Raw genomic sequence first — 230686 nt, forward strand, 5'->3', positions numbered from 1 at the left:
CCGCACGCAGCACACGCTGTCATCCAGCACCACGATCGCGCCCGATCCCAGACCGGTGCCGAGCGCGCGCAGGGTGTCGTAATCCATCTGCAGGCCAGCGACCTGGTCGGCCTTCAGCACCGGCATCGATACGCCGCCAGGCACCACGCCCTTGAGCTTGCGGCCCGGACGCAGGCCACCGGCCATTTCCAGCAGTTCGTCGAAGGTGGTGCCGAGCGGCACTTCGAAATTGCCGCCCTTCTGCACGCAGCCAGACACCGAGAAGATCTTTGGGCCGCCGTTCTTGGTCTTGCTCAACCCGAGGAACCACTCCGGGCCGTTGCGAATGATCGCCGGCACCGACGCGTAGGTCTCGGTGTTGTTGATGGTGGTGGGCTTGCCGTACAGGCCGAAGTTCGCCGGGAACGGCGGCTTGTAGCGCGGCTGGCCCTTCTTGCCTTCCAGCGATTCCATCAGCGCGGTTTCTTCGCCGCAGATGTACGCGCCAGCGCCCAGCGCACCGTAGATATCGATATCCACGCCGCTGCCGAGAATGTCCTTGCCCAGCCAGCCGTTGGCATAGGCATCGGCCAGTGCCAGCTCGAAATTTTCGAACGGCTCGTGGTGGAACTCACCACGCAGATAGTTGTAGCCCACGGTCGAGCCGGTGGCGTAGCAGGCGATTGCCATGCCCTCCACCACCGAATGCGGGTTGTAACGCAGGATGTCGCGGTCCTTGCAGGTTCCCGGCTCGGATTCGTCCGAGTTGCACAGGATGTACTTCTGCATGGTGCCCTTGGGCATGAAGGACCACTTCAGGCCGGTCGGGAAGCCCGCGCCACCGCGACCGCGGAGGTTGGATGCCTTCACCATTTCGATGACGTCGGCGGGCGGGATCTTCTCTTCGAGGATCTTGCGCAGCGCGGCGTAGCCACCGGTCTTCAGATAGCTTTCGTACGACCACGGGGTGTCGTAGTGCAGGGTCGTGTAGACGACCTGATGCGGCAGCGGCGCCGGACCGACCGGGCCTGAGGGTGCGTGATGATGTGCCATGCCTTACTCCAGCCCGTCCAGCAGCGCGTCGACCTTTTCTTTCGTCAGGTGCTCGTGGTAATGGCCGTTGATGACCATCATCGGCGCTGCAGAGCAGGCCGCCAGGCATTCTTCTTCGCGCTTGAGGTAGACGCGCCCATCGGCGGTCGACTGACCCAACTTGCAGCCCAGCTTCTTTTCCGCATGCGCCAGCAGATCTTCAGCGCCGTTGAGCCAGCAGCTGATATTGGTGCAGAACGCCACGTTATGGCGGCCGACCTTCTCAGTCTCGAACATCGAGTAGAAGCTGGCCACTTCGTAGGCCCACACCGGCGGCAGCTCCAGATACTTGGCCACGCCCACGATTAGCTCGTCGGTCAACCAGCCCTGGTTCTGTTCCTGCGCAGCATGCAGACCCTGCAACACGGCCGAACGCTTGCGATCGGGCGGGAACTTGCTCAGCCAATGATCGATGTGCGCGCGCGTCTTGTCGCTCAGCACTACCTGTGGATCGACGTCGCGCGCCGCTTCGAAATTACCCGTCGCCTTCATCGGTCAACCTCACCGAAAACCAAATCGTAAGTACCGATCATCGCCACGACGTCGGCCAGCAAATATCCGCGCACCACCGCGTCCATCGAGGACAGATGCGCAAAGCCCGGCGCGCGCAGGTGCACGCGGAACGGCTTGTTGGCGCCATCGGACATCAGGTAGCAGCCGAACTCGCCCTTGGGCGCTTCAACGGCGCAATAGGTCTCGCCAGCGGGCACGCAGTAGCCTTCGCTGAACAGCTTGAAGTGATGGATCAGCGCTTCCATGTCGTCCTTCATGCCTTCGCGGCTTGGCGGAGCGACCTTGAAATTGGTGACCATGACCGGGCCTGGATTGGCCTTCAGCCACTTCACGCACTGCTTGATGATGCGGTTGGACTCTCGCATCTCGGCCACGCGCACCAGGTAACGGTCGTAGCAGTCGCCGTTGGTGCCGACCGGCACGTCGAAGTCCACCGCGTCGTACTTGGCGTACGGCTGCTTCTTGCGCAGATCCCATTCGATGCCCGAACCACGCAGCATCGGACCGGTCATGCCCCAGGCGCGCGCCAGATCCGGGCTGATGATGCCAACGTCCACGGTGCGCTGCTTCCAGATGCGATTCTCGGTCAGCAATGTTTCGTATTCGTCCACGCGGGACGGGAACGTGTCGGTGAAGTTCTCAAGGAAGTCCAACATCGAGCCTTCGCGCGCGGCGTTGAGCTTGGTCAGCGCCCCGCCCTTGTGCCAACGCGACTCCTTGTACTTGGGCATGCGATCAGGCAGATCGCGGTAGACGCCGCCCGGACGGTAATAGGCGGCGTGCATGCGCGCGCCACTGACTGCCTCGTAGACGTCCATCAATTCTTCGCGCTCGCGGAAGGCGTACAGCATCACCGCCATCGCGCCGAGGTCGAGCGCATTGGAACCCACCCACATCAGGTGGTTCTTGATGCGGGTGATCTCGTCGAACATCGTGCGGATGTACTGCGCGCGCTCCGGCGCTTCGATCCCCATCAGGGATTCGATCGCGCGCACGTAGGCGTGCTCGTTGCACATCATCGACACGTAATCCAGTCGGTCCATGTACGGAACCGACTGGTTGAACGGCTTGGACTCGGCCAGCTTCTCGGTGCCACGGTGCAGCAGGCCGATATGCGGGTCGGCACGCACCACGGTTTCGCCATCCATTTCCAGGATCAGGCGCAACACGCCGTGCGCCGCAGGATGCTGCGGGCCGAAGTTCATCGTGTAATTGCGGATTTCCTGCTTGCTTTCCACAGGATTGCTCGCGAAGGCATCGGTTGCCTGGCGGTACTCACTCACTTGGCAGTCTCCGACTTGCCCACTTCACCAGCGGCAGTCTCATAACGCGCGTCGTCGCGGATCACACGTGGCACGCCAACGCGCGGCTCCACCGAGGTCACCGGCTCGTACACCACGCGCTTGCGCTCGTCGTCGTAACGCACTTCGACGTTGCCGATCAGCGGGAAGTCCTTGCGGAACGGATGGCCGACAAATCCGTAGTCGGTCAGGATGCGGCGCAGGTCCGGATGGCCATCGAACACGATGCCGAACAGGTCGAACGCCTCGCGCTCGAACCAGTTCACACCCGGCCAGATGTCGGTCAACGACGCCACCACCGGTACCTGCTCGTCGGGTGCATAGCACCGCACGCGCAGACGCTGGTTGTGCTGGTAGGAAATCAGCTGGGCCACCACCGCGAAGCGCTGCGTCGGCAGCTGCTGCGGCTGGGCACCGTTGGAGCTTTCCTGGCTGGGGAATTCACCCCAGGCAAAGCGACCCAGCGCCTTGCCCTCGACACCACGGCTGAAACCCTGGGACGACACGTCGGCGGTGTCCCACTCGTCGCTGCCGTAGCCCAGGTAATCGACGCCGCACAGGTCGCTGAGCTGCTCGAAACCGAGCTCGTCGCGCAAGGCAAGACAGGTGGCGTGCCACTGTGCCGCAGCGACTTCCAGCGTCACTTCGCCGCGCGGCTGGACCACGGAGATCTGCGCACCGGCGAAACGCGCCGCTAGTCGGTCAGTGAAGGAAGATGCTTGCTCTGCCATGGGGGCTTGGCTGCTCTCGGTAGGAGAAGACGGGTGTCAGCGTGCGATGGTCTGGGTGCGCCAGATTTTCTTCTGCAGCTGCAAGATGCCGTAGACCAGCGCCTCGGCGGTCGGCGGGCAGCCCGGGACATAGATGTCCACCGGCACGATGCGATCGCAACCGCGGACCACCGAATACGAATAGTGATAGTAGCCGCCGCCGTTGGCGCAGCTGCCCATCGAGATGACCCACTTCGGGTCGGGCATCTGGTCGTAGACCTTGCGCAATGCCGGCGCCATCTTGTTGACCAGGGTGCCGGCGACGATCATCACGTCGGACTGGCGCGGCGACGGGCGGAACACCACGCCGTAGCGGTCCAGGTCCAGGCGCGCCGCACCGGCGTGCATCATCTCGACTGCACAGCAGGCCAGACCAAAGGTCATCGGCCACATCGAACCGGTACGCGCCCAGTTCAACAGTGCATCGACGCTGGTGGTCACGTAGCCCTTTTCGAGCAACGGGTTTTCGCCTTCCGGGCGCAGGATGTCTTCGACCCGGCCTTCCGGCATCGGGTTGGTCATCAGACGATCCAGGGTCTGAATCACTCCCATTCCAGCGCTCCCTTCTTCCACACGTAGATAAAACCGAGGAACAACATGCCGACGAACAGGCCCATGGTGACCAGCGAGCGTGCGCCGATCTCCATGAACACCTGTGTCCACGGCACGATGAAGATGATTTCCAGATCGAACACGATGAACTGGATCGCGATGAGGTAGTAGCGCACATCGAACTTCATGCGCGCGTCTTCGAATGCCTCGAAGCCACACTCGTATGGCGAAAGCTTGCGCGCGTCCGGGCTGCGCGGAGCGAGGAACCGACCAATCAACATCAGCACGATGCCGATGCCAGTGGCGACAACCAGAAACAGCAGACTCGGCAAATATTCGGCCAGCACAGCGATTCTCTCTTGCCTCTGCCCGCACGCGCCGCGTGCCGGCATGGGGTATAGGCAGACCCCGCGCCGGCATTGCCGCGATGCGCAGGAACTGCAGCCAAACAATGGTGCCCAAGAGGGGACTCGAACCCCTACGACCTAAGTCGCTACCACCTCAAGGTAGTGCGTCTACCAATTCCGCCACCTGGGCATACGTTGCGCCGCTGGGCATCCCAGTGCGCAGCGTATTGTAACCGCCTTCAGTCTTTTTGTGCTGGTTCCGGCGTCTTTTCTTCGCGTGCGGCAGGCGCCAGCTGCGTCGGTGCGGACTGCACAGGTGTTGCGGCAGGTGCAGTGGCTGGCTCGGCCGCAGCAGGCAACGGCTGCGAGGGAGCGGTGGGCACTGCGCCAGCGGCAGGCGCCTGCGGCAACTCACCCGCAGCGGCCGGAGCCGGCGTGGCCGACTGCGACATTACGCCCAGGTTCTGGTCGGTGGGACGGGCGCCATGGGTGGCGTACCAGGCCATGAACAGGCTGATGCTGAAGAACACCACCGCCAGCCACTTGGTCGACTTGGACAGGAAGTTCGACGCACCCTGCGAGCCGAACACCGTGCCCGACGCGCCCGCGCCAAAGCCCGAGCCCGCCGCTGCACCGGCGCCACGCTGCATCAGGATCAGCGCAATCATCGCCAGCGCGACCAGCACGTAGACCACATTGAGGATCAACATCAGCATTTCGAAATCCGTCCCCGGACAAAACTTAATGGGTTAACAAGCGGCCGCCGCACGCGCGATGGCCAGGAAGTCTTCGGCAACCAGTGATGCGCCGCCGACCAGCCCACCGTCGACGTCGGGCTGGGAAAACAGCTCGCTGGCGTTGTCGGGCTTGACACTCCCCCCGTACAGGATGGGCAGTGAATCGGCAATTCTAGCATCCGCCTTCGCGACTTCGCCACGAATGAAGGCGTGCACGGCCTGGGCCTGGTCCGGCGTGGCGGTGCGCCCGGTCCCGATGGCCCAGATCGGCTCGTAGGCCACCACGGCGCGGGCGAATCCGGCACTGCCGACCAGGCTCAGGACCGGCTCCAACTGGGCACGTAGGATTGCCTCAGTCTGACCTGCCTCGCGCTGTTCCAGCGATTCGCCAACGCACAGCACCGGGATCAACCCGGCATGCATGGCGGCGGCAAACTTGCGCGCGACCAGCTCGCTGCTTTCCTGGTGATACTGACGGCGTTCCGAATGCCCGACCAGGCCGTATTCGGCACCGACATCCACCAGCATCGAGGCGGACACTTCACCGGTGTAGGCGCCCTTCTCGTTGCTACTGACGTCCTGTGCACCGAATGCCAGGTGGTGGGCCTCGAAGTCCTCGATCAGATCACCGAGATACGGCAAGGGCGGCAGGATGACGACATCGACACCCGCCAGGGGCATGTGCGCGGCCACCTGCGCCACCAGTTCGGTGGCGAAGGCACGCGTGCCATGCAGCTTCCAATTTCCAGCAACGATCTTTCGACGCATCAGGTGCAGGTTCCTGAGTTGAAGACAGGCGTGAGAATAGCCCATGCCCTGTCGGTACCCGGCAGACTTGTGTCCGATGCGTGTCCCATTTCGCCCCAACCAGGAACCTGCCATGTCCGTTTCGCCTGTCTTCGCCCTGATCACCGGCGCCTCCAGCGGGATCGGTCGCGAGATTGCCCGCGCCTACGCAGCGCGCGGGATGCCACTGATCCTGACGGCGCGGCGAGTGGACCGGCTGGAGGCGCTGGCGGCGGAATTGGGCGCGCAGGTGCGGGTGGAAATCCTGCCGGAGGATCTGGGCGACCCGGCCGCCCCTGCCCGGCTGGTCGCCGAAATCCAGCGCCAGGGCTGGATCGTGGGCACCCTGGTCAACAACGCCGGCTACGGCGTGCCAGGGCGGTATCTGCAGAACGACTGGCAGACGCATGCGCGGTTCCTGCAGGTGATGGTGACGGCGGTGTGCGAACTGACCTGGCGGCTGTTGCCGATGATCCGCGCCAGTGGCCAGGGCCGGATCCTCAATGTGGCCTCGTTCGCCGCACTGACGCCCAGCGCCGATGGCCAGACGCTGTATGCGGCCGCCAAGAGTTTCATGCTGCGCTTCAGCGAGTCGCTGGCGCTGGAGAACGCCGATTGCGCGGTGAAGGTGTGCGCGCTCTGCCCGGGCTTTGCCTGGTCGGAATTCCACGATGTCACCGGCACCCGCGCGGCGATGTCCACCCTGCCCGGCTGGGCGTGGCTGCAGGCTGATGCCGTGGCGGCGTACGGCATCGCCGCGCTGGAACGCGGGCAGGTGCTGGCGATACCGAGGTGGCGCTATCGCCTGGTGAACGTTGCGCTGCACGTGCTGCCGCATGCGCTGCTGCTGCGGCTGATGGCACGTGGCTCGCACCGGGTGCGTCCTTTGGAGTGAGGCGTCCGTGCGCATGGCGCCTGCTGCAAGTGGATGCCGACAGACCTATCACGCCCCTGGTTGAACACATGCTCTGCGCGATGCGATATGCGCAGCGTTCGCCTCAGTGATTGACGATCTCGCCATGCATCGCGGCCAGCCGTGCGAGCAGGCGATTCTGGGTTCGGCGCGGAATGTTGCGCTGATCCATTGCCCAGTTGAGATCTTCGACCAGGGCATTGAAGTCGCCCTCGCGGATAGCCATATGCTGGTGCGCCTGCGCCATGGACTTGGCAGTGTCCGGGCACGGGCCATCGGCGACATGGCAGAACTTCTGCACCAGCCGCTCGTTGAGCATGACGATATTGACGCGTGCAAAGTGCTCGACGATGCGCGGGTCGTCGGCGATGCGCGAAAGCATGGTTTCCACCAGGGCCTCGATGCCGGGCTGACCGCCCAATTCTTCGTACAGCGTCTGCCGCGGTTGCGTGGTGGCACAGCCGCTCAACATCAGCACGCACAGCAGCGAATAGCGCAGCCATCGGGTCATCACAACGCCACCTGCAGGGAAAGATACGGTCCGCGCTGACGCTTCAAGGTGGCAACTTCGCCGAGATCGGCCCAGGCGGCGGTCAGCGACACATGCTTGGTCGGGAACCAGGCGACGAAGCCGTCAGCCCAGGCTTGCTCGCGGGCGAAACCGAGATTGTTCGGCTTGTCGCGATACTCCAGGCCCACCACCCACGACGGGCTCAGCACCACGCCGGCGCTGACTTCACCGACCAGCCGATAACTGTTGCGACGGTCGCCGCCGAAGCCCAGCAACCCGGTTTGATTGGCACGGGTAGCGCGCACGGTGCCGTTGAGCAGCAACTGGTAGCCGCCAGCGCCTTGCAGCAATAGCCGCGTGGCGCTGAGATAGACATCGGTGCCGTGGTCGTCGCGTGCACCGATCGCCAACGGCAAGGTGCCGTCGCGCAGGCGCTTGTACTGCACGCCAAGACTCAGCTGTGGCGCGCGCCCGTAGACCAGGTCACCATGCAGTCGCACTTTCGCGCCGAATACATCCTGGCCAAGCGCATTCCACGGCAACCCCAGCCGGTCCTGCAAGGTGCCCAGGTCCAGACGCTGGCGCGCCACCGAAAGCTCGAGCCGATTGCCAACGGTCAATGCGGCGCCCTGCACATCCAGACGGTAATCGCCGCTATCGACGTGGGTGGCGAACGCCACGGTGCCGAGTTCATCGCGCGTGCCGTACCCCGACAACGTGGCCCAGGGCACGATGCCACCGCCACTGCTGCCTTCGAGCATCGAGACGCCGCCGGTGGCCAGCAACCGGCCCTCGCCCGCCATGCACAGCAGTGGGCTCAGGGCCATTGCGGCGAGTAGCGTTGCAGCGACCACCGTGCGCGGAAAACGCTTCATCGTTGACCTCCCGCCTGCGCCGCGGGCGAGCGACCGAGCTGGCGCATGCACCATGCCAGCAGCGGCTTTTCTTCCAGTGGCGGCGAATACAGATAGCCCTGCACCATGTCGCAGCCGTAGCCGCGCAGCAGCGCCAGCGCAGTGTCGTTTTCCACGCCCTCGGCAATCACGCTCAGGCCGAGGTTGTGCCCCAGATCGATCGTGCTGCGCACGATGAAGGCATCGTCAGTGCCTTCGGCCAGCTGCATGACAAAGCTCTTGTCGATCTTCAATTCGTTCACCGGCATGCGCTTGAGCTGGGCCAGCGAGGAATAGCCAGTGCCGAAGTCGTCGACCGACAGCCGTACGCCCACATTGCGGAGTTGATGCAACATATGCAGCGCAAATTCGACATCGCGCATCAATGCGCTTTCGGTCAGTTCCAGCGTGACCGAGGTGGCCGGCACCGCATGCCGCTGCAGGCAGCCGCGCACGAAGTCCGGCAGGCCGGGGTCGGACAGATCCAGGGCCGACAGGTTGATGGCCATGCCCAGCTCCAACCCTTGCGCTCGCCATTGCGACTGGCAGTGCAAGGCCTCGTCCAGCACGAAGCGGGTGAGCGGATGGATGACGCCGGAATGCTCGGCCAACGGAATGAATTCGTCTGGGCCGATCGGCCCCAGCACCGGGTGATGCCAGCGCACGAGCACCTCGACCTGCTCCACCTGATCGGTACGCAGGCTGATCTTGGGCTGGAAGCGCAAGGTCAGCTCGTTGCCACCGATGGCCTGGCGCAGATCGCCGGTGAGACGCAGCCGGCGCAGATGCTGCTCGTCCTGGCCAAGCCGGTACACGCTGGCGCCACTGGCGGTGTCGCCGACCTGGCCACGCGCGATATCGGCGCGACGCAGCAGCGTGTCCGGGTCGGCGCCATGCTCGGGAATCAACGCAATGCCGATGCTGGCTTCGAGCTGGATGCGTGCCTGCGGCAACGCCAGCGGGCTGCGCAATTGCAGCAGCAGGCGTTGGGCTTCCTCCTGCACGGTGGCCGGGTCAGCATGCGCCACCACCACCATGAATTCGTCGCTGCCAAGGCGCCCGACGATGTTGGGCGCCTGCACCACCTCGGCAAGCCTGCGCCCGGCTTCGACCAACACCTGATCGGCGAAGTCGTGGCCCAGGCTGTCGTTGAGTTCCTTGAAGCGCTCCAGGTCCAGGATCAACACCGCTGCGGTGCCGCCCGAGGCCACGGTCTGATCCACCACCTGCTGCAGCTGCTCCAGCAGCCAGATGCGGTTGGGCAAGCCAGTGAGTGCGTCGTGGCGTGCCTGGTGCAGGATGTGCTGCTCGCGCGTGGCGATCTGCTGCTGCATGCGCCCGAAGCTGTCGGCCAGCTCCGCCAATTCGCGCCCGGGCGGCAATTGCACGGTGGTGTGGTAATCACCGCGCTGGATGCGGCGTGCTGCCTGCACCAGCAGCGCCACCGGCTTACTGACGCTGCGCGCGAGAAAAATCGATACGCCCAGTGCGGCGGCGGTGGCCAGGCCAGCCAGCAGCAAAATCCGTAATTTGAGTGTGCGGTACGGCGCCACCGCGCGGTCCAACGAGGCCTGCAAGGCAACCCGCACGCGGGTATCGCCCTGGATGGACTGCAACTTCACCAGGTAACGCGAGTCCCCCAAGGTCAGCGGGATTGCAGCGCCCTGCGCGTGTTCGGTGGTGCGCAATTGCTGGGCGAATTCCGTGCGTTCGGCTGGTTCCAGCGTGGACGCCAGCACGCGCGGCGGCGCACTGTCGATGAAAAAGGTGGCATCCAGACCCGTGGTGCTGCGGAAATCCTGCGCAAGGCTGTCGCCGGATTCGTTGCCGATCGCAATCCAGCCCACCCGGCTCGGCGCCAGTACCTGCACCACCGCCAGACGCACGATGTGTTGATCCAAGGCCACCACACCGACCGCACGCCCGTCGTGCTGGGCCTGTTGCAGCAAGGCCTGCACGGCACGCAGCTGTTCGGCCTGCGGCAGATCCGCTAGCCCGGTCAGAAAATCGCCTTCAGGCGACAGCAGCACCGCCGTCTGCGCATCCATGCGCGCGGCGTGGTTGCGCAACGCCGACTGCATCGTGGGCACATCGCCGCTGGCAACGGCTGCGCGGAAGCCGAAATCGTCCGCCAGCACCGAGGCCGATTGCAGCAGTTGTTCATCGCGGCGCTGGTTGATGCGTTGCCATACCCGCTCGCCAATCAGCAGCTCTTCACCGAGTTGCGCCTTGACGCTGCGCTCGGTGGCTACCTGCACGGCAATGAAGGTCAACGCCTGGGTGCCGAGCACCACCAGCACCAGCAGCGCGGCGATGCGCGTATGCAGTCGCATCGCTTTCATGGAGACGGCTTTTTCGGGTCGGCGGCGCGACGGAACTTGTCCTGCAGCGCGCGCACGCGATCATCCGGCGGCGGCGCCGCTGGCGCAGTGCCGGTGGTCTGCACGGTGACACGGCGCTGCAGCGCATCGCGGCTCAGCACCAGTGGCTCGGACAGCGCAGCGCCCTTGATGCGTGGATGCCAGACACGCAGGGTGTAGCTGCCCGCGGGCGCATCGATCTGGACACGGCCATCGCTGCCGCTCTTGCCGAAATACGGGGTGTCCAGCACCACGATATACCCCAGCATCCAGTCATGGATGTTGCAGCCCACCGTCACCAGCCCGGCCTGATCGAAGCGTACCGGCGCAGCCGTGGTGCCCTGAAACAGCGGCAACTCGAACTTCTTGGCAGGCGAAAACGAATACACCTGATGCCGGATTTGATCATTGTTCGGGAAGCGCACTAGGCTCCCCGTGCGTACCGCGAGCACCGCGGGAACGAACTGCGAGTTCACCTGATCCATCGACACCGGTTTCGAGGTGCCGATCGCCGGCACCGGACGTGCGGTTTCCAGGCTCACCACTGCATCAACCAGCACGCCAGCGGCGTCCTGGACAGTCACCGTCACCGGTGTTGCCAAGGCCACACCCGCAAGGCACCCGGTCAGCACCAGTGCCGATGTTCCAACAACGTTGATTAGTTTTCGCGTCCACATGCGCCCGCACCTCATCGCAGTCCTGCAGCGGGCGCCAGGCAAATCCGACGTCGCGCTAGCGGCCAGACTGGGATATCGGCAGAGGTGAACGCAAGCTTTAACCGGACGCGAGCGAACGTTCATCAAGCAAACTGTGGCGAGCGTCATCCGCCATGTTGCGAGCGCGGCCATAGGCCGCGCTTGGGTCCGTTCGGCTTACTTGAGCTTGATCTCGCGCAGGCGCTCTTCCAGGAACCCGTGTGCGGTGATCGGTTCGGGATAGCGGCTGGGATTGTCGGCGCTGATGCAGGACGGCAACACGTCGATCAGGAAATCCGGGTTCGGGTGCAGGAAGAACGGCACCGAATAGCGCGGCTTGCGCGCCTCCTCGCCCGGCGGATTGACCACGCGGTGGATGGTGGACGGGTACACATGATTGGTCAGGCGCTGCAGCATGTCGCCGATATTGACCACGATGGTGTCGGCGTCCGCAGTGAACGGCACCCACTCGCCTTCGTTGGAACGCACTTCCAGGCCAGCGGCACTGGCGCCCACCAGCAAGGTGATGAAATTGATGTCGCCGTGCGCGCCGGCACGCACATTCGGGATGTCGTCGCTGGTGATCGGCGGGTAATGGATCGGGCGCAGGATCGAATTGCCGTGGTCGGTCTTGTCGGCGAAGTAGTCCTGCGGCAGGCCGATGTGCAGCGCCAGCGCCGACAACACGCGCGAGCCCAACTGATCCAGCTGCTGATACAGGTGGTAGCCACGTTCGCGGAAGCCCGGCACTTCGGTCGGCCACAGATTGGGCGCCATCACCGCGCGGTACGGCGAATCGTCCGGGATCTCGCGGCCGATGTGCCAGAACTCCTTCAGATCGAAATGCTTGGAGTCCTTGGCGGTTTCCACACCGAACGCCGTATAGCCGCGCGCGCCGCCACTGCCGGGCACATGGTAGCTGCGCTTGACCTCGTCGGGCAGCGCGAAAAATGCCTTGAACACCTCGTAGGCGGCGTCGATGTCGGACTGCGCAATGCCGTGATTGCGGATACCGGCAAAGCCCCATTGCCGATAAGCGGCACCGAGCTCGGCGACAAAGGCCTCGCGGTCGCTGTCGAAACGGGTGATGTCCAGGGTGGGGATGCGCGCGCTCATACGGATGTCTTGCTCAAGGATGAAAGAAGGCCGGCCGCTCAGGACAGCAGGCGATACAGCACATAAAACGTCGCGGCCTTGGCGAAGACCACGCAGATGCCAATGATGAGCGACTCACGCCGCGTCACGCACCGCTCCGGCGAGGCGATCGAGCGTGTCCTGCATCAACCCCGCTTCGTCGGCCTCCACAGTCACGCGTACCACCGGCTCGGTGCCGGACGGGCGCAGGAACGCGCGGCCACGCCCCTGCACCGCCGCCTGCGCTTGCTGCAGCGCCTGCTGCACGCTGGCGGCTTCCACAATGGCCTTGGCTGCACCGCCGCCCAGACGCACGTTGACGGTCTGCTGCGGCACCTTGCTCAGGCTGCTCAGCGCCTCACGCAGGCTGTGCCCGTCGCGCCCCAGCGCTTCGAGCACCTGCAAGGCGCTGACGATGCCATCACCGGTGGTGGCCCGGTCCAGACACAACAGATGGCCGGAGGTCTCGCCGCCCAGCGTGCCACTGCCCTCGACCAGGGCCTGGTGCACGTAGCGGTCGCCGACCTTGGCGCGCTGGAACGGGATCTGCAACGCGGCCAGGGCTTTCTCCAGCCCGTAATTGGTCATCAAGGTGCCGACCACCGTGCCGGTGAGCCGGCCGCTGGCCTGCCACGAGCGCGCGAGCACGTACAGCAGATCGTCGCCATCGACCGGGTTGCCCTGGTCGTCGGCCATCAGCACGCGGTCGCCGTCGCCATCGAAGGCGATGCCCAACTGCGCGCCGGTCTCGCGCACCTTGGCGGCGAGATTGTCGATATGCGTGGAGCCGACGCCGTCGTTGATATTGAGCCCGTCCGGCGCCGCACCGATCACCACCACCTCGGCGCCGAGCTCGCGAAACAGCATCGGCGCGATGTGGTACGTGGCGCCGTGCGCGCAGTCGAGCACCATCTTCAACCCGTGCAGGGTGAAGCCCCGCGGGACGCTGGCCTTGCAGAATTCGATGTAGCGGCCGATCGCATCGCGGGTACGGATCGCCTTGCCCAGACGCTCGGATTCCACGGTGTGGAACGGCGCATCCAGGGCCGCTTCGATGGCCGCTTCGGTGGCGTCATCGAGCTTCTCGCCTTCGGCGGAAAAGAACTTGATGCCGTTGTCGTAATGCGGGTTGTGCGATGCGCTGATCACCACGCCGGCGTTTGCGTGCAAGGTGCTCGTCAAGAAGGCAATCGCTGGCGTCGGCATGGGGCCAATCATCTGCACATCTGCACCGGCGGCAACGAGGCCAGCTTCCAAAGCGGCTTCGAACATGTACCCGGATATGCGAGTGTCCTTGCCTATCAATACCAGTGGACGCTTATCTCGCCCTTCGGAGAGAACACGGCCAAGCGCGTTACCGAGCCGCAGCACAAAGTCAGCGGATATTACGCCTTGGCCAACTCGGCCACGGATGCCGTCAGTGCCAAAATACTTGCGGCTACTCATAAGTTCCAAAGATCCTGCTAAAAGGGAATGTCAGCGCTACGGCCGTCGATCAAGACTGCGCAACGCACGCGCTATACGTCTGCGTCCTGCGGATGCGGCTGACGCATCATCATGGTGGTCAGCTCGGCGATGCGGTCGCGCATGTCGCGGCGGTCGCAGATCTGGTCGATGGCGCCGTGATCGAGCAGAAACTCCGAGCGCTGGAAACCTTCGGGCAGCGTCTCGCGCACGGTCTGCTCGATCACGCGCGGGCCGGCAAAACCGATCAGCGCATGCGGTTCGGCGATGTTGATATCGCCCAACATTGCGAACGAGGCCGACACGCCACCGGTGGTGGGATGGGTCAGCACCGAGATATACGGCAGGCCGGCTTCGCGCAAGCGGCCGAGCGCCGCGGAGGTCTTGGCCATCTGCATCAGCGAGAACAGGCCTTCCTGCATGCGCGCGCCGCCACTTGCAGAGAAACACACAAACGGGCAGCCCACTTCCAGCGCCACTTCGGCCGCACGCGCAAAGCGCTCGCCGACCACCGAGCCCATCGAGCCGCCCATGAAGGCGAAATCGAACGCGGCGGCCACCAGCGGGTTGCCCTTGAGCATGCCGCGCATGGCGATCAGGGCGTCGTATTCGCCACTGCTTTTCTGGCTGGCCTTGATGCGCTCGCCGTACTTCTTCTGATCCTTGAACTTGAGCACGTCCACCGGGCCCAGCTGGGCCGCGATTTCGGTGGTCGGGCTGTCCGCGTCGAACAGTGCGGCCAGACGGGCGCGGGCGCGGATTGCCATGTGGTGGTCACACTTCGGACACACCTCCAGGTTCTCCTCAAGCTCCGGGCCGTACAGCGCGCTGCCGCAGTTGCTGCACTTCTCCCACAGGCCCTCGGGGACGCTGCGCTTCTTGGCGGGGGTGTTCTCGGTGCGGATGCCGGAGGGCATCAATTTGCTGAGCCAACTCATGCGTGTATGACAATCCATGCAAGGCGGCCGTGCGGGCCGCAGAGGGGCGACAGTCTATCCCAGCGCCCCATGGCGGTGCAGTGGGCGGTAGCGCGGGGCGGCGCCGAGAGGCCTGGACCAAGCCGCCAGACGATCATGCGGGAACGTGTTGCTGGCATGATCGCCGCCGTTGGGCACCTGCATGCCACCTGCGAGGCATGCCACCGGCAGGCGCCCGGCAGCGGAGCCTCAGCCGGCGTCCAGCGCCTGCCGCAGCGGCTGCAGGAAGTCTTCGGCCCGCTCACGCGCGCTGCGCACATCCGACGCGTCGGCCAGGGCCGCCACCAGCGCGCTGCCGACGACCACGCCGTCCGCGTCCACCGCCATCGCGGCAGCACTGGCGGCGTCCTTGATGCCGAAGCCGGCCACCACCGGTGCGCCGGCACGGGCACGCAGCTGGCGCAGGCGGTCGCTGGCGGCATGCGTGTCCAGCCGGTCGGCCGCGCCAGTCACACCAGAGAAGCTCACGTAATACAGATAGCCCTGCGCGGTGCTGCACAGCATGTCCAGCCGGGCCTCGCCGGTGGTGGGCGACGCCAAGGCGATCAGCGCCAGGCCGACCTCGGTGAAGATGGCGCGGGTGTCGTCGGCCTCCTCGGGCGGCAGGTCGACCAGCAGCACGCCATCGATGCCGGCGGCCACCGCGGTTTCGGCAAAGCGCCGCGTGCCGTGGATTTCGATCGGGTTGAGGTAGCCCATCAGTACCACGGGGGTGGTGGCGTCCTCGCGCCGGAATTCCTGCACGGCTTCGATCACGTAGGCCAGCCCGGCACCGCGGCCCAGCGCGCGCTCGGAGCTGCGCTGGATGGTGGGGCCGTCGGCCATCGGGTCGGAGAACGGCACGCCGAGCTCGATGATGTTCGCACCGGCGCGCACCAGCGCATGCATCACCGGCACGGTGGCTTCCAGCGACGGGTCGCCGGCGGTGATGAAGGGAATCAGCGCCTTGCGGCCAGAGTGGCGCAGCGCGTCGAAGCACGCAGCGATACGGTCGGGCGCGCGGCTCATGCGCATCCCTCCACCAGTTGCACGGCGTCCCAGCTTCCCCAGTACATCGATGTCACGCTGCCTTCTCCAGTTTCGTAGCGAACGGCGAGCCCACGCGCGGGGTCATGCCATGTCAGATAAAGATCCTTGCCATCGTCACTGCCATAGTGATGCGGCTCGACGCTGTAGCCCGCGGGCAGGCGTGCACGCACACTGGCCTCGCTGTCGCCGATGCGAATGCCGAAGGGGCCTGCGACCCCGGCATCGGTGACGTCGAAGCGGACAACGCGCCCATCCTCGACCATCATTGCCACGCCCGTGGGCAGCAGCCCTGCTTCCACGTAGTCGCACTGCCCGATCGGGCCGGCATTCATCGGCTTCCAGGCGGCGCGCGGCGCCAGCTCGGCGAAGCGCTGGCCAACGCGCACCGCGCCGCTGCGATCCAGCGCGGGCGCCGATGCCGCGGCCGCCGCCAGTGCAGACAGGCACAGCAGTGCCATGCCACTGCCGAGGTTGCGCGCGTGCGCTGCGATCACAGCACCATGCCTTCGCGCGCGGCGATGGTGTGCACGTCCTTGTCGCCACGGCCGGACAGGTTGCACAGCACCAGCGCGTCCTTGGGCATTTCGCGCGCAAGCTTGATCGACTGCGCGACCGCATGACTGGATTCCAGCGCGGCCAGGATGCCTTCGGTATGCGCCAGCAAGTGGAACGCGGCCAGCGCTTCGTCGTCGGTGATGCCCTGGTACACGGCACGGCCGCTGTCGGAGAGGAAGGCATGCTCCGGTCCCACGCCGGGGTAGTCCAGGCCCGCCGAGACCGAATGGGTCTCGATGATCTGGCCATCGTCATCGCAGATCACATACGTGCGATTGCCGTGCAGCACGCCGGGGCGACCGGCGGCGATCGATGCCGCGTGGCGGCCGCTGGCAATGCCATCACCCGCCGCTTCGGCGCCGTAGATCTTGACGCCGGGGTCGTTCAAGAACGCGTGGAACAGGCCGATGGCGTTGCTGCCGCCGCCCACGCAGGCGCTGATCGCATCCGGCAGGCGGCCGTAGTCTTCCAGCATCTGCGCACGCGCTTCGCGGCCGACGATGGCGTTGAAATCGCGCACCATGCGCGGATACGGATCCGGGCCGGCGACGGTGCCAATGATGTAGAAGGTGTCCTGCACGTTGCTGACCCAGTCGCGCATCGCTTCATTCAGCGCGTCCTTGAGCGTGGCCGAGCCCGAGGTGACCGGGATGACCTTCGCACCGAGCAACTGCATGCGGTAGACGTTGATCTTCTGCCGCTCGATATCGGTGGCGCCCATGTAGACCACGCATTCCAGGCCTAGCCGCGCCGCGACGGTGGCACTGGCCACGCCATGCTGGCCGGCGCCGGTCTCGGCGATGATGCGGGTCTTGCCCATGCGGCTGGCCAGCAGCGCCTGGCCGATGGTGTTGTTGATCTTGTGCGCGCCGGTGTGGTTCAGGTCTTCGCGCTTGAGCAGGATCTGCGCCCCGCCCACTTCGCGGCTCAGCCGCTCGGCGTGGTAGATCGGGCTGGGGCGGCCGACGTAATGCTTGAGATCCTTGTCGTACTCGGCAATGAAGGCCGGATCCTGGCGCGCCAGATCGTAGGCGGCAGACAGTTCCTGCAGGGGCGCGATCAAGGTTTCCGCGACGAAACGGCCGCCAAACTTGCCGAAATGGCCGGCGGCATCCGGATACGCATGAAAGTCACTGATGGGCTGGGCCGACATGGGAGCTATTCCTCCGCAACACTGCGGAAATACGGGAAAGGCGCACTCTAACGCAGGCGGCGCGACGGATAAATCGATAAGATCGCCGTAACCTGTGACCTGTACTCACATATGCCTGCTTCCCTGCCCCCGCTTGCCGCCTTGCGTGCCTTTGAGGCCGCGGCGCGCCTGCAAAGTGTCAGCCGCGCTGCCGACGCCCTGCACGTGACCCACGGTGCCATCAGCCGGCATGTGCGTTCTCTGGAACAGCTGTTGGGCACCGCCCTGTTCACCCGACAGGGCCGCGGGCTGGTGCTGACCGCCGCCGGCACGCGCCTGCGCGATGCCACCAGCGAGGGCTTTGCGTTGATCGCCGACACCTGGGCGGACCTGGCCAGCCCGCGCAACGAGGCGCCGTTGGTGCTGGGTTGCTCCGGCAGCCTGCTGGCGCGCTGGGTGATTCCTCGGCTGGGCCGGCTGCAGCGCGATCTGCCCGATCTGCGCGTGCATCTGTCGGCGAACGAGCAACCGCCCGGGCCGGACCTGGACGGCCTGGACGCTGCGCTACTGCTCGACACCCCGCCCTGGCCGGGCGACTGGCAGGTGCACGAGCTGGGCGTGGAGTGGATCGGGCCGGTGCTCAGCCCGCAAAGCCCGCTGGCGACCCAGCTGGCCGGGCAGCCGCCGCACGCACTGCTGGCGCACCCGCTGCTGCATACGCGTTCACGCCCGCAAGCCTGGCCGGACTGGGCGCAGGCGCATGGCATCCCGGCCGACAGCTTGCGCTTCGGCACCGAGTTCGAGCATCTGATGTATCTGCTGGAAGCCGCTGCGGCCGGACTGGGCGTGGCGATCGCGCCGCAATCGCTGGTCGCCGCCGACCTGGCGGCCGGGCGGCTGGTAGCGCCGTGGGGCTTTACCCCGACCCGGGGCCGCTGGGGCCTGTGCGCGGCGCGGCGCAATCCCGATCCGCGGATCGCACAGCTTGCCGGCTGGTTGCGCGGCGAGCTTGCGGCGGATCGGCCCTGATCAGGGGCGAGGCGCTGCATCGAGCAGCGGCGTCTTCGCGCTACCACGCACGAAAAAGGCCCCGGGAACCGGAGCCTTGGAGAGTTCTCAGCTACTCGAAGCGTCTGACGACGCCCTGGGTTTATTGCGCGACGCGCCTGTGCAGGCCACTTAGCCAACGCCTGCATCTGCTGGCGAACGTCGGCATCAGCGCGGCACCACCATCGGGGCTCATACCGCAGCACACTGCAGCGCGCTTAAGACACCACCGTTACGACATCTCGTGACAGTCGGCGCGGCGCACTTCTTCGACGAACTTGCGCATCTTGTGGCCGTCCTTGATGCCCGGCGCAAGCTCCACGCCGCTGGACACGTCCACGCCCCACGGCAGGGTCGCCACGATCGCGTCGAAGACGTTGTCGGCGGTGATGCCGCCAGCCAGCAGGAACGGGCGATGCAGGCCGGTGGGCAGGCGCGACCAGTCGAAGGTCTTGCCGGTCCCACCGCCCTCGCCCGGCGCATGGCTGTCGAACAGGAAGCCGGCCGTATTGGGATAGGCCAACTGCAGCGTCCGCGCGTTGGCGTCTTCGCCATTCACGCCGGAAGCGCCCATCGGCACCGCCTTGAGATACGGCAGATTGAAGCTGCGGCAGAAGGCGTCGTCTTCTTCGCCATGGAACTGCAGCAAGGTGGGGCGCACGGTGCGCACCACTTCGCGGACTTCTTCCTTGGAGTTGTTGCGGAACAACGCCACCACATCGACCATCGGCGCGGTGGCCTGGCGCATGGCGCGCGCTTCGGCCGGGGCCACGCGGCGCGGGCTGCCATGGGCGAAGATGAAACCCACCGCGTCCACACCCAGCTCGCCGGCGAGCCGGATGTCGCCGGCGCGGGTCATGCCACAGAACTTGATGCGGGTGCGGTACAGCGATCGATTCATTGGGTCACCTCGGCGGGCAGATGCCACTCTGCGGGATACAGCGGCCCGATGAACACCAGGCCTTGCGGCGGTGCCGTCGGGCCGGCCACAGTGCGGTCGCGTCCGGCGAGCAATGTCGCGATCCAGTCGATCGGCTGTTCACCGGTCCCGACCAAAATCAGCGAGCCAACAATATTCCGCACCATGTGATGAAGGAATGCATTGGCCTGCACCTGCACCTCCACCACCTCGCCCAGCCGCTGCACGGTGATGGCCTGCAGATTGCGCCGCGCATGCAGGGCCTGGCACTGCACGCTGCGAAATGCGCCGAAGTCGTTCTCGCCCAGCAATGCCTGCGCGGCCGTGTGCATGGCCTGCGCATCCAGCGGCCGGCGCTCCCAGCTCAGGGTCTGCCGGTACAGCGCCGGGCGGATCTGCCGGTTGAGCAGGCGATAGCGATAACGCCGCGCCCGCGCGGAAAACCGCGCATGGAAGTCTTCGGCTGCCGGCACGCACCAGCGCACCGCCACCGAGGGCGGCAGCCGCGCGGTGGTGCCCAGCATCCAGCCGCGCGGTTCGCGGCGGGCATCGCTGTCGAAATGCACCACCTGGCATTCGCCATGCACGCCGGCATCGGTGCGGCCGGCACAGACCACCTGGATCGGCGCATCGGCCACCGACGACAATGCCGCCTGCAGGGTTGCCTGCACACTTGGCCCGCCGTGCTCGCCCAGTTGCTGCCAGCCCTGGAACTCGCTGCCGTCATATTCCACGCCCAGCGCGTAACGCATCAGTGTCTGCCTCTTGGGGTACCGGTCATGCGCAGCCGACTAGACGCTGCGCTCGGACCACACGGCCAGCGTGGTGCCGCCGGGCTCGCGAAAATGAAAGCGGCTGCCACCGGGGAAGCCGAAGACCGGCTTGACGATCTGCCCACCGGCGGCGGCAACCTGCTCCAGCACCGGGGCCAGGTCATCGGCATACAGCACTACCAATGGGCCGGTGTCGGCGGGCGCCGCCGCGGCTGCGCGATAGAAGCCGCCATCCAGCCGACCATCGTTGAAGGCCAGATAGTCCGGGCCATAGGCCTGGAACTGCCAGCCGAACACCTGCGCAAAGAACGCGCGGCTGGCCTCCAGGTCGATGGAGGCGAACTCGATGTAATCGATGCGGCGTTCGCGTGCGCCAAGCGTGTCCATGGCCGGGCTCATGCCAGACGGTCGAGCAGGTCGGCCGCTTCGGCACGGGTGGCCGCATCGCCGGTGGCGGCGACTTCCAGCAACAGCCCGCGTGCGGTGTCCTTGTCGCCCAGGTCCATGTAAGCCACCGCCAGCTCAAGACGATCACGGCCGGCGGAGGCGAATTCGCGCGGCGCAGCAGCACTGAACGTCTCGGCATACGGCGCATCGGCGACCGGCACCGGCGGGGCTGGGTCGAAGTCCAGGCTGTCCTGCTGCGTGGCTGGTGAAGGCGGTGCGTGTGCGGCAGTCATTGGCGCTGGTGCGGGTTCGGGTGCCGGCTCCGCTGCCGGGGCAGGCCTGGCGTCGGCCAGATCATTTGACGGCGCGGCAGGCGTCGCGCGCAAGGCGCGCCAATCGTCACTGGACACCACCGGGGCAGCTGCGTGCGGCACCGGCTCGGCCAGCTGCGGTTCGCGCCGCAGCACCTCCGACAGCGGCGGCTGCGTGCCACCGGCGCGTTCGTCTTCGTGCAGATCAATTTGCTCGAACTCGGTCTCCTGCACCACGTCGCGCTCGCTGGGCACGGTGGCGGCGGCGTCCGCATCCGGCTGGGCGGCAGTAGCTGCAGCGCCAGGCGGAATGAAATCGAAATTGCGGCGCGGCAACGGCGGCAACGGCGATGGCTTGCGGCGGCGTGCGGCCAGCCAGGCCACCACTGCGGCCACGATCAACACCAGCCCGCCGATCAACCACAGCGGGAATCCGCCACCCTGCGCGGGTGCCGCCGGGGTTTCGGCCAGGCGCCGCTGGGCGGCGGCCAAGTCGGTGTCCTTCATGGCGATCAACGCCTGTTGCTGCTGCTTAAGCTTTTCCAGGTCGGCCACGCGGGTGCGCAGCTCCTGCAGCTCGGCATCGCGGGTGGCGATGTCTTCCTTGGCCTGTTGCAACTGTTCGTTGGCCGCCATCTCGCCCTCGCCTTCGCCACTGGTGCCGGACGTGGTGCCGGCTTTGTTGGTATCCGTCGCCACTGCGGGGGCGATCTCTAGCCGCGCGCCACCAGCGGCGCCTGCAGCGGCGGCCGCCGCCGGCGCGGGGCTGGCGGCCGGAGTGGTGCCCGCCTCGGCCGGTTGCGGCATGGGCGCACGCGCCTGCCGCCACTGCGTGGCCTGTTCGCGCACCAGCGCCGCGGCCTCGGCGGCACCCACTTCGGCCAGCGCGTCCTGCTGCGGCGTGCGCAACACCGCGCCCTGCTTGAGCCGGTTGATGTTGCCGTTGATGAAGGCATCGGGATTGGTGCGCAACAACGCCAGCATGGTCTGGTCCAGCGAATGCCCGCTGGAACGCGCCACCCCGGCAGCGATCTCCGACAAGGTCTGGCCCGGGCGCACGGCCGGCAGCTGGTCGCCCGCTGTGCTGGCCGATGGCGCCGGCGCAGCGGCAGCAGGCCGTGTGGCCGGCCTTTCCACTGCATTGTCCTGGCGACTTGGTCGCGCGCCGGAAGCGGCGGCCGGTTCGCGCGCAATGGTGTTGCTGGCACCGGCTTGTGGCGCCTCGATGCCCGGCTCGGCAATCGCCGCTGCGGTATTGGGCGCATCGACCAGCGCCGAATACTCGCGCACCAGGCGGCCCTGGCCCCACTCCACTTCGATCAGGAAGTTGATGGCCGGCTGATCGACCGCCTGCGTGCTGGTCACGCGAATCACCGCGCGGCCGCGGGCGTCCTGCGCAAACTGGAACTGCAGGTTGCTGACCAGGCCTTGCGGCCGCTCCAGGCCGACCCGCGCAAAGATGGTTGGCGATGCCAGCGCCACACGCGCGTTGTCCAGTTCGCCAGGCTCGTTGGAGATGACCGGGATCTCGGCCACCAACGGCTGCCCGGGCTTGGACAGCACCCGGATATCGCCCAACCCCAACGCCATGGCCGCACCACTGCATAACGCCAGCAGCAGCGCGCCCACCCCTTGTATCGGGCGCATCGCGCCCCGGCCCCTATGTTTCATGCGCATCAATATAGCCGCTGAATGAGCGAAAGAGTCGGCTTCATCATGCAGAGTGCGTGCGCTGGCGTAATGCCGCAACGCGCCATGCGTGCAGGCGCGCCTGTGTGGCCATGAACACGCTGGCAGGAGCAGATGCAAATTTGCACGCGGGTGGCAACGGCGGTGCGTTGCAAGCCGCTGCGCTGGCGCGTTGTCCAAGGATCGTTACGACCAAGGCGTTGGTCGACGTAACGCGGCACGAAACAAGCGTAGGAGCGCACTTGTGCGCGATGGGGCATTACCGGGCAAGCCGCATCGCGCGCGAGCGCGCTCCTACGACGCTGAGCACTCAGGCCTTGCTGCGCACGACGCCGGCGTAGGCGTCACGGCGGGCTCGCGTCCGGCATCCACACGAATGAACGTAGGAGCGCACTCGTGCGCGATGGGGCATTACCGGGCAAGCCGCATCGCGCGCGAGCGCGCTCCTACGACGCTGAGCACTCAGGCCTTGCCGCGCACTGCGCCGGCGCAGGCGTCACGGCGAGGCCCGAACCCGGCATCCACACGAATGAACGTAGGAGCGCACTTGTGCGCGATGGGCGTTACCGGGAAAGCCTCATCGCGCGCGAGCGCGCTCCTACCACGCTGAGCGCTCAGGCCTTGCTGCGCACGGCGCCGGCGTAGGCGTCACGGCGAGGCCCGAACCCGGCATCCACACGAATGAACGTAGGAGCGCACTTGTGCGCGATGGGCGTTACCGGGAAAGCCTCATCGCGCGCGAGCGCGCTCCTACGGCGCTGCAGGCTCAGCCTTCCTGTGCGACCAATTCGGCCAGCTGCACGGCATTGAGTGCGGCGCCCTTGCGGATATTGTCGGAGACGATCCACAGATTCAGGCCGCGCGGGTGCGAGAGATCCTCGCGGATGCGGCCAACGAATACCGCGTCCTGGCCGGAGGCATGCGTCACCGGGGTCGGGTAGCCGCCGGCCTTGTGCTCGTCCACCACTTCCACGCCCGGCGAGGCTGCCAGCAATGCGCGGGCTTCGGCCACGGTGATCTTTTCGCGGGTCTCGATGGCCACCGCTTCCGAATGCCCGTAGAACACCGGCACGCGCACCGCGGTGGGATTCACCTGGATGTTTTCGTCACCGAGGATCTTGCGGGTCTCCCAGACCAGCTTCATCTCTTCCTTGGTGTAGCCGTTGTCCTGGAAATCGTCGATGTGCGGAATCAGGTTGAAAGCGATCTGCACCGGGAAGCGCTGCGGGTCGATCTGCTGGAAGCTCAGCAATTCGCTAGTCTGCTTGCCCAGTTCCTCCATCGCCGAACGGCCGCCGCCGGACACCGACTGATAGGTCGCCACGTTGATGCGCTCGATGCCGTACTTGCGGTGGATCGGGCCCAGCGCCACCAGCATCTGCATGGTCGAGCAATTGGGGTTGGCAATGATCCCGCGCGGGCGCTGCTTCAGCGCTTCGGGATTGACCTCGGACACCACCAGCGGCACATCGTCGTCGTAGCGGAACGCCGAGGAATTATCGATCACCACCGCACCGGCCGCAGCGAACTTGGGGCCGTATTCCTTGGAGACACTGCCGCCTGCGGAAAACAGCGCGATGTCCACGCCGGTGGGGTCGAAGTCGGCCAGGTCCAGCACGTCGACCTTGCCGCCGTTGAACTCGACCTGCCCGCCCGCCGAGCGCGCCGACGCCAGTGCGTACAAGGTGGCGACCGGGAACTGACGTTCGGCCAGGATGCTCAACATGGTTTCGCCGACAGCGCCGGTGGCGCCCACGACGGCGACGTTGAAACGACGGGTTTCGTTGCTCATGAGAATGTCTTTATCGAAAGGGGAAAGAAAGGGAGCACTGCGGGCTGGGTTCGGGGAACCTCCAAAGCTGGCCGCGGAGGTTCCCTATCGTTTGGTCGTAGCGGTTTTGGTTGCGCCCACGATCGCGCCACCGCGTTTGGCAGCCGCCACCGCATTGGCGTTGAGTGCGCTCGGCGGATGCCCGGCGTTGGCGCCCACGTCCAGCGCGGCGATCAGGTTGTCCACCGCCAGCTGCACCATCGCGCGGCGCGTAGCCAGGCTTGCACTGCCGATATGCGGGGTGAGCACCACGTTGTGCAGCGCCAGCAGCTCCGGGCGCACCCGCGGCTCGCCCTCGTAGACATCGAGACCGGCACCGGCGAGGCGGCCATTGGCCAACGCATCGGCCAGCGCGATCTCATCGACGATCCCACCGCGCGCGATGTTCACCAGCGTGGCGGTGGGCCGCATCTTCGCCAGCGCGGCGGCATCGATGATGTGGTGCGAGGCCTGGGTGTAGGGCAGCACCAGTACTAGGTGATCGGACTGCGCCAGCAAGGTGTCGAGGTCGACATACTGCGCACCCACCGCCTGTTCGGTCTCGGCCGGCAGCTGGCTGCGGTTGTGGTACAGCACGCGCATGCCGAAGCCATGCGCGCCGCGCCGGGCGATGCCCTGCCCGATCCGGCCCATGCCCAGGATGCCCAGCGTGCTGCCATGGATATCGGCGCCGAGCATGGTCTTGAACGACCACTGCCCCCACTGCCCGTCGCGCAGCCAGCGTTCGGCTTCGGTGACGCGGCGGGCGGTGGCCATCAGCAGGGAAAACCCCAGGTCGGCGGTGGTTTCGCTCAACACATCCGGCGTGTTGCTGGCCAGGATGCCCGCCGCGCTCAGCGCATCGATATCGAGGTTGTTGTAACCCACCCCGACATTGGCGATGGCGCGCAGCTGCGGTGCTGCGGCGATTTCCGCTGCACCGATACGCTCGTTGAGCGTGACCAGCGCGCCATCCAGCGGCGCGAGCCGCGCGGCCAGGTCGGCGGACGAATACGCCGTGACCTGCGTGGTGGTGACCAGTTCGAAATGCGCGCCCAGCTGTTCGACCACATCGTCGAACAACGGCTGGCTGACCCAGACCTTGGGGCGCGCGGTGTCAGACATCGGCCTGACCGGGAATCAGCGGCGCCACCTCGCCCACGTCGCCGCATTGGGCGCGGTGGCGCAAGGCCTGGTCCATCAACACCAGCGCCATCATGGCCTCGGCGATCGGCGTGGCACGGATGCCCACGCACGGGTCGTGGCGCCCGGTGGTGATGACATCCACCACGGCGCCGTCGGCATCCACGGTGGCGCCGGGCAGCCGCAGGCTGGAGGTCGGCTTGAGCACCATCGAGGCGGTGACCGCCTGCCCGGTGGAAATACCGCCGAGAACGCCGCCCGCGTGATTGCTGAGGAAGCCTTCCGGGGTGATCAGATCGCGGTGTTCGGTGCCCTTCTGCGCGGCACTGGCGAAGCCATCGCCAATCTCCACGCCCTTGACCGCATTGATGCTCATCAACGCGGCGGCCAGTTCGGAATCCAGCTTGCCGTAGATCGGCTCGCCCCAGCCCGGCGGCACGCCACCGGCCACCACGTCCACGCGCGCACCGACCGAGTCACCGGACTTGCGCAGCGCATCCATATAGATTTCCAGCTCCGGCACCTGCGCCGCATGCGGCCAGAAGAACGGGTTGTCTTCCACCGCATCCCAATCGAAACCGGTCGGGCGGATCTCGCCCAGCTGCGACAGGAAACCACGCACCAGCACGCCGTAGCGCTGCATGAGCCACTTCTTGGCGATCACGCCGGCGGCCACGCGCATGGTGGTTTCGCGTGCAGACGAGCGCCCGCCACCGCGCGGGTCGCGGATGCCGTACTTCTGCCAATAGGTGTAGTCGGCATGCCCGGGGCGGAACTGCTGGGCGATGTTGGTGTAGTCCTTGCTGCGCTGATCGGTGTTGCGGATCAGCAGCCCGATCGGCGTGCCGGTGGTGCGGCCCTCGTAGACGCCGGACAGGATTTCGATCTCGTCGGCCTCGCGGCGTGCGGAGGTATGCCGGCTCTTGCCGGTGGCACGCCGCTGCAGGTCGTGGGTGAACTCTTCCGGCGCGATCTCCAGGCCGGGAGGGCAACCGTCGATGATGCAGCCGATCGCCGGCCCATGTGATTCGCCGAAAGTGGTGACCGTGAACAAGCGGCCAAAACTGTTACTGCCCATGACGGCATCCTTTCAACATCTCTGCAGGCTGCAGCGCGTGTAGCATGCGCGGCAGGTGACGTGCGGCGACCAGCAGTGGCGCCACTGCCAGCACAACACTTGCCACAAGCAGGAACACGCCAAGCCGGGCATGGCCGCTGAGCAACCAGTTGGCCAGCAAATGCACCGCCACGCCGATTCCGACCAGCAGGCCAAACGCCACGATCCAGCTGCGGCGCCGATGCACACGTAATGTGGCATCCGAGCTGGTGGTCACGACCCAGGCACAGACGAGCCCGAAAAACGCCATGGACCCGAAGGTGATTTCTGCAGCGGCACTGGCCCAGCGCTGAAGTGCCGGGCCGCCGTACATCGGGTCGAACAACCGAAACACCACATCGAGCAATCCGAACGGAATGCACATGCCGAGCACGGACACCGGCACCAGCAACACGATGTCGCTCAGATGTGGCCGGTGCGTGCGTGCCTCAGCGCGCACTGGCCAGCTCGGTGATGCGTGCGCTGTGTGCGATCAACTCGCGGCATTCGACGGCGAAGATGCCCATCTGGCCGACCTTGAACTCGACCCAGGCGAAATCCACTTCCGGCAGCAGCTTGATCAGGTGCTGCTCGGACTCGCCCACTTCACAGATCAGCAGGCCGTCTTCGCTGAGGTGCTGCGGCGCATCGCGCAGGATCTTCAGCACCAGGTCCAGGCCATCGTCGCCCGCACGCAGGCCGAGTTCCGGCTCATAGGAATATTCCTGCGGCAGCGCGTCGGTTTCGTCGTTGGTGACATACGGCGGGTTGGTCACGATCAGGTCGTACTGCCGCCCGGCCAGGCCGGTGAACAGATCGGATTTGAGCAGGCTGACGTTGTCGGCATGCAGGCGCGCCTTGTTCTCGGCGGCCAGCGCCAGCGCGTCATCGCTGATGTCCACGCCGTCCACGTCCCAATGCGGGTTGTAGTGGCCCATCGCGATGGCGATGCAGCCGGAGCCGGTGCACAGGTCCAGCGCGCGGGTCACTTCGCGGCCGCCCAGCCAGGGCTCGAAACCGGCTTCGATCAACTCGGCGATCGGGGAACGCGGCACCAGTGCGCGCGCATCGCTCTTGAAACTCAGCCCGGCAAACCAGGCCTCGCCGGTGAGATATGCCGCCGGCACGCGCTCGTCGACGCGGCGCTGGAACAGTGCCAGCACGCGCTCTTTTTCTGCGCGCAGCAGGCGTGCCTGGCCGTAGGCCGGGCCCAGATCGTGCGGCAGATGCAGGCTGTGCAGGACCAACTGCGTGGCTTCGTCCAGCGCGTTGTCGTAGCTGTGGCCGAAGGTGAGACCGGCCTCGTTGAAACGGCTGGTGCCGTAGCGGATCAGGTCGATGATGGTGTGCAGTTCGTCGGCCGCGGCGGCAGTCATGGCAACAACTAAGAAGTGTTCGGCCCCCGATTATAGAGGTCGGATCGGTATCATGAGCGTCCGTTGCACTGGAAACCGCCATGTTCAATCGCAATACCGGCATCGTGCTGCTGGTGGCGCTGGCCGCCGGGCTAGGCCTGTTGCTGGGCCAGAAGTTCCTTGGCGGCACCCCGCGCTCGCCCTGGCCGCCCACCCAGACCATCACCTTCTACCCACAGCCGCGCCCGCTGCCGCAGTTCAGCCTGCGCCAGTCCGATGGCACCCAGCTGGTGCCCGGCGAATTGAACGGCCATTGGACGCTGGTGTTCCTGGGCTTCACCTTCTGCCCGGATGTCTGCCCCACCACGCTGACCGATCTGGCGGTGGCCCAGCGGCAGTGGGAGAGCGTTCCCGAGAGCCTGCGCCCACGCGTGCTGTTCGTGTCGGTGGACCCGCAGCGCGACCCGCCCGCACGCCTGGGCGAATACGCGCACGCCTTCCACAAGGACACGCTGGCGGCCACGGCCGATGAACCGTCGCTGGAGCGCTTCGCCACCGCGCTGGGGTTCGTGTTCCAGAAAGTGCCGGGCAAGAATTTCGCGCAGAACCCCAACGACTACAGCATGGATCACTCGGCCGGCATCGCCGTGCTCGATCCGCAGGGCCGGCTGGCTGGCCTGATCCGTCCGCCGCTCGACCCGAAGGCGATTGCCGCCGACCTCCAACAGCTGACCAAGGTAACCGCTCCGTGAGTCTTGTCACTTCCCTGACCTACTTGCTGCCGCATCGGCTGCTGTCCTCGCTGGCGCGCGCCCTGGCGTATTCCAAGACGCCGGCGACCAAGCAGTGGCTGATCGACACGGTCACGCGCAAGTTTGGCGTGGATCTGAGCGAAGCCAAGGAGCCGGATCCGCGCGCCTACCCCACCTTCAATGCATTTTTCACCCGCGCGCTGAAGCCCGGCGCGCGCGTGCCCGACGCCGACCCGCAGGCACTGTTGATGCCGGCGGACGGGCGTATCAGCCAGCTCGGGCCGATCGAGAACGGGCGCATCTTTCAGGCCAAGGGCCAGTCGTTCACGGCGGCGGAACTGCTCGGCGATGAGTCCGCCGCAGTGCCCTTCCACAATGGCCTGTTCGCCACGGTGTATCTGTCGCCCAAGGACTATCACCGCGTGCACATGCCGTGGAGCGGCACCTTGCGCGAGACCGTGCATGTGCCTGGCCGGCTCTTCAGTGTTGGCCCCGATGCAGTGCGCAACGTGCCGCGGCTGTTCGCCCGCAACGAACGCCTGGTGTGCCACTTCGATACCGACTTCGGCCCGATGGCCTCGGTGATGGTGGGTGCGCTGCTGGTGTCCGGCGTGGAAACCGTCTGGAGCGGTGTGGAGATCCCGCGCTACGGCGACCGTATCACGCGCAAGGATTACCGCGGCAAGGGGATCACGCTGGAGCGCTTTGCGGAGATGGCGCGCTTCAATTATGGATCGACGGTCATCGTCTTGCTGCCGCCGGGCGTTGCCGCGCTTGAAGGCGGGCTGGCTGCGGAAAGCGCGGTGCGGCTGGGACAGGCGCTGGCACGACGCCAGGTGGACTGACGCGCAGCCGCGCGACAGGCGTTTAAACACTTCACTCGCGCGGCGCGGCGCTATGGTCATCGTACTGCTGTGGTCAGACGTCGCCGCGCTCTGACACGCGCACGTGCCGCAGACTGCTGCGCGGTTGGCCTGAGGCTTGCAGCGCGCCAGGCGTTTCAGCGCTTCGTTTGGCTGCGCTGTTGCTCCAATGCGATGTCTTAGCGCAGCTATCAAAATGACTGCGCAGCTACGCTTTGTTAGCCGCTCTTAGAACCTGGCCAAACGCGCGCACGCCGCTCCACTGACAGACAAGTGCGGCACCGGCTACGCCAACGCAGTACGCTGCCATGGCGCACCGGACACTTCCCACCTAGGACACTGCATGACCACACGGATGTTGCGATGGCCTTTGGCCCTCGCCCTCGCCACGGTGCTGGCCGGTTGTGGCCAGCAGAGTGAGCAACAGCAGCTGGATGCGCTGCGTTCCGGCCTGCAATACCGGGGCTACCGGCAGTTCAGTGAGCATGGGTTGCCGGTCGCCTTTGCCGCCTACCAGCGCGGCGGCAGCCTGCTGGACACGCCGCCGGAACCACTCACTGCCGACGACATCTGCATGCTCCACGCAATGCTGTCCTACACCGCACTGGCCGCCAACAAACTGCTGCCCGCGATCGCCGAAGCCGACCTGCTGGAGCGCGATTGCGGGTCGCAGGGCGCGCTGATCGCCACGGCACTGCGCTCGGTGGCGTTCGAACGCAAGCACTGGCCGCAGCTTGCGCAGCGCTCCAGCGACAGCCTGTGGAAACACGACGCCAATCCCGACGACACCCTCACCACCTTGCTCATGCTGCACGTGGTGATGGCTTACGCGGCCATCCAGGACAAGCGCTGGGATGCCGCGGTGCTGCATGCGGATGCGATCGGCCTGGCGGTGCGTGCACCCTGGCTGGGCGAGCTGGCGCGCGTGGGACAGGACTTTGCCGAGCACCGGTTGCTGGAAGGCCTGCGTCGGCTCAAACGCCTGAGCGAAAACCCGAATGTGCCGCCGGACGTGCGCGCCGAACTGCAGGCGTTGATCACCCGCATCGAAGCGGAGAGTGGCGACCTGGACTCGAGCTGGGTGATCGCCCGCATCCTCACCCGCTTCATGTGGCAGGCGATCGAACAGAACGCAGCGCCGGCCACCAGGGACCTGATGCATTTTGCCGAACAGCAGACCAGCAAGCTGGGGCCCGACGCGCTACGTCAGGGCTGGCGCGCACGCTGGACACGCTGGTGGGCGAAGGCACAGACCTTCTGGCAGGACGCCGCGCCCGCGTCTGACAAGGATGCGGATGCGGCTCCAGCAGCGCCCGCACCCGCCACGCAGTGACTGCGTCCCCGCCGGTATCCGCGGCAGCGCGCGGCCGACCGCGTGCTGGCCGATGCCTACGCCATCAGCCGCGTCAGAGAACCGCGGCTCTCAGCGATCGCAACCAGCCAGCTTGATCGATTGCCCCGGCTTGAGCGCGTACGACGGCGCCTTCAGGCCGTTGGCCTTGGCCAGCTCCTTGATCTCGCACTGGTATTTCTGCGCGACCCGGCCCAGGGTGTCGCCCTTGGCAACGGTGTAGCTGCGCACCTGCTTGGCCTTGGGCTTGGCGACCGCCGGCTGGCCGGTGGCCACCGTGGTCGGCACGCCGGCCATCGGGCTGACATCGCCCACCGCCACGCTGGGCACGTACTCCGGCGCGCTGGTGCGCACGATCGCGCTATTGAGATCGGCGGTGATCAACGCGCGGGCCAGGTCGGCACGCGGGCCGCTCACGCAGTAACGCGTGTACAGGCTGGCGATGCGGTTGGTGGCGTTGATGGTGGTCCCGGCCGGGATCCAGCCATCGGGCTCGTAGCGCGGGTTGAGGTTGCGCAGTGCGCGCATGTAGCCGTCGCGCGTGCCCATGCTGCCCAGGCAGATGGTGAGTTCGTAAATGGTGGTCGACTTGGCCAACTTGATGGTGGCCGACTGTGCGTTGAGCTTGGGAAAGTCCACACCGTACTGGCGCGGGTGCAGGAAGATCCAGGCAGCGGCGATCACCATCGGCACGTAGTCCTTGGTTTCAGCCGGGAACTGGTTGTAGACGTCCTGCTCCCAGAAGCCGCGGCCACCGGACTGGGCAAAGACACGCGCCGCGCGCCCTTCGCCACCGTTGTAGGCCGCAAGCGCCAGTTCGATGCTGCGGTTGAGCCCCACCATGCGCTCGTTGAGATACGCGGCGCTGGCCTCGGCGGCACTGCGCGCATCGAAGCGCGTATCGAAACCGGTACCGTCCGGGCCCAGCCCGAAGCGGCGCCCGGTGGCCGGCATGAACTGCATCAGCCCTGCGGCGCCCGCACGCGAACTGGCGTGCACCTTGCCGTTGGATTCCTTGGCCATAATGCCGAACAGCAGCGCCTCCGGCAGCGCGCGTTTCTGCCATTCCGGCCACATCACCGCACGCAGGTTGGCGTAATTCTCATAGCTGGTCAGCAGCGATGGACGCATGTCGGTCAGCCAGCGGCGGATGCCGGCCTGCACCGCCGGGTTGTACTGCACCATCTTGTCGAAGTCGTGCTGCTGGTCGTTGAGCAGACTGGCCGTGCGGGCCGCAGCGGGGACGTCGGTCGCCAGCGGGCCGATGTGGTCCGGGTCGGCCTGCAGCAGGGTGTCGTCGTCTTCCGGCTCGTCGGACGCCGGCGCTTCCGCATCCGCGCGCGCCTTGAGCAGGCGCTTGTAGGTCGACAGCTGATTGGCCACCAGGCAGCCACGCTGCTTGATGCAGGCGTCGATGACGTCTTCCATGTCCTCCAGTGCGGCGTCGCCTTCGGCGGTGCCCTTGGGGTCGGAGTTGTTCACCAGCACCAGGGCGTCGCGGTAGCGCTTCTCGGCGGCGGCCATGCGTGCATCCAGCGCGGCGACCTTTTCGGTATCGCGCTTGGACAAGGCATGGGCAGTAGGAGCGAGGGACAACAACGCCAGCACGGCCAACACAGGCCATGGGCGCAAACCAAAATGAGCGAGCGGCATCGTCGGCAGTACAGCGGAAAGGCAGGCAGGGTAGCCGCCGGGGTGACACCGGGGCAAGGCGGCCGGCCCGGCAGGGTCAGTGCACCGTTAGGTTGGCTACCGCATCCAGCGCAAAGCGGCAGCCCGGCGCCCGCACCGGGCCTGCCGCTGGCAGATGCCATTGGCGAATGGGCAAATACCCCATGCCGGCCAGGTTTGACGGCTAGAATCCGGCCTTTCCTACCGGATCTGCGCAATGGCCTCGTTCCTGCTCGGCAAAGGCATTACCGACGGTATTCCGGTGGTTCTGGAGGGCCGCTTCGGCAACCGGCACGGCCTGGTGGCCGGGGCTACCGGCACCGGCAAGACCGTCACCCTGATGACCCTGGCAGAAGGCTTCTCGCGCCTGGGCGTGCCGGTGTTCCTGGCCGACGTCAAAGGCGACGTGGGCGGCTTGGCGGTGGCCGGCGATGGCGCGCCCGGCGTGCTGCAGCGCGCAACGGAGATCGGCATCGGCGATTACGCGCCGGCCGCCAACTCGGTGGTGTTCTGGGACCTGTACGGGCAGTTGGGCCACCCGGTGCGCACGACCGTGAGCGAAATGGGCCCCACCTTGCTTGCGCGCATCCTGGAGCTCAATGACACCCAGTCCGGCGTGCTGGACATCGTGTTCAAGCTGGCCGACGACCGCGGCCTGCTGTTGCTGGATCTGGACGACCTGCGCGCCCTGCTGGCGTTGGTGGTGGAAGAACGCAAGGAGCTCTCCACCAGTTATGGCCTGGTGTCGGCGCAGTCGGTGGCGGCGATCCAGCGCGCCTTGCTGCGGCTGTCGCAGGATGGCGGCGAACAGTTCTTCGGCGAGCCGGCGCTGGAATTTGCCGACCTGATGCGGGTGGCACCGGACGGCCGCGGGGTGATCGGCATCCTGGCCGCCAACCAGCTGGTGCTCAAGCCGCGGCTATATTCCACCTTCCTGCTCTGGCTGCTGTCGGAACTGTTCGAGCGCCTGCCGGAAGTGGGCGACCTGGAGCAGCCCAAGCTGGTGTTCGTGTTCGACGAGGCGCACCTGTTGTTCGACGATGCGCCGCCTGCGCTGGTGCAGCGCATCGAACAGGTGGTGCGCCTGATCCGCTCCAAGGGCGTGGGCGTGTATTTCTGCTCGCAGTTCCCCGACGATATCCCAGACAACATCCTCGGCCAGCTAGGCAACCGCGTGCAGCATGCGTTGCGTGCATACACGCCGCGCGACCAGAAGGCGGTCAAGACCGCCGCACAGACGTTTGTCGCCAACCCGAAGCTCGACGTGGCAACCGCCATTTCCAGCCTGGGCACCGGCGAGGCACTGGTGTCTCCACTGCAAGGCAAGGGCGTGCCGGCACCGGTGCAGCAAACCCTGATTGCGCCGCCGCGCTGCCGCATGGGCGCTTTAGCCGACAACGAGCGTGCGCAGGTGCGTGCCGCCAGCCCGGTGGGCACGCGCTACGACACCGCGATCAATCGCGAATCGGCGGCCGAGCTGTTGGCGCGGCGAGTCGAACAGGTGGCCGAGCAGACCAACGCACCGCCGGCGCGCACCCGCGAAGAGGACGACGCGCAGGACAGCGGCTTCGGCCAGGCGATCAAGGACGCGGTGTTCGGCACCAAGCGCCGCCAGGGCATGCTTGAGGCCATGGCCAAGCAGACCTCGCGCACGGTGGGCAACAAGATCGGGCAACAAATCGTGCGCGGTATTTTCGGCAGTATTTTTGGTGGGAAGCGTTGAGTGCAGCGCCGCAAGGGATGCGCCCGGTAGGAGCGCGCTCGCGCGCGATGAGGCCTTAACCGCAGCGCACCGCGCGCAAGCGCACGCGCCACACCGCATTCGCACGACAAGGAGCCACAAGATGCATGGATCTGCAGCGCTTATCACGACGTTTCTCTGGCTTTCCAGCGCGGGCGCGGCGTTCTCTGCGCCACAAACACAGCAAGCAGATCCACACACTGCGTGGCCACCGAGCAGGCAACACCTGCTTGCGGGGCACTATGTTGGCAAGCTGCATCCAGACACTGCGCCGTGCCAGGCCGTTCGCGCGGAACTCTGGCTTGAAGCGGCACAGGGAGACAAGAACAGTCGGCGCTACACGCTCAAGACGACGTGCATCGCCCCCGAAAGCCAACGCAGCAATAGCGTTGTCACCGAACGCGGTCCCTGGTGGCTCGACATCGTCGGCAGCGAGTGCCTGATGCTCTCCCGCGACGATGCGTCCGATCTTTCGCTCAATCCAAATCTGTACGGCTTTCGGATCAACACAGAACCTACCGCGAGCGACCAGAAACCCAGCTACTCCTTGGCCCAGGATGGGCACAACTGCCACAGCGGCGACTGGCCGGAACATCGCGACAAGGTTTTGAAACGCGTCCGCTAACACGGACCCGGCTTTAAAAGCTCAGCACGCGATGCCGGCTTAGATCGGAAAAACGTAGCAAGCAACCGCCCGGTGAGTGCGGGCGGCACGGAGAGCCCTAAGGGCACCGGCGGGCATAAACATTGCGGGAACGGCACTGCCTGGCGGCCACACAGTCGTTTTGCTAGCGGCACTTAATAACGCGCCTGAGGCAGGCCGCACCTTAATCAAGCACACCATGCAACTTGGCGTACTGCAGCAACATGATGGTCTTGGCGTCGGCGATTTCGCCGGTAGCAATCAGCGCCAGCGCAGCGTCGAGCGACAGTTCCAGCACCTCGATCTCTTCGCCGTCTTCTTCGACCCCGCCGCCGGCGCTCACCTTGTCGCCGTCGACATATTCACCGACGAAGAAATACAGACGTTCGGTCACCGACCCCGGGCTCATGAAGGCCTCGAAGAGCTTACGCACGTTCTCGATGCGGTAGCCGGTTTCCTCTTCGGTCTCCTTGCGGATACAGGCCTCGGGATCGTCCTGATCCAGCAGGCCGGCGCAGGCTTCGATCAGCATGCCGTCGGGGTTGCCGTTGAGCAGGGTCGGCAGCCGGAACTGGCGGGTGAGCATCACCGTTTGCCTGGCACGGCTGTACAGCAGAATGGTGGCGCCATTTCCGCGATCGTAGGCCTCGCGCGACAAGGTCTGCCAGCGGCCATCCTTGCGCTGGAAATCGAAGGTGACCTTGCGCAGGACATACCAGTTGTCCGAGAGCACATCGATGGACCGAACACGAACCTGCGGGTTGCCGGTGGCGATTGGAAGCAAGACGACACTCCTTGTGACATGACCGATCAACAGCGCAACACCGTGCCACGCCATACGCCGGGCATTGCGAGGTGGCTGCGCAGTTTACCTGGCGCAAGGCACGGGATGCGCCTTGCTGCATGAGGGCTGCCCTGTTTCGCGACGTGATGCCGATGAGCGTGTTGACGCATGACGTAGATGCGCCTGACGCAGTCGCACGCCAACGACCCGGTACTCACGCTGATCGCCGCGCTGCATCCCGCAACAATCGGTGCACGCCTCCACTGGACGAAACATCGCACTCCCATGGGTCACCGTAATGCGCATTCGACACCCATCGTCATGCTGATATCGCGCGCGCCCAACAGTGACAACAACCCAACACGGAGCGCACGCACGACTAGCCAATCAACATGGGACCGCCCTCCCCGCTCTCTCCCGTCGCCCCCAACTCAGCAACCGAGCTCTTCCACTTCGGTGCAACCACCACATCCAATTGCGCGCCGGCACGCGCCGCCGCACAATCGCGCCACACCACACGCTTGGGGAGCGTCATGGAAGACCGTTTTCGCGCACGCAAGGTGGCGGCGCAGGCTGTGCCCGCACCGTTCTGGACCCGTATTCCGGCCATCGCCACCTATCCGCTGCGTGGCTCTGCGCTATACGCGCTGATCGCGCTGACCTTGTGCAGCGCGTTGCTGGTCTTGCCGGGCATCCTGAAGCTTGTTGTCCTGGGCGTGCTCGGCATGGCCACCTATACTTACGCCTTCGACATCCTGCGGCACAGCGCCAACGGCGAGCACGATGCGCCGCGGCTGGGCTACAACAGCTTCGACAGCGCCGTACTGCGGCTGATCCTGCTGGCCTTCGCACTGGGTATCGTGATCGTCGCCGCTGGCGTGATCGCCGGCAAACCTGGCTTGACCGTTGCGTACCTGGCCGTTCAGCTGTTGCTGCCCGGCATGATGATCGCCCTGGCCATCGACGGCAGCCTGCGCCGCGCACTCAATCCGGCGGTCTCTATCGACATGGCGCTACGCATCGGCTGGCCGTACCTGGCCGCCTATGGCTTGCTCTACGTCATCCAGGGTAGCGGCACGGCGGCGATCTTCGTGGCATTGAAGTACCTGCCGCCGGTGGTGCGCGAGCTGACCATCGTGGTGGCCTCGATCTGGAGCCTGTTCGCCAGCTTCCATCTGATGGGCTATCTGGTCTACCAGTACCACGAGGAACTCGGCTACGAGCCCAGCGGCGGCATTGCCCTGCAGCGCGAAGACCCCGACCAACGCCTGCTCGACGAAGCAGAGCAGTTCGTGCGCGATGGGCATTCGGACGAAGCATTTCAGGCCTTGCGCGGCGCGGTGCGCTCGCGTGCGGTGAGCCTGGCGGTGCATGAGCTGTACCAGCGCCTGCTGCGCCAGCACCACCTTAACGACGAACTACGCGACCACACCCGCCAGTACATCAATCGCCTGCTGCAGGAAAAACAGGAGCGACGCGCACTGGCCCTGCAACGCGAAGCGCTGGACACCGACCCCACCTTTGCACCGCTATTGCCCGAGCAGGCGACGCTGCTGGCCGAGCGCGCGAAGATGGCCGGGCAATACCAATTGGCGACCGATGGCCTGCTGGCCGCCATCGGCGCGTGGCCGCGCGAGCGCATGCTGCCGGCCTGGTCGCTGGACGCCGGCTTGCTGTTGGCCGAGCGCTTCGCGCGCGACGATGACGCGCGCATGGTGCTGCAGAACGCGCTGGACCACTGCGACGATGAAGCCCAGCGCGCCAAGCTGGCAGCGGCACTGAAAGCGGTGGCGATTCAACCCGCGTAAGTGGCGGCTGCGTGGTCTTTTCCGCAGCCGCTCTCACCCATTGTCCAGCAGGAACCGCGCCTTGTTGGCCTGGCCCTGCTCGGGGAATTGCTCCAGTAACTGACGCAGCACGCGCGTGCGCTGCTCGCCCGCCTGCAACTCGCCATGCCGCAACGCCAGCACGAACCACTGCTGGGCAAGCTCCGCGCGCGGCGTGCTCAGCGCACTGTCTTTCAACAGCCGTTCCGCGTCGGCCAGCAGGCCGGTGCGCAGGCAATTGCCGATCAACGCCATCCGTGCCGATGGATCGCAGTCGAGGTGGTCCTTGGCCAATTCGGCCGCCACCGTCAGCTGCAGGCGCGTCTGTTCGGCGCTGTGCGCGTGCAGCCGCAGCAGCGTGTCCGCGTGCTGCTGAAGTTCCTTGAGACGGCCCGCGTTACGGGCCACGCGATAGCGCGCCAGGGCAATCTCCGCGCTGCGTGGCTGCTCGCTTGCCAGCTCTGCCAGCAGGCGCTCGGCCTCGGCATTTTCCATGCGCCCCAGATGCCGCTGTGCACGCTCCCAGCGGTCGTCCGCCTGCGCCACCGCGTCGTCCTCCATGAAAGCCGGGCGGGTCTGCCGCACCAGCACCAGCAGCGCACCGAGCAGCGCGCCACTCACCAGCCCACCGGCATGCGCATCGAATCCAATGCCTTGATTGTCACGCCAGAGCAGGTTGTAGAGCTCCCAGCCCAACCACAGCGGCAGCAACAGAATCGCCGGACCCCGCACATAGTTAAACACCACGAAAAACCAGTAGAAAAAGCGCACCCGCCGGCGGCCCCAGACCACGCAGAACGCGCCCATCAGCGCCGCGATTGCGCCAGAGGCGCCCAGCCCGCCACCGGGTTGGCCCCACCGCCACCACAGGCTCACTGCGCTCGCACCAAACCCGCCGAGCAGGTATAGCAGCAGGAACCAGCCGCTGCCGATCGCCCCTTCCAGCAACGTGCCCAGCGCCAGCAGGAACACCATGTTGCCCAGCAGATGGTCCAGGTCGCCGTGCAGGAAGGTGGCCGACAGCATGCGCTGCGGCGACCATTCCGAACTGCGCTGGATGTGGCGCAAGGTGAACACCTTGGACAGCCGCGCATCGTAGGGCGCACGCAACGCGTACCAGTCGCGTCGTTGCGCATCGTCGTCGAACAGGCGTCCGCTGCGCAGGGCATCGGTAAACGCCACATCGTTCATGGTCAGCTGCGCCAGGTAGGCCACCCGTTGCCGCGCTGGCACCTTGTCCCATTGCGCCTGGCGCGCCGCACGCACCTTCGCATCGCTCTGTGCCAGGTAGCGCGCGTGCGCCTTGCCCTCCAGCGCGCCCAAGCCGGACTCCACGTAATAGCGCACCGCATTGGCGATGAGGCCGTCGTCCTTGCGCTGGTACCCCACATGGATCACGACATTGAGCAGCACCAGCAGCAGCGTGACCCAGGGAATGTTCTGGCGCGACCAGGGTTTATGCAGCGGCATGATCAGCATGGCAGGCGTCCGTGTCCCAAGGCGCAAAGCTTCGCCGGGCGGATGCGGATGCGCAAGCGCGCCATGCGCGCTAGCATCGCGCCCCCATCCTGCCCTGTTGGTCGCCCATGAGCCGCTGGCGCCCCCCTGCCGAGAAAAGCACTGCGTTGATCACGCCGGAAGGCCATGCGCGGCTCAAGGCCGAGCTGGACGAGCTGTGGCGCCTGCGTCGGCCCGAGGTGGTGCGCGCGCTCGCGGCGGCCGCAGCCGAGGGCGACCGCTCGGAAAACGCCGAGTACACCTATCGCAAGAAACAGCTGGGCGAGATCGATCGCCGCGTGCGTTACCTCAGCAAGCGGCTGGAAGCGCTGCGCGTAGTGGATACCGCACCGACGGATCCGCAGGCGGTGTTCTTTGGCGCACAGGTTGAGCTGGAAGATGCCGACAGCGGCGAGCTGCTGCATTACCGCATCGTGGGGCCAGACGAGACCGACGCCGGGCGCGGCTGGATCAGCATCGATTCGCCATTGGCGCGCGCGTTGCTGAAAAAGCGCGTGGACGATGAGTTCGAGGCACAACTCCCGTCGGGCAAGCACACCTTTGTGGTGGTGGCGGTGGAGTACGCGGCAACTTAGTTGGTGTGGGCGTGCGTGAGGCAATCCGGGTGGTTTGGATCCTTGCCTGCTGGTGCCGATGCGCGCGGTTGGAGGCGTGTGGTTGTGGGGTAACGCCTCATCGCGCGCTGGCGCGCTCCTACGCGGCTGGCCGTGTGCGGTGGCAATGCAGCGCACCTTGAACAGTCCAGCTGCGCTGCGGAAGCCTCGTCGCGCGCGAACCCGCTCCTATGAGGCGGGTGCGTCGATTGCGTGCTGGCGTGCTGGCGTGCTGGATATTTCGGCGCACACCAGTTTCATTGCACACCAAACGGCCAGCGACGCTTGCCACTCGCTGGCCCGCCGCTGCGGCTAGACCATCTGCAGGTTCAATGCGCGGGGCGGCTGCACCGCAAGATCAGACGGCAGCGCATCACCGAACAGGTCGTGCTCATCGCTGTCGGTGATTTCCACATCGACCAGGTCGCCCACCTTCAGCTTGAGCTCGCCGCCGTTCTGGATATGCACCAGGCCGTCGATCTCCGGCGCGTCCGCGCGCGAGCGGGCCACGGCGATGTCGTCTTCGATCAGGTCGACCAGGCACTGCTGCACCGTGCCGATTTTCGCTTCCAGCCGCGCCGCGGAGATCTCCGCCTGCTTGGCCATGAAGCGCGCCAGGCGCTCCTGCTTCAGCTCTTCCGGCACCGGGTCCGGCAACGCATTGGCGCTGGCGCCCTCCACCGGCGAATAGGCAAATGCCCCCACGCGGTCCAGCTGGGCCTGGTCCAGGAACTCCAGCAGCGCTTCGAACTCGGCATCGGTCTCGCCGGGGAAGCCGACGATGAAGGTCGAGCGCACCGTGATCTCCGGGCACATCGCCTTCCAGCGCTGCACGCGCTCCAGGGTCTTTTCCACTGCGCCCGGCCGCTTCATCAGCTTGAGGATGCGCGGGCTGGCGTGCTGGAACGGGATGTCCAGGTACGGCAGCAGCTTGCCTTCGGCCATCAGCGGAATCACATCGTCCACGTGCGGGTATGGGTACACGTAATGCAGGCGCGTCCACACACCCAGTTCCGACAGCCCTTCGCACAGCGCCTTCATGCGGGTCTGGTACATGCGATCGCGCCACGGGCGCTCGGCATACTTCAGGTCCACGCCGTAGGCCGAGGTGTCCTGCGAGACCACCAGCAGCTCCTTGACGCCGCCGCGCACCAGCCGCTCGGCCTCACGCAGCACCTCGTCGACCGGGCGCGAGGCCAGGTCGCCGCGCATCGAGGGAATGATGCAGAAGCTGCAGCGGTGATTGCAGCCTTCGGAAATCTTCAGGTACGCGTAGTGGCGCGGCGTCAGCTTGATGCCGTAGTCCGGCACCAGATCCACGAACGGGTCGTGACGCGGCGGCAGCGCGGCGTGCACCGCTTCCATCACGCTCTGGTAGTCCTGCGGGCCGGACACCGCCAGCACCTGCGGGTAGGCCTCGCGGATCTGCTCCGGGCGCTTGCCCAGGCAGCCGGTGACGATCACCTTGCCGTTGGCGTTCATCGCCTCGCCGATCGCATCCAGCGACTCGGTCACCGCCGAATCGATGAAGCCACAGGTATTGACCACCACCACGTCGGCCGCGTCGTAGCTGGGCACGATGTCGTAGCCCTCCACGCGTAGCTGGGTGAGGATGCGTTCGGAATCGACGAGCGCCTTCGGGCAGCCAAGGCTGACGAAGCCGACTTTGGGGTTCAGCTGGGACATGGAAGCAGGAGCCTGGGAAACGGAGCGGCCTGGGGCCTGGGCAAGGCCAATTATAGCGGCGTGCGGGCAGCGCTCTGAACCGCCGTACCTCGCCAGCCCGGCCGGCTTTGCGAAACCCTCACTTTTCACGATGCCGGTCCGGTCGATAATGCGCGCCTCCCTCGCTGCACATCAGGAATTCCCATGGGTCACTGGACCACGCTCGACACCTCCGACGGCCAGGTTGCCGCTTGGCACGCCACCCCCGCCTCCAGCCCGCGCGGCGGCCTGGTGGTGATCCAGGAGATCTTCGGCGTCAACGAACATATCCGCGCGGTGGCCGATGACTACGCCGCACGCGGCTACGAGGTGCTGGCGCCGGCCTTTTTCGACCTGGAAGAAAAGGACGTGCAGTTGCCTTATGACCAGGAAAGCCTGCAGCGCGGCCTGGCCCTGGCCAACGCGGTGGGCCTGGAACGTGCGGTGGAGGTGGTCAAATCTGCCGCCACCCTGCTGACCCGTGCCGGCAAGGTGGGCACGGTGGGCTACTGCTGGGGCGGCTCGGTGGCGCTGCTGTCGGCGATCCGGCTGGGCCTGCCCTCGGTGAGCTACTACGGCGGCCGCAATACGCAGCTGCTGGACGAAACGCCCAAGGCGCCGGTGATGTTCCATTTCGGAGAGCAGGACAGCAGCATTCCGCCCGAAGCGATCCAGGCGCACCGCGAAAAGCTGCCGCAGATGGAGACCTTCGTCTACCCGACCGGGCACGCCTTCAACCGCAGCATCGACCCGACCCACTACGACGCCGACAGCGCCGAGCGGGCGCTGGAGCGCACCCTGGGCTTCTTCGACGCCCACCTGGGATGAGCGGACCCGTCTCGAATGCGCCCGCCACGGGCGCCTTTGAACTGGATGCGCGGCTGGCCGCCGACAGCGTCTTCGTCGCCGACGGCCCGCTGTCGCAGGTGCGGCTGATGGACGACACCCGCTTCCCGTGGCTGGTGCTGGTGCCGCGGGTGGCCGAGGTCAGCGAGTGGATCGACCTGGATGGCGGCCAGCAGCGCCTGTTGCTGGCGGAGATCAACCAGCTCTCGCAGCTGCTGCGGGTCGAGCCGCAGGTGAGCAAGCTCAATATCGGCGCGCTGGGCAACATCGTGCGCCAGCTGCACGTGCACCTGGTCGGCCGCCATCCCGGCGATGCGGCCTGGCCCGGGCCGGTGTGGGGCAGCGGCAGCGCGCACCGGTTTGCGCCCGATGCACTGCAGGAGCGTGTCGCGGCATGGGCGCAACGGCTACGATAGGCGCCCGTTCGCCAACCTGCCCTCTCGCATGAAATCCAATGTCGTCGCCGCACTGATCCTGATCCTTGTGGGCCTGCTGTTTCTGGCCAACAACCTGGGCTGGACCAATCTCAGCCTGGGCAAGCTGATCGCCACCTGGTGGCCGGCTGCGCTGGTCGCTTGCGGCGTGGGGATGTTGTTCGGGCGGGGCAAGTAGGTTGGGCCGGGATTGGGGAGTTGGGATTGGGGATTCGTAACAGCGGTGCCTCCGCGCCGATGACTCGCGTCGCAGTTCAGCCGGGTGGAAACAGCCCCCTCTTCTCGGGAGAAGGGAGCCCGAAGGGGGGCGGATAAGGGGGCCGCGCGCATTCGATGACGCGTTCTGATCCACCACTATGCTTCTGAGGTACGGCGTCTACTACATCGCCGCTGCACTAATCCCGCGCGTTTTGATGATCAGTTGCGATCACTGCGCATTCGGCAGCAGCCCGACATGACGACTGTCACCCGCAACTGTTGACTTCCGGCACCTGATTGGCGGGGCAGTCGCGCGCAGCATGGCCTCACACCTACCGAGGACATCGCCATGCGCTACCTCCTGATTCCTGCACTGTTTCTGATCACGCTGGGCAGCTTATTCCTGCTGGATAACCTCGGGCTGGCCCGTTTCGATCTTGGCAACCTGGTTTCAACCTGGTGGCCAGCGTTGCTGATCGCCGCTGGCGTGCGCCAACTGCTGCGCTACCGGCAGCGCACGGCCGTGACCTGCTGAGGCAGGGTCACGGCCGCACCACTGCATCACGTGCGCGGCAGGGTCACGCCGGTCTGGCCCTGGTACTTGCCGCCACGGTCCTTGTACGAGGTTTCGCACACCTCATCGGACTGGAAAAACAGCATTTGCGCCACGCCTTCGTTGGCGTAGATGCGTGCCGGCAGCGGCGTGGTGTTGCTGAATTCCAACGTGACGTGGCCTTCCCATTCCGGCTCCAGCGGCGTCACGTTGACGATGATGCCGCAGCGCGCATAGGTGCTTTTGCCCAGGCACACCACCAGCGTGTCGCGCGGAATGCGGAAGTATTCGACCGTGCGTGCCAGCGCAAAACTGTTCGGCGGAATGATGCAGACGTCCGACTCGATATCGACGAAGCTGCCCGGGTCGAAATGCTTCGGGTCGACGATCGTCGAGTTGATGTTGGTGAAGATCTTGAACTCGCGCGAGCAGCGCACGTCGTAGCCGTAGCTGGAGGTGCCGAAGCTGACGATGCGCTGGCCGGCGGCGTCGTGCTTGATCTGGCCGGGTTCGAACGGCTCGATCATGGCGTGCTGTTCGGCCATGCGCTTGATCCAGCGGTCGCTCTTGATGCTCATGCGGTGTTCCTTAAGACGGAAGGCGGCGGGCCGAGCGGCCCGCGCGAAGGGCGGCAAAGTCTAGCGTGCGACGTCACCGCCCGCTTGGCGATTACAACAGCGAGGCAGAAATCGGGATGCTGGCGCGCGGGCGCTTGCCCAGCTCTTCCGACAGCCGCGCAGCGGCCGCCAGATAGGCCTGCGCGGCTGCCGATTCCGGCGCGGCGATCACGATCGGCTGGCCCGCATCGCCCTGCTCGCGGATGCCGATATCCAGCGGCAGCGACCCCAGCAGCGGCACGCCGTACTGCGCGGCCATGCGCTCGCCGCCGCCTTCGCCGAACAGATGTTCGCGATGCCCGCAGTTGGAGCAGGTGTGCACCGCCATGTTCTCGACGATGCCCAGCACCGGCACTTCGACCTTTTCGAACATCCTCAAGGCCTTGCGCGCATCCAGCGTGGCGATGTCCTGCGGCGTGGTAACGATCACCGCACCGGCCACCGGGATCTTCTGCGACAAGGTGAGCTGGATGTCGCCGGTGCCTGGCGGTAGATCGATCAGCAGGTAATCCAGGTCGTCCCACAGCGTGTCGTTGAACAGCTGGGTCAACGCCGAGGTGGCCATCGGGCCGCGCCAGATCATCGGTGTGTCCTGATCGACCAGCAGCCCGATCGACATCGCCTCGATGCCGAACGCGCGCAATGGCTCGATCGACTTGTTGTCCGGGCTGTCGGGCTTGCCGCTCAACCCCAGCATCGCCGGCACGCTCGGCCCGTAGATGTCCGCGTCGAGCACACCAACCCGCGCGCCCTGCTGGTGGAGCGCCAGCGCCAGATTGACCGCAGTAGTGGACTTGCCCACCCCGCCCTTACCCGAACCCACCGCAATCACGTTGCGGATGCGCGCGTGCGGCGCGAGGGCGCCCTGCACCGCGTGCGCGGCGATCCTGCGCTCGGTACTCATGCGCGGCGCCTCGGCTGCGCAGTTGGCGCTGCGCGTGTGATTTTTCTGCTCATTGCCTTACCCAACTGAAGTCGACGACGCCCAGCGGCAACAACGGCCGGCGCGATCCGCCATGGACCGCCAAGTGTACGGCGCAGCCGCTGTTGCTTGAGCGATTTGTGGTGCCTTGCCCTGCTGAGCCGGCTGCCTCATCCATGTCAACGCTCGACATATTTCACAAAGGTGGACACACGATTAAGGAATTGTTACGTTCGAAAATCAGTTCAGCCGGCGCTCAGCGAGCGCGGCCGTCGCATCAACCCAGCGAGGATCCGCAAGGCATGTCGAGTCGTTCTCTGCACCGTACCCGTCGTCACCGTTTGAGCGCGGCGCTGCTCGCCGTGCTGGTCGTTCCCGCAGGCCAGGCGCTTGCGCAGTCCGAAAATGGCGTTGCCCCGGACACCACCGATCTGGACAAGGTGACCGTCACCGGCTCGCGCATCGCGCGTACCGGCTTTGTCACCCCCTCGCCGGTCACCGCGATCACCGCCGAAGAAATCCGCGCCACCGGTGCCACCACCATCAGCGACCTGATGGCACGCATGCCGGCGTTGGCGCCGAGCTACACGCTGGGCAACTCCACCCGCTTCATCGGCACCGCGGGCCTGGGCCTGCTCGACCTGCGCGGCATGGGTGTGGATCGCACGCTGGTGCTGGTCAACGGCCGTCGCCATGTGGGTTCCAGCCCGGGCTCCACCGCGGTCGACGTCAACACCATTCCGGTGGAATGGGTCGAGCGCGTGGAAGTCATTACCGGCGGCGCCTCGGCGGTGTACGGCGCTGACGCGGTGGCGGGCGTGGTGAATTTCATCCTCAAGAAATCGTTCACCGGCTTTGAAACCCGCGCGCAAACCGGCCTGGCCGACGAAGGCAACTACAACCGCTCCTTCGCCAGTTTCTCGGCAGGCACCGACTTTGCCGGTGGGCGCGGCAACATCGCCGTTTCCGGCGAATACAGCAAGCAGGACCGCTTTGGCCGCGGCAACCGCGCCATCGGCCGCGAGTACCTGGTGACGGTGCCCAACCCTGCCTACGACCCCACCCGTCCGCCAAGCGAACGCAATCCGCAGAACGTGCTCAGCGGCCCCGGTGGTAACCATTCCACCAGCTATGGCGGCACCTTCAACCTGGGCACCTTCGATTTCCGCAACCCGGCCAGCTACGGCAACCGCTACCTGTTCAATGAAGACGGCACGTTCCGCCGTAATCGTTATGACGGCACCGTGGTGAGCAACACCTCGTGCGTGGATTGCGACTTTGCCGACCTCAACGCCGTGGCCGATTTGCAGCCCGGTTTCGATCGCAAGAGCGTCAACACGATGGTCAACTTCGAGCTCAGCGAGAATCATCGCCTGTTCTTCGAAGGCAAGTACAGCGAGACCGATTCGGAATTCTTCGGCCAGCCCGCCTTCGACAGCTCGCTACGCGTGCGTCGGCAAAACCCGTATGTCAGTCCCGAACTGGGTGCGCTGATGGATTCACGCGGTGCCACGCAGATCCTGATGAATCGCTTCAACGTCGATGCCGGTCGGCGCGGCGAAAACATCGAACGCAAGACCTACCGTGCAGTGCTCGGCGCCGAAGGCAACTTCACCGACAACTGGACCTACGACGTGTCGGCCAACTACGGCAAGACCACGGTTGACCGCCAGAACCTCAACAACCGCATCAACGAGCGCTGGCAGGCCGGTATCGATGCGGCACGTGATGCCAGCGGCAATATCGTGTGCCGTACCACGCTCGATCCCACCGCCATTAACCCCAACACCAATCGCGTGTATTCGGCGCTGGCCCGCGAAGGCTGCGTGCCCTTCAGCGTGTTCGGCAACGGCGCGGTGAGCCCGGAAGCAGCAGCATGGTTCAACACCACCGCCCGCTCGCAAGCCAAGATCCAGCAGACGGTCTTCAGCGCCTCGGTGGCCAACAGCAACCTGCTGTCGCTGCCGGCCGGTGACATCGGCATCGCCGGTGGCGTGGAATACCGCAAGGAACAGAGCGAAGAAATCACCGATCCGCTGGCCGCATCGGGCGTGACCTTCCTCAACGCCATCCCGAACAGCGGCGGCGAGTACACCGTGCGGGAAGTGTTCGTGGAGAGCACCATTCCGCTGCTGGCGGGTTTGCCCGGCGTGGATCGGCTCGCACTGGATCTGGCCGGCCGCTATTCGGACTACAGCAGCATCGGCTCGACCAAGACCTGGAACATCGGCCTGGACTGGACCATCATCCCGTCGCTGCGTCTGCGCGGCACGCTGGCCCAGGCGGTGCGCGCGCCCAGCATCGGTGAGCTGTACGACTCGCAGAGCGAAAACTTCGCCACCATCAACGACCCCTGCAATTACCTCTCCAGCAACAGCAATCGTCCCGGCACCGCCGGCGATGTGGCGCTACGCCAGGCTAATTGCAGCGCCTTGGGCGTTCCGGTGGGCTGGATCGATACCTACACCGCCAACCGCCCCGGCGTGAGCGGCGGCAATCCGGAGTTGAAGCCGGAGCGCGCGCGCAGCCTGTCGTACGGGCTGGTGTGGCAGCCGGAGTTCTTCGAAGGATTCGGCATGTCGGTTGACTACTGGCGCATCGACCTGCAGGACGCGATTGGCTCGGTGACGGCCGAAACCAATGCCACGCGTTGCGTGGACAACCCGGGCGGCATCAACAACAGCTTCTGCGGCTTCGTGCAGCGCGCACCGCTGGGTGGCTTCACCGACCCGCAAGGCCGGATCTATCCCGAACACAGCGTCATCGGGTGGCAGGCGCTCAACGAAAATCTGGCGCGTTCGCGTCGTGTCGGCGTGGATCTGGAAATGGACTACCGCTTCCAGCTGGGCGAAGGCAACACCGTGTTGCGCCTGGTCGGCACGCGCCTGATCCAGTCGCGCGAGTGGGTGTTCCAGGATTTCCCGGAAGAGTACGACGAGTACGTGACCTACGTGACCGACCCGCGCTGGCGCGCGCAGTTCCAGACCAAGTACAACTGGAACGAATGGCGCGCCTCGTGGGACATGAACTACGTGGACGGCAACCTGCGCGTGACCCCGGAGAGCTACAACAGCAACCCGGGCTCGGCCAGCCCGATCCGCAACGGCTCGTACACGTACCACAACTTCCAGTTCGGCTATCAGTTCCCCGGCTCGAAGATCGATGTGTATCTCGGCATCGACAACGCCTTCGACAAGGACCCGCCGCGTAACTACTTCGGTTCGGACTTTACTTCCGCGCTGTACGACAACGTGGGCCGGTTCTTCTACCTGGGGACGACTGTGAAGTTCTAAGTGCTGGCATCAGCCGAAGCACTGGAGGGCCCCGCTTGTCGCGGCCTTTTTAGTTTCTTTCGAAACCTATTGAAGCGCTTATTCGTTTTTATTGAAACCAATAGATGATGGATTTCACATTAATCGGCTGTTATCTGAAGACATTACGAATATGAATTCCCAGACGCCAATCGTCATGCATTGTGCGAACTGGCACCAAATTGTGCTGACTTCCGCACTTTCAATGCGGATATCGGTCATTTCATTAATGAACCGTTGATAGCTATTGCAACGGCGGGCGCAGATTCATTACGTTCGGGTTAAGGCCATCTGACTCTTCGGTGACCGCCACTTCTCCCGATTCCCCAGTTCAAAGGTCAGGAATGAGCAATCAATTTCGTCGCCAGGTCCTCAAGCGCACCGCTCTCGCTGTCGTGCTCGGTGCGTGCCTAGCCAACGGCGCGGTGTATGCGCAGAGCACCACCGGCAGCATCTACGGCAGCGCCCCCAGCGAAGCCGGCAGCACCATCGTTGTGCAAAGCGATACCGGCCTCAGCCGCACCATCACCGTCGATGCGAATGGCCGTTACAACCTCGGCTCGCTGCCTGTCGGTGCCTATACCGTTACCCTGAAGCGCGGCGATCAGGTCGTCGATACCCGCAAGAACGTGCAGTTGCGCGTCGGTTCCGGCACAGAAGTGTCGTTTGCGGATGCCGGCAGCTCAAGTAATGCCGACGCCACGACGCTCGGCGCGATCACGGTGACCGCCGCCAATGCGCCGAAGATCGATGTCAGCTCTACCACATCGCGTTCGGTGATTACTTCCGAACAGCTGGCGACCCTGCCGTTGGGACGGAGTGCGGAAGCGATCGCATTGCTCGCTCCCGGCGCAGTGTCGGGCGCTGGTGCATTCAATAACGGTTCCCGCTCGGTGGTGTCGTTCGGCGGCTCGGGCGTCACCGAAAATGCCTATTACATCAATGGCTTCAATGTCAGCAATCCATTCAGCAATCTCGGCGGCGTTAGCTTGCCATACGGTGCGATCGACCAGCAGGAAACCTACACCGGTGGTTACAGCGCAAAATACGGTCGCTCGACTGGCGGCGTGATCAATCAGCTCGGTAAGCGCGGCACCAACGAGTGGCATTTCGGTGTCCAGTCTGTCTGGGAACCCGACTCGCTGGCGAGTTCGCGGGGCGATGTGTGGTTTCCGAATGCCACGCTGCCTGCTGGATACGACTACGACACACCTGATCAGCCGGGCACGCTGTATCGGGCTGGAAAGGACAACACGCAGACGCGTACCGTCTACAGCGCTTACGCGGGCGGCCCTCTGATCGAAGATCGCCTGTTTATCTTTGTGGCAGGCGAGTCCGAAAAGGTTGACGGCGTCAGCACCAATGCGAGCAGTGACTCCATCCAGGCCCGCAACAACTACGAGTACAGCACGCCGAAGTTCTACGGAAAATTGGACTGGAATATCAACGACAACAACATCGTTGAGTACACCCGAATTCAGAACACTGACCGGCGCAGTGGTGCCTACACCAGCTTCGACTACGACGGCCTAGTCCGTGGTGGCCCGACCGGGACGTTCCCCGACACATTTAAAATCAAAGACACCTACGACATCTTCAAGTACACCGGCTACATTACCGATGACTTGACCTTGAACGCGACCTGGGGCCGCAGCACGCAGCACAATCAGCAGTTCAATCCCTTCGTTTCTGACTTGCCGTTCCTCGGAAGTGTGACGAGCCAGAATCCGGCAATTACCGGTGGCACGCCAATTCGCAACAATCAGGCGACCAATCGGGCGAAGGCTGACGATCCAATCAACAAGACCCGCAGCCTGAGGCTGGAGCTGAACTATCGGCTGGGCGACCACGACCTGACCGCAGGCGTGGATAACATGTACTTCAACGCCTATGACGAAGGCGTCCGCACCACGGGCCCTGGCTACCAGTGGATATACGGACGAGCGGCCGATGAGCAGACCGCCGTGCGGCCCGGTCTCGGGGTCGGTGCCACGGGGCCTGGGTCGGACGGTTACTACGCACAGCAGCGCATTTTCACGACCACAACCAGCATGGCCGTTGAGCAAAAGGCGTATTACCTTGAGGATCGTTGGCAGGTCAACGACAAGTGGCTGTTAACACTCGGTATCCGTAACGACCAGTTCACCAACTACAACAGTGATCATGTCGAATATGTCGACAGTGGCGACCAGTGGGCGCCCCGTTTTGGCGCAAGCTGGGATGTCTTTGGCGATTCCTCTCTGAAGGTGTTTGCCAATCTGGGTCGTTATTATCTTGCCCTTCCCAACAGCGTTGCAGTTCGTGGTGCCTCGGCTTCGACCTATACAGATGAGTACTTCACCTATACGGGCATCGACGCCAATGGCGAACCAACCGGCCTAGCGCCCATCGGTCCCGGCCCGGTCTCCTCCAATGGCGAATACGGGCAGGCACCTGATCCGAATGCCTTCGCGCCCACCGACCTGAAGTCGCAATACCAGGACGAATTCATCCTTGGCTTCGAGAAGACCTTGGGCGAAAGCTGGAACTCGGGCGCCAAGTTCACATATCGCAAGCTGCAGAGCGCGATCGACGACGTCTGCGACACCGCGAGGATTGCCGACAAGCTCGTCGCCACGGGTGGAAATCCAGATGCAGTCGATATTCCTGGCTGCGTCATGTTCAATCCCGGGAAAACCAACACCTATAGCTTGGCTAATGCCGACGGCTCCGGCTACACGCAGGTGCAAATGTCGCAGCAGGACTGGGGTTTCACCGATAAGGCCAAGCGTAGTTATGTCTCGGTCGACCTGTTCCTGGAACACCCGTTCGACGAAAAATGGTATGGCCGCGTCGATTACACCTGGTCGCACAGCTACGGCAACACCGAAGGTCAGGTGAAGTCGGATCTTGGTCAGGCGGACGTGTCCAAGACACAGGACTGGGATGCTGCAGCACTGATGTATTACGCCGGTGGAAGCCTCGCCAATGATCGTCGCCACCAACTCAAGGCCTTTGGTGCTTATCAGATCAGCCCGGAGTGGATGGCATCGGCAACGCTGCGCGTGATGTCCGGTACGCCAAGAACATGCCTTGGGTACTTTGAGAATGGGCAGGATCCGATCAGCTATGGCTCCGCCTATCATTACTGCGGCGGTCAGCCTTCCAATCCTGGCGACGCAGGCCGCACGCCCTGGATCAAGAATGTGGATCTTGGCGTGACCTATCGTCCGTCGTTTGCAGACCACAAGCTGGCCGTTGGTCTACAGATCTTCAATGTGTTGAACGATCGCAGCGCGAACCGTGTTGATGGCGTCTATGAGACCGACCCGGGCCTTGTATCCAATACGTATGGCATCGGTTTGCAGGACTACAGCTACAACACGCCGCGCTACCTGCGTCTCTCCGCGTCTTACGACTTCTGATAGCGCAACAAACCCGGAGCGTCATCGACGCTCCGGGCAGTTGAGACCTCTCCAAGGCTCCGGTTTCCGGAGCCTTCTTTTTTTGGGGTGCTGCAACTCGCAACTATCAATGCCCCAAAATCACCCGCGCCGCATTATGCCCAGGCGCTCCCGTCACCCCACCGCCGGGATGCGTGCCCGATCCACACAGGTAGAGCCCGGGGACGGCGCCGCGGTAGCCGCCCTGCCCCAACATCGGGCGTGCGGAAAACAGCTGATTGAGATTGAGTGCGCCGTGGAAGATATCGCCGCCAACCAGGCCGAAGATGCGTTCCAGGTCGAGCGGAGACAGCACCTGGCGGCCGAGCACCGATGCGGCGAATCCCGGTGCGTACTGCTCCACCGTGGCGATCATCAGATCGGCCACTTCCTCACGGTGGTCATCCCAGTGCCGCCCGTCCGGCAACACCGGGGCCACGTGCTGACAGAACAGGCTGGCCACATGCTGGCCGGCAGGCGCCAGACTGGCATCCAGGGTGCTGGGAATCAGTAATTCCACCACCGGCGCGCGCGACCAGCCGAACGCGCGCGCGTCCTGCCAGGCACGGTCCATGTAGTCCAGGCTGGGCGCGAGAATGATGCCGGCGGTGAGGTGGTCGCCTGCCCCCGGCAATGCGCTGAAATCGGGGAGGCGCGCGAGCGCCACATTCATCCGGAACGTGCCTGATCCGCAGCGGTAATGCGCCATGCGTTCGCGGGTGGGCGTTGGCACATCCTGCGGCTGCATCAGGCGCTCATACAGCAGCTTTGGGTTGACGTTGGCCACCACTACACGCGCGCGCAGTGTTTCGCCGCCGGTGGTGACGACGCCCACCGCACGCCCTTGCTCCACCAGCACCTGGGCGACCGCACAGCCCGTGCGGATCTGTGCACCCGCTGCGCGCGCGCTGGCCGCCATGGCTTGGGTGATCGCGCCCATGCCGCCGATGGCGTGGCCCCAGGCGCCTTTGACGCCGTTGCTCTGCCCGAACACGTGATGCAACAACACGTACGCCGTGCCTGGCGCGTAAGGGCTGGCGTAGTTGCCGACAATGCCATCGAAGCCGAAGAGCGCCTTGATCGGCGCGCTTTCGAACCAGCGATCCAGATAATCGGCTGCGGAAATGGTGAACAGGTCGAGCAGGTCCTGCCGCAACGCGAGCGGTAATTCCTTTAGCTGCAGCCCCACCTTGCCGGCGCGCCACAGCTGCGGCAGCGCGCGCAGCCACCCCCCCTCGGTGACATCGGGCGGTGGCTCTAAAGCCAACGCACGCAAGACATCGGCCAGCTGTTCCAGGCGCGCCTCGTAAGCTGGCAGTGCAGCGGCGTCGCGTGCGGAAAATTTGGCTACTTCCACCGCGGTTCGGCCCGCGCCGGCCAACAGATACTCGCCATTGGGCAGCGGCAGGAAGTTGTTGATACGGCGCGCAACCACCTGCAAACCGTGCTGCTCCAGGGCGAGATCGGCAATGACCTTGGGCTGCAGCAACGAGACCGTGTAGGACGCCACCGAGTTGCGAAATCCGGGATGAAATTCTTCGGTGACGGCTGCCCCGCCAACGACATCGCGCGCCTCCAGTACCAACACGCGTTTGCCCGCCTTGGCCAGGTAGGCGGCGCACACCAGGCCGTTGTGGCCGGCGCCGATGATCAGTGCATCCAGCGGTGCGGAAGCGGTAGGCATGCGCGTGTATATAGCACCGTGCGCGCAGCTGGACCATTCAGGCGCTCATCGCGATCAAGGGTGCCACCAGGTCACCGCACGCGACGGTCAGGCCAATGAGCACCAATACGCGCCCACGCCACAACGCAGAACCAAACCACCGGACGCCGGCCGTGCATCGCCTTGCGCACGAGGGCTGCCCCCGGTCACGAAGGGCCAGCCCCTCTGGCCATGCCCCACCCATGACCTTCGACACCATGCGTGCTGTCATACAGAAAGGTAGAGTGCCGCCACGGCTCCGCTGTGACGGGGCTTCCCAATTGACTGTTGCTCCTGGAGCCTTTGTGATTCGTACCCCTCATCTATTGACGCTGTCCCTGGCCGTCGCCGCCGCGCTGAGCGGCTGCAAGAAGCCCGAAGACGCCGCACCGGCCACCGCGCCTGATGCCGCTGCCAGCGCGGCCGCCGCACCCAAGACGCTGACCCTGGACCAGAGCAAGCTGCCGGCGGTGAATCAGTTCACTGCTGCCGATCTGGACCCCAACGGCAACGCCTGCACCGATCTGAATGCCTACGCCAATGCCAAGTTCCTGGCCGCCAACCCGGTGCCGGGCGACCGCACCAGCTGGGGCGCGTTCGAAATGCTCGACGAGCGCTCCAACGCGATCCAGCAGCAGCTGGCCGAACAGGCCGCTGCAGACACCGGTGCCACCGGCGTCGAAAAGATCGTCGGCGACCTGTGGTCCACCGGTATGGACGAAGCCAAGATCAACGCCCAGGGCATCGAGCCGCTGAAGCCGGACCTGGCCGCCATCGACGCCATCAGCGACCAGGCCAAGCTGGTTGACTATCTGCGCAGCAGCGCGGCCAAGGGCAACAACGAGCTCTTCAGCTTCGGCGCGGAAGCGGACTTCAAGAAGTCCAGCCAGAACATCGCCTATGCGATGCAGGGTGGCCTGGGTCTGCCGGACCCGGAGTACTACACCAGCGCCGGCAACAAGGCCAAGCTGGACGCCTACCAGGCGCACGTCGCCAAGGTGTTGGAACTGTCTGGCGTTGCCGCCGCCGATGCCACCGCGCAGGCCAAGCAGGTCGTCGCGTTCGAAACCCGCCTGGCCAAGGTCTCCAAGACCAGCACGCAGATGTCGCGCGATGCCTCGCTCGCCTATAACCCGATCTCGCCGGCCGATGCCGACAAGCTGACCCCGAACTGGTCGTGGACCGAGTTCTTCAAGTCGCAGGGCGTGGCCACGCCGGAGATGTTCTCGCTGGCAATCCCAGCCTTCCATCAGGAAGTGAGCAAGATGATCGCCGACACCGACCCGGCCATCTGGCGCGCCTACCTGCGCTTCCACACCGTCGACGGTGCCTCGCCGTACCTGAGCCAGCCGTTCGTGGATGAGAGCTTCGCGTTCTACAACAAGACCATGCGCGGCCAGAAGGAAATCAAGCCGCGCTGGAAGCGCGTGCTGGCCACCATCAACAGCCAGGCCGGCGAAACGCTGGGCCAGATGTACGTCAAGGTCGCCTTCCCGGGCGATTCCAAGGCCAAGATGGAAACCCTGGTGACCAACCTGCGTACCGCACTGAAGGCGCGCATCGAAAAGCTCGACTGGATGAGCCCGGAGACCAAGACCAAGGCGATCGCCAAGTGGGAAAGCTTCACGCCCAAGATCGGCTACCCGGAAAAGTGGCGTGAATGGAACGGCCTGAGCACCAGCCGTGACAGCTACCTGGGCAACGTGATGGCGGCATCCGAGTTCAACTACAAGTGGAACCTGTCCAAGATCGGCAAGCCGGTGGACAAGACCGAATGGGGCATGAGCCCGCAGACCGTCAACGCCTACTACAACCCGCTGCAGAACGAGATCGTGTTCCCGGCCGCCATCCTGCAGCCGCCGTTCTTCGACCCGAATGCACCGGAGGAAATGAACTACGGTGGCATCGGTGCGGTGATCGGGCATGAGATGACCCACGGCTACGACGACCAGGGCAGCCGCTTCGGTGCCGATGGCAACTTCATCGCCGATCCGGGTTGGTGGACGCAGAAGGATCTGGACGCGTTCAAGGCACGCACCGGCAAGCTGGTGGCGCAGTTCGACAGCTACCGCACGCCGGCAGGCGACAAGGTCAAGGGCGACCTGACCCTGGGCGAGAACATCGCCGACCTGGGCGGCCTCAACACCGCCTATGACGCGATGAAGACCGCCACTGCCGGCAAGGACGACCCCAAGAGCGACGGCATCACCCGCGACCAGCGCTTCTTCCTCAACTGGGCCACGGTGTGGCGCCGTAACTTCACCCCGGAAGAATTGGTAGTGCGCCTGAAGACCGACCCGCACGCGCCGGCCAACTTCCGCGCCATCGGCGCGCCGTCGAACATGCCGGCATTTGCCGCCGCGTTCTCGTGCAAGGCGGGCGATGCGATGGTGCGTCAGGGCGATCAGCAGGTTGTGATCTGGTAATCGTGCGACAGTGTTAAGAGAAAGCGGCGATCTTCGGGTCGCCGCTTTTTTTGTGCGTGCTGTGGCGCCGTTGGCGGGCGTGCAACCTCGTTATTCCGCGCTGGCAGTGCAAATGCCTCAATTGAAAGTCGGCACGTCACTTCGGCAACCAATCTCGCTGCAACGCTCTCGGGAGTGCTTTACCAGGCACGCTCAAGACAAGCGCTTGTACAGCACTGACATTGATTGCCATTGCAGCATCCAGTCACTGGATGCGCTTCGTGAACCGCTATCGCCCGACCAAGCTCAACAAACCTCAATCCCGGCGCTCGCAAGGCCGAGTCCGCTTATGCTCGGCATCCATCTCCTCGCTGATGTCAGACATGCCCTTGCTCAAGACCTCCACCCTTGCCCTGGCCCTGCTGGTGGCCCTGCCCGGCTGCAAGCGCACCTCCGATGCAGAGACCGCCCCTGCATCAGCAGCAACTGCGGCGCATGCCGCGCCGCCGGCCACGGCAGCGAACACACCCGCATTCGATATCAGCGAGCTGGGCCCTGCAGCCAGCGCGTGCCAAAACCTGGACGAGTTCGTCAATGGCGCCTGGGCCAAGGCCAATCCGATTCCTGACGACCACACCAGTTGGGGCATCGACGAACTCCTGACGGAGAAAAGCCTGCTGATCCAACGCGAGCTGCTTGAAGCCGCGGCGAAACAGGCCGGTACACAGGCCCCATCGCTGGAACAAAAGATCGGCGCGCTGTATGCGTCCGGCATGGACGAGGCCGCAATCGAAGCCGCCGGTGCCAAGCCGATCCAGCCGCAGCTGGACAAGATCGCCGCATTGCACTCCGGCAAGGATGTCGCTGCCTACATCATCAACCGGCATGGCGAAGGCGACGCACAGGTCTTTGCGTTCGGTGCCGGTGCGGATTTCCACAATGCCGACCAGCAGATTGCATTTACACAGGAAGGTGGCCTGGGCCTGCCAACCAAGGACTACTACACCGGTGCGGAGCACGCGCCGATCCGCGCAGCCTACCTTGCCTACATCGCCAAATCGCTCGAACTCACCGGCACCCCTGCCGCGCTGGCCAAGACACAGGCAAACGACGTGCTTGCGCTCGAAACGCGCCTGGCTGCCGCATCGCTGGCCCCCGTGGACGCGCGTGAACCAAAGAACCAATACCGCCTGGTCACCCTCGCCGAGGCCGACAAGCTCACTCCGCACTTTCCGTGGGAGGATTTTTTCGCCAACCAAGGCGTACCGGTCGGCAGCGGCTTCTCGCTCGCGCAGCCACGGTTTTTTGCCGCGTTCGATCAGGCATTGGCCAGCGCGCCCATTGCGCAGTGGCAGGCCTACCTACGCTTCCATGCCATCGATGACGCATCCACGCGCTTGAGCAAGGCATTTGCCGACAATCGCTTTGCGTTCTATGGCAAGACGCTGTCCGGGCAGCCAGAGCAGCTGCCGCGCTGGAAGCGCGTGCTGCGTTCGGTCAACGGCGCGATGGGCGAAGGCGTTGGGCAGCTCTATGTGGCCAAGGTGTTCACGCCAGATGCCAAGCAACGCGCCAGCGAACTGGTCGACAACGTTCGCGCGGCGCTCAAGACACGTATCGAACAGGTCGACTGGATGAGTGCCGAGACCAAGGCCAAAGCCTTGGCCAAGTGGCAGACCTTCCTGCCCAAGATCGGCTATCCGGACACCTGGCGTGACTGGTCGGGGTTGCAGATCACACCCGGCGACTATTACGGCAACCTGCAGGCGGCGGACAAGTTCAATTATCGCTACGACATTGCGCAGATCGGCAAACCCACCGATCGCGGCCGTTGGTCGATGACGCCGCAGACGGTCAATGCGTATTACGACCCCATGACCAATTCGATCAACTTTCCTGCGGCGATCCTGCAGCCCCCGTATTTCGATGCCACTGCCGACGATGCACTGAACTACGGCGGTATCGGCGCGGTGATCGGTCACGAGGCCACCCACGGGTTCGACGATCAGGGCAGCCAGTTCGATGGTGCAGGCAACAACGTCAACTGGTGGACGGCAGACGATCGGCGCAAGTTCGACCAACGCAGCAACCAGTTGGTCAAACAGTTCGATGCGTATGCGCCCCTGCCCAGCCATCCGACCCTGCACGTCAACGGCAAACTCACCCTTGGCGAGAACATCGCCGACCTGGGCGGCACCAACGTTGCCTATGACGCGTTGCAGACCGCCTTGCAGCAGCATCCGGAACGGGCCAAGGCCATCGACGGCTACAGCCCCGACCAGCGCTTTTTCCTTGCCTTCGCCCGCAGCTGGCGTCAACGCGTCCGTGATCAACAACAGATGGTCTATCTGGCGTCGGACCCGCACGCGCCAGCCAAGCTACGCGCCATCGCATCACCGTCGAACATGCCGCAGTTCGCCACCGCATTCGCCTGCAAGCCGGGCGATGCAATGGTGCGTCCGGAGAAAGACCGCGTGGTGATCTGGTAATTCGATGCAGGCACCGTCTGCAATCGCTTCCAGTACCAACGCATCACGCACAGGCCCGCACCCGCGGGCCTGTCGCGTTCATGCCAGCGAGCGCTCGCACGGACGAACGGCCGCTGCCGCCTGCCTGCGCGAGGCGCAGCCTTGCTAAACTCCGCCGACTTCAATCTGGCCACCCTTCGTCTCGATGCCCACCATTCGTCCGCTTGCCCTCGCTCTTGGCTTCAGCCTGATCACGCTGTTGTCCGCCCCCGACGCCGACGCCGCTCGCAAGAAGAAGGCAGCCCCCAAGGCCCCGGCTGTGCCGGCCGCCTGCACCGATTTCTACGATTACGCCAATGCCGGTTGGCTCAAGAGCAACCCGGTGCCGCAGGCTGGCGCGGTCACCGCGCTGGGCCAGCTGTCCGACCGCGCCCTGCAGCAGCAGCGCGAGCTGATGGATGCGGCGATGAACAGCCCGCAGGGCAATGTGCAGAAGCTGCTCGGCGATTTCTGGGCCAGCGGCCTGGATGAGGCCGCCGTGGAAAAGGACGGTTCCAATCCGATCGCCCCGTTGCTGTCGCGCATCGATGCGATCAAAAAAGCCAAGGATGTGCCCGCTTCGATCGCTGCGCTGCACCAGGTCGGTATCCCGGTCGGCTTCAACTTCGGCCCGGACGTGGACCTGAAGGCGCTCGACCGCCACATCGGTTACTTCATGCAGGGCGGCATGGGCATGCCGGATCCGGCGTTCTACACCCGCACCGACGCCGATACCCAGGCGCTGATGGGCCGCTATCGCGCTTACGTCAAGCAGATCCTGGCGCTGACCGGCACCCCGGCCGACAAGCTCGACGCCGATGCGGCCTCTGTGTTGCAGATCGAAACCGCACTGGCGCGCAGCGCGCAGTCCGTGCAGGGCATCAACAACCCGTTCAACAACTACGCCCCGATCGCCACCAAGGAGCTGACCAAGCAGTACAAGAACCTGCGCCTGGGCGACTTCCTCGAGGCCCAGGGCGTCAAGGACGACCTGGTGTCGATGGCCGACCCGGCGATGTTCAAGCAGCTCGACAGCATGATCGTCAGCATCAAGCCCGAGCAGTGGAAGGCCTACCTGCGCTGGCGCGTTGGCGATGCCATGGCGCCGTACCTGTCCAAGAGCTTCCATGACGCCGAATACCAGTTCCGCGGCCGCTTGCTGCGTGGCGACGCCTTGCCGCCGCAGCGCTGGCAGCAGGTGCTCGATGCCATCAACGTGGCCGCCGGCCCGATGCTCGGCCGCGAGTACGTGAGCCGTTACCTCAGCAGCGATACCCGCCGCCAGGCCGAAGCCATCGCCGACCAGATCCGCGATGCGCAGCTGGCCGCGCTGGAGCGCACCGGCTGGGGCAATGGCGAGGTCATCGCCGAAGCCAAGGCCAAGCTGAGCGCCATGAAGATCGAAGTGGGCGCACCGCGCCGCGACCTCGACTACACCGTGCAGCCGATGGGCCGTGGCAGCTTCGGCGGCAACATGCTGATCGCCTCCACGTGGCGCCACCGCGAGGAAATGAAGCGCATCGGCAAGGGCAACGCCGATCGCCGTTGGGACGTTCTGCCGCAGCAGCCGGCCCTGGCCTACGACATCGCACAGAACCGCCTGATCATCACCGCTGCGGTGCTGCAGCCGCCGGTCTTGAGCACCGGCGCCACGCCGGCTGCGCAATACGGTGCCTACGGCGCGCTGGTGGCGCATGAAATGACGCGTGCCATCGATGCCAAGGGTGCACTGGTCGATGCCAAGGGCGAACTGCGCAGCTGGTGGACGCCCGCCGAAAAGAGCAGCTGGACGCTGCTGACCGGCAAGGTGGCCAACCAGTACGGCGCCTACGCCTACCCGGGCGTGCCCAATGCCAAGGTCAATGGCGCACAGACCGCCGAAGAAAACCTGGCCGATCTGGCCGGCGTGGAGCTGGCATGGCAGGCCTTCAGCAAGGCGCAGCCGGCGGCAACGCAGGCCGACAAGCAGGCCTTCTTCACTGCCTGGGCTGGCCTGTGGGCGCAGCAGCTGTCACCGAACGAAGCGGTGCAGCGTGCCAGTGCGGACATCCGTGCACCTGGCCAGTGGCGCACCAACGGCCCGCTGTCCAATCTGCCGGAGTTCGGTGCCACCTTCAGCTGCAAGCCGGGCCAGCCGATGCAGCGTGTGGATGCAGACCAGTTGAAGATCTGGCGCTGAGTTAGCGCCCTGCGTCATCGGCAGTAATAAAAAAGAGCGCGGAATCCGCGCTCTTTTTTTGTCTGGATTTGAACCGTCGCGTTGCTCACCACCGCCAAGCACGCTTTGTAGGAGCGGCCTTGGCCGCGACAGGGCGTTACCGACAAACCCTATCGCGGCCAAGGCCGCTCCTACAGGTTCACAGCGCACCTGCCATAGCGTCGCTTGATTCAGCGCACCACACGCAGCGGCGGCTTGCGTCCCTTGCCGCGCTTGCCACCGAACGGCGGCTGGCCGCGCCAGTGGCGGATCAACAGCCACCCGAACAGCATGCCGCCCAGGTGTGCAAAGTGGGCAACGCCCGGCTGCCAACCGGTGGCACCAAGCAGCAGCTCGATCGCGCCGAACACGATCACGAAGGTCCGTGCCTTCATCGGGATGGGTGGAAACAGCAGCATCACCCGCTGGTTCGGGAACAGCATGCCGTAGGCGAGCAACAAGCCGAACACCCCGCCAGACGCGCCCAGCACCGGGGCCCCGCTCTGGGTGAACCAGGCCATCAGCAGCTGGCACACGCCAGCGCCGGCTACGCACACCAGGTAATACGTCAGGAATCGCTTTTGGCCCCAGGTCTGTTCCAGCGGCGCGCCGAACATGAAGAGCGCCAGCATGTTGAAGAACAGATGGTTGAACCCGCCATGCAGAAACGCATAGGTCAGCAGCTGCCACGGCATGAAGCTGGCGCCCGGCGAGAACGCATCGAAGCCATTGGAGAGCGGCCACAACATCAGCGGCGACAGGGCTGCATCGGACGGCAGCAGCCCGGCACCCAGGTCACCCAGCGCCCATTGCAGGATGAACATGCCGAGATTGGCGATCAGCAGGGCTTTGGTGACGGGCGGCAGTTGGGGCAGCATGGCGGCATCCTTCGGGACTGCCGCTCATCATAACGGCAGGCTTATGAAGGACCCCACACGGCCGCGTCCAGCCGTTGCGCTGCAGTGGCACGCCGTACCCTGCCCCGCTCCACTGGCACGCCTTCGGCACGCAGTCGCTGGCATTGCGCTTGGTATCCGGCAGAGCCCTCCGGCAGCGCAATGCGCCCGTCGCTGCGCAGCACCCGATGCCAGGGCAACGCTGCATCCTGGTTGCTGCTCAACAACTTCGCCACCAAGCGCGCACGCCCTGGCAGGCCCGCACGCATCGCCACTTCTCCGTAGCCTGCAACCTCTCCGGCGGGAATGGCGCGGATCACGTCCAGAATCCGCAGCCGAACCTGCTCGGCAGCGCGCGCGGCGGAGGTGTCACCGGCGTGCGAGCCGGCTACACGAGTGCTGGAAGGGCGACGGGATGGCATGCGCGAATGATGCCATTCGGCTGCAGTACGCGTCAGGCCAGCTGCGCGCTCGTGTGGTCAGGCACCACACACCATCGGACAACAACGCCTTGCTGGCTGCTGAGAGACGTGCAGCTTTGCCCAGAGCAACAACGTGCCGGGCCCGACCTCTGCGCTGATTGCCACACTGCGACCCGCAACTGATGCCGCAACATGCAGCGCTCAATGCATCAACACAATTTCTTCGGATGAGGTGGGATGGATCGCCACGGTCTCGTCGAAGTCGCGCTTGGTGGCGCCCATTTTGACCGCCACCGCAAAGCCCTGCAGCATCTCGTCGGCGCTTTCGCCGAGCAGGTGCACGCCGACCACGCGCTCTTCCTCGCCCACGCACACCAGCTTGAACACGCTGCGCTGCGGCGCATCGGCCAATGCGTGCAACATCGGGCGGAAATTACTGCGGTACACGCGCACCGCACCGTCGTAGCGCTCACGCGCCTGCTCTTCGGTGAGGCCCACCGCACTCAGCGGCGGGTGCGAAAACACCACGCTGGGCACGTTGTCGTAATCCATGCGCGCATCCGGCTGGCCACCGAACAGGCGATCCATCAACTTGCGCCCGGCCGCGATCGCCACCGGCGTCAGCCCGACCTTGCCGCCCACATCGCCAACCGCATGGATGTTGGGCACGTTGGTGGTCTGGCCGTCGTCCACGACGATTTCGCCCTTCTTGCCGAGTTCCACGCCAAGCGCTTCCAGGCCAAGCCCGGCGGTGTTGGCACGGCGGCCAATTGCAAAGAAAACCTGGTCAAAGACATCGTTGCCCAGCTCGCCCGGATGTGCGCTGTGGCCACGCATGCGCAGCTTGCCCGCCTCATCGCGCTGCACACCGGTGGTGCGGAAACCGAAGTGCAGGCGCACGCCGAGATGGCGCAGGTTATCGGCCAGCTGCAACGTGAGTTCGGCGTCGAAGCGTTCCAGCAACCGCTCGCCCTGCACAAACAGATGCACGCGGCTGCCAAGCGCCTGCAACAGCCCCGCAATCTCCACCGCGATATAGCCGCCGCCCACGATGGCCACGTGGTCCGGCGCATGGCAGAGGTTGAAGAAGTCGTCGGACACATGACCATGCTCGGCGCCCTCCACGTGCGGGCGCAATGGATGCGCGCCCGTGGCAATGACGATGTGCTCGGCAGTGACGGGCACGCCGTCGGCGCCCATCAAGGTATGCCGGTCCTGCAGCACGCCACGCTGCGGGATCAGCACCACACCATCATCGTCGAGGCGCCGCCGGTAACTGGCGTGGATGTTGCCGATGTAGCCCTGCCGGTGAGTGACCAGTTCCTGCCAGGTCAAGGTCGGGCGCACCACATCAAACCCGAGTGCACCGGCCAGCTCGATCTTGCTCGCCAGATCGGCCGCCAACCACATCGCCTTCTTCGGCACGCAGCCAAGATTGACGCAGGTTCCGCCGAGCTCGCCCGGCTCCATGATTGCAACGCGCGCGCCATGCTTGGCTGCGCGGAACGCTGCGGCAAGACCACCGGAGCCACCGCCCAGCACCACCACGTCGTAGTCGTAACGTGCGCTCATGCGAAACGCTCTGCGCGATAGGGATGCGGGTCCAGCGCGGGTGCGCGCCCGGTGATCAGGTCGGCCATCAGTTGTCCACTTGCAGTACTCATGCTGATGCCGAGCATGCCATGGCCGGCCGCGAGCCAGACGTGAGGACTGCGCGGCACCGCGCCCAACACCGGCACATCGTCCCAGGTCATCGGGCGCCATCCATACCAACGTTCGATTTCGACAGGGCCTTTCGGCGCGTGCAGGAATTGCGCCGCCGCGCGCTCCAGCGCAGCCAGGCGTGTCGCGTTGAGCTGGCTGTTGTGGCCGGAGAATTCCATGGTGCTGCCGATCCGCAGGCGGTCGCGCCATGGCACCACGAACACCCAACGGTCCTTCAGCACCACCGGGCGTTTTGGCATCTGCGCCGGCGCGCTATAGGTGATCGAATAGCCCTTGCCAGCCTGCACCGGCAGCCGTAGCCCCAGTTGTGCAGCAAGTTGCGGCGACCACGGCCCGGTGGCGATCACCACCTCGCGCGCATGCAGTTGTCCGTGCGCGGTGTGCAGGCACACGCCCTGCGCATCCGGACGCACGGCGTGCACACGGCAGTGTTCCCGGATCACGCCGCCACGCGCACGCAGCACACGCGCCAGCTCGGCGGTGTAGCGTTCGGGGCGCAGATGCGCATCGCCGGGGAAGTGGATCGCGCCGGCAATACCCTGGCGAAAGGCGGGGTCGTCCCGCACATAGTCTTCGCCATCGATGGCCTGTGCCTGGATACCCCACTGCGCCAACGCCGCGCATTCGGCACGGTAATGCGCGAACCTGCGCGCATCGCCGAATACATAGTCCAAGCCATCGCTGCGGAATTCGCAGTCCAGCCCGTCGCGTTCGATCCAGTGTGCAAGCCGCAGGCGTGCATCGTGTAGCAGCGCAGCACGCGCCTGCACGCTGGCTCGCCAATCACGCTGGTTGCAGCGCCGTGCAAAGCGCCATAACCAATGCCACAGCGTGGGATCCAGCCGCGGCGGGATATACAGCGGCGCATCCGGCGTCAACATCCATTTCAGCGCCTGGCCAAGCATGCCCGGCGCTGCCAGTGGCGGCGCATGGCTGGGCGTGATGGTGCCGCAGTTGCCATACGAGGTTGCCCCGCCGATCGCGCCGGCATCAAGCACCTGCACCTGGCGGCCGGCATCGACCAACGCACGCGCGGTGGCCAGCCCGATCGCACCGGCGCCGATGACCACCACATCCACGCATGCGTTGCTCATGCGTCAGCCAGTAGCGCCAGCACGACGCCGCAGTGGCGGCACCTGCAGATAGGTCACGCAGCGCCACAGCCACTCCACCGGCCCGAAGCGGAACCAGCGCAACCACAGGTGGCTCAGTGCCACCTGCACTGCGAAGACCAGCAGCGCAAATGGCGGTTGCCAGGCACGCGGCAACTGTTCGAAATAACCCAGGCCATAGCCGTAGAAGATGCTCGTACACAGCAGCGACTGCAGCAGATAGTTGCTCAAGGCCATGCGCCCGGCCGGTACCAGCCAGCGCAGCTGCGCTGCAAAACGCATCACCCAGGCCGCATAGCCCAGGCACATCATCGCCCCGCCCAGCAGTGCCAGCGCGAACGCCAACGACAGCCGCAGATCCAGCCGGGCCGGATCCATCCACGGCTCCAGCCGGTAGCTCACCAGCATCAACGCCAGACCCAGTGGCAACACGCCGTAACGCAGCCAACCGAACAGACGCACAAAGCGCTCGGGCGCGGCAATCGCCCCGCTGCGCACAAACCAGCCACCCAGCAGGAACATCCCGAGCATGGCCGGGCCGTTGATGGTCAGCGCGCTCAAGGCCTCGCGCAGATCGTGCCAACGCTGCACGGTGGCCTGCACATAGGTGCCGCTGCCCAGCGCACTGCGCTGCGCCTGCACGTTGGCCACCGCCTGCTGCGCCACCTCGCGCATCGCCACGTTCCACTCGGCCGCGGCGGCGGGATCCGCCTGGGCCAGCGCGCCCACCGCGCCATAGAGCTGGATCAATCCCGGCGCACACAGGTACACGAACACCGCAAACCACGGCAGCGTGGTCGTGGGGACGGAGCGGGTGGCCAGCAACAGCAGCGCCAGCAGCGCATAGGTCACCAGCACATCGCCCGACCACAGCAGCACCGCATGGGCAAGACCGATCACCAGCAGGCCGGCACTGCGGCGCAGATACATGCCCAGGAACGGGCGCTGCGCCTGCTGGGCGCGTTGCGCCATCACCGCAAAGCCCATGCCGAACAACAGCGAGAACAAGGTGTAGAACTTGCCCTGCACAAACACATAGGTCAGCGCATCGACCACGCGGTCCAGGCCATGCCAGTGCGGATCGACGCCGGTCACCGCCAGGTCCAGCGGGCCGACGAAGCCTTCGATGTTCATCAGCAAGATGCCCAGCAGCGCGAAACCGCGCAGCACATCCAGCACCGCAATCCGCTCGGTCGCGGCAATTGGCAACAATACAGAACGCTCGGTCATCGAAACCCGGGTAACGGCACGCGACACAGCAGGTCGCACAATGCAAACGGCCCGCCGAAGAGGCGGGCCGTCAGGATGCACAGCGGTGACTCAGTGGTGGTGACCACCGTCGCCGTGCACATGGCCGTGGTCACGCTCTTCCTGGGTAGCTTCGCGCACTTCGATGATTTCCACGTCGAAGTGCAGGTCCTTGCCGGCCATCGGGTGGTTGAGATCCACATCGACCACGCTCATGCCGACCTTCTGCACCGTCACCGCACGCGGGCCGAAGTTGGTCTGCAGCACCACCTGCGTGCCCGGCACCAGCTTGGTGGCGCCGAAGTGCTTCTTGGGCACGCGCTGGCTCAGGCCTTCGCGGTATTCGCCGTAAGCCTCGGTGGCCTTGACGTCGACGCCGAAGCTCTCGCCGGCTTCCTTGTCCATCATGGCCGCTTCCAGGCCCGGGATGATGTTGCCGTGGCCGATCAGGATCGCCAACGGGTCGCGCTCCTTGGAACTTTCGATCGGCTCCTGGCCGAGCTCGGAAACGGTGTAATGGAAGCGGACAACGCTGTCTTTTTCGATCTTCATGCCTAGCTCTGAATGGGGCTGCCCGGTGGCAGACGGTTGAGGACGGCTTGTGGGCCGTCGAGTGCGCCGCCATCATGGCGACCTTCGTAACCGCCCATTATCCCGGCTCGATGCCTATCACGCCAGTTGCTGCCGTTCGTCCCCGCACCGCCGCGGCCTGCCTGATGCTGGGTCTGTCGCTGCTGGCCGCCTGCTCGCAGGCACCGGTGCGCCGCCCGGCGCCAGCACCGGCCACCGCACGCGTCTGGCCCCAGGTACCGCCGGCCAACCCCGCTGCCGCCAACAACATCCTCATGCGCGCCCTGGGCCTGGTCGGCACGCCGTACCGGTATGGCGGCAACACGCCGGAGAGCGGCTTCGACTGCAGCGGGCTTGTCACCTATGTCTACAAGGACGTGCTGGCACTTTCATTGCCCAGGACCTCGCGTGACCTGGCCGCCGTGCAGGGGCCAAAGATTCCAGCGGAAAAACTGTCAACTGGCGATCTGGTCTTTTTTGGCTCCAGCGGAAGCGTGACCCACGTCGGCATTTACGTCGGTGAAGGCCGCTTCGTGCACGCCCCAAGCAGTGGCGGTACCGTCCGCTTGGATTTCCTCGACGGGGCTTACTGGCGTGATCACTATTCAGGTTCAAAGCGGGTTTTACATTGAAATGTGACGTTCGTCACAAGTCACAAAACGGAAAGTTAACGTTTTTTGAACGTAACGAACCCTTCACCAAGGCATCATCCCGCATCGACAGCAGAATTGTGATTCCCGCGTGACGAACGACGAACAGCTCAACCCTGGCGCCGCACCGCATCCGCCCCGGAAACCGCTCCGCCTGTTGTGCGCCACCGCGCTCTGGCTCACAGCACTTCCCGCCCTGGCACAGACCGCCCCCAGCCCCTCTTCCGTTCCGCCGACGACCGCATCTGAAAGCGCCGTCGCCGCTGAGAAAGCCGCCACCCGCAGCCGCGCCGATGCCGCTGCCACTGCAACGCTGGCCGCCCTGCTTCCGCACCTGGCTGCCAACGACGCCATTCCTCTGATGGACCGCTCGGCGATGTTCGCTGGCGACCTCAGCCGCCTGCTCGCCAACTACGACGTCTCGCAGAGCGCTGCCAACGCGGCACAGAACGCCGTGGCCGACAGCAAGGTGCAGGTGATCCTGCAGCGCGCGATGGCCCTGCTGGGCACGCCGTACGTCTGGGGTGGCGAGTCCACCGAAGGCTTCGACTGCAGCGGCCTGGTTGGTTACGTGTTCAAGACTGCGCTGGGCATCGAACTGCCGCGCGTCTCCCGCGATATCGCTCGCGATGAAACCGCCGAGCTGATCAAGGACCCGCACGCGCTCAAGGCCGGCGACCTGGTGTTCTTCGGCCGCCGCGGCCGCATCGATCATGTCGGCCTGGTGGTCGGCGACGGCAAGTTCCTGCACGCGCCGAGCCGCGGCAAGGACGTGCGCGTGGACTCGCTGGCCAGCGGTTACTGGAGCGAAAAGTTCATCCAGGCGCGCCGCGTACTCTGATCGCAACGTTCGTTCTGCACATCAAAGCCGCGGCGGTTGCTGCGGCTTTTTTGTTTTCGGCCGGCCGCGCACGGCCTGAGCCATCGGTGCAACGCGCTGCCCTGACCGCCGATGGCCGGAGCCGCTGCAATCCAGGTGTCAGCGCGAATGGCTGCAAGCCTCTAGACCAGCCCCGTCTCCGACCGCGCCACCGCCACCGCCAAGGCCATTTGCACAGCGATAGGCGGCGGCGCCTGCCATACGGGTTTGATCTGGCCCACTTCGCCAACAATCAACGTTTGCTTGCCAACACAGAGCAACGAGTGCAATACGTGCTTGATGAGCTGTGAGGCTTGCGCGTCGCATTGCTTGTAGAGCGACGCGAGGGCTCAGCTGCTTACGCGGCCGACACCGACCACAAATGCACGGGAAGCACCTGCGGCAACCGCGGTGCAAGCACCGCGAAGCGGCGGCCCGCTCCCACATCATCAAATACCGCTTAGCGGCCAGTATCGGCCTGGTAATGCGCCATCGTGTCTTCGATGCCCTTGCTCAGTTCCATCACCTTGAGCGCGTATTCGGCCAGGCGTTGGTCTTCCGGCGTGGACGGCCGCCATGACGGCACTTCCACCGGGGTGACGCCGTCTGGATCCATCGCCACGAATACGATGATGCAGTGAGTGCACAGCCGCGAGTCGCCACCCATTGGGCTGCGCGCGCGTACGTCGATGGCGAAGTGCATGCTGCTGCGGCCGGTGTAGACCAGCTTGGCCGACACTGCGACCAGATCGCCAATGCGCACCGGCGCCACGAAGCGGATGCCGCCCACCGCCACGGTGACGCAGTAATGCCCGCTCCAGCCACTGGCAGCCGCAAAACCCACCTGGTCGATCCACTTCATGACCACCCCGCCGTGCACCTTGCCGCCAAAGTTGACGTCGCTGGGCTCGGCCAGGAAACGAAATGTCAGATCACGTTGTTGGCCAATCACCGGTGTCTCTCGCCAAAGGATGAGCTTGAAGTGTGCCATGTGCGTGCGCGCAGGCGGGCATCGTGGGGAGTTCAATGCGCCGCGCCCCCCGCCTGGATTCCGGAGTCGTATCGACCGCAAGCTGCTTCTCTACGTACCAGCAGGCCAGCGTACTGCGAAGTAAATCCGTCATGCCTCCAGCAGGCGACTGGACACCGACGCCTCGCGACCACCAACGCGCGCCGCAAATGCCCTTCCCGTTCTCGCCACCACGCAGGATCGATAGGCGCCTGCACATGCACGCACACGCGAAACTCCTTACGCTCGGCATTCCGGCACAGGCGTGCCTGCTGCAGGACGCACCGCGATGCCAGAACGGCACATCCCCGACCTCCTGCAGACACGCCAACGCCTGGAACGCGACGGCTGGCCACGGCTGCAGATGAGCGCCATCGTGATGATCACCGCCAGCGGCGGGCTGCTGAGCTCGCACCTGCTGCGCAATGGCGGCATCGACGCGATGGTGGTGCGCTATCCGCTGGCCACACTCGCCGCCTATGGCCTGTTCTTGCTACTGATGTGGGCCTGGGTGCGTTGGCGCAACGACATGGATGACGCGTACGAGGAGCTGCTGGATCACAGCATCGACCTTGACGGCGGTAGCATGCCAACAACGCCCGACTGGACCAGCGGTGGCGGCTTCAGTGGTGTGGGCCGTTCCGGCACAGGGGGCGCACCGGCCGGCTCCGGGCTTTTGGAGGGCGATGCACTTCCCGACTTCATCGATGGCGATGCCGGATTGCCTGTCCTGGCAATCGTGGCGCTACTGGCTGCGTCCGTAGCCGCCCTGGTGGCTGCTGTCTGGGTGGTGTGGTCGGCACCGGTGCTGATGGCCGAACTCCTGGTGGACGCGGCGCTGGCCGGCGGGCTGTACCGGCGGATGCGCGGCATCCAGGCCCCGGGCTGGTGGTGGCTGTGCGTCCGCCACACGATCTGGCCGCTGCTGGGCGTGCTCGTCTTCTTCATCGTGGTCGGCGCGGTTGCCCAGCACCAGGCGCCGGAGGCCACCACGCTGATGGAGGCCGTGCGAGCCCACTGATCCCGATCGATTGCCGGACCGTCAGTTGTCCTGCTTGCGCAGACACAACCACGGAAAATGCGGCTGCCGCCGTTTGAACAGGCGCCCCAGCCGCGCGCTCGCGCGCCGGGGGTCGAACAACCACTGCACGGTGAAGCGGTCGAAGCTGGCGTAGGTGTGCTGGTGATAGTGCGCGGCCAGCGCCGGGCATCCCAGGTCGGTGAAGTAACGCAAGCTGCGTGCGGCGCTTTCCCGGCCGCGTTGCGGCGTCGCGTAGAGAGGGCTATCGAGGATGTGCAGCTCGCCACCTTCGCGCAGGCAACCGAGCAGGCGGCTGACGAGCGCGGCGGGATCGCTGAAATACTGCACGCAGGCGGGCAACACGATCACATCGAATACATCGCGCGGCAGCACCAGCGTGTGGATGTCGGCAGCGACGAATGTCAGCCGCGCGTCATGGCCGAAGACGCGCGCGGCCTGGGTCAATTCGGTGCGGTTGACGTCGACACCGCAGACCTCGCGCTGCAGGGCCTGCGCAAGCAGATGCGACAACCAGCCATTGCCGCAGCCCAGTTCGAGAATGGCGCCCCCCCCGGCGTGCGCTTGTAGATGCTGCACCAGCAAGCTGCTGGACAGCGCACGCACCTGCCATTCAAGCGTATTGCCGAGCGCGCCACCGGGACGCGGCAGGCTGCGCACCTGCGCGTCGGTGTACAGCCGGCCTTCCTTGCGCCGGATTTGCAGGTACTGCTGCTCGAACGGATCGTCGGGCAGGCCGTCCTGCACCAGCACACCGTCGATGACGTGCAACGGCGCAAGCGCCTGCAATTGCCCGCGCACGGTGGGAAACCCGTCTTCCATCACCGGCTCAGCGCAGCGGCGCGCCGCGATCGGTGGGCGGATCTTCGAGCCCCACGTTGGTGGACGCGGACTCGTAGATCGTCTTGTCCAGCAGACCGGTCTCCTTGGCCACCAACACCGGCACCAGCATCTGACCGGTGACGTTGGTCATGGTGCGCATCATGTCGAGGATGCGGTCGATCGCGTACAGATAGCCGATCACTTCCAGCGGCAGGTTGGCCGCGCTGAGCACCACCGTGGCCATCACCACCGCAGTGCCCGGCACGCCTGCGGTGCCGAAGCTGCCCAGCACCGAGGCGATCAGCACCACGAAATACTGGTTGGCGGTCAACGGCACGCCGGTGTATTGCGCGATGAACACGGCGCACAACGCCGGGAAGATCGCGCCACAGCCGTCCATCTTGATGCTCGCGCCCAGCGGCACGGCGAAGGCGGCGTAGTCCTTGTTCACGCCGAGGTTGTGGGTGATCGAGCGCATCGCCACCGGCATCGCGGCGAAGCTTGACGAGCTCACGAACGCCACCTGCATCCCAGGCGCCGCACCGCGGAAGAACTTCCATGGGTTCAGCCCGTGCAGCAGCAACAGGCTGCTGTAGACCACCACGATGTGAAGCGCGCAGGCCACATACAGCGCCAGCACGAAATTGCCGAAGGGCAGCAGCTTCGCAAAGCCGTAGCTGCCCACCAGGCCGGCAATCAGGCCGAAGGTGCCCAGCGGGGTCATCTCCAGCACGAAGCGGGTGACCTGAATCATGATGTCGCTCATCTGCCCGGTGAGCTTGCGTGCCTCGGCCACTCGGTCACCCAGCTTGACCATCGCAAAGCCCAGCAGCGCGGCAAAGAAGATCACCGGCAGGATCGAGCCACGCCCGGCGGCCAGCACGGTTTCGCCGGCGGCATTTGTCTTGGTGCCGATGCCGGTCAGTGCGTAGAACGGGTTGGAGGGCACCACATCCAGCAGCACCTTGATCGGGCTGGGCACATCGCGCGGCTTCCACGCCGAGTCCACGCTCAGGCTGAAATGGCCGGCGCCGGGCTGCATGATTGTGCCCACCGCCAGGCCCACGCCCACTGCCAGTGCGGCGGTGATGACGAACCACAGGAAGGTGCGCCCGCCCAAGGCCGCAACGGATTTTTGACCGTGCAGCGACGAGATCGCGTTGATCACCGCAAAGAACACCAACGGCACCGCGATCATCTTGATCAGGGTGACATACAGATCGCCCAGCGGCCCAAACCACACCTCGGCGGCCGGGCCCATGGCTGCGCCCGCGATCGCGCCCAGCACGAAGCCGGCCACCACGCGTTGCCAGAACGGAATGCGCAACCAGGCCGAGACCAATGTCATGCGTGAAATCATCCGGGGGGAGTGCATGCACCTTATCGCAGGGCCGCCCTGCCCGCGAGGCCACGACTGGAACAGCGGCGTGTCATCAGTGCGACGGATGCATCCCGGCATAATGGGCGTTGATTCAGTCACGAGTTCGATGCCGATGCGTTACCGCCTGCCTGCCCTCGCCGCCCTGACCACGCTGTGCGTGGCCGCCTGCGCTTCCACTGCCGGATCCACCACCGCGGCGCCCGCCTCGGTCAAGGTGGACGTACCACCGGTGACGCATCCGGCCGGCGAAACTCCGCAATGGTGGTACCGCTCCGGCGCGGCACGTGCGGCCGGCAACGGCGCGATGACCGGCAAGGCACGCAACGTGATCCTGTTCCTGGGCGATGGCATGAGCCTGACCACGGTGGCCGCCGCACGCATCCTGGACGGCCAGCGCAAGGGCGGCCCGGGCGAAGAGAATCTGCTGTCGTGGGAGCAATTCCCCGCCACCGCCTTCAGCAAGACCTACAACACCGATTCGCAGACCCCGGATTCGGCCGGCACCATGACCGCGATCACCACCGGGGTGAAGTCGCACATGGGCGCGATCGGGGTCAGCAGCGGCAACCGCAGCGACTGTGCCGACAGCCTGGGCAAGGGCCTGCTGAGCTGGCTGCAACTGGCCGATAGCGCCGGCATGGCAACTGGCGTCGTTACCACCACCCGTCTGACCCACGCCACGCCGGCGGCGACGTATGCGCATTCGCCGGAGCGCAACTGGGAGAACGATACCGATCTGCCCGAGGCCGCCCGCACCGCCGGCTGCCAGGACATCGCCCAGCAATTGCTCTCCACCGCACGCTTCGGGCGTGGCCCGCAGGTGGTGCTCGGCGGCGGCCGCAGCCAGTTCCAGACCGTGCAGGAGCGCGACCCCGAGTACGACGACAAGGTCGGCCTGCGCCTGGACGGGCGCGACCTGGTCGCCGAGTGGAAGCAGTCCCACCCGCAAGGCGCCTACGTGTGGAACGAGCAGCAATTGCAGGCCGCCGCTGGCGCACCGGCGCTGCTGGGCCTGTTCGAGCCCGATCACATGCAGTTCGACCACGACCGCAACCGCACCCCGCAGGGCGAGCCCAGCCTGACCGAGATGACCCGCACCGCGATCCAGTCGCTGTCGCGCGACCCGAACGGCTTCGTGCTGATGGTCGAAGGCGGCCGTATCGATCACGCCAACCACGCCGGCAATGCCTATCGCGCGCTGGACGAAACAGTCTCGCTATCGGACGCGGTGCGCACCGCGGTGGAAACTGCGCCGCCGGACACGCTGATCATCGTCACCGCCGACCATTCGCACACGCTCAACTTTGTGGGCTACCCGGTGCGTGGCAACCCGATCCTGGGCAAGGTGCGCGGCACCGGCGGCGAAGAAGGCGACCGCACCCAGCTGGCCACCGATCTGGCCGGCCAGCCCTACACCACCCTCAGCTACGCCAATGGCCCCGGCCATACCGGCGCGACCAACGCACAGCCGGCCGGGCCGAAAAAGTATCCGCACGAGCCCAGCAGCAGCGAGCCGGCCCGCGGCCGCCCCGACCTCACCCACGTGGATACCGAGGCGCCCAGCTACATGCAGGAATCGCTGGTACCGACCAAGTCCGAAAGCCACGGCGGCGAAGACGTCGGCATCTGGGCCACCGGCCCGGGCAGCGCGGCGTTCCGCGGCACGCTGGAAGAGAACGTGATCTACCACGTCATCGTCCAGGCCACCCCGCGGCTGCGCGAGCGCCTGTGCATGGCCGGCACCTGCGACAGCGCGGGTGTGCCGGTGAACCTGCCCGCACCCACCACCTTCGAGCGCGCGACCCAGCGCTGATGGCCGAGCCCACCGCGCACAACCGGTGCGGTGCGCGGCCGGCAGCGGTCGGCGTCATGACGGGCGTGGCCTGACGTGGACGTGATGCAGGCAGCCGGGTTGATCCCCGCCACCCCACCGGCACCGGTGCTGGTCGCCTACAGCGGTGGCATGGATTCGGCCGTGTTGCTGCACGCGCTGGCCTCCACCCCTGGTTACTGCGAGGCCGGCCTGCGCGCCGTGCATGTCCACCATGGCCTGCATGCGGATGCAGATGCCTGGGCGCTGCACTGCCAACAGCAGTGCGCGGCCTTGGGGATTGCTCTGCAGATCGTGCGCGTGCAGGTGGCACGCGACAGCGGCAGCGGTCTGGAAGCGGCCGCGCGCGCTGCGCGGCATGCGGCCTTTGCAGCGACCCTAACAGCGGGTGAGTGGCTGGCATTGGCGCATCACCGTGACGACCAGGCCGAAACCTTCCTGCTGCGCGCGCTGCGCGCTTCCGGCCCTGACGGACTGGCGGCGATGCGCCCGCAGCGCCCGTTCGGCCCGGGCACGCTGTGGCGCCCGTTGCTCGGCCACGCACGCGCGGACCTCGCGGCCTACGCGCAGGGGCATGCAGTGCGCTGGATCGACGACCCCAGCAATACCGATCCGCAGCACGACCGCAATTTCCTGCGCACGCAGGTCCTGCCGGCGCTGCAGCAGCGCTGGCCGCTGGCGGCCGATGCACTGGCCCGCAGCGCGCAGCTGTGTGGCGATGCCAGCACCCTGCTGCACGACGACGACGTCAACCTGCTGCCCACCGCCTGCAACAGCGCCGGCGCCCTGGAGCTGCAGCCATTGCGCAGCCATTCCCCCGCGCGCCGCGCACGCCTGTTGCGCGCCTGGGTGGCCGCCGCGCACGCGCCACCGCTGCCGGCGCAGGGCGTGCACGCACTTGAACGCGAGATCGCCACCACGCAGCCGGATCGGCAGACCTGCTTTGCCTGGCAACAGACAGAAATTCGCCGCTGGCGCCAGCAGCTGTACCTGCTCAGTGCGCGCGCGACGTGGCCAGCGCAGTGGCAGGCCGAGTGGAACGGCGACAGCACACTGTTATTGCCCGACGGTGCGCAACTGCAACTGCGCGGCACGCCAGGATTGCGCTTCGAGCAGCCACTGCAGGTGCGCGCGCGCCAGGGCGGCGAGCGCATCGTGCTGCCGGGCCGGACCCATTCGCATCAACTCAAGCATCTGCTGCAGCAATCAGACCTGCCGCCGTGGGAACGCGTGCGCCTGCCCTTGTTGTGGGCCGGTGAGACGTTGCTGGCCGCCGGTGATCAGATCGTGTCTGCCACGCTGGACCAGTGGTTGCGTGCGCACGCCGCGCGCCTGCAGTGGCGCAGCGCTGCAACCGCGAATTGACCCGCCTGCGCGCGCGCCGCACACTTTGTCGATGGCCAAGAAGTCTTTGAACGAATCCTCCCCCGTCGCCCGCTTCGAACAGTCGCTGGAAGAACTCGAGCAACTGGTGCAGAAGATGGAAGTAGGCGAGATGAGCCTGGAGCAGTCGCTCACCGCCTACGAGCGCGGCATCGGGCTGTACCGCGATTGCCAGCAGGCGCTGGAACAAGCGGAATTGCGCGTGCGTCTGGTGACCGACCCCGCACGCCCCGAACAGGCAGAAGCATTCGAGCCGCCGTCGCTGGATGGCGGCTGAGTGAGCGCGGCGTTGTTTGAGCGCTGGCTTGCACGCACCGAACGGCAGCTGGATGCTTGCCTTCCCAGCCCCGCCCTCGCCCCGCAGCGTTTGCACGCGGCCATGCGCCACGCCGTGCTCGGTGGCGGCAAGCGCATGCGTCCGCTGCTGGTCTATGCAAGCGGCGCCTTGTTCGGCGCCGAAGAAGGCAGCCTGGATGCGCCAGCGGTGGCGGTGGAACTGATCCACGCGTATTCGCTGGTGCACGATGACCTGCCGGCCATGGACGATGACGCGCTGCGTCGCGGCCGCCCCACGGTGCACATCGCCTTCGACGAAGCCACCGCGATCCTGGCCGGCGATGCCTTGCAGGCACGCGCATTCGAACTGCTGGCCGAGGCACCGGCAGATGCGGCACTGCGGGTGGGCTGGTTGCAGAGCCTGGCATCTGCGGCTGGTGCGGCTGGCATGTGTGGCGGGCAGGCGCTGGATATCGACGCCACCGGGCAGGTGCAGGCGCTGGACGCACTGCAGCGCATGCATGCGCTCAAGACCGGTGCGCTGATCCGTGCCGCGGTGCGCATGGGCGTGCTGACTGGCGGCGCGGGCGTTGCCGACCAGCAGCGCCTGGATGCGTTTGCCGACGCGCTGGGGCTCGCGTTCCAGGTGCGTGACGACATCCTGGATGTGGAATCAAGCTCCGCCCAGCTCGGCAAGACTGCCGGCAAGGATGCGGCGCAGTCCAAGTCCACCTACCCCGCCTTGCTGGGCATGGACGGCGCCAAGAGCAAGCTGGCGGAACTGGCCAGCCACATGCACGCACTGTTGCTGCCCTACGGCGAACCCGGCGCTACCTTGGCCAGCCTCGGCCGCTTCGCGGTCGACCGCGCCCACTAGGCGCGGCTAACCAGGCCTCACGCGCGGCTGCCGAGCGCGTGTGATTGCGCGTGGATGCCGAGCATCTGCGGACTCCAACGCATCGCTCCGCACCACATCACCGCCCCGCCAGACGCCAACGCAATCACAGCGACTGCCGCATGCATCACCTCCCCGGTGTTCGCGTTACGCGACACGTTTGCGCATTCCGTGCGCCACCGCACGGTCGATCACGCGGGTCCATTCAGGCAACAGGCGCGCCTGGTCACAAAACGGCACATTGGTCGCCACAGTTTGTGTCAGCCGGCGACACACAGGCACCACGATTCCATGATCGCCGGCACGCTTTATTTCTGAATTATCTACACCAGTGATGTATCCGGATGCATAACCCATGCGCTACATCCAGAAATATCGCTAATTGAACGACTTGTCGCGTCCGCTCGCTCTGCCTAGGTTTGGCCTGCCCGCGCTTGCGGGCATCCCCCGACCAAGGAGAGTCACTGGTGAAGAATGTTTTTCTTGCATCGTTTGCAGCAGGCACGCTGGCCGTCGTCGGCGTGCTCGGTTCGGCGCAGGCACATTCCGTGCGCGGACCGGTTCCGTTGACCATCGAACTGGCGCCAGTGGCCGACCAGGCCGGGCGACATCAAGGCAAGATCGCGGTCACCGTCACCAACAACGGCAGCCAGGTCGCCCGCGTTCCGACCTATCAGCTGCCGCTGAAGTCGCTGGACAACGGCATCCTGGAGGTGAGCCGCGACGGCAAGCCGGTGGACTACACCGGGCGCCTGGTCAAGCGCGGCCTGCCCAAGGCAGCCGACTTCACCATCCTGCAGCCGGGCCAGAGCGTCCAGGGCGAGGTGGATCTGGCCGGCGCCTATGACTTGTCCACCAGCGGCAACTACACCATCCAGGTGCGCTCGTCGCTGCAGTACGCCTCGCTGTCCGATGGCAGCCTGATGAAGGCCGCAAACGGCCTGCCGGCAGTGGCCACCAGCACCCCGCTCACCGTCTGGCTGGATGGCGCGCGTCGTGGCGTACAGCGCCAGCTCGCAATCGGCCCGACCGCCGTGGTCAACGGCATCAACTATCTCAACTGCAGCACCACCCGCACCAACCAGGCCGCCAGTGGCGTCGCTGCCGCGCGTAATTACTCGCAGAACGCGCGTACCTACCTCAACGGCGGCAGCACCGGCGCGCGCTATACCACCTGGTTCGGCGCCTACAATGCCGCGCGCTACAGCCGGGTCAGCTCCAACTTCGTCAACATCGACAACGCGCTGGACCAGAACAATGGCCAGCTGAAGATCAACTGCAGCTGCGAAGCGGATCTGGCGGACGCCTTCGCCTACGTCTATCCGAACCAGCCGTACGAGATCCATGTCTGCAACGCGTTCTGGAGCGCGTCGACAACCGGCACCGACTCCAAGGCCGGCACGCTGGTACACGAGACCAGCCACTTCACCGTGGTGGCCGGCACCCAGGACCGCGTGTATGGCCAATCCGGCGCACGCAGCCTGGCGATCAGCAACCCGGCCCAGGCGATCACCAATGCCGACAGCCACGAGTACTTTGCCGAGAACACCCCGGCGCAGAACTGATCGCGTGACTTTCTAAAAACGCCAAAGGCCCGGCATGACTGCCGGGCCTTTGTTTTACGCGCAATACAGAATTACTTGATCAGGCGCAGCGTGAACGGATAGCGGTAGCTCTCGCCGCTGTTGGCCTTGACCGCCGCCAGGATGCAGAGCACCAGGTTGGCGACCCACACCAGCGTCGGCACGAAGAACAAGATGCCGAACGACACGATGGTCAGGATCACCGCAGCCACGTAGGCGATGATCACGGTGATCTGGAAGTTCAGCGCTTCCTTGGCCTGGTCGGTGGCAAACGGCTTGGACGGGCTGGCGTCCTTGCTGATCAGCCAGATCACCAGCGCGCCGATGAAGGACGTCAGGATGCCCAGCAGGTGCGCGGCCAGTGCCAATGTGCGCTCTTCCGAGGGCGTGCCGGTGCTGATCGGCGGCGGTGGTGGCGCGGCGTGTGTGTCGAACTCGCTCATCATGTCTCCCCATGCATGGTTGTGGTGTGCGGCGGACTATAGCAACCAATCCGCGCGCCACCAGTGCGGGAAGCCATGGGTCCGCCAGCGCCGGGACGCTGGCAGGCATAGGCACCGGGCGGGTGACTCAGCTGTCGCCGGCCACGGTCATGCGGTTGATCAGCACCGAGCCGATCTTGACGTGCGAGCGCGGGTCGACATCGCTGCCCACCGCTTCGATCCCGGCAAACATGTCGCGCAGGTTGCCGGCAATGGTCAGCCCGTCGACCGGATAGGCGATCTCGCCGTTCTCGACCCAGAACCCGCCGGCACCGCGCGAATAGTCGCCGGTCACCGCGTTGACGCCGTTGCCCATCAGCTCGGTGACCAGCAGCCCGCGCGACATGCCGGCGACCATCGATGCCAGGTCGCCGGCATTGGAGGTCACCTGCAGGTTGTGCACCCCACCGGCATTGGCGGTGGTCTGCAGGCCAAGCTTGCGCGCCGAATAGCTGCCCAGCACATAGCGCTGCAGCACGCCGCCGTCGACCAGGGCCGAGCGGCGCGTGGCCACGCCTTCCCCGTCGAACGCGGCGGAGCGCAGGCCGCGCCGCAGGTGCGGCAATTCCTCGATACCGAACCAATCGGGAAACAGCTGCGTGCCGACGCTATCAAGCAGGAAGCTGGCGCGGCGGTACAACGCACCGCCGGACACTGCACCGAGCAGATGCCCGACGAGCGAGCGCGCCACTTCAGGCGCGAACAACACTGGCAACTGGCCGGTTGGCAGCGAGCGCGGCTGCAACCGTGCCACGGTGCGCGCGGCGGCATGCCGGCCGATCGCGTCCGGCGCTTCCAGGTCTTCGCGCGCCAGCGCACTGCTATACCAACCATCGCGCTGCATGCCATCGCCCTGCCCGGCAATCAGCGCGCAGCTGATCGAATGGTGGGTGCCACGCTCGCGCCCGATGAATCCGTGCGAGTTGGCATACACCGACAGGCTGAGCCCGGTGCTGGCCGAGGCGCCATCGGAGTTACTGATCCGCGCATCGGCCTGCCGGCCGGCGTTTTCGCAGGCCAGCGCCAGGTCCACGGCGGTGTCGGCATCCAGCGCCCACGGGTGCCAGCTGTCCAGCTCGGGGAAGTCGCGCGCCATCAGCTCCGCATCGGCCAGGCCGGCAGCGGGGTCGTCTTCGGTATAGCGGGCAATGGCGCAGGCCTGCGCAACGGTGGCCTCCAGGCTGGATTTCTGCAGGTCGGCGGTGCTGGCACTGCCCTTGCGCTTGCCGAAGTACACCGTCACCGCAATGCCGCGGTCGCGCGTGGACTCGACCGTTTCCACCTCGCCGAGCCGCACGTTCACGTCCAGACCGCGTTCTTCGCTGCAGCTCACTTCGGCTTGGGTCGCGCCGGCGGCGCGGGCACGCTCGAGCAGCCGCTGGGAGATCTCGGTGAGTGCCTCCAGGCGCTGCAGGCTGTCGTCGGTCACACGGGTTTCGGAGGAGAGTGCGTTCAATGCTTTATCCTTTGGATGCGGATCCGTCCGCGAAAGCCCGGCCATCGTGGCCGGACTGTCTGAATTTGGATGCGGATCCTTCCGCAGAACGCTCGGCCATCCATGGCCGCAGTGTCTGAATTTGGTGCGGAATCTTCCGCCGGAGTCCGGCCGTTCATGGCCGGAAATTTAACTAAACACGTTTTGGGATGTAGTGGCATGCGCGGACGCGATGAAGATACCGGTGAATTTCGTGGCGCCAGCCGCAGCCAGCAACGGCGCGAGGCGTTGGAAATTTTCGACCTGGGCGAAAAGCTGGTGGCGCTCACCCCGGCGCAGCTGGCCAAGTTGCCGGTGCCCGAGTCGTTGATCCCGCATATCGAAGAGAGCAAGCGCATCACCTCGCATATCGCGCACAAGCGCCAGCTGGCGTTTCTGGCCAAGCACATGCGCCGCGAGGACGACGAAACCCTGGATGCGATCCGCGATGCGCTGGATGCCAACAGCGATACCGCGCGCCGCGAAGTCGCGGCGATTCACCGCGTCGAACGCTGGCGCGAGCGCCTGCTCGCCGAAGGCGACGTCGCGCTGGCCGAATTGCTGGAAGCCTACCCGGCCGCCGATCGCCAGCAACTGCGTCAGCTGGTGCGCAACGCCATGCACGAACGGGCCAAGAACAAGCCGCCGCGCGCCTACCGTGAGCTGTTCCAGGTATTGCGTGATCTGTCTCAGAAGCCGGGATTGGAGAGTGGGGATGCGGGATTGGAAGACGAAGAGTCGGCGTCGGAAAACGACGAATAAGGCTCCGCCCGATCCATCCAGCCCCGCAACGGCCATCCCTGCCGTTGCGATTCTCTGCTGCTGACTCTTGATTTCCCTCTGCTGAACCGGCAAACCGCAACCGCCCGACGCACTGCTCCGCGCCCCTGCCGTTGCGATTCCCCACTCCCGACTCTCGATGCCCCTCCGCTGAACCGGCAAACCGCAACCGCCCAACGCACTGCTCTGCGCCCCTGCCGTTGCGATTCCCCATTCCCGATTCCCGATTCCCCTCTGCTGAACCGGCAAACCGCAGCCGCCCGACGCACTGCTCCGCGCCCCTGCCGTTGCGATTCCCCACTCCCGATTCCCGATTCCCGGCATTTCAGGCCTGCGTTCCGCCCACGGTGATGCCGTCGATCAGCAGCGACGGCTGACCCACGCCAACCGGCACGCTCTGCCCGTCCTTGCCGCAGACGCCCACGCCTTCGTCCAGGGCCAGATCGTTGCCGATCATGCGCACCTTCTGCATGGTTTCCGGGCCGTTGCCGATCAGGGTGGCGCCCTTCACCGGCGCGGTGATCTTGCCGTCTTCGATCAGGTACGCCTCGGTTGCGGAGAACACGTACTTGCCGCTGGTGATGTCGACCTGGCCGCCACCGAAGTTGACCGCATAGATGCCCTTCTTGACCGAGCGGATCATCTCTTGCGGGTCATGCTCGCCGGCACGCATGTAGGTATTGGTCATGCGCGGCATGGTCAGGTGCGCGAAGGATTCGCGGCGGCCATTGCCGGTGGGCGCCACGCCCATCAGGCGCGCGTTGTGGGTGTCCTGCATGTAGCCGACCAGCACGCCGTCCTCGATCAGCGTGGTGCACTGGCTGGGCGTGCCTTCGTCATCGATATTGAGCGAGCCGCGGCGTCCATCCAAAGTGCCGTCATCGACGATGGTCACGCCCTTGGAGGCCACACGCTCGCCGATGCGGCCGGCGTAGACGCTGGTGCCCTTGCGATTGAAGTCGCCCTCCAGCCCATGGCCCACCGCTTCGTGCAGCAGCACGCCCGGCCAGCCCGGCCCCAGCACCACCGGCATCACGCCGGCCGGCGCGGGAATCGCATCCAGGTTGACCAGCGCCTGGCGCAATGCTTCGCGCGCAAAACCTTCCGGGCGTCCATCGGCGAACAGCTCGGCGTAGCCGTAACGGCCACCGCCACCGGAATAGCCGGACTCGCGGCGGCCGCCGTGTTCGACGATCACCTGCACGTTCAAGCGCACCAGCGGACGCACGTCGGCGGCCAGCACACCGTCGCTGCGCGCGATCAGTACCGTGTCCACGCCGCCGGACAAACTCACCATCACCTGCTTGACGCGCGAGTCCGCAGCGCGCAGGTACTGGTCGATGCGGCGCAGCAGGTCCACCTTGGTGGCGCTGTCCATGTCGTCGATCGGGTCGGTGGCCGGATACAGCGCACGGCCGTTGCCGCGCACCAGCGTGCGGGTGGATTGCGCGCCGCCGTCGCGCGAGATCGCGCGCGCCGACTGGGCCGCTTCCAGCAAGGCTTCGCGCTGGATGTCGTCGGAATAGGCAAAGCCGGTTTTTTCGCCAGAGATGGCGCGCACGCCCACGCCTTGTTCGATGGAATGCGCACCGTCCTTGACGATGCCGTCTTCCACACTCCAGCTCTCGCGTCGCGAATGCTGGAAGTACAGGTCGCCGAAGTCGATGCCGGGGCCCAGCAGGGCGCCGAAGGTGCGGTCGAGGTGGCCGGTATCCAGGCCGGAGGGAAGCAGCAGCCGGGATTCGGCCAGAGTCAGGGCGGTGTCGGTCATGCGGTCAGGATGGGGGTCGCGCGCCGGCGAGACAAGTCGCGCGGCTGAACGTGGCGCGCGGCTATCATCGCCAGCCCGCCGCCAGCCACCGCGCACGCATGAAGCTCACTGCCCACGTTCTGGACGGACACACGCTGGATATCCGCCCCGCGCCGCACGAGCGCGCCTGGATGGATGCCATCGACCAACGCTACGCCTACCGGTGCCTGCCGCTGGCCATCGCCAATGCGCATGGCTGGGAGCTGCTGTGCCAGGCCGGTTTCGAGGCGGTCTGGGATGGCGGCGATGGGCTGGGCGCGGTGGTGATCACCGCCGATGCCGGCAGCGCCGCGCCGGCGATCAGCCATTTCGGCTACGGCATGCTGACTTTCCACGTGCCCTGCCTGTTTCGTACCGACGCCGGTGTGGACCTGTTCGTCAGCGGGCCGTTGAACTGCCCGAAGGACGGCATCGGTGCGCTGAGCGGCATCGTGGAAACCGACTGGAGCCCGTACACCTTCACCATGAACTGGCGTTTCACCCGGCCGGGGCGCGTGCGCTTCGAGGCGGGTGAGCCGTTTTGCCATCTGTTCCCGCTGCAGCGGCAGTTGATCGAACAGGTGCAGCCGCAGTGGCAGCCGCTGTCCGAAACGCCGGCGCTGGCGCAGCAGCATGCCGACTGGACCGACAGCCGCACCCGTTTCCTGGAAGCCTTGCCGGACGCGCAATCGGCGGCGGCGCGCGAGAAATGGCAGCGCGGCTACTTTCGTGGCGTGACTGCGCCTGCGCAGACGCCGGTGGCCGGGCACCGCACCCGGCTGCGCCTGCCGCTATTCACGCGTGCCGGCGCGCCGCCTGACCCAGCCGGCGAGTGATCGACTGACTGCCTAGCGCGGCGCCTTGTCCGGCGCCGGCTTGGCGGGCGCACGCTCGCGCGCATCGCGGTCCACCACGTCCACCTGCGGCTCTTTCCACGGCCCGGTGACGTGATAGGTCTTGGCGCCAATCGCGCCCAGCGGTTTGCCCAGCACCGCATTGGCGGCCGCGCCGACCGCCGCGCCCACCGGGCCACCGGCCACCGCGCCCACCACCGTGAGTAGATTGCCGGCCTTGGGATTCACGTCCACGGTCTGGTCGAAGGTCTGCGCACGCAGGTCGGTCTGCCCGCGGATGGCGATGTCGGCGGCCGGGCCTTCGATCCGAATCGCATCGGTGCGCGCAAAGCCATCGCCAAAGCGCACTTCGCCAGCGAGCTTGTTGAACGCCAGGCCCTTGGAGAAGAAGTCGCGGAAGTCGAACATCAACCGGCGCGGCAACTGCGCCACGCTGAGCAGGCCAAGCACGCGGCCGGCGCCGGGGTCCACTTCCAGCAACTGGCCGTTGCGGGCGTCCACGGTGAGATTGCCCTCGAGCGAGCCGAGCGCAAACCCGGTCGGCGAGCCCTGCCAGCCGGCGTTGAGTTCCAGCTGGCCTTCGCCGCCGCGCAGCTGCCCGCCCAGGGTGAGGTTCTGCAGCAGATTGCCCAGGTTGCGGCTGTCCACGCGCGCAGACAGCCGCGTGCTGGCGGCCTCGCCCTTGCCGCGCCAGGCGCCGGTCAGGCCGATGTTCTGGTCGTCCGAGCGCAGTTGCAGCTGGTCTACCTGCATGCCGTCGGTCAGCCGGCTGCTGCGCAAGGTGGCCGCGCCCAGGGTCATCTTGCCCACGCGCAGGTCGTCGATATCCAGCGATAGCGGCGGGATCGACACCGGGTCGAACTCGGCCACCGCGCGCCGCGCCGGCTCCGGCAATGCGCCGGCCAGCGGGTCGCCAGGCTCGGGCGCGGCCGGTTCCGGCGCAGCGGCCACCGGCTGCCAGCGCACCGTGCTGAGCTTGCCCTGCACTGCGGCGCCATCGGCATTGGGCACGGTGAGCTGGCCGGCCAGCGACGGCCCATCCAACGTCACCGCCACCGCATCGCGGGTGGGGCGCAGGCGCAGGCGGGTCTGCGGAAAGACGCCGCCAATCATCAACAATTTGTCGGCCTGCACATCCACCTGCAGCAGCGGCAGCTTTTCGCTTGGCTGCGCCGGTTGGCCAGGTAGCGGCGGCATGTCGGGCTCGGCACTGCCGCGCGCCAGGCTGATCCAGTCGATGGCATCCAGCGAGGCGGTGCGGCCATTGACCACCAGGCCATTGGCCGGCGGCCGCTCGGTCACGGTGTCGGTGCCCATCACCACGCGCACGCCGGTCTGGGTGCCCTGGCTGCTGGCCTTGACCGCCACCAGCTGGCCGAACGCCACATCGATATCGCCGTCGCCGACCGGCAACGCCACCTTGACCCGCGTGTCCAGCGGCTGCGTGGCCGGCTTGTCCAGCGGTGCGGGCAGATCCAGCGTGGTGCCGACCAACTGCGAGCGCAGCGTGAGTTGTGCAGGCGCATCGGGCTGCCCCGGACGCGCCAGCGGCACATCCACGCCCACCTGCCATGGCGCGCTGCCGTGTACGTAGGGCCGCAACCATTCCATCTGCGGCGCGCGGTCGAACAACTCCTTCGCATCAAGCGTGGCCCCGAAGCGCGCCTCGAACGCCTGCGCCGGGTCCTGCACGAAGCCGCCGGCACGCAACGCCAGCTCGCCGGTGCGGCCCTGGTGCTGCACGCTCAGATGCCCGGCGCCGAAGCCGCTGTCGCGGTACTCGGCCTGCCCGCTGACCTGATCGAAGGCCAGGTTCCAGCGCGCGTCGGCCAGCTTGGCGCCCTGCAGCGCAACGGTGCCCTGCAGGTGCCCGCCCACGCCCTTGGTGCGTAACGGGCGCAGCAGATCGAAGGTGACCGCGGCCGGGCCGGAGGTGGTGAGGTTGCGCAAGGTGTCGCCATAGCGGCGCTCCAGCGGGCTGCTGCGCAACATGCCCAGCAACTGCGCGGTGTCGGCCTGGGTGGAGGCGCGCACATAGAGCTCGGAGGTGGCGAAATTCGGGATACCGGCCTCGAACTGCGCCACCGGCGTGCCGGCCAGCGCGCCGCTGCCTTGCAGCGAGAAACCATTGCCGATGAAGCGCAGATCGGCCTGCACCTGGGTCATCGCCGGCCAGTCCGGCTGGAAGCGGATCTCGCCATCGCGGATCTGCCCGAAGGCTTCGAAGCGGCCATCGTTGTTGTCGAACGGCCAGTCGTCCAGGTCACCGCTGACCAGGCCGGTGCCGCCGGTGACCACGCCGCCGGCCACCGCCATGTCGAGCCAGTCGATGGCGGCCTTGCTCATCTTCGAACGGATCCAGAACTTGCGCGCCACCGGCAGGGCGGCGTCATCCAGCTGCGCCGCCAGGGAGATGCGTGGCCGGGTGCCATCGTTCTCAAACCACATCCCGCCGCGCAAGTTGGCGCCGTAGTCCTTGGCCTGCACCCGCAGCGCCGGCGTGGCGACCTGCCAGCCCTCGCCGTCGCGCCAGCCGACGATGCTGCCGGCCAGTTGCACCTCGTGCACCACGCCAAAGCCGGTAGGCCAGTCGAAGCGCAGCGTGGCGTCGGGCGCGGTTTGCAGCGCGATCGCCTGCGCATCGCCGTCGAAGTGCCCGCGCAGGCCGCTGATACCCGGCGATTTGCCGACCGGCTGGAATGCCAGTTCCTCCACCTGCCCCTGCGCGCGCACCGCGCCGCCCTGCTCGCCCGCCAGCTGCAGCTTGCTCACGCGCAACTGCGGCCTGGACAACGCCAACCAGCGGCGCAGGCCCGGCGACAGCTGGTCGCTCAGCGCAGCGGCGGCGATCAGCCCGGACACATCCAGCGCGTCGCCCACCACCGCATAACGGCGCCCGGCGGCGATGCTCAGGCCGTCGAGATGCTGCAGCGTGCTCGTGCTGCCCAGCCGCAGCTGTGGCGCATCCAGCCGCCAGCCGCCAGCCACGGTCTGCCAGCGCGCACGCGCCTGCAGGCGTTCCCACTTGAGCGTGCGGCGCGCCGATTCGCCAGCCAACGGCGCTCCCGACAATTGCACCTGGGTGAGATCGGCCACCACGGTGATCGCAGACACGCGGCGGGCACGCAACTGCGCCCAGGCCTGCAGCCGTCCGCTGCCGCCATCCACCCGCACGCCGCCGGCCTGCAGCAACGAAGCCCACGCGGCCAGGTCCGCCGGCGCGGCCTGCGCGTACGCGCTGCCATCGCCACTGTCGCGGTCGAACTCCACTACCGAGGTCAGCGGCGCGCGTGCCGGGTCGATCCAGCTGCGGCTGCCGACGCGCAAGGTCGCGCCCTGCACACGCAGCCGCAGATCGATCCGTGGCAGCGTAGTGTCCAGCCCGATCGACGGCGCATCGATATGCAGCCGCGCCTCCGACACCTGGATTTCGCCCAACCGGCGCAAGGCGTCCAGGGGATCGGCGTGCCGGCCACTGGGCAGCCCCTGCACCGACCACACCCCGTCATCGCCACGCTGCAGGGTCAAAGCGAGCCCGCGCAGGCGCACCTCGGTCAGCGCATGGCCCGGCAACAGGCCGGCGTACATCGCCAGCACCACTTCGGCCTGGCCCACACGCACGTCGCCGTTGGGGCCGATGCGCAGCCCATCCAGACGCAACAACGGGCCGCGGCGGGTCCATTCGGTCTGCAGGCGGTCGAAGCGGATCGGCTGGCCGGCACGCTCGCTCAGCCACGCGGCAATCTGTTGCGGGTGCTGCTCGGCCAACGGCAGCACCTGGCTGGCCGCGCCCACCAGCACGGCGAGCGCCACCAGCGCGAGCGCACCGGCGGTGATCGCATAACGGCGAAACAGGCGGAGACGGCGGCGCAGCGGGGTCGGCATCAGGGGCGGGGATTGGGCATTGGGGATTGGGGATTGGTCAAAGCAAAGCCGCGCACGGTGCCGTCAAGCGCCATTATCGGACCAAGCCACGCTACCAGAGCCTGCGTTGACCAATCCCGAATCCCGACTCCCCAATCCCGGACTCACAGCAGCACCACGTCGAACTGCTCCTGCAGGTATTGGTCGTCGGACTGGAAGCGGATGCTCTTGCCGAGGAATTCCTCCAGCTCGGCCACCGCCGCGGATTCTTCGTCGGTGATGCGCGCCACCACCTTGGACGAGGCGATCACCAGCAGCCGCGCGGCATCGAACTGGCGCACCGCACGGGTGATCTCGCGGAAGATTTCGTAGGTGACCGTTTCGGCGGTCTTGATGGTGCCGCGCCCGCCGCACTGGCCGCAGGTTTCCGACAACTGCCGCTCCAGGCTTTCCACGGTGCGCTTGCGGGTCATCTCCACCAGGCCCAGCGGCGAGAACTCGTACACGGTGGTCTTGGCGTGGTCGCGGGCCAACGCCTTCTCCAGCGTGCGCAACACCTGGCGCCGATGCTCGGGATCATCCATGTCGATGAAATCGATGATGATGATGCCGCCCAGGTTGCGCAGCCGCAGCTGCCGGGCCACCGCCTGCGCCGCCTCCAGATTGGTGCGGAAGACGGTTTCTTCCAGATTGCGCTGGCCGACGAACGAACCGGTGTTGACGTCGATGGTGGTCATCGCTTCAGTCTGGTCGATGACCAGGTAGCCGCCGGACTTGAGCGGCACCTGCTTGTCCAGCGCGCGGCCGATTTCGTCTTCCACGCCATACAGATCGAAGATCGGGCGGTCGCCGGTGTACAGCTCCAGCCGCTCGGCCAGCACCGGCATGTACTTGGCCACGAAGGCCTGCAGCTGCACGAACGTCTCGTTGGAGTCGACCTTGACCTTCTCCACGTCCTTGCGGATCAGGTCGCGTACCGCACGCAGCGGCAGGCTCAGGTCTTCGTAAATGATGCTGCACGCCGACGCCTCGCGGCCGCGCCGCTCGACCACGTTCCACACCCGCGACAGATAGGCGATGTCTTCGGCCAGGGCTTCGGCCGGCTGGCCTTCGGCATTGGTGCGGATGATGTAGCCGAAGCCGCCATGCTGGGCCGAGACTTCGCTGACGATGGTCTTCAGGCGCAGGCGCTCGGCCTCGTCTTCGATCCGCGCCGAGACACCCACCACCTTGGACTGCGGCAGCAGCACCAGATACCGCGAGGGAATGCTGATTTGCGTGGTCAGCCGCGCGCCCTTGGTGCCGATCGGGTCCTTGACCACCTGCACCACGATGTCCTGGCCGTCACGCAACAGCTCCACGATCGGCACCGAGGCGGCCGGCGGTGGCGGGATCGGGGTTTCTTCGGTATCCACCACGCTCGCTGGCGCCGGGGCCGGGCGCACCACGTCGTTGGCATGCAGGAACGCGGCGCGCTCCAGGCCCACTTCCACGAACGCGGCCTGCATGCCGGGCATCACCCGCTGCACCTTGCCCTTGTAGATATTGCCCACCACCCCGCGGCGCCAACCACGTTCGATATGCAGCTCTTGCAACATGCCGTTCTCGATCACGGCCACGCGGGTTTCGCGGGGGGTGACGTTGACCAGGATCTCTTCCGACATCTAATGCGCTCCGAAGGCTGTGAGCAATTGCGAGGTCTGGAACAGCGGCAATCCCATCACGCCGGAATAGCTGCCAGACAAATGGGTAATGAAGCGCTCCGCACGCCCCTGGATCGCGTACGCGCCGGCCTTGCCCATGGGCTCGCCAGACGCCGCATAAGCGGCGATCCGGGTCGCGTCGAGCGCATCGAAGGTGACCTCCGACACCACCAGCGCCTGCAGCGGTGGCCGCTGTGCTCCGACCACCACCACCGCGGTGAGCACCTGGTGGGTGCGCCCCGCCAGCACTGTGAGCATGGCGATCGCATCATCGACATCGACCGGCTTGCCGAACACGCGCTCGCCCAGCACCACTTCAGTATCGGAGCCGAGCACGATGGCCTGTGCATCGTCGGCCTGCACCAGTGCCAGCCCCGCGCGCGCCTTGTCCAAGGCCACGCGGTGCACATAGTGCTCGGGCGATTCACCCGGCGCGCGCACTTCGGGCACGTCCAGTTCCAGGGTCTGGAACGGCACGTCGAGGCGTTGCAGGAGTTCGTGTCGGCGCGGCGATCGGGAGGCAAGATAGAGCATCCACCCAGCATACCTGTTGGCCGTCCCTGCACGCTTGCCTGTCGCGCCATCGCCGCGCACGATCGACTCACAGCATATTCATCGGTCCCACAACACGCTGCGCGCACAGACAAGGAGACTCCATGCGTACCACCCTCAAGCCGTTGTTGCTGGCCCTGTCCATCGCTGCCGGAACCGCCATGACCGCCCACGCCCAGACCGCTCCGAGCTACACCATTCCCAACGATGGCACCTTGCTCAATGTGTCGGCCGAAGCAGAAGCCAAGCGCGTGCCGGACATCGCCACGGTGTCGGCCGGCGTGGTGACCCAGGCGGTGGATGGCAATGCCGCGATGCGCCAGAACGCAGAGCAGATGAGTAAGGTCATGACCGCGGTCAAGTCCGCCGGCATCGCCGACAAGGACGTGCAGACCAGCGGCATCAATCTCAATCCGCAGTACAGCTACAAAGAAAACGAAGCGCCGAAGATCATCGGCTACCAGGCCAGCAACACCGTCAGCCTGAAGGTGCGCGACATCGCCAAGCTGGGCAAGGTGCTCGATGCCCTGGTTGCGCAAGGCGCCAACGACATCAACGGCCCCAGCTTCTCGATCGACCAGCCCGAACCGGTCTACGACGAAGCCCGCGTGGCCGCGCTCAAGAAGGCGCAGGCCCGCGCCGAAACCTACGCCAAGTCGCTGGGGCTCAAGGTGCGCCGCATCGTCAGCATCTCCGAAGGCCGCAGCGGCGGCGGCGTGGTGCGCCCGATGATGATGGCCGCCTCTATGCGCTCGGCCAAGGCCGAGATGGACACCCAGGTGGCTCCCGGCGAAAGCACCCTGTCGATCACCCTGGATGTGACGTTCGAACTGGGGCGCTGATGCGCTAGCGTCGCAATAGCGCACTCGAAAAAACTGCCCGTCATGGGCAGTTTTTTTGCCTGTTGGTCCGCCAGCGTCGTAGCTTGGCGGCGTTCGCCGGTGAACGCATGCCCATCGCGCGGCTGCAACGTGCAGCCGTTTGCAAGATGAATAGGACAATTCTGGCGGTTGTGCTTAAAGACGCATGAAATTCAGAGAAATCTTTCTTTAAGCGAACGCGACCGCTCTCTAGCATCGGATGTCAGCGCACCGTCACATTCGTTGGCGGCGCTCATCTGGAGAGAGAGATGACCCGCCATCCCGCTGTGCACCGTTCGTTGCAGCCCTCGCGCGCAGGTTACCGCCGGATCAGTGTGCTCGCGCTGGCACTCAGCGGTGCCGTAGGCATCCTGGCGAGCGGTACTGCCGCGGCGCAAAGCACCACCGCCGGTATTTACGGCGCGGTGGCAGCCGGCGCCGGCGCCAGTGTGACGGTGCAGAGCAATACCGGCTTCACCCGCACCGCAACGGTGGATGCGAACGGGCGCTACACCATCGGCAACCTGCCAGTCGGCACCTACACCGTCACCTTGCAACGTGACGGAGCGACGGTGGAAACACGCAAGGACATCGCGCTGCGGGTCGGCGCCGGCACCGATGTGTCCTTCGGCGGCAATCCGGCGTCCAGCGATGCCGCCACGCTGGGCACCATCACGGTGACCGGCAAGAACATCTCGCCGGTGGATGTGTCCGCCACCGCGTCGCGGACGGTGATCACCGCCGAGCAACTGCAACGCCTGCCCCTGGCGCGCTCCGGCGAAGCGATCGCACTGCTGTCGCCCGGCGCCGTCCAGGGCAGCGGCTATTTCGGCAACGCAATTTCCTTCGGTGGCGCAGGCGTCACCGAAAATGCCTACTACCTCAACGGGTATCTGACCTCCAATCCGTTGACCAACATCGGCGGCGTCACCCTGCCGTTCGGTGCCATCGATCAACAGGAAACCTATACCGGTGGCTACAGCGCGCGTTACGGGCGTTCGGCCGGCGGCGTGCTCAGCCAGGTCGGCAAGCGCGGCACCAACGAATGGCATTTCGGTGCACAAGTGCTGTGGCGCCCGAAGTCGCTGTCCAGCGACAACAAGAACGTGTTCTATCCCTCGACCACGCCGCCAGACGGGTATGAATACAGCGACCCAACGCTGCCGGGCAGCTTGTACCGCAGCCGCAAGGACGACCAGTTCTGGAACACGGTGTACAGCGTGTATGCCGGCGGCCCGCTGATCGAAGACCGCTTGTTCGTTTTCGTGGCCGCCGAGCAGGAGCGCAGCGAAGGTGTGACGACGGCGCGCCGCGACGACCCGGTGATTGGCCGCAACAACTACCGCATCGATGAGCCGAAGGTCTACGCCAAGGTCGACTGGAACATCAACGACAGCAACATCCTCGAACTCACCGGCATCAAAAACAACTACCGCGAAGGCGGCGCCTACAGCGACTTTCTGGGCTACGAAGGCCTGGGTGGCGATGCCGCCGGCGCCTTCGCCGATACGGTCAAGGTCAACGACCGCTACTACATCGGCAAGTACACCAGCTACATCACCGATGACCTGACCTTGAGCGCGACATACGGCAAGAGCAGGCAGACCGACTTCCGCAACAATCCCAGTACTGCAGCACGTCTTTCCGGGACGAACCTGCAGGATCCGGCGATCACTGGCGGCCAGGAAATCCGCAACAACCAGGCCTCCAGCCAGGCCCGGGATGGCGAAAACACCACGCGTGGCTTGCGGATCGATCTGGAGTATGTGCTGGGTGCCCACACCCTGACCGCCGGTGTGGACAACATGCACTTCGATGCAAGCAACGAAGGCGTGATCACCACCGGCCCGGGCTACACCTGGACCTATGGCCGCTCCTCGCGACCGACCTCGCCGATCAGGGCCGGGCTCGGCGTTGGCCCGGCAGGCGGCAATGGCTATTTCGTCAATCAGACCGTGTTCAATACCGCGACCAGCATGTCGGTGGAACAAAAAGCCTATTTTCTCGAAGACAAATGGCAGGTCACCGATACGCTGCTGCTGACCTTGGGCGTTCGCAACGACAAGTTCACCAACTTCAATGATGCCGGTGTGGCCTACGTGTCCAGTGGCGACCAATGGGCGCCGCGTTTGGGCGTGAGCTGGGACGTGTTCGGCGACTCATCGCTCAAGGTGTATGGCAATGCAGGCCGCTACTACTTGGCACTGCCCAACAGCGTTGCGATCCGTGGCGCCTCGCCGTCCACGTTTACCAACGAGTATTTCACCTACAGCGGCATCGATGCCCAAGGCAATCCCACCGGGCTGACGCCGGTGGCGGTCGACCCGTCCGCAGGATTCACCTGCTCCGGCAATATCGTGTCTGCCGGCCTGGAATGCGGCCAGGCACCAGATGCCGCCGGCATCGCCGCCACCGACCTCAAATCGATGTACCAGGACGAGTTCATGCTCGGCTTCGACAAGACGCTGGGCGAGAACTGGGTCACCGGCGCCAAGGCCACCTACCGCACGCTGGGCGCCACCATCGACGACGTCTGCGATGCCGACCGGATGCGCACCAAGCTCACGGCCTCGGGGATCGATCCGGACAGCGTCAACGTACCCGGCTGCATCATCTTCAACCCCGGCGAAACCAATTCCTTCAGCCTGGCCAACCTGGATGGTTCCGGTCGCACGTCGGTGTCGATGTCGCCATCGGATTGGGGCTTCGACAAGAAGGCCAAGCGCACCTATCTGGCCATGGACCTGTTCCTGCAGCATCCGTTCGACGGCAAATGGGAAGGCCGCATCGACTACACCTGGTCGCGCAATTTCGGCAACACCGAAGGCCAGATCAAATCCGATATCGGCCAGACCGATGTCTCCAAGACGCAGGACTGGGATGCCGCTGCATTGATGTGGTATTCCGGCGGCTATCTGGCCAACGACCGTCGCCATCAGATCAAACTATACGGCTCGTATCAGATCGCACCGGAGTGGTTGATTGCCGGCAACATCCGCATCCTGTCGGGCACGCCGAAGTCATGCCTTGGCTATGTCAGCATCAACGGCATCAGCGAAGATTCCGACGCTGGCGATCCAATCGGTTACGGCTCGGCCCACCACATCTGCAATGGTCAGCCCTCGCGTCCGGGCGATGCCGGCCGCTTGCCGTGGACCAAGATCGTCGACCTGGGCCTGACCTATCGCCCCGCGTTCGCCGACAACAAGCTCGCCATGACGCTGCAGGCCTTCAATATCTTCAACGAGCGCAAGCCGCTGCAAGTCGATTCCACCTGGGAGGACGGCGCCTTCACCCTCTCCAACACCTATGGCATGGGCGCGTTCTTCACCCAGCCCCGCTACGCCATGTTCTCGGTGTCGTACGACTACTGACGTCTCTCCCGTCACTGTCGTTTCCCCAGCCCCGGAAGGGGCTGGGCTTTTCTTGATCGCCACTGTTCGCGTCGGTGTTTGCATGCGGGCAATGGGTCGTTTTCAGCACGCGTCGTTGCAGCCAATCGACGGCGGCGGCACGCTGACTACGCACCGCGGCTACTGATCAATGAGGCCCGTGGCGCAGGCACGCCCACAGCCGCTCGCACCTTCCTGACGCATCGAGCAACACGGCGACACCTCCCACGCTTCACGCAAGCGGGCATGGCGCCGATTGCCCACGCACCATTCCACCCACGATCGACCAAGCTGCTTGCAGTCGCCACCACGCGTCGCTTGTGCAGCCGTGCGCGCTGCGGTAAACCTACGCTACCGGATGGTGTAGTGCGTCCGGGCCGCGCTGGTCCTTTCCGCAGTTCCGTTTTGGAGGTGGATGATGGTTCGCACGCAATCGCAGGTTTCTTCCCGTCCCCTTGGCATCGACACATCGCGCGTCCTGGCGATGAGCACGGCCGTGGCGCTGCATCTGCTGGCCGGTGGCTTGTTGTTGATCCCGTTGTCGCACCACCAGGTCATGCAACCGCCCACGCCGAAGGAGCGCTGGCTGATGCCGATCACCGTGCCAGCGACGCCGCCCCCGCCGCCGCTCGTGTTTCCGGTCGAGGTGACGTTCAAGGCGCCCAGCACGCGCACGCCCGTCATTGCCGATCCGGTGGTGAAGCAGCCATCGGTGACGCAGACAGCGGTGGTCGACACCGCGCACGTGGCGTTGGAGGCAGTGTCGGATACGGCGCCGACTATCAGCGCCCCGGCCGACACCCCTTCAAACGGGCCGGTGGACGCCGGGCAGCTGCACTATCTCAGCGCGCCCGCACCGAGTTACCCGGTGGCCGCGCTGCGCGCCGGGCAACAGGGCACGGTGATGCTGCGCGTGCTGGTGGGTACCGACGGCCGCCCGGCCGAAGTGAGCGTGCAAACCAGCAGCGGTCACCGCGCGCTCGATCTGGCCGCGCTTAGCCAGGTACTGCGCAGCTGGCGCTTCCAGCCGGCAATGCAGAACGGCCAGGCGGTGCAGGCCTACGGGTTGGTTCCGGTGAGCTTTTCGTTGAATTGAAGCGTTGACTGACGCGGCGGCCTGCACCTGCAGCCGCCGCAGTGCTGCCAATCTCCACATACCGCCCCCCTGCCGAGCACGCATGCGCGCTCGGCAGCAAGCGTAACCACCGACGCTGCCGTGTCGGTGGCCTTGTGCGTCATCCAGGGAACGCAGGCGATGACCTGCCACATCAACAGGTTTGAAGCGACCAACACGGGACCGGCTAGTGACCAGGCGTCATCCCCACCGGCATGATCAGCACGGCGACGACGCTTGGTACACGCTGGACGCGACTGCCGAACATCTCCATCTGGACGCTGCACAATCGGCGACCAAGCACTTGATGAAGTTAGCTGCACAGTGCTCGCCATGACGCCATGACGCGCGATGGTGAGGACGCCCTGCTTGAAATAGCGACGACGCGTGTACAAGCAGGCCGCAACTGCCGAGTGCATCAAGCTGGACGCTGCACAATCAGCGCTCAGTTGCGCTGATCAGGCCAGCTGCACAGCACGTGCCATGACGCCACTACGCCCGGTGGTAAGGATGATTGGCCAGCATTGCGGCCGCGCGATAGAGCTGCTCGGCGACGATCAGGCGCACCAGCATGTGCGGCAACGTTAGCGGGCCGATCGACCAGCTCTCGTTGGCGCTCTTCACCACGTCGGCGGCATGGCCCTCGGGCCCGCCGATCAAGAAGGCCAGATCGCGGCCCTGCCCGCGCCAATGTTCCATGCGCTGGGCCAGCTGTTCGGAACTGAGCGGGCGCCCGGGCACATCGAGCGCGACCACATGTGCATTCTTGGGCAGCGCCGCCAGCACGCGACGCCCTTCGTCGTCGATGGCGCGTTGCGCGTCGCGGCCCTTGCCGCGCAGGCCGGGTTCGATCTCGACCAGCTCCAGCGGCATCCAGTGCGAGAGACGTTTCTGATATTCGGCAAAGCCCTGCGCCACCCAGGCCGGTGCGCGCTCGCCGGTGGCGATGAGTCGGCATTTCATCCGTACATGATATCCGCGTCACAGCCTGGGCAGTCCGTGGCGATTTGCCGTTGTGTGTCATGGCGTGGTTACAGGGGGCAATTAGTGTCGCCCGACCACCCAGCCCGCAGGAGTCGTTCGATGCATGTTTTCGATCCCGCCCGTCGCCAGGTCCTGAAAGGCAGCGCCGCCGTGATGGCCGCCGGTGCCCTTGGCAGCCTGAGCGCATTGCAATCGCGCCAGGCCCAGGCCGCCACCACGCCCTCCATGCGCCTGGCGCCGGTGCCCAGCCGTTACGGCCCGCTCGCGCCGGTCGCCGACCAGAGCACCGGCCTGCCCTTGCTGCAGCTGCCGCGCGGCTTCAGCTACCGGTCGTTCGGTTGGAGCGGCGACCGCATGGACGATGGCCAACCCTGCCCCGACCGGCATGACGGCATGGCCGTGGTCAGCCTGCGTCGGCCCGGCTGGCGCCCCGGCACCGATGGCCTGCGCGGCCTGGAATACGTGCTGATCCGCAATCACGAGCGTGGCGCCGCCAGCCAGTTCCGCGCGCCGGCGATGTACGACACCGGCATCGTCAGCGGCACCGCGCAGGCCGGCGGCGGCACCACCACGCTGAGCTATGGGCGACGCGGCTGGGGCAGCCTGGAACCGAGCCTGGGCGGCACCCTGGTCAATTGCGCCGGCGGTCCGACCCCGTGGGGCACCTGGCTGAGCTGCGAAGAGATCAAGACCAATGCGGTCTCCAGCACCGGGCGCAAGCACGGCTACGTGTTCGAAGTGGATCCGGACAGCCACCGCACCACCGGCCGGCCGCTGGTCGGGCTGGGCCGCTTCAGCCATGAGGCGGTGGCGATCGACCCGCGCACCGGCATCGTCTATCTCACCGAAGACGACCGCAACAAGGCCGGGTTGTACCGTTTCATTCCCAACGACCGCCGCGGTCGCAACGGCTCGCTGGAGAACGGCGGCCGGCTGCAGGCCGCGCGCGTGCGTGGCAAGCGCAACGCCGACCTCACCGTGGCCAGCATCGGCCAGCAGTTCCAGCTGGAATGGGTCGACATCGAAGAGCCGGATCTGGACAGCATCGCTGCACCGGCGGGCTTTGCCGACATCGGCGCTAACGACACCCTGAGCGGCCCGTTCGCGCAGGCCTGGGCCGATGGCGCGCTGCGCATGAGCCGCGGCGAAGGCATCTGGTACAGCTACGGCAAGCTGTTCATTGTCGACACCAGCACCGGCGTGGATGCACAGGGCCGGCGCGGCTACGGAAATGGCGCGGTGTGGGTGCTGGACCTGTTTACCCAGCGGCTCAGCGCGCTGTTCGTCAGCGGCAACCAGCTGGCGGCGCATAACCCGGACAACGTCACCGTCAGCGCGCGCGGTGGCGTGGTGCTGTGCGAAGACGGCGGCGAGAGCCCGGACGAATACGGCCCGGGTGCGCGTCTGCTGGGCCTGACCCGCAATGGTGAGTCGTTCTATCTAGCCAAGAACAATGTGCAGCTGACCTCGCAGCAGATCGCCGATGCCGGCAAGACCATTGCCGAGGGCGACTACCGCGACACCGAGTTCTGCGGCGCCTGCTGGGATCCGCTGGCGCAGACGCTGTTCGTCAACATCCAGACCCCGGGGATCACCCTGGCCATCACCGGCCCGTGGGAGCGCGGGCCGCTATAAGCCGCCCGACCACGCGCAAACACGAACGGCGCCCGAGGGCGCCGTTCGTTGCTGTGACGCAGCTGCGCAGACTTAAGCCTGGTCGTCGTCCGCCTCTTCCAGATCGGACGGACGCTGGTCGCCAACAGTCCACAAGCGCTCCAGCGCATAGAACTCGCGCACGCGCGGCAGCATCACATGCACCACCACATCGCCCAGGTCCACCAACACCCACTCGGCCTCGCGCTCGCCTTCCACGCCCAGCGGCATCACGTCCAGACGCTTGGCGAACTTCACCACTTCTTCGGCGATCGATTTCACGTGGCGGGTCGAGGTGCCCGATGCCACCACCATGTAATCGCAGACGCTGGACTTGCCGCGCACGTCGATCTCGACCACGTCCTTGGCTTTCAGCTCCTCGACGGCCTCACGCACGGTGGCCAACAGGGCCGGCACGGACGGCGGCGGGTTCGGAATGGAGGTCTTGATGACTTGGGCTTGGCTGGTCAAAGCAGGCAACTCGATAGATTTGGGTGAATTATAGGCAAGTCCGGCCGCTCGCGTGTTCAGCTAGCCGGCCGAACGCAGCCATACAGGCCTTCTTCGGCGATCAATGCGGCAACCGCCGGCGGCACCAGCTCCTGCCATTGGCCACCGGCGGCGATGCGGCTGCGCACCGCGCTGGCCGATTCGCCGCGCAACGGATGCGGCAGCCGCCATAGCCGACCGGCCGGTGCGGTGAGCAGGTCGCGCGCGTCCGTGGCCCATCGGCCCTGCACCGCCTGTGCCAGCACCGGCGCATCGGCCAGGTCCAACGCCGTGCCGGGGCGCGCAGCGATCACCAGATGCGCCAGCCCGAAGAGTTCGGTCCACTCATGCCAGCCGGGCAGGCCAACGAAGGCATCGGCACCCAGCAGCCAGGCGACGGGCGTGCCGGGCCCAAACTGGGCGCGCACCTCGTGCAGGGTGTCCACCGTGTAGGACGGCGCCCCGCCCTGCGCGGCGCGGCGCACCTCGCGGGTATCCAGCAGCAACCCGGGGAGATCGGCCAGGGCCAGTTCTAGCATGCGGGTGCGCTGCGCGGCGGTGGCACCGGGCGCGGGGCGATGTGGCGGGTCTGCGGCCGGCACCAGATGCACCTGCGCGCCGAGCGCATCGCGTGCGGCGCAGGCAATGGCCAGGTGGCCGAGATGGATCGGGTCGAAGGTGCCGCCGTAGTAGAGGTGGAGCTTGGGGCGGGAATCGGGAATCGGCAATCGGGAATCGGTGTTGGACCGGGATTCGGGATCGGGGATTTGGGATTCGGGAAGAAGCGCCTCTGACGCGGCGGCCTGCGCGTTGGTGGCTGGTGACGTTGGAGCGACGCCGGTGGGAGGTACCGGCCGTGCGCCTTGCGCTGCGGTTGGAGGCTCTCGCTCTGCGGCGCCGGCGCCCCGCTCAGCAGTTCCGGCCTGCCCCGCTGTCACGCCAGCAATCTCACCGCGCGAGCTTCGGCCACCGCGACCAGCAGGCGTTCCAGCGCCACCCAGGGGTCACCCTCGGCGCGGCCTTTGGCCATGCGGTCGACCAGCCCGGCCTCGGCGACGAAGCGCTCCCACCGGCGCGGCTCAGGATGCCGTTGCAGGGCGCGCTTGAACGGTGCCTGGCGGGATTCCCAAATGCCCTGGGCCTTCATTTCGGCGCCCAGGTTGCCGCCGCCCGCCTGCACCTTGGCGAGGGAAGCGGTGCGCAGCAATTCCTTGATCAGGATGGGCATCAGCGCCGCGACTGCCTCGCCTTCGGCGCGCAGGCCGGCGAGCATGCGCACCACCGCGGCCGGCTGCCCGGAGAAAGTGGTTTCGGCCAGGCGGAAGACGTCGTAACGGGCGGCATCGGCCACCAGCGATTCCATCGCCTCCAGATCCAGCACCTTGCCATCGGCCAGCAACGCGAGCTTGTCGATCTCCTGCGCGGCGGCCAGCAGGTTGCCTTCCACCCGCTCGCTCAGCCGCTGCACTGCGGCCGCATCGGCACGCAGGCCCTGGCTGCGCAGGCGGCGCTCGATCCAGTCCGACAATTCATGCGGCTTGATCGCCCAGGCCACGGCGATGGTGCCGATCCGCCCGACCGCATCGGCCCATTTGCCCTGGTGCGACTTGCTCCAGTCGTTAGCGGTGATCAGCAACACCACGTCCGGCGGCGGGTTGGCGCAGAACCGGGTGATGACCTCGGCGCCGTCCTTGCCCGGCTTGCCGCTGGGCATGCGTACTTCGACCAGGCGGCGCGGGCTGAACAGGCTGGGCGCATTGAAGCTGGCGTCCAGCTGGTTCCAGTCGAACTCACGCCCGTCGGCGTCGAACACTTCCCGCTCGCTGATGCCTTCGGCGCGCGCGCGGGCGCGCACCGCGTCGGCGGCCTCCAGCACGCGCAAGGTTTCCGGGCCGGCAATCAGATAGACCGGCTGCAACGGCTGGCTGGACTGGCCGGCCATCTGCTCTGGGCGTAGTTCCATGGACGAAAAGCGCGCGAGCGCTTAGTTGTTGTTCGACGGCTGCGGTGCGGGCGGCAGCGTGGCCGGCACGCTCGACTCCGGCGTGCCGGACGGCTGCACCGGCGGCGTGGTGCTGGGCTGCAGCGGCGCGGTGGGCGTGCTTTCCAGCGATTCGCCGCGCTCCACGCGGGCGCGCACCACGCTGTCGATGCGGCGCAGGATCGAGGCGGACATGTCCTTGCGCAGCTCGTCGGCCAGGATCTCGCGCTCGGTCGCTGTACCGGTGGCATCCACCGGCGGCGACACGTAATCACGCGACAGCTCGATCACCTGCTGCGGTACCAGGACTGCGCCATTGGCGGTAGTCACAGTGAAGATCGCCGCGTAGCGCAGGCTGTATTCCTGCGCACGGCCCTGGCTGTCGATGGCGATCGGCAGATCACCCCAGCGCTCGGACAACACCTGCAGCTGCGCAAAGCCGCTCTTGGCGTCGTCGTCGGCCAGGGTGGCGCCGGCGGCCTTCAGGCCACGGCGCAGCAGTTTGGCCAGTTCGCTGTACTGCACCGCCGACTGCACCTTGACCGCGGGGGTATCCGGCGGCAGCGCCAACGAATTGCGCAGGTGGAAGCCGCAGGCGGTGAGGCTCGAGACAAGCACGAGGGAGGCGGCGAAGGCAGTAGGAAATCGGATCATGGGCACAGTCTGGAGGAGCGCCCCGGCGGCGGCAACAGGCGGCTAGCCTGCCCGAGACGGCGTGAACGGGGCTTGAGAGGGCGCCGCACTACATTGCGGCGCCCGGAAATGAAAAACGCGTCGCCACGCGCCAATGAACTGAATCACCGGGAACACGGCAACAGATCTGACAAACGTCGCCACGCGCGATTGCGATGATTGCCGTGAACCGCCCGAGCAATCCCCCCGCGCGCGTCACCACGCACCAGTGGAGTTCCTCACGCGAAACGCGGCACCACCCGCAACGGCGCATTGCGACTTACCAATTACCAATGCAATGCATCGCCAGCAACACAGGTAAAACCTAAGCTACCGTCGCCAGGCGCCGATCCGGCAAATCGCCCGGACCGGGCCTGGCAACCCGGCACTGCGCAGCACTCAGCCCGCCACGATATTCACGATCTTGCCGGGCACGATGATGATCTTGCGCACGCTCAGGCCTTCCAGGAACTTGGCCGCGTTCGGCTCGGCCAGCGCCAGTGCTTCGATCTGCTCGCGCGCTGCGTCGGCGGCCACCTCGATGGCGCCCCGCAACTTGCCGTTGACCTGGATCGCCAGCGTCAGCGCGTCACGCACCAGCGCCGCCGCGTCGACCTGCGGGAACGGCACGTTTTCCAACAGCGTTTCGCCACGGCCCAGCACCTGCCACAGCGCATGACTGGCATGCGGGGTGATCGGGTTGAGCAGCAGCACCATCGCTTCCAGCGCTTCCTGGCGCACCGCGCGCCCCTGCGCACTGGCGTCGTCGAACTTGGCCAGCGCGTTGGACAACTCCATCACTGCGGCGATGGCGGTGTTGAAGCTGTGGCGGCGGCCGTAGTCGTCGTCCACCTTGCCGATGGTTTCGTGAGTCTTGCGGCGGATCGCCTTCTGCTCGGCACTCAGGCTGGCGACATCCACTGCAGCGGCAGCGCCCTCGCCCACATGCTTGTGCACCTGCACCCACAGCCGGCGCATGAAGCGCGCCATGCCGTCGACACCGGCCTCGTTCCATTCCAGCGACTGCTCCGGCGGTGCGGCGAACATCGAGAACAGGCGCACGGTGTCGGCGCCGTACTTGGCCACCATGGCCTGCGGGTCCACGCCATTGTTCTTGGACTTGGACATCTTCTCGGTGCCACCGATATGAACCGGCTGGCCGTCGGCGATCAGGCTGGCGCCGACCACGCGCCCACGCTCATCGCGCTGGATTTCCACATCGGCCGGGTTGATCCAGTCCTTGCCGCCGTTGTCGGCGTCGCGATAGAACGTCTCGGCGATGACCATGCCCTGGGTGAGCAGGTTGGTCACCGGCTCGTCGCTATCCACCAGCCGCGCGTCACGCATGAGCTTGTGATAGAAGCGGAAATACATCAGGTGCAGGATCGCGTGCTCGATGCCGCCCACGTACAGGTCGGCCGGCATCCAGTAGTTGGCGCGGCGGTCGACCATGTCGCGTGCGTTCGGGCTGGTGTAGCGCGCCACGTACCAGCTCGACTCCATGAAGGTGTCGAAGGTGTCGGTTTCGCGCTCGGCCGGGCCGCCGCACTCCGGGCAGGTGGTCTGGCGCCAGGTGGGGTCGGTCTTGATCGGCGAACCGGTGCCGGCAAATTCCACATTTTCCGGCAACACCACCGGCAGCTGGTCTTCCGGCACCGGCACCGCGCCGCACTTGGCGCAATAGATCACCGGAATCGGGCAGCCCCAATAGCGCTGGCGGCTCACGCCCCAGTCGCGCAGGCGGTAATTGATACGGCGCTGGCCCTGGCCCTTGCGCTCGAAGCGCTCGGCCAATGCTTCGAAGGCGCCGTAGTAATCCAGGCCATCGAACTCGGCAGAGTTGATCAACTCCAGCTCGCGGCTCTTGTCGGTGTACCAGTCGCGCCACTGCGCGGCATCCCAGGCCTGTTCGTCGTCGTTGCGCGGCTCGCGCAGCTTGACCACCTGCACGATCGGCAGGCCGTACTTGTTGGCGAACTCGAAATCGCGCTGGTCGTGACCCGGCACTGCCATCACCGCGCCGGTGCCGTAGCCCATCAGCACGAAGTTGGCCACCCACACCGGCACTTCGTCGCCGCTGATCGGATGCACCGCGGTCAGGCCGGTGGCCATGCCGCGCTTTTCCTGGGTTTCCAGTTCGGCTTCGGACACGCCGCCGTGCTTGAGCGTCTCCAGCATGCTGGCCAGTTCCGGATTGGACTTGGCCGCGTGCTGCGCCAGCGGGTGTTCGGCGGCGATGGACACAAAGGTCACGCCCATCAAGGTGTCCGGGCGGGTGGTGAACACGCGCAGCGGATCCAGCGCGGCACCGGTGGTGTCGCGCACGTCGAACTGGATCTCCAGCCCTTCCGAGCGGCCGATCCAGTTGCGCTGCATGGTCTTGACCGAATCCGGCCAGCCGTCCAACTGATCCAGGCCGTCGAGCAATTCCTGCGCGTAATCGGTGATGCGCAGGAACCACTGCGGAATCTCGCGTTTTTCGACCAATGCGCCAGAACGCCAGCCGCGGCCATCGATCACCTGCTCGTTGGCCAGCACGGTCTGGTCGATCGGGTCCCAGTTCACCACCGCGTTGCGGCGATAGGCCAGGCCCTTGCGCATCAGCCGGGTGAACATGCGCTGCTCGTGCACGTAATAGTCCGGCGTGCAGGTGGCGAACTCGCGCGACCAGTCGATCGCATAGCCCAGCGATTTCAGCTGCGCGCGCATGTGTTCGATGTTGGCGTAGGTCCACTTGGCCGGCGCGGTCTTGTTCTTGATCGCGGCGTTTTCGGCCGGCAGGCCGAACGCATCCCATCCCATCGGCTGCAGCACGTTGTGCCCGGTCATGCGCTTGTAGCGGCTGACCACGTCGGAGATGGTGTAGTTGCGCACATGCCCCATGTGCAGCGCACCGGAGGGGTACGGCAGCATCGACAGGCAATAGAACTTCGGTTTGTCCGAGTTCTCGTCGACCTGGAAGGCGCGGGTGGCATCCCAGAACTGCTGGGCGGAGGTTTCGACCTGCTGGGGGTCGTAGGCGTTCGGTTCGACGGTGGACATTGGGAGCAGATGCTCGGGCGGTGCAAAGCGGTACAGGGTACCGCAGTGCAGCAGGTGCTCCAAACCGCTGTCTCAGACCGGGCGGCTACCCGGCTGCACCAACGCCGGCCAGGACCAGCCCGCCACCGCCAACCAGCCCACCCAGGCCAGGAACGCAACGCGCTGGGCCACGGCCTGGCGCAGCAACCCGGGCGGGCCGAACGAGAGCACCGCCACCAGCAGGCCGGCCGCCAGGCTCAGCCACGCCAGCGCGCGCATGCCGGGCTGGTTGAGCAACTGCGCGGCGATCAACAGCATGCCGGGCACGAAGGCCACCGCCCACAGCAGCCAGGCGGTGGCATGCGACTGGCTGGCGCGCCCGTCCAGGTCGGTGGGATCCAGCGGCAACAGGCCCATGCCAATGAAGGCCAGGCCCGCCAGCACGATCAACTGCCCACCCACGCGCAGGCTCCAGCCGGCCTTGGACGGCATGCGGGCGAGCAGGCTGATGCCGGTGGCCATGCCCAGCCCGCCCACCAGCACGAACGCCAGCAGATTGAAGCCCAGCGCATGCGGCACCCCGGCTGCGCCCAGCAATGCCACCGGGTGGCTGCCCTGCAGATAGCCGGGAAGCGCGGCCCCGAAGCCGGCCACTGCCAGCACAAAGGCAGTGGCGGCGATCAAGCCCAGATACCGCTGCACACCCTCGATGATCGCCATCGCCCTGCTCCACGTCGCGGCGCGCAACGCGCCAGAGCACGGCATTGTCGTGCGCGGCGGGCGCGGCGTGAACCCCTGGTGGCGGCAACGCTGGCCTTGTCTGGGCCGGGTTTGCCACCATTACGGTCCACTGTTGCCGTCATTCTCCTGGAAACCCATGTCCGACAAAGCGCATGTATTCGATGTCACCACCGACACCTTCGAGACCGAGGTCCTGCAGAAATCGTTGACGACACCGGTGCTGGTGGACTTCTGGGCCACCTGGTGCGGGCCATGCAAATCGCTGACCCCGATCCTGGAAAAGCTGGCAGCCGACTACAACGGCGCTTTTGAGCTGGCCAAGGTCGACGTGGACAAGGAACAGCAGATCGCTGCGGCCTTCCAGATCCGTTCGGTTCCCACCGTGTTCCTGGTCAAGGGTGGCGAACTGGTGGACGGCTTCCCGGGCGCCATGCCGGAAGGCCAGATCCGCGAGTTCCTGACCCAGCACGGCGTGCTGCCGGCCGAGCCACAGGTGGCCGAAGAGGTTCCGCTGGCGCCGCTGGACCCGCAGGCGCAGGTCGCCGCGCTGCGTGAAGCGATCACCGCCGAGCCGGACAAGGACGAACTCAAGCTGGACCTGGCGCTGGCGCTGCTCAAGACCGGCGACACGCTCGAGGCCGAGCAGTTGATCGACGCCCTGCCCGCCAACCTGGCCACCGACGACCGTGCCGTGCGCGCCAAGGCGCGGCTGGGCTTTGCGAACGTGCTCAAGGATGCGCCCGACGCCGCCGCCCTGCAGGCGACGGTGGCCGCCGATGGCAGCGACCTGCACGCGCGCCATCTGCTCGGGGTCCGTCACCTGCTCGAAGGCGACGACGAAGCGGCGCTGGAGCAGTTTCTGGAAATGCTGCGCCAGAACCGCGGTTTCGAGGACAACCTGCCGCGCCGTAGCCTGATCGACGCGTTCCGCGTGATCGAGGACGAAGACCTGGTGGGCCGCTACCGCCGCAAGATGTCGGCGCTGTTGTTCTGATCCCTGCGCGCTGCAGATGCCGGCCGGCGCGGCCGCATCTGCAGCGCGACGTGCCTTCGGCATTACTCCATACGCATACGAATGTTATTCTCGGCGCTGGCCTGGAGAGCTGACGTCGAGCATGCGCGCACCCTTGTTCAAATTCGGCCTCAACCTGTGGCCGCCGTTCCTGTTCGCGGGCATCCACGTCACCGTGTTGTCGGCCGATTACCGCTACACGCGGGTCGAGCTGCGCCAGCGGCCATGGAACCGCAACTACGTGGGCACGCATTTCGGCGGCAGCCTGTTCGCCATGACCGACCCGTTCTGGATGCTGCTGGTGATGCAGAACCTGGGACGCGATTACTACGTCTGGGACAAGGCCGGCAGCATCGACTTCATCAAGCCCGGCCGTAGCACGGTGACCGCGGACTTCGTGCTCGACAACGCCATCCTCGACACCTTGCGCAGCGCCACCGACAGCGGCGAAAAATACCTGCACTGGTTCGACACCGACGTGCACGACCGCAGCGGTGATGTGGTTGCGCGCGTGCGTAAGCAGCTCTACATCAAGCGCAAGCCGCAACGCTGACGAGCGCGAGAAATGCGTGTCACGGCACGCCGCAGACGAGGTCGATTGCCGTCCTCATCACGTGAGTGATGCGTCTTTGCAATGCAAAAAGATGCGTTGAAACACTCACGATGCATTTGCGCTGCGATGGTGAGTCTAGGCACTCCAAACCCACACACGGACTGCCTCCCATGAAAGCGATCAATGTCATCACCCTGGTGCTTCTTATCGTCGGCGGATTGAACTGGGGCCTGGTCGGCCTGTTCCAATTCGATCTGGTTGCCGCCCTGTTTGGCGGACAAGACGCGGCCCTGTCGCGCGTGGTGTACACACTGGTCGGCCTGTCTGCGCTGTGGCAGCTGATCCCGCTGTTCCGCAACAACCATGCGCCGGCACAGCACCACACCAGCCCGCACGTGCGTAACCACTAAGCGCAGCTAGCAACAACGACGCCGTTTTGTTAGCCGCTCCAACCTTGCATCGGCGGCGCGCTGAGCCGGTTGTGTCCAGACAGCTGATTTAGCGTGCCGCTGCTGCATTTGCATCACCACAACGCCGGCCTTCGGGCCGGCGCTGTGGTGCTGGGGTATGGCATGGGGAGCGCACCGCCCTTTGCGTTGGCGCGCCGCGTCGGCAAGAATCAGTCACCTCCCCGCTGGCTGCCTTCATGCTTCTGCGCACCCTCGCTTCTGCCTGCCTGCTCGCCCTGTTGGTGCCAACCGCTGCCAGCGCTGCCTACCGAAGCCCGCAGCAATTGCTCGACGCCTCGCCCGCCTCCGCATGGCGCGTCATCGACCCGGAGCGCACGTTGTATCTGGAACTGGACAGCGGCCGGGTGATCATCGAACTAGCTCCGCAGTTCGCGCCGGCGCATGTGGGCAACATCCGCACCCTGGCCCACGAACGCTTCTGGGACGGGCTGAGCATCTATCGCTCGCAGGACAATTTCGTGGTGCAGTTCGGCGACCCCGACGGCGAGACGCCGGCCAAGGCCAAATCGCTGGGATCGGCGAAAACGCATCTGCCGGCCGAATTCGAACGCGCCTCGCAGGGCCTGGATTTCCAGCGCCTGCCCGACAGCGACGGCTGGGCACCGCAGGTCGGCTTCGTCGACGGTTTCCCGGTGGGCCGCGATCCGGCCAGCGGCAAGACCTGGCTGGCGCATTGCTATGGCACCTTGGGCGCGGGCCGCAACAACGATGAAGACAGCAGCATCGGCGCCGAGCTTTACGTGGTCACCGGGCAATCGCCCCGTCAGCTGGACCGCAACATCACCGTGGTCGGCCGCGTGGTCAAGGGCATGGAATTGCTGAGCGTGATTCCGCGTGGACCTGATCCAATGGGCTTTTACGAAGACGCCGCACAGCGCACCACGCTGCGCGCGATCCGGCTCGCCAGCGAGGTGCCGTTGCCCGAGCGCACACCGCTGCAATTACTGCGCACCGACAGCCAGACCTTCCGCGACGTAGCCGAAGCACGCCGCAACCGCAAGGACGATTTCTACAAGCGACCGGCCGGGCACATCGATCTGTGCAATGTGCCGTTGCCGGTGCGGACGCCGCCTGCGGCGTGAATGGGGAATCGGGAATGGGGAATCGCAAAAGCGGGTTCGCCTCATGACTCCCAGAAAAACTGCGCGTAGTTAACGTGCGCGTTGGCTGAAGGCCACGCTACCCAGGATCAATACCGCGGCCAGCAGCATGGTCCAGGTCAGTGCCTCGCCCAATAGTGCCCAGGCCAGCAGCGCGCCGAACACCGGCACCAGATAGGTGACGGTGGAGGCGCGCGCGGGGCCGATGCGCTGGATCAGGCGGTAATACATCAGGAAGGCCAGCCCGGTGCACACCACGCCCAGTGCACCGGCGCAGGCCCATGCGCTGGCCGGCACCGTCGCGCTCGGCCACTGCCACCACGCCACCGGCGCCAACAGCAGCGCACTGCACCCCAATGTGGAGGCTGCCGATGCTGCCGGCGGCAGATCGCCCATGTAGCGTTTCACCAGGTTGTAGCCGATGCCATACAGCAGCGACGCGGTGGCGCCGGCCAACGCGGCCGGCCCCACGCTGAGCCCGGCGGACTTGCCGGTGGCCAGTACCAGCACGCCGATGAAGCCGATCAACAGTGCCACCGCGCGGCGGGTGCCGATGCGTTCGCCAAAGAACACAAACGCGATCAGGGCAGTGAACAACACCGTCATTGCGTTGCAGATCGCGCCCACCGCCGCGGGCGCATGCTGCGCGCCCCAGGCGAACAGCAGGAACGGCAATGCCGAGTTGAGCACGCCGATGGCGGCCAGCATCGGCCAACGGTGCAGCGGGAAGCGGCGGCGCGCCACCCACAAAAACGGCAACAACACCGCGGCACCCAGCGCGAGACGAATTTCCACCAGTGCCGCGGCGCCGAAATGCGGCGCGGCCACGCGCATGAACAGAAACGAGCAGCCCCATACGATTCCCAGGAACACCAGTTCCAGCGGGGTGCGCCAATCGCGCACGCCCAGCGCCGGTTGCAGTGACGGCTGGGCACTCATGCGCGCGCCCTTCTGTCCTGCGGTGCGGCGGTGCGCACGCGTGAAAGAACATCGGGCAGGCGAGCGGTCATGGCGCGGGATCGAGGTGGGGAGCGACAAAGCATCCGCGTACATCGCAGGCGCGACAAGCGCGTAGTATCGGGGCGAGCCACAAATCTCACTCATGCCTCATGTACCTGCGCCCTACCTTGCTACCTGCGCTCGGCGTCTTCGCCGCAGCCGCGCGCCACCAGAACTTCGCCCATGCGGCGGAAGAACTGCACCTCACCGCCAGCGCGGTGAGCCACCACGTGCGCAAGCTCGAGGCACTGCTCGGTGCAACCTTGTTTCAGCGGCTGCCGCGCGGCGTGATGCTCACCGCCGAAGGACGCCAGCTGGCCGATGCCGCGAGCGCGGCGCTGGCCGAGATCGCCGCGGTGGCAGGCAATCTGCATCCGCGCGAAGACGCCATCCCGTTGCGCGTGACCACGCTGCGTTCACTGTCGTATTGCTGGTTGTTGCCGCGCCTGCCGCGGTTCTGTCGCCTGCACCCGCATATCCGCCTGGACCTGCAGTCGGACCCGGCGTTCTCGCGCTTCGAGGAAGGCGGGCCGGAAGTGGGCATCCGCTATGGCCAAGGCGCCTGGCCGGGGCTGACCTCGCACTACCTGATGGACGACGAACTGTTCCCGGTGGCCTCGCCCTCGTTGCCAGAAGTGGCCGCGTTGCAGACGCCGGCGCAAATTGCGCAACTGCCGCTGTTGTCGGACATGTCGCCGCAGGGCTGGCGCGACTGGTTCCGCGCGGCGCAGGTGCGCGGCACCACGCTACCGCCAATGCACACCTTCAACGACAGCACCGATGCCATGCGCGCGGCCGTGTACGGGTTGGGCGCGGTGCTGGCACGCAAGCACATTGCCCAACCGTATCTGCAGCGCTATGAGCTGGTACGCCTGCCCGGCCCGACCTTGAAGGCGCGCTATGCGTACTACATCGTGCACCCCAGCCATCGCGCGCCCAGCCCGGCAGCCACCGTGTTCATCGACTGGCTCAAACGCGAAGCACTGGACGAGCGCACGCCGATGCCGGCACTGCCCGCCGAACTGCTGGCATTGCCCACCAGCGAGACCGCGCACACGCCGGGCAAACGGCGGCGATCGCGCCGTGCGCCGGCAACCGAGTGAGCCTTCGCCGCAGGTAGGGCATCGCCACCTGCACCTGCGCCGCGATGTCTCCCGTCGTGCAAGCGATGCAATCAGCTGCCGCCAAGTGGCGCGTCAGGCGGCTGCGAAAGCAACGGTAGACGCGCACGCCAGCACGGCCTTGCACCGCACATCCTTCTCTCCAAACAGTGACGGGCGACGCTCCCAGCCAGACCCGCCAGTAAAAATCGCTTGACACCTCGCACATCAAACGAGTTAATTAGCTAATTCGTTAATTAGCTAAGCCATCATGTCGATCGATCGCATCTTCGAAGCCCTGGCATCGCGGCCACGTCGCGAGATCCTGGCCTATCTGTCGGCGCAGGAACTCACCGCTGGCCAGATCGGCGAGCGCTTTGCGATGAGTGCGCCCGCCATTTCGCGGCATCTGTCGGTGTTGTCGGCGGCTGGCCTTGTCAGCAGCGAACGGCGCGGCCAGTTCGTGGTGTACCGGCTGACCCCGGACAACATGGTCAACACGCTCAGCGGTTTCGCCTTCGAGGTCTGCCCCAAGGCCGGTCCGTTGCAACGCGAATCGCGCAAATTAGCCAAGAAACCGCGCTGAATCCCGCTCTTCGTCATGACTGCAAGGATTGCCATGTACCCACAACAGGTTGTTGCCGAAGCGAGTTTCCCCCGCGTGTTGCTGCCCTCCTGCAGCGGCGGGCGGCCGGTGGAAGTGATCCTGATCGCCCAGCTGGATCCAGGTGCCGGCGACGGCCTGATCGCGCAGGCCGGCCTGCGGCAACAGCAGCACCCGGCCCATCACGCCGCGCTGGACGAGCCATCGGCGCAGCTGTCGGCACCGGACTTCCAGCTGGGCGACCCGGCCTCGCTGTTCTCGTTTTCGGTCGGCCCGCAGGGGCACCCGTTCCACTGCCATGCCGGCAACCGCGTATTCACTGCGGTGACCGGCAGCGGCGGCGCGCAGCTGCGGTTCTCCACCGCTTCGGCGCAGCAGATTGCGCAGGATCCGCAGGCCTTCCTGCACGCGCTGCGCCATGTGGACCTGCCCGGCGACAGCCTGTTCACGGTGCGCTTTGGCGGTGGCACCTGGCATCAGTTCGTGCCGGCGCGCGGCAGCGCGGGCCATTCGGCGTTGTTCGCCCTGTCCTGTCATCCGGATGAAGCCGCGGGTGCGCTGGACAGCGCACAGCAGGCCTTGGTCAGCAGTGGCCAGGCCACCATCGCCAGCCTCACCGAGCTGTTGCCGGAGGCGGTCACCGCATTGCTGGAATCGGACCAGTTCCGTGCCAGCGAGGTGCCGACCACCGCGCTGTCCTTCAACGTCAGACCACAGAGCTGGCAGCAGCGTGCGTGCGCCCGTGCGCGGCGCTGGGCCGGTCGCCTGCGCCAGGCCCTGGCGCTGACGCAACGTGGCGGCTTCGTGGCCACCAGTGCGCCGGCACCGCGTGTGCGCGCACTGCCCACCGTGGCCGACGATGCGCTGCTGCACGCGCACTTCAGCGCGCCAGTGCACTACCAGGACAGCCATCAGGTGCAACTGGATACGCGCCAGCTGCGCAGCGACCGGCTGCCGGAGCTGATGTGCGAGCTGCTGCAGGCCTTCATCGACCAGCCACCGAGCGGGGTGAGCGGATTGATGCGGCTGCGCAACCTGATGGTCAGACCGCTGGGGCTGCGCACCTCGCCGCTGGGTTGCCCGGTGTCGTCGTTACTGGACCCGCATGCAGCGCAGCGGTTCGCCAGCCGTTACCCGGTGCTGGCGCACCGCAGCGATGCCGATGGCCGGCAGGTGCAGGTGCTGCTGGGCGCGGACGACAAACACGTGCGTTTCCGCTCGGCGATCAGCGTGCGCCGCACCGGTGAACACACGCTCGCGGTGACCATGGCTACGCAGGTGCATTGCCGCAACCTGTTCGGGCACCTGTACATGGCGGCGATCCACCGCACGCATCGTCACTACATCATGCCGGCCATGCTCGGCAGCGCCGCACGGCAGGTGCTGGAGACGGCGCAACACGCGCAGGCAAGCTGGCGCACGCAGCCGGCATGAATCGCATGACGTGGAGCCGGCAGGCCATCACCTTGCCTTTGCCTGCCGCTACCTAGGCTTTGCGTTCCCACCACTCAGGACTAACGCCCATGCCGACTCTTCGCATGCGTATCACCGGCACCGACGACGATGCCCGCGCCATTGGCAATCTGTTGCAAAGCATCGAAGGCATCGAGCATGTCGAGGAAGTCGACGATCTGATGCCGCACCTGGACGATGACGACTCCAGTTCGGCAGGTCTGTCCGACGACGAAGGTCCGGGCACGCACGAATTCGAAGTGGAAGCCGGCAACGAATCGACTGCACAGAAGGTGCGCGACGCCGTGCAGGAACTGGCGCTGCAGTTGGATGTCTTCATTGAATTCGAGGTCGACGAGGGCTAAGAGCGGCTAACAAAACGTAGCGAGCAGCCGTCAGGTGGGTGCGGACGGCGCGTAGGAACCGGAGTGTACGGGGGGGGTACATGAGGATTCCGAGCACCGGCCGCGCCCGCCTGGCGGCTGCGCAGTCGTTTTGATAGCTGCTCCAAGCCCGCATCGCCGTCGCAGCATCTGGGCAGGCCAGCGCTGTGCGCCGGCCTGCCTGACGCGTTACACCACCCGGCGCCGCCGCGCCCGCCAGCGCCACGCCAGCCGCAGCAGCCAGCCGACGATGGCCAGCACCACCACGACCGGCACCAAGGCCGCCACCGCGCGGATGACAAAGGCCACGCTGGAGGCAAACACCTGACCGAACTCGGCAGCCGCTTCGGCGATCTCGCCACGGCCCTGCTCGCCGCTGGTGCCACGGAATTCGATGGTCAGCAACTGCGTGCGCACGCGGCGCTGCTGCTGCGCGGCCTGTTGCTGGGTCTGCTGCGCTTCGGCTTCGATCTCGGCCAGCCGCTTGGACAAGGCCAGCAGATCCGTCACCGCCAGGTCATGGCGCTGTTGCAGCTGCAGCAGCCGGGCATGTTCGTTTTGCAGGCGCGCTTGCGCCAGGCCGGTGTCGGCGATCTGCTGCGCCAGGTCTTCGGCATGCGTGGTGCGCGCGGCCACATCGCCTTGCTGGCCAGCCAGCTGCACCAACGGGTCCACGCCGTCTGGCGCCACGCGCACGCGAATGCTGCCGCTGGGCGCGCGCCCGCCTTCCTGTGACACCGCCAGCAACGCGCAATCGCCGTACTGCGCCGACTGGCAGGCGGTGCGCACCGCGGTGATGCGCGGGCCGATCTGGTCGGCGGCCAACTCGATCCGCACTTCGTGCTCATACGCCAGCAAATTACCCTGGCCGGACGGCGGCGCTGCCGGCGCAGCGGCTCCGCCGGCAAGCTCGCGCTGCTGTTGAGCGCAGCCTGCCACCAGGCCACAGGACAACAACGCCAGCAGCACCGTGCGCAGCGCGGCGCTCATCGGCTGGCTCCTTCGGCCGCTTGGCACGGCGAGCAATTGCAGCCGTACACGCCACGGATAGGGGCTTCGGTGTGCAGATCGAACGCGATGCGTCCGCAATCAAAACTGCCGGTGTCGTGCATGGTCCACCTCCTTGGAAGGTGGCCAGGGTAAACCAATGGCGGATGCGGCCGGCAGCCTGGATGCCTATGCTGAGCGATTGCTACCACCCAGGACTCACGAATGCGTCAACGCCTGCTCGTCCTCGCCCTGCTCGCCGGTCTCAGCGCCTGCCAGCAGCCCGAACCGCCGCGTGCCGGCACCGCCGCCGCCACTGCACAGGATGCGCAGAGCCCGGATGCGCGCTTTGCCGCGCTCTCCAAGCACGCGCTGGACACCTGGATGCAACTGTCGCCGGTCAATGCCACCCAGGTCGGTGACCACCGCTTCGACAGCCAGCTCGATGATCTGAGCACCGCCGGCCGCCAGCGCAGCCTGGACGCCGGCAAGCAGCTACTGACCGAGCTCGATGCGCTGGACGTCAGCAAGCTCTCGCGCGAAAACCAGGTGGACGCGGCGATCCTGCGCAACCAGCTGCAATCGGAAATCTGGAACACCGAGGTGCTGCAGAGCTGGGCCTGGGACCCGCAGGTCTACAACGGCCTGGCCGGCAGCGCGCTGTACAGCCTGATGGCGCGTGAATTCGCGCCCCTGCCCGAGCGCCTGGCCTCGGCTACCCAGCGCATGGAAAAGATCCCCAGCCTGCTCGCACAGGCGCGCGAGAACCTGGATCCGGCGCGTGTGCCGAAGATCCATGCCGAGACGGTGGCCAAGCAGAACAAGGGCATCCTCAGCATCGTCGACACCTTCATCGCGCCCAACATCGGCCAGCTGTCCCCGCCCGATGCCGCGCGCGCGCAGGCCGCCATCGACAACTTGAAGAAAGCGGTGGCCGAGCAGCAAACCTGGCTGGACACGGTGCTGGTGCCCAACGCCAAGGGCGACTTCCGCGTGGGCGCGGACAAGTACGACCAGAAGCTGAAGTTTGCGCTGCTGTCGTCGCTGTCGCGTGCGGAGATCAAGCAGCGTGCCGAATCCGAGCTCACGCGCGTACGCACGGAGATGTACGGCATTGCGCGCACCGTGCTCAAGGACAAGCCCGGCGCGCCGGCCCTGCCGGATGCGCCCAGCGATGACCAGCAGCAGGCCGCGATCGAGGCGGCGCTGGAACTGGCCTACGCCGACAAGCCGGCACGCGACAAGGTGGTGGACGATGCCAAGGCAGCGCTCGCGCAATCCACCGAATTCGTGCGCCAGAAAGATCTGATGACCCTGCCCGATTCGCCGGTGGACATCATCCTGATGCCGGAATTCCAGCGCGGCGTGGCGGTGGCCTACTGCGACTCGCCCGGCCCGCTCGACAAGAACCTCAAGACGTTCTATGCGGTGTCGCCGATCCCCGACGACTGGAATGCCAAGCAAGTCGATTCGTTCCTGCGCGAATACAACAGCCGCATGATCCACCTGCTCAGCATCCACGAAGGCACCCCGGGCCATTACCTGGAAGGCTGGCACTCGGGCAAGTTCCCCTCCACGCTGCGCGCGGTGCTGCGCTCGGGCATGTTTGCCGAAGGCTGGGCGGTCTACACCGAACGCATGATGCAGGAACAGGGCTACCTGGATAACGACCCGTTATTCCACCTGGTGCAGCTCAAGTTCTATCTGCGCACGATCGCCAACGCGATCCTCGACCAGGGCGTACACGTGGACGGCTGGGATCGCGACAAGGCGATGCACCTGATGACCCACGACACCTTCCAGCAGGAAAGCGAAGCCTCGGGCAAGTGGGTGCGTGCGCAGCTGTCGTCGGCCCAGTTGCCGACCTACTTCGTGGGCGTGCAGGAACATCTGGATACGCGCAAGGCGGTGCGGGACAAGCTGGGCAGCGCCTTCAATCTGAAGGCCTACCACGACAAGATCCTGTCCTACGGCGCACCGCCGGTGCGCTTTGCACGCGAGTTGATGCTGGATCAGCCGATTCAGTGACCGCGTCCCTCTCCCCTCGGGAGAAGGTGCCCCGCAGGGGCGGATGAGGGTGCGGGCGAAGCCTCGTGTGGCCAACATAGCAAGTGGCTTCGCCCCGTACCCTCACCCCAACCCCTCTCCCGAGGGGAGAGGGGCTCAATGAGAGCTGCCTGCATCCCTTCTCCCCTCGGGAGAAGGTGCCCCGCAGGGGCGGATGAGGGTGCGGGCGAAGCCTCGTGTGGCCCAACTAGCGAATGGCTACGCCCCGTACCCTCACCCCAACCCCTCTCCCGACGGGAGAGGGGCTTGATGAAGAGCTGCCTGCATCCCTTCTCCCACCGGGAGAAGGTGCCCCGTAGGGGCGGATGAGGGTGCGGGCGAAGCTTCGTGTGGTCCAACTAGCGAGTGGCTTCGCCCCGTACCCTCACCCTCACCCCAACCCCTCTCCCGACGGGAGAGGGGCTCAATGAGAGCTGCCTGCATCCCTTCTCCCACCGGGAGAAGGTGCCCCGCAGGGGCGGATGAGGGTGCGGGCGAAGCCTCGTATTGCCCAACTAACAAGCGGCTACGCCCCGTACCCTCACCCCAACCCCTCTCCCGAGGGGAGAGGGGCTTGGATGCTTGCTAATTTCGGTTGGCAAGTCTTCAAGCCACACGAAGCCAATTGTGTGTCCTCACGCGTCGCTTTTCCCGTCACGCATCCGCCGCAACAAACCCACCGGTCTGCCGCGCCCATAGCCGGGCGTACAGGCCGCCGTGCGCGATCAGTTCCGCATGCGTGCCTGTCTCGACGATGCGCCCACCATCCATCACCACCAGGCGATCCATGCGCGCGATGGTGGAGAGCCGATGCGCGATCGCAATGACGGTCTTGTCACTCATCAACGCATCCAGGCTGTCCTGGATGGCCGCTTCCACTTCCGAATCCAGCGCCGAGGTGGCCTCGTCCAGGATCAGGATCGGCGCGTCTTTCAGCAGCACGCGTGCGATGGCGATGCGCTGGCGCTGGCCACCCGACAACTTGACCCCGCGTTCGCCCACATGTGCATCGAAACCGCGGCGGCCTTCGCCATCCACCAGCGTGTCGATAAAGCCATCCGCACGCGCCTTGTGCACCGCATCCAGCAGTTGCGCTTCGGTGGCCTGCGGGCGGCCGTACAGCAGATTGTCGCGAATGGAGCGGTGCAGCAGCGAGGTGTCCTGCGTGACCAGGCCGATCTGCCCGCGCAGGCTTTCCTGCGTGACCTGGGCGATGTCCTGGCCATCGATCAGGATGCGCCCCTGCTCCAGGTCGTACAGGCGCAGCAGCACGTTGACCAGCGTCGACTTGCCTGCGCCGGAGGGCCCCACCAGACCGATCTTTTCGCCGGCGCGCACCTGCAGGTCGAGCCCGGCGATCACGCCGCCACTCTTGCCGTAATGGAAGTGGATCTGGTCGAAATGTACTTCGCCGCGTGTCACCTGCAGCGGCAGCGCGCTGGGCTGGTCCTGCACCGTCAGTGGCTGGGCAATGGTCTGCATGCCGTCCTGCACGCTGCCGATGTCTTCGAAAATGCCATTCACCGTCCACATGATCCAGCCGGACATGTTGTGGATGCGGATCACCAGCCCGGTGGCCAGCGTAATGGCGCCCACGCTGATCTGGCCGCGGCTCCACAGCCACAACGCCAGCCCGCAGGTGCCCACGATCAGGAAGCCGTTGGCGATGGCAATGGCGGTGTCCATTGCGGTGGTCACGCGTGTCTGCAGGCGATGCTTGACCGCCAGCTCGTCGATCGCATCGCGCACGTAGGCCTCTTCGCGGCGCGCATGCGAAAACAGCTTGAGCGTGGCGATATTGGTGTAGCCATCCACGATGCGCCCGGTGGCCTTGGAGCGCGCGTCCGATGCCACCCACGCACGCGCCTTCATGCGCGGCACGAAGAACGCCATCAACCCCACATACACCACCAGCCAACACAGCAGCGGCACCATCAACCACGGGTCGGCCTGCGCGAACAACCACAGTGCGCTGCCGGTATAGACCACGATGTACCAGAGCGCATCGACCATCTGCACCGCCGATTCGCGCAGCGAGGTGCCGGTCTGCATCACGCGGTTGGCGATACGTCCGGCAAAATCGTTGTGGAAGAACGCCAGACTCTGCCGCACTACGTAGTTGTGCATCAGCCAGCGCGAACGGTTGCTCAGGCCCGGCACGATGGCCTGATTGACCAGCAGGTTATGCAGCCCCGTGAAGAACGGCCGCGCCACCAGCGTGATCAGCGCCATCCACACCAGTTCGCTGGCATGGCGCCGGAAAAAATCCGGCCCCGGCTGCTCGGCCAGCATGTCGACGATGCGGCCGAGGAAGTCGAACATCGCCACTTCCACCAGCGCCAGCAGTAGTCCGGCGATCAAGGTCGCTAACAGAATTGGCCACAACGGCCGCAGATAATGCAGGTAAAAGCGCCACACGCTGCGTGGCGGCATCTCCCGCTCGATGGGCGGGAAAATATCGATCAGGGACTCGAACCAGCGGAACATTGCGCAGACTTCGGAAAAACCGGGGCCTCAGGCTAGCCGATCGGGCGTCAAGCCGCAGTGGCGCTGCTCGATAAGCGCCGCCTGATCAGCCCGTACAACGCGTAAACGCCACCGTGGCGCGCGAAAACATTTCCAGGTTCTCCTCAGATGCCGGGCGCACACGCCTCACTCGCGCACGCGCGCCAGCAAACGATTGACCTCTGCCAGATCGAAATGACCGGGCTCGAACCGCCCGCCCAACGTCGCCAGTTCCTGCACATGCTGCGGGTGGTCCGGGTCGGCGATGATCTGCACCAGCGTCTGATAGCCGTCAATGCCGTCACTGCGCTCTGGCGGGCAGGCATTGGCCCCGTCCACGCAGCGCGCCACACGCAGGCCGGCATCCGGCGGCAACAGCGCTTCCACCTGCACGCGATGCTGCCAGCCATGGCCGGCGCCGTAGAAATACTCGAAGCGTTCCAGTTCGCCCACTGCGCTTTCCAGGGTGACGCGGCCGGCATGTTTGAGCCGTGGACGCTCCGGCACATCCAGCCCGGCTTCGCCATAACGCCCACCGCCCAGGTCAAACTCGTAGGGGTGCGCGCCATTCCAGCCCATCACCGGCTGCAACACGCGATGCAGCGTGGCCAGGCGCACCGCGCCCGACACCAGCAGGCGCCGCCAGATCAGCGGCGCACTGCCGGTCACTGCCACATGCAGTTGAAACACAGGTACAGGTGGCTGCACCGGCTGCTGTGTGGCTTTCTCTTTTGCTTTGCTCATCGTGTCGTGTTTGCTGCTGTCTGCCCCAAGTATGGCGTGCCGGGCCGACGAATGCAGGCGCGGTCTAGGCACCGCGCCGCACGCGCAGACCGAACAGCAGGTCGTACAGGATCGGGATCAAGCCCAGCGTCACCAGCGTGCCCAACGCCAACCCACCGATCATGGTGATCGCCATCCCGGTCCACAGCGGGCCGGCGAACAGCATCAGCGGTACCAGGCCGACGATGCAGGTGAGCTTGGTCATGACGATCGGACGCAGACGTTTGACCGCGGCAGCAACCACTGCCTCGCGGCGTGGCAGGCCATCGGCAAGTTCGGCCTCGATGCGTTCCAACAGCAACACCGCGTTGTTGACGATGATGCCGGCCAGCGCCAGCAAGCCGAACGTCGCCATGAAGCCAAACGGATAGCCCGTGATCACCAGCGCCAGCGCCGCGCCGATCAACACGAATGGCACCGCCGACAGCACGATGAACAATTTGCGGAACGAGTTGAACTGCCACACGAACAGCAACAGGATCGCGCCCAGCGCATGCGGCATGTAGTGCAGCAAGGCTTGATTGGCTTCGGCTGAATCCTCCAGTTCACCGCCAATCTCCACGCGGTAGCCTGGCGGCAACTTGAGCGCAGCGATGGGCGCCGCCAGCCGCTCGACGATCTCGGTCGCGGTCAATTGCGGATTGCGCGCAGTCACCGTGATGGCACGACTGAGGTTGCGCCGCTGGATCGCCGACGGCTCGCTGTCGCGCAGCACGGTGGCGATTGCCGCTAGCGGCACCGGCGCGCCGCCTGCTTGCGGATACACCAGCGTATCGGCCGGATTGCCGTTGGCGGCGCGCTCCTGTGCGCTGCCACGTACGACCACCGGCACATCGGTGCCATCGTCGCGGATCAACGTGGCGTCCACGCCGCTGTAGCGCGCCTGCAATGCCCGCGCCACGTCTTCGCTGCTCACACCGGCGCGCCGCGCTTTGAGCTGGTCGACCTGCACCACATAGCGCGGAATGCGGGCTTGCCAATCGTCCTGCACATCCACGGTGCCCGGCACTGCCCGCAACGCCTTGGCAATGGCAGCGGCGCTGCTGCGCAACACGGCCTCGTCCGGGCCCACCACGCGGTACACTGCCATGCCGGCTTCGGTCGCGCCTAGCGAAAAGCGTTTGGGCTCGGCACGCAGCGCGGGGAAATGGCTGCGCACATGCGCGCGCACTCGTGCGATCACCGCATCGATGTCGGTGCCGGGCCGCACGCTGACCGTGAAGTACGCCTGGTTGGCGGCCGGCAGCGGCGGGTTCAGGCCCAACACGATGCGCGGCCCGCCATCGGCGACATAGCCGATGCTGTCCACCACCTCGGGGTTGGCGCGGCGGTCGCCCAACCAGCGGCTGAGGTCGCTCACCGTGCGCAGGGTTTCGCGTGCGTCGCTGCCCGCTTGCAAGGTTACCGGCACCTGGAACTGCAGGCGATCAGACTTGGGCAGGAAATCGTACGGAATCGACACCAGCACGGTGATCGCCACCGCCAGCATCGCCGCCATGGCACCGATGAACAGCGCCTTGTGCTGCAGCACACGTTCGATGACACGCCGGTAGCCACGATAGAACCGCGATTCCGCTGCGTCGCTGTCCTTGGCGGCATGCACCTTGGCGAAATACATGCACAGCAGCGGCGTCACCGTGATGCTCAGCAACCACGACCCAAGCAGCGTCACGCCCAACACGGTGGCCAGCGAGCGCAGATATTCGTTGGTGCTGGTCTGGCCGAAAAAGAATGGCGAGAACGCCAGCACGATGACCAACGACGAGGTCAGCAATGGGGTTGCCAACGTCCGGCCTGCATCGATACATGCCTGGCGAAGTTCCTCGCCGGCCACCAGACGGCGCTCGATGTCTTCGGCAATGACGATGCCGTTGTCCACCAACAAGCCCAGCGCAAGAATAATGGCGGCAATCGAGACCGTCTGCAGCTCCACGTCCAGCACGCGCATGACGATCAGCGAGGCGAAGATGGTCAACGGCACGATCGCGCCGACGATCAAGCCGGTGCGCCAGCCCAGAAACAGCATCACCACGGCCATGACGATGACAATGGTCTCGCCCATGACGTGATGCATCTTGCCCATCTCACGCTCGACCACATCGGCCTGGAAGCTCACCACGTGCTGGGTAAAGCCGACAGGCAGTTGGCGCGCGGTGTCGTCGAGCTTGGCGCGCAGCGCCTTGCCGAAGTCGGCGATATTGCTGCCAGGTTGCATCGACACCGAGACCACCACCGCTGGCTGGCCCTGGTAAACGGCCGCGCTTTGCGGCGGGTCGGCCGGCATCACCTGCACCTGTGCCAACTCGCCCAGGGTTACCTCACGCGCGCCGCCGGCAGATGCGCCCGGCACACTCAGCAGCACGCTGCGCAACTGTTCGGGCGTGCGAATTTCGCCGGTGGTGGCCACGGTCAGCGCCAATCCAGACACCGCCACTTGCCCACCGGAGCCCACCACATTCTGCGCGCGCAATTGCGCCATCACGCTGGACGGGGTCAGGCCGCTCGCCAGCAGGCGCGCGCGATCAAACGACACGTACACGCGCTCATCCTGCAGGCCGAACAACTTCACCTGCTCCACGCCGGGCAAGCCATACAACTGCTCGCGCATGCGCCGCAGCGGGCCGCGCATTTCGCTCATCGAAAAGCCTGGCGCGGTGACTGCAATCGAGGCCACCGACACGCGCCCGAAGTCGTCGTCGACGAACGGACCAAGCGTACCGGCAGGCAATTGCGCACCGGCCTCTGCGGCCTTGGCGCGCACACGCTGCCAGAGCGCCGGCAAATCCTGCACATCGTCGTAGGCGGTCAACTGCACGATCGCGCTGCCCGGGCGCACCGTAGTGACGATGCGCTTGATACCTGCCAGCTCACGCAGCTGCTCTTCAACGGGGCGCGCCAGCAGGTTCTCCACCTGCTCGCTGGGCATGCCGGGATAGGCCACCGACACCAGCATGTCGCGCACGGTCACCGACGGCTCTTCCTGCGAGGGGAAGCCGAGGAACGCCACGATGCCGCCGATCAGAATCATCGCTGCCGCAAACAACGTCGGCCGGCTCGAACGCATCGCCATCTGTGTCAGCTTCATGGCGCGCGACCTCCGCTCAGCTGCGTCTGTGCCTGCAGTGGGGTCACCGGCTGGCCGCTGACCAGAAAGCCCACCCCGGCGCTGACCACCTGCTCGCCTGCACGCAGCCCGCGCAGAATCTGGACGCGCTCACCGACAATCGTCCCCAGGTCGACTGCACGTTCGATCACGGCCCGCTTTGCCGGCTGGTACACGAACACACTGGCCTGTTGCCGATTGAGCCGCGGCACGACCGCCGACAACGGCACGCTGGGCGTAGAAGCAGCGCGCGTAGGCAGGGTCAGCAGCACACTGTCGCCGCTGCGCAGTGCCGTCGTTGCGGCGACCGGCTCGAACAACGCCTGCACCGTTGCGGCATTGTCCACGCGGCTGGAAAGACTGCGCAGACGCAGCGCGACCGGCGCGGCGCCAGCATCAACTATGCGAGCGTGGACGGTTTGCCCGGGCACCAGGTCGGCGGCGGCAGCTGTCGGCAGCGTGGCGACCAGTTGCACATGGCCCTGCCCTTCCACCTGCAGCACCGTCTGCCCCGCTGCCACATCCGCCTGCGGCTGTTGCAGGCGCGCCACCACGCTGCCATCGTACGGCGCGCGCAACTCGCCCAGACGCCTACCGCGGCGGGCCATGGCCAGATCGGCCCTGGCCACCTGCAGTTGTGCGGTAGCGGCATCAGCCGCCGCGCGCGCGGCCGTCAAGGTCGCATTGGAACTTGCACCGTCATCGAACATCGCCTGTTGCTGGCGCGATTGCAATTGGCGTTCGCCAGACTGCGCCAGCGCCGCACGCACATTTGCGTCGGCCTGCTGTTCGCGCAGGCGCAGCGGTTCATCGTCCAGGCGCGCCAGCACTTGCCCGCGCGTCACGTGGTCGCCCACATCCACCAATACCGCAGAAAGACGGCCCGCTCCTTCGAACGCCAACTCGGCGCGCTGTTCCTGGCGCACCAGCGCGGGCACCTGCAGGGGGCTGTCGCTGCCGGCGCCAAAGCGCTCCAGCTTCACCGCGCGCGGCGTCTCGGTGGCGGGCGCATCCGGCCCACTGCAGGCGGCCAATCCCAGCAGCAACGTGCCGCACACCAGGCCGCGATAAAACATCGTCATCATTCGATCCCCCGGTCTGTTCCGCTCAGCGGCTGTAGGTCAGTGCAAAGGTGCCGCCGACCACAGCGCGGCGTGCCACCAGCGGGCTGTCTTCGGCGTTGTCCAGGTAGCGCGTGCCGGTGACGCCCAGCGTGGTGGCCCAGTGGTCGCCCAGCGAATGCATCCAACTGCCACCGACTGCGGCGGCGTAGACGCCGGATCCCGCGTTGAAAGCTTCAAAACGCGTACGTCCGGCCTGCGCATCGGTGACGCCGAAATAGGCCTGATTGAAGCGGCGGTCGCCGCCATGCACGTCCAGATCCAGAGTGACCGTGTCGCTGGCGCGATGCAGCAGGGTGAACTCCACTCCGGCGCGATAGCGGTTACGGCGCGCCGCATCCTTGAGCGCGAATTCCGCCTCCGCGTTGACGTTCATGTAGGGCGTCACTTGCTGCATCACCAGCGTGCGTGCGGTCATCGACCCAGGCACATCGCCCATGCCAGCCAGCAGGCGCGAGCCCGGCCGCCAGTTGCTGTCGCTTTGCAGCCGGCCCAGGTCGTAATACAGCGATTGCGAGATGTAGAAGCCAGACTTGCTCTGGTATTGCAGGCCAGCACCGCGCGCCGTATCGAAGAACAGCAAACCGCGTTGCACCACCAGCACCGGGTTGAATTGCACGCGTGCGCGTTCGGCACCGGCATATTCTGGTGTGGCAACTGCTGCGGCGCCCGCAGTGATTTCAGTCCGCTCCCCCAGCAGGCGCGAGCTCCCGGTCAAGTCGGTTTGTGCATGCGCGATGCACGGAATGGCGCTCATGCACGCAAGGACGCCGGCGCGAACAGCATGGTTGCCACGCAGGCGATTGAAGGACAGTACATTCATCGAAAGTCTCCAGCAGACGTCAGGAAGAGGTAGGCAGGCGCACGCCGTAGAACGCCTGAAACAGGGCAATGCGGCTCAGCACGCGTTGACGTGCGGTGTCCAGGTAATCGAGTTCGGCTTGGGCGATGCGCGAGCGCTCGGCCAGCAGCGTGCTGCGGTCTTCCAGGCCGGCATCCACGCGCTTGTGCATGCGAGCAAGACGCAGTTGCTCGCGTTCGACCTGCTCGCGCGAGCGCGGCTCGGCCTGCGACAAGGTCGCGTGCGCGTCGAGCGCATTGGCGACCTCACGAAACGCAGACTCGATCGACTGCTCGTAGGCGACCACATCGGCGCGTTTACGCACCTGCGCCAGATCCAGATTGGCGCGATTACGGCCACCGTCGAACAACGGCAGATTCAGTTGCGGCATAAAGCTCCACAACCCGTGGCCTGCAGAAAACAAGCCGCTCAATCCGTCGCTGGCGGTGCCCACGCTGGTGCTCAAGGTGATCGACGGAAAAAACGCCGCACGCGCCGCGCCGATATCGGCATTGGCCGCGCGCAGTTCCAGCTCGGCTTGCTGGATATCCGGGCGTTGCAGCAAGAGTGACGAATCGAGTGCGCGCCATGCGCTCGCAGGCGCATCTGCGGAGATCAAACCCTGCAGATCGCCGGGTACCGGCGTGCTGTCATAGCCAGCCAGCAACTGCAGTGCACGCACCGCCGCAGCATGGTTATCGTTGCCCTGCAAGGCCGCCACATGGGCCTGATCGGCCTGACCGCGCTGCGCATCGCGCTCGTCGCGCGCAATCAGCCCCACCTGATATTGCCGCTCGGCAATGGCCAGGAGCGCAGCGCTGTCGGCATCCAGCGATTGCAGTTGCTGCAGCGCCTGCGCAGCCGTGCGCTCGGCGGTGTAGGCACGCAGCACCTCGGCAATCAGGGCACCACGCGCTGCATCGCGGCCGTAGGTGCTGGCCAGGTAACGCTGCCGCGCAGCCTCGGACATCGCCTGCAGCTTGCCGAAGAAATCCACTTCGAAATTACCGATTCCCGCATTGGCAATCACCAGATCCTGCTGGTAACGCGCATCCAGCGCCGGATTGTCGAAATGTTGTCGTAGCTGTTGTGCGCCGACAGCGAGCGCGGGCAGACGCGACGCCTGGGTGATGCCGTACTGCGCGCGCGCCTGCTCCACTTGCAGCGCAGCGCGGCGGAAATCGCCGTTGTGCGCCAACGCGCGTTCAACCAGGGGCTGCAGGTTGCGGTCTGGCGCGAAAGCCTGCAGGAATGCGCGCTCCTGCGCGTTCAAACTCACGGCAACCGTGGCATTGGTGTCGGGCTGATCGGGCGCGGATGCTGCCTGTGGGCTGCCGAACGTGGCCGGCACGCTCACCACCGGCCGCTGATAGGTCGGCGTCAGCGAGCAACCAGCCGACAGCACAGCACTGGCGGCAACCAGGCAAACGCAAGGCCAACGGCGCGGAATAATTTGTGGAATCATGATGTCGGAGCACAGAGCCAATCTCGACCGACATCCTCGACCTGTAGCGTCCAGGTTGTTTTCGGGAATTATCCAGATTTGATCGAGACGACAGGGCAGCACGCCATGACAGGCAAAAAGGTTCTGCTGGTGGAAGACGACGCCGATAGCGCCAGCATTTTGGAGGCCTATCTCCGCCGCGATGGCTTCGATGTGGCAGTGGCCGGCGATGGTGAACGCGCCATCCAGCTGCATCGGCAATGGGCACCGGATCTGGTGCTGCTGGATGTGATGCTGCCCAAGCTCAGCGGCATCGAGGTGCTGTCGGCGATTCGCCGCGCCGGCGACACGCCGGTGATCATGGTCACCGCCATTGGCGATGAACCGGAGAAGCTCGGCGCACTGCGCTACGGCGCCGACGATTACGTGGTCAAGCCGTACAGCCCCAAGGAAGTGGTGGCGCGCGTGCATGCCGTACTGCGCCGAAGCGTGGCCGTGCGCGCGCCGGGCGAGCCCCTGCAGCACGGTCGGCTGAGCGTGGATCCGGCCGCCGTGGTTGCCAGCGTGCAAGGCGAGAACGGCGACAGCGTGGCGCTGGATCTGACACCAACCGAATTCAATCTGCTCGCGCTGTTGCTCAAGACACCATTCAAGGCCTTTACGCGCAGCGAATTGCTCGACGCCTGCCTGCCCGACAGCGATGCGCTGGAACGGGTGGTGGATTCGCATATCCACAACCTGCGCCGCAAACTTGAAGTGCATGGCATCACCGGCGTCCTGGTCACCGTGCGCGCAGTGGGATACCGCTTTCAATGAATGCCCTGCGGCGATTTCATGCGTGGCGTAGCCAGGCGCCGCTGTGGTGGTGGGTGGGGCTGCGCATGAGCGCGCTGGCGGTGCTGACCATGATGGTCATCGCCTTCGGCATGTGGTGCTATTTCAATCTTCGCTATAGCCTGATCCTGAGCACCGTGCCGGCTGAGCCGCGCGCGGAAATCGCCCAGCTGATCGAGCAACCCAGGGCCAACCAGGCGCGCCTGTGGGAGCTGTTCCAGCGCTATTACGACATCGAAAATTTCCTGCCCGGGCTGGCCAATCCGGACTGGTGGATGCTGGGCGCCATGATGACCATCTCGGTCCCGGTCATCCTGTTCTGCGGCCTGCTCGCATCGCGGCCGCTGTCGCGGCAATTTTCGCAGGTGGCTTCCGCAGCGCACCGGGTCAGCGACGGCGACTTCGGAGCGCGCGCGCAGGTGGTGACTGGCGCACCGGACGAGCTCACCGCCTTGGCCGACGACTTCAACACCATGAGCGGCAGGCTGCAGCAGTACGAGCGCGAATTGCGCGACTCCAGCGCGATGCTCGCGCATGAATTGCGCACCCCGCTCAATGCCGCAATGGGGCGCGTGCAAGGCATGCTGGATGACGTCTTTCCGCGCGAACCCGAGCAACTTCGGCTGGTGCATCGCCAGCTGGAGCAGATCAATCGGCTGATCGGGGATTTGCACCTGGTATCGCTAGCGCGTGCCGGCCAACTGGTGCTGGAGCCGGAAAGCGTCGACCTGCACGAGCTCGTCGCCGAGCGCATCGAGTGGGCGGGGCCCGTGCTGCGCGAGGCGCAAATGGCCATCCACTACCCCACGCATCCGCCCCTCCGCCTGCGCGCCGACCGGCATCGGCTGGGCCAGGTGTTGTCGATCCTGATCGACAACGCAGTGCGCTACGCCGCAGCCGGCAAGGTGCTGGAGATCGAGGTGCGCCGCGAAGGCTCCGGCGTGGAGCTCACCTTGGGCGACCGTGGCCCCGGGGTAGAGCCTGCACAATTACCGCATCTGCTGGATCGCTTCTGGCGCGCCGACAGCTCGCGCGCCCGGCATTCCGGTGGCAGCGGCCTGGGCCTGGCGATCGCATCAGCCATCTGCCAGGCGCACGATGGCCGCCTGGTCGTCAGCAACCGCGCCGGCGGTGGCCTGCTGGCCAGCGTGCAGTTGCCGCTGAGGCGTTGACGCGCCCCCCAGCGCGCGCACCCCTGCAGTTGCCTGCCACAGCAGACAACTGCGCGCCCTCACCGCGATTGCAGGCTCGGCACCGCGTCGCTCACGTGGGCGTGGCGGCGCATGATCCAGTTGAACAGCGGCGTGGCCATCAAGGTGGACAAAATCGCCATCAGTACCAGCACCGAGAACAGGCCTTGTTCGATCACCCCGGCCTGCAGGCCGATGTTGATGATGATCAGCTCCATCAGGCCACGCGCGTTCATCAGCGAACCGATCGCCATCGCGTCGCGGTTGTTTTCGCCGGTGGCACGCGCTGCGGCCCAGCAGGCCACGCCCTTGCCGATGAACGAGGCCGCCAGGATCGCCACGCCGGCCAGCATGATCTGCGGCTGCATCAGCACGCTGAGCTGGGTCTTGAGCCCCGAGTAAGTGAAGAACAGCGGCAGCAGCAACACCACCACGAACGGCTGCATCATCGCGCGCAGCTTTTCGGTCAATGCCCCCTTGGGCAGGCAGGCACCGAGCAGGAAGCCGCCGAACACGGCATGGATACCGATCGCATCCATCGCCCAGGCGCTGAGGCAGAACAGCATCAGGATCACCGCCAACACGCCATTGCCGAGCGGCTGATCGGGCACCACGTAATCAGACAACCGGCGCAGCAGGTGGCGCCCGACAAAAAGCATGAACAACGCGTAGGCCACGCCGCCGCCGATGGCCAGATACGCGCTGCCCCAGCTGCCGCCGAAGCTGGCCAGCACCACGGCCAGGATGCACCACGCCGCCGCATCGTCGAACGCGCCAGCGGTCAGCGCCAGCGTGCCCAACGGGCTATTGGTGAGGCCGCGCTCGTGGATGATGCGTGCCAGCATCGGGAAGGCAGTGATGGCGATGGCGGCGCCCAGGAACAGCGAAGCCTCCATCAGCTTGGCCTTCTCGGAAAACAGGCCTTGCACATTGATCAACCACGGGCACAGCGCGAACGCCAACGCAAACGGCACCGCGATACCGGCCAACGACACACTCATGGCACTGCGATAGCGCGCCTTGAAGTGGTCGCCACGAAAGTCGGTGCCGACCAGGAACATGTACAGGCCCACCCCGAACTGCGCGAACACGTACAACACGTCCATGGTTTGCTTGGGAAACAGTGCCGTCTGTAGATCCGGCAGCACCAGTCCGAACAGCGACGGCCCCAGCATCACGCCGGCGATCATCTCGCCCACCACCTGCGGTTGACCTACGCGCTTGGCCAGCAGACCCACCACACGGCACGCCAGCAGGATCGCGGCGGCCTGCAAAAAGAAATACACCGACATTTGCGGAGTGGTCATGCGTGGACGGCGTCCCTGAGAGTTGCGCGGATCATAGCGAGCCAGGCCGGTGGGCGATAGCGCCGACGGGTGGCGCACGCCGGTGATCTGCAAGCAGTTGCGTTCGTTACGCGACAGGCGGGCGCAACTGCGAGATCCCAGTGCGGTGGCAGCCGGCGGGCCGCCACCGGTCGTTCAAAGGCCGCGCTCCGTGGCGGCAGGTCAGCCACGCGACGCAGATGCGTTCGGCCGAAATCAGGCAGCCGCGGGTTTGCTTGCGCTGCGCCCGGCAGCCCCTGCAGCGCCACCTGTGCGCGCCAGCTCACTCCTGCGCTGCCACCGGCGTCAACACCAGATCCTGGAAATCGAAACTGAAGTCGGTCAATGGCGATACGGCCTCCATGCGCATCTCACGCACCTTGCCGTCGGGGGTCAGCGCGAAGTTGACGAACGCATCGGCATTCAAGGAGCGGTCGTCCCAGCGCACGATGAAGCTGTCGTGCTGCCAATGCTCCAGCGTGCCCACCAGTTGCGCGGTCTTGGCGAACTGCAGGCGCAGCCGCTTGCCCTCTTGTCGGATCACCACCTCGCCGTACCAGGGGTCACGATAGGTCGCGGCGTACCCACTCAGCGGTAACGACGGCGCCGAGCGCTTGGCACGCGCCTGCTCATGGTGCTTCCAGCTGGTATCGGCTTCGGCATCTGCTTTTTCCACGGCCTTGGCGTAGGCGGCGGTCCAGTCGGTGGTGGGCAGCTGCAAGAACGCATCCAGCACCTGCAGCGTCACCGCGTTGAATGCCGCGCCCACTTCTTGATTGGTCAGCACCACCACGCCGAGTTTTTGCTCCGGCACCAGGGTCAGCCGCGACACCATGCCGGGCCAGCCGCCGGTATGCCACACCAGCCGATGGCCGCGGTAATCGCTGAGGCTCCAACCCTCGCCGTAGCCGGCAAAGTTGGGGCGCGCCGCGGCCAGCTCGGGCACCGCCGGCTCCGGCACACTGATCGGCGTGATCATCGACCACATCTCGCGCTGCCGCTTGGCACTGAACAAGGGGGTGCCATCGGCCAGAGTGCCGCCGGCCAGTTGCACGTTCATCCACAACGCCATGTCGTGCGCACTGGAATACACCCCGCCGGCGCCGGAATTGTTGGACCAGGTCAGCGGCGCTACCGTGCGCAGCTTGCTGAAGTCGTACTTGGCATGGCCAACGGCGGCCGTATCGCCGGGTTGCAGGTGGTCGGCATTGAAGCGTGTGCCGGCCATGCCCACCGGCGTGAAAATGCGTTGCTGCAGGAACGCGGCATAGCTCTGCCCGGACACCTGCTCGATCACCTTCTGGGCGACCGCGTACAAGATGTTGTCGTAGGCGTAGCGGTCGCGGAAGCCACCCTTGAGCGGCACCTTGGCCAGCCGCTGCACCACTTCTTCGGTGGTGTAACTGGTGGTGGGCCAGTACAGCAGATCGCCTGCGCCCAGGCTCAAACCGCTGCGGTGCGCGAGCAGGTCGCGCACGCGCATTTCGTTGGTGACATACGGGTCGGACATGCGGAACCACGGCAGGTGCTCGATGACCTTGTCGTCCAGCGAGAGCTTGCCCTCATCGGCCAGGATCGACAGCGATGCGGCGGTGAAGGCCTTGGTGTTGGAAGCAATGGCGAACAGCGTGTCGGCCTGCACCGGCGCCGGCTTGCCCAGCTCGCGCACACCGTAGCCGCGCTCCAGCACGATCTGGCCATCCTTGACGATGGCCACGGCAATGCCGGGCACATCGAACTGCTTGCGCACCCGCTCCATCTGCGCATCGAACTGCTGCATGCCGGCCGGCAATGCAGCCGTCTCAGCGGCCAAGGTGACACCACTCACTGTCATGCCAGCCATCGCCATCGCTCCCACCATCATCCAGGTCATCGGCTTGCTGTGCTGCTGTGTGCTCATCAATCAATGCTCCACGCCGGCGCTGTCCAGCGACAGCGGCGCCGCTGCCACCACGACACCGTTCGCATCGGCATACAGCCAGTGCCCGGGGACGAAGGCCACGCCGGCAAAATTCACCGGCACGTCCACATCGCCCAGGTCACGGCGCTCGGTGCGGCGTGGGCATGCCGCCAACGCCAGCACCCCCAACGGCAAGCCCGCCAGGATCTCCACGTCGCGCACGCACCCGTGGATCAGCACGCCGGCCCAGCCATTGGCCACCGCCTGTGCGCCGATCTGGTCACCGAACAAAGCGTGCCGCAAGGAGCCTTGCCCATCGACCACCAGCACGCGCCCGTCGCCAGGCGTGGAGGCCAGCTCGCGTATGCGCGAGTTGTCCTCGACACAGCGCACCGTGGCGATCGGCCCGGAAAAGGTGGTGCGCCCACCAAAGTGCCGAAACAGCGGTTCGGCGACCGCCACCTCGGGAAAGCGGTCGCAAAGATCGGGGGTGGTCCAGGTCATGACAACGCTCCGGCAAGGGGAGCCCGATGGTAGCCGGCTGCCAGCGACAGAGCATCCTCAGGCACTGGTTGCACGACGCAAGGTATCCGCTGTCGCCAGCGTCTTGCGGCGGCGTCGGTATCATCGGTCACTTGCAGCGATCGCAGTTCCGGCACATCGCGGCATCCCCCCTCGCCACTGCGGAGCCCGCCATGACCGATCTGTTCGCTGCAGCGCCCCCTGCCCTGGAAGGCATCCATGTCGGCATTGGCGGCTGGGTGTACGCACCGTGGCGCGCCGGCATGTTCTACCCCGAGGGCCTGGTGCAGCGCCGGGAGCTGGAATACGCCAGCCGCCATGTCACCGCGATCGAAATCAATGGCACGTACTACGGTGCGCAGAAACCGGCGACCTACGCGAAGTGGCGCGACGAGGTGCCACCGGGCTTTGTGTTCTCGGCCAAGGCGCCGCGGCGCATTACCCAATCGCGCACGCTGGCTGGCACCGGCGCGCAGGTGGAGGATTTCATCGGTGGCATTGCCGAGCTGGGCGACACACTTGGGCCGCTGGTGTGGCAATTCGAGCAAGGCCATCGCCTGCAGCCCGATGACCTGGAGGGGTTCCTGTCGCTGTTGCCCAAGCGCGTCGGCAGCCGCGTGCTACGGCACGTGCTGGAGATCCGCGACCACGACGCCGTGGATGCCGCGCTCATCGCGCGGGTGCGCCAACATGGCGTGGCCACGGTGTTCACTGATTCTGACGAGCACCCCTCGTTTGCCGATCTCTCCACGGATTTTGTGTATGCACGGTTGATGCGCAGCCAGGCACGCCTGCACACCGGTTATCCGGCACCGGCGCTGGCCCGCTGGGCCGAGCGCATCCAGGCCTGGCGCCGCGGCGAAGACCCGGCCGATCTTCCGCATGTTGGCGATGCACCGGCAACGGCCACTGTGCGCGAGGTGTTCGTGTTCTTCATCAGCGCAGCCAAGGAGCGCAATCCGGCTGCGGCGATGGCGCTGCTGCAGGCGCTGGGACGCTAGCCGCGCGCGAGGCGCTGCGGCGCAGCTCAGGCGTTACCGGTGCGGTCGATGTGCCAGCGGCCGGCCCGCTACACGCGCGGCAACGGCAACGGCCACTGTGCGCGAGATGCTCTGGTCTTTCATCAGCTCGCCTGAGCAACGCAACCCGGGGGCGATGATGGTCCTTCCGCAGGTAGTGGACCGCTAGCGGAACGCGAGCACAACCGCGCAGGTCAGGCGCAACGGTTGCGTTCGGTGTGCCAGCGGCTGGCGCGCTACCGCTGTGGCGGTGGCTACACATGCGATAGCTCCAGAGAAACCCGATGACGCTTCTGCAGTAACGCGCACAACGCCTTGGGGCCGAAGACACAGCCGCTACAGGCTTGGCCTTGACTCAGCCTGCGCCGCCTGTGGAGACAACCCGACCTCCGCTTCCGTAGTCCTGCGCGCACCGCTTTGGAGCCAACAACACGTAGGCCAGCCCAGCGGTTTCGGCGACAATGGCGCATGCCCATGACCGACCTGCGCAAAGCGCAACTGCAAATCCATTTCTGCGTGCTGCTCTGGGGCATCACCGCAATCCTCGGCAAGCTGATCACGCTGCAGGCGCTGCCGCTGGTGTGGTGGCGGATGTTGATCGTGGTGGTGGCGTTGTTGCTGCTGCCGCGCGTGTGGCGCGGGCTGCGTGCGATGTCGGCGCCGGTGATGCTGGGCTATTGCGGCATCGGCGTGCTGGTGGCGCTGCACTGGCTCACCTTTTACGGCGCGATCAAACTGGCGAACGCTTCGGTGGCGGCCACCTGTATCGCATTGGCGCCGGTGTTCACTGCGGTGATCGAACCCTGGGTGGCGCAGCGCCCGTTCCGGCCGCGCGAGCTGCTGTTCGGGCTGGCGGTGTTGCCCGGCGTGGCCCTGGTGGTCGGTGGTGTACCCGATGGCATGCGTGCCGGCGTGGTGGTCGGCGCGGTCTCGGCGGTGTTCGTCGGCTTGTTCGGCTCTCTCAACAAACGCATGGTGGCGCACGCGGACCCGCTCACCGTCACCGCGCTGGAACTGGGCGCCGGCACGCTGGCCCTGACGGTGCTGGCGCCGGCCTTGCCGCTGGTGCTGCCAGCCCTGCATGGCGACCTGCTGGTGCTGCCCAGCCTGCACGATGGCGTGTTGCTGCTCGGCCTCGCCCTGGCCTGCACGCTGCTGCCGTTTGCCCTGGCGCTGGTCGCGCTGCGGCACCTCAGCGCCTACGCGGTGCAGCTGGTGACCAACCTGGAGCCGGTCTACGCGATCGTGCTGGCGATCGTGTTGCTGGGCGAACAACGCGAACTGACGCCGCTGTTTTACCTCGGCGTGGCGATCATCCTGGGCGCGGTCTTCCTGCATCCGGTGCTGGAGCGGCGCCGCAAAGTGGTGCATCCCGAATTGCTGGGTACCGCCGAGGCGAAGAACATCGTCGATTGATCGGCGACGCCGAGCGGCCATGTTTTACGTAGGAGCGCGCTTGCGCGCGAGGAGCTTGACCGGGAACGCCCCATCGCGCGCAAGCGCACTCCTACGGACACCGATCCTTCTCGGGGCGTCCACGCCGCCCTAGTCGTCACACGCGACAAAATCAATGCGTACGCATGCCAAGCACTCGCTATGGCACCGCCATCTAAAGCATCGAACGCCCAGCTGTTGTAGGAGCGCGCTTGCGCGCGAGGGGCTTGACCGGGAACGCCCCATCGCGCGCAAGCGCGCTCCTACGGGCACCGAACCTTCTGAGTGTCTGCGCCGCCAAGTCATCGCAGTACCAATTCGCACAACAGGCTCAGCACGCGCTGCGCACCAGCGTCCTGATGCGTCACAAGCACCCGGCTGTTGTAGGAGCGCGCTTGCGCGCGAGGGCTTTACCGGTAACGCCCTATCGCGCGCAAGCGCGCTCCTACGATGAGCATTCCAGATGATGCATCGGGAAGCATCCAAGGGACGATCAAACTGCGCCAAGCAGCAACCGCTCCAACACGCTGCCAAGCCACACTCACCAATCAGTACGCTGCGGCAATAACCCCTGCAATTCCTGGTCGGTGAGATTGCGCCACTGGCCGGGCTTGAGCGCGGCCAGCTTGATGTTATCGATGCGCACGCGGCGCAGTTGGGTCACGCGGAAGCCGAACGCCGCGGCCATCAGGCGGATCTGCCGGTTCAAGCCCTGCTCCAGCACGATGCGGAAGCCGAACTTGGCGATGCGCGCGGTACGGCACGGCAAGGTGGTTTCGTCATGCAGGCGCACGCCGCGGGCCATGCCGCGCAGGAATTCGTCGGTGACCGGCTTGTTGACCGCCACCAGATATTCCTTCTGGTGGCGATTTTCCGCGCGCAGGATCTCGTTGACGATGTTGCCGTTGCTGGTCATCAGGATCAGCCCTTCGGAGTCCTTGTCCAGCCGGCCGATCGGGAAGATGCGCTGCTCGTGGCCCACGAACTCCACGATGTTGCCTTTCACCGAACTCTCGGTGGTGCTGGTGATGCCCACCGGCTTGTTGAGTGCGATGTACACGTGGCGGCGCGCACCAGGCTTTTTGGCCTCGCGCACGCGCAGGGGCTGGCCGTCCACCAGCACGGTGTCGTCTTCGCCGACCACCGCGCCGGTGCCGGCGATCACGCCATTGACGGTGACGCGGCGTTCGCCGATCAGGCGGTCCGCCTCGCGGCGGGAGCAGAAGCCGGTTTCGGCGATATGTTTGTTGAGTCGGGTCGTCATCGGCGGATTATCGGCGATTGCGGCGCCGCGCGGGCTATTGCGTGCGTCAGGGCCGCTCAGGAGGCAGCCAGGCTGGGCAGCGGCACATGCAGCAGGTCATCCAGCGGGCATGGCCTGTGCAGGCTAAACCCTTGCACCTGGCCGACCCCGGCCTCGCGCAGGCCGGCGATGTCGGCCTCCGATTCCACGCCCTCGGCCACCACGTCGATCCCCAGCGCCAGGCCTACCTGCGCGATCGAATGCACGGTGGCGCGGTCCACGGCGTCATGCGCGTAATTGCGTACGAAGCCGCAGTCGATCTTGAGCACGTCCACTGTAAATTGTTTGAGATAGCCGAACGAGGCCAGGCCGCTGCCAAAATCATCCAGCGCCACATGGCAGCCGCGCGCACGCACGCTCTGCACGAACCGCTGCGCGTGCTCCAGATCGCCGATCACTGCGGTTTCGGTGATTTCCAGGCACAGCTTGGCCACCAGCGCCGGGTAGCGTTCGAACAAGGCGCAGACAAAATCCAGGAAGTCGCGTTGCGCGATCGACTGCGCGGACAGGTTCACATGGCACAGGTCCAGGCTCGCCACATGCGCTGGATTGGCCGACAGCTGCGCACAAAGGGTTTCCAGCACGTGCGCATCCACCATGCGGCCCAGGCCGTAACGTTCCACCGCTGGCAGGAATTCGCCAGGGCTGAGCACGCGCCCGTCGCGCGTGCGCATGCGCACCAGCACTTCGTATTGCACACGCCCCGGGTCGCTGAGCACCTGGATCTTCTGCGCGTACAGCAGCAGCCGGTCTTCGGCGATGGCCTGTTGCACCGCGCTGATCCAGCCGCCGTCGTGGCGCCGCCGCGCCATCGCCAGATCGGTCTCGCCGAAACTGCGGATGCGGTTGCGGCCTTCTTCCTTGGCCGCATGGCAGGCCAGGTCGGCCGCGGTCATCAGCAGGTTGACGTCGTCGGCCCCCTGGCGGATCTCCACCACGCCGAAACTGCAGCTCGGGGTCAGCGGCCGGCCGCCCTGGTGGCTCCACGGTTGGCCAAGCACGCCATGCATCCGCTCCAGCAACGTGTGCGCATGCGCCAGGTCGGTGTTGGCCAGCAGGATCGCGAACTCGTCGCCGCCCAGCCGCCCCAGCCAGTCGCCGGGGCGCAGCTGCATGGTGATCACGTCGGCGAAGTGGCACAGGAACTTGTCGCCCACCGCATGCCCGAAGGTGTCGTTGACCAGTTTGAAGTGATCCAGGTCCACGAAGCACAGCGCGTGGCACAGCTGCGGTGACTGCGGCGGGTCGATCAGGCGTTGCAGGCGGCGCTCGATCTCGCGGCGATTGATCAGCCCGGTGAGCGCGTCATGGCGCGCGTGATAGGCCACTTCGTCGGCCAGTTCGTGCGCCTGCGAGACATCCTCGATCACCGCCAGCACCAGGCTTGGCTCCTGCGGCCCCGGCTCCACCAGCGAGGCGCTCCAGCGCCCCCACAGTACCCCGCCATCGGAGCGCAAAAAGCGTAGCTCGCCGGCCTGCATCAGCCGCGGCCAGTCGATCAGCCCGCGGCTGTCCAGCACGATGTCATCCGGGTGCATCACCTCGGCCAGCGTGCAGGCCTGCAAGGCCTCTGGCGGGTACTGCAGGATGTTCGCCAGGGAGGCGTTGGCATCCAATACGCGCCCGCTCAGGTCGAACTTCACCATGCCCAGCGCGGCATGCTGAAACGCGGTGCGGAAGCGACCTTCGTGCGACATCAGGTAGTCGCGGGTGCGCCGGATCGCCAGCACGCAGGTGCTCAGCACCAGCAGCAAGGTGGCCAGGCTGCAGGTCACCATCACATCGTGCAGCATGCGCGCGCAACGGGTCAGCAAGGTCAGGAACTGGGCGGCATCGCGCCGCATGCGGCCATCCAGCAGATGCAGTTCGGCACGCAAGGACTGCAGCGCGCGCGCGTCCGGCGTGCCGGTGGCCTGGGCGGAGGCCGCCCGGTCGGCCAGCAGGCTCAGATGCAGGATGTCGCCGTCGGTGTGCTTCCACAGCGCAATTGCGCTGCCCAGGTACGGCAGGCGCTGCCCATACCGGTACAGGCGCACCATCTGCGGCATGTCTTCACGGGCATTGCGGCCGGCCGCCAGACCGGCATAGACCTCGGCCCAGTCGGTTGGCGAGGCATCCACCGCCAACCGCGCCGCGCGATCGCCCAACGGCACTTCCAGTGCGCGGCAGGCCGCCTGCAGATCCGCCGGATCGGCGCTGCCGAGGTAGCGTTCCAGCCAGTACACCGATTCCTGCTGGGCCTTGGACCAGTGGCTCTCGCCAATGATCCAGCTGGTGGCACCGGCCTGGACCTCGATCACCAGTGCCGACAGCACCGCCATGCAGCCGGTCAGCACGATCAACAGCGCCAACGGCAGCGTGAGCCAGCCACGTACCGTCTGCATGGTCCCGCCGCCACCTGTGCCTCGTGCCGCCTGCGCTTTCGCCATCACCGTCCACCGCTGCCCAATGCGTTTCAGGCGCCCAGTGGGCGCCTGAAGGCAGTAACGGCAGCAATGGCAGAGTCTGTATGGCAGCGCCCGCTTAGCGGACGCCGCGCACAGGCACGCTCAGGCGCGCTTACTCGCTGCGCGGGCCACGCGGCTTGGGCGGACCCTTGCGGTGCGGCGCGCCGGCGCGGTCCATCGGCCGGTTGGGCCGGCCCGCCGGCTTGGGGCCACGCGGGAACTTGGGCTTGGCCGCCGCCGCAGCGGCCGCCTCGCCCTCTTCCAGCTTGCGCATGTTGAGCTGCTGGCCCGACACCCAGACCTTCTTCAGGTGCGTCAGCAGTTCGCGCGGCATGTCGGCCGGCAGATCCAGGATCGAGTAATCGTCCTGGATGTCAATGCGGCCGATGTAGCGGCTTTCCAGGCCGGCTTCGTTGGCGATGGCGCCGACGATGTTGGCCGGCTTCACGCCATGGGTGTGGCCCACTTCGATGCGGTAGCTCTCCATGCCGAACTCTGGCTCGCCGCGCGGCGCGCTCGGCTCACGGCGCGGACGCTCGGCGCCGGCGTCTTCACCATAGGCCGGGCGGTCCGGACGCGGTGGACGTGCACCACGCTCGCCGTCGGGCGCACGCGGGCCACGCTCGAACTTGGGCTCGAAGCGCGGGCGCTCGCCACGGTCGGCGCGGTCGTTGCGCTCACGCGGTGCGAAGTCTTCGCGCGCGCCACGCACCGGCGGGGTCAGCAGGAACGGGGCGTCGCCCTGCAACAGCTTGGCCATCGCCGCGGCGATGTCGATCGCCGGCACGTTGTTCTCGCTCTCGTAGCGCTGCAGCAGATCGCGATACATCTCGATCTGGCCGCCGGCCAGGGTCTCGGTGATGCGGGTCATGAAACGCGCCACGCGGGTGTCGTTGACCGCGTCCACGCTCGGCAGCTGCATCTCTTCGATCGGCTGACGGGTGGCGCGCTCGATCGCGCGCAGCATGCCTTTCTCGCGCGGGGTGACGAACAGGATCGCGTCGCCGTTGCGGCCGGCGCGGCCGGTGCGGCCGATACGGTGCACGTAGCTTTCGGTGTCGTACGGAATGTCGTAGTTCAGCACGTGGCTGACGCGTTCCACGTCCAGGCCGCGCGCGGCCACGTCGGTGGCGACCAGGATGTCGAGCTTGCCGTCCTTGAGCTGGGCAATGGTCTTTTCACGGGCGGCCTGCTGCATGTCGCCATTGATGGCAGCCGCGGCCAGACCGCGCGCCTGCAGCTTTTGCGCCAGCTCTTCGGTGGCGGCCTTGGTGCGCGCGAAAATGATCATGCCGTCGAACGGCTCGACTTCCAGGATGCGGGTCAGCGCGTCCAGCTTGTGCAGGCCGCTCACCCACCAGTAGCGCTGGCGGATATTGGCCGAGGTGGTGGTCTTGGCCGCGATGGTGACTTCGGCCGGGTCTTTCAGATAGGTCTGCGCAATGCGGCGGATCGCCGGCGGCATGGTCGCGGAGAACAGTGCCACCTGGCGCTTTTCCGGCAGCTTCTTCAGCACCGCTTCGACGTCGTCGATGAAGCCCATGCGCAGCATTTCGTCGGCTTCGTCCAGCACCAGCGTCTTCAGTTGCGACAGGTCCAGGGTGCCGCGGTCCAGGTGATCGATCACCCGGCCCGGGGTGCCCACCACCACGTGCACGCCGCGCTTGAGCGCGCTGAGCTGCTGGGCATACGGCTGGCCGCCGTACACCGGCAGCACGCGGAAACCGGGGATGGCTTCGGCATATTTCTGGAAGGCTTCGGCCACCTGGATGGCCAGCTCGCGCGTCGGCGCCAGCACCAGCGCCTGCGGCTTGACCTGGTTCAGGTCGGCATTGGACAGCACCGGCAGCGCGAACGCGGCGGTCTTGCCGGTACCGGTCTGGGCCTGGCCGAGCACGTCGCGACCGGCCAGCAGCGCCGGGATGGTGGCGGCCTGGATCGGCGAAGGGGTCTCGTAGCCGACGGCGGCAACCGCCTTCATCACAGCATCTGAGAGGCCGAGGTCTGCAAACAGCAGCGGCGCGGAAGATTCTTGGGTCATGGGTAACTCCGGAGGCGCCGCACGGAGCCGGCAGGCGCAAAGCAGCATAGTGTGCGCCCAGAAGGCCCCTGCTGTCGAAGGTTCGTGACAGTTTGTTCAGGTTGTGAGGAATTTCACCTCCCGGCGAATCATCCAGACATGCCCTCCTCGCCCACCCACGCCGCCGTTCCCATGCCCCAGCACACAGACCTGCACGCCCGCTTCAATGCCTTGCTGCAGCAACACCGCGGCATCGTGCTGAAGGTTGCGGCGAGCTATTGCCGGGATCCGGATGACCGCGCCGATCTGGCCCAGGACATCGCCACACACCTGTGGCGGGCCTTCCCCAGCTACGACCCGCACCGCCGTTTTTCCACCTGGATGTACCGCATCGCGTTGAACGTGGCGATCAGCGACTTGCGCAGCCGCCGGCATGCCCCTGGCGAGGTGCTCGATGTGGGCACGCTGGTCGACAGCATTGCCGACCCGCATGCCCGCGACCCGGCGCGCGAACACCAGCTCACCGCGCTCTACACCTTCATCGCGCAGCTGCCACGCCTGGAGCGCGCGTTGATGCTGCTCTACCTGGACGACCACAGCTACCGCGAGATCGCCGATGTGCTGGGCATCAGCGAAACCAACGTGGCCACGAAGCTCAGCCGCCTGAAAGCGCACATCCGCGCCGAACTGTGACCTTTCCCCTTGCGCAACCGGAGTAACCCCATGGAACTGGATGACATGAAACATGCCTGGCAGACGCTGGAACAGCGCTTGGATCAGCAGGCTGCACAGACCGGGCAACTGCTTGGTGTTGTGCATGAAGAGACGGCACGCAGCAGCCTGCGCCCGCTCTGGGCGGCGCAGACCGCGCAATTGCTGTGCGCGCTGGCACTGGCCATTGTGAGCGCACGCAGCTGGATTCCCCACGCGGATCAGCCCGTGGCGGTCATTGGCGGCGTGCTGCTGCAGGCCTGGTGCGTGGCATTGGCGATCTCCGCGATGGTGCAGCTGCAGCTGCTGACACAACTGAATGTCGCAGGGCCGCTGCTGCGCACGCAACACGCGCTCGCCAGGTTGCGGCGCTGGCGCATGCGCGTGGCGCCGTGGCTGGGCGTGGCGTTCTGGGTGCTGTGGGTCGCAGTGGCCGACGCGCTCTGGCGCGCCCTCACCGGCCAAACCCTGCCGACCGATTGGCTGGTGCTCAACCTGCTGGTCGGCGTGGCCGGCGGCATCGGCACCTGGCTCGGCTTTCGGCGGCTACAACGCGCGCAACATCCGTGGCTGGAACGCATCGACCGCGCGCACGCCGGCACCGGCGTCATCCGCGCCGAACGCATGTTGGAAGAGATCGCACGCTTCCAGCGCGACTAGGGTGAGCCGGGCGACGTGCACGACTCACTGTGCAGCGCCCACGCGCTGCGACCTGTAGCCGCTGGGTGATCGAGCGACCTCGCGCACAGCACGCCTCGCCGACACACCCACGTCATTACGCAGTGGTGTTGCCAGCCGCTCCAGGCGGATAATCGCCCCCTCTCAGTGACCGAGCACACCATGCAATTTCTGGAATTCGACCTGGACGGCGAGTACATCGAGCTCAACCAGCTACTCAAGCTGGCCGGCATCGCCGACAGCGGTGGCCAGGGCAAGGCGATCGTCGCCAGTGGCGCGGTCAGCGTCGATGGTGTGCAAGAGCTGCGCAAGACCGCCAAGATCCGGCCGGGCCAACTGGTGCAGTTGGATGACGTGGAGATCCGGGTGCTGGCGATGGATCCAGAGGCGGACCCGGCGGAATGACAGTGGGCAGGTGAGCTCGCGCATCATCGCGCTCTAGGCCGACGACCCGGAGCACGATGTCTACAATGTTTTGATTGCGGCCGATTCGGCCAAACCGTTCCAGTTCGAACAGTCGCTTCGTGGTGGTCACGCCGAACGTGACGGGGGCAGCATGCTGGCCTTGCACGCGCTGGAAGGCTGGCGCGGCGATTGACGTGCGGACGTGCCCATAGCTGTCTGCGCCTGGGTGATTCCACTGCCGGAAGCGGTGCTGCACAGTGGCGATGCGCCCACCGCGATCAATGCGATCCTTGGACGTGTGACCGCACCCGCCTGACTGCAGTGCGGCTGATGCAAGCCGGCCTGATCGTAGTCCGCGCAATTGCCGCGCCGGCATTCCCGACTCAGCGGATGATGTCCTGCAACACCACGCATCGGACGCCGTTGCAAGGCGACGCAAAACGATGACAGCGCAACGCTGCACGCGTTGCTTGCCGCTGCCGCTTCACCGCCTCAAACGCTCCGCTGGGTCAGATGCGCTGCAATCGCCTGCTTGAAGGGCGCCACCGCATTGGCCGCACGCAAGGCGCCACGTCGCAGCAAGCGGGCCGGTGCACGATCGTCGGTGTACAGCGCGGCCAGTGCATTGGTTGCTTCATACAGCGGGCGCGTCGCCAGCCGATGCGCGCGCGCATATCCCTGCACGACCGCTGCGGCACCGATATCGCCACCGCGCGCGGCCGCGGCCAGCACGCGCTCGGCCAGACGCGCCTGGCTTTGCAACCCGAAGTTGAAGCCGTGCGCGGTGACCGGGTGCATGCCCACCGCCGCATCGCCGATCAACGCCGCACGCTCGCCGGCAAACTGTTGTGCATAGGTTGCGATCAACGGATACGCATGGCGGCTGCCGTCCTGCTGCATCGGGCCGAGCCGGTGTTCGAAGGCGTCCGTCACCGCCGCGCCGAACGCGCGCGCGTCCATCGCCAGCAAAGCCTCGACCTGGCGTGGCGGCAAGGTCAGCACGGCGCCAGCGCGGTTGCCCTGCAGCGGCAGCAAGGCCAGCGTCTTGCCATAGCCAAACCACTCCCAGGCTGCATGGTGGTGCGGCACTGCATGGCGCACGCGGCACACCAGCATGGTCTTGCCGAAATCGCGCAGCTGCGCGCCGATGCCAAGCAACCGCCGCGTGCTGGAAAACCGGCTGTCGGCTGCAACCAGCAGCCGCGCCGACAGCCGCGCCCCATCGGCGAGCTCCACACACACACGCGTGGGCGTGTGCTGTAGCGCGCGCACGCTAGTGCCGCAGCGGATCTCCAGCCCCGGCTGCGCCTGCACGGCCTGCCAGGCGGCGCGGCGGATCAGATGATTGGGCACCAGCCAGCCCAGGTCGCCGGCCTGCCGCGAGGCGGATGCGAAAGTCAGCGCAAACGGTGAATGGCCGTCCATTACCCGCGCATCGCGCAGTGGCGAGATCGCATCGGGCGACACGTGCTGCCAGAGGCCACCCGTTTCCAGCAGCGCGCGCGATGCATACGTCAGCGCGATCTCGCGTCCATCGAAGGCCGGATCGGCAAGGTGTTCGCGCGATTGCTGGTCGATCAACGTGACCGATAACCCGCTGCCGGCCAGCGTCCGTGCAAACGCCAGGCCAACCGGCCCGGCACCGATCACCGCGATATCCACCGTTTGCATGCTGCGCTCCGCGTACTGCGAGGTGCACAGTCTACGAGCGGCCGTATCGGGCTGGCTTGATCAGGATCAACCCGCGCACCGTGCCGCAGGACGCGGCACGGCGATCGCGCATTACCAGCCCAGCAGCGCGCGCACCAGCTTGACGATGCCCCAGAACGACACCACCCAGATCGCGCTGCGCAGGTACGGAATGCCCAGCGCATACACCGGCACGTAGGCGACCCGTGCCCACAGATACAGCTGCACGCCCAGCGCGGTTTCGGCATTGGTGCGGCCGGCCACGGTGACCGCCAGCACTGCAGCGGCGAAGATCGCGAAGGTCTCCAGAAAATTGCGGAACGCACGATCCAGCCGTGCGGCCACGCCGGTCAGCGGCTTGGTCTCGCCATCGCGCGCGCTGGCGTTCCACTTGGTGCCGCGCTGGGCGGTCATGCTGGTCGATGCCGCCAGCAGCTGCACCAGGCCGAGCACCATGGCCCAGCCCAGCATCTGCAGTTCGATGCTCAATTGCATGCTTTGCTCCGCTCATAGGCCACGATCACTTGGCCGACGCCCGCAGGCTGTACCCGGCCAATCGCCAGGTCTTGTCTTCGTCCAGGCGGAACGACACCAGCTCGCGTACCGGCTGCGGCGCTTTGGCAAACCGGGTCGGGAAACTGACGTTGATGTACAGACCTTCTGGCACCTGGGCCCCCGGGCCGTACTTCACCCGCGTCACCGCGCCCTGCCCGCGCCCGACCACCGGCCCGAGCTGGGTGCGCTGGCTGCCGATCTGGCCGACGAACTGCTCGCGCGTCACCGCCTTCTTGGCCACGCTGGAGGCACCGTCCCACAACGGCCCGACCTGGGTACCGTCCACCATCTGCGCCACCCGCAGCGCGGCCTGGGTCATTTCGGTGTTCTGCTTGGTCAGCTGCGCCTGCTGTGCGGCGTTGGGTGCGGTGGCAGCGGGTGCCGCGGCCGGTCGTGCAGTGGGCGCAGTGGCAGAGGGCGCTGCGGCCGGGCGTGCAGTCGGGGCCGGTTGTTGTGCGAAGACCACGGAAGGGGCCACGGCCAGCGCGGCGAGCAGACAGGAACGAAGCATGTGCAAGGACCTTGTACGGAACGTCGGGGAATGAGGGCGCCGTCACAGTGCGTGCGGCGGGAGCAGTCTAGGCCGGCGCTCGCACAAGGCAAGCGCTGGCGGGGTGTTGCCGTCAGACGTCGCCGGGGGGCACCGCAGCCACCGTGCGTGGGCGCCACAGCCGCCAGCTGATCCATAACGCGCGGGCCACAGCAGCAATGATCGCCACCAGGCTCAACCACACTGCCAGCGTGGCCGGCCACTGCACGCGGTTGGCGGCGGCGATGACGCGCAACAGCTCGGCAATGCCGAAGCCGGCCAACACCAGCAGCCCGGAGGGCAGGTAGGCCAGCGCAATTCCTTTGGATTTCCCAAGCATGTTGCCCCCCGGCTCCGATCACATGCGGCGACGATAGGCAGCCGGCAGTGCGGTACGCGTGAAGCTCAGCCTTCGGCCTGACCGGCGGCGGGCGCCTGCGCAGGATCGGAGGCCGCCTCCTGCGCAGGCACGGCCTCCGGCGCGGCATCGCGCGCGCTGGCGGGCGCTGCATTGGCCGGCGCCGGCGCCGGCGCCGGTGCCGGTGCCGCGTCCGCCGGCGGCAGGGCGGCGGGCAGCGCGGCCGCGTCGGTTTCGGCTAGCGGGCTTTCTTCGGGGCAGGCGGCATCGGGGAAACCGAAGCGCTGCTTCAGCGCCAGGCCGCAGGCGTTGACCGCATCCAGCTCGGCGCCCTCGCCCTTGCACTTCTGATCGAAGGCAACCAGGAACGCATCCTTGCGCCGCACGAAGGCGTCGCCGCACTTGCGCATCTGCCGGATCCGCTCCAGGTCGTCCTGTACGGCGTTGGTGCCGTCCAGGCCGTACTCGCGCAACTCGTCCATGGTGAGCAGGCGCAGGCTGCGATTGGGCACGGTCATCATCAGATCGGCCACCGCCACCGCCACGCCGTTGCGCTCCAAATAGTCCTTGACGTTGCCATAGACCTCGCGCAATTCGCGATTGAGTTCGGCGCGCGAGGTGGCCTTGGAGCTGATCCGCATCATGCGGTGGATGCCCACCTTGCCCGCTACCAGGCGGTTGTCGCCGGCCGCCAGCACGAACACGCAGGCGCTGTGGCAGATGGAGCCTTCGCGCACCCAGATGGTCCAGTTGGATTCGCCGATCACATCGCCGGCGCGGATCGCCGCCTCGACCTGGCCACCGCTGGAATCCAGATCCAGGATGCGGTGCGGCAGGCGCAGTTGCTCGGCCACCGTGGCCAGGCGCCACACCATGTCTGCAAAGCCGGCATTGATCTTGCCCGCGTAGCGCACCCGCAGCAGGCCGGTCTCGCGGCAGGGCGCCAGGGCCGCTTCCACACTGGCGCGGTCCAGCGCCGGCAGCAGCGTGCCATCGCCGGCCTCGCGGCTGTAATCGGTGGCGCAGCTGATCCAGGCCTGCCCCAGTTCCAGCGCAGCAGGCGGCCAACCGGCTTCGCCGGGTTGCGCGCGCGGCCGCGGTGGTGGCGCCACCGGCTCGGGCGTATCCACCGACACCATGTGGTCGCCGTCGCCTGCCTGCGTCACTCCGGTCTGCTGCGCCCCGGCAGCATCAGCGGATGTGCTGCTGCGGTCGCAGGCAACCAGCAGCACTGCACAGGCAAATGACAGACAAAGCGGCTTGAGCATCGAGATGAACACCAGACAGCAGCGTGAGCGGGCTCTCAGTCTAGGGCGGACGCGCCCCAGGCCTAGAACCCTGACTTAATCCGCGACCTGTCAGGCCAGTTGCAGATGTGGCTGATCCGCACGGCACCAGGCGTCGTGGCGTTCCTGCACCTGTCGAGCAGCCTCGGTCACATTGCGCTCGTCGCCAAATGAGGCGATGTACCTGCATGCTGCGAAGGCGGTACTGGCGCCCTCATAGTCTGCAATCCACCGCAGGCGCTCCGGTAACGTTGCGTGCTCGGCGCGCCACGCGGCATAGGGGGGACGGATGCGTCGATGAATGCCCACACGCCACGGCTTGGGGCTTACCCGAGCACGAAAGCATTGCTGCATACGACACATCCGAGCGTAGACCGCGTCAACGCCGAGTTGCGAAAAACAAGCGGCGACCTCTGCGTCATCCGGCTCAAAACAGCGGTGCAACGCCAGCAGACGAAACCCGGCAGGCGTTCGATACAGCCGCAGATGCCACTGCGGGTTTGCGGCTGCGAACTCATCGATACGCCGCCGGGCCTGCTGTTCTGGTGTGCCTGCGCGACAAAAACGATGACGGCGCCAAGACCTCGCCAGACGGTTCGATAGCCAAGTCACCGCCGCCGCCAGTATCACCCCGCCGAACAGATGGAATTGAAAAGTACCAAGCAACATCACGCTCACCAAGAGCAGCAAGCCCCAACCAGGCCCCAGGCCCCTACGCGGCAAATGTGCAAAATCCACATCCGCAAACAGCACGTTGGGGGTGTTCAGGCACAAGGCGCCATAGCTGTTGCGGGTAAGCATCAGGCTACCTTCCTGCGCAACGATCTCTTCACGAATCGGCAAGCCTTCTCCATAGGCCGCGAGCCTTTCCCTACGCGGCAGCGGCGCGCCGCTCAGAATCTCGTCGAGCGCCTCACCGGCACGACCACGCGCATGCAGCTCGGCCGCAGCGTAGCTTTCATCGGACCATCCGAATCGACGGACGGTGATGCTGCGCTTGCCTTCCCGATGCTGGATACGGGCCTCGGCCCAATGTCTGGGAACAATCATCCCTGCGTCCTGTTTCACGTCTTGGTTGACCAATCCGGCAGAGAATATCCGGGCGGGAACATCCAGGCAGCAACCCTGTCCGAAAACGGCCAGCCGCGGCGCAAGCCAGCGCTTAGACTGGCGCCATGCAGACGTTGACGCCCGCTCGAATTCAATGCGACCGCGCCCGCCTGGCGCGCGATGCGCGCTTTGATGGGCTGTTTTTCACCGCCGTCCGCAGTACCGGCATCTACTGCCGGCCGGTGTGCCCCGCGCCGCCGCCCAAGCCGGCCAATATCAGCTACTACCCCACCGCTGCGGCGGCCAGTGCGGCCGGTTACCGGCCGTGCCTGCGCTGCCGGCCGGAACTGTCGCCGCAGGCGCAGCAGCATCTGGGCGAGGAGAGCGTGCAGCGTGCGCTGGCGATGATTGCCGAAGGCGCGCTGCAGGAGCAGCCGGTGCAGACGCTGGCCGACGCGGTGGGCATGAGTGCGCGGCAGCTGCAGCGCCAGTTCGTGCAGCAACTCGGCGCCACCCCGCTGCAGGTGCATGGCACGCGCCGGCTGCTGCTGGCCAAGCAGCTGCTCACCGAAACCGCCCTGCCGGTCACCGAAGTGGCACTGGCCGCCGGCTTCAATAGCCTGCGGCGTTTCAACGCGGCCTTTCTGCAAGGCTGTGGCATGCCGCCGTCGGCGTTGCGCAAGCAGCGCAGCGACGTGCCCGGCGGCGACCTGTGTCTGCGGCTGAGCTACCGCCCGCCATTGGATTTGCCGGCGATGCTCGCGTTCCTGCAGCGCCGTGCCATTCCCGGCATCGAGCAAGTGGATGCCGATGGATACCGGCGCGTGATCGGCGCGCCTGGCCAGGCCACGTTGATCCATGTCAGCGCTGCACCAACGCGCGACGAACTGCTGCTGCGGATCGGCGCCACCGACCCGCGCCAGATCCCGCAGATCGTGCGACGCGTGCGCCGGATCTTCGACCTGGACGCAGACCTGCACGCCGTGCATGCCACGCTCGCGCAGGACCCGCTGCTGGAACAGGCCATCACCCGCCGCCCGGGCTTGCGGGTGCCCGGTGGCTGGGACGGGTTCGAAGTCGCGGTGCGCGCCGTGTTGGGGCAGCAGATCAGCGTGACCGGCGCGGCCACCCTGGCGGCGCGGCTGGTGGACCGGCATGGCGGCCATCTCCCCGACATGCCACCCGGGCTGGATCGCAGTTTCCCCACGCCGGCCGTACTGGCCGACGCGCCGCTGGAACACCTCGGCCTGCCGCGCGCACGTGCCGCCACGCTGCGCGCGCTTGCCCTGGCCTGCGCCGATGGCCGCCTGCATTTCGGTGCAGGGCAACGCCTGAGCGACTTCGTCGCGGCATGCACCGCCCTGCCCGGCATCGGCCCATGGACCGCGCACTACATCGCGATGCGCGCCCTGTCGCATCCCGATGCGTTTCCGGCAGGAGATCTGATCCTGCAACAGGTGCTCGGCGCCCCCGAGCGCCTGAGCGAACGTGCTACCGAAGCGCGCTCGCAGGCATGGCGGCCCTGGCGCGCCTACGCCGTGCTGCACCTGTGGCATCTTGCCGTCGACCGAAAGGACACCCGCTCATGAGCACGCTGCACTACGACACCTTCCCCTCGCCGATCGGCGCGCTGACCGTGGCGGCCGACACCACCGGCGTGCGCCACATCCTGTTCGCGCAGAACCGCCACGATGCCCCCGGGCGCGCACTCTGGCAGCACGGCCCCGACGCGCCGCTGGTGCAGGCCGCACGCGAGCAGCTGCTGGATTATCTGTATGGCGGGCGGCGCAGCTTCGACCTGCCACTGGCCCCGGCCGGCACGCCATTCCAGTTGCAGGTCTGGCACACGCTGGCCCGCATTCCGTTCGGTGAAACCTGGAGTTATGCGCAACTGGCGCAGGCAGTGGGTCGCCCGGCTGCCAGCCGGGCGGTGGGCGCCGCCAACGGCCGCAACCCGCTGCCGATCGTGCTGCCCTGCCACCGCGTCATCGGTGCCAGTGGCGCACTAACCGGATTCGGCGGCGGGCTGCCGACCAAACAGGCCTTGCTGCAGCTGGAAGGCTGGTCGCCGCAGGCCTCAGCGCGCCGGGTTGCAGCCATGGTTGGCGAGGATCTGTTCGCCCGCTGAGCTGCGCGAATGCCGCCGCCGTTCGCGTACACCGTGGGTGTGCACGTGGTCGCGATCTGCGGGCGCACTGCGAGACACGCGCGCAACGTAGATCGCCTCATCAGTCCTTGGCTAGCGCCGCGGACCGCCGCCGCCAATGCCGTCGCGCGCACCGCGCTGGTGACCGGCCGCACGGACAATGCCAACCCATAAGTGGCCTGCAGGAGCCGACACTCTGCGTGCCGACGTCTGCGGTGCTGGCAACGATGGTCCGTTGCAGTGCTGGCAACGATTCGGCGGCCGCACGCCGCTCGCGCCGTTTTATCCGCAATTTTTTGGGCACAGCGCAGGCTCACGGATCACGCTTGCGCGGCTACCGCCCGAGTCGGCCACCAAGCGCGCAGCATCTTCGACAACATCAGCGCACCGATGACTTCGACACGTCACCGCGGCCACGTAAACTGACGCGATGATCGACCGACGTCTTCTGCTCGCCGCCGCCGTTGCAGTGCTCACTGCCTGCACCGCTCCACGCCCCGCACCGCCGGCCACTGCCGCGCAAGCCGCCACAGCGGCCGCGCCGCACACGCTGCTGCTGATCTCCATCGATGGCCTGCGCGCGGACATGCTCGACCGCGGCATCACCCCGGCCCTGTCGGAACTCGCAAGCGACGGCGTGCGGGCGCAGTGGATGACGCCGTCGTATCCCTCGCTCACCTTCCCCAACCATTACACGCTGGTCACCGGCCTGCGCCCGGATCACCACGGCATCGTGCACAACAGCATGCGCGACCCGGCCCTGGGCGGCTTCTGGCTGAGCAAGCAGGACGCGGTGAGCGATGCACGTTGGTGGGGCGGCGAGCCGCTGTGGGTCGGCGTGGAAAACGCCGGCCTGCATGCGGCCACCTGGTCGTGGCCGGGCAGCGAGGCGGCGATCCAGGGCGTGCGTCCCACGCAGTGGCGGCATTACGAAGAAGGCGTCAGCCTGGAAGCGCGCGTGGACACCGTGCGCGGCTGGCTCGCGCCCTCGGGTACACAGCACAACACGCTGGTGACGCTGTATTTCGAACACGTGGACGAAGCCGGCCACGATCACGGGCCGGAGTCGCAGGAATACGCCAACAGCGTGCGCGCCGTGGATGCGGCGATCGGCCGCTTGCTGGCCGGCATGCAGCGCGACGGCACCCGCGCGCGCACCAACATCATCGTGGTCTCCGACCATGGCATGGCCGAGGTGCCACCCGGGCACGCGCTCAGCGTGGAAGCCATGGCGCCGCCCACGCTCGCCACGGCCACCACCGACGGCCAGGTGATCGGTTTCGAGCCGCTGCCTGGTCAAACGGCACGCGCGGAAGCGCAGTTGCTCGGTGCGCACGCGCAGTACGACTGCTGGCGCAAGGGCGAATTGCCGGCGCGCTGGCACTACGGCAGCCACCCGCGCATCGCCCCGATCGTGTGCCAGATGCACGAAGGCTGGGACGCGCTGTTCCCGGCCAAGCTGGCCAAGCGCCCGCGGGAGGGCATGCGCGGCTCGCACGGGTTCGACCCGGCGCTGCCGTCGATGCGTGCGGTATTCCTGGCGCAGGGCCCGGACATCGCGCGCGGCAAGCGGCTGCCAGGCTTCGATAATGTCGACGTCTACCCGTTGATGACCCGCCTGCTCGGCATCCCGGCCGCGCCCAATGACGGCAACCCGCAGCGCCTGCTGCCGGCGCTGCGCACGCCACCGCCCGGCACCCCTTGAGCCATCGCGGCGGCCCGCGCGCGCCGCAGCGGTGCGACAATAGGGTGATGTCTGCTCCCGATCCTTCCCCCCGGCGGCTGCGGCCGCTGTTGTCCAGCGAAGGCTGGCGTCGTCGTGTCGCTCTGTGGGGCGGCGCCATTGCGGTCGCGCTGGTGGCCATCGTGTTCGCCAAGGCCAGCGACGCGGCCTTCCACCTGTTCCAGCGCATCACTGCCCACTCCATCTGGTGGGCGCTGCTGCTCACCCCGGGCATCTTCGCGCTGCTGGCCTGGCTCACCTCCGGTGCGTTGCGGCCCACCCGCGGCAGCGGCATCCCGCAGGTCATCGCCGCGCTGGAACACCCGGACCCGGCCTTTCGCGAAACCAATCTCTCGCTGCGCGTGTCGGTGGGCAAACTGGCACTCACCACCTTGTCGCTGCTGGGTGGTGCGTCGGTGGGCCGCGAAGGCCCCACGGTGCATGTGGGCGCCAGCCTGATGCATGTGTTCGGGCGCTGGTTCGGCTTCCGCGAGCCACGTGAGCTGTCGCACTTCCTGCTGGCCGGCGGTGCCGCCGGCATCGCTGCTGCGTTCAACACGCCGCTGGCCGGGGTGGTGTTTGCGATCGAGGAATTGAGCGGGCGCTTCGAGCACCGTTTCTCCGGCACCCTGCTCACCGCGGTGATCGTGGGCGGCGTGGTGTCGCTGGGCCTGCTCGGCAACTACACCTATTTCGGCAAGGTGGCCGTGGCCTTGCCGCTGGGCAAGGCGTGGCTGGCGATCCTGTTATGCGGCAGCGTGGCCGGGCTGCTCGGTGGCCTGTTCGCACGCATGGTGCTGGCCAGTGTGTCCGGCCGGCCGCGCTGGCTGGCGGCACTGCGGCAACGGCACCCGGTGCTGCTGGCCGCGCTGTGCGGGGTTGCGCTGGTGGGTCTGGCGCTGGTGTTCGGGCAAGGTGCGTTCGGCACCGGCTACGAGCAGGCGCGCAGCCTGGTGCAAGGGCACGCGGTGGTCGGCCATGAGTTCGGGCTGATGAAGCTGGTGGCCAATCTGGTGTCGTACGTGGCCGGCATCCCGGGCGGGTTGTTCTCGCCGGCGTTGGCGGTGGGCGCCGGGCTGGGGCACAACCTGTCGGTGTTGATGCCCAGCGTGGACCCGCGCACCTTCGTGCTGCTGGGCATGTGCGCCTATCTCACCGGCGTGACCCAGGCCCCGCTGACCTCGGCGGTGATCTCGCTGGAACTCACCGATACCAGCCAGATGCTGCTGCCGATCCTGGCCACGGTGCTGCTCGCACGCGCGGTCTCCGGGCTGGTCTGCAAGACGCCGATCTATCGCGGCCTGGCCGAACAGTTGCTGGTTCCGGCTGCAGGCACGCCCGCGCCGCCGTCCACGCCTACGCCCCCAACACCGCCGCCGCCAAGCGCGCACTGATTGCTGCAGGTGCGCTGCAACCTGGCAGGCTGCGGCGCATTCGACCCACGGGCACTGCCGCAGAAGACGACAGTTACCCATCGGTGGCAGACAGACGCTCTGCTGCTGCGCGCACCCAAACAACAGGCATAAAAAAACGCGGCGCAAGCGCCGCGTTTCTGGTTGCGAAGCGGGCTGGGATCAGCCGGCCTTGGCAACGCTCTTCTTGGCCACGGCCTTCTTGGCCGGCGCCTTGACTACGCCCTTCTTGGCAACCGGGGCAGCTGCACCCACGACAACCTTGCTCACCGCGTGCGAACGCGAATTGCCGTAGCTGGAATTGTAGCGCTTGCCCTTGGCGGTCTTGCGGTCACCCTTACCCATTTCGTCGACTCCTGAATGTGAATACAAATCCCCGCGCTGGCACGGGGTCTGGCGAGGTTTACGCCGGCGGCGCCCTCGCGCAAGGCCGGCAAGCCTATCACGTCGCTCTCAGTGCGCGCAGCTTGCGTCGTGGACGTGGCCATGACCGTGGTTCAGACGCAGGTTCACCAGGTGCGCAATTCCCACCAACGCGCCGCCCAGGGTCATCACTACCGCGTGCGGCACTACCGAGTGGTGCAACGGGTCGTACAACAGGCCCAGCCACAACAACCCCAGGCCAGGCAGCAGCAGCGCCAGCGCGTGCAACGCCTTGTGGCGGCGATATCCCAGCACCAGGCTAAACAGCCCGAGCAGGGTCACGAACACCACGATGGCCAGCTCCACCCCGTCGCCGAGCCAGAACGACAGACCCAGCGACGGCGCCAGGGCCAGCACCAGCGGCAGCACTGCGCAGTGCACCGCACACAGCAATGAGCCGGTGGCACCGAAGCGATCGAGCAGATGGCGAAGCGTTGGCAGGGGCATGACTTTCAGCAGGGGCTCGCGGCGACGTGGAATAATATAACATCTTCCTCGTTCCAGCCCCGCACCAGTCCATCACGCAGGTGCGGTGTGTGCCGTCGGCGCAGCAGTCAAGCTGCGCCATTCCATTGATACAAAGTAACAACCATAGAGTCCGGTCAGCCATGTCCCCCAGCCTTTCTTCCCCGCTCCGCCGCTCCACCCTCACGCTGGCCCTGGCCAGTGTGCTGATCCCCGCCCTGGCCATGGCCGACGACACCCCGGTGCCTGCCGACCCGCAGACCCCGCCCAGTTCCGATACCCGGCATGACGCGACGCCGTCCAGCGGCCGCCATATCAAGGACCTGGACCAAGTGGTGGTCACCGCCAGCCCGCTGCGCGATGCCGCCGGCGAGCTGAGCCGCCCGGTCGAGGTGCTGGCCGGCGAGCGCCTGGACGAAGTGCGCGCCTCCAGCCTGGGCGAGACGGTGGCCAGCCTGCCCGGCGTGCAGAGCTCCAACTTCGGCCCAGGCGTGGGCCGGCCGATCATCCGCGGCCTGGACGGCCCGCGCGTGGCGGTGCTGCGCGATGGCCTCTCCACGCAGGACGTCTCCACCGTCAGCCAGGACCACTCGCCGGCGATCGAGCCGTTCCTGGCTAATCAGATCGAAGTGCTCAAGGGGCCCTCCACCCTGCTGTACGGCTCCGGTGCGATCGGCGGCGTGGTCAACGTGGTCGACGGCCGCATTGCCGAGACGCCGGTCGACGGCTTCAGCGGGCGCGCCGAAGTGCGCTTCGACGGCGGCGACAAGGATGGCAACACCGACATGTTCCGCGTCGATGCCGGTAACGGCAGCGGGTTGTCGATCCACGCCGACGGCGTGTACCGCAACCAGAACGACTACGACACCCCGCAGGGGCGCCAGGCCAACTCGTTCCTCGACTCCAAGGTGGGCTCGATCGGTGCGTCGCTGGCGGGCGACTGGGGCTTTGTCGGCCTGTCTGCCTCGCGGTTCCGCGACAACTACGGCAATCCAGGCGAGCCGGGCGATCTATCGATCGGCGAGCGCGGCGTTTCGCTGAAACTGCAGCAGGACCGCTACGACCTCAAGGGCGGGCTGACCGATCCGTGGGGCGATGGCAGCGCGCTGCGTTACAGCTTCGGCCATACCGACTACGCGCACACCGAATTCGAAGGCGCCGAAGTCGGCACCGTGTTCACCAAGCGCGCCAACGAAGGCCGCGTGGAAGCGTCCTTCACTTTCGGCGGCGGCTGGCAGACTGCGTTCGGCCTGCAGGGCAGCGACACCACCTTCCAGGCGGTGGGCGAAGAATCCTTCGTGCCCAAGACCGACACCCGTTCGCTCGGCCTGTTCGGTGTGGCGCGCAATAGCTGGGACCGCGTGACCGCCGAGGTGGGCGCGCGCGTGGACAAGGTGAAGTACACCACCGACATCGGCGTGGACCGCGACTTCACCCCGACCAGCTTCTCGGCCAGCGCCGGCTTCCGCTTCAACGAGCAGTGGCGCCTCACCGCCAACCTCGACCACGCCGAACGCGCCCCCGCCGAGGAAGAACTGTTTGCCAACGGGCCGCATATCGCCACGCTGGCCTTCGAAATCGGCGACGCCGATCTCAAGACCGAAAAGGCCAACCAGGCCGAGCTGGGTCTGAATTTCCAGAACGACTGGGTGGATGCCAAGATCGCGGCGTACTACAACCGCTACAACGACTTCGTCTATATCGTCGATACCGGCGGCCAGTGGTTCAACGAAGAAGACAACGACTTCCTACCGATCCGCCAGTGGACGCAGGCCGACGCCATCTTCCACGGCTTTGAAGGCGAAGCCACCTTCCACCTGGCCAACAACGACACCGGCGCATGGGACCTGCGCGTGTTCGGCGACACCGTGCAGGCGCGGCTGAAGGATGGCGGCAACCTGCCGCGAATCGCACCGGGCCGCGTGGGCGCGGAAATGCGCTGGAACGCCGATGCATGGCGCGCGTCGCTGGGCGCCACCCGCACCATGAAGCAGGACAAGGTGGCGGTGAACGAAACCGCCACCGACGGCTACACTATGGTGGACGCGCATCTGGCCTACCACGTGGATCGCGGCGCCAACGCGTGGGAAGTGTTCCTGGATGGAAACAACCTCACCAACCAGGATGCGCGCGTGCATACCTCCTTCCTCAAGGACGACGTGATGTTGCCCGGCCGCAACGCCTCCTTCGGCGTGCGCCTGTTCTTCTGACGGCGCTCTCTCTCCCGCCGTCACAAGCGAGGCCGCCTTCGGGCGGCCTCTTCTTTTTTGAAGAGTGCATTCGCGTTGCGCCATTCCAATTGGTAGTGGTGGTGCATCGGTCGAGCGCGCTACGTCGCTTGCCAGACTGCGGGCGCAGAGACCGATACACCGCTCCGCCGATATTTTGCAGAACAGTGCTCTGCAGCAGCATGACATTCCTGGGCAGATGCTGCGATTGATCGCCGCATGATGCAGGCAGCGGCTCATCCGTCGTCGGAGCCAGGTGGCGCGCAAACGATCCTCCTCAAGCACGCCAGTTGCGACTAGGTGCATATGCACCCAGAATGCCACAACCTCGTGGAGACACCGCATGCTCAGCCTCTCCCACTGCACCTGCTTCCATCTGCGCCGCGCGGCGCGCCGGGTCTCGCAGTTGTATGACCACGCGCTGGCGCCGGTCGGGCTAAGCCTCAATGAGTATTCGATCCTGCGCCGGCTGGAGGTGGCCCAGTCGCTCGGTACGTTGGCCAGCACGCTGGGCATGGACCGCACCACCCTCACCCGCAACCTCAAACCGCTGCTGACAGCGGGCTGGATTACGACCCAGCGCGGCGAGGATGCTCGGCAAAAATGGATACGCCTGAGCCGCAGCGGCCGTGGACTGCTGGTGCGCGCACGCCCGCATTGGCACGCGGCGCAGGTGCAGCTGGAGACGCTGTTCGGCGCAGCCCCCACCGCGCAGCTGCATGCAACACTGGCACGTCTGGATGCCGTGCTGGAGACACACGCATGAGCACGTCTGCGGCGCCACGCGCGCGTGCGCACTGGGGTTTGCTGGTCACCGCCTCGGCGATGCTGATGCTGACCATGGGCGCGCGCCAGACCACCGGATTGTTCGTGGAGCCGATCCATCGCCAGACCGGCATCGGGATTGCATCGATCAGTTTTGCGCTAGCGATCGGGCAATTGGTCTGGGGCGCGGTGCAACCGGTGTTCGGTGCGATCGCCGATCAGCGCGGGCCGCTTCCGGTGCTGATGTTCGGCGGCGTGCTGTTGGCAGCGGGATTGGGCCTGGCGCCGTGGTGGACCAGCGAATGGGGCTTGATCGTGTCGCTTGGCGTGCTGGCGGCAGCCGGTGCCGGCGCCGGCAGTTTTTCGGTACTGATCGGCGCCACCGCGCACCGCATCGCGCCGGAGCGGCGCTCGTTCGCGGCGGGCCTGATCAACGCGGGTGGCTCGCTTGGCCAGTTCGTGTTTGCGCCGCTGGTCCAGCTCACGATCGGCGCGGCCGGCTGGGCCAAGGCGATGACCGGGCTGGCACTGGTGTCGCTGCTGACCCTGCCGCTGGCCTGGCCGCTGCGGCGCGTGCCATCTGCAACCGATGCGCACATGGGCGCAGTTGCCGGGGAGATCAGCTTGCGTGCGCAGTTGCAGCTGGCGCTGCGCGATCGCAGTTATTGGTGCCTGCATCTGGGCTTTTTCACCTGCGGCGTGCACATCGCCTTCCTGGTCACGCACCTCCCTGGCGAGGTGGCGCTGTGTGGTTTGCCGGCCAGCGTGTCGGCGGTGTCGATCGCGTTGATCGGCCTGTTCAACGTAGCCGGCAGCCTCACGATCGGCAAGCTGGGCGAGCGCGTCCGCATGAAGTGGTTGCTCACCGCGATGTATGCCAGCCGCGCGGTGATGATCGGCCTGTACCTGATCGCGCCGCCTACACCGCTGACGTTCTACCTGTTCGCCGCGGGATTGGGATTCACCTGGCTGGCCACGGTACCGCCTACGGCCGGCTTGATCGGCAAGCTGTTTGGCCCGCGCTATCTGGGCACCTTGTTCGGATTGATGCTGTTGTCGCACCAGCTCGGCGGCTTCTTCGGCGCGTGGCTGGGCGGCCTGGCGCTGGAACACTCCGGCAACTACCTGTGGATGTGGTACGGCGACATCGTTTTGGCCGTTGCGGCGGCGTTGGTGAACCTGCCGATTCGTGAAGCAGTGCCCGTGCGCCGCGTTGCGGTGGCGTAAGGCGGACGGTGGCAGTGGCAAAGCGGCGGCTAGCGCCGTCTAGGCAAGACGTTGGATGCGAGGCCCATCAAAGCGATGGCTTACATCGCTGATTGCTCCAGGCACGCGTCACTCCGCCGCATGCCCGCGTGGCTTGACCTTGCCGCGGAACACGTAAAAGCCATAACTGCTGTAGGCCAGCGTGCACGGCACCAGCACCGCAAAGGCCAACAGCATCACGCCCTGGCTTGCCGGGGGCGATGCCGCCTGTGCGAGGGTGATGTCTGGCGGCAGCACCATCGGATACACGATGGCCAGCACACCGGCGTATGTGGCCACGACCACGCCCAGCACCGCAAACAACGGCAGGAATGCATGGCGGCTGCGCATCAGCAGATACATCGCCGCCATCAGGCCGAGCACCGATGTCCCGAGCGGCACGCTGATGTGCGCATCGCCCAGCCGCTGCGCGTAGCTCGGCGTCAGCCGTGCAAGCCAGACCACGCCCAGCATGAGCAGTGCGACCAATACGATGCCCAGCACACGCGCCTGGTGCCGTGCACGCTGTTGCAGCTTCCCCTCGCTGCGCCATACCAACCAACACACCCCCAGCAGCAGGTAGCCCACCACCAGCGCGACGCCGCAGAACAGCGGGAACGGCTGCAGCCATTCCCGGCCGTTGCCGGCGTATTGCCCGGCACGGTGCGCAACGCCGGCCAGATACGTGCCCGCCACCACGCCCTGGCAAAAGGTGGCCAGCAGCGATGCCACCATGAACACCACATCCAGCACGCGGCGACGGCGATCAGTGCCGAGCTGGTCACGGTATTCGAGTGCGACGCCGCGACAGATCAGCGCCAGCAGCATGACAACCAGCGGCACATAGGTCGCATTGAGAAAAATGGCGTATGCGCTGGGAAACATCGCCAATAGGCTGCCGCCGCCCAGCACCAGCCAGGTTTCGTTGCCGTCCCACACCGGCAGGATCGAATAGGCCATCAGGTGCCGATCCGCATCGCTGCGATTGGCCGCGAACAACATGCCCACCCCCAGGTCGGTGCCATCCAGCACCACGTAGGTGACCACGGTGAAGGCCAGCGCGGCGGCCGACAGGTGTTGCATGAGTTCAACGGAGAGATGCACAAACACGCTCCACGAAATGCATCAGTTGCCGGTCTGATCGGCCAGGCCCGGCGCTGGCCCGCGTTCGCGCGCGTGCGGCGGCCGACGCAGCACGCGCAGCAACAGGAACAGGCCGAGCCCGAAGACCAGCGGGTACAGCACCAGAATCGCCACGCTGGAGCTGGCAACCATCGGCAGCGACAGTGGCGAGGTGCTATGCGCGGTGCGCAGCAGCCCATACACGGTGAAAGGTTGCCGGCCGACCTCGGTCACCACCCAGCCGCACAGCATGGCCAGCATGCCCGATGGCGCCATGACCACCACCACCCGTTGCAACCAGCGCGCCTCGTAAAGGCGCCCGCGCGCGCGCAGCACCAAGCTGAGCATGCCCACCGCAATCAGCAACAGGCCCAGCCCGACCATGGCCCGGAAGGCGAAGAAGAACACAATGGGCACCGGTGGCAGATCGCTGCGGGGAAATTCACGCAGGCCGGCAATGGTGCCGGTCCAGTTGTGGCGCAAGTACAGCGAGCCCAGGTGCGGGATGGCCAGCTCATGGCGATTGCGCTGCGCCTGCAGATCGGGAATGGCGAACAGCCGCAGCGGTTCGCCCTCGCCTGCCGGCGGCCGCTGCCAACTGCCTTCAATCGCCGCGAGTTTTTGCGGCTGGTGTTCCAGCGTATTGCGCCCATGCAGGTCGCCGGCCAGCAACTGCAGGGGCGCGACAATGGCGATCACCCACAGGCCCATCGAAAACATCAGCCGCGCGCCCGGATTGTGGGTATCGCGCAGCACATGCCATGCGCCCACCGCCGCGATGATCGCTGCAGTGGCCAGGAACGCAGCCAGGCTCATATGCAGCATGCGCCAGGGAAACGATGGGTTGAAGATAATGCGCAGCCAGTCCACCGGCAGGAAGTTGCCGTCGGCAGCGCGTGCGAATCCGGCCGGCGTGTGCAACCACGAGTTGGCGGACAGGATCCAGAACGCGCTCACCAATGCGCCCAGTGCCACCATGCAGGTGGCAAAGAAATGCACACGGCGGCCGACTTTTTTCATGCCGAACAACATGATGCCCAGGAACCCGGCCTCCAGGAAAAACGCCACCAGGACTTCGAAGAACATCAACGGGCCGATCACTGCACCAGCCGCGCCGGACAAGCGCCCCCAGTGCAAGCCGAACACGAACTCCATCGGGATACCGGTCACCACGCCGGCGGCCGTGGTGAGTGCAAAGAGCTTCAACCAGTAGTTGTACACGTCCATGTACACGCGCCTTCGCGTACGCAGCCACAGCGCTTCGAGCACCATCAGGAAGTTCGCCAACCCCATGGTGAAGGCGGCCAGCACGATATGCATGCCGATGGTGAAGGCGAACTGGCCGCGCACCAGTAGCAAGGCGTGTTCGGAAGCCTGCATGGCGCCTTTACTCAGCTCTCGCTGGGCTTGCCGCTGAAGGCGGAGATCGGCTTGTCGACCTGCTTGTCCAGGCCGGCGGCGAAGGCTTTCAGGCCATCGAGCACTGGCGTGATCGCATTCCACACAGCCTCGTCCTGCAGCAGCCGATACGCACCGCGCAGGCCGGGCGCCTCGCCCTGGGCTGCAGTCTGCGCACGGCTGCGCGCGATCTGGTCCAGCGCGTCCTTGCCGGCAAACACCACCTTGTAGAACTGGCTGGGCGGAATGCGCGACACCGCCATCGCCAGGATCGAGACGTTCTGCAGGGCATTGAGTGGCCCTGGCTGGTTGATGCCATCGACCAGCACCTTGGCCAGCTTGTCCTGCGCGCCGACCAGGTCGTTGGCCAGGCGCAGTATCCCGCGCTGGTGCAGGGTCTCGAGCAGGCGGTCGAGTTCTTCGCGCGCGGTGGGCCCGATCGGTGTGGGCTTGACGTCGTAGTCCAGGGGTTCGGCCATCAGAATCTCTCCGGGTGCGGTGCGCGGGCCGGCGGCGCGACATAGTCTTCGCGCGCCCATTTCTGCTGTACCGGCACGCCATCGTTGGGCGTGCGCTGCCCGTGGCGGAAGTTATGCGCAGGCAGCGGCGGTTTGCCGGTGCGGCCCAGCGGCTCCATGCGTACTGCCAACTCTTTGTAGGCCGGTGTGTTGACGTCGGGGTCGTGATGCTCGCCGGTGAGCAGATTGATGCCGGGCTTGCCCTGGTGGATGGGCAGGAACAGCGTGTTGCCGGCAACGCGATCGGTGATCACCACCGGTACCTCAAGCGAACCACGCCGCGAACTGAGCTTGACCCAATCGCCTTCCTGCAAGCCGCGCTCGGCCGCCAGCTGCGGGCTGACTTCGACAAACCAGTTCGGTGCCAGCGACCACAGCCGCGGCCCGCGGCCGGTCTGATTCGTGCCCTGGAACTGTTCGAGCATGCGGCCGTTGTCCAGCATCAGATCGAATTGCGCATCGGCCTCCTCACCCGGGCGCTTCCATTGCAGCGGATGCAGGCGTGCCTTGCCGTCGTCGGTGTGGAAGCGCTCGGTGTAGAGCAGCGGCGTATCGCGGCCATCGTCCTGCATCGGCCAGAGCAGAGAGCGCCAGCCTTCCAGCCGCTGGTAGCTCACGCCCTTGAACAGCGCAGCGATGCGGGCCACCTCGTCCATGATCTGGCTGGGATGGGTGTAGCCCCACTCGTGGCCCATGCGTGCGGCGAGTTCGGTGAGAATCTGCCAATCCGGCCGGCTCTGGCCGAGCGGTGGAAATACCTGGTGGAAGCGTTGGATACGGCGTTCGGTGTTGACGAAGGTGCCGTCCTTCTCGACGCTGGGGCACGCCGGCAACACCACATCCGCAAATTCGGCGGTACGGCTGAAGAACAGGTCCTGCACCACCATGAAGTCCAGCTTGGAGAAGCCGCGGTGCACATTGCGCGCATCGGCATCGGAAAACGCGGTTTCCTCGCCGATCACGTACATGGCGCGGATCTCGCCCTTGTCGGCCTGTTGCACCATCATGAAGTTGTCCGAGCCCACCTCCAACGACAACTGCTCGGCCGGTACATGCCAGGCCTGTGCCCACTTGTTGCGCACGGCCGGGTCAGAGATGCTTTCGTAGCCGGGGTACATGTTCTTGAGGCAGCCGAAGTCGCTGGCGCCTTGCACATTGTTGTGGCCGCGCATCGGGTAGCCACCGGTGCCGGGGCGGCCGTAATTGCCGGTGACCAACAACAGGTTGGAGAGCGCGGTGCTGGTATCGGCGCCGTGCGTGTGCTGGGTGATGCCCATGGCCCAGACGATGCAGACCGAGCGCGCGCGGCCAATCATCTCGCCCGCCTCCACCAACTGTTCGCGGCACAGGCCGGTGATCTGCGCTGCATAGTCCAACGTGAACGGCTCCAGCGACTGGCGGTATTCGTCCACCTGATTGACACGCTGTGCAAGGAACTGCATATCCGCGTAGCCGTTGTCGAACATGTAGCGCGACAGTGCCGATGCCCACACGATATCGGTGCTGGGCACGGGGCGCAGGAACAGGTCCGCGCGTTCGGCCATCTCGTGCTTGCGCGGATCCACCACGATGAGCTTCTGCCCGTGCAGCTTGCGCGCCGCCTTGAGCTTGGAGGCGATCACCGGATGGTTCTCGGCCAGGTTACTGCCGACGATCACCACCAGTTCGGCCTGCTGCAGATCGGCGATGGTGCCGGCGTCGCCGCCGTAGCCGACGGTGCGGAACAGGCCCTCGGTGGCCGGGTTCTGGCAATAGCGCGAGGAGTTGTCGACGCTGTTGGTACCGATGATCAGGCGCGCGATCTTCTGGGTGAGGTAGGCCTCTTCGTTGCTGGCCTTGCTGGAGCCGATGAAGCCGATGCTCTGCGCGCCGTGGAGGTCGCGTATCTCCAGCAGCCGACGCGCCACCAGTGCCAAGGCCTCGTCCCAACTTGCCTCGCGGAAGCGGCCGTGCTCGCGGATCAACGGCGTGGTGAGCCGCTTGGGGTCGTTGACGAAATCCCACGCAAACTTGCCTTTGACGCAGGTGGAAATGCCGTTGGCGGGTGCATCCACCACCGGTTGCACCTTGAGCAGGTGGCGGTCGCGCGTCCACATCTCGAACGAGCACCCCACCCCGCAATAGGTGCACACGGTCTTGGTGCGTTTGATCTCCGGCTGCCGCCAGTGCATGTCCAGCACCGATACACCGGTGATCGGCGGTGCGCCGATGGTGTTTTCCAGCGTCTTGACCATATCGATCATCGGCCGCTTCAACTCTTGCGGCAATGCGGTCAGCGGCCCGGCATCCGGCTGCATGGTCTTTTCCAGCAACGCATTGCACGGGCACACCGTCACGCAGTGGCCGCAACTGACACAGCTGGACTCGTTGATGGGCTTGCCGCCGTCCCACAGCACGCGCGGGTGCTCCATCGAAAAATCGATGGACAAGGTCTCGTTGACCTCGACTTTCTGGCAGGCTTCCACGCAGCGGCCGCACAGGATGCATTGATCTGGATCGTAGGTGTAGAACGGGTTGCTGTGATCCTTTTCGTACGGCTTGCGCTGGAAGGCGTAACGCTGGATCGGCATCTTCATGTCGGCGAACGTGTTGTGCAGCGTGCAATCGCCGGTGTTGTGCTCGCATAGCGTGCAGTAGAGCTCGTGCTTGGCCAGCACGCGGTCCATGCCTTCGTGGCGCGCGGCATGCGCGCGCTCGACCGTACTGGACACTTCTAGCCCATCGTGGCTGCGCAGCGTGCAGCCGCGCACCAATTCGCCGCCCACTTCGACCCAACACACATCGCAGGTCTGCGGTGCGCCCAACGCGGGGTGATAACAGATGTGGGACAGGTCGATGCCGTGCCCACTCAGAAACTCGATCAGCGGAATATCCGCCTGGCCGTGCAGCGTCTTGCCGTCGTAGACCACGGTGCAGTGACTGCCGTGTTGCATCAGGTGCCCTTGTCTGCGGCAGACAGCGCCGTGTTGGCACGCCATACCTGCCGGGGGGTGGCAGGTCGCGCAACACTGCGCGCCTGTGCGACAGCAATGCCGCACGCCTCACGCTAAGCACGCGCTTGCAAAACACGTGTGAATGCATTGCACACGCTGCGTTGATCTTCGGCGTGGCTGCAGGCGGTATTTGCGCGCATCGAACGCTTGACGCGGCGCACAACAGCTTTTGCCGGCGACTCCGTTAGAACAGCAACGCAGCATGCGTTGGCATGTTGCAGGCGCCAGTTCCGTCATGTGCGGCTGGTCACCTTTCAGGCGGCATGCCGGCCCCCGCCGCACTGCCTGCCTCTTTGCTGCCACCCAGGAGAGCACCCATGACCTCATCCATGCCCCGCTACGCACTGTCGCTTGCAATCGGCGCCCTGCTTGCACCGCTCGCACACGCGCAGACCGCATCCCCGGACGCAGGCAAGCAAGACGCCACTACGCTGGACGCGGTGATTGTCAGCGGCACGGCCCGCTTCAAGGGTCTGGCCAAGCGCGATGCGAGTTTTTCGATCACCACCGCCAGCCCCGAACAGATTCAGCAAGCGGTGCCGCAAAGCACGGCGGATCTGTTGAAGATCGTGCCGGGCGTGTGGGCCGAGCCCAGCGGTGGCGGCACCGGTGCGAACATCTTCGTACGCGGCATGCCCTCCGAAGGCGACGCGCCGTTCGTGACCATGCAGCTGGACGGCGCGCCCTTATTTCCGCCGCCGACCTTATCGTTCCTGGAAAACTCCACGCTCTTTCGTGTTGATGACACAGTCGAGCGGATGGAGGTGCTGCGCGGCGGCTCCAGCCCGATCTTCTCCAACGGCCAGCCCGGCCTCACCGTCAATTTCATTCAGAAAAAAGGCCAGGACGAACCCGAAGGCAGCGTGCGCCTGACCGGCGGCAACAATGCGCTGCGTCGCATCGATGTGTTCAACAGCGGGCCGATGGGCAACGGCTGGTACTACAGCATCGGCGGTTTCTTCCGTGAGACCGATGGCGTGCGCGACCCACAGTTTTCCGCCGACAAGGGTGGCCAGTTCAGTGCCACCTTGAGCAAGCGCTGGGACAGCGGCGAGTTGTCGTTCTATGCACGCCACACCGATGATAACAACGCCTTCTACACCGCTATTCCGCTGCTCTCGCGCAACAACGGCAACGACTTGTCCAGCTTCCCCGGTTTGAACGCGCAGACCGGCACCCTGCTCGGCCGCGACTTCCGCAATGTGGATCTACTGGTCGGCCCGAACGGCGAAACCATCCAGCGCGACCTGGCCGACGGGCGCGGCGTCAACATCGATGTATTCGGTGGCGAATTGAACTGGGATGTGGGCGGCTGGACGGTTGCTGATCGCTTCAACCTGATGGCGGGCACCGCGCCCACCTATGCCCTGTTCACCGGCGATGCGCCGCAGCGGCTGGGCGACTTCATTGCCGGTTACGGCACCACCGGCAGTGGCAGATTCACCAACGGCGGCGGCGCGGTCGACCCCAACCAGCAAGTACTGGAAGCCGGCTGGTGGTCGGTGGACAAACGTTTGAACTCCTTCACCAACGATCTGCGCCTGAGCCGCGAGCTGTTCGCCGGCAACACGCTCACCGTGGGCGCGTACTACGCCAAGTATTCCTCCGCAGACACCTGGTACCTGGGCAACACCATGTTGCTCACCGCGCAGAACAACGCGCGCCGCATCGATGTGGACCTGGCAGACGGGCGCCAGGCCACGCGTCAAGGATTTACCAGTACCGCGTTCCTCAATCTGCGCGCCAACTACGACGGCGAGAACATCGCCGCCTTTGTTGCCGACGAATGGGAACTCAGCGAGCGCCTGCGCCTGGACCTGGGTGCACGCTACGAGCGCCAGAGCGTCACCGGTGACGTGCACGACACTGCAACCGTGGACCTGGACGGCAACCCAGCCACTGTGTACGACAACGCCACCTCGCTGGCGTTGGCCAGCACCCGCCGCATCGACCAGGACGATGAAGCCTTCTCGTGGACGGCCGGCCTGAACTTCAGACTCAACGACAACAACAGCCTGTTCGCGCGCGCCAACTCCGGGGTCAAGTTTCCCGGCTTCGACAATCTGCGCGATGGCCAGACCCGCGTGCAGGACGTGGACCAGTACGAGCTCGGACTGAAGTCCGGCGCCAGCAATTACGACCTGTATCTCACCGCGTTCTACAACACCTTCAAGAATTCGCCGTTCCAGGCGTTCCTGGCCAATGGCGAGAATTTCACCGCGGTGGGCGACTCGCGCGCACGCGGCCTTGAAGTGGAAGGTGCCATCCGCCCGTTCGGCGGCTTCGAGCTGGCGGGCACCGGCGTGTGGCTGGATGCGAAATACCGCAACTACCGCGAATTTACCGGCAACCAGGTGATGCGTCAGCCCAAGCGCCAGTTCCGCGTGACGCCCAGCTATTACTGGATGCTGCCGTTTGGCGACCTCAAGGTGTTCGCCACCTATTCCTACATCGGTGATCGCTTCGCAGACCTGGCCAATCGCCAGCGCCTGCCGTCCTACGACATGGTGGACATCGGCGCCAACCTGCACGTGGGCGACCACTGGGAAGTCACGGCCAGCGGCAGCAATGTGACCGACACCCTGGGCTTGACCGAAGGCAATGTGCGTGTGCCCGGCGCTGCGACCGGCGGCGTGTTCATGGGCCGCCCGATTGCCGGGCGCCAGTACCAGATGTCGGTGGCGTATCGCTGGTAGGCAACCGACGGTCGCGTTACGCGCGCCAGCCCAAAGCTGTCGCGCGATGAGTGCGCAGGCGCATACGACGCCTCTACAAGTGGCTTGCAAAACACAGGCGCTGGGCACGCCTGTGTTTTGCCTGCTGGTGAGTTGTGTCGTCGCCGCGCCAATCCCACACCGCCACTTGCCACACCAGCACACCACGCTCGAAATGCGAAGTAAAACCGCGCATCGCCATTGCTTGTACTTATCGCAACCGCACAAAGCAGCGCACAACAGGGCGATTTGACGCCTGCAAACTTCGCATTGGCGACGCAACCCGACGTGACTGACATAAAGTGCGTGGCCGGTCACGCGCGATACCATGTGTGTTTGGCTTGCAGCCAAACTCTCACCCACTTTTAATCAAGGTGCTGCCGGTGCCTTCGCATCGCCAGCGTCGGCTGCGCAACTGCGCACAGGGGAGCCGATCGAGGACCAGCCGCATCCATCGTCAAGCACGCGGATGCGTTTTTCCGGCTCTTTCGGGACACATGGACATGATGCCTGCTGCTGCCTTCCTGCCTTCGCCCTATTCCAACAAACCCCACCGAATGCCCGGCGTGCAGTCCGCACGCCCCCGCGCCGCATAGGCGCGGCTGCTGCCGCATGCGGTAAGCACCGCAACCCCATGCCATAGACACAGGTTCCACAGCAGCAGGCCTGACCGCCCTACCTGCGCGATGGAGTGTGAGCCGGCCGATGTTGATCGGTCGGACGGGTGTCTGTGCCACTTCGACTGTGTCACCCCTCCACTGGAGTCAAACGGAATGCAATTCATCGCAGGCGATACCTCGCGCTGGTGATCGGCGCGTTGGTGATCGGAACTCCCCCCACGCTGGCCAGCGCCACACAGCCGGCAAGCACTGCACGTGCCAGCGCCGCAGGCGACCCGCTGTATCGCTACCAATGGCATCTCTCCAACCAGGGGCAGCCGGTGATTGGCGACAGCCGTCCCGTGCCTGGCGCTGATATGGACGTTGATCTCCTGCATGCACTGGGCATTCGCGGCCGCGGCGTGCGCGTGGGCGTGGTGGATGACGGCCTGGAGATTGGCCACGAAGATCTCGCTGGCAACATCATCCCGAATGGGTCGCACAATTTCGGCAATGGCTCGCACGATCCCACGCCCAGTGACCCGGGCTTTGGTCACGGCACGTCGGTGGCGGGCATCATCGCTGCGGTTGGCTGGAATGGCCGCGGCGGTCGCGGCGTTGCACCCGAGGCCTTGCTGGCCGGATTCGATTTCCTGGGCAGCGATTCTGCCGGAAGTTATGCCGAGGTCCGCTATTCCTGGGGTGATGGGCCGGAGGCGCGCAATCTCGATGTCTTCAACAACAGCTGGGGCTCGGCCCCGGACTTCTACCCCGACGTTTCATTGGAGGAGGGTCAGTCCTGGGAAGCGCTGATGCGCTCGACACGCGGCGGGCTGGGCGGCATCTACATCAAGTCGGCCGGCAACAGCTTCAGGCGTGTTCGCGCCCGCGACGCCGAAGGCAGGATCGTCAATCTCTGCAGCGACCTGTCACGCACGTTGAATGTCGGTTGCCTGCTCACCAACGTGGACCCACTCAGCAATATGCCCGCCACCGTCGTCGTCGCCAGCGTGGACGCCACCGGCAAGCGGGCCTCGTACTCGTCATCCGGTTCGGCGTTGTGGATCTCCGGTCTGGGCGGTGAGTTCGGCTACCAGCGCAAGTTCTATCCCAATGCGGCGCAGGTTTTCGCGCCTGAAACCGCGCCCTTCGCCTACGATCCGGCCATCGTCACCACCGATCTCAGCGGTTGCAGCGCGGGTGACAACGTGGATGGCACCACGGTGGAAAACGCACTGACCGGCAGCACGTCAAGGATCGACGCGTCGTGCAACTACAGCGCACTGATGAACGGCACATCTGCGGCGGCGCCAACCGTCTCCGGTGTTGCAGCGCTCATCCTCGGTGCCAACCCCAGCCTGACCGCGCGCGATGTCAAATACATCCTGGCCAAGACCGCGCGCCAGATCGATCCCTGGCAGCCCGCATCGGTCTACCAGGGCAGCGTGATCGACCCCGGCTGGATCACCAACGCCGCCGGGCATCATTTCAGCAACTGGTATGGCTTCGGCCTGGCCGACGGCGCCGCAGCCGTCTACGAAGCGACCTACTTCAAGCCGCTGCCGCCGGTGCGTGATACGCAATGGGTTGCCTCCACCGCGGCTGCAAGCCAGATCGGTGGACCGGCGCGACCGGCCAAGCAACGCATCCGCATCACCCAGGCAATGAAGGTGGAAGCGGTGCAACTGTCGTTGGCCACCACCCACCGCACGCCGGCCAATCTACGCGTGGTGCTGGAGTCGCCGAGCGGCACGCGAAGCTACGTAATGACGCCGTTCTCGCTACTGGATGCCGATGCCTACGCACAGACCGGCTTCTACATCGACCTCACGTCCAGCAATGCGTTTCTGGATGAAAGAGCGCAAGGCGTGTGGACGCTGGAGATCACCGACATGAGCGAGCCGACCAGCACGGCGGCGTTACAGAACTTCAAACTTCGTATCCTGGGGCACTGACATGAAGACTACGCTTGTTCTCTCTGCACTCCTCGTTTCCTTCGGTGCGTGCGGCATCACGCAGGCCGCGCAGTTCATGGACGCGCAGGCGCTCGGTACCGCGGCGACCGGCGAACGTTTTACCTCCGGTCCGGACACCTACCGCATGCTGCCGGGAACGGTGGTGCTTGATCCGCTACCGGCCGAGTTTGCGGATGGCGCGGCATCGCCGGCTGAAAAAAATCGCGCCACTCCCGTTGCAGCGCGGCCCACTGGAACGGTGGCCGCGCGGATCGGCCCTTACGCGGTGGTCCTGGACACGCCGGCCGGCGCTGCGCGCAGCGGGTCGCGATCAGCCTCCGGCACGGAGCGACCACTCGCCGCAGCAGTGAACGAGCGCAACGGGCGCGTGGTGCTGGTGAGGCCGCAGCTGAAAGTGAACGCCACCACGTCCACCAATGCCATCGCGCTGGCGCGCAACTCCGGGGGCACCATCGTCTATACATCGACCGTGGATAACAGCGCGGTAATCGCCTATCCCTCGGTAGAAAAGGCACAACAGGCGCTGGCTCGCCTGCAGGCCAACAGTGGCGGCGCGCAGCTCTCGCTCGTGGTGGCGCAATCGATCATGCAACCGATGTGAGTGCAGGCTGGCTGCCGGCTGATGCTGGCGGCCAGCCTTTCGGGCGCACAGGCTGCGCTGCTAGATCCGGCCCGCCTGACAGGTGCGACGCGCGATGTCAGCGGCCGTGTGTAGCAACGCGCACCCACGGATAACACCACCTGTCAACGCCATTCCGCTTCCGATTGGAGATCATTGCAATGACCCTATTTGGTAGACGACATCTTGCGATATCAATCAGTACAACGCTAATCGCTTTGGCAGCTTTTGCAGCACACGCAGCCCCACCTGGTAACACGGCCAGCGGCGTGGCAGGCGATCCGCTACTGCATTTGCAGTGGCATGTATTGAACCAGGGCCAGGCGGTCATTGGCGACAGCCGCCCGGTTGCAGGCGTGGATATGGATGTGGACATCCTCCACGCGCTAGGTATCCGCGGCAGACACGTACGCATCGGCGTGGCGGATAGCGGTCTGGAGATCAGGCATGAGGACTTGGCGGCGAATGTCATCCCGAACGGCTCGTACAACTTCATGGATGGCTCGGCTGATCCCACGCCCTCAGGGCCGGGCTACGATCACGGCACGCAAGTCGCAGGTATCGTCGCCGCGGTTGGTTGGAACGGGCGCGGCGGGCGCGGCATTGCACCCGAGGCCTCGCTTGCGGGGTTCGCGTTTGGCGACGCATCTTCGGTGACAGACGCGGGCATTCGTTACGCCTGGGGAGACGGGCCCCAGTCAAGGCTCCTGGACGTGTTCAACTTTTCCTGGGGCAATATCGGCCCGTTCTATCAGGACTTCCCGCTGCAAGACCAGCAATCGTGGGATGCATTGATGCAGTCCACCCGCAGTGGGCGCGGTGCCATTTATGTCAAATCGGCTGGCAACAGCTTTCTCAATTTGCGCGGACGCGACCAGGACGGAAATGTGATCGATGCCTGCGGCGACGCTGCGCGCGCCAACGGTGTCGGTTGCGGCCTGGCAAACCAGGACACCTTCAATAATCTGTTCGGCACGATCGCAGTCGCGAGCGTGAACGCGGTGGGCAAACGCGCCGCGTATTCGTCGCCTGGATCGGCGTTATGGATTTCCGGGCTTGGCGGGTTGATCGGCTACCAGCGCGCGTTCTATCCCAACGCGGCTGAAGACCTGGGCGCTACGGCGGCCCCATTTGTTTACGACCCCGCCATTGTCACGACCGATCTGAGCGGATGCACGGCGGGGTCGAACGCAGACCATGATGGGCCGACCGAAAACGCGCTGGATACCAGCGCCTCGACGATCGACCCCGCATGTAACTACACCGCCACGTTCAGCGGCACCTCGGCCGCCGCCCCGACCGTGGCAGGGGTGGCTGCCCTGGTGCTCGGAGTCAACCCGGCGCTGAGCGCGCGTGACGTCAAGTACATCCTGGCAACCACCGCACGCCAGGTCGACCCGTGGCAGCCTCGCGCGGTGTATCAGGGCAGCGTGATCGACCCAGGGTGGATCACCAATGCGGCCGGGCATCATTTCAGCAACTGGTACGGCTTCGGCCTGGCCGATGGCGCCGCAGCCGTCTACAAGGCGACCAACTTCACATCATTGCCTCCGCTGCAGGACACACAGTGGGTTGCTTCCACGGTTGCAGCGAGCAAGATCGGCGGCCCTGCACAGCCGGCGAGGCAGCGCATGCGCATCACGCAGGCCATGAAGGTGGAAGCAGTGCAGCTGTCGCTTGCCACCACCCATCGCACGCCGGCCAATCTGCGCGTGGTGCTGGAGTCGCCCAGTGGGACACGCAGCTATGTCATGACGCCATTCTCTGCGCTGGATGCAAGCGCGTATGCCACGACCGGGTTCTATATCGACCTGACCTCCAGCAACGCGTTTCTCGACGAAAAGGCACAAGGCGTCTGGACACTGGAGGTCACCGACATGACCGAGCCGAGTACCACTGCATCGCTGCAGAATTTCAAGCTTCGCATTCTCGGGCACTGACAAAGCACCATGCTCCTGGTGGCACCTGCCTTACCTGCCGTGTGCGGCCTCGCCAGTGCGGGGCATTGCGTGGCCATCGTGCGCTGACGCGGCCAGGGCCGGCGAGCGCATCACCTCTGTCTCACCTGCTGACCGTCTGCCTTTATAGGACTCAAGATGAAATTGACCTCACAGCGATTGACGCTGTCGTCTGCTGTCGTGCTTGCACTTTCGCTCATTGCAGGAAGCGGCGCCGTCAGCGCGCAACCGCCCGGTGGCCACTTGGCAACGCCCACACCTGCCACGGCCAGTGACCCGCTGTTCCGCTACCAATGGCATCTGCTCAATCAAGGCCAGCCGGTGTTCGGCGATGGCAGACCAGTGCCCGGCGTGGATCTGGACGTGGACATCCTGCACGCGCTTGGCATCCGGGGTGCCGGTGTCAACGTAGCGGTGATCGATACTGGTCTGGAGATCGCGCATCCGGATCTTGTCGACAATATTCTGCCCAACGGTTCGCACAACTTCTTGGACGGGTCCAACGACCCCACTCCACGCGCGGATGACATCGATGGGGATCATGGCACCGCGGTGGCAGGCATCATCGCTGCGCGAGGCTGGAACGGCATCGGCGGGCGCGGCATTGCACCGGAAGCGAAACTGGCCGGTTTCAACGCCGGCGACACCACCGATGGCAGTACCCAGTACGTCAACAACCGTTACGCGTGGGGAGACGGCCCAGAGGCACGCGCGATGGATGTCTTCAACAACAGCTTCGGCATCTCTGCTGCCTACTATCAATTCAGTGATCTTGACGAACAACGCTCCCTGGAAAGACTGATGCGTGCCCAGCGCGGCGGCAAGGGCGGCATCTACGTCAAATCGTCGGGCAATGACTTCAATACGCTGACCGAGGTGGATGCACAGGGCAAGCTGATCGACCGCTGTAGCGACCAGACCCGGCAACTTGGCGTCGCCTGCAGCAGCGCGAATATCGACAACATCAACAGCCTGACGACCATGATTGTGGTCGGCGCGGTCAACGCCAACGGCGTGCGCGCCAGCTACGCATCGCCCGGTTCTGCGTTGTGGGTCTCCGGGCTTTCGGGCGAGTTCGGCTTCCAGCGCCGGTTCGATGCGCACCCGGAGACCTTCAAGGAGTTGTACGGAATCCTGCATGCGCAGGGACCGCAGCCGTTCTATTCGCCAGCGATTGTCACCACCGATTTGAGCGGCTGCACCGCTGGCAACAATCGCAACCGCACACGTGCGCCACAAAACGCCCTGGATACCAGCAGCTCCAAGATCGATGCATCGTGCAATTACACCGCACGCATGAACGGCACCTCTGCCTCCGCGCCCACCGTCGCTGGCGTTGCGGCCTTGATGCTGGGCGCCAACCCGCAACTGACCTTGCGCGACGTCAAATACATCCTGGCGACCACCGCCGTGCAGGTCGACCCCAACCAACCGAAGGTGCGCTACAACGGCAACGTGATCGAGCCCGGCTGGATCACCAACGCGGCCGGCCACCGTTTCAGCAACTGGTACGGGTTCGGCCTGGTGGATGCGGCCGCTGCAGTGGAACGCGCCGTGCAGTTCCCCTCGTTGCCTGCGATGCAAGACACCGAGTGGCAGGTGTACGCCGGGGACAGCAGCACCATCGGCGGTGCCGGGTCGCCCGCACGATTGGCGATCGACGTCGGCCAGCAGTTCAAGGTGGAGGGCGTGCAACTGTACTTCTCGAGCACGCACAAGGATCCCCGCAACCTGCGCGCGGTCCTGGTTTCGCCCAGCGGCACCCGTAGCACCCTGATGACACCATTTTCCACGCTCGACAAGAGCGATGAGGGACTTGTGGTGTTCCTGACCTCAAGCAACGCCTTCCTGGACGAACCCTCGGCCGGGCGCTGGACGCTGGAGGTCGACGACATGCTGGCGAGCAACGGTGATGAACAACTCGAGGAATTCGAAATGCGCGTGGTGGGCCACTGACATGAAGACATTTCTGATCGCCCTGCTGGGCGCCCTTGCAGCGAGCTTTTGCGCTTCCGGATCGGCACAAGTGATCGACAGCGCACGTCTGCGCGCTGCCGCGAGCGGGCCAACCGTTGTGGTGGGCCATGCCAGCTTTCGCCTGATCCCGGGTGCGGTGGTACGGGTCGCTGACACAGCCGATGCTGCTGCCAGCACACAGTCGCTGCAGAGCACGCAAACCACTGCGGAGGCACCCGTTGCACGTTTCGATCGCTACGCCGTCTATCTCGACAGCGCGCGCGGCGCACGCACCGCAGCGCGCGCCGCACACGTCCAACCACCGGCAACCGTCGTCGCGGCGCTGGAGACGCGCAGCGGCCAGCTGGCGCTGCTTGGTGCCTCGATCAAGTTGTTCGATACCACGCCTGCGGTCGCGCGTGCCTTGGCAACACGCACGGGCGGTGCGCTGGTCTATGCATCGGCCATCGATGGCAGCGCGATGATCCGTTACGACTCGGTGGCCAGCGCATTGGACAACTGCACACAGTTGCAGGGCAGCACAGGCGTGGGAGCGATCACGCCTGAAGTAATCCCGCGCGCGGCACGTCCGTTGTGATGCTGCTGCAGTGATGCGCGCCACGCTGTCGCCATCGGGCGGCAGCGTGGCTAATGGCCCGGCCTACTGCTACACCGGCAGCGGGCTGCGCTCTGCAAACTGCCCGCGCCAATATGGGTAGTACGGATACGGCGGCTCCACCGCGCTTACCGCATCCAGGCGCGCCCGCTGCTCGGGTGTTAGCGACCAACCCACCGCACCCAGGTTCTGCCGCAACTGTGTTTCATCGCGCGCGCCGATCAGCACCGTGCTCACCGTAGGCCGTTGCAGCAACCAGTTGATGGCGATCTGCGGCACGCTGCGCCCGGTGTCTTCGGCGATGGCGTCCAGCACGTCAACGATGTCGAACAGGCGTGCGTCGCTGATCGCCGGGCCGGCGGCGGCGGTGGCGTGCAGGCGGCTGCTGTCCGGCAACGGTTCGCCGCGCCGCAGTTTGCCGGTCAGGCGGCCCCACCCCAGCGGGCTCCACACCACCGCACCCACGCCCTGGTCGATGCCCAGCGGCATCAGTTCCCATTCGTAGTCGCGGCCAGCCAGCGAATAATAGGTCTGGTTGGCAACGAAGCGGCTCCAGCCATGTTGGTCCGCCACCGCCAACGACTTCATCAATTGCCAGCCGGCGTAGTTCGACGCGCCCAGATACCGCACCTTTCCGGCGCGTATCAGATCGTCCAGCGTGGACAGGGTTTCTTCCATCGGCGTCATCGCATCGAACGCATGCAGCTGCAGCAGGTCGATGTAGTCGGTACGCAGGCGGCGCAGCGAGGCATCCACTGCACGCAGCAAGCGAAAGCGCGAGGCACCGGCGTCGTTGGGCCCATCGCCCAGGCGCAGGCCGGTCTTGGTCGACAGGATCACCTGATCACGGCGCCCCTGCAGCGCCTGGCCGAGGATCTCCTCGGAAGCACCATCCGAATACACGTCGGCGGTGTCGAACAGATTCACACCTACCTCCAGGCACAGATCGATCATGCGCTGCGCCTGCGCCACACCGGTATCGCCCCACGCCGAAAACAGCGGGCCTTGACCGCCAAACGTCCCGGCGCCGAATCCCAGCACAGGCACCTTGAAACCGGAACGACCGAGAAAACGCGTTTCCATGCAGCATCTCCGTTGATGGATGTTTCAGCGCCCTTGCACGCAGCCGGCCGGCAGCGCGGCCTGGCGGCGTTGCAGCTGCACGCTCCATAGCGCAATGCCCAAGCCGAGCGCTGTGAGTGCCGCCGCTACCCACGGCGTGGCGACCAGGCCAGCACCGGAGGCGATCACCACCCCGCCCAGCCAGGCGCCGAGCGCATTGCCCAGATTGAAGGCGGCGATATTCAAGCTGGAGGCCAGGTTCTGTCCGGCGCCGCGGGCATGCTCGAGCACGCGCAATTGCAGCGGCGCCACCGTGGCAAACGCCGCCACGCCGAGCAGGCCGACAAAGGCGACCATGGCCGGCTTGCTGTGCAGCACCAGGCCCATGGCGCCCAGCACCACCACCAGCGCAGCCAACGTGCCCAACAAGGTCGCGGTGGGCCGGCGATCGGCCAGGCGCCCGCCCAGCAAGTTGCCCACGATCATGCCCACGCCGAACACCAGCAGCACCGGCGACACCGCCGCTTGCGCAAAGCCGGTCACTTGCACAAGCAGCGGCTGGATATAGGTGAACACCGCGAACACGCCGGCATAGCCCACCACCGTCATCGCCAGGGCCAGCAACACTTGGCCGCGCACAAGCACGCGCACCTCCTGGCGCCACGGCACCGGCGGCGCGGCCCCAGCCGCAGCAGGCACCCACAGCGCCACCGCGGCGGTGGCCAGCACGCCGATCACCGCCACCGCCCAGAAGGTGGCGCGCCAGCCCAGCTGCAGGCCCAGCCACGCACCGGCCGGCACGCCGAGCAGCGTCGCCACGGTCAGGCCGGCGAACATCAACGAGATGGCCGAGGCGCGGCGTTCGGGCGCGACCAACGAGGTCGCCACCACCGCGCCAACACCGAAGAAGGTGCCGTGCGCCAGCGAGGTCAGCACCCGCGCGATCATCAGGCTGGTGTAGTCCGGCGCCAGGGCACAGGCAATATTGCCCAGCGTGAACACCAGCATCAGCGCCACCAGCACGGCCTTGCGCGGCCAGCGGGCACTGGCCAGCGTGAGTACCGGCGCGCCCACGAACACGCCCAGCGCGTAGCCGCTAATCAACAGGCCCGCCGCGGTCAGCGACACGCCCAGGTCGGCAGCCACTTGCTGCAGCAACCCCATGATCACGAATTCGGTGGTACCGATGCCGAACGCACCGATGGTCAGGGCCAACAGTGCGGGCGGCAGGCGGGACGTAGCAGGAGCAGACATGGCAGGAACCCGAAGAAACAGCGCACAGCCTGCGCCGGGGGATCCTTTGCAAAAACCCCTGTTATGCTGATTCACTTTCAATGCAACGTTGATAATGCATGGACCGTCTCGGCGACATCGCCCTGTTCCTGCGCGTGCTCGACCTGGGCTCGATCACCGCGGCCGCGCACAGCCTGGACCTCTCGGTGGCGGTGGCCAGCCAGCGCCTGAAGCGGCTGGAACGCGATCTTGGTGTGCGCCTGCTGCACCGAACCACCCGCCGCATGCATCCCACCGCGGAGGGCCAGCAACTGGCCGCACGCGGCCGCGTGCTGGTCGACGACCTGGACGCCCTGGCCGACGACCTGCGCGAGAGCGCACAGGATGTGGGCGGCACCTTGCGGGTCACGCTGTCGGCCTCGTTCGGGCAGCAGTACATCTCGCCGCTGCTGCCGGAATTCCAGGCGCGGCATCCGCGCCTGCGCATCAGCGCGCATCTCAGCGACGATCTGGTCGATCTGGTCAAGCAAGGCTTCGACCTGGCAATCAGAATCGGTCCGCTCGAAGATTCCGGGTTGGTGGCCAGGCGCATCGCTCCCAACCGCCGCACCCTCAGCGCCTCGCCCGCCTACCTGCAGCGCTACGGCACGCCACGCACGCCCGAAGAGCTGGCCCAGCATGCCGGCGTGCTGCTGATGGGCCGCGATGGGCGCCAGGATGTCTGGACCCTGCAAACCCCGGAAGGTGGCCAGGTGCGGGTGCGCATGCAGAGCCGTTTCGAAAGCAATTTTGGCGAACTGATGCGCGATGCGGTGATCGCCGGGCAAGGCATCGCAGTGCATTCGTACTGGCACATTGCCGAGGACCTGCGCGCCGGCCGCCTGGTCGAAGTGATGCCCGACTATCCGCCGCCCACCTCGCAGATCAGCGCGGTGATGCCGGCGCGGCAATTGCAGCCGCCCCGCGTGCGTGCGTTTGTGGACTTTCTGCTTGAACACTTCGGCGAGACCCCGCCATGGGAACTGCCAGCGGGCGCGTAAGGGCGCGTTGATCTGCCTGGAAGACACCTGCCGCGTTCGGCACCTGTGCCCCTGTTGGGCCTGCGTTCGGGCACATCACATCGGGTGGGCCATGCAGGGATGCCGCCGCTGCGAGCACGTTGGCAGTGCTTGCAGCGATGCGCATAGACGCGCTGTCAGCGCGCGTTGCCCGCACGGTACAGGCGCTTGCGCAACCCGCGCCGCTGCACCTCGCTGAGCAAATGCCCATGCGTGTGCAACAGGCCAAGGATCTGCTGGTGCGCCAGCTGGGTGCGCCGTGCGAGCTCGGCCGTTGCCGCCAGCTCGATCGCTTTCCAGTCGGCAGGGGTTGCGGGATCTGCGGGGAGTGAACGCTTTGCGGCCATGAGGGGACGGGCACCAGGAATGCGCCGCATGATACGGGCTGCGCGTGAGCGCGCGATCAGCGCTGTACGCCGCGTGCGCTGCCGCTTGGCTGCGGTTGCGGTTGCGGTTGCTAGGTCCGGCTGACCGCGCTACGCAGGGTAGCAATGCCCACCGCTGCTGCGCGCCTAACACCCGCTCTTGTAGGATCGCCCCACCGCGGCGCGGCCGCACAGCACCCCGCACGAGCGTTCCACATGGCCTCTTCCATCGCCCATCTGATCGACGTGCTGCAACGTCATGCGCCAACCGATGGCACCTTCAGTACGGCCGTGCCCGGGCTGCGGCTGATGCGCTGCTCCGCGCCCACCTACTCCATCCCCACGGTGTACACGCCCACCCTGTGCCTGGTCGCGCAGGGGCACAAGCAGGCCATGCTCGGCACCACCGCGTATCACTACCATCCGGCAATGTATCTGGTGGCCTCTGTGGACCTGCCGATCATCGGCTCGGTGATCGAAGCGAGCACGGCCCAGCCGTATCTGTGTTTTTGCCTGGATCTGGACGTGGCCGTGCTCAGCGACCTTGCGATCCGTTACCCGGCCCTGGCCGAGCAGGCTGGCGACGCGCCAGCGTCCGGACTGTTGCTCAATCGCAGCACGCCGGAGTTGCACGACACCGCCTTGCGGCTGGCGCGCCTGCTCGACCAGCCACGCGACATCGACGCGCTGGCGCCGCTGGTGCTGCGCGAACTGCTGTACCGGCTGATGGCCGAACCGGGCAATGCCATCGTGCGCCAGATGGCCATTGCCGACAGCCGCCTCAACCAGATTTCCAGGGCCATTGCCTGGCTGCGTGCGCACTACGCGGAGCGCTTCAGCATCGAGCAGATCGCAGATCTGTCGGCAATGAGCCGCTCCACCTTCCACACCCATTTCAAGGCAGTCACCTCGATGACGCCGCTGGAATTTCGCTCGCACTTGCGCGTGCAGGAAGCACGCCGGCTGATGGTGGCCGAGGCGCTCAGTGCCGCCGACGCCGGCTTCCGCGTCGGCTACGAAAGCGCATCGCAGTTCAGCCGCGACTACGCCCGCATCCTCGGCACGCCACCCGCACGCGATGCACAACAATTGCGTGCCAGCCGGCAGGACGCGATCGAAGTGGCGTGACGGCGTGGGCCGCCTCGACAGCGGCCGGCGGGCGTGGTGCACGCGCGCAGTGATCACTCACCAACACGGCGTGACGCAACACTCTGGTGTGTGCGGCTGCCAGCTGAGCGCGCGCGCAGCGATCTGCCGCTGACCAAGGTAGCGTTACGCGGCAATCCGGTGCGTGCGGATGCCACTTGCGTGCACCCACACCAACCGCCAAGACACCTGCTCAGTTGCCTTGATACTGCGCGTCGCTGACCTGCTCCAGCCAGGTCACCGGCGAGCCATCCACCGCTTCGGCGATGGCGATATGGCTCATCGCCACCGTCGCGTTGGCGCCATGCCAGTGCTTGACGCCCGGCGGAATCCACACGATGTCGCCCGGGCGGATCTCCTGCGCCGGCTTGCCCCACTCCTGCACGCGCCCGGCACCGGCGGTGACGATGAGCGTCTGGCCCAGCGGATGGGTATGCCAGGCAGTGCGCGCGCCCGGCTCGAAGGTCACCGTGGCACCGTCCACGCGTGCGGGCGCATCGGTCTGGAATGGCGCATCGATGCGCACGGTGCCGGTGAAATAGCTGGCCGGGCCGGCGGCAGAGGCAGCGCTGCCGGCTTTGGTGACCTTGATCGGCGCGTGCGCGTCGGCACCGGGGCCGGCGGCGGCCATCATCGACAAGGACATGGCGGTGGCAAACAGGCTCATTGACGTGCTCCTCGTTACAAAGTGCAGCCACTGTAGCGCGCAGGTGCGGCGCAACTGTCCACCTGGGGCCGCATGCTCCTAGAAACACGGCGCATCAATGCATCTTGATTGAAGCCGGGAGGCGCCATCGCGCATGATGCAGCGGCATGGATTTCATGTTTGATGTGTGGTGTCGGCAAGCATGGCTCGGGAAAACCTCAATGACCTGCAGGTGTTCGTCACCGTGGCGCGCGAAGGCAGCTTCACCCGCGCCGCAGCGCAGCTGGGAGTCTCGCAATCGGCGCTGAGCCACACCGTGCGTGCGCTGGAAACCCGGCTGGGGATTCGCCTGCTCACCCGCACCACGCGCAGCGTCTCGATGACCGAGGCGGGCATGCGTTTGTTTGACACGGTGGCGCCACGGCTGGAGGAAATCGACCAGGAGCTGTCGGCACTGACTGCGTTTCGCGACAAGCCTGCCGGCACCATCCGCATCACCACCGCCGGCCACGCCGCCGATGCGTATCTGTGGCCTGCGTTGTCGAAGGTGCTGCCCGACTACCCCGACCTCAAGGTGGAAATCACCGTCGATTACGGCCTGGCCGACATCGTGGCCGAGCGCTACGACATCGGCGTCCGGCTCGGCGACCAGGTGGCCAAGGACATGATCGCGGTGCCGATCAGCCCACGCCAGCGCATGGCGGTGGTGGCGGCGCCCAGCTACTTCGTGCATCACACCATTCCCGCAGTGCCGGCCGAGCTGGCGCAGCACAACTGCATCGGCTTGCGCCTGCCCACGCATGGCGGCCTGCTGCCGTGGGATTTCGAAAAAGACGGACGCGAGCAGAAAGTGCGCGTGGACGGGCAATGGACCTTCAACGGCAGCAGCGCCATGTTGCGCGCGGCACTGGCCGGCGCGGGCCTGGCCTTCCTGCCGGAAACCATGGTGCTGGACCACATCGCTGCCGGCCGCCTGCGCCGCGTGCTGGACGACTGGTGCGACCCGTTCGATGGCTATTACGCCTATTACCCAAGCCGGCGCCAGTCTTCCGCCGCGCTCAAGGTGGTGATCGACGCGCTGCGCCATGACCTGGTGCGGTAGCGCATCGTAGGAGCGCGCTTGCGCGCGGTGGGGCTCTATCGGTAACGCCACATCGCGCGCAAGCGCGCTCCTACCGGACCTGCACTACTGCTGCTGGGTCGCGTGGCGTAGCGGCGCATTGCGTTGGGAAGCATGTGTCTGCCCATCGACTACAACTGTTCGCGGCGGTGACCTGCTGTGTTCCCCATGTGGAAACGAGACAGCATCGCTCCCGACTTCACGGAGCTTGGTAGGAGCGCGCTTGCGCGCGATGGGGCGTTATCGGTAACGCCACATCGCGCGAGCGCGCTCCTACGACCCATCTCTTGCAGATACCGTCACTGCGGTTACACCGCCGTGCTCACTTCCCCACCAGCTTCTGCCGCTCTGGGCTGTAGCGCTCACCGACAATCTCCACCGCATCGAGTGCCTGTTGAATACGGGCCAGCTCGTCGCTGCTCAAGACGAGCGCAGCACCGCCGATGTTTTCGTCCAGGCGATGCCGCTTGGTGGTGCCAGGAATCGGCACGATCCAGGGCTTGCGCGACAACAGCCAGGCCAGCGCCACCTGTGCCGGCGTCGCGCCCTTGTCGTCCGCAATGGCTTGCAAACGTTGCACCAGCGCCTGATTGGCACGGCGCGCCTCTGCGGCAAAGCGCGGCACGCTGTTACGGAAGTCGCTCTGGTCGAATTGCGTGTCGGCCTGGATTGCGCCCGTCAGAAATCCCTTGCCGAGCGGACTGAACGGCACGAAGCCAATCCCCAGTTCTTCCAGCGTGGGCAGCACGCTGGCTTCCGGTTCGCGCCACCACAGCGAGTATTCGCTTTGCACCGCGGCCACCGGTTGTACGGCGTGCGCGCGGCGGATGGTGTCCGCGCTGGCTTCGGACAGACCGAAATGGCCTACCTTGCCTTCGGCGATCAAATCCTTGACCGTGCCGGCCACTTCCTCGATCGGCACCGCGGGATCTACGCGATGCTGATAGAACAGATCGATACGCTCGCGCTTCAACCGCAGCAGGCTGGCCTCGGCCACTGCGCGGATACGCGCGGGCCGGCTGTCCAGACCGGCATCGGCATGTCCATCGCGAAAGCCGAACTTGGTGGCGACCACCACCTGCGCGCCGTACGGCGCAAGCGCCTCACCCAGCAATTCCTCGTTGGCGAACGGCCCGTACGCCTCGGCGGTGTCGAAAAAGGTCACGCCCTGCTCCACCGCGGCATGCAGCAGTGCCACCGCCTGTTTGCGCTCGGTGGCCGGCCCGTAGCCGTAGCTCAATCCCATGCAGCCCAGGCCAAGTGCGGAAACCCGCAGCCCGCTGCGCCCTAGTGTGCGTGTATGCATCGTGTGCTCCTGCGGCACCGCCGCGTCGATGATGGCGCCCCACCTGGCATGGCAGCGCCGAGCGCACACGTTAGCCGCCAAGGCCGGGGGGATTGCAGTGCGCGGCGCGCACACGGTCATGAGTGCGCGTCATCAATGCCGGCCCGCGTGGCGTTCGCTTGTGCCCTGCGGCAACGCCGCGTTGCTCGCCAGCGCCCGCGCCCGCGCGGATTAGACGGCACCAAGCGCACACGTTAGCCGGCAATACCGCGCGGAGTGCAGCGCGCGGTGCGCATGCTCATGAATGTGCGTCGTCACTTTCCGTGCGCGATGCCGGCGCGCGCGGCGTTCGCCTGCCGGTCGCTGCAGGCGCCGCTGGCACCGGGCGATACGCGCGCAAGAACGCTGCCACCGCGCCATCGATGTAGCGTTGCGTTGCGGCTGCATCCGGCGGCATGCCCGGCGCTGGCACCTCGGTCGGCACCGCCGTGATCAGCCCGAAGAACTGCACCGAGGCGTCGGGCAGGTTGTCGATGGCCAAGGTGCCCTGCGCCACTTCGTGTGCCAGCAGCGCACGCATCGTGCTGTCGTAGCGTTCGAAGCACAGCGTCCACATTTCTTCGCGGATCTGGCTGGGCAGCGACGGCGGCCGCACCAGTCCGTAGGCGGCATCCTGCCGCGCCGCATTGGTCCAGACCTGCAGCAGCACACTGGCAACCGCCGCCAAGCGTTGCGCCACCGGCCCGGGCAACGTCAGCAGACCATCCCAGCGATTGGACGCCGCATGCGCCATCGCTTCCAACGTGGTGCGGAACAGCACCTCTTTGGACGCAAAGTACGCATACACCGTGGCCTTGGACACGCCCGCGTCTTCGGCGATGCGGTCCATGCTGGTGCGCTCGAAGCCCTGCTGCGTAAACAACTGCTGCGCGGCCGCCAGGATCGCGCCGCGCTTGGCATGCGGCACGCGCCGGGCCGGCGCCGGCAAGGCCGGGCCTTGCGCCGGGGCCGTGTCAGCCACGGGGCGACGCCGTGTCGGCGGCGGCCACGTCCGGCCCATCGGCCTGCAGCCAGCCGCCGCCCATCGCCTTGTAGAACGTCACCAGGTTGGTGATGCGCGACAACTGCGTGGTGATCAAGGTCTGCTGCGCGCCATACAGCGAGCGCTGCGCATCCAGCGCCTGCAGATAGCTGTCGATCCCGCGTTCGAAGCGCGCCTGCGACAACCGGTAGCTGTCTGCGGTGGCATCCACCAGGGCCTGCTGTGCCTGCAGCTGGCGGCCCAGGGTGTCGCGCTGCGCGAGCGCATCGGACACCTCGCGGAACGCGGTCTGGATCGACTTTTCGTAGCGCGCCACTTCGATGTCGCGGTTGGCCCTGGCCATGTCCAGATTGGCGCGGTTACGCCCGGCATTGAACAGCGGCAAGGTGAGCTGCGGCACGAAACTCCAGGCCCGCGTGCCGGATTCGAACAATCCGGACAAGCTGCTGCTGGACGAGCCCAGCGTGGCGGTGAGGCTGATGCTGGGAAAGAACGCCGCGCGCGCCGCGCCGATGTTGGCATTGGCCGCGCGCAGGTTGCGCTCGGCCTCCAGGATGTCCGGGCGACGCTGCAACAGCTGCGACGGCACGCCCGCCGGCACGGCGGCCAGCACATTGCCTTCCACGCTTGCGCCATCGGGCAACGCGCGTGGCAACAGACTCTCCGGCAATTGGGTGCCGACCAGCAGCACCAACGCGTTGCGGTCCTGCGCCACCTGCGCGGTGTAACGCTCCACATCCACGCGCGCGCTTTCCACGGTGGTCTGCGCCTGCCGCAAGGTGAGCTGCGAGGCCACGCCCAGCTCGAAACTGCGCTGCTGCAAGCGGTAGCTGTCGCTTTGGCTGGTCAGCGTGGACTGCGCCAGCTGCAGCAGCTCCTGGTCGGCGGCCAGGGTGAGATACGCGGTGGCCACATCGGCGACCAGACTGATGTGGGTGCTGCGGCGGGCTTCGGCAGTGGAGAGAAATTGCTGCAGCGCCTGTTCCTTGAGGCTGCGCACGCGCCCGAACAGATCCAGCTCGTACGCGCTCACGCCCACATTGGCGCTGTAGGTGCGGAACACCGGCGGCTGCCCGGGCACCGCCAGTTCGCTCGGCGTGCGCGCGTTGTTGGCAGTGCCGGTGGCATCCACGCCGGGCACCAGCGCTGCACGCTCCACCCGGTATTGCGCGCGTGCCACTTCGATATTGAGCGCGGCCACGCGCAGGTCGCGGTTATTGTCCAGCGCCAGCTGGATCACCTGTTGCAGCGCCGGGTCGGTGAACACCTCCCGCCAGCCGATATCGGCGATGACGGGGGTTTCTGCGCTCGCTGCCGTTTCACTGGCAGCGGTCGCCGCCGCGGTGGCGCCGGCGAACTGCGCCGGCACCGGCGCGTCGGGCCGCGCATAACGCGGCATCAGCGTGCAGCCAGACAACACGCTGGTCACCGCGAGTGCGGCAAGCGTCATTCGGATCGGTGTCATGTCAGTGCCCTGCATGTTGCGGAACGGAGGCATCAGGCTGCGCGCGGCGTTCGAACAGCCCACGCACCAGTACGAAGAACAACGGCACGAAGAAGATGGCCAGCACCGTGCCGGAGATCATGCCGCCGATCACCGCAGTGCCCAGCGCGTGCTGCGCGCCGGCGCCCGCGCCACTGGTCAACACCAGCGGCACCACACCCAGGATGAAGGCCAGCGATGTCATCAGAATCGGCCGCAAGCGCATGCGCGCCGCTTCCAACGCCGCCACCACCAGGCTCTTGCCGCCTTCGTGCAATTCCTTGGCGAACTCCACGATCAGGATCGCGTTCTTCGAGGCCAAGCCAATGGTGGTGAGCAGGCCCACCTGGAAGTACACATCGTTCATTTTCCAGGTCAGCACGGCGGCCACCAGCGTGCCGAACACGCCCAACGGCACCACCAGAATCACCGAGAACGGAATCGACCAGCTCTCATACAACGCGGCCAGACACAGGAACACGATCAGGATCGACAACCCGTACAACAACCCGGTCTGCCCGGTCGAGGCTTTTTCCTGTCGCGACAATCCGGTCCACTCGAAGCCAATGCCGGCCGGCAACTTGGCCGCGGCCGCTTCCACGATCTGCATCGCCTGGCCGCTGGACGCCGCACCTGGCAGCGCCATGCCCAGAATCTCCACCGACGGCAGGCTGTTGTAGCGCTCCAGACGTGGCGAGCCCTGGGTCCAGCGTGCAGTGGCGAAGGCATTGAACGGCACCATCGTGCCGGCGCTGTTGCGCACGAACCAGCGGTCGATGTCCTGCGGGTTCATGCGGTACGGCGCATCGGCCTGCAGCATCACTTTCTTGACGCGGCCCTTGTCGATGAAGTCGTTGACATAGGTACTGCCCCACGCGCTGGAGAAGGTGTTGTTGATGTCGGCAATCGACACCCCCATCGCTTCGGCCTTGTGCGGGTCGATCTCCAGCTTGAACTCGGGCGTGTCTTCCTGCCCGTTGGGGCGCACCGCCACCAGCCGCTTGTCCTGCGAAAGCTCGGCCAGCAACTGGTTGCGTGCCTGCATCAGCGCGGCATGCCCCAGGTTGGCGCGGTCCTGCAGCATCAGATCGAAGCCGGTGGCGTTGCCCAACTCCGACACGGCCGGCGGCGCCACCGCAAACACCTGCGCATCGCGCAAGGTGGCGAAGAACGCGCCCGCCTTGGCCGCCACATCGGTCACGCTCTGGCCCTTGCCGGTGCGCTCGTCCCATGGCCGCAGCTTGACGAAGGCAAAGCCCACGTTCTGCCCGGTACCGGCGAAGCTGAAACCAGAGACCGCAAAGATGCCGGCCACCGAGTCCTTCTGGTCGACCAGGAAGTGATGTTCCACCTGCTTGAGCACCGCGCCGGTGCGCGCATCGGTGGCACCGGGCGGCAACTGCACCAGCACGAACAAGGTGCCCTGGTCTTCATCCGGCAAGAAACCCACCGGCGTTTTCATGAAGCCCACCACCACCAGCGCCACGATCACCACATACGCAATCATGTAGCGCCAGCCCTTGCCGAGCATGTGCCGCACCACGCCCTGATAACGGCCATTGCTGCGGTCGAACACCCGGTTGAACCAGCCGAAGAACCCGGTGGTGGCCATGCCATGCCCGGGCTTGAGCAAGGTGGCGCACAGCGCCGGCGTCAGCACCATCGCCACCAGCACCGACAAGGTCATCGCAGAGACAATCGTGATCGAGAACTGCCGGTAGATCACACCGGTGGAACCGCCAAAAAACGCCATCGGCACGAACACCGCGGCCAGCACCAAGGCCACGCCCACCAGTGCGCCGGTGATCTGGTCCATCGACTTGCGCGTGGCCTCCTTGGGCGAGAGCTGTTCTTCGGCCATCACCCGCTCGACGTTTTCCACCACCACGATGGCGTCATCCACCAGCAAGCCAATCGCCAGCACCATCGCGAACATGGTCAGCGTATTGATGGTGAAGCCGAACACCGCCAGCACGCCAAAGGTGCCCAGCAGTACCACCGGCACGGCGATGGTGGGAATCAGCGTGGCGCGGAAATTCTGCAGGAACAGGTACATCACCAAAAACACCAGCACCACCGCTTCGACCAGCGTATGCACCACCTGCTCGATGGAGATACGCACGAACGGTGTGGTGTCGTAGGGCTTTTGCACCTTCATGCCGGGCGGGAAGAACTTCTCCTGCTCTTCCAGGCTCTTGTCGATGGCGCGCACGGTATCCAGCGCGTTCGCACCGGTGGCCAGCTTGATCGCCAGGCCCGCGGCCGGCTTGCCGTTGTAGCGGCCCACCGTGTTGTAGCTCTCGCTGCCCAGCTCGATACGCGCCACATCGCGCAGACGCACCTGCGAACCATCGGTGCGGGTACGCAGCAAAATATTCTCGAACTCTTCGGCTGTCTTGAGCCGCGTCTGCGCGGTGATGGTGGCATTGAGCTGCTGGTTGGCCACCGCCGGCAATGCACCAAGCTGGCCGGCCGACACCTGCGCGTTCTGCGCCTGGATCGCGGTGCGCACATCCACCGGGGTGAGATTGAAGTTGTTGAGCTTGTCCGGGTCCAGCCAGATGCGCATCGAATACTGCGAACCGAACAACGTGGTGTCGCCCACGCCCTGCACGCGGCTGATGGTTTCCTGCACGTTGGCGGCAACGTAATCGGACAGATCCGAATCGCTCATGCTGCCGTCTTCGGAGGTGAAGGCCAGCACGTTGAGGAAGTTGGTGGCCGACTTGGTGACCGTGACGCCCTGCTGCTGCACTTCTTGCGGCAACAACGCGGTGGCCAACGACAACTTGTTCTGCACCTGCACCTGCGCGGTGTCCGGGTCGGTGCCGTTTTCGAAGGTCAGCGTAATGGTCACCGCACCGCTGGATTCGCTGGTGGAGGCCATGTAGCTGAGATTGTCCAGGCCCTTCATCTTCTGCTCGATGACCTGGGTGACGGTGTCTTCCAGGGTCTGCGCAGAGGCGCCGGGATAGTTGGCGGTGATCGCCACGGCGGGCGGCGCGATGCTGGGGTATTGCGCGATCGGCAAGGTGGCGATGGACAGGATGCCGGCCAGCATCACGATGATGGCCAGCACCCAGGCGAAGATCGGGCGGTCGATGAAGAAGCGTGCCATGAGCTGGAGTCCGCCTTAGTTGGCCGCACGCGGTGCGGCTGGGGCGGAGGGGCTGCCGGCAACGGATGCCGACGTCGGTTGCCACGGCACGGTCTTGACCTGGACACCGTCGCGGGCGCGCGACAGGCCATCCACCACCAGTTGGTCACCGGTTTTCAGGCCACTGCGCACCAGCCACTGGTCGCCCACCGCACGGTCGGTCTCCAGCACGCGCAGCTGCAATTTGTTGTCGGCACCGACCACGAAGGCGGTCGGCTTGCCGGCGCCATTGCGTGTCACCGCCTGCTGCGGCACCAGCACGCCCTGCGCTTTGACGCCTTCCTGCAGCACCGCGCGCACGTACATGCCCGGCAGCAGATCGGCATCCGGGTTGGGGAACACCGCACGCAGGCTGATCGAGCCGGTGTTCTGGTCCACGGTGACATCGGAGAACGCCAGCCGGCCCTGCAGCGGATAGGTGCTGCCGTCTTCCAGCACCAGGCTCACCTGCGCGGCACCGTCGCCGGCGCGCGCCAGATCGCCGCGGGCCATCGCCTTCTTCAGCCGCAGCACGGCGGCGCTGGGCTGGGTCACGTCCACGTAGATCGGGTCCAGCTGCTGGATGGTGGTCAATGCCGTGGCCTGGTTGGCGGTGACCAGCGCGCCGGGCGTCACGCTGGAGCGGCCGATCCGGCCGGAGATCGGCGCGTCCATGCGGGCGAACGCCAGATTGATGCGCGCGGTCTCCACGCTGGCCTTGCCGGCCGCCACATCCGCTTCGGCTTGGCCGAGCGTGGCGGCGGTGTCGTCGCCCTCCTGCTGGCTGATCGCCTTGATCTGCACCAGCTCCTTGTAGCGGTCGGCCTTGAGCCGTGCGGTGCGCAGGTTGGCCTGCGCCTTGGCCAGGGTGGCCTGGGCGCTGGCGTAGCTGGCGCGGTAGGTGGCCGGGTCGATCTGGTACAGGGTCTGCCCTGCCTTCACGTCGCCGCCTTCGGTGAACTGCCGCGTCTGCACGATGCCGCCCACCTGTGGCCGCACTTCGGCGATCAGGTACGGCACGGTGCGGCCGGGCAACTGGGTGGTCAGGGTGACCGGCTGCGGCCGGACGGTGATGACGCCCACCACCGGCGTGCCCTGCTGCGGGGGCGGCCCGCCCGGCGGGCTACCGCAGGCGCTGATCAGGACGGAGACGGCAACGGCGAGAAGCGGCAGGCGAAGCGAAGGGACAGGACGCACGGGGAAGGTCTCCGGGAAAACCGCGATGGATAAATCTAAACGGTACGGTTCGGTATCCTAATAAGCTCATCCGTGGGCGTCAAGCATTTCTGCCCAGTTGGTATACTTAAGCGCCCCTAGGAGCACCGCGATGCGGGTCAGAACCGAAGAAAAGCGCGACACCATCGTTCAGGCGGCCAGCGAGGTCTTCCTCGAGCTGGGCTTCGAAGGCGCGTCGATGTCGCAGATCGCCGCCCGTGTCGGCGGCTCCAAGCGCACGCTGTACGGCTATTTCGGCTCGAAGGAAGAGCTCTTCATCGCGGTGGCCACCGCCATGGCCGACAGCTACATCGACCCGTTGATCGCCAGGCTGGAAAGCACCGACGCACCTGTGCAGCAGGCGCTGCACGCTTTTGGCCGGGACATCCTGACTTTCCTGTGCGCCCCCACCTCCATCACCATCTGGCAGACCATCATTGGCGTGTCCGGGCGCTCGGACGTTGGCGCGCTGTTCTACAACAACGGCCCCGAGGAAGGCATGCAGCGCGTGGCCGAATACCTGCGCAAGCAGATGGACAAGGGCTTGCTACGGCATGCCGACCCGGTTGATGCGTCCCGGCAATTCGGCGGCCTGCTGCAAGCCGACACCTTGATGCCGTGCCTGTTCGGGGCGCTCAAGGATCCTTCGCAGCAGTATCTGGGCGATGCAACGCAACGTGCGGTGGACCTGTTTCTGGCGGGGTATGCGTGTAAGCCGGCGGCGGCTTGAGTGTGGTTGCGGATGCGGGCAGGTGGTGTGGTGACTGACGTGCTGCGGTGATGAGCGGCTTTGCAGGTGTTGGAACGCCCGACGATTGACGTGCGCTGGGCGGAATTACCTGGTCGAGCGCATTGACGACGGGTGGGGTCCGAGCTAGAGGTGCGCACTCTTAGGTGCGTCATGCGCGCCCGTGAACGACGCGGCGTGCGGGCAAACAGCGCAAACAGCGCAAACAGCGCAAACAGCGCAAACAGCGCAAACAGTTTCGAGCAAACCGCGCGTGTTGGCGGCGTGTCGCATTAGCTGAAAGAGGCGGAGCCGCACGCGACGCTCAATGCAATGCCATGTGTGCGGCTGGCAGAGCGTCGCTGCATTGCTGACGCACTACCGGATGCGGTCGTTCGGGAACGAACGGCTGTGCGCTGCGACATTGGCGCGCTACGTGGCAAGCCTTGTCGCGGCCAAGGCCGCTCCTACGAGGAGCTCGCAGTCCCTGCGGAAACTGCATGTCGGCAATGATGCGGCCAGAGTGAACGCGCGTTCTGCGTACGAGCGTCGAATAACACCGTGAACGCCCCATCGCGGCCTAGGCCGCTCCTACGGTGAATCGGGCTTGATTACCGTCTGCGCGGGGCGATTGACCCAAGCCGCTCGCGTGCTAGGAGACGGGAGCAGCGGCGCGATTCACACCACTCAACCCGCTGCCGCGCACTTGGCACACAGGCCGTGCACTTCCAGTGTCTGTGCCTGCGGTTGGAAGCCCAGCGCCTTGGCGCGGGCTTCCAGTTGCGCCACCACATCGCGGTCTTCCAGCTCCACCGCGCTATGGCAGCGGTCGCAGATCAGGAACGGCACCGAGTGCTGGGCGCTGTTGGGGTGATGGCAGGCCACGAAGGCATTGACCGATTCGAGCTTGTGCACGAAGCCATTGGCCATCAAAAAATCCAGCGCACGGTACACCGTTGGCGGGGCGTCGGCGCCCACACCCTTGCCTTCGCGCACCCAGTCCAGCAGCTCGTAGGCCTTGACCGGTTTGCCGGCATCGGCGATCAGCCGCAGTACGTTGGCGCGGATCGGCGTCAGCCGCAGGCCGCGTTCGCTGCAGGCGCGCTCCACCGCACGTACGAAGCTGTTGGCATCGTCCACGTGATGATGCGGGGCCGTGCAGGCGTGTTCCTGGTCGTGCGTTTGGGTGTGCGTGTGCTTGGTCATACAGGCTCCGGCGTCAGGCCGCTCCAATCTTGATGAGTGCCGCATCGATGCGTTTCAAGGCACCCTCGCGGCCGGCCAGGTACACCGTCTGCGAAATGTCCGGGCTGACCTGGGTGCCGGTGATGGCCACCCGCAACGGCTGGGCCACCTTGCCCATGCCCAGTTCCAGCGCCGCGGCAGCGGCATGCAGCGCCGCCGACACGTTCTCCACGCTCCACTCGCTCAGCGCAGCGAGCATCTCGCGCGCCTTGCCCAGTGGCACTTCCGCGCCCAACTTCAGGTGCTTGATCACCGCAGCTTCGTCGTAGGTTTCCAGCGGCTGGTACCACACCACGGCTTTTTCGGCCATTTCCTTCAGGGTCTGCACGCGCTCGCGCAGCGCCACCACCACATCGGCAGCGGCCGGGCCGGCGGCGATGTCCAGGCCGAGCTTGGCCAGCTGATATTCCAGCTGCGGCGCGATGCTGGCCGGGTCATCGGTCTTCAAATAATGCTGATTGACCCAGCCGAGCTTGGCCATGTCCAGGCGCGCGGCCTTGGAATTGACGTCCTTGACGTCGAACAAGTCCAGCAATTCCTGCTGGCTGAACAGCTCCTGGTCGCCATGCGACCAGCCCAGACGGGCCAGGTAATTGATCAACGCATGCGGCAGGTAGCCGGCGTCCTTGTACTGCATCACGTCCGCCGCGCCAGTGCGCTTGGAGAGCTTGGCGCCCTGCTCGTCCAGGATCATCGGCATGTGCGCGAACTTGGGTACCGGCGCGCCCAATGCTTCATAGATGTTGATCTGGCGCGGGGTGTTGTTGATGTGGTCGTCGCCGCGGATCACCTCGGTGATGCCCATGTCCCAGTCGTCCACCACCACCGCGAAGTTGTAGGTGGGGTAGCCGTCCGGGCGGAAGATCACCATGTCGTCGAGCTCGCTGTTGGCGATCTCGATGCGGCCCTTGATCAGGTCGTCGAACACCACCGTGCCCGCAAGCGGGTTCTTGAAGCGGATCACCCGGTTCGGGTCGTCGCGATACGGCAGCTGCTGCTCGCGCGCGGCGCCGTTGTAGCGCGGCTTTTCCTGCTTGGCCATCGCGGCCTCGCGCATCGCGTCGAGCTCCTCACGGGTCTCGTAGGCGTAATAGGCCTTGCCCTGCGCCAGCAGCTGCTCGGCCACTTCCTGGTAACGGGCGATGCGCTGGGTCTGGTAGATCGGGCCTTCGTCGTAGCCCAGGCCCAGCCACTCCATGGCTTCCAGGATGGCGTCGATGGCCGCCTGGGTGCTGCGCTCACGGTCGGTGTCTTCGATGCGCAGCACGAACTGCCCGCCGCGGTGACGTGCCTCCAGCCAGCAGTAAAGGGCGGTGCGTGCGCCGCCGATGTGCAGGTAACCGGTGGGGCTGGGGGCAAAACGGGTGCGGCAGGTCATGGAGCGCTCGGCGGAACGGGAATGGCCCGATTTTACCTTGCGCAGCCGTGCCCTGCCCGGCCCGCCCGCTCAGGTGTTGCGCAACAGGTCGCCGTAGACCACGCAATCGCCGCCGCTGCGCTTGGCGCCCGGGGCGTCGTAGAGCACCAGCCAGCTTGGCGTGTTGCCGGCCAACTGGCGCGGCAGATTGCAGATGGCTTCGGCGCGGTCGCTGTCTTCGCCGTGCGGTAGCACCACCGACTTGAGCAGCTCGCGCTGGAAGCGCACCGGCGCCTGGTTGGCGGCCAGCACGCTGCGCGCATCCGGCCATTTGAACAAGCGGATCTCGCCATTGAGCACCATGGTGGGCCCGGCCAGCAGATACAGGTCGTCACCGGAATAGTGCAGGTCACGCACGCCCAGCCCGCCCAGTTGCAGGAAGTGCTTGCGCAGCAGCGTGCCCTCTTCATCCAGCGGGGCAAGGCGCAGATGATCGCCATGCGCTTCCACCTGGATCTCCAGCAGCGCCGACCACCCGCGCAACACCGGGCCACGCAGGCCCAGCAGCAGGCGCTGGCCGTCAACCACAATGCCTTCGATGTCGAAGCCGTTGTCCTTGCCCGGAATCTTCAAGAACGGGCCGAAATGCGGGTCGTCTTCCAGCAGCGCGGTGAGCTGGTTGTGCTTGGCGTCGCCCTTGAGCCGCAGCGCGCGACGGCCGTCGGCGGCTTCGCGCACCAGCGTGGGCGTGCCATCGGCAGCGCGCTCGATCGGCAGGCAGGCCAGCAGGCGGCGGTTGGCATCGAGCTTGAGCTTGGTCAGCCGCTTGGCATTTTCGGCATCGTCGCGGCCAGGCTTGGCGTTCTTGCGCTTGAGCCCATGCGAGCCGATCACCCACAAAAAGCCGTCGGAGAGTGCCAGGCCTTCCAGGTCGGCTTCCTCGGCTGCTTCGCCGGGCAGATCCAGCAACTCCGCCAACGGAAAGCTCTGGCCTTCACCAAAGCGCAGCGTCTCGCGCTGCAGCGGGGCAAGCGTGCGCAGGCGATCCACCGCACAGGCCTCATCGCCGGCCACCCACAGCCAATCGTCGGTGAAGGCAGCGCCGGAAAGATTGCTGTGCACCAGCGCGCCAGGCGCAAATTCCAGGCGGACGCTATGCGGGATCAAGGTTTTCTTGGACATGGGTGACCTGGTCGGTGGCGGGGCGGGAGTTGCCAGGCGGCTGACTCCCACGGGCGCGTGGCCGGTGGCGCTGCGCGCATGGGAAGCGCTACGCATCCACCGGCCGGCAGCGCCCGGAGGCTATCGGTCGTCTTGGATCAATCGAACCCAACCAGCTTCGCACGCGTCACGTGAGCAGCCAATTGACTGGGCCAATCGCGGTCATTGGCCACCTGCGCCTGCGCACGGCTGGCCGCGAACGCGTCAAAATCCAGCTCCGCATACGCCCACACCTGCGCGCCCTGGGTCTGCGCCAGCACGCCATCGGCCGGAAAGCCCACATCCATCGGCGCGAACACCGCAGCCTCGCCGGTATTGACGTCCAACGCCGGGCTCCACGGCGCCTCACCGGCGGTGACCGACTGCGCAACGAACACGCGGTTTTCCAGCGCACGCGCCAGGCACCCCACGCGCACGCGCATCGCACCGGCAGCGGTGTCGGTGCAGCTGGGCACGATCAGCAAACGCGCACCGGCCTCGTACTGCGCGCGCACCGGCAACGGGAATTCGCTGTCGTAGCAGATGGCGATCGCCGCACGCACGCCATCCAGCTCGAACACCTTCAGCGCATCGCCCGGGTCGATCACGCCGGTGGCCTTTTCGAAGCCGGTGAGCTGCAACTTGTCCTGCCAGCCATGCGTGCCGTCGGGGGTGAACCAATCGCTGCGGTTGCGGTAGCGGCCGGTGCCAATCTCCAGCAGGAAACTGCCGGCGATCAGATGCACCGCATGCTGCCTGGCCAGCCCGGCGAACAACGCCATCCACTGCGGGCGCAGCCCCTGGATCGCTGCCAGCGACTCCGGCAAACCGGCCGAAATCTGCGTGCCGAAGGTGGCGCCCAGCTCCAGCGACAGATATTCCGGCAGCACCAGCACGCGTGCACCGGCCGCCGCGGCCTCGCCCACCAACGCTGTCTGGCGTGCGGCGAAGGCGGCGAAATCGGCCGGCTTGCCGATCGGGTATTTGGCAACGGCAATCTTCATCGGGTGAGCGTCCTGCGGTGCGTCCATGGGGTGGGTGATGCGGAGGTGGCGCAGCAGCCTTACGGCTGCAGCGCGCGCGTCCACACCTCCAAACTGTGGTCGATGTCCCCGTGTTGCAACTCCGCCCACTCCAGCCGCACCTGCATGCCGGGCTGCGGCGCATAGCCGCGCTTGCGCCAGAACGCATCGTTGGGCCGGTAATCGGCCGGGCGGCGCGTGTCGTGCGGGTCGCGCTGGACCGAGCAGAAGGCGGTCAGGGCAAACCGCCCAAGCGCACGCGCGTGGGCTTCGCGCTGGTCGAAAAACGCGTGCCCGATGCCCTGCCCGCGATAGTCCGGCAGCAACACCGATTCGCCGAAATAAAACACGCTGGCCGGTTCGATGCCTGCCGCGCGGAACGGCGCATGGAAGGCCGCGCTATCGTCCAGCAGAGGCAGGCCGGTGGAGGCGCCGATCACCGCATCGCCATCGCGCGCCAGCACGAACACGCTGTCTGGCGAGGTCGCATAGGCGGCCAGGTAGTCGCGCTCGTAGGCGGGGTCGCCGTCGTAGAGATACGGCCAGGCGCGGAAGACCACACTGCGCAGCCGCGCCAGATCGTCCAGAAACGGCGTGATGGCGCTGCCGCGCAGTGCCGTGATGGTGGGAGTAGGCATGGGTGCATTCTAGCCATGGCTGCAGCGCGTGCGCTCAGCCGGCCGTGCCGGCTCCACGCGCGGCCTGCCACGCCAGCATGCGTCGGCCCAACAGCCCCAGGGGCGCTGCCAGGAGGCACGCGGCGTCCGCCGCCAACTGCAGGCAAATCGCCGCTTCCACCGCCACTGCCGACGCGAACGCATCCTGCCCGGCGCCGGGCTGCAGCATCAAGGTGCCGAACAACAACACCGGCAAGAGCACGCAGACGCAGGCGACGCACCCACCGAACACCCGCCAGCTGGCGCTGGCCACCAACGCCAGCGTCAGCATCGCAACCACAAAGATCACTACGGCTGCCCAGATCACCGCAGGCGTCCTGTGACGCATGTGCCGCTGCACTGTAAGCGGGCGACACGGTGCGCTGCCTGCTGCGGCCGCGCGTAACAGACAACTCGCCTGCAAACCGCGCCGCTCATCGCAGCCAGCTCCGCGTGCAGGCCGCAGCGGCGGACTGCTGCCATAGCAACCAAACGGCCGCATCTTCCACCGCCAACAGCACGCCGAGTAATGCATCGCTACTGCGGACCCAGTAGCTGCCGTTGCTCAGCCGCTGCCATGGCAGGTACTGGCGCAGTGGCGGCCGGGGCGCAGCGCACTGCAGCTGCTGTAGTGCGTTGGCGCCATCGCGGCGCACATCCTCGGCCGTGCGTGCGTGCAGCGCCATGCCGATCCATCCACGCCGCCCCGCTGCAGGCAGCGGCAAGGCGGATAGCGGCGAGCATTCCCATTGGTGGGGCGGCGCTGCGGACAGCAGCGCCACCGTTTCGATCCCGGCGGGCAGCAACCGCTGCGCGCGCCGGTGTAACTGAGAGCGCATCAACATGCCGACCTCAGCGCAGGCTGTTGCCAAGCTCGTACCAATCGAGCTTGCGGGTTACCCACATGATGCAGGCCAGGATGCCGAACAGCAGCAACGATCCCATCAGCAACGCGTTGTCTTCGGAGATCAGCAGGCTGTAAAGCACCCCGTACAGCGCGGTGAGCATCACCGAAAACCCGCCGGCCCGCGCCCAGCTTCGCAACACACCAGACAGGTACACGCACTGCAGCCCGATACACGCCACCGCCGAGACCAGGTACGCCTGCCAGAAGGCGATGCGCTCGGACAGGCTGAGCAGCAGCAGGAAGAAAATCGCCAGCGCCAGGCCCACCAGCAGGTATTGCACCGGGTGGATCGGCAGCCGCTTGATCAGCTCGAACAACACAAACGCCACGAAGGTCAGCACCACGAACAGGATGCCGTACTTGCTGGCGCGATCGGCCTGGGTATACACGTCCACCGGGTCGACCAGGCGCACTTCCAGCATGTCCAGCGCGCTCGCATCCGACTGCAACTGCGTCTGTGCGCCGGTGGCCAGCGCCGACAACGACCAGGTGGCATCGAAGCCCTTCGGCCCGATGCTCGGCGCATTCGGCAGGAACTGCCCACCGAAGGATGGATGCTGCCAACCCGAGCGCAGCGCGATGTCGTTGGTGTCGCCGATCGGCGCGATCGCCAACCGGCGCGTGCCATCCAGCACGAACTGCATGTCCACCACATTGCCGTCCTGCAGCGTCCCGGCAGTTACATCGCTCACCGGCTTGAGCGCGGCATGGATGCCCGAGGTCCGCCCGGCCAGCGTGCCTGCACCGCCTTCCAGCGTCAGCGCCCGGCCATCCACGCGCAGGCTGGGCGTGCCCACCAGCCCACGCACATCGGAAATGCCCACTGTCAGATACGGTTGGCCATACACGCGGGTGGGCGCGGCGGCGTACTCGAACGGGTCGTATTCGGCGTGCAGCGTTGCCTTCCACGAATACACCTGCACGCGGTAGATCCCCACCTCGCGCACCGAAGGCACCATCTCGCCGCTGATCTTGAGCGTGCGCGGCGTCTGCAGCAGCGCCCCCTCCTGCGCGCGCCACACCTTGCGCTGGTTGCCCTGCTCGTCCGGCTCGTTCACCTGCACCTGCTCGGTGTAGGGCAGCACACGCACCGGCGCGATGAATTGCTGCTCGCCGGCCTTGCTTTTGGACACCCGCTCCACCGCCTCGTCGCGGTAGCGCGCGCGGTCCTGCACCGCGCCGCGGATCAACAACAACGGGATCAGCAACAGCAGGATCAACCCACCAACGGTGGCGAAGCGCAACAGCAGTTTCAGGGATTTCATCGACCATCCTCAGTCTGGGAGGTGGTCAGGGTGAGCGCCCTCGGTGTCCAGGGTTTGAGGCGAATTTGAAGCGAATGTGAAGTGGGTGGCCCGCACGGCCAACGAGTGCCACTGTGACGTGCTGTGGAAATACAGGTTTCACTCTGGAAAAGTGCAACGCAGGCCCAGCAAGAGCTTCTGTTTCATCGACGGCACTTCGCATCACTGCCACGCACTTCGGCGCCAGGCGCAACGATGCGCAGGCAGTTGCGTACGACAGGACCATCGTTTCGTTTTCGATCATTTTTTGAACACGGCTTTCCGCTCCGTCGTTCTTCGCCGTCTTCCTTCCATCTTCCGCGCGCCGTCGTGGCGCCGTTCTACACGCCTGCCCGCTTGGCCGGCCGTGGTTCAACCGTGCGCCCGACTGCATCCCTCTTGCCTGGAGTCTGCCTTCATGAACACGCAACGTTCGCTGACGCTCTGCCTGCTCGCTGCCCTGAGCCTGTCCTCCGCTGCCGCACAGGCGGCAATGCATGGAATGGGTTTGAAACCGTCGGCGTTGATGCAGCCGGTGACCCCGCTGTTCGGCACCGCAAGTACCGCCAAACCGCTCCCCGCCACAGTGGACCTGACCGCCTGGGCGATCACGCCAGGCGACCAGGGTCAGGTGGGATCCTGTGCCTCGTGGGCAACCGCCCACACCCTCACCGGCTGGTATGCCAACGCCGCCAAACAGGCGCAGACCCGCTTTGCGCCGATGTATCTCTATAGCCAGGTCAACGGTGGCGTCGATGGCGGTTCCACCCTGGAAGCCCCACTGGACGTGGCTTTGGCCCAGGGCATCGACACCGCGCAGCATTATTCATGGGGCGATTACAACCGGAAGAACCCGCCCACCGCTGCCGACCGCGCCAACGCCGCCAAGCACCCCACGCCGTACCGCAAGTACACCGTGCTGTATGCCGGCGACGGAAATGGCGGGCGAGCATTGGTCGAGCAGATCAAGCTTGCGCTGGCCGCGTCCACGCCGGTGGCCATCGGCTTCTATGTCCGGCAAGGCTTCGAAGACCTCACCCCATCGAATCAGGTCGACTACGACATCAAGACGCCGATTCTGGGCGGCCACGCGGTGATCGCACTGGGGTACGACAGCGAAGGCTTGATCGTTGAAAACAGCTGGGGAACCGAGTGGGGCAACAAGGGCTTTGGCAAGCTGTCCTGGTCGGTCGTGGCAAAGGACGTGATCGGAGCTGACGTAGTGCACTGACCACGGCGATTGCGCGCGATAAGGCGTCGCTGACACGGATGCGGCATGTGCTCCGGCACCTGCCGCATCCACGCGGCCACCAGCCGCCGCAGTTCGCCAGCAGGTCGCACATGGCCTGCAACGGGATTTACGCGATGGGCAATCGCAAGGTGGCGATCGCACCGCCGCCGTCGCGATTGCGCAGGCGCACGTCGCCGCCGTGCAGGCGGGCCACCTCACGCACGAACGGCAAGCCCAGGCCGGAACTGCGTTGCCCGGTTTGCGGGCGCGCCAGCGAATAGAACCGCTCGAACACGCGTTCGATCGCGTAATCGGGCACGCCACTGCCGCGGTCTTCGACCAACAGCTGCACCTGACCGTCCTCCAGCTGCGTGCGCAGCTGCACGGTGCCGCCGTCCGGTGAGAAGGCGATGGCGTTTTCCAGCAGGTTGATCACGGCCTGCCGCAGCAGGAAAGCATCGCCGAGCACGGTCGGGTCGCTGGCCGCCATGCTTGCCGCATCGAGCTCCACCAGCACGCCGGCGCCAGCGGCGCGCAGCAATACCGCGTCCACCGCAGCCTGCAACACGCCAGGCACGGCCACACGCACACGGGTCTGCAGCCAGCCGTGTTGTTCGACCTCGGCCAGGGCGAGCAGCTTGTCGATGGTTTCGGTCAGGCGCTGCTCCTGGGCGCGGATGCTGGCCACGAAATGCTGGCGGTCGGCCTCCGGCAATGGCTCGGTCAACAGCTCCGAGGCGCCACGAATGGCCGCCAGCGGGCTTTTCATCTCGTGCGTCAGCGATTGCACGTAGTGCTCGACGTAGGCCTTGCCCTCCAGCTTGCGGCGCATGGTTTCCAGCGCCTGGCCCAGGTCGCCGATTTCATCGCCGCGCGGCTTGGGCGGCGGCACCGGGATGCCCGCGCTCACCGCCTGCGCGTAGCGATTCAACCGGCCGATGCCGCGCATCAGCCACCAGGTCATGCCGATGCCGATCAATGCGGAAATGCCGATCAACCAGGCGCCCCGTTGCAGGATGTTGCGCTGGCTGGCTTCGATGAAGGGGTCGATGCTGCGGTTAGGCTGCGCCAGCGTGAGCACGCCGATCAGTGTGCCCGGTGCGTCAGGCGCATAGATCGGTGCGGCCACATGCATCACCGTGGCGCCGGGGGTGCCATCCAGCTCCGGACTGGAGCGCGCGCCGTATTCGCCGCGCAAGGTGCGGTAGACATCGTTCCAGCGCGAGTTGTCGCGGCCGACGTCGCGACCCAGCGAATCGAACACCACCACACCACGCGCATCGGTCACGGTGACGCGGTAATCCACGTTGTTCTTGCGGAAGCGCCACACCCAGGCCTTGGGGTCGCGCTGCTGGGCCTGTGCAAGGTGGCGCGCAAAGCGGCCGGTGGCAATCTGCCCGGCCGCGAGCTCGGGGCTGGCCATCTCGGCCAGCACGTTGGCTGCGTCCACTAATGTGGATTCCATCGCCTGGCGCACACCCGGCTTGACCTCGTTGACGAACACCCGCATCACGAAGAACGCGGCCAGCCCGACGATCAGAAAGAACCCGAGAAACAGCTTGAGGCCGAGCCGCATGTCAGCACCGAATCCCGTTGGCCGCGCACGCATGTGTGTGGTCGTTGGTCGAACACCGCGTGGTCAAGTAGCCGTCAACAGCCGACGCATTTGGCATGGATGCGGCCTGCGCCAGTTGCGTCTGTGCCAGGAGCGACGAACGCAAGGTGGGCGTGCATAGGGATTGCGCGATTGCGGCACCGCGGAGGCACGCAACATCGATCTGCGCTGCACGCGTCTGATGATGGCCGACGCAAGACAGCGCGAACACATCGCGCCCGCCCGCCAGGCCGTTCACTTCAGTCAGCCCACGCCGACCACGCAAACCGCGCAAACCGCGCAAACCAGCACGCTCGACCACCCCGACCGCCGGCTGCTGAAACACGGCATCCATCCTCAGACCTCCAGCGCGTAGCCAAGGCCACGGTGGGTGCGGATCGGGTCGGCCGGCACGCCGGCCTGGCGCAGCTTGGCGCGCAGCGTCTTGATATGGGTATCCACGGTGCGGTCGGCGCTGTCGGCGCTGGCATCCCAGCCGCGGTCCATCAGCTGGCTGCGGCTGAGGATGGCGCCGGGCCGTTGCAGCAGCGCGGCCAGCAGCGCGTATTCGTAGCGCGTCAGCGGCAACAGCGTCTCGCCGTAGCGAATGCGGCTGCCGTCGCGATCGATCGCGAACGCGCCGTGCGGCTGCCAGCCCGGTTCGGCCTGGGCCACGGCCACGCCACGCCGGCGCAGCCGTGCGCGCACCCGCGCCACCAGCTCGCGCGGCGAAAACGGCTTGGCCATGTAGTCGTCGGCACCGAGCTCCAGGCCCAGCACGCGGTCGATCTCGTCGTTGCGTGCGGTCAGGAAGATCACCGGCACCTCGCTGAAACCGCGCAGCGTGCGGCAGACCTCGAAGCCGTTGATATCCGGCAGGCCCACGTCCAGCACCACCAGGTCGGCGGGATCGTTGCGCAGCCGCTCCAGCGCCTCGCGCCCCAGCAGGCAGTGCTCGGGCACGTAGCCCTCGCTGCGCAGGGCGTACAGCACGGTGTCGGCAATGGCGGTTTCGTCCTCGACGACAAGGACACGGGCGGGGGTCTCGGACATGGCGCGCAGCATAGCCGCATGCCGGCGCGGCCAATAGCACGCGGGCCACCGTGCTATTGGCCGCTGCGGGCCATCATCGACCACACAACGCTGGCTGCACCTTGCGAGGCCGAGGCGTTGCAGACGCGCCCACCCCGGCGCCCGGCCGCCTCGCTGCGCCCCTCCCGGCGTAAACCGCCACCGCACCTGGCGCAGCGCAAACCACCGCGCACCCTCTACACTGCCGCGATGAACTATCGCCACGCCTTCCATGCCGGCAACCACGCCGACGTGCTCAAGCACATCGCCTTGCTGGCGCTGATCGACACCCTCAAGCGCAAGGACACCCCGTTCTTCGTGCTGGACACCCACGCGGGCCGTGGCCGCTACCAGCTCGGTGGCGAAGAGAGCCGCAAGACCAACGAAGCCGATGCCGGCGTCATGCGGTTGATGGCCGAAGCCACGCTTCCGGAGGTGGTGGAACGCTATCTGCGCGCGGTGCAGGCCGACAACGCCGCCGTCGCACGCCCGGCCGTGCCCGGCCAGAAAGCGGCCCGGCCCACCGCCGGCATCCAGATCAATCACTACCCCGGCTCGCCGCTGCTGGCGGCGCAGGCGCTGCGCGCGCAGGACCGCATGGCGTTCTGCGAACTGCAGCCCGACGAAGCCCAGGCGCTGAAGACCCTGTTCGCCAACGACAGCCGCGTGCGTGTGCATGCCGGCGATGGCTATGCGGCGATCCGCGCCTTCCTGCCGCCGCGGGCCGGCGAGGTCAAGATCGGCCGCGGCCTGGTCTTGATCGACCCGCCCTATGAATCACAGGGTGCCGAATACCCGCAGGTGATCGCCAGCGTGCGCGAAGCGCTGGCGCGCTGGCCGCAGGCGATCTACATGGTGTGGTACCCGATCAAGCTGCGCCGCAGCCTGCAGCCCTTCATGCGCAAGGCCGCCGCGCTGCCGGCCAAGTCGGTGCTGATGGCCGAACTGCAGGTGCATCCGGACGATTCACCGCTGCGCCTGACCGGCAGCGGCCTGTTGATCGTCAATGCCCCCTGGCAGTTCGACCAGGTGCTGGCCCCGGCGCTGCCCGCGCTCAAGGCACACCTTGGCGAAGCCGGTGCCTCGACCCGGCTGGAGTGGCTGCGCCAGGAGGGCTAGGCCGCGTTGGCGCCCGGCGTCACGACTGGCTCACGGCATCGCTCGGTAGAGTGCCGTGGGAAGCACTGCCACCCCCGCATACGGCCCCCAGCGGCGCACCGGAATCATTCACGGTTGTGCGCTGGGCTGGTGCCAGAATCTTCCGATCTTCAAGGAACACCCGGTCATGGCCATCCGCAATCGCATGCCTCCCTGGCATGAAAATTTCAGTCTGCCCAATGGCCGCACGCTCCTGCTCCGCCCGATCCGTCCCGAGGACGGCCCGCCGCTGCAGGGAGCCTTCAGCCTGTTGGGCCCGGAAGAGATCCGCGCCCGTTTCGTGCGCTCCTCGGCCGAAATCACCCCCGAAATGGTGCAACGCCTCACCCATCCCAACCCCAAGAGCGAGATCGTGCTGGTGGCGGCTGAGCAGTTGCCGCCCGGCGAAGCGCTGGTGGGCGCCGTCGCGCGTGCCGCGCTGGTACCGGGCACCCGCCAGGCCGAATACACCATCCTGGTCAGCAGCTTTGTGGCCGGCCAGGGCCTGGGCCGCCAACTGATGCGCAAACTAGTGAAGTGGGCGCGCCGCAAGTACCTCGATTGCCTGTACGGCGACGTGCTGCAAAGCAACCTGCCGATGCTGCAGCTGGCCGAATCGCTGGGCTTCAAACCGCAGCCGCACCCGGATTCCCCGGAACTGGTTCGGATGGTGCTGGAGCTGGATGCCTGATTCGCCGGGATTCGGGATTCGGGATTCGGTTCAGAGCTGATGATCTGTCGCTTGGTTGCAAGGCCCTTGCCCGCCCACCATCGCGGGACACGCCGCAAGTACGTCCATGTAGGCTCTTACGCGGCATCCATGCCGCGTAAGGTCCCGCGACGGTGAGCGGACAAGGACCAGTCGAGATGGTCGGTATGCAAGCAATGCGTGACCTGCGTTGATTGGATAACGGCGCGTCCGCTCAGCTTCTCAAAACAAGCCGAGCAACCGACAAGCTTTTAACAAAACAACCGACTGACTGTCTGGCGCGGTGCCTTCACCGATTGCGGGACCGTGTGGCGGCATGGATGCCGCCACCGAGCCTACATGGACGTACTTGCGGCGTGTCCCGCGAGCGGTGGGGGCATCGCGCCCTCGACCGACTCGGATTTTGACCTCCGCTTCCAACTGAATCTTGCCCAATGAGGTGCTTGCCGGGGTTTGCCTGGTGCCAGCAAGGTCGGTACGCGCAGGACCCTGCAGCGCCCTTCTGCGCAGGTGGCCAGACACCTGCTTTCACGCCGAATGGACCGGTCGCAGCGGGCGCTCTGGTAAAATTACCGGCTGATGCCGTCGCCTACCTTCCCTTCTCCGCCGCTGCCCAAGTCCGGCCAGCTCCGCGCCTACTGGCGCGCTCCGTCGTCTCCGACGGCCCTGGCCTGGTCGATTGCACGCGCTGCCGAAGCGCATGCCGGCCCGGTGCTGGTGATTGCCCGCGACAACCAGAGCGCGCATCAAATCGAAGCCGATCTGCACGCCCTGCTGGGTGACGCGTCCACGCTGCCGGTGGTGCCGTTTCCCGACTGGGAAACCCTGCCCTACGACCAGTTCAGCCCGCACCCGGAAATCATCAGCCAGCGCCTGGCGGCCCTGCATCGCTTGCCCGGTCTGACCCGTGGCGTGGTGATCGTGCCTGTGCAGACCTTGCTGCAGCAGCTGGCGCCGCTGAGCTACATCGTCGGTGGCAGCTTCGATCTCACGGTTGGCCAGCGCCTGGATCTGGACGCGGAAAAACGCCGCCTGGAAAGCGCCGGCTACCGCAACGTGCCGCAGGTGATGGACCCGGGCGATTTCGCAGTGCGTGGCGGCCTGCTGGACGTGTTCCCGATGGGCGCCGACACCCCGTTGCGCATCGAGCTGCTGGATGAGGATATCGATTCCATCCGCGCCTTCGACCCGGAATCGCAGCGCTCGCTGGACAAGGTGGACGCGGTCAAGATGCTGCCCGGCCGCGAAGTGCCGATGGACGATGCCAGCGTGGAGCGTGTGCTCGCCTGCCTGCGCGAACGCTTCGACGTGGATACGCGGCGCAGCGCGCTGTATCAGGATCTGAAGTCCGGCATCGCACCGTCGGGCGTCGAGTATTACCTGCCAATGTTCTTCAGCAAGACCGCCACGCTGTTCGATTATCTGGACACGCGTGTGCTGCCGCTGATCGCCACCGGCGTCTCCAATGCGGCCGATGCCTTCTGGCTGCAGGCGCAAAACCGCTATGAGCAGCGCCGCCACGATGTGGAACGCCCGCTGCTGCCGCCCGATGAGCTGTACCAGTCACCGGATGCCTTGCGCGAGCGGCTCAACAAGCTGGCGCGCATCGAAGTGTGGCCGGCCGACCATCCGCGTATCGACGAGGCCGCGCCGCTGGGCGACCAGCCGTTGCCGCCGCTACCGGTCGCCGCCAAGGATGCGCCCGCCGGGCAGGCCCTGGCCTCGTTCCTGGGCCATTACCCCGGCCGGGTGCTGGTGGCCGCCGATTCGGCCGGCCGCCGCGAAGCCTTGATGGAAGTGCTGGCCGCCGCGCAGTTGAAGCCGGACGTCGTGGCCGACCTGCCCGCGTTCCTGGCCGCGACCAAACTGCGCTTCGGCATCACCGTGGCGCCGCTGGAAGACGGCTTTGCATTGGACACGCCGCAGATTGCGGTGCTGACCGAGCGCCAGTTGTTCCCGGAGCGGGCCAACCAACCGCGCCGCACGCGCCGTGTGGGCCGCGAGCCGGAAGCGATCATCCGCGACCTGGGCGAGCTTTCCGAAGGCGCGCCGATCGTGCATGAAGACCACGGCGTGGGCCGCTACCGCGGCCTTATCGTGCTCGACGCCGGCGGCATGCCTGGCGAGTTTCTGGAAATCGAATACGCCAAGGGCGACCGGCTGTATGTGCCGGTGGCGCAGCTGCACCTGATCAGCCGCTACTCCGGCGCCTCGGCCGACACAGCGCCGCTGCATTCGCTGGGTGGCGAGCAGTGGACCAAGGCCAAGCGCAAGGCGGCTGAAAAGGTGCGCGATGTTGCCGCCGAATTGCTGGAAATCCAGGCGCGCCGCCGCGCGCGCGCAGGCCTGGCGTTGCAGGTGGACCGCGCGATGTACGAACCATTCGCCGCGGGCTTTCCGTTCGAGGAAACCACTGACCAGTTGGCGGCGATCGATGCCACCTTGCGCGATCTGGGCAGCAGCCAGCCGATGGACCGCGTGGTCTGCGGCGATGTCGGCTTCGGCAAGACCGAAGTCGCGGTGCGCGCCGCGTTCGCCGCGGCCAGTGCCGGCAAGCAGGTCGCCGTGCTGGTGCCGACCACGCTGCTGGCCGAACAGCATTACCGTAATTTCCGCGACCGCTTCGCCGACTACCCGATGAAGGTGGAAGTGCTGTCGCGCTTCAAGAGCACCAAAGAGATCAAGGCCGAGCTGGAGAAAGTGGCCAGCGGCGATATCGACGTGATCATCGGCACGCACCGGCTGCTGCAGCCGGACGTGAAGTTCAAGGATCTCGGCCTGGTCGTGGTCGACGAAGAACAGCGCTTCGGCGTGCGTCAGAAGGAAGCGCTCAAGGCGATGCGCGCCAACGTGCATCTGCTCACGCTCACCGCCACGCCGATCCCGCGCACGCTCAACATGGCCATGGCCGGGCTGCGCGATCTGTCCATCATCGCTACGCCGCCGCCGAACCGGCTCGCGGTACAGACCTTCATCACCGCCTGGGACAACACCCTGCTGCGCGAGGCGTTCCAGCGCGAACTCAGCCGCGGTGGCCAGCTGTATTTCCTGCACAACGATGTGGAAAGCATCGTGCGCATGCAGCGCGACCTGTCCGAGCTGGTGCCGGAAGCGCGCATCGGCATCGCGCATGGGCAGATGCCCGAGCGCGAGCTGGAACGGGTGATGCTGGATTTCCAGAAGCAGCGCTTCAACGTGCTGCTGTCGACCACGATCATCGAATCGGGCATCGACATTCCCAACGCCAACACCATCATCATCAACCGCGCAGACCGCTTTGGTCTTGCGCAGTTGCATCAGCTGCGCGGCCGCGTGGGGCGTTCGCACCACCGCGCCTATGCGTATCTGGTGGTGCCGGACCGGCGCTCGATGACCTCCGATGCAGAAAAGCGCCTGGAAGCCATTGCCTCCATGGACGAGCTGGGCGCCGGCTTCACCCTGGCCACGCATGATCTGGAGATTCGTGGTGCCGGCGAGCTGCTGGGCGAGGACCAGAGCGGGCAGATGGCCGAGGTGGGCTTCAGCCTGTACACCGAACTGCTGGAACGCGCGGTGCGCAGCATCCGCCAGGGCAAGCTGCCCGACCTGGATGCCGGCGAAGAAGTGCGCGGCGCCGAGGTGGAACTGCACGTGGCCTCGCTGATTCCCGAGGACTACCTGCCCGACGTGCACACGCGCCTGACCCTGTACAAGCGCATTTCCAGTGCACGCGACAGCGATGCGCTGCGCGAGCTGCAGGTAGAAATGATCGACCGCTTCGGCCTGCTGCCGGACCCGGTCAAGCACCTGTTCGCGATCGCCGAGCTCAAGCTGCAGGCCAATGCGCTGGGTGTGCGCAAGCTGGACCTGGGCGAGAACGGCGGCCGGCTGGTGTTCGAGGCCAAGCCGTCGATCGACCCGATGACCGTGATCCAGATGATCCAGAAGCAGCCGAAGATCTACACCATGGACGGGCCGGACAAACTGCGCATCAAGCTACCGTTGCCCGAGGCTGCCGACCGCTTCAATGCGGCACGTGGGCTGCTGACGGCCCTGGCACCGCGCTAAGAGCAGCTATCAAAACGACTGCGCAGCCGCCAGGCGGGCGCGGCCAGTGCTCGGAATCGGCATGTACCCCCGTACACTCCGGTTCCTCCGCGCCGTCCGCACCCACCTGACGGCTGCTCGCTACGTTTTGTTAGCCGCTCTAAGTGGTTATACGGAGCAGTGCGTCCCGCTGGGGCGCACTGCACAGGCACGCTGCAGCGCGTGGTGTTTTGAAGGTACTGCACGACGCACTGTGCAACGCGCCGACGGTAATCAGCGATCTACCTTGGCCTGTTTTGCCGCAGTGAATGCCCAGTGCAAGGCACTGCCCGCCAGCATCGCAGGCACAAACCACAACGCCTCCACTGAACCCACGCCCAGGCCGGCCAGCGCCGGGCCGGGGCAATAGCCTGCAATCCCCCAGCCGATGCCGAACAGGGCAGCGCCGCCCAGCAGTGGCCGATCGATTCCGCGCAATCCAGAGAGTTGAAACGCCTGCGCGAAAGCCGGCCGCTGGCGACGCATGACCACTGCAAACAGTACTGCGCTGGTGATCATCGCACCACCGAGCACATACAGCAGGCCCGGATCGAAATCACCGGCCACATCCAGAAAGCCGCTGACCTTGCGTGCGTCGGTCATGCCCGACATCGCAAGGCCCACACCAAACAGCGCGCCCGACGCCAGGCTCGCAAGCAGGAACCGTTTCATGCTGCGCTCCAGAGATGGCGCATGACGTAGGTGGTGACCATCGCGCTGGCCATGAACATCCCCACCGCGGCCAGCGAGCGACGCGAGCCACGCGCAAGCCCGCACACGCCATGCCCACTGGTGCAGCCATGGCCCATGCGCGTGCCAAAGCCCACAAGCACACCGGCCACCACCAACGCGCTGCGCGAATAGTCGCTGCGCGGCTGCGGCGCAGACGGCACCCATGTCATGTACAGACTGGCAGCCACGATCAACCCAATAAGAAACAGCAGCCGCCAGGCCACATCGCCCGCAACGGGAAACAGCACACCGTTGACGATGCCGCTGATGCCGGCGGTGCGCCCGTTGAGCCACAGCAGCAAGGTGGCTGCCAGGCCGATCAGGACGCCACCGGTCAAGGAGATCGTCCAAGGCGCCATCACGCGGCGCCCCACTGGTTCAACGGCAGGCGCAGAGAGCGGTTGCCGGTGTGATCTGGCGGGGGCAATGCGCCTGCGCGCAAGTTGACCTGCAACGCCGGCAGCAGAAGCCTGGGCACCGCAAGCTGGGCGTCCCGCGCGGCGCGCAATGCCACGAAGGCCTGCTCGCTGATCCCTCCTCCGACGTGCACATTGGCCTGCGCCTGCGCCTGGATCGATGTCTGCGCCATCGGCTCGCGGTCGGCAGCAGGATAGTCGTGGCAGAGAAACAACCGCGTGGCCGGCGGTAGATGGAAGAGCGTGTGGATAGAATGGTAGAGCGTTTGCGCGTCACCACCAGGGAAGTCCGTCCGTGCGGTACCGGTTTCGGGCGCAAATACAGTGTCGCCGACGAAGGCGGCGTTTCCAATCAGATAGGTCAGGCTGTCGGCGGTGTGCCCTGGCGTGGCGATGGCCCGCACGTGCATGCCACCGATAGCGAAGGTGTCCCCGTCGTCCAACAACAGATCGAACTGCCGGCCATCCGCACTGAAGTCCGCTTCCAAGCCGAAGAATCGTTTGAAGTGTTGCTGCACGCCGACGACGCCCACTCCGATCGCCACACGGGCTCCCGTCATGCGCCTCAGATAGTCCGCAGCGGTGAGGTGATCGGCATGCACATGCGTTTCAAGTACCCACGCGAGCTGCAGCTGCTGGGCTCGCACGAACGCCAGCACGCGGTCTGCCGAAGTGGTGGACGTCCATGCGCTGGCGGGATCGTAATCGAGCACGGGGTCGACGACCGCAGCGGTGCCGCCCGCTTGGTCGTAGACCACGTAGGTGAAGGTGGACGTTGCCACATCGTGGAATTGCATGACCTGCGGATCCATCGCGTCACCTCTTGCGCATTAATTTAGGTTGTTCTAAATTAGATTTGTCTAATCTAAATGTCAATGCCCGAAAAGGCCCTCCCCATGTCCGCGCCCTTGCATCCGCCAGCAACGCGTCAATTGCCGTCTCCAGAACAGATGGCCGTGCTTGCCGCGCAGGCCAGCAGCCTGCTCAAGGCTCTGGCGCACCCGGCGCGCCTGTTGGTGCTGTGCCAGTTGGTGGAAGGCGAGCGGTCGGTCGGCGAATTGCAACCGCTGACTGGTTTGAGCATGTCGGCGCTGTCGCAGCATCTTGCGGTGTTGCGTGAGATGGAACTGGTCACCACACGGCGCGAAGCGCAGACCATCCATTACGCCTTGGTCCCGGGTCCGGCGGTGGGCGTGCTGGACGCGCTGTACGCGGCGTACTGCGCACCGACCGGGCCAACCCCGTGATACCGCTGCAGTACGCACTTGGTGCGCTATCAGGCACCGCGGTGGGATTTACGCTGGGCCTGGTCGGCGGCGGCGGCTCCATCCTGGCAGTGCCGTTGATGGTCTATCTGGTGGGTGTGCAAGACCCTCATGTCGCCATTGGCACCAGTGCGCTCGCGGTTGCGGTGAACGCTGTGATCGGGCTCTCCAGCCACGCACGGCAGCACACGGTGAAATGGCGGTGCGCGACGACATTCGCCGCGGCCGGTGCCGGCGGCGCCTGGGTCGGCGCCATGTTCGGTAAGGCGATCGGTGGGCAGCAATTGCTCGCACTCTTCGCGGTGGTGATGCTGGTGGTTGCCGCACGCATGGTGGTTTCACGCGGCCAACTTGGGAACGCCAGCGTGGTACTCAATCGCGGCAATGCTCCGAAGCTGGTCGCATCCGGCACCGTTACCGGCCTCCTGTCCGGCTTCTTCGGCATCGGCGGCGGCTTTCTGGTGGTCCCGGGCCTGATGGCATCCACCGGCATGCCGGTCCTGTTTGCGGTGGGGTCGTCGCTGGTGGCGGTGGGCAGTTTTGGTTTGACCACCGCGCTCAGCTATGCCGCTTCCGGTCTTGTCGCATGGACGCTCGCGCTGGCGTTCATCGCCGGAGGCACGCTCGGCAGCGTACTCGGTGCACGCGCGGCCATCCGTCTGGCAGACCGCAAGGGAGCGCTGACGCTGGTGTTGGCTGGCCTGATTACCGTGGTTGCGGTGTACATGCTCAGTCAGTCGGCGCCCGTGCGTGCCTGGTTCCACTTCCTGTAGACGCGCACATCATCGTGTTACCTCGACGACCAACCACCCGCTTCTTTCGCTTGAAAGGCTCCGCATGCACACCGCCACCCTCTTCGCGCCCGGCCTGTATTCCAGCGGCCAACCATCCGTCGACGATCTAGCAGCGCTTGCAGCCATTGGCGTGCGCAGCATCATCAACCTGCGTGGCGCTGACGAAGACAGCGGCTACGACGAGGCACACGAAGCTGCACGACTGGGCATGCGCTACATGACGCTACCGATCGTGGGGCCCGACGCGGTCACCGCCGAGAACGCCGCACGGTTGGCGCATGCAATCCAGCAAGCACGCACACACGGTGATGTACTGGTGCATTGCGCCAGCGGCAATCGTGTCGGCGCCCTGATCGCGCTCGAACGGGGGCTGCATGGCGACTCGCCTGCACAGGCGATTGCGCTTGGACGCGCAGCCGGACTGACAACGCTGGAACCATGCGTGGTGCAGCTGCTCAATCCGTAATGCGGCGGCGACCGCCACGCATCGGTGACACGCAATGATTGAACCCAGCGCCTGATCGCGGCGCATCTGTACTGCACGATCATGAAAGCGTGCAGCGGCAATCGCCTGCAGCACAGCGGCGCAACCGAGCAAGCTGCGTTTCGCAAAACCGCGCTGCGCGTTGGCCGCACTCTATCCAGACGCAGACATGGGCAATGAGTGCTGCTCGCTGCGGAACCTTGTGTCAGACATCCATGTCAGCCATCACTAGCGTGCTCGACAGGCAGGCTTTTCGCAGGCACAGCAATCACGCATGTCTTGAAACGGCATGCGCCTTCGATGGCAACCAAAACACCATTCCGTTGCAGCGCTCGCTTGGAAGCAACCTCAGCCGATACGCAGCACGGATCGGGTCATCGCAAACCTGAGCGGTTAACGCCCACGCAGTGATGCGCATCGCAAATCAGTCGCTTGGCTGAATTCGGCCTAAATATTTCTGTCACGCGCCGATACCTGCATAGACCGACACGACTTGGGCCTACTTGGTAGCGCGTGAAGCCGATGTCGAGGTGAGAACTTCTCCGCGTCATGCCACGCACGTGTCATCGCTTCACGAGGCCGCAATGGACATCTTTTCGTTGGATCTACCCGCCCCGCTCACGCTTGCCCTCGAAGGCGAGATGACCATCCGTCGCGCTGCCGAGCTCAAGCCATTGCTGCAGCCGGCGCTGGCGCATCCGGGCGGCGTGCGTCTGGACCTGGCTGCGGTCAGCGAGATCGACACCACCGGCCTGCAGCTGCTGCTCGCCACCAAGCAGGCGGTGCAGGCTGACGGACGTCCATTTGTGTTGACCGACTCGAGCCGCGCCGTGGTCGATGTGGTCGAACTGCTGGGCCTGCTGGAAGCGCTGTACCCGCACGCCGCCACCGGTCTGGGCGAACGCATTCATTAACACGGACAGGTGACGCGCATGGACATGAACCAGCTGATGCAGACCTTCCTGGCCGAGAGCCGGGATCTGCTCGAAGACATGGAACGTCACCTGTTGCAGGCCGAGCGTGGCGAGTCCTCGCCCGATGCGGTGAACGCGATCTTCCGTGCGGCGCACACCATCAAGGGCTCCGGTGGTCTGTTCGATCTGCCGCAGCTGGTGGGCTTCACCCATGTGGTGGAAAGCGTGCTGGATCTGGTGCGCGAAGAATCGGTGGCGCTGCAGTCGGAACTGATCGCCTTGCTGCTGGTGTGCTGCGACCACATCCATGCACTGGTGGAAACCGCCGCCGACCCCAGCCATGCCGATCCCGCTGCATTGGCTGCCGAAGCGGAGCCCCTGCTGGCGCAGTTGCAGACCTATCTGCAAGGCAGCGTTTGCGGCGCAACTGTCAGCGACGCGCAGCGCAGCACGCCGGAAAAACAAAGCGGCTACTGGCGCGTCAACCTGGCCTTGTTTGCCGATGCGCTGCGTTTTGGCAACTCGCCATTGAAGTTGATCCGCAACCTGCGCGGGCTCGGTTCCGTCGAGTCGATCAGCACCGACTACAGCAAATTGCCGGTGTTCGAGCAGCTCGACCCGGAAGCCAACTACCTTGGATTCCAGATCCTGCTGCGCAGCGATGCCGACCGCGCGGCGATTGAAGACGTGTTTGAATTCGTGCGCGAAGACTGCGACCTGGAGATCGTCGCGGTGCCAGCGCCACTGGACACCACGCTCAGCGCCGCGACCGCAGCAGCCACTGCGGAACCGGTGCACACACCGGCGCCGGCCATTGCCGTGGTGCCGACACCGCGCGCCGCTGCAACGACTGCCGAGACTGCGCCGCGTTCCAATGAAGCGCGCTCCATCCGCGTGGACGCCGACAAGCTCGATCGCATGATCGACCTGGTGGGCGAGTTGATCATCGCGGTGGCCAGCACCGGCACCAATGCACAGCGCACCGGCGATGCGCAGCTGCTCGAATCCACCTCGATCCTGGCGGGCCTGGTGGAAGAGGTACGCGAAAGTGCACTGCAACTGCGCATGGTCAAGATCGGCGGCACGTTCAGCCGCTTCCAGCGCGTGGTGCACGATGTGGCGCGCGAGCTGGGCAAGGACATCGCGCTGGTGGTTGCCGGCGAAGACACCGAGCTGGACAAGTCGGTGGTGGAAAAGATCGGCGACCCGCTCACCCACCTGGTGCGCAATGCGATGGACCACGGCATCGAGCCGGCGGACGTGCGCGTGGCCAACGGCAAGCCGGCCCGTGGCACCGTGGGCCTGAATGCCTTCCACGATTCCGGCAGCATCGTCATCCAGATCACCGATGACGGTGGCGGGCTGAATCGCGACAAGATCCTGGCCAAGGCGCTGGAACGCGGCCTGGTCGAACCCGGCCGCCAGCTCAGTGATCGCGACGTGTTCGCAATGATCTTCGAGCCCGGCTTTTCCACTGCCGAGAAAGTCACCAACCTGTCCGGCCGCGGTGTGGGCATGGATGTGGTCAAGCGCAACATCACCGCGCTGCGCGGCTGCGTGGATATCGACAGCACCGCCGGCGTGGGCACCACCATTTCGGTGCGGCTGCCGCTGACGCTGGCCATCATCAACGGCTTCCAGGTGGGTATTGGCAAGTCGGTGTTCGTGGTGCCGCTGGATGTGGTGGAAGAGTGCGTGGAATTCACGCCCGACTACACCAGCGACTACATCGACCTGCGCGGCAGCGTGCTGCCGTACGTGCGCCTGCGGGACTTGTTCGCGCTGGGCGGCAAGCGGCCGGCCCGCGAAAGCATCGTGGTCATCCGCCAGGGCGCGCAGCGCTTCGGGTTGGTCGTGGACACCTTGTTGGGCGAATGGCAGACCGTGATCAAGCCATTGTCCAAGGTGTTTGCACAGGTCAAGGGCATCAGTGGTTCGAGCATTCTCGGCAGCGGCGAGGTCGCGCTGATTCTCGATGTGCCCAGTCTGATCCAGCAATTGCATCCGGGCCAGGACGCGCTGGCCGCCTGACCGTTCAAACCGTCGCTCGTCTTCCCACGCCGCCGTTCTACGTCGTTCCCTGACTCCAGGAAGCTGCCACCATGTCGCACCGTCTCCCGATCGCCACCCAACTGTGGTTCACCGCCGCTTTCGCCATTGCCCTGCCGGTTGTGGTGGTGGTTGCCGGCTTCGCACTCACGCTGTCGCATGCTGCACTGCTGGCAGCGAGCGTGCTGGCCGCACTCGCCAGCGGTGCGCTGCTGGCCTGGTCGATCCGCACCGCTACCGGCTCGCTGGAGATGGCCACCACCACGCTGGATGCCTTCGCCCGCGGCAACTTCGATGTCGCCCTGCCGCAGGTGCGCGACGAGCAGGCCTGCGAAGTGCTGCGCGGCCTGCGCAAGGTGCAGAGCGGCATCCGCCACGTCAACGACGAAATCAACCGTGTCTCGCACGAACACGACGCCGGCGAGATCGATGCGCGCATCGATGTGGCACGGTTCGATGGTGACTTCCGCGCCATGGGCGACGGCATCAACCGCATGGTCGCCAGCCATATCGCGGTGAAAAAGCAGGCCATGGCCTGCGTGGCCGAATTCGCCCGCGGCAATTTTTCCGCCGAGCTGGAACGCCTGCCCGGCAAGAAGGCCTTCATCAACGAGGTGGTGGACCAGATCCGCGGCAACCTCACCGGCCTGGTCGCCGAAGTCAACCGCATGGCGGTAGAACACGATGCCGGCGATATCGACGTCGTGATCGACACGCAGCGCTTCACCGGCGATTTCCGTCGCATGGCCGAAGGCATCAATGCGATGGTGGCAGGACATATCGCGGTCAAGAAGCAGGCCATCGCCTGCGTGGCCGAGTTCGGCCGCGGCAACTTCACCGCACAACTGCCGCAGCTGCCGGGCAAGAAGCGCTTCATCAACGAGACCATCGATCAGGTGCGCGGCAACCTCACCGGCTTGATCCGCGAGATCAACCACATGTCGGCCGAACACGAAGCCGGCGATATCGATGTGGTGATCGATACCGCGCGCTTCGACGGTGACTTCCGCAGCATGGCCACCGGCATCAACGAGATGGTCGGTGCGCATATCGCGGTGAAGAAGCTGGCGATGGGCGTGGTGGCAGAGTTCGGCCGCGGCAACTTCGACGCGCCGCTGGCGCAACTGCCCGGCAAGAAGGCCTTCATCAACGACACCGTGGAGCGCGCGCGCGGCAACCTGCGCAGCATCTCCGAGGTGATCCAGGTGATGGGCGCGATGGCCGAGGGCGACCTCACCCACACCGTGGAAGGCCGCTATGAAGGCGCATTCGCCGACATGCAGCGCTACGTCAACACCACCATGAGCCGCCTCACCGAGATCGTCGATGAGGTCAACCGCAACGCCGAGAACCTGGCCAGCGCGTCGGAACAAGTCAGTGCCACCGCACAGGCACTGGCCCAGGCCGCCAGCGAACAGGCGGCCGGCGTGGAGGAAACCAGCGCCTCGCTGGAGCAGATGACTGCTTCCATTGCACAGAACACCGAAAACGCCCGCGTCACCGACAGCATGGCCGCCAAGGCTGCCAGCGAGGCGGCCGACGGTGGCGACACCGTGCGCGCCACGGTGGTGGCAATGAAGGATATCGCCAAGAAGATCGGCATCATCGACGACATCGCCTACCAGACCAATCTGCTGGCACTCAATGCCGCGATCGAAGCCGCACGCGCCGGCGAGCACGGCAAGGGCTTTGCGGTGGTGGCGGCCGAAGTGCGCAAGCTGGCCGAGCGCAGCCAGATCGCCGCGCAGGAAATCGGCGAAGTGGCCGGGTCCAGCGTGGAACTGGCCGAGAGCGCCGGCCGCGTGCTGGGCGAGATGGTGCCTTCGATCCGCCGCACCTCCGATCTGGTGCAGGAGATTGCCGCAGCGTCCGAAGAACAGACCGCCGGCGTCAGCCAGATCAACACCGCGGTGGGCCAGTTGAACCAGACCACCCAATCCGCCGCGGCCAATGCCGAAGAACTGGCCGCCACCTCGGAAGAAATGAGCGCGCAGGCCGAGCAATTGCAGCAGCTGATGGGCTTCTTCCGGCTGGGTAACGGCGGGCGTGGCAATGTGCCGGCGGCCAAGCCGGTGCAGCGTCGGGTTGCGCCTGCCGCCAGCCTGCCGCTGCGCCGCGCCAACGTGCGTCCGATCAGCGCGGCGGTCGCCGCCGATGTGATCGACGAATCCCAGTTCGCCAGCTTCTGAGGAATCGACGATGCAACAGCGCAGCGTAGAGACCGGTGGCGCGCCCGCCATGCCCGCACCCCAGCAATACCTCACCTTCCTGCTGGGCGGTGAGATGTTTGGCCTGGGCATCCTGGGCATCAAGGAAATCATTGAATACCGCATTCCAACCGAAGTGCCGATGATGCCGCCGGCGCTGCGCGGTGTGATCAACCTGCGTGGTGCGGTGGTGCCGGTGATGGACGTGCAGCTGCGCTTCGGCCGCAGTGCGAGCGCCATCACCAAACGCAGCTGCATCGTGATCGTGGAGATCGCACGCGCCGGTGAGCAGCAGGTGTTGGGCTTGCTGGTGGACGCGGTCAGCGAGGTGGTGGAGATCGCGCCCGCCGACATTGCCGATGCGCCCAGCTTCGGTGCCGGCATCCATCGCGATTTCATCCACGGCATGGCCAAGCGCGACGAGCGCTTCGTGATCCTGCTGGATGCCGACGCCGTGCTGGCCAACGACGCGCCGGCGCAGCTGCCCGACGCCGCGCTGGCGGCCTGACTCTTTCCGTGCACGCCAGGACTCTCATGCACTCTCCACTTCTTTCCTGCAACTGCGCACTGGCCGGCCCGGTCCTGGTGGTCGACGACAGCGTGGTCCAGCGCGAACACGCCATGGCGCTGTGCCGCCAATTGGGCGCCAGCGTGGTGGAAGGTGCCGGCGACGGCCATGCCGCGCTCGACTGGCTGAGCCGCGCCAGCGCACCATCGCTGCTGTTGATCGACCTGGAAATGCCGGGCATGGACGGCGTGCAGCTGCTCGACGCGCTGGCACGCGGCCAGCACAGCGTGCCGGTAGTGGTGGTCTCGCAACGCGGCGGCGCGCTGATCGATGCGGTGATGCAACTCAGCCGCAGCGCCGGTGTGCGCGTGCTCGCCGGCCTGGAAAAACCACTGCGCCTGCAGGACCTGGCCACCACGCTGGACTGCATTCCCGAACCGCTCGCCGAGACCACCACCGCGCTGTCCACGCCGATCTCGCCGCTGCTCTCCAGTGGCGGCGCGGCGGCCTCGCGGCTGGATCGCGCCATGCGGCGCGGCGAAATCCGCGTGGCGTATCAGCCCAAGCTGGACCTGCGCGACGGCCGCCTGCGCGGCGTGGAAGCCCTTGCGCGCTGGCGTCGCCCGCAAGGCGACATGATCGGCCCGGACCGCTTCATTCCCTTGGCCGAGCGCGAAGGTTTGATCCACGCACTCACCCAGCAGGTGATCGACAAGGCGGTTGCGCAATTGGTGGACTGGCGCGCCGAAGGCCTGCAACTCACGCTGGCCTTGAACCTGTCGCCCAATCTGCTGGGCGAGCAGGATTTTCTCGAACACCTGTGCGCCAAGCTGGCCGACAACGGCCTGGCGCCGGCCGACCTGGTGCTGGAACTCACCGAAAGCGCGATCGTGGAACCGGCCAATGCGCTGAGCATGCTGGCGCGGCTGCGCCTGCATGGGTTCGGCCTGTCCATCGACGATTACGGCACCGGCTTTTCCTCGTTGCAGCGGCTGGCCAGCATCCCGTTTACCGAGCTCAAACTCGACCGCAGCTTCGTGCATGCCGCGCACCGCAGCCGTAGCCAGCGCACCGTGCTGGAATCCACGCTGGAGCTGGCCCACCGGCTGGAACTCACTGCCGTGGCCGAGGGCGTGGAAACCCCGGACGACTGGCGCCTGCTCCGCGAACTCGGCTGCGATCTGGCCCAGGGCTACCTGATGGCCTCCCCGATGCCCGGCCCGATGTTGTCGGAGTGGTGGCGCGAACACGCCAGCCGCATCGCCCGTCTCTGCAGCAGCGAGCTTCCCACTGATGCCGACCTTGTCTGAGCCCATGAGCACGTCGACCGCGATCACCGAACAGGAATTCGGGCGCTTTCAGCGCTTCATTTTCGAAGCCGCCGGCATCAGCATTTCTTCCGGTAAGAAGGCCATGTTGTGCGGCCGGCTGGGCAAGCGCCTGCGCGAGCATCAGTTCGACAACTACACCCAATATCTGCAGTTGCTGGAAAGCCGGCAGGACCGCGACGAGATCCAGACCGCGATCGACCTACTGACCACCAACGAAACCTATTTCTTCCGCGAGCCCAAGCACTTCGACTTGCTGCGCCGCCTGGCTGGCAACCACCGTGGCGGGCTGCCGCTGCGCTGCTGGAGCGCGGCCAGTTCCACCGGCGAAGAGGCCTACAGCATGGCGATGGTGCTCGACGACGCACTGCAAGGCCGTGCGTTCGAGGTGGTCGGCACCGACATCAGCAGCCGCGTGGTGGCCAAGGCCCGCACCGGCCACTACGCCCTGCAGCGCATCGACGGCATTCCGCAGGCGTATCTCAAGCGCTACTGCCTGCGCGGCCAAGGTGAGTACGCCGGCACCTTGCTGGTGGAGCGTCGCCTGCGTGACCGGGTCAAGTTCGTGCATGCAAACCTCAACGCCGCGCTGCCGATGCTGGGCAGCTTCGATGTGATCTTCCTGCGCAACGTGATGATTTATTTCAATGGCCAGACCAAGCGCGAAGTGATCCTGCGCGTGCTGGCCAATCTCAAACCGGGCGGGCACTTCTGCATCGGCCATTCGGAAAGCCTGAGCGAGCTCGACATCGATCTCATCCAGGTGGCACCGTCGATCTTCCGTAAAGCCTGAGCCAGGGATCCACCGTGTCCACAGCGTTCAACCGCCCCATCCCGCAGTCCCAGACCATCAAGGCGATGGTGGTCGACGATTCGGCGGTGGTACGCCAGGTGCTGGTGGGCGTGCTCAACGAGGCGCCCGGCATCGAGGTCATCGCCACCGCCGCCGACCCGTTGCTAGCCATCGAAAAAATGCGCCAGCAGTGGCCGGACGTGATCGTGCTGGATGTGGAAATGCCGCGCATGGATGGCATCACCTTCCTGCGCAAGATCATGAGCGAGCGCCCCACCCCGGTGGTGATCTGCTCCACGCTCACCGAAAAAGGCGCGCGCGTCACCATGGATGCGCTGGCCGCCGGCGCAGTTGCCGTGGTCACCAAACCGCGGCTGGGACTCAAGCAGTTCCTCACCGACTCGGCCGACGAGCTGGTGGCCACCGTGCGCAGCGCCGCGCGCGCCAACGTCAAACGCCTGGCCGCACGCGTCACTGCCGCGCCGCTGGAAGCCGAGGTCAAGCACACCGCCGATGTGATCCTGCCTGCGCAAACCGGCCGTGCGTTGGCGCAGACCACCGAGCGGATCGTGGCCATCGGCACCTCCACCGGCGGCACCCAGGCGCTGGAAGAAGTGCTAACCGCCTTGCCGCGCGTGTGCCCGGGTATCGTGATCGTGCAGCACATGCCGGAGAAGTTCACCGCCGCGTTTGCCGCACGCCTCAACGGCCTGTGCCAGATCGCAGTGAAAGAAGCCGCCAACAACGACCGCGTGATGCCGGGGCGTGCGTTGATCGCCCCCGGCGGCAAGCATCTGCTGCTGCGCCGCAGTGGCGCGCAATATTTTGTCGAAGTACTCGAAGGCCCGCCGGTGAACCGGCATCGCCCCTCGGTCGATGTGCTGTTCCGATCGGCTGCGCGCGCGGCCGGCAGCAATGCGCTGGGCATCATCATGACCGGCATGGGCGACGACGGTGCCGCCGGGCTGCTGGAAATGCGCCAGGCCGGCGCACGCACGATCGCGCAGGACGAGCACACCAGCATCGTGTTCGGCATGCCCAAGGAAGCGATCAAACGCGGCGGTGCCGACCGCATCCTGCCGCTTGGCGCGATGGCGCGGGAGATCGTGACACAGCTGCAGTAGCGGTGCATCGGCCTGAGACAGGCAGCGGTGAAAGCTGGCGGTTGCGCCAAGTGCTTCGCGCAACGTCGTGGTCGGCTCTCGATCGCGACATCACTGTGCCGGCTTTACGGCACATCGCGTCACGCCTGCGCTCAACCAGCGAGGGACGCGATCAGTGCCGGCGGTCGCCCGTCAACGTACGCACTTAATTGCGATCGCTACGCACCAGCCAATACGACGTCGTAAATGCCCAGCAGGCACGCGGCAAAGTGCACGCAGCCCAGCCCCCCACAGCCAACCCGGCTACTTCTCGCCGCAGTTACAACTGCGAATCCAGCGGCAACCAGCCCAACACCTTGGCCGCGCCGCGACGCCACACACTGGCGGCCGGTTCGCGCGTCCACACCGCTGGCGGCTGCGCGGCATCGTCGTGCCAGCGCAATCCGCCCTGCTCCAGCGTCACCCGGTAGCTCACCGGCGCGCTCACCTTGTGGTTGTACAGCCGCTCCAGCTCCGCGGTCACGGTGCGGTCTCCGAATAGCAGGCCCATCTCGGTGTTGAGATTCATCGAGCGCGGGTCCAGGTTGAACGAGCCGATGAAACCGGCGCTATCGTCCACCACAAAGGCCTTGGTGTGCAGGCTCGCGCCACTGGAACCGAACAGGCTGCCATCCGGGCGCCCCATCGGCTTGAGCTCGTGCAGGCGCACGCCTTGCTGCAGCAGCGGAATGCGGTAGTCCGCATAGCCGCTGTGCACGGCCACCACATCGTTGGCGGCCAGTGAATTGGTCAATACGCTGACGCGTACATCGCGCTTGCGCAGGCCGCCGATCCAGCGCATGCCGTCGTCGCCGGGCACGAAATAAGGCGAAATCAATTTCAGTTCGCGGCGTGCGTTGGCCATCTCGCCGATCAGGATCGGCGTCATCCAGTCCGGCTGCGGTGGCGCACCTTCGGCCTTCTCCGGCGGGTCGGCCACGATGCGCGCCTGCTGCACCCAATGCACCGGGCGATTGCCCTGCATCAAGGCATGCACGCTTGGCGATTGGCGCAGGCGCTCCACATACGGGTGCGCGCCCACCGACGCCATCCCCGCGTCCAGGCTGCCGCGCAGTTGCTCCAGCGCCTGCGGCTTGGCGGTGACCAGCGCCGCCAGCGGCAATGCATTGGGGCTGTTCCAGTAGGCATCGAACACCTGTTCGGACTCACGCACCGTCGGGCCGATCAAGGCCGCGTCCATGTCCATGAAGTTGGTGTCGCGCGCGGCGTCGAAATATTCGTCGCCCACATTGCGCCCCCCCACCACCGCGATGCGGCCATCGGCAATCCACGCCTTGTTGTGCATGCGTCGGTTGATGCTGAACATGCGCAGCACCATTTCCACGCCGCGCATCAGCGTGCCCTCGCGTGCACGGGTAGGGTTGAACAGGCGGATCTCGATCAGCGGATGGCTGTCCAACGCGGCCAGCACCGAGTCGCTGCCATGGATGTTCATGTCGTCCAGCAGCAAGCGCACGCGCACGCCACGGTCGGCCGCATGCAGCAATTCGTTGTGCAACAGGTTGCCGGTGAAGTCGGCATGCCAGATGTAGTACTGCAGATCCAGGCTGCGGCCGGCTGCACGCGCGGTCAACGCGCGCACCGCAAACGCATCGATGTTGTCGGACAGGATCACCATGCCGGTCTTGCCGGCGTGCGCCTGCTGCAATGGAGCGACCACCTGGTCGATCGGCGTTGCCTGCGCCGCCACCGGCAAGGCATGGCTGGCAGGGCCGCGCTCGCGATCGGCAAAGCGGCCGTAGCCATACAGCGACAGCACGCTGCCCAGCGCCAGCACCAGCACGCCGATGCCCACCCACTTGAAGATCTTGCGTTTGGTCACTGCCGGTTCCGCGTTGAAGTGCGCGGCAGTCTAGAGGCTCTGCGAGCAGGCTGGTGTGCAGACGCAGCGCATCGCAGCGGGCTCATCCTTGCGCGCATGCCGCGCGCAACGCGTGCAGGCGACTGTCGCCGCCTGCACGCTGGTCCATCACGCTTACCAGATCGCCACGCGGTCCTTGTCGCCGCGCACCATCGCATCGCCCTGCTTGCACTGGAACGCCTGTGCGAACGCCGGCATGTTGGACGGCGCGCCGTTGGCGCGGAAGTTGGCCGGCGCGTGCGGGTCGGTGTTGAGGCGCACGCGCAGCTCGCCGTCGGTGAAGTTGCGGCGCCACACCGTGGCCCAGTTCATGAAGAAGCGCTGGTCCTGGCTATGGCCGTCGATCTCCTTGTTGGCGGCCGGCTGTTCCTGCAACGCCATCTGCAGCGCGTCGTAGGCCACGGTGAGGCCGCCCAGGTCGCCGATGTTTTCGCCCAGGGTCAGCTTGCCTTTGACGTGCACGCCGGGGATCGCCTCGTAGCCATCGAACTGCGCCACCAACTGATCGGTGCGCTGGGTGAACAGCTTGCGGTCGGCGTCGGTCCACCACGTGTCGAAGTTGCCCTTGGCATCGAACTGGCTGCCGGAATCGTCGTAGCCATGCATCATCTCGTGCCCGATCACCGCACCGATACCACCGTAATTGAGCGCCGGATCGGCCTTGGGATCGAAGAACGGCGGCTGCAGAATCGCCGCCGGGAACACGATCTCGTTGCGGGTGGCGTTGTAGTACGCGTTGACTGTCTGCGGCGTCATATGCCACTCGCGCTTGTCCACCGGCTTGCCGATCTTGTCGAGCATGTAGCGGTAATTGAACGCCTGCGCGGCCTGCATGTTGGCCAGGAACCCGTCGCCGCGCGTTTCCAGCCCGCTCCAATCACGCCACTGGTCCGGGTAGCCGATCTTGGGCGTGAAGCTGGCCCACTTTTCCAGTGCACGCTGCTTGGTCTCCGCGCTCATCCAGTCCAGCTTCTCCAGCCGCGCCTTCAGCGCGTTGGAGAGGTTCTGCACCAGCTGCTGCATCTGCGCTTTTGACTCGGCCGGGAATGCCGATTGCACGTAGAGCTGGCCCAGCGCCTCGCCCATGGCCTCGTTGACTGCGTTCAAGGTGCGCTTCCAGCGCGGCAGCATGTCCTGCTGCCCGCGCAGGGTCTTGGCATAGAAATCGAAGTTGGCCTGCTCGAACGGCTTGGCCAGGTACGGCGCTGCCTCATCGATGCTGTGGAAGCGCAGATATGCCTTCCAGGTATCCACCGGGGTGTTGACGAGCATCTCGTCCAGCGCGCGGAAATACTCCGGCTGGCTCAGCGAGAAGGTGCCGGCCGGCACCTTCAGTGCACTGAAGAATGCCTGCCAATCGAAGTGCGGCGTGATCGCATTGGCGCCCGCCACATCGACCGGGTTGTAGCGCTTGGCCGGGTCACGCAGCTCGATGCGCGAGAGCGAGGCGTTGGCCAGCTGCGTCTCGAACGCCATCACCGCCTTGGCCTGTTCGGCTGCCTGCGCTGCCGGAATGCCGGACAGCTCCAGCACGCGGGCGATATAGGCCACGTACTGTTCGCGGATCTTGGCCTGGGCCGGATCGGTGTAATAGCCCTTCTCCGGCAGGCCCAGACCGCCCTGCCCGGCATACGCAATCATCTGCTCGGAGTTCTTGTAGTCGGCATTGGCGCCGAACGAGAACAGGAAGCCCTGGCCCTTGGCATAGCTGTCGCGCAACCAGGCGGCAATCGCTGGCGCATCGCTAAGCGCATCGATCGCCTTTAGCTGCGGCTGCAGCGGGGTGATGCCGGCCTTGTCGATGGCCGCCTCGTCCGAGCCGGTCCGCCACAGGTCGGCGATCTTGGCATCCACCGAACCTGCGGACAGATTACCGCGCGCCAGTTGTTCCACCAGCGCGTGCTGGATGGTCAACGAGCGCTCGGCCAGGACTTCGAAACTGCCCCAGCTGGTGCGGTCGGACGGCACCGGGTTGGCCTTGAGCCACTTGGCGTTGACGAAGCCGTTGAGGTCCTGGCATGCGGCAATGGCCGGATCCAGATCGCCGCTGCCGAAAGCCACGATCGGCGCATCCAGCTTGGACACATCCACGCGCGTCGGCGCTGCAGGTGCGGCGGCTGCCGGCTTGCTGGTGTCGTCGGAGGCGCCGCACGCGGACAGCGTCACGGCGATGGCCACCGCCAGGGACAGCGGGGCAAACTTGCTGAGGATCATTGAATTCTCCAGGACAGGGGCCGCAGCGTGCGCGCGGCCGAAAAGAGTAGGTAATCGGCGCACTGCACTGATCTCCCAAAAGTCACACAACAGGCGAACGCCCTAACGTCCGCCACCGCGCGCATCCAGCCGCTGCGGCATCGCACTCCAACGCGCCACTGCGCGCTAGGAGTGTTTGTAGAACGGCTTCAATAGCAGGTACACCGGGAAGGCGAGCACCATCAACACTAGCGCCGCATCGTGACTGGACGTTGCCTCCGCCCAGGACTCCATCTGCCGCGACGGACCAAACAGGCCAAAGGCCACCAGCAGCACACCGGCCAGGCACACCAGCAAGGCCAGCCAGGTGGCTTCTGCAGAGACACTGCCGCCTGCCAGCGCGGCAAACGCACCGCTGGCTCCTGCCACCAGCACGCCCAAGGTCGCCAGATAACTGCGGCAGTACAGGGCGCTCATCTGCTGCGTTTTACGTTTGCCGGACATCATGTCTCGCAATGAAAGAAGCACCATTGGCAGTGCGCGCCTACAGGCACGCCGCTGCATCACGGCCACCGCCGCCACGCCTCATGCATGGCGGCAGCACCGGCCAAACCGGCAGCGGGCGTGCTGCGTGCACGCCCGCTGCGCGGCTTACTTGGCCTTGCCCTGGTTGGCCACGGCTTCGGCGGCGCGCTTGGCCGCTTCCGGGTCGCCCAGGTAGCGGTAGCTCTGCACCTGCAGGTTGTCGTCCAGCTCGAACAACAGCGGGATGCCAGTGGGGATGTTGAGCTCCAGGATCTGCTCGTTGGAGATGTCGTTGAGGTACTTGTACAGCGCGCGCAACGAGTTGCCGTGCGCGGTGACCAGCACGGTCTGGCCGGCCTTCAACTGCGGCGCGATCGCGTCGTGCCAGTACGGCAACACGCGCACCAACGTGGTCGCCAGCGACTCGGTGCCCGGCAATGCATTGCGGTCCAGCGTGGCATAGCGGCGGTCATGCCCGGGATGGCCCGGATCGGCGACGTCCATGGCCGGCGGCGGGATGTCGTAGGAACGGCGCCAGATCTTGACCTGCTCTTCGCCGTGCTTGGCCGCGGTCTCGGCCTTGTCCAGGCCCTGCAGGCCACCGTAGTGACGCTCATTGAGGCGCCAGCTCTTGTGCACCGGCAGCCAGTCCTGGTCGAGCTCCTTCAGCGCGCCCTGCAGCGTGTGGATGGCGCGCTTGAGCACCGAGGTGTGCGCCACATCGAACTGCAGGCCTTCGTCCTTCATCAGCTTGCCGGCCGCGGCGGCTTCCTGGCGGCCCTGCTCGGTGAGATCCACGTCCACCCAGCCGGTGAAACGGTTGTCCAGGTTCCATTGGCTCTGGCCATGGCGCAGCAGTACGAGTTTGCGGGTCACTACGGTTCTCCGATTGGGGGCCGATCAACCGCTGATTGTAGCGGCAGCCGATGCCTGCCTGGCGTGCACGGCATCGCCACGGCGTGCGCGCGATGCTGCGCCCATGCAGACATCCACCGACCCCGTGTTCGCCGGTTGGGACGGCAGCGTCGCTCAGGCGCGACAGTTGCAGCAGCAACTGGCCCAGCGCGTGGCGCTGCGCGATGAGGTTTCCGCCACGCCTGCGCTGCTGGCCGGCTTCGATGTGGGCTTCGAAGACGATGGCCAGACCACGCGCGCGGCGGCCGTGCTGCTGGATGCGCAGACGCTGCTGCCGCTGGAAACCCACGTCGCGCGCGTGCCGACCTCGATGCCGTATGTGCCCGGCCTGCTGAGTTTCCGCGAGTTGCCCGCATTGCTGCGCGCGCTTGCGCTGCTGTCGCGCACGCCGGACCTGGTGTTCATCGATGGCCAGGGCATCGCGCATCCGCGCAGGTTCGGCATCGCCGCGCACTTTGGCGTGGTCACCGGCCTGCCCAGCATCGGCGTGGCCAAGCAACGCCTGGCCGGAACCTTCATCGAGCCCGGTGGCGAACGCGGCGACCACAGCCCCATCCTGCTGGCCGGTGCGCAGATCGGCTGGGCACTGCGCAGCAAGCCGCGCTGCAATCCGTTGATCGTCTCGCCCGGTCATCGCGTGTCGATGCAGGGCGCACTCGACTGGATCCTGCGCACGCTGCGCGCCTATCGCCTACCCGAACCGACGCGTCTGGCCGACCGGCTGGCTTCACGGCGCGGCGAAATCGAGCTGCAGACGCAGCCGACGTTGCTGTAGCTCGCGTGCTGCGGGGCAAGCGTGCAATTGCGGGCATCGATGCATGGTTCGTTGGATGTGGCTTGTCAGTTCTGGCGTGTGGATTCTGACTTCAAGCTTCTCGCGCGCAGCTCGCAGCTCGCAGCCGCCGTTGTCTTGCGGCTTGGACAACGCCGACCAGGTCGACGTGCAGGTGCTCGTAGCTTTGGTACTTGGATGTGCGGCATTCACCAACGTGGCCGCTTGCCGCAGCAGCACACCACCAGCCACCAGCTCGTCCCCATCGCCCCATCACGTGCGGCACGCGCAGAACATTCCATCTTGCGTTGCAGCGCGCCCACGCCGCCGCCTGCATGGCAAGCTGCCGCTATGCCCACTGCACGAGCCGCTGCCATGACCACGCTGATCGCTCCCCGTGTCCACGATATCGGCGGCTTGCAGGTGCGCCGCGCCGTGCCGACCCTGCAGGCGCGCAGCGTCGGCCCGTTCGTGTTCGTCGACCACATGGGCCCGGCAGTGCTGGAGCCCGATCACGGCATCGACGTCCGCCCGCATCCGCATATCGGCCTTGCCACCGTCACCTTCCTGTGGTCGGGCGAGATCGGCCACCGCGACACGCTCGGCTCGGATCAGGTGATCCGTCCCGGCGACGTCAACTGGATGACCGCCGGCCGCGGCATCGCCCATTCCGAACGCACGCCGGGCCCCGAACGCGCACGCGAGCACGCCCTGCACGGCATGCAGACCTGGATCGCGTTGCCGCGCTCGGCCGAAGAAACCGCGCCCGCCTTCCATCACCACGCCGCCACCAGCCTGCCGCAACAGCGCCGCACCGGCGTGTGGCTGCGGGTGATCGCTGGCCGCGCCTATGGCGAGGAATCGCCGGTGCAGGTGTTCAGCGGCACGCTCAACGTGGCGCTAGATCTGGACGCCGATGCCGAGATCGATCTGGACACCGGCCACGCCGAGCGCGCGCTCTACATCCTGGAAGGCGAGGCGCAACTGGATGGCGCCGACGTGCCGGCGCGGCATCTGATCGTGCCCGCTGCCGGCACGCGCGGCAGGCTACGTGCCAAGACCCCGCTCAAGGCGATGCTGCTCGGCGGCGAGCCGCTGGATGGCCCGCGCCACCTGTGGTGGAACTTCGTTTCCAGCTCACAAGAGCGCATCGAACAGGCCAAGGACGATTGGCAGGCCGGCCGCTTCGGCACCATCCCCGGCGACGATCAGGAATTCATTCCGTTACCGGAAACGCCGGCGCCCAAACCCGTCAATTACCCCTGAAACCATGCGCGGATTCGCACTGGCGGACACAACCGTGCCAGGTCTCGCAACGGGAGTGCCACGCCACACAAGCGATGCCAGACGCAACTGCGACCCATCTTGAGCACGCCCACAAAACTGTGGTAGTGATACCCGCGTAGTCGGAGCGCGTTGCGTGGACGGCACGCTCAAGCGGGGAGCTTGAGACGGTGCAGCGGCACGAAAGACGACAGCGCCCCGCATTGTCATCCATCGCCGGGGAACACTTGAATGAAGTCCGCATCCTGCCTAGTCGGCCTGTCATTGCTGTTGGCCGCCGTGACCGCCCATGCCCAGTCCGCGCCTATCTGTCCGCCATTGCCGCCGGCCTCCGGCCTGCAATGGACCCAGCTCGCCGGTGCCGATTACCTGGTCTGTAAAGCCACCACTGCCGATGGCCGCCAGGTAGTGGGCGTGATGCTGACCACCCGCGACCCGGCCATGGCGCTGGCACGTGACCGCCGCGCGGAAAAAGGCCAGATCCAGGAAGAGGAGTTCTACTGGTACAAGCTCGATCTGGGCGGCCGCGAGGTCCCGGGCATGGAATCACGCCGCGTCACCGTGGTGGAGCTGGGCAAGAAGCGCTATGCACAGCTGTGGATCGACGGCGCCAGCACCGAAGAACTGGCCTCGATGCAGTCGCTGGTGCAGAACATGGACCTGCAGCCGGCCAGCCTGGCACTGCAGCGCTAAACAACGCCCGCAGAGGGCATGACCGACAGCAGTCGGTCATGCCACATCGCTTCGCACTACGACTTAGAGCAGCTATCAAAACGACTGCGCAGCCGCCAGGCGGGCGCGGCCGGTGCTCGAAATCGGCATGTACCCACGTACACTCCGGTTCCTCCGCGCCGTCCGCACCCACCCGACGACTGCTCGCTACGTTTTGTTAGCCGCTCTTAATGCGCTAATGCAGCTGCGCGCCGGCATCCGCCAGCGCGCGCCGAATGCGCCCTAGCGTGTCGAACCGCTGGCAGCATCAACCAGCGCGTGCGGCTGCAGTTCGGTGGCAATGCGAACCTCGCCGGTGAGCAGGCGATGGATCGGGCACTTCTCCGCTACCTCCAGCAGACGTGCACGCTGGTCATCGTCCAGTGCGCCGTCCAGCACGATCGCCCGCGTGATCGATGTGCCCGCGGCGCCGCGCTGGGTGTAATGCAGGTGCACGTGCACCGCGGCCAATGGCCATTGCTTGCGTGCGGCCACCATCGACACGGTGATGGCGGTGCAGGCACCCAACGCGCCCAGTACCTGCGCCTCTGGATCCGGCCCCGCATCCTGGCCACCGTTGGCCGGCTGGGTGTCGCCGATCCAGTGGTGCTGGCCGTCGTGGATGGTGACCGTATAGGGCACCGTGCCGGTGACGACACTGACGGCGCGATCACTCATGTGCGCTTCTCCCACGCGGCAACCCGCCCCGGTTCAAAACCGCCCCTCCTGGAAATCGACGAACGCCTGCATCAATTCCTGCTTGGTGTTCATCACGAACGGGCCATGCCGCATTACCGGCTCGTTGATCGGCCGGCCGGCGACCAGGATCAAGCGCGCGCCGGCAGCACCGGCCTGCAGCCGCAGCCGCTCGCCACCGCCCAGCACCGCCAGCTCCTGCGCCGGCAACGGGCGTGCGCCCTCGCCCTCGCCGACCGTGGCCGCGCCTTCGAAGGCGTACGCGAAGGCGTTGTGGCCGGCGGGCAGCAAATAGTCCCAGGACGTGTCCGGCGTGAGTGCGATATCCAGGTACACCGGCTCGGTGGCCGGCTGCACGATCGGCCCGTGCACATCGCCTACCGCGCCGGCAATCACCTTGACCGTGACGCCCGCAGCCGGATGCGCGACCGGGATCTTGTCCGGCGCGTATTCCTGATACTTGGGCTCGCTCATCTTGTCGCGCGCGGGCAGATTCACCCACAGCTGGAAACCACGCATGCGCCCGGATTCCTGCTCGGGCATTTCCGAATGGATCAGGCCGCGCCCGGCGGTCATCCACTGCACGCTGCCCGGAGTCAGCAGGCCCTCGTTGCCGTGGTTGTCCTTGTGCCGCATGCGCCCGTCGAGCATGTACGTGACGGTCTCGAAGCCGCGGTGCGGATGGCTCGGAAAGCCGGCGATGTAGTCTTCGGCCTGTTCGGTGCCGAACTCGTCCAGCATCAGGAACGGGTCCAGTGCCGGCAGCTGCGGTGTGCCGATCACGCGGGTCAGCTTGACCCCGGCACCGTCGGAGGTGGGCATGCCGCGAATGGTCCGCAGCACGTGTGCCGCCGTGGAGGTGGTGGTGTCGCTCATCGAACGCTCCCTGTGCGCCAGTGGATGCCTTGCATGATGGAGGCCGCTGGCATGGCGCCCAAGCGCGACACGTGCAACCGACCGTTCCAAAACGCCGCGGCGCGCAGGCGCAATGCCGCACTGCAATGCCAGACACCATACGACCAAAGGCTTACCTGATCCCCGGGCGGCACCATTGACCGCGGACAGCCGGCGGGAGGACCCTTAGCGGGATCGTTCCTGAGGGGCATGCATGAAAGGTATCTCGAAGCTGGCCTGGGGCGCGCTGGCGCTGCTGGCCGCGTTCTGCCTGGGCACCGTGGCGCTGCGGCGCGGCGAACACATCAACGCGTTGTGGATCGTGGTGGCGGCGGTGTCGATCTATCTGATCGCCTACCGCTTCTATGGCCTGTTCATCGCCGACAAGGTGATGCAGCTCGACCCCACCCGCGCCACCCCGGCGGTGACCAATAACGACGGCCTGGACTACGTGCCCACCAACAGGCACGTGCTGTTCGGGCACCACTTCGCCGCGATCGCCGGCGCCGGGCCCCTGGTCGGCCCGGTGCTCGCCGCCCAGATGGGCTACCTGCCCGGACTGCTGTGGCTGGTGGTTGGCGTGGTGCTGGCCGGCGCGGTGCAGGACTTCATGGTGCTGTTCCTGTCCACGCGCCGCAACGGCCGCTCGCTCGGCGACCTGGTGCGCGAAGAGATGGGCCAGGTGCCCGGCACCATCGCGCTATTCGGCGCCTTTCTGATCATGATCATCATCCTGGCGGTGCTGGCGATGGTGGTGGTCAAGGCCTTGGCCGAGAGCCCGTGGGGCATGTTCACGGTGATCGCGACGATGCCCATCGCGATCATGATGGGCGTGTACATGCGCTACATCCGCCCGGGCAAGATTGGCGAGATCTCGGTGGTGGGATTGATCCTGCTGCTGGGTGCGATCTGGCTGGGTGGCCAGGTGGCCGCCGACCCGACCTGGGGCCCGGCCTTCACCTTCACCGCCAAGCAGATCACCTGGATGTTGATCGGCTACGGATTCATCGCCTCGGTGCTGCCGGTATGGCTGCTGCTGGCACCGCGCGACTATCTGTCCACCTTCCTCAAGATCGGCACCATCCTGGGCCTGGCGATCGGCATCCTGATCGTGATGCCCGACCTCAAGATGCCGGCGCTCACCCAGTTCGCTGCCAGCGGCGATGGCCCGGTGTGGAAGGGCGGCATCTTCCCGTTCCTGTTCATCACCATCGCCTGCGGTGCGGTATCCGGCTTCCACGCGTTGATCGCCTCCGGCACCACGCCCAAGCTGCTCGCCAACGAAGCGCACATGCGCTACATCGGCTACGGCGGCATGTTGATGGAATCGTTCGTGGCGATCATGGCGCTGGTGGCCGCGTCGATCATCGAACCCGGCATTTATTTCGCCATGAATAGCCCGGCCTCGCTGGTCGGCAGCGATACCGTGGCAGTGGCTGCCAAGGTCAGCGAATGGGGCTTTGCAATCACCCCGGAAGTGCTGGAAGCCACCGCGCGCGACATCGGCGAGCACAGCATCCTGGCGCGCGCCGGTGGTGCACCCACGCTGGCGGTAGGCATCGCGCAGATCCTGCACCACGTGCTGCCGGGCGAGAACACGATGGCGTTCTGGTACCA

The 230686-nt window shown here is 66.0% G+C and carries 195 protein-coding genes, 1 tRNA gene, 3 other RNA genes and 2 pseudogenes (2 of these 201 only partly in view); 86 read left to right on the forward strand and 115 right to left on the reverse strand.

What is annotated here, in order from left to right; all coding sequences use genetic code 11:
- The 9 genes from nuoF to tpiA form a co-directional block, all read right to left on the reverse strand.
- A protein-coding gene (gene nuoF / locus QRM89_RS11695; protein WP_115573203.1) for an NADH-quinone oxidoreductase subunit NuoF crosses the window boundary here: on the reverse strand, positions 1-1032 show its 5' portion. 303 nt of this gene lie to the left of the window's left edge; 1032 of the gene's 1335 nt are visible here — the first part of the coding sequence; its start codon is at positions 1030-1032; its stop codon lies beyond the left edge, outside the window.
- 3 nt (positions 1033-1035) lie between these two features.
- Positions 1036-1563, reverse strand: coding sequence for an NADH-quinone oxidoreductase subunit NuoE (gene nuoE, locus QRM89_RS11700; protein ID WP_011037655.1), 528 nt, complete (start codon positions 1561-1563; stop codon positions 1036-1038).
- Entirely contained in the window at positions 1560-2867 is a 1308-nt protein-coding gene (locus tag QRM89_RS11705; RefSeq protein ID WP_011037656.1) for an NADH-quinone oxidoreductase subunit D, read from the reverse strand. Before QRM89_RS11705 ends, nuoE begins: the two co-directional genes overlap by 4 nt.
- The gene (locus tag QRM89_RS11710) at positions 2864-3616 is read right to left on the reverse strand and encodes an NADH-quinone oxidoreductase subunit C (protein WP_011037657.1); all 753 of its coding nucleotides are present in this window, start codon (positions 3614-3616) and stop codon (positions 2864-2866) included. The genes QRM89_RS11705 and QRM89_RS11710 overlap by 4 nt, the downstream gene beginning before the upstream one ends.
- A gap of 36 nt (positions 3617-3652) precedes the next feature.
- Positions 3653-4207, reverse strand: a complete 555-nt coding sequence (locus tag QRM89_RS11715; RefSeq protein ID WP_016944318.1) for an NADH-quinone oxidoreductase subunit B — start codon at positions 4205-4207, stop codon at positions 3653-3655.
- Positions 4198-4554, reverse strand: coding sequence for an NADH-quinone oxidoreductase subunit A (locus QRM89_RS11720; protein WP_011037659.1), 357 nt, complete (start codon positions 4552-4554; stop codon positions 4198-4200). The genes QRM89_RS11715 and QRM89_RS11720 overlap by 10 nt, the downstream gene beginning before the upstream one ends.
- A gap of 105 nt (positions 4555-4659) precedes the next feature.
- Positions 4660-4744: transfer RNA gene (locus QRM89_RS11725), tRNA-Leu, on the reverse strand.
- Positions 4745-4793: 49 nt separating this feature from the next.
- Positions 4794-5270: a preprotein translocase subunit SecG gene (gene secG / locus QRM89_RS11730; protein WP_285448072.1), complete on the reverse strand. Its 477-nt coding sequence runs from the start codon at positions 5268-5270 to the stop codon at positions 4794-4796.
- Between the two features lie 33 nt (positions 5271-5303).
- Positions 5304-6059, reverse strand: coding sequence for a triose-phosphate isomerase (gene tpiA / locus QRM89_RS11735; RefSeq protein WP_011037661.1), 756 nt, complete (start codon positions 6057-6059; stop codon positions 5304-5306).
- 112 nt (positions 6060-6171) lie between these two features.
- Here tpiA and QRM89_RS11740 point away from each other — a divergent pair, with 112 nt between their 5' ends.
- A complete protein-coding gene (locus QRM89_RS11740) occupies positions 6172-6972 on the forward strand; it encodes an SDR family oxidoreductase (RefSeq protein ID WP_285448073.1) in 801 nt (266 codons plus the stop codon).
- A 103-nt stretch (positions 6973-7075) separates the two neighbouring features.
- Here QRM89_RS11740 and QRM89_RS11745 read toward each other — a convergent pair whose 3' ends face one another.
- The 10 genes from QRM89_RS11745 to trpB all read right to left on the reverse strand — a co-directional run bounded on the left by QRM89_RS11745 (position 7076) and on the right by trpB (position 17761).
- Positions 7076-7501, reverse strand: a complete 426-nt coding sequence (locus QRM89_RS11745) for a group 1 truncated hemoglobin (protein ID WP_014508218.1) — start codon at positions 7499-7501, stop codon at positions 7076-7078.
- The gene (locus tag QRM89_RS11750; protein WP_161960525.1) at positions 7501-8376 is read right to left on the reverse strand and encodes a DUF3034 family protein; all 876 of its coding nucleotides are present in this window, start codon (positions 8374-8376) and stop codon (positions 7501-7503) included. The genes QRM89_RS11745 and QRM89_RS11750 overlap by 1 nt, the downstream gene beginning before the upstream one ends.
- Entirely contained in the window at positions 8373-10736 is a 2364-nt protein-coding gene (locus tag QRM89_RS11755) for a bifunctional diguanylate cyclase/phosphodiesterase (RefSeq protein WP_285448074.1), read from the reverse strand. The genes QRM89_RS11750 and QRM89_RS11755 overlap by 4 nt, the downstream gene beginning before the upstream one ends.
- Positions 10733-11362: a methylamine utilization protein gene (locus QRM89_RS11760; protein ID WP_285448221.1), complete on the reverse strand. Its 630-nt coding sequence runs from the start codon at positions 11360-11362 to the stop codon at positions 10733-10735. Before QRM89_RS11760 ends, QRM89_RS11755 begins: the two co-directional genes overlap by 4 nt.
- A gap of 264 nt (positions 11363-11626) precedes the next feature.
- On the reverse strand, positions 11627-12565 hold the full coding sequence (locus QRM89_RS11765) for a 2-oxoglutarate and iron-dependent oxygenase domain-containing protein (RefSeq protein ID WP_011037668.1): 939 nt from the start codon (positions 12563-12565) through the stop codon (positions 11627-11629).
- 114 nt (positions 12566-12679) lie between these two features.
- On the reverse strand, positions 12680-14029 hold the full coding sequence (gene glmM / locus QRM89_RS11770; protein ID WP_115005859.1) for a phosphoglucosamine mutase: 1350 nt from the start codon (positions 14027-14029) through the stop codon (positions 12680-12682).
- A 71-nt stretch (positions 14030-14100) separates the two neighbouring features.
- The gene (accD, locus tag QRM89_RS11775; protein WP_115005861.1) at positions 14101-14985 is read right to left on the reverse strand and encodes an acetyl-CoA carboxylase, carboxyltransferase subunit beta; all 885 of its coding nucleotides are present in this window, start codon (positions 14983-14985) and stop codon (positions 14101-14103) included.
- Between the two features lie 228 nt (positions 14986-15213).
- Positions 15214-16032: a tryptophan synthase subunit alpha gene (gene trpA, locus QRM89_RS11780; protein ID WP_228431788.1), complete on the reverse strand. Its 819-nt coding sequence runs from the start codon at positions 16030-16032 to the stop codon at positions 15214-15216.
- The gene (locus QRM89_RS11785) at positions 16029-16547 is read right to left on the reverse strand and encodes a hypothetical protein (RefSeq protein WP_183111086.1); all 519 of its coding nucleotides are present in this window, start codon (positions 16545-16547) and stop codon (positions 16029-16031) included. Before QRM89_RS11785 ends, trpA begins: the two co-directional genes overlap by 4 nt.
- On the reverse strand, positions 16544-17761 hold the full coding sequence (gene trpB, locus QRM89_RS11790) for a tryptophan synthase subunit beta (RefSeq protein ID WP_011037673.1): 1218 nt from the start codon (positions 17759-17761) through the stop codon (positions 16544-16546). Before trpB ends, QRM89_RS11785 begins: the two co-directional genes overlap by 4 nt.
- A 111-nt stretch (positions 17762-17872) precedes the next feature.
- Between trpB and QRM89_RS11795 the strand changes: the two genes are divergently transcribed.
- Positions 17873-18769, forward strand: coding sequence for a LysR family transcriptional regulator (locus QRM89_RS11795; RefSeq protein WP_285448075.1), 897 nt, complete (start codon positions 17873-17875; stop codon positions 18767-18769).
- A 250-nt stretch (positions 18770-19019) separates the two neighbouring features.
- On the opposite strand, the gene QRM89_RS11800 is transcribed toward QRM89_RS11795, so the two are convergent.
- The 9 genes from QRM89_RS11800 to prmB form a co-directional block, all read right to left on the reverse strand.
- Positions 19020-19688, reverse strand: a complete 669-nt coding sequence (locus QRM89_RS11800) for a phosphoribosylanthranilate isomerase (RefSeq protein ID WP_011037675.1) — start codon at positions 19686-19688, stop codon at positions 19020-19022.
- Positions 19685-20458, reverse strand: a complete 774-nt coding sequence (gene truA, locus QRM89_RS11805) for a tRNA pseudouridine(38-40) synthase TruA (protein ID WP_011037676.1) — start codon at positions 20456-20458, stop codon at positions 19685-19687. The genes QRM89_RS11800 and truA overlap by 4 nt, the downstream gene beginning before the upstream one ends.
- Positions 20459-20497: 39 nt before the next feature.
- Positions 20498-20878 carry a VOC family protein gene (locus QRM89_RS11810; RefSeq protein WP_103701827.1) on the reverse strand — a complete coding sequence of 127 codons (381 nt, stop codon included), beginning with the start codon at positions 20876-20878 and terminating at the stop codon, positions 20498-20500.
- A complete protein-coding gene (locus QRM89_RS11815) occupies positions 20875-22848 on the reverse strand; it encodes a FimV/HubP family polar landmark protein (protein WP_186829759.1) in 1974 nt (657 codons plus the stop codon). The genes QRM89_RS11810 and QRM89_RS11815 overlap by 4 nt, the downstream gene beginning before the upstream one ends.
- 784 nt (positions 22849-23632) lie before the next feature.
- Complete coding sequence (locus QRM89_RS11820) at positions 23633-24658, reverse strand: aspartate-semialdehyde dehydrogenase (protein WP_011037679.1); 1026 nt, start codon at positions 24656-24658, stop codon at positions 23633-23635.
- An 84-nt stretch (positions 24659-24742) separates the two neighbouring features.
- Complete coding sequence (locus tag QRM89_RS11825; protein ID WP_285448076.1) at positions 24743-25801, reverse strand: D-glycerate dehydrogenase; 1059 nt, start codon at positions 25799-25801, stop codon at positions 24743-24745.
- Positions 25794-26897: a chorismate synthase gene (aroC, locus tag QRM89_RS11830; protein WP_285448077.1), complete on the reverse strand. Its 1104-nt coding sequence runs from the start codon at positions 26895-26897 to the stop codon at positions 25794-25796. The genes QRM89_RS11825 and aroC overlap by 8 nt, the downstream gene beginning before the upstream one ends.
- Positions 26887-27375, reverse strand: a complete 489-nt coding sequence (locus tag QRM89_RS11835) for a hypothetical protein (RefSeq protein WP_186829760.1) — start codon at positions 27373-27375, stop codon at positions 26887-26889. Before QRM89_RS11835 ends, aroC begins: the two co-directional genes overlap by 11 nt.
- Positions 27365-28291, reverse strand: a complete 927-nt coding sequence (prmB, locus tag QRM89_RS11840; protein ID WP_011037683.1) for a 50S ribosomal protein L3 N(5)-glutamine methyltransferase — start codon at positions 28289-28291, stop codon at positions 27365-27367. Before prmB ends, QRM89_RS11835 begins: the two co-directional genes overlap by 11 nt.
- An 80-nt stretch (positions 28292-28371) precedes the next feature.
- Between prmB and QRM89_RS11845 the strand changes: the two genes are divergently transcribed.
- From QRM89_RS11845 to QRM89_RS11855, 3 genes are all read left to right on the forward strand, one after another.
- Entirely contained in the window at positions 28372-29022 is a 651-nt protein-coding gene (locus QRM89_RS11845; protein ID WP_011037684.1) for an SCO family protein, read from the forward strand.
- Positions 29019-29867, forward strand: coding sequence for an archaetidylserine decarboxylase (asd, locus tag QRM89_RS11850; protein WP_285448078.1), 849 nt, complete (start codon positions 29019-29021; stop codon positions 29865-29867). The genes QRM89_RS11845 and asd overlap by 4 nt, the downstream gene beginning before the upstream one ends.
- A 373-nt stretch (positions 29868-30240) precedes the next feature.
- On the forward strand, positions 30241-31218 hold the full coding sequence (locus QRM89_RS11855) for a hypothetical protein (RefSeq protein WP_285448079.1): 978 nt from the start codon (positions 30241-30243) through the stop codon (positions 31216-31218).
- A gap of 90 nt (positions 31219-31308) precedes the next feature.
- Here QRM89_RS11855 and QRM89_RS11860 read toward each other — a convergent pair whose 3' ends face one another.
- A complete protein-coding gene (locus QRM89_RS11860; protein ID WP_042598379.1) occupies positions 31309-32889 on the reverse strand; it encodes a transglycosylase SLT domain-containing protein in 1581 nt (526 codons plus the stop codon).
- 235 nt (positions 32890-33124) lie between these two features.
- Here QRM89_RS11860 and QRM89_RS11865 point away from each other — a divergent pair, with 235 nt between their 5' ends.
- Together QRM89_RS11865 and QRM89_RS11870 are read left to right on the forward strand one after the other, a co-directional pair.
- On the forward strand, positions 33125-34630 hold the full coding sequence (locus QRM89_RS11865; protein ID WP_285448080.1) for a helicase HerA-like domain-containing protein: 1506 nt from the start codon (positions 33125-33127) through the stop codon (positions 34628-34630).
- Between the two features lie 121 nt (positions 34631-34751).
- The gene (locus QRM89_RS11870; RefSeq protein WP_042598377.1) at positions 34752-35273 is read left to right on the forward strand and encodes a hypothetical protein; all 522 of its coding nucleotides are present in this window, start codon (positions 34752-34754) and stop codon (positions 35271-35273) included.
- 202 nt (positions 35274-35475) lie between these two features.
- Here QRM89_RS11870 and nudK read toward each other — a convergent pair whose 3' ends face one another.
- Positions 35476-36075 (reverse strand): GDP-mannose pyrophosphatase NudK, encoded by a 600-nt coding sequence (gene nudK, locus QRM89_RS11875; protein ID WP_285448081.1) that lies wholly within the window; start codon positions 36073-36075, stop codon positions 35476-35478.
- A gap of 533 nt (positions 36076-36608) precedes the next feature.
- Here nudK and QRM89_RS11880 point away from each other — a divergent pair.
- Positions 36609-37883: a hypothetical protein gene (locus QRM89_RS11880; protein ID WP_285448082.1), complete on the forward strand. Its 1275-nt coding sequence runs from the start codon at positions 36609-36611 to the stop codon at positions 37881-37883.
- A gap of 33 nt (positions 37884-37916) precedes the next feature.
- Here QRM89_RS11880 and QRM89_RS11885 read toward each other — a convergent pair whose 3' ends face one another.
- Positions 37917-39380 carry a rhomboid family intramembrane serine protease gene (locus QRM89_RS11885; RefSeq protein WP_285448083.1) on the reverse strand — a complete coding sequence of 488 codons (1464 nt, stop codon included), beginning with the start codon at positions 39378-39380 and terminating at the stop codon, positions 37917-37919.
- A gap of 107 nt (positions 39381-39487) precedes the next feature.
- Between QRM89_RS11885 and greB the strand changes: the two genes are divergently transcribed.
- Positions 39488-39994: a transcription elongation factor GreB gene (greB, locus tag QRM89_RS11890; protein ID WP_042598371.1), complete on the forward strand. Its 507-nt coding sequence runs from the start codon at positions 39488-39490 to the stop codon at positions 39992-39994.
- Between the two features lie 330 nt (positions 39995-40324).
- Here the strand turns inward: greB and rimO are convergent, their stop codons facing one another.
- Positions 40325-41698: a 30S ribosomal protein S12 methylthiotransferase RimO gene (rimO, locus tag QRM89_RS11895; protein WP_285448084.1), complete on the reverse strand. Its 1374-nt coding sequence runs from the start codon at positions 41696-41698 to the stop codon at positions 40325-40327.
- 183 nt (positions 41699-41881) lie between these two features.
- Between rimO and QRM89_RS11900 the strand changes: the two genes are divergently transcribed.
- The 4 genes from QRM89_RS11900 (at position 41882) to QRM89_RS11915 (ending at position 43729) form a co-directional block, all read left to right on the forward strand.
- A complete protein-coding gene (locus tag QRM89_RS11900) occupies positions 41882-42544 on the forward strand; it encodes a dienelactone hydrolase family protein (RefSeq protein WP_285448085.1) in 663 nt (220 codons plus the stop codon).
- Positions 42541-42978, forward strand: a complete 438-nt coding sequence (locus QRM89_RS11905; RefSeq protein WP_011037697.1) for an HIT family protein — start codon at positions 42541-42543, stop codon at positions 42976-42978. The genes QRM89_RS11900 and QRM89_RS11905 overlap by 4 nt, the downstream gene beginning before the upstream one ends.
- A 28-nt stretch (positions 42979-43006) precedes the next feature.
- Positions 43007-43174, forward strand: a complete 168-nt coding sequence (locus QRM89_RS11910) for a DUF5668 domain-containing protein (protein WP_011037698.1) — start codon at positions 43007-43009, stop codon at positions 43172-43174.
- A 369-nt stretch (positions 43175-43543) separates the two neighbouring features.
- Positions 43544-43729: a DUF5668 domain-containing protein gene (locus QRM89_RS11915; RefSeq protein WP_285448086.1), complete on the forward strand. Its 186-nt coding sequence runs from the start codon at positions 43544-43546 to the stop codon at positions 43727-43729.
- A gap of 26 nt (positions 43730-43755) precedes the next feature.
- On the opposite strand, the gene dcd is transcribed toward QRM89_RS11915, so the two are convergent.
- Together dcd and apbC are read right to left on the reverse strand one after the other, a co-directional pair.
- Positions 43756-44325: a dCTP deaminase gene (gene dcd / locus QRM89_RS11920; protein WP_010366727.1), complete on the reverse strand. Its 570-nt coding sequence runs from the start codon at positions 44323-44325 to the stop codon at positions 43756-43758.
- Positions 44326-44416: 91 nt separating this feature from the next.
- Positions 44417-45268, reverse strand: coding sequence for an iron-sulfur cluster carrier protein ApbC (gene apbC / locus QRM89_RS11925; RefSeq protein ID WP_285448087.1), 852 nt, complete (start codon positions 45266-45268; stop codon positions 44417-44419).
- A 320-nt stretch (positions 45269-45588) separates the two neighbouring features.
- On the opposite strand from apbC, the gene QRM89_RS11930 reads away from it, so the two are divergent.
- Together QRM89_RS11930 and QRM89_RS11935 are read left to right on the forward strand one after the other, a co-directional pair.
- Positions 45589-48579 (forward strand): TonB-dependent receptor, encoded by a 2991-nt coding sequence (locus tag QRM89_RS11930; RefSeq protein ID WP_285448088.1) that lies wholly within the window; start codon positions 45589-45591, stop codon positions 48577-48579.
- Between the two features lie 362 nt (positions 48580-48941).
- On the forward strand, positions 48942-52001 hold the full coding sequence (locus QRM89_RS11935) for a TonB-dependent receptor (protein ID WP_285448089.1): 3060 nt from the start codon (positions 48942-48944) through the stop codon (positions 51999-52001).
- A gap of 106 nt (positions 52002-52107) precedes the next feature.
- On the opposite strand, the gene QRM89_RS11940 is transcribed toward QRM89_RS11935, so the two are convergent.
- Positions 52108-53703: an NAD(P)/FAD-dependent oxidoreductase gene (locus QRM89_RS11940; RefSeq protein WP_285448090.1), complete on the reverse strand. Its 1596-nt coding sequence runs from the start codon at positions 53701-53703 to the stop codon at positions 52108-52110.
- A gap of 344 nt (positions 53704-54047) precedes the next feature.
- On the opposite strand from QRM89_RS11940, the gene QRM89_RS11945 reads away from it, so the two are divergent.
- From QRM89_RS11945 to QRM89_RS11955, 3 genes are all read left to right on the forward strand, one after another.
- The gene (locus QRM89_RS11945; protein WP_285448222.1) at positions 54048-56147 is read left to right on the forward strand and encodes a M13-type metalloendopeptidase; all 2100 of its coding nucleotides are present in this window, start codon (positions 54048-54050) and stop codon (positions 56145-56147) included.
- Between the two features lie 362 nt (positions 56148-56509).
- Positions 56510-58615, forward strand: coding sequence for a M13 family metallopeptidase (locus tag QRM89_RS11950; RefSeq protein WP_042598352.1), 2106 nt, complete (start codon positions 56510-56512; stop codon positions 58613-58615).
- A 184-nt stretch (positions 58616-58799) separates the two neighbouring features.
- Entirely contained in the window at positions 58800-60812 is a 2013-nt protein-coding gene (locus QRM89_RS11955; RefSeq protein WP_285448091.1) for a M13 family metallopeptidase, read from the forward strand.
- Positions 60813-61021: 209 nt separating this feature from the next.
- Here QRM89_RS11955 and QRM89_RS11960 read toward each other — a convergent pair whose 3' ends face one another.
- The 6 genes from QRM89_RS11960 to QRM89_RS11985 form a co-directional block, all read right to left on the reverse strand.
- Entirely contained in the window at positions 61022-61705 is a 684-nt protein-coding gene (locus QRM89_RS11960; protein ID WP_029216918.1) for a rhomboid family intramembrane serine protease, read from the reverse strand.
- Positions 61706-61749: 44 nt separating this feature from the next.
- On the reverse strand, positions 61750-62148 hold the full coding sequence (locus QRM89_RS11965) for an MGMT family protein (RefSeq protein WP_228426293.1): 399 nt from the start codon (positions 62146-62148) through the stop codon (positions 61750-61752).
- Between the two features lie 201 nt (positions 62149-62349).
- Entirely contained in the window at positions 62350-63720 is a 1371-nt protein-coding gene (gene gorA / locus QRM89_RS11970; protein WP_285448092.1) for a glutathione-disulfide reductase, read from the reverse strand.
- Positions 63717-64967: an FAD-dependent oxidoreductase gene (locus QRM89_RS11975; RefSeq protein ID WP_228443730.1), complete on the reverse strand. Its 1251-nt coding sequence runs from the start codon at positions 64965-64967 to the stop codon at positions 63717-63719. Before QRM89_RS11975 ends, gorA begins: the two co-directional genes overlap by 4 nt.
- A gap of 3 nt (positions 64968-64970) precedes the next feature.
- Entirely contained in the window at positions 64971-66215 is a 1245-nt protein-coding gene (locus QRM89_RS11980) for a DUF418 domain-containing protein (RefSeq protein WP_285448093.1), read from the reverse strand.
- 90 nt (positions 66216-66305) lie between these two features.
- The gene (locus QRM89_RS11985; RefSeq protein WP_011037712.1) at positions 66306-66785 is read right to left on the reverse strand and encodes a peptidylprolyl isomerase; all 480 of its coding nucleotides are present in this window, start codon (positions 66783-66785) and stop codon (positions 66306-66308) included.
- A 74-nt stretch (positions 66786-66859) separates the two neighbouring features.
- Here QRM89_RS11985 and QRM89_RS11990 point away from each other — a divergent pair, with 74 nt between their 5' ends.
- Both QRM89_RS11990 and QRM89_RS11995 read left to right on the forward strand, forming a co-directional pair.
- Positions 66860-67435, forward strand: coding sequence for a C40 family peptidase (locus tag QRM89_RS11990; RefSeq protein ID WP_115530845.1), 576 nt, complete (start codon positions 66860-66862; stop codon positions 67433-67435).
- Between the two features lie 109 nt (positions 67436-67544).
- Complete coding sequence (locus QRM89_RS11995) at positions 67545-68294, forward strand: C40 family peptidase (protein WP_285448094.1); 750 nt, start codon at positions 67545-67547, stop codon at positions 68292-68294.
- A gap of 478 nt (positions 68295-68772) precedes the next feature.
- Here QRM89_RS11995 and QRM89_RS12000 read toward each other — a convergent pair whose 3' ends face one another.
- On the reverse strand, positions 68773-69264 hold the full coding sequence (locus tag QRM89_RS12000; RefSeq protein ID WP_014508277.1) for an acyl-CoA thioesterase: 492 nt from the start codon (positions 69262-69264) through the stop codon (positions 68773-68775).
- A 322-nt stretch (positions 69265-69586) separates the two neighbouring features.
- On the opposite strand from QRM89_RS12000, the gene QRM89_RS12005 reads away from it, so the two are divergent.
- Positions 69587-70342 carry a hypothetical protein gene (locus tag QRM89_RS12005; protein WP_285448095.1) on the forward strand — a complete coding sequence of 252 codons (756 nt, stop codon included), beginning with the start codon at positions 69587-69589 and terminating at the stop codon, positions 70340-70342.
- A gap of 21 nt (positions 70343-70363) precedes the next feature.
- Here the strand turns inward: QRM89_RS12005 and QRM89_RS12010 are convergent, their stop codons facing one another.
- Together QRM89_RS12010 and QRM89_RS12015 are read right to left on the reverse strand one after the other, a co-directional pair.
- Entirely contained in the window at positions 70364-71182 is an 819-nt protein-coding gene (locus QRM89_RS12010; protein ID WP_161961986.1) for a methyltransferase domain-containing protein, read from the reverse strand.
- A 7-nt stretch (positions 71183-71189) separates the two neighbouring features.
- Positions 71190-72530: a dicarboxylate/amino acid:cation symporter gene (locus tag QRM89_RS12015; RefSeq protein ID WP_285448096.1), complete on the reverse strand. Its 1341-nt coding sequence runs from the start codon at positions 72528-72530 to the stop codon at positions 71190-71192.
- Between the two features lie 139 nt (positions 72531-72669).
- Here QRM89_RS12015 and QRM89_RS12020 point away from each other — a divergent pair, with 139 nt between their 5' ends.
- From QRM89_RS12020 to QRM89_RS12035, 4 genes are all read left to right on the forward strand, one after another.
- Positions 72670-74376 carry an alkaline phosphatase gene (locus tag QRM89_RS12020; protein WP_285448097.1) on the forward strand — a complete coding sequence of 569 codons (1707 nt, stop codon included), beginning with the start codon at positions 72670-72672 and terminating at the stop codon, positions 74374-74376.
- An 84-nt stretch (positions 74377-74460) separates the two neighbouring features.
- On the forward strand, positions 74461-75759 hold the full coding sequence (gene tilS, locus QRM89_RS12025) for a tRNA lysidine(34) synthetase TilS (RefSeq protein ID WP_285448223.1): 1299 nt from the start codon (positions 74461-74463) through the stop codon (positions 75757-75759).
- A gap of 31 nt (positions 75760-75790) precedes the next feature.
- The gene (locus QRM89_RS12030; protein ID WP_011037729.1) at positions 75791-76054 is read left to right on the forward strand and encodes an exodeoxyribonuclease VII small subunit; all 264 of its coding nucleotides are present in this window, start codon (positions 75791-75793) and stop codon (positions 76052-76054) included.
- Positions 76055-76930: a polyprenyl synthetase family protein gene (locus tag QRM89_RS12035; protein ID WP_285448098.1), complete on the forward strand. Its 876-nt coding sequence runs from the start codon at positions 76055-76057 to the stop codon at positions 76928-76930.
- Positions 76931-77095: 165 nt separating this feature from the next.
- Here QRM89_RS12035 and QRM89_RS12040 read toward each other — a convergent pair whose 3' ends face one another.
- Positions 77096-77305, reverse strand: coding sequence for a hypothetical protein (locus tag QRM89_RS12040; protein ID WP_285448099.1), 210 nt, complete (start codon positions 77303-77305; stop codon positions 77096-77098).
- A gap of 110 nt (positions 77306-77415) precedes the next feature.
- Here QRM89_RS12040 and QRM89_RS12045 point away from each other — a divergent pair, with 110 nt between their 5' ends.
- Entirely contained in the window at positions 77416-78513 is a 1098-nt protein-coding gene (locus tag QRM89_RS12045) for a M35 family metallo-endopeptidase (RefSeq protein WP_285448100.1), read from the forward strand.
- 71 nt (positions 78514-78584) lie between these two features.
- On the opposite strand, the gene QRM89_RS12050 is transcribed toward QRM89_RS12045, so the two are convergent.
- Together QRM89_RS12050 and pmbA are read right to left on the reverse strand one after the other, a co-directional pair.
- The gene (locus QRM89_RS12050) at positions 78585-78974 is read right to left on the reverse strand and encodes a DUF4870 domain-containing protein (protein WP_040942277.1); all 390 of its coding nucleotides are present in this window, start codon (positions 78972-78974) and stop codon (positions 78585-78587) included.
- Positions 78975-79101: 127 nt separating this feature from the next.
- Positions 79102-80469, reverse strand: coding sequence for a metalloprotease PmbA (gene pmbA, locus QRM89_RS12055; protein ID WP_285448101.1), 1368 nt, complete (start codon positions 80467-80469; stop codon positions 79102-79104).
- A gap of 198 nt (positions 80470-80667) precedes the next feature.
- On the opposite strand from pmbA, the gene yjgA reads away from it, so the two are divergent.
- On the forward strand, positions 80668-81249 hold the full coding sequence (gene yjgA / locus QRM89_RS12060) for a ribosome biogenesis factor YjgA (protein WP_285448102.1): 582 nt from the start codon (positions 80668-80670) through the stop codon (positions 81247-81249).
- Positions 81250-81592: 343 nt separating this feature from the next.
- On the opposite strand, the gene tldD is transcribed toward yjgA, so the two are convergent.
- The gene (gene tldD, locus QRM89_RS12065) at positions 81593-83038 is read right to left on the reverse strand and encodes a metalloprotease TldD (protein WP_285448103.1); all 1446 of its coding nucleotides are present in this window, start codon (positions 83036-83038) and stop codon (positions 81593-81595) included.
- 98 nt (positions 83039-83136) lie between these two features.
- Here tldD and QRM89_RS12070 point away from each other — a divergent pair, with 98 nt between their 5' ends.
- The gene (locus QRM89_RS12070) at positions 83137-83892 is read left to right on the forward strand and encodes a DUF6065 family protein (RefSeq protein WP_285448104.1); all 756 of its coding nucleotides are present in this window, start codon (positions 83137-83139) and stop codon (positions 83890-83892) included.
- A 12-nt stretch (positions 83893-83904) separates the two neighbouring features.
- Here QRM89_RS12070 and QRM89_RS12075 read toward each other — a convergent pair whose 3' ends face one another.
- The 3 genes from QRM89_RS12075 to QRM89_RS12085 form a co-directional block, all read right to left on the reverse strand.
- The gene (locus tag QRM89_RS12075; RefSeq protein ID WP_285448105.1) at positions 83905-87795 is read right to left on the reverse strand and encodes a YhdP family protein; all 3891 of its coding nucleotides are present in this window, start codon (positions 87793-87795) and stop codon (positions 83905-83907) included.
- A 143-nt stretch (positions 87796-87938) separates the two neighbouring features.
- Positions 87939-89438 (reverse strand): ribonuclease G, encoded by a 1500-nt coding sequence (gene rng / locus QRM89_RS12080; protein WP_011037739.1) that lies wholly within the window; start codon positions 89436-89438, stop codon positions 87939-87941.
- Positions 89439-90011, reverse strand: coding sequence for a Maf-like protein (locus QRM89_RS12085; RefSeq protein WP_057671974.1), 573 nt, complete (start codon positions 90009-90011; stop codon positions 89439-89441). It lies immediately after the preceding gene.
- A gap of 122 nt (positions 90012-90133) precedes the next feature.
- Between QRM89_RS12085 and QRM89_RS12090 the strand changes: the two genes are divergently transcribed.
- From QRM89_RS12090 to QRM89_RS12100, 3 genes are all read left to right on the forward strand, one after another.
- The gene (locus QRM89_RS12090) at positions 90134-90871 is read left to right on the forward strand and encodes an SIMPL domain-containing protein (protein WP_228431754.1); all 738 of its coding nucleotides are present in this window, start codon (positions 90134-90136) and stop codon (positions 90869-90871) included.
- A gap of 287 nt (positions 90872-91158) precedes the next feature.
- Positions 91159-94263 (forward strand): TonB-dependent receptor, encoded by a 3105-nt coding sequence (locus QRM89_RS12095; protein ID WP_285448106.1) that lies wholly within the window; start codon positions 91159-91161, stop codon positions 94261-94263.
- 433 nt (positions 94264-94696) lie between these two features.
- Positions 94697-95377, forward strand: coding sequence for an energy transducer TonB (locus tag QRM89_RS12100; protein ID WP_285448107.1), 681 nt, complete (start codon positions 94697-94699; stop codon positions 95375-95377).
- A gap of 510 nt (positions 95378-95887) precedes the next feature.
- Here QRM89_RS12100 and rlmH read toward each other — a convergent pair.
- Entirely contained in the window at positions 95888-96358 is a 471-nt protein-coding gene (rlmH, locus tag QRM89_RS12105) for a 23S rRNA (pseudouridine(1915)-N(3))-methyltransferase RlmH (protein ID WP_011037743.1), read from the reverse strand.
- Positions 96359-96478: 120 nt separating this feature from the next.
- On the opposite strand from rlmH, the gene QRM89_RS12110 reads away from it, so the two are divergent.
- On the forward strand, positions 96479-98014 hold the full coding sequence (locus QRM89_RS12110) for an alkaline phosphatase PhoX (RefSeq protein WP_011037744.1): 1536 nt from the start codon (positions 96479-96481) through the stop codon (positions 98012-98014).
- A 72-nt stretch (positions 98015-98086) separates the two neighbouring features.
- On the opposite strand, the gene rsfS is transcribed toward QRM89_RS12110, so the two are convergent.
- The 6 genes from rsfS to QRM89_RS12140 form a co-directional block, all read right to left on the reverse strand.
- Positions 98087-98503: a ribosome silencing factor gene (gene rsfS / locus QRM89_RS12115; RefSeq protein ID WP_075285540.1), complete on the reverse strand. Its 417-nt coding sequence runs from the start codon at positions 98501-98503 to the stop codon at positions 98087-98089.
- Positions 98504-98559: 56 nt separating this feature from the next.
- Complete coding sequence (gene nadD, locus QRM89_RS12120) at positions 98560-99459, reverse strand: nicotinate-nucleotide adenylyltransferase (RefSeq protein WP_076054625.1); 900 nt, start codon at positions 99457-99459, stop codon at positions 98560-98562.
- A complete protein-coding gene (gene holA, locus QRM89_RS12125) occupies positions 99456-100484 on the reverse strand; it encodes a DNA polymerase III subunit delta (RefSeq protein ID WP_115573234.1) in 1029 nt (342 codons plus the stop codon). The genes nadD and holA overlap by 4 nt, the downstream gene beginning before the upstream one ends.
- 21 nt (positions 100485-100505) lie before the next feature.
- On the reverse strand, positions 100506-101156 hold the full coding sequence (gene lptE, locus QRM89_RS12130; protein WP_285448108.1) for an LPS assembly lipoprotein LptE: 651 nt from the start codon (positions 101154-101156) through the stop codon (positions 100506-100508).
- Between the two features lie 417 nt (positions 101157-101573).
- Positions 101574-104216, reverse strand: coding sequence for a leucine--tRNA ligase (leuS, locus tag QRM89_RS12135; protein WP_285448109.1), 2643 nt, complete (start codon positions 104214-104216; stop codon positions 101574-101576).
- 72 nt (positions 104217-104288) lie between these two features.
- Positions 104289-104915 (reverse strand): DUF998 domain-containing protein, encoded by a 627-nt coding sequence (locus tag QRM89_RS12140; protein ID WP_225042374.1) that lies wholly within the window; start codon positions 104913-104915, stop codon positions 104289-104291.
- Positions 104916-105072: 157 nt separating this feature from the next.
- Here QRM89_RS12140 and trxA point away from each other — a divergent pair, with 157 nt between their 5' ends.
- The 4 genes from trxA (at position 105073) to QRM89_RS12160 (ending at position 108053) form a co-directional block, all read left to right on the forward strand.
- A complete protein-coding gene (gene trxA / locus QRM89_RS12145; protein WP_042598294.1) occupies positions 105073-105930 on the forward strand; it encodes a thioredoxin in 858 nt (285 codons plus the stop codon).
- A 121-nt stretch (positions 105931-106051) separates the two neighbouring features.
- Positions 106052-106501, forward strand: a complete 450-nt coding sequence (locus tag QRM89_RS12150; protein ID WP_285448110.1) for a DUF4442 domain-containing protein — start codon at positions 106052-106054, stop codon at positions 106499-106501.
- Positions 106502-106671: 170 nt separating this feature from the next.
- Positions 106672-106911: a DUF378 domain-containing protein gene (locus tag QRM89_RS12155; RefSeq protein ID WP_042598290.1), complete on the forward strand. Its 240-nt coding sequence runs from the start codon at positions 106672-106674 to the stop codon at positions 106909-106911.
- A gap of 236 nt (positions 106912-107147) precedes the next feature.
- Positions 107148-108053: a peptidylprolyl isomerase gene (locus QRM89_RS12160; protein WP_285448111.1), complete on the forward strand. Its 906-nt coding sequence runs from the start codon at positions 107148-107150 to the stop codon at positions 108051-108053.
- A gap of 69 nt (positions 108054-108122) precedes the next feature.
- On the opposite strand, the gene QRM89_RS12165 is transcribed toward QRM89_RS12160, so the two are convergent.
- Positions 108123-109010, reverse strand: a complete 888-nt coding sequence (locus tag QRM89_RS12165; protein ID WP_285448112.1) for a DMT family transporter — start codon at positions 109008-109010, stop codon at positions 108123-108125.
- 170 nt (positions 109011-109180) lie between these two features.
- Here QRM89_RS12165 and QRM89_RS12170 point away from each other — a divergent pair, with 170 nt between their 5' ends.
- The 4 genes from QRM89_RS12170 (at position 109181) to QRM89_RS12185 (ending at position 112591) form a co-directional block, all read left to right on the forward strand.
- The gene (locus QRM89_RS12170; protein WP_285448113.1) at positions 109181-110173 is read left to right on the forward strand and encodes a LysR substrate-binding domain-containing protein; all 993 of its coding nucleotides are present in this window, start codon (positions 109181-109183) and stop codon (positions 110171-110173) included.
- 268 nt (positions 110174-110441) lie between these two features.
- On the forward strand, positions 110442-110756 hold the full coding sequence (locus tag QRM89_RS12175; RefSeq protein WP_012437889.1) for a metalloregulator ArsR/SmtB family transcription factor: 315 nt from the start codon (positions 110442-110444) through the stop codon (positions 110754-110756).
- 117 nt (positions 110757-110873) lie between these two features.
- Positions 110874-112208, forward strand: a complete 1335-nt coding sequence (locus QRM89_RS12180) for a DUF2867 domain-containing protein (protein WP_285448224.1) — start codon at positions 110874-110876, stop codon at positions 112206-112208.
- 89 nt (positions 112209-112297) lie between these two features.
- The gene (locus tag QRM89_RS12185) at positions 112298-112591 is read left to right on the forward strand and encodes a hypothetical protein (RefSeq protein WP_014508313.1); all 294 of its coding nucleotides are present in this window, start codon (positions 112298-112300) and stop codon (positions 112589-112591) included.
- A gap of 4 nt (positions 112592-112595) precedes the next feature.
- Here QRM89_RS12185 and QRM89_RS12190 read toward each other — a convergent pair.
- The 3 genes and pseudogenes from QRM89_RS12190 to QRM89_RS12200 all read right to left on the reverse strand — a co-directional run.
- Positions 112596-112673, reverse strand: a non-coding RNA gene (locus QRM89_RS12190) — sX9 sRNA.
- A gap of 125 nt (positions 112674-112798) precedes the next feature.
- Positions 112799-113599 (reverse strand): DUF4349 domain-containing protein, encoded by an 801-nt coding sequence (locus tag QRM89_RS12195; RefSeq protein WP_042598281.1) that lies wholly within the window; start codon positions 113597-113599, stop codon positions 112799-112801.
- A 20-nt stretch (positions 113600-113619) separates the two neighbouring features.
- Positions 113620-113721: pseudogene (locus QRM89_RS12200) on the reverse strand (aldehyde-activating protein); the annotation flags it as partial.
- Positions 113722-113821: 100 nt separating this feature from the next.
- On the opposite strand from QRM89_RS12200, the gene QRM89_RS12205 reads away from it, so the two are divergent.
- Entirely contained in the window at positions 113822-115624 is a 1803-nt protein-coding gene (locus QRM89_RS12205; protein ID WP_285448114.1) for a DUF885 domain-containing protein, read from the forward strand.
- Positions 115625-116296: 672 nt separating this feature from the next.
- Here the strand turns inward: QRM89_RS12205 and QRM89_RS12210 are convergent.
- The 6 genes from QRM89_RS12210 to QRM89_RS12235 form a co-directional block, all read right to left on the reverse strand.
- Entirely contained in the window at positions 116297-118129 is a 1833-nt protein-coding gene (locus tag QRM89_RS12210) for an ABC transporter ATP-binding protein (RefSeq protein ID WP_285448115.1), read from the reverse strand.
- Positions 118130-118294: 165 nt separating this feature from the next.
- On the reverse strand, positions 118295-118891 hold the full coding sequence (locus QRM89_RS12215; RefSeq protein WP_115001027.1) for a plasmid pRiA4b ORF-3 family protein: 597 nt from the start codon (positions 118889-118891) through the stop codon (positions 118295-118297).
- 64 nt (positions 118892-118955) lie between these two features.
- Entirely contained in the window at positions 118956-122015 is a 3060-nt protein-coding gene (locus tag QRM89_RS12220) for an efflux RND transporter permease subunit (RefSeq protein ID WP_285448116.1), read from the reverse strand.
- A complete protein-coding gene (locus QRM89_RS12225; protein WP_285448117.1) occupies positions 122012-123118 on the reverse strand; it encodes an efflux RND transporter periplasmic adaptor subunit in 1107 nt (368 codons plus the stop codon). Before QRM89_RS12225 ends, QRM89_RS12220 begins: the two co-directional genes overlap by 4 nt.
- A gap of 22 nt (positions 123119-123140) precedes the next feature.
- Positions 123141-123977 (reverse strand): MipA/OmpV family protein, encoded by an 837-nt coding sequence (locus QRM89_RS12230; protein WP_285448118.1) that lies wholly within the window; start codon positions 123975-123977, stop codon positions 123141-123143.
- Between the two features lie 19 nt (positions 123978-123996).
- On the reverse strand, positions 123997-125460 hold the full coding sequence (locus QRM89_RS12235; RefSeq protein ID WP_285448119.1) for an efflux transporter outer membrane subunit: 1464 nt from the start codon (positions 125458-125460) through the stop codon (positions 123997-123999).
- A gap of 105 nt (positions 125461-125565) precedes the next feature.
- Here QRM89_RS12235 and QRM89_RS12240 point away from each other — a divergent pair, with 105 nt between their 5' ends.
- Both QRM89_RS12240 and QRM89_RS12245 read left to right on the forward strand, forming a co-directional pair.
- Positions 125566-126255: a response regulator gene (locus QRM89_RS12240; protein WP_103700023.1), complete on the forward strand. Its 690-nt coding sequence runs from the start codon at positions 125566-125568 to the stop codon at positions 126253-126255.
- Positions 126252-127445, forward strand: a complete 1194-nt coding sequence (locus QRM89_RS12245) for an ATP-binding protein (RefSeq protein ID WP_115540634.1) — start codon at positions 126252-126254, stop codon at positions 127443-127445. The genes QRM89_RS12240 and QRM89_RS12245 overlap by 4 nt, the downstream gene beginning before the upstream one ends.
- A 59-nt stretch (positions 127446-127504) precedes the next feature.
- Here QRM89_RS12245 and QRM89_RS12250 read toward each other — a convergent pair whose 3' ends face one another.
- From QRM89_RS12250 to rraA, 3 genes are all read right to left on the reverse strand, one after another.
- On the reverse strand, positions 127505-128770 hold the full coding sequence (locus QRM89_RS12250) for a cation:proton antiporter (RefSeq protein WP_228431737.1): 1266 nt from the start codon (positions 128768-128770) through the stop codon (positions 127505-127507).
- Between the two features lie 301 nt (positions 128771-129071).
- Entirely contained in the window at positions 129072-130631 is a 1560-nt protein-coding gene (locus tag QRM89_RS12255) for a serine hydrolase (protein ID WP_285448225.1), read from the reverse strand.
- A gap of 60 nt (positions 130632-130691) precedes the next feature.
- Entirely contained in the window at positions 130692-131192 is a 501-nt protein-coding gene (rraA, locus tag QRM89_RS12260; RefSeq protein WP_285448120.1) for a ribonuclease E activity regulator RraA, read from the reverse strand.
- 191 nt (positions 131193-131383) lie between these two features.
- On the opposite strand from rraA, the gene QRM89_RS12265 reads away from it, so the two are divergent.
- The gene (locus QRM89_RS12265) at positions 131384-132211 is read left to right on the forward strand and encodes a DUF72 domain-containing protein (RefSeq protein ID WP_285448121.1); all 828 of its coding nucleotides are present in this window, start codon (positions 131384-131386) and stop codon (positions 132209-132211) included.
- A 486-nt stretch (positions 132212-132697) separates the two neighbouring features.
- Positions 132698-133645, forward strand: coding sequence for a DMT family transporter (locus tag QRM89_RS12270; RefSeq protein ID WP_115530760.1), 948 nt, complete (start codon positions 132698-132700; stop codon positions 133643-133645).
- Between the two features lie 559 nt (positions 133646-134204).
- Here QRM89_RS12270 and QRM89_RS12275 read toward each other — a convergent pair.
- The 3 genes from QRM89_RS12275 to QRM89_RS12285 all read right to left on the reverse strand — a co-directional run bounded on the left by QRM89_RS12275 (position 134205) and on the right by QRM89_RS12285 (position 139454).
- Positions 134205-134927, reverse strand: coding sequence for a pseudouridine synthase (locus QRM89_RS12275; RefSeq protein WP_116921754.1), 723 nt, complete (start codon positions 134925-134927; stop codon positions 134205-134207).
- 56 nt (positions 134928-134983) lie between these two features.
- The gene (locus tag QRM89_RS12280) at positions 134984-137395 is read right to left on the reverse strand and encodes an EAL domain-containing protein (protein WP_285448122.1); all 2412 of its coding nucleotides are present in this window, start codon (positions 137393-137395) and stop codon (positions 134984-134986) included.
- Between the two features lie 130 nt (positions 137396-137525).
- The gene (locus QRM89_RS12285; protein WP_076036703.1) at positions 137526-139454 is read right to left on the reverse strand and encodes a DEAD/DEAH box helicase; all 1929 of its coding nucleotides are present in this window, start codon (positions 139452-139454) and stop codon (positions 137526-137528) included.
- Positions 139455-139625: 171 nt separating this feature from the next.
- Here QRM89_RS12285 and QRM89_RS12290 point away from each other — a divergent pair, with 171 nt between their 5' ends.
- From QRM89_RS12290 to QRM89_RS12305, 4 genes and pseudogenes are all read left to right on the forward strand, one after another.
- Positions 139626-140126, forward strand: coding sequence for a sigma-70 family RNA polymerase sigma factor (locus tag QRM89_RS12290; protein WP_285448123.1), 501 nt, complete (start codon positions 139626-139628; stop codon positions 140124-140126).
- A 30-nt stretch (positions 140127-140156) separates the two neighbouring features.
- A complete protein-coding gene (locus QRM89_RS12295) occupies positions 140157-140804 on the forward strand; it encodes a hypothetical protein (RefSeq protein WP_285446804.1) in 648 nt (215 codons plus the stop codon).
- A 180-nt stretch (positions 140805-140984) separates the two neighbouring features.
- Positions 140985-141227 carry an RNA-binding S4 domain-containing protein gene (locus QRM89_RS12300; protein WP_011037775.1) on the forward strand — a complete coding sequence of 81 codons (243 nt, stop codon included), beginning with the start codon at positions 140985-140987 and terminating at the stop codon, positions 141225-141227.
- Between the two features lie 10 nt (positions 141228-141237).
- Positions 141238-141543, forward strand: a pseudogene (locus QRM89_RS12305) (hypothetical protein).
- Between the two features lie 176 nt (positions 141544-141719).
- Here QRM89_RS12305 and ubiM read toward each other — a convergent pair.
- From ubiM to QRM89_RS12335, 6 genes are all read right to left on the reverse strand, one after another.
- Positions 141720-142898 (reverse strand): 5-demethoxyubiquinol-8 5-hydroxylase UbiM, encoded by a 1179-nt coding sequence (ubiM, locus tag QRM89_RS12310; RefSeq protein WP_285448124.1) that lies wholly within the window; start codon positions 142896-142898, stop codon positions 141720-141722.
- 111 nt (positions 142899-143009) lie between these two features.
- Positions 143010-143411 carry an MAPEG family protein gene (locus QRM89_RS12315; RefSeq protein ID WP_011037778.1) on the reverse strand — a complete coding sequence of 134 codons (402 nt, stop codon included), beginning with the start codon at positions 143409-143411 and terminating at the stop codon, positions 143010-143012.
- Between the two features lie 25 nt (positions 143412-143436).
- On the reverse strand, positions 143437-143982 hold the full coding sequence (locus tag QRM89_RS12320; protein WP_115556399.1) for a DUF4019 domain-containing protein: 546 nt from the start codon (positions 143980-143982) through the stop codon (positions 143437-143439).
- Between the two features lie 112 nt (positions 143983-144094).
- Positions 144095-144340: a hypothetical protein gene (locus QRM89_RS12325; RefSeq protein ID WP_014508334.1), complete on the reverse strand. Its 246-nt coding sequence runs from the start codon at positions 144338-144340 to the stop codon at positions 144095-144097.
- 65 nt (positions 144341-144405) lie between these two features.
- Entirely contained in the window at positions 144406-145626 is a 1221-nt protein-coding gene (locus tag QRM89_RS12330) for a hypothetical protein (protein ID WP_285448125.1), read from the reverse strand.
- A gap of 90 nt (positions 145627-145716) precedes the next feature.
- A complete protein-coding gene (locus QRM89_RS12335; RefSeq protein ID WP_285448126.1) occupies positions 145717-146694 on the reverse strand; it encodes a hypothetical protein in 978 nt (325 codons plus the stop codon).
- A gap of 125 nt (positions 146695-146819) precedes the next feature.
- Between QRM89_RS12335 and QRM89_RS12340 the strand changes: the two genes are divergently transcribed.
- The 4 genes from QRM89_RS12340 (at position 146820) to QRM89_RS12355 (ending at position 151957) form a co-directional block, all read left to right on the forward strand.
- A complete protein-coding gene (locus QRM89_RS12340; RefSeq protein WP_285448127.1) occupies positions 146820-148283 on the forward strand; it encodes an AlkA N-terminal domain-containing protein in 1464 nt (487 codons plus the stop codon).
- Positions 148280-148822 carry a methylated-DNA--[protein]-cysteine S-methyltransferase gene (locus QRM89_RS12345; RefSeq protein WP_228944247.1) on the forward strand — a complete coding sequence of 181 codons (543 nt, stop codon included), beginning with the start codon at positions 148280-148282 and terminating at the stop codon, positions 148820-148822. The genes QRM89_RS12340 and QRM89_RS12345 overlap by 4 nt, the downstream gene beginning before the upstream one ends.
- A 448-nt stretch (positions 148823-149270) precedes the next feature.
- Complete coding sequence (locus QRM89_RS12350) at positions 149271-150545, forward strand: ectonucleotide pyrophosphatase/phosphodiesterase (protein WP_285448128.1); 1275 nt, start codon at positions 149271-149273, stop codon at positions 150543-150545.
- A 47-nt stretch (positions 150546-150592) separates the two neighbouring features.
- Complete coding sequence (locus QRM89_RS12355; protein WP_011037785.1) at positions 150593-151957, forward strand: chloride channel protein; 1365 nt, start codon at positions 150593-150595, stop codon at positions 151955-151957.
- 180 nt (positions 151958-152137) lie between these two features.
- Here the strand turns inward: QRM89_RS12355 and QRM89_RS12360 are convergent, their stop codons facing one another.
- Positions 152138-152320 carry a 30S ribosomal protein THX gene (locus tag QRM89_RS12360; RefSeq protein WP_011037786.1) on the reverse strand — a complete coding sequence of 61 codons (183 nt, stop codon included), beginning with the start codon at positions 152318-152320 and terminating at the stop codon, positions 152138-152140.
- Positions 152321-152428: 108 nt separating this feature from the next.
- Positions 152429-152845 carry a MerC domain-containing protein gene (locus tag QRM89_RS12365; RefSeq protein ID WP_011037787.1) on the reverse strand — a complete coding sequence of 139 codons (417 nt, stop codon included), beginning with the start codon at positions 152843-152845 and terminating at the stop codon, positions 152429-152431.
- Positions 152846-153006: 161 nt separating this feature from the next.
- On the opposite strand from QRM89_RS12365, the gene QRM89_RS12370 reads away from it, so the two are divergent.
- The 3 genes from QRM89_RS12370 to QRM89_RS12380 all read left to right on the forward strand — a co-directional run bounded on the left by QRM89_RS12370 (position 153007) and on the right by QRM89_RS12380 (position 157083).
- The gene (locus QRM89_RS12370; RefSeq protein ID WP_285448129.1) at positions 153007-155073 is read left to right on the forward strand and encodes a TonB-dependent receptor; all 2067 of its coding nucleotides are present in this window, start codon (positions 153007-153009) and stop codon (positions 155071-155073) included.
- A 361-nt stretch (positions 155074-155434) separates the two neighbouring features.
- A complete protein-coding gene (locus QRM89_RS12375; protein ID WP_285448130.1) occupies positions 155435-155857 on the forward strand; it encodes a MarR family transcriptional regulator in 423 nt (140 codons plus the stop codon).
- Positions 155854-157083 (forward strand): MFS transporter, encoded by a 1230-nt coding sequence (locus QRM89_RS12380; RefSeq protein WP_274347261.1) that lies wholly within the window; start codon positions 155854-155856, stop codon positions 157081-157083. Before QRM89_RS12375 ends, QRM89_RS12380 begins: the two co-directional genes overlap by 4 nt.
- A gap of 108 nt (positions 157084-157191) precedes the next feature.
- On the opposite strand, the gene cydB is transcribed toward QRM89_RS12380, so the two are convergent.
- The 4 genes from cydB to fdhF are packed head-to-tail and all read right to left on the reverse strand — an operon-like array spanning position 157192 to position 163072.
- Complete coding sequence (gene cydB, locus QRM89_RS12385) at positions 157192-158184, reverse strand: cytochrome d ubiquinol oxidase subunit II (protein ID WP_285448131.1); 993 nt, start codon at positions 158182-158184, stop codon at positions 157192-157194.
- Between the two features lie 42 nt (positions 158185-158226).
- Entirely contained in the window at positions 158227-159603 is a 1377-nt protein-coding gene (locus tag QRM89_RS12390; RefSeq protein ID WP_285448132.1) for a cytochrome ubiquinol oxidase subunit I, read from the reverse strand.
- 11 nt (positions 159604-159614) lie between these two features.
- Complete coding sequence (locus QRM89_RS12395; RefSeq protein ID WP_014508348.1) at positions 159615-160100, reverse strand: DUF1641 domain-containing protein; 486 nt, start codon at positions 160098-160100, stop codon at positions 159615-159617.
- The gene (gene fdhF, locus QRM89_RS12400) at positions 160100-163072 is read right to left on the reverse strand and encodes a formate dehydrogenase subunit alpha (RefSeq protein ID WP_285448133.1); all 2973 of its coding nucleotides are present in this window, start codon (positions 163070-163072) and stop codon (positions 160100-160102) included. The genes QRM89_RS12395 and fdhF overlap by 1 nt, the downstream gene beginning before the upstream one ends.
- A 377-nt stretch (positions 163073-163449) precedes the next feature.
- Between fdhF and QRM89_RS12405 the strand changes: the two genes are divergently transcribed.
- The 6 genes from QRM89_RS12405 (at position 163450) to QRM89_RS12430 (ending at position 173552) form a co-directional block, all read left to right on the forward strand.
- Positions 163450-165828 carry a TonB-dependent receptor gene (locus QRM89_RS12405; protein ID WP_285448134.1) on the forward strand — a complete coding sequence of 793 codons (2379 nt, stop codon included), beginning with the start codon at positions 163450-163452 and terminating at the stop codon, positions 165826-165828.
- Between the two features lie 838 nt (positions 165829-166666).
- The gene (locus tag QRM89_RS12410) at positions 166667-168400 is read left to right on the forward strand and encodes a S8 family peptidase (RefSeq protein ID WP_285448135.1); all 1734 of its coding nucleotides are present in this window, start codon (positions 166667-166669) and stop codon (positions 168398-168400) included.
- A 1-nt stretch (position 168401) separates the two neighbouring features.
- The gene (locus QRM89_RS12415; protein ID WP_285448136.1) at positions 168402-169022 is read left to right on the forward strand and encodes a hypothetical protein; all 621 of its coding nucleotides are present in this window, start codon (positions 168402-168404) and stop codon (positions 169020-169022) included.
- Between the two features lie 179 nt (positions 169023-169201).
- Positions 169202-170980 carry a S8 family peptidase gene (locus tag QRM89_RS12420; RefSeq protein ID WP_285448137.1) on the forward strand — a complete coding sequence of 593 codons (1779 nt, stop codon included), beginning with the start codon at positions 169202-169204 and terminating at the stop codon, positions 170978-170980.
- Between the two features lie 156 nt (positions 170981-171136).
- Positions 171137-172954, forward strand: coding sequence for a S8 family serine peptidase (locus tag QRM89_RS12425; RefSeq protein ID WP_285448138.1), 1818 nt, complete (start codon positions 171137-171139; stop codon positions 172952-172954).
- Between the two features lies 1 nt (position 172955).
- On the forward strand, positions 172956-173552 hold the full coding sequence (locus QRM89_RS12430) for a hypothetical protein (protein WP_285448139.1): 597 nt from the start codon (positions 172956-172958) through the stop codon (positions 173550-173552).
- A 69-nt stretch (positions 173553-173621) separates the two neighbouring features.
- Here QRM89_RS12430 and QRM89_RS12435 read toward each other — a convergent pair whose 3' ends face one another.
- A complete protein-coding gene (locus QRM89_RS12435; RefSeq protein ID WP_285448140.1) occupies positions 173622-174653 on the reverse strand; it encodes an aldo/keto reductase in 1032 nt (343 codons plus the stop codon).
- Between the two features lie 24 nt (positions 174654-174677).
- On the reverse strand, positions 174678-175886 hold the full coding sequence (locus QRM89_RS12440) for an MFS transporter (protein ID WP_285448141.1): 1209 nt from the start codon (positions 175884-175886) through the stop codon (positions 174678-174680).
- A 98-nt stretch (positions 175887-175984) separates the two neighbouring features.
- Between QRM89_RS12440 and QRM89_RS12445 the strand changes: the two genes are divergently transcribed.
- Positions 175985-176905, forward strand: a complete 921-nt coding sequence (locus QRM89_RS12445) for a LysR family transcriptional regulator (protein ID WP_115577355.1) — start codon at positions 175985-175987, stop codon at positions 176903-176905.
- A gap of 155 nt (positions 176906-177060) precedes the next feature.
- Here QRM89_RS12445 and QRM89_RS12450 read toward each other — a convergent pair whose 3' ends face one another.
- A complete protein-coding gene (locus QRM89_RS12450; RefSeq protein ID WP_012437859.1) occupies positions 177061-177270 on the reverse strand; it encodes a hypothetical protein in 210 nt (69 codons plus the stop codon).
- A 234-nt stretch (positions 177271-177504) separates the two neighbouring features.
- Between QRM89_RS12450 and QRM89_RS12455 the strand changes: the two genes are divergently transcribed.
- On the forward strand, positions 177505-178416 hold the full coding sequence (locus tag QRM89_RS12455; protein WP_228436912.1) for an AraC family transcriptional regulator: 912 nt from the start codon (positions 177505-177507) through the stop codon (positions 178414-178416).
- Between the two features lie 211 nt (positions 178417-178627).
- Here QRM89_RS12455 and QRM89_RS12460 read toward each other — a convergent pair whose 3' ends face one another.
- Positions 178628-179101 (reverse strand): cupin domain-containing protein, encoded by a 474-nt coding sequence (locus QRM89_RS12460; RefSeq protein ID WP_285448142.1) that lies wholly within the window; start codon positions 179099-179101, stop codon positions 178628-178630.
- Between the two features lie 181 nt (positions 179102-179282).
- On the opposite strand from QRM89_RS12460, the gene QRM89_RS12465 reads away from it, so the two are divergent.
- Positions 179283-180182, forward strand: coding sequence for a LysR family transcriptional regulator (locus QRM89_RS12465; RefSeq protein WP_029628906.1), 900 nt, complete (start codon positions 179283-179285; stop codon positions 180180-180182).
- A 340-nt stretch (positions 180183-180522) separates the two neighbouring features.
- Here the strand turns inward: QRM89_RS12465 and QRM89_RS12470 are convergent, their stop codons facing one another.
- From QRM89_RS12470 to QRM89_RS12490, 5 genes are all read right to left on the reverse strand, one after another.
- Positions 180523-181506, reverse strand: a complete 984-nt coding sequence (locus QRM89_RS12470; protein ID WP_285448143.1) for an aldo/keto reductase — start codon at positions 181504-181506, stop codon at positions 180523-180525.
- Positions 181507-181783: 277 nt separating this feature from the next.
- Positions 181784-182473 (reverse strand): TetR/AcrR family transcriptional regulator, encoded by a 690-nt coding sequence (locus QRM89_RS12475; protein ID WP_285448226.1) that lies wholly within the window; start codon positions 182471-182473, stop codon positions 181784-181786.
- A 25-nt stretch (positions 182474-182498) separates the two neighbouring features.
- Positions 182499-183992, reverse strand: coding sequence for an efflux transporter outer membrane subunit (locus QRM89_RS12480; protein ID WP_285448144.1), 1494 nt, complete (start codon positions 183990-183992; stop codon positions 182499-182501).
- A 1-nt stretch (position 183993) separates the two neighbouring features.
- Positions 183994-187128, reverse strand: coding sequence for an efflux RND transporter permease subunit (locus QRM89_RS12485; RefSeq protein ID WP_116902100.1), 3135 nt, complete (start codon positions 187126-187128; stop codon positions 183994-183996).
- 15 nt (positions 187129-187143) lie between these two features.
- Positions 187144-188343, reverse strand: coding sequence for an efflux RND transporter periplasmic adaptor subunit (locus QRM89_RS12490; RefSeq protein WP_228877154.1), 1200 nt, complete (start codon positions 188341-188343; stop codon positions 187144-187146).
- Between the two features lie 130 nt (positions 188344-188473).
- On the opposite strand from QRM89_RS12490, the gene QRM89_RS12495 reads away from it, so the two are divergent.
- Complete coding sequence (locus QRM89_RS12495; protein ID WP_285448145.1) at positions 188474-189091, forward strand: TetR/AcrR family transcriptional regulator; 618 nt, start codon at positions 188474-188476, stop codon at positions 189089-189091.
- A 684-nt stretch (positions 189092-189775) separates the two neighbouring features.
- Here the strand turns inward: QRM89_RS12495 and QRM89_RS12500 are convergent.
- The 8 genes from QRM89_RS12500 to creD form a co-directional block, all read right to left on the reverse strand.
- The gene (locus QRM89_RS12500; RefSeq protein WP_070690468.1) at positions 189776-190294 is read right to left on the reverse strand and encodes a Fur family transcriptional regulator; all 519 of its coding nucleotides are present in this window, start codon (positions 190292-190294) and stop codon (positions 189776-189778) included.
- Positions 190295-190307: 13 nt separating this feature from the next.
- Positions 190308-191711 carry a glutamate--tRNA ligase gene (gene gltX, locus QRM89_RS12505; RefSeq protein ID WP_042598196.1) on the reverse strand — a complete coding sequence of 468 codons (1404 nt, stop codon included), beginning with the start codon at positions 191709-191711 and terminating at the stop codon, positions 190308-190310.
- Between the two features lie 69 nt (positions 191712-191780).
- Positions 191781-192872: a DUF3616 domain-containing protein gene (locus tag QRM89_RS12510; RefSeq protein ID WP_012437847.1), complete on the reverse strand. Its 1092-nt coding sequence runs from the start codon at positions 192870-192872 to the stop codon at positions 191781-191783.
- A 137-nt stretch (positions 192873-193009) separates the two neighbouring features.
- Positions 193010-193894 carry a carbon-nitrogen hydrolase family protein gene (locus QRM89_RS12515; protein WP_285448146.1) on the reverse strand — a complete coding sequence of 295 codons (885 nt, stop codon included), beginning with the start codon at positions 193892-193894 and terminating at the stop codon, positions 193010-193012.
- Between the two features lie 59 nt (positions 193895-193953).
- Positions 193954-194550, reverse strand: coding sequence for a GNAT family N-acetyltransferase (locus QRM89_RS12520; protein WP_285448147.1), 597 nt, complete (start codon positions 194548-194550; stop codon positions 193954-193956).
- Positions 194551-194584: 34 nt separating this feature from the next.
- Positions 194585-194896 (reverse strand): hypothetical protein, encoded by a 312-nt coding sequence (locus QRM89_RS12525; RefSeq protein WP_014508372.1) that lies wholly within the window; start codon positions 194894-194896, stop codon positions 194585-194587.
- Positions 194897-195002: 106 nt separating this feature from the next.
- Complete coding sequence (locus QRM89_RS12530; protein ID WP_161961990.1) at positions 195003-195413, reverse strand: hypothetical protein; 411 nt, start codon at positions 195411-195413, stop codon at positions 195003-195005.
- Between the two features lie 7 nt (positions 195414-195420).
- Positions 195421-196740: a cell envelope integrity protein CreD gene (gene creD, locus QRM89_RS12535; RefSeq protein ID WP_115573279.1), complete on the reverse strand. Its 1320-nt coding sequence runs from the start codon at positions 196738-196740 to the stop codon at positions 195421-195423.
- Between the two features lie 436 nt (positions 196741-197176).
- Here creD and QRM89_RS12540 point away from each other — a divergent pair, with 436 nt between their 5' ends.
- Positions 197177-197989, forward strand: coding sequence for a C1 family peptidase (locus tag QRM89_RS12540; protein ID WP_285448148.1), 813 nt, complete (start codon positions 197177-197179; stop codon positions 197987-197989).
- Between the two features lie 127 nt (positions 197990-198116).
- Here the strand turns inward: QRM89_RS12540 and creC are convergent, their stop codons facing one another.
- Genes creC through creB form a run of 3 tightly spaced genes read right to left on the reverse strand, consistent with a single transcriptional unit; the run spans position 198117 to position 200648 of the window.
- A complete protein-coding gene (creC, locus tag QRM89_RS12545; RefSeq protein ID WP_115573280.1) occupies positions 198117-199565 on the reverse strand; it encodes a two-component system sensor histidine kinase CreC in 1449 nt (482 codons plus the stop codon).
- 1 nt (position 199566) lies between these two features.
- Complete coding sequence (locus QRM89_RS12550) at positions 199567-199938, reverse strand: hypothetical protein (RefSeq protein WP_285448149.1); 372 nt, start codon at positions 199936-199938, stop codon at positions 199567-199569.
- 2 nt (positions 199939-199940) lie between these two features.
- Complete coding sequence (gene creB / locus QRM89_RS12555) at positions 199941-200648, reverse strand: two-component system response regulator CreB (protein ID WP_183111054.1); 708 nt, start codon at positions 200646-200648, stop codon at positions 199941-199943.
- A 216-nt stretch (positions 200649-200864) separates the two neighbouring features.
- Here creB and rlmJ point away from each other — a divergent pair, with 216 nt between their 5' ends.
- The 4 genes from rlmJ (at position 200865) to QRM89_RS12575 (ending at position 206683) form a co-directional block, all read left to right on the forward strand.
- Positions 200865-201773 (forward strand): 23S rRNA (adenine(2030)-N(6))-methyltransferase RlmJ, encoded by a 909-nt coding sequence (rlmJ, locus tag QRM89_RS12560; protein ID WP_116891640.1) that lies wholly within the window; start codon positions 200865-200867, stop codon positions 201771-201773.
- A gap of 166 nt (positions 201774-201939) precedes the next feature.
- Complete coding sequence (locus QRM89_RS12565; protein WP_011037827.1) at positions 201940-202482, forward strand: GNAT family N-acetyltransferase; 543 nt, start codon at positions 201940-201942, stop codon at positions 202480-202482.
- A gap of 597 nt (positions 202483-203079) precedes the next feature.
- The gene (gene mfd, locus QRM89_RS12570; RefSeq protein ID WP_115573283.1) at positions 203080-206547 is read left to right on the forward strand and encodes a transcription-repair coupling factor; all 3468 of its coding nucleotides are present in this window, start codon (positions 203080-203082) and stop codon (positions 206545-206547) included.
- 61 nt (positions 206548-206608) lie between these two features.
- A non-coding RNA gene (locus QRM89_RS12575) (sX9 sRNA) lies at positions 206609-206683 on the forward strand.
- 116 nt (positions 206684-206799) lie between these two features.
- Here QRM89_RS12575 and QRM89_RS12580 read toward each other — a convergent pair.
- From QRM89_RS12580 to QRM89_RS12590, 3 genes are read right to left on the reverse strand one after another with little or no spacing between them, the layout of a single operon-like run.
- Complete coding sequence (locus QRM89_RS12580) at positions 206800-207237, reverse strand: DUF6691 family protein (protein ID WP_285448150.1); 438 nt, start codon at positions 207235-207237, stop codon at positions 206800-206802.
- Positions 207234-207725 carry a YeeE/YedE family protein gene (locus QRM89_RS12585; RefSeq protein ID WP_343237682.1) on the reverse strand — a complete coding sequence of 164 codons (492 nt, stop codon included), beginning with the start codon at positions 207723-207725 and terminating at the stop codon, positions 207234-207236. Before QRM89_RS12585 ends, QRM89_RS12580 begins: the two co-directional genes overlap by 4 nt.
- Positions 207656-208525, reverse strand: a complete 870-nt coding sequence (locus QRM89_RS12590; protein WP_285448152.1) for an MBL fold metallo-hydrolase — start codon at positions 208523-208525, stop codon at positions 207656-207658. Before QRM89_RS12590 ends, QRM89_RS12585 begins: the two co-directional genes overlap by 70 nt.
- A gap of 138 nt (positions 208526-208663) precedes the next feature.
- On the opposite strand from QRM89_RS12590, the gene QRM89_RS12595 reads away from it, so the two are divergent.
- The 10 genes from QRM89_RS12595 (at position 208664) to QRM89_RS12640 (ending at position 219179) form a co-directional block, all read left to right on the forward strand.
- Complete coding sequence (locus QRM89_RS12595) at positions 208664-208960, forward strand: metalloregulator ArsR/SmtB family transcription factor (RefSeq protein ID WP_115540671.1); 297 nt, start codon at positions 208664-208666, stop codon at positions 208958-208960.
- Positions 208957-209751 (forward strand): sulfite exporter TauE/SafE family protein, encoded by a 795-nt coding sequence (locus QRM89_RS12600; protein WP_285448153.1) that lies wholly within the window; start codon positions 208957-208959, stop codon positions 209749-209751. Before QRM89_RS12595 ends, QRM89_RS12600 begins: the two co-directional genes overlap by 4 nt.
- 64 nt (positions 209752-209815) lie before the next feature.
- Positions 209816-210238 carry a protein tyrosine phosphatase family protein gene (locus QRM89_RS12605; RefSeq protein WP_285448154.1) on the forward strand — a complete coding sequence of 141 codons (423 nt, stop codon included), beginning with the start codon at positions 209816-209818 and terminating at the stop codon, positions 210236-210238.
- A gap of 602 nt (positions 210239-210840) precedes the next feature.
- Positions 210841-211170, forward strand: coding sequence for an STAS domain-containing protein (locus tag QRM89_RS12610; RefSeq protein ID WP_103700070.1), 330 nt, complete (start codon positions 210841-210843; stop codon positions 211168-211170).
- Between the two features lie 18 nt (positions 211171-211188).
- Positions 211189-213201, forward strand: a complete 2013-nt coding sequence (locus tag QRM89_RS12615) for a chemotaxis protein CheA (protein ID WP_285448155.1) — start codon at positions 211189-211191, stop codon at positions 213199-213201.
- Between the two features lie 71 nt (positions 213202-213272).
- A complete protein-coding gene (locus tag QRM89_RS12620; protein WP_285448156.1) occupies positions 213273-215408 on the forward strand; it encodes a methyl-accepting chemotaxis protein in 2136 nt (711 codons plus the stop codon).
- 10 nt (positions 215409-215418) lie between these two features.
- Positions 215419-215934 (forward strand): chemotaxis protein CheW, encoded by a 516-nt coding sequence (locus tag QRM89_RS12625; RefSeq protein ID WP_011037832.1) that lies wholly within the window; start codon positions 215419-215421, stop codon positions 215932-215934.
- Positions 215935-215960: 26 nt separating this feature from the next.
- Positions 215961-217244, forward strand: a complete 1284-nt coding sequence (locus tag QRM89_RS12630) for an EAL domain-containing response regulator (protein WP_115556429.1) — start codon at positions 215961-215963, stop codon at positions 217242-217244.
- Between the two features lie 4 nt (positions 217245-217248).
- Positions 217249-218055, forward strand: a complete 807-nt coding sequence (locus QRM89_RS12635) for a protein-glutamate O-methyltransferase CheR (protein WP_181920854.1) — start codon at positions 217249-217251, stop codon at positions 218053-218055.
- On the forward strand, positions 218052-219179 hold the full coding sequence (locus QRM89_RS12640) for a chemotaxis response regulator protein-glutamate methylesterase (protein WP_012437834.1): 1128 nt from the start codon (positions 218052-218054) through the stop codon (positions 219177-219179). Before QRM89_RS12635 ends, QRM89_RS12640 begins: the two co-directional genes overlap by 4 nt.
- 298 nt (positions 219180-219477) lie before the next feature.
- On the opposite strand, the gene QRM89_RS12645 is transcribed toward QRM89_RS12640, so the two are convergent.
- From QRM89_RS12645 to gpmA, 4 genes are all read right to left on the reverse strand, one after another.
- Positions 219478-221040 carry a phospholipase D family protein gene (locus QRM89_RS12645; protein ID WP_285448157.1) on the reverse strand — a complete coding sequence of 521 codons (1563 nt, stop codon included), beginning with the start codon at positions 221038-221040 and terminating at the stop codon, positions 219478-219480.
- 153 nt (positions 221041-221193) lie between these two features.
- On the reverse strand, positions 221194-223293 hold the full coding sequence (locus tag QRM89_RS12650; protein ID WP_285448158.1) for a M13-type metalloendopeptidase: 2100 nt from the start codon (positions 223291-223293) through the stop codon (positions 221194-221196).
- 165 nt (positions 223294-223458) lie between these two features.
- The gene (locus QRM89_RS12655; RefSeq protein WP_042598584.1) at positions 223459-223776 is read right to left on the reverse strand and encodes a hypothetical protein; all 318 of its coding nucleotides are present in this window, start codon (positions 223774-223776) and stop codon (positions 223459-223461) included.
- Positions 223777-223923: 147 nt separating this feature from the next.
- A complete protein-coding gene (gpmA, locus tag QRM89_RS12660) occupies positions 223924-224673 on the reverse strand; it encodes a 2,3-diphosphoglycerate-dependent phosphoglycerate mutase (RefSeq protein WP_285448159.1) in 750 nt (249 codons plus the stop codon).
- Positions 224674-224776: 103 nt separating this feature from the next.
- Between gpmA and nfi the strand changes: the two genes are divergently transcribed.
- The 4 genes from nfi (at position 224777) to QRM89_RS12680 (ending at position 227663) form a co-directional block, all read left to right on the forward strand.
- Complete coding sequence (gene nfi, locus QRM89_RS12665) at positions 224777-225487, forward strand: deoxyribonuclease V (RefSeq protein WP_285448160.1); 711 nt, start codon at positions 224777-224779, stop codon at positions 225485-225487.
- Between the two features lie 372 nt (positions 225488-225859).
- Entirely contained in the window at positions 225860-226750 is an 891-nt protein-coding gene (locus QRM89_RS12670) for a pirin family protein (RefSeq protein ID WP_285448161.1), read from the forward strand.
- A gap of 249 nt (positions 226751-226999) precedes the next feature.
- On the forward strand, positions 227000-227461 hold the full coding sequence (locus tag QRM89_RS12675) for a hypothetical protein (protein WP_070690409.1): 462 nt from the start codon (positions 227000-227002) through the stop codon (positions 227459-227461).
- A 127-nt stretch (positions 227462-227588) separates the two neighbouring features.
- A non-coding RNA gene (locus tag QRM89_RS12680) (sX9 sRNA) lies at positions 227589-227663 on the forward strand.
- 59 nt (positions 227664-227722) lie between these two features.
- Here QRM89_RS12680 and QRM89_RS12685 read toward each other — a convergent pair.
- Together QRM89_RS12685 and QRM89_RS12690 are read right to left on the reverse strand one after the other, a co-directional pair.
- A complete protein-coding gene (locus QRM89_RS12685; protein WP_285448162.1) occupies positions 227723-228157 on the reverse strand; it encodes an OsmC family protein in 435 nt (144 codons plus the stop codon).
- A gap of 33 nt (positions 228158-228190) precedes the next feature.
- Positions 228191-229051: a pirin family protein gene (locus QRM89_RS12690; RefSeq protein ID WP_285448163.1), complete on the reverse strand. Its 861-nt coding sequence runs from the start codon at positions 229049-229051 to the stop codon at positions 228191-228193.
- Between the two features lie 232 nt (positions 229052-229283).
- Here QRM89_RS12690 and QRM89_RS12695 point away from each other — a divergent pair, with 232 nt between their 5' ends.
- Positions 229284-230686: the 5' portion of a carbon starvation CstA family protein gene (locus QRM89_RS12695; protein ID WP_285448164.1), read on the forward strand. 670 nt of this gene lie beyond the right edge of the window; only the first 1403 of its 2073 coding nucleotides appear in the window; its start codon is at positions 229284-229286; its stop codon lies beyond the right edge, outside the window.

The sequence above is a fragment of the Xanthomonas sp. LMC-A-07 genome, assembly GCF_030208825.1.
GTDB classification, from domain to species: Bacteria; Pseudomonadota; Gammaproteobacteria; order Xanthomonadales; family Xanthomonadaceae; genus Xanthomonas; species Xanthomonas campestris.

What these genes read in the sequence shown, in the direction of transcription:
- nuoE (WP_011037655.1), bottom strand. Translation starts at nt 1,563, where the DNA reads ATGAAGGCGACGGGTAATTTCGAAGCGGCGCGCGACGTCGATCCACAG.
- QRM89_RS11710 (WP_011037657.1), bottom strand. Translation starts at nt 3,616, where the DNA reads ATGGCAGAGCAAGCATCTTCCTTCACTGACCGACTAGCGGCGCGTTTC.
- QRM89_RS11715 (WP_016944318.1), bottom strand. Translation starts at nt 4,207, where the DNA reads ATGGGAGTGATTCAGACCCTGGATCGTCTGATGACCAACCCGATGCCG.
- secG (WP_285448072.1), bottom strand. Translation starts at nt 5,270, where the DNA reads ATGCTGATGTTGATCCTCAATGTGGTCTACGTGCTGGTCGCGCTGGCG.
- tpiA (WP_011037661.1), bottom strand. Translation starts at nt 6,059, where the DNA reads ATGCGTCGAAAGATCGTTGCTGGAAATTGGAAGCTGCATGGCACGCGT.
- QRM89_RS11740 (WP_285448073.1), top strand. Translation starts at nt 6,172, where the DNA reads ATGTCCGTTTCGCCTGTCTTCGCCCTGATCACCGGCGCCTCCAGCGGG.
- QRM89_RS11745 (WP_014508218.1), bottom strand. Translation starts at nt 7,501, where the DNA reads ATGACCCGATGGCTGCGCTATTCGCTGCTGTGCGTGCTGATGTTGAGC.
- QRM89_RS11750 (WP_161960525.1), bottom strand. Translation starts at nt 8,376, where the DNA reads ATGAAGCGTTTTCCGCGCACGGTGGTCGCTGCAACGCTACTCGCCGCA.
- QRM89_RS11755 (WP_285448074.1), bottom strand. Translation starts at nt 10,736, where the DNA reads ATGAAAGCGATGCGACTGCATACGCGCATCGCCGCGCTGCTGGTGCTG.
- QRM89_RS11765 (WP_011037668.1), bottom strand. Translation starts at nt 12,565, where the DNA reads ATGAGCGCGCGCATCCCCACCCTGGACATCACCCGTTTCGACAGCGAC.
- glmM (WP_115005859.1), bottom strand. Translation starts at nt 14,029, where the DNA reads ATGAGTAGCCGCAAGTATTTTGGCACTGACGGCATCCGTGGCCGAGTT.
- accD (WP_115005861.1), bottom strand. Translation starts at nt 14,985, where the DNA reads ATGAGTTGGCTCAGCAAATTGATGCCCTCCGGCATCCGCACCGAGAAC.
- trpA (WP_228431788.1), bottom strand. Translation starts at nt 16,032, where the DNA reads ATGAGCCGCGCGCCCGACCGTATCGCTGCGTGCTTCGACGCGCTGCGC.
- trpB (WP_011037673.1), bottom strand. Translation starts at nt 17,761, where the DNA reads ATGTCGGCCCAGCCCATCAGTGACTTTCATGCGTATCCGGATGCCGCC.
- QRM89_RS11795 (WP_285448075.1), top strand. Translation starts at nt 17,873, where the DNA reads ATGCCTGCTTCCCTGCCCCCGCTTGCCGCCTTGCGTGCCTTTGAGGCC.
- QRM89_RS11800 (WP_011037675.1), bottom strand. Translation starts at nt 19,688, where the DNA reads ATGAATCGATCGCTGTACCGCACCCGCATCAAGTTCTGTGGCATGACC.
- truA (WP_011037676.1), bottom strand. Translation starts at nt 20,458, where the DNA reads ATGCGTTACGCGCTGGGCGTGGAATATGACGGCAGCGAGTTCCAGGGC.
- QRM89_RS11810 (WP_103701827.1), bottom strand. Translation starts at nt 20,878, where the DNA reads ATGAGCCCGGCCATGGACACGCTTGGCGCACGCGAACGCCGCATCGAT.
- QRM89_RS11815 (WP_186829759.1), bottom strand. Translation starts at nt 22,848, where the DNA reads ATGAAACATAGGGGCCGGGGCGCGATGCGCCCGATACAAGGGGTGGGC.
- QRM89_RS11820 (WP_011037679.1), bottom strand. Translation starts at nt 24,658, where the DNA reads ATGAGCAACGAAACCCGTCGTTTCAACGTCGCCGTCGTGGGCGCCACC.
- QRM89_RS11825 (WP_285448076.1), bottom strand. Translation starts at nt 25,801, where the DNA reads ATGTCTGACACCGCGCGCCCCAAGGTCTGGGTCAGCCAGCCGTTGTTC.
- aroC (WP_285448077.1), bottom strand. Translation starts at nt 26,897, where the DNA reads ATGGGCAGTAACAGTTTTGGCCGCTTGTTCACGGTCACCACTTTCGGC.
- prmB (WP_011037683.1), bottom strand. Translation starts at nt 28,291, where the DNA reads ATGACTGCCGCCGCGGCCGACGAACTGCACACCATCATCGACCTGATC.
- QRM89_RS11845 (WP_011037684.1), top strand. Translation starts at nt 28,372, where the DNA reads ATGTTCAATCGCAATACCGGCATCGTGCTGCTGGTGGCGCTGGCCGCC.
- QRM89_RS11855 (WP_285448079.1), top strand. Translation starts at nt 30,241, where the DNA reads ATGTTGCGATGGCCTTTGGCCCTCGCCCTCGCCACGGTGCTGGCCGGT.
- QRM89_RS11860 (WP_042598379.1), bottom strand. Translation starts at nt 32,889, where the DNA reads ATGCCGCTCGCTCATTTTGGTTTGCGCCCATGGCCTGTGTTGGCCGTG.
- QRM89_RS11865 (WP_285448080.1), top strand. Translation starts at nt 33,125, where the DNA reads ATGGCCTCGTTCCTGCTCGGCAAAGGCATTACCGACGGTATTCCGGTG.
- QRM89_RS11870 (WP_042598377.1), top strand. Translation starts at nt 34,752, where the DNA reads ATGCATGGATCTGCAGCGCTTATCACGACGTTTCTCTGGCTTTCCAGC.
- QRM89_RS11880 (WP_285448082.1), top strand. Translation starts at nt 36,609, where the DNA reads ATGGAAGACCGTTTTCGCGCACGCAAGGTGGCGGCGCAGGCTGTGCCC.
- QRM89_RS11885 (WP_285448083.1), bottom strand. Translation starts at nt 39,380, where the DNA reads ATGCTGATCATGCCGCTGCATAAACCCTGGTCGCGCCAGAACATTCCC.
- greB (WP_042598371.1), top strand. Translation starts at nt 39,488, where the DNA reads ATGAGCCGCTGGCGCCCCCCTGCCGAGAAAAGCACTGCGTTGATCACG.
- rimO (WP_285448084.1), bottom strand. Translation starts at nt 41,698, where the DNA reads ATGTCCCAGCTGAACCCCAAAGTCGGCTTCGTCAGCCTTGGCTGCCCG.
- QRM89_RS11900 (WP_285448085.1), top strand. Translation starts at nt 41,882, where the DNA reads ATGGGTCACTGGACCACGCTCGACACCTCCGACGGCCAGGTTGCCGCT.
- QRM89_RS11905 (WP_011037697.1), top strand. Translation starts at nt 42,541, where the DNA reads ATGAGCGGACCCGTCTCGAATGCGCCCGCCACGGGCGCCTTTGAACTG.
- QRM89_RS11910 (WP_011037698.1), top strand. Translation starts at nt 43,007, where the DNA reads ATGAAATCCAATGTCGTCGCCGCACTGATCCTGATCCTTGTGGGCCTG.
- QRM89_RS11915 (WP_285448086.1), top strand. Translation starts at nt 43,544, where the DNA reads ATGCGCTACCTCCTGATTCCTGCACTGTTTCTGATCACGCTGGGCAGC.
- dcd (WP_010366727.1), bottom strand. Translation starts at nt 44,325, where the DNA reads ATGAGCATCAAGAGCGACCGCTGGATCAAGCGCATGGCCGAACAGCAC.
- apbC (WP_285448087.1), bottom strand. Translation starts at nt 45,268, where the DNA reads ATGAGTACCGAGCGCAGGATCGCCGCGCACGCGGTGCAGGGCGCCCTC.
- QRM89_RS11930 (WP_285448088.1), top strand. Translation starts at nt 45,589, where the DNA reads ATGTCGAGTCGTTCTCTGCACCGTACCCGTCGTCACCGTTTGAGCGCG.
- QRM89_RS11935 (WP_285448089.1), top strand. Translation starts at nt 48,942, where the DNA reads ATGAGCAATCAATTTCGTCGCCAGGTCCTCAAGCGCACCGCTCTCGCT.
- QRM89_RS11940 (WP_285448090.1), bottom strand. Translation starts at nt 53,703, where the DNA reads ATGCCTACCGCTTCCGCACCGCTGGATGCACTGATCATCGGCGCCGGC.
- QRM89_RS11950 (WP_042598352.1), top strand. Translation starts at nt 56,510, where the DNA reads ATGCCCTTGCTCAAGACCTCCACCCTTGCCCTGGCCCTGCTGGTGGCC.
- QRM89_RS11955 (WP_285448091.1), top strand. Translation starts at nt 58,800, where the DNA reads ATGCCCACCATTCGTCCGCTTGCCCTCGCTCTTGGCTTCAGCCTGATC.
- QRM89_RS11965 (WP_228426293.1), bottom strand. Translation starts at nt 62,148, where the DNA reads ATGCCATCCCGTCGCCCTTCCAGCACTCGTGTAGCCGGCTCGCACGCC.
- gorA (WP_285448092.1), bottom strand. Translation starts at nt 63,720, where the DNA reads ATGAGCGCACGTTACGACTACGACGTGGTGGTGCTGGGCGGTGGCTCC.
- QRM89_RS11975 (WP_228443730.1), bottom strand. Translation starts at nt 64,967, where the DNA reads ATGAGCAACGCATGCGTGGATGTGGTGGTCATCGGCGCCGGTGCGATC.
- QRM89_RS11980 (WP_285448093.1), bottom strand. Translation starts at nt 66,215, where the DNA reads ATGACCGAGCGTTCTGTATTGTTGCCAATTGCCGCGACCGAGCGGATT.
- QRM89_RS11985 (WP_011037712.1), bottom strand. Translation starts at nt 66,785, where the DNA reads ATGAAGATCGAAAAAGACAGCGTTGTCCGCTTCCATTACACCGTTTCC.
- QRM89_RS11990 (WP_115530845.1), top strand. Translation starts at nt 66,860, where the DNA reads ATGGCGACCTTCGTAACCGCCCATTATCCCGGCTCGATGCCTATCACG.
- QRM89_RS12010 (WP_161961986.1), bottom strand. Translation starts at nt 71,182, where the DNA reads ATGGAAGACGGGTTTCCCACCGTGCGCGGGCAATTGCAGGCGCTTGCG.
- QRM89_RS12015 (WP_285448096.1), bottom strand. Translation starts at nt 72,530, where the DNA reads ATGACATTGGTCTCGGCCTGGTTGCGCATTCCGTTCTGGCAACGCGTG.
- QRM89_RS12020 (WP_285448097.1), top strand. Translation starts at nt 72,670, where the DNA reads ATGCCGATGCGTTACCGCCTGCCTGCCCTCGCCGCCCTGACCACGCTG.
- tilS (WP_285448223.1), top strand. Translation starts at nt 74,461, where the DNA reads ATGCAGGCAGCCGGGTTGATCCCCGCCACCCCACCGGCACCGGTGCTG.
- QRM89_RS12030 (WP_011037729.1), top strand. Translation starts at nt 75,791, where the DNA reads ATGGCCAAGAAGTCTTTGAACGAATCCTCCCCCGTCGCCCGCTTCGAA.
- QRM89_RS12040 (WP_285448099.1), bottom strand. Translation starts at nt 77,305, where the DNA reads ATGGGTTATGCATCCGGATACATCACTGGTGTAGATAATTCAGAAATA.
- QRM89_RS12050 (WP_040942277.1), bottom strand. Translation starts at nt 78,974, where the DNA reads ATGAGCGAGTTCGACACACACGCCGCGCCACCACCGCCGCCGATCAGC.
- yjgA (WP_285448102.1), top strand. Translation starts at nt 80,668, where the DNA reads ATGCGCGGACGCGATGAAGATACCGGTGAATTTCGTGGCGCCAGCCGC.
- tldD (WP_285448103.1), bottom strand. Translation starts at nt 83,038, where the DNA reads ATGACCGACACCGCCCTGACTCTGGCCGAATCCCGGCTGCTGCTTCCC.
- QRM89_RS12070 (WP_285448104.1), top strand. Translation starts at nt 83,137, where the DNA reads ATGAAGCTCACTGCCCACGTTCTGGACGGACACACGCTGGATATCCGC.
- QRM89_RS12075 (WP_285448105.1), bottom strand. Translation starts at nt 87,795, where the DNA reads ATGCCGACCCCGCTGCGCCGCCGTCTCCGCCTGTTTCGCCGTTATGCG.
- rng (WP_011037739.1), bottom strand. Translation starts at nt 89,438, where the DNA reads ATGTCGGAAGAGATCCTGGTCAACGTCACCCCCCGCGAAACCCGCGTG.
- QRM89_RS12085 (WP_057671974.1), bottom strand. Translation starts at nt 90,011, where the DNA reads ATGCTCTATCTTGCCTCCCGATCGCCGCGCCGACACGAACTCCTGCAA.
- QRM89_RS12090 (WP_228431754.1), top strand. Translation starts at nt 90,134, where the DNA reads ATGCGTACCACCCTCAAGCCGTTGTTGCTGGCCCTGTCCATCGCTGCC.
- QRM89_RS12095 (WP_285448106.1), top strand. Translation starts at nt 91,159, where the DNA reads ATGACCCGCCATCCCGCTGTGCACCGTTCGTTGCAGCCCTCGCGCGCA.
- QRM89_RS12100 (WP_285448107.1), top strand. Translation starts at nt 94,697, where the DNA reads ATGATGGTTCGCACGCAATCGCAGGTTTCTTCCCGTCCCCTTGGCATC.
- rlmH (WP_011037743.1), bottom strand. Translation starts at nt 96,358, where the DNA reads ATGAAATGCCGACTCATCGCCACCGGCGAGCGCGCACCGGCCTGGGTG.
- QRM89_RS12110 (WP_011037744.1), top strand. Translation starts at nt 96,479, where the DNA reads ATGCATGTTTTCGATCCCGCCCGTCGCCAGGTCCTGAAAGGCAGCGCC.
- holA (WP_115573234.1), bottom strand. Translation starts at nt 100,484, where the DNA reads ATGGAACTACGCCCAGAGCAGATGGCCGGCCAGTCCAGCCAGCCGTTG.
- lptE (WP_285448108.1), bottom strand. Translation starts at nt 101,156, where the DNA reads ATGATCCGATTTCCTACTGCCTTCGCCGCCTCCCTCGTGCTTGTCTCG.
- leuS (WP_285448109.1), bottom strand. Translation starts at nt 104,216, where the DNA reads ATGTCCACCGTCGAACCGAACGCCTACGACCCCCAGCAGGTCGAAACC.
- QRM89_RS12140 (WP_225042374.1), bottom strand. Translation starts at nt 104,915, where the DNA reads ATGGCGATCATCGAGGGTGTGCAGCGGTATCTGGGCTTGATCGCCGCC.
- trxA (WP_042598294.1), top strand. Translation starts at nt 105,073, where the DNA reads ATGTCCGACAAAGCGCATGTATTCGATGTCACCACCGACACCTTCGAG.
- QRM89_RS12150 (WP_285448110.1), top strand. Translation starts at nt 106,052, where the DNA reads ATGCGCGCACCCTTGTTCAAATTCGGCCTCAACCTGTGGCCGCCGTTC.
- QRM89_RS12155 (WP_042598290.1), top strand. Translation starts at nt 106,672, where the DNA reads ATGAAAGCGATCAATGTCATCACCCTGGTGCTTCTTATCGTCGGCGGA.
- QRM89_RS12160 (WP_285448111.1), top strand. Translation starts at nt 107,148, where the DNA reads ATGCTTCTGCGCACCCTCGCTTCTGCCTGCCTGCTCGCCCTGTTGGTG.
- QRM89_RS12165 (WP_285448112.1), bottom strand. Translation starts at nt 109,010, where the DNA reads ATGAGTGCCCAGCCGTCACTGCAACCGGCGCTGGGCGTGCGCGATTGG.
- QRM89_RS12170 (WP_285448113.1), top strand. Translation starts at nt 109,181, where the DNA reads ATGTACCTGCGCCCTACCTTGCTACCTGCGCTCGGCGTCTTCGCCGCA.
- QRM89_RS12175 (WP_012437889.1), top strand. Translation starts at nt 110,442, where the DNA reads ATGTCGATCGATCGCATCTTCGAAGCCCTGGCATCGCGGCCACGTCGC.
- QRM89_RS12185 (WP_014508313.1), top strand. Translation starts at nt 112,298, where the DNA reads ATGCCGACTCTTCGCATGCGTATCACCGGCACCGACGACGATGCCCGC.
- QRM89_RS12195 (WP_042598281.1), bottom strand. Translation starts at nt 113,599, where the DNA reads ATGAGCGCCGCGCTGCGCACGGTGCTGCTGGCGTTGTTGTCCTGTGGC.
- QRM89_RS12205 (WP_285448114.1), top strand. Translation starts at nt 113,822, where the DNA reads ATGCGTCAACGCCTGCTCGTCCTCGCCCTGCTCGCCGGTCTCAGCGCC.
- QRM89_RS12210 (WP_285448115.1), bottom strand. Translation starts at nt 118,129, where the DNA reads ATGTTCCGCTGGTTCGAGTCCCTGATCGATATTTTCCCGCCCATCGAG.
- QRM89_RS12215 (WP_115001027.1), bottom strand. Translation starts at nt 118,891, where the DNA reads ATGAGCAAAGCAAAAGAGAAAGCCACACAGCAGCCGGTGCAGCCACCT.
- QRM89_RS12220 (WP_285448116.1), bottom strand. Translation starts at nt 122,015, where the DNA reads ATGAAGCTGACACAGATGGCGATGCGTTCGAGCCGGCCGACGTTGTTT.
- QRM89_RS12225 (WP_285448117.1), bottom strand. Translation starts at nt 123,118, where the DNA reads ATGATGACGATGTTTTATCGCGGCCTGGTGTGCGGCACGTTGCTGCTG.
- QRM89_RS12230 (WP_285448118.1), bottom strand. Translation starts at nt 123,977, where the DNA reads ATGAATGTACTGTCCTTCAATCGCCTGCGTGGCAACCATGCTGTTCGC.
- QRM89_RS12235 (WP_285448119.1), bottom strand. Translation starts at nt 125,460, where the DNA reads ATGATTCCACAAATTATTCCGCGCCGTTGGCCTTGCGTTTGCCTGGTT.
- QRM89_RS12240 (WP_103700023.1), top strand. Translation starts at nt 125,566, where the DNA reads ATGACAGGCAAAAAGGTTCTGCTGGTGGAAGACGACGCCGATAGCGCC.
- QRM89_RS12245 (WP_115540634.1), top strand. Translation starts at nt 126,252, where the DNA reads ATGAATGCCCTGCGGCGATTTCATGCGTGGCGTAGCCAGGCGCCGCTG.
- QRM89_RS12250 (WP_228431737.1), bottom strand. Translation starts at nt 128,770, where the DNA reads ATGACCACTCCGCAAATGTCGGTGTATTTCTTTTTGCAGGCCGCCGCG.
- QRM89_RS12255 (WP_285448225.1), bottom strand. Translation starts at nt 130,631, where the DNA reads ATGGCTGGCATGACAGTGAGTGGTGTCACCTTGGCCGCTGAGACGGCT.
- rraA (WP_285448120.1), bottom strand. Translation starts at nt 131,192, where the DNA reads ATGACCTGGACCACCCCCGATCTTTGCGACCGCTTTCCCGAGGTGGCG.
- QRM89_RS12265 (WP_285448121.1), top strand. Translation starts at nt 131,384, where the DNA reads ATGACCGATCTGTTCGCTGCAGCGCCCCCTGCCCTGGAAGGCATCCAT.
- QRM89_RS12270 (WP_115530760.1), top strand. Translation starts at nt 132,698, where the DNA reads ATGCCCATGACCGACCTGCGCAAAGCGCAACTGCAAATCCATTTCTGC.
- QRM89_RS12275 (WP_116921754.1), bottom strand. Translation starts at nt 134,927, where the DNA reads ATGACGACCCGACTCAACAAACATATCGCCGAAACCGGCTTCTGCTCC.
- QRM89_RS12280 (WP_285448122.1), bottom strand. Translation starts at nt 137,395, where the DNA reads ATGGCGAAAGCGCAGGCGGCACGAGGCACAGGTGGCGGCGGGACCATG.
- QRM89_RS12285 (WP_076036703.1), bottom strand. Translation starts at nt 139,454, where the DNA reads ATGACCCAAGAATCTTCCGCGCCGCTGCTGTTTGCAGACCTCGGCCTC.
- QRM89_RS12290 (WP_285448123.1), top strand. Translation starts at nt 139,626, where the DNA reads ATGCCCCAGCACACAGACCTGCACGCCCGCTTCAATGCCTTGCTGCAG.
- QRM89_RS12295 (WP_285446804.1), top strand. Translation starts at nt 140,157, where the DNA reads ATGGAACTGGATGACATGAAACATGCCTGGCAGACGCTGGAACAGCGC.
- QRM89_RS12300 (WP_011037775.1), top strand. Translation starts at nt 140,985, where the DNA reads ATGCAATTTCTGGAATTCGACCTGGACGGCGAGTACATCGAGCTCAAC.
- ubiM (WP_285448124.1), bottom strand. Translation starts at nt 142,898, where the DNA reads ATGCAAACGGTGGATATCGCGGTGATCGGTGCCGGGCCGGTTGGCCTG.
- QRM89_RS12315 (WP_011037778.1), bottom strand. Translation starts at nt 143,411, where the DNA reads ATGCAATTGAGCATCGAACTGCAGATGCTGGGCTGGGCCATGGTGCTC.
- QRM89_RS12320 (WP_115556399.1), bottom strand. Translation starts at nt 143,982, where the DNA reads ATGCTTCGTTCCTGTCTGCTCGCCGCGCTGGCCGTGGCCCCTTCCGTG.
- QRM89_RS12325 (WP_014508334.1), bottom strand. Translation starts at nt 144,340, where the DNA reads ATGCTTGGGAAATCCAAAGGAATTGCGCTGGCCTACCTGCCCTCCGGG.
- QRM89_RS12330 (WP_285448125.1), bottom strand. Translation starts at nt 145,626, where the DNA reads ATGCTCAAGCCGCTTTGTCTGTCATTTGCCTGTGCAGTGCTGCTGGTT.
- QRM89_RS12335 (WP_285448126.1), bottom strand. Translation starts at nt 146,694, where the DNA reads ATGATTGTTCCCAGACATTGGGCCGAGGCCCGTATCCAGCATCGGGAA.
- QRM89_RS12340 (WP_285448127.1), top strand. Translation starts at nt 146,820, where the DNA reads ATGCAGACGTTGACGCCCGCTCGAATTCAATGCGACCGCGCCCGCCTG.
- QRM89_RS12345 (WP_228944247.1), top strand. Translation starts at nt 148,280, where the DNA reads ATGAGCACGCTGCACTACGACACCTTCCCCTCGCCGATCGGCGCGCTG.
- QRM89_RS12350 (WP_285448128.1), top strand. Translation starts at nt 149,271, where the DNA reads ATGATCGACCGACGTCTTCTGCTCGCCGCCGCCGTTGCAGTGCTCACT.
- QRM89_RS12355 (WP_011037785.1), top strand. Translation starts at nt 150,593, where the DNA reads ATGTCTGCTCCCGATCCTTCCCCCCGGCGGCTGCGGCCGCTGTTGTCC.
- QRM89_RS12360 (WP_011037786.1), bottom strand. Translation starts at nt 152,320, where the DNA reads ATGGGTAAGGGTGACCGCAAGACCGCCAAGGGCAAGCGCTACAATTCC.
- QRM89_RS12365 (WP_011037787.1), bottom strand. Translation starts at nt 152,845, where the DNA reads ATGCCCCTGCCAACGCTTCGCCATCTGCTCGATCGCTTCGGTGCCACC.
- QRM89_RS12370 (WP_285448129.1), top strand. Translation starts at nt 153,007, where the DNA reads ATGTCCCCCAGCCTTTCTTCCCCGCTCCGCCGCTCCACCCTCACGCTG.
- QRM89_RS12375 (WP_285448130.1), top strand. Translation starts at nt 155,435, where the DNA reads ATGCTCAGCCTCTCCCACTGCACCTGCTTCCATCTGCGCCGCGCGGCG.
- QRM89_RS12380 (WP_274347261.1), top strand. Translation starts at nt 155,854, where the DNA reads ATGAGCACGTCTGCGGCGCCACGCGCGCGTGCGCACTGGGGTTTGCTG.
- cydB (WP_285448131.1), bottom strand. Translation starts at nt 158,184, where the DNA reads ATGCAACACCTGTCGGCCGCCGCGCTGGCCTTCACCGTGGTCACCTAC.
- QRM89_RS12390 (WP_285448132.1), bottom strand. Translation starts at nt 159,603, where the DNA reads ATGCAGGCTTCCGAACACGCCTTGCTACTGGTGCGCGGCCAGTTCGCC.
- QRM89_RS12395 (WP_014508348.1), bottom strand. Translation starts at nt 160,100, where the DNA reads ATGGCCGAACCCCTGGACTACGACGTCAAGCCCACACCGATCGGGCCC.
- fdhF (WP_285448133.1), bottom strand. Translation starts at nt 163,072, where the DNA reads ATGCAACACGGCAGTCACTGCACCGTGGTCTACGACGGCAAGACGCTG.
- QRM89_RS12405 (WP_285448134.1), top strand. Translation starts at nt 163,450, where the DNA reads ATGACCTCATCCATGCCCCGCTACGCACTGTCGCTTGCAATCGGCGCC.
- QRM89_RS12415 (WP_285448136.1), top strand. Translation starts at nt 168,402, where the DNA reads ATGAAGACTACGCTTGTTCTCTCTGCACTCCTCGTTTCCTTCGGTGCG.
- QRM89_RS12420 (WP_285448137.1), top strand. Translation starts at nt 169,202, where the DNA reads ATGACCCTATTTGGTAGACGACATCTTGCGATATCAATCAGTACAACG.
- QRM89_RS12425 (WP_285448138.1), top strand. Translation starts at nt 171,137, where the DNA reads ATGAAATTGACCTCACAGCGATTGACGCTGTCGTCTGCTGTCGTGCTT.
- QRM89_RS12430 (WP_285448139.1), top strand. Translation starts at nt 172,956, where the DNA reads ATGAAGACATTTCTGATCGCCCTGCTGGGCGCCCTTGCAGCGAGCTTT.
- QRM89_RS12435 (WP_285448140.1), bottom strand. Translation starts at nt 174,653, where the DNA reads ATGGAAACGCGTTTTCTCGGTCGTTCCGGTTTCAAGGTGCCTGTGCTG.
- QRM89_RS12440 (WP_285448141.1), bottom strand. Translation starts at nt 175,886, where the DNA reads ATGTCTGCTCCTGCTACGTCCCGCCTGCCGCCCGCACTGTTGGCCCTG.
- QRM89_RS12445 (WP_115577355.1), top strand. Translation starts at nt 175,985, where the DNA reads ATGGACCGTCTCGGCGACATCGCCCTGTTCCTGCGCGTGCTCGACCTG.
- QRM89_RS12450 (WP_012437859.1), bottom strand. Translation starts at nt 177,270, where the DNA reads ATGGCCGCAAAGCGTTCACTCCCCGCAGATCCCGCAACCCCTGCCGAC.
- QRM89_RS12455 (WP_228436912.1), top strand. Translation starts at nt 177,505, where the DNA reads ATGGCCTCTTCCATCGCCCATCTGATCGACGTGCTGCAACGTCATGCG.
- QRM89_RS12460 (WP_285448142.1), bottom strand. Translation starts at nt 179,101, where the DNA reads ATGAGCCTGTTTGCCACCGCCATGTCCTTGTCGATGATGGCCGCCGCC.
- QRM89_RS12465 (WP_029628906.1), top strand. Translation starts at nt 179,283, where the DNA reads ATGGCTCGGGAAAACCTCAATGACCTGCAGGTGTTCGTCACCGTGGCG.
- QRM89_RS12470 (WP_285448143.1), bottom strand. Translation starts at nt 181,506, where the DNA reads ATGCATACACGCACACTAGGGCGCAGCGGGCTGCGGGTTTCCGCACTT.
- QRM89_RS12480 (WP_285448144.1), bottom strand. Translation starts at nt 183,992, where the DNA reads ATGACACCGATCCGAATGACGCTTGCCGCACTCGCGGTGACCAGCGTG.
- QRM89_RS12485 (WP_116902100.1), bottom strand. Translation starts at nt 187,128, where the DNA reads ATGGCACGCTTCTTCATCGACCGCCCGATCTTCGCCTGGGTGCTGGCC.
- QRM89_RS12495 (WP_285448145.1), top strand. Translation starts at nt 188,474, where the DNA reads ATGCGGGTCAGAACCGAAGAAAAGCGCGACACCATCGTTCAGGCGGCC.
- QRM89_RS12500 (WP_070690468.1), bottom strand. Translation starts at nt 190,294, where the DNA reads ATGACCAAGCACACGCACACCCAAACGCACGACCAGGAACACGCCTGC.
- gltX (WP_042598196.1), bottom strand. Translation starts at nt 191,711, where the DNA reads ATGACCTGCCGCACCCGTTTTGCCCCCAGCCCCACCGGTTACCTGCAC.
- QRM89_RS12510 (WP_012437847.1), bottom strand. Translation starts at nt 192,872, where the DNA reads ATGTCCAAGAAAACCTTGATCCCGCATAGCGTCCGCCTGGAATTTGCG.
- QRM89_RS12515 (WP_285448146.1), bottom strand. Translation starts at nt 193,894, where the DNA reads ATGAAGATTGCCGTTGCCAAATACCCGATCGGCAAGCCGGCCGATTTC.
- QRM89_RS12520 (WP_285448147.1), bottom strand. Translation starts at nt 194,550, where the DNA reads ATGCCTACTCCCACCATCACGGCACTGCGCGGCAGCGCCATCACGCCG.
- QRM89_RS12530 (WP_161961990.1), bottom strand. Translation starts at nt 195,413, where the DNA reads ATGTTGATGCGCTCTCAGTTACACCGGCGCGCGCAGCGGTTGCTGCCC.
- creD (WP_115573279.1), bottom strand. Translation starts at nt 196,740, where the DNA reads ATGAAATCCCTGAAACTGCTGTTGCGCTTCGCCACCGTTGGTGGGTTG.
- QRM89_RS12540 (WP_285448148.1), top strand. Translation starts at nt 197,177, where the DNA reads ATGAACACGCAACGTTCGCTGACGCTCTGCCTGCTCGCTGCCCTGAGC.
- creC (WP_115573280.1), bottom strand. Translation starts at nt 199,565, where the DNA reads ATGCGGCTCGGCCTCAAGCTGTTTCTCGGGTTCTTTCTGATCGTCGGG.
- QRM89_RS12550 (WP_285448149.1), bottom strand. Translation starts at nt 199,938, where the DNA reads ATGGATGCCGTGTTTCAGCAGCCGGCGGTCGGGGTGGTCGAGCGTGCT.
- creB (WP_183111054.1), bottom strand. Translation starts at nt 200,648, where the DNA reads ATGCTGCGCGCCATGTCCGAGACCCCCGCCCGTGTCCTTGTCGTCGAG.
- rlmJ (WP_116891640.1), top strand. Translation starts at nt 200,865, where the DNA reads ATGAACTATCGCCACGCCTTCCATGCCGGCAACCACGCCGACGTGCTC.
- QRM89_RS12565 (WP_011037827.1), top strand. Translation starts at nt 201,940, where the DNA reads ATGGCCATCCGCAATCGCATGCCTCCCTGGCATGAAAATTTCAGTCTG.
- mfd (WP_115573283.1), top strand. Translation starts at nt 203,080, where the DNA reads ATGCCGTCGCCTACCTTCCCTTCTCCGCCGCTGCCCAAGTCCGGCCAG.
- QRM89_RS12580 (WP_285448150.1), bottom strand. Translation starts at nt 207,237, where the DNA reads ATGAAACGGTTCCTGCTTGCGAGCCTGGCGTCGGGCGCGCTGTTTGGT.
- QRM89_RS12590 (WP_285448152.1), bottom strand. Translation starts at nt 208,525, where the DNA reads ATGGATCCGCAGGTCATGCAATTCCACGATGTGGCAACGTCCACCTTC.
- QRM89_RS12595 (WP_115540671.1), top strand. Translation starts at nt 208,664, where the DNA reads ATGGCCGTGCTTGCCGCGCAGGCCAGCAGCCTGCTCAAGGCTCTGGCG.
- QRM89_RS12605 (WP_285448154.1), top strand. Translation starts at nt 209,816, where the DNA reads ATGCACACCGCCACCCTCTTCGCGCCCGGCCTGTATTCCAGCGGCCAA.
- QRM89_RS12610 (WP_103700070.1), top strand. Translation starts at nt 210,841, where the DNA reads ATGGACATCTTTTCGTTGGATCTACCCGCCCCGCTCACGCTTGCCCTC.
- QRM89_RS12615 (WP_285448155.1), top strand. Translation starts at nt 211,189, where the DNA reads ATGGACATGAACCAGCTGATGCAGACCTTCCTGGCCGAGAGCCGGGAT.
- QRM89_RS12620 (WP_285448156.1), top strand. Translation starts at nt 213,273, where the DNA reads ATGTCGCACCGTCTCCCGATCGCCACCCAACTGTGGTTCACCGCCGCT.
- QRM89_RS12625 (WP_011037832.1), top strand. Translation starts at nt 215,419, where the DNA reads ATGCAACAGCGCAGCGTAGAGACCGGTGGCGCGCCCGCCATGCCCGCA.
- QRM89_RS12630 (WP_115556429.1), top strand. Translation starts at nt 215,961, where the DNA reads ATGCACTCTCCACTTCTTTCCTGCAACTGCGCACTGGCCGGCCCGGTC.
- QRM89_RS12635 (WP_181920854.1), top strand. Translation starts at nt 217,249, where the DNA reads ATGAGCACGTCGACCGCGATCACCGAACAGGAATTCGGGCGCTTTCAG.
- QRM89_RS12650 (WP_285448158.1), bottom strand. Translation starts at nt 223,293, where the DNA reads ATGATCCTCAGCAAGTTTGCCCCGCTGTCCCTGGCGGTGGCCATCGCC.
- QRM89_RS12655 (WP_042598584.1), bottom strand. Translation starts at nt 223,776, where the DNA reads ATGTCCGGCAAACGTAAAACGCAGCAGATGAGCGCCCTGTACTGCCGC.
- nfi (WP_285448160.1), top strand. Translation starts at nt 224,777, where the DNA reads ATGCAGACATCCACCGACCCCGTGTTCGCCGGTTGGGACGGCAGCGTC.
- QRM89_RS12670 (WP_285448161.1), top strand. Translation starts at nt 225,860, where the DNA reads ATGACCACGCTGATCGCTCCCCGTGTCCACGATATCGGCGGCTTGCAG.
- QRM89_RS12675 (WP_070690409.1), top strand. Translation starts at nt 227,000, where the DNA reads ATGAAGTCCGCATCCTGCCTAGTCGGCCTGTCATTGCTGTTGGCCGCC.
- QRM89_RS12685 (WP_285448162.1), bottom strand. Translation starts at nt 228,157, where the DNA reads ATGAGTGATCGCGCCGTCAGTGTCGTCACCGGCACGGTGCCCTATACG.
- QRM89_RS12690 (WP_285448163.1), bottom strand. Translation starts at nt 229,051, where the DNA reads ATGAGCGACACCACCACCTCCACGGCGGCACACGTGCTGCGGACCATT.